The sequence below is a fragment of the Ruegeria sp. BHSC037 genome, from assembly GCF_059613045.1.
On record NZ_JBXWRT010000003.1, the window covers coordinates 109,856 to 285,569 of the forward strand.

169 protein-coding genes, 1 tRNA gene and 2 pseudogenes (1 of these 172 only partly in view) are annotated in these 175,714 nt (G+C 63.4%); 71 read left to right on the forward strand and 101 right to left on the reverse strand.

The window, feature by feature from the left end:
* The 4 genes in view from AC2FMN_RS03820 to glnE are tightly spaced (at most 47 nt apart) and all read right to left on the reverse strand, a layout consistent with a single transcriptional unit that may run on beyond the window.
* Positions 1–194, reverse strand: partial view of an RSP_2648 family PIN domain-containing protein gene (locus AC2FMN_RS03820; RefSeq protein ID WP_496686390.1) — the 5' portion only. The gene continues 349 nt to the left of window position 1, outside the view; the window shows 194 of its 543 coding nt (coding positions 1–194); it begins with the start codon at positions 192–194; its stop codon lies off the left edge, out of view.
* Positions 191–1,399, reverse strand: a complete 1,209-nt coding sequence (locus AC2FMN_RS03825; RefSeq protein ID WP_496686393.1) for an RSP_2647 family RNA methyltransferase — start codon at positions 1,397–1,399, stop codon at positions 191–193. Before AC2FMN_RS03825 ends, AC2FMN_RS03820 begins: the two co-directional genes overlap by 4 nt.
* Positions 1,400–1,446: 47 nt before the next feature.
* Complete coding sequence (locus AC2FMN_RS03830) at positions 1,447–1,719, reverse strand: hypothetical protein (RefSeq protein WP_496683899.1); 273 nt, start codon at positions 1,717–1,719, stop codon at positions 1,447–1,449.
* Positions 1,706–4,498 carry a bifunctional [glutamate--ammonia ligase]-adenylyl-L-tyrosine phosphorylase/[glutamate--ammonia-ligase] adenylyltransferase gene (glnE, locus tag AC2FMN_RS03835; RefSeq protein ID WP_496686396.1) on the reverse strand — a complete coding sequence of 931 codons (2,793 nt, stop codon included), beginning with the start codon at positions 4,496–4,498 and terminating at the stop codon, positions 1,706–1,708. The genes AC2FMN_RS03830 and glnE overlap by 14 nt, the downstream gene beginning before the upstream one ends.
* A 178-nt stretch (positions 4,499–4,676) precedes the next feature.
* On the opposite strand from glnE, the gene AC2FMN_RS03840 reads away from it, so the two are divergent.
* The 4 genes and pseudogenes from AC2FMN_RS03840 to AC2FMN_RS03855 all read left to right on the forward strand — a co-directional run bounded on the left by AC2FMN_RS03840 (position 4,677) and on the right by AC2FMN_RS03855 (position 6,880).
* Positions 4,677–5,096, forward strand: a complete 420-nt coding sequence (locus tag AC2FMN_RS03840; RefSeq protein WP_496683893.1) for a DUF2852 domain-containing protein — start codon at positions 4,677–4,679, stop codon at positions 5,094–5,096.
* A gap of 61 nt (positions 5,097–5,157) precedes the next feature.
* On the forward strand, positions 5,158–5,589 hold the full coding sequence (locus tag AC2FMN_RS03845) for an RDD family protein (protein WP_496683890.1): 432 nt from the start codon (positions 5,158–5,160) through the stop codon (positions 5,587–5,589).
* A 74-nt stretch (positions 5,590–5,663) separates the two neighbouring features.
* Positions 5,664–6,488 (forward strand): arginyltransferase, encoded by an 825-nt coding sequence (locus tag AC2FMN_RS03850; RefSeq protein WP_496686399.1) that lies wholly within the window; start codon positions 5,664–5,666, stop codon positions 6,486–6,488.
* Between the two features lie 6 nt (positions 6,489–6,494).
* Positions 6,495–6,880: pseudogene (locus tag AC2FMN_RS03855) on the forward strand (VOC family protein).
* A 74-nt stretch (positions 6,881–6,954) separates the two neighbouring features.
* Here AC2FMN_RS03855 and AC2FMN_RS03860 read toward each other — a convergent pair.
* From AC2FMN_RS03860 to AC2FMN_RS03870, 3 genes are all read right to left on the reverse strand, one after another.
* Positions 6,955–9,309 carry a TRAP transporter large permease subunit gene (locus tag AC2FMN_RS03860; protein ID WP_496684507.1) on the reverse strand — a complete coding sequence of 785 codons (2,355 nt, stop codon included), beginning with the start codon at positions 9,307–9,309 and terminating at the stop codon, positions 6,955–6,957.
* An 18-nt stretch (positions 9,310–9,327) separates the two neighbouring features.
* Positions 9,328–10,254 (reverse strand): TRAP transporter small permease subunit, encoded by a 927-nt coding sequence (locus tag AC2FMN_RS03865; RefSeq protein ID WP_496684504.1) that lies wholly within the window; start codon positions 10,252–10,254, stop codon positions 9,328–9,330.
* A 123-nt stretch (positions 10,255–10,377) separates the two neighbouring features.
* Positions 10,378–11,460, reverse strand: a complete 1,083-nt coding sequence (locus AC2FMN_RS03870; RefSeq protein WP_496686401.1) for a TRAP transporter substrate-binding protein — start codon at positions 11,458–11,460, stop codon at positions 10,378–10,380.
* A gap of 250 nt (positions 11,461–11,710) precedes the next feature.
* On the opposite strand from AC2FMN_RS03870, the gene AC2FMN_RS03875 reads away from it, so the two are divergent.
* Both AC2FMN_RS03875 and AC2FMN_RS03880 read left to right on the forward strand, forming a co-directional pair.
* On the forward strand, positions 11,711–13,144 hold the full coding sequence (locus tag AC2FMN_RS03875) for a cache domain-containing protein (protein WP_496686402.1): 1,434 nt from the start codon (positions 11,711–11,713) through the stop codon (positions 13,142–13,144).
* Positions 13,144–13,788, forward strand: a complete 645-nt coding sequence (locus tag AC2FMN_RS03880; RefSeq protein WP_496684491.1) for a response regulator transcription factor — start codon at positions 13,144–13,146, stop codon at positions 13,786–13,788. The genes AC2FMN_RS03875 and AC2FMN_RS03880 overlap by 1 nt, the downstream gene beginning before the upstream one ends.
* Positions 13,789–13,794: 6 nt before the next feature.
* Here AC2FMN_RS03880 and AC2FMN_RS03885 read toward each other — a convergent pair whose 3' ends face one another.
* Positions 13,795–14,640: a HalD/BesD family halogenase gene (locus tag AC2FMN_RS03885; protein ID WP_496686404.1), complete on the reverse strand. Its 846-nt coding sequence runs from the start codon at positions 14,638–14,640 to the stop codon at positions 13,795–13,797.
* Positions 14,641–15,043: 403 nt separating this feature from the next.
* Between AC2FMN_RS03885 and AC2FMN_RS03890 the strand changes: the two genes are divergently transcribed.
* The 5 genes from AC2FMN_RS03890 to AC2FMN_RS03910 all read left to right on the forward strand — a co-directional run bounded on the left by AC2FMN_RS03890 (position 15,044) and on the right by AC2FMN_RS03910 (position 19,882).
* Complete coding sequence (locus AC2FMN_RS03890; RefSeq protein WP_496686405.1) at positions 15,044–16,795, forward strand: acetolactate synthase 3 large subunit; 1,752 nt, start codon at positions 15,044–15,046, stop codon at positions 16,793–16,795.
* Between the two features lie 60 nt (positions 16,796–16,855).
* Positions 16,856–17,416, forward strand: a complete 561-nt coding sequence (ilvN, locus tag AC2FMN_RS03895; RefSeq protein WP_496684483.1) for an acetolactate synthase small subunit — start codon at positions 16,856–16,858, stop codon at positions 17,414–17,416.
* 311 nt (positions 17,417–17,727) lie between these two features.
* Positions 17,728–18,396 (forward strand): helix-turn-helix domain-containing protein, encoded by a 669-nt coding sequence (locus AC2FMN_RS03900; RefSeq protein ID WP_496686408.1) that lies wholly within the window; start codon positions 17,728–17,730, stop codon positions 18,394–18,396.
* Positions 18,397–18,506: 110 nt separating this feature from the next.
* Positions 18,507–19,664: an aromatic ring-hydroxylating oxygenase subunit alpha gene (locus AC2FMN_RS03905; protein WP_496686410.1), complete on the forward strand. Its 1,158-nt coding sequence runs from the start codon at positions 18,507–18,509 to the stop codon at positions 19,662–19,664.
* Entirely contained in the window at positions 19,661–19,882 is a 222-nt protein-coding gene (locus AC2FMN_RS03910; protein ID WP_496686412.1) for a hypothetical protein, read from the forward strand. Before AC2FMN_RS03905 ends, AC2FMN_RS03910 begins: the two co-directional genes overlap by 4 nt.
* Positions 19,883–19,891: 9 nt before the next feature.
* On the opposite strand, the gene AC2FMN_RS03915 is transcribed toward AC2FMN_RS03910, so the two are convergent.
* From AC2FMN_RS03915 to AC2FMN_RS03940, 6 genes are all read right to left on the reverse strand, one after another.
* Positions 19,892–20,683 (reverse strand): DUF2189 domain-containing protein, encoded by a 792-nt coding sequence (locus AC2FMN_RS03915; RefSeq protein ID WP_496686414.1) that lies wholly within the window; start codon positions 20,681–20,683, stop codon positions 19,892–19,894.
* 24 nt (positions 20,684–20,707) lie between these two features.
* Positions 20,708–22,108, reverse strand: a complete 1,401-nt coding sequence (locus AC2FMN_RS03920; protein WP_496686416.1) for an amidase — start codon at positions 22,106–22,108, stop codon at positions 20,708–20,710.
* A 110-nt stretch (positions 22,109–22,218) separates the two neighbouring features.
* Positions 22,219–23,346 (reverse strand): peptide chain release factor 2, encoded by a 1,128-nt coding sequence (gene prfB, locus AC2FMN_RS03925; RefSeq protein ID WP_496681191.1) that lies wholly within the window; start codon positions 23,344–23,346, stop codon positions 22,219–22,221.
* A 107-nt stretch (positions 23,347–23,453) separates the two neighbouring features.
* Positions 23,454–25,943, reverse strand: coding sequence for a penicillin-binding protein 1A (locus tag AC2FMN_RS03930; protein ID WP_496686418.1), 2,490 nt, complete (start codon positions 25,941–25,943; stop codon positions 23,454–23,456).
* Between the two features lie 95 nt (positions 25,944–26,038).
* Positions 26,039–27,259 carry an N-acetylmuramoyl-L-alanine amidase gene (locus AC2FMN_RS03935; RefSeq protein ID WP_496686421.1) on the reverse strand — a complete coding sequence of 407 codons (1,221 nt, stop codon included), beginning with the start codon at positions 27,257–27,259 and terminating at the stop codon, positions 26,039–26,041.
* 65 nt (positions 27,260–27,324) lie between these two features.
* Positions 27,325–28,488 carry a pyridoxal phosphate-dependent aminotransferase gene (locus AC2FMN_RS03940; protein ID WP_496686424.1) on the reverse strand — a complete coding sequence of 388 codons (1,164 nt, stop codon included), beginning with the start codon at positions 28,486–28,488 and terminating at the stop codon, positions 27,325–27,327.
* On the opposite strand from AC2FMN_RS03940, the gene AC2FMN_RS03945 reads away from it, so the two are divergent.
* Both AC2FMN_RS03945 and AC2FMN_RS03950 read left to right on the forward strand, forming a co-directional pair.
* Complete coding sequence (locus AC2FMN_RS03945; RefSeq protein WP_496686427.1) at positions 28,487–29,869, forward strand: M48 family metalloprotease; 1,383 nt, start codon at positions 28,487–28,489, stop codon at positions 29,867–29,869. The genes AC2FMN_RS03940 and AC2FMN_RS03945 overlap by 2 nt on opposite strands.
* On the forward strand, positions 29,866–30,624 hold the full coding sequence (locus tag AC2FMN_RS03950; RefSeq protein WP_496686429.1) for a DsbA family protein: 759 nt from the start codon (positions 29,866–29,868) through the stop codon (positions 30,622–30,624). The genes AC2FMN_RS03945 and AC2FMN_RS03950 overlap by 4 nt, the downstream gene beginning before the upstream one ends.
* A gap of 74 nt (positions 30,625–30,698) precedes the next feature.
* Here AC2FMN_RS03950 and ispG read toward each other — a convergent pair whose 3' ends face one another.
* The 3 genes from ispG to hemA all read right to left on the reverse strand — a co-directional run bounded on the left by ispG (position 30,699) and on the right by hemA (position 34,458).
* Positions 30,699–31,820 (reverse strand): flavodoxin-dependent (E)-4-hydroxy-3-methylbut-2-enyl-diphosphate synthase, encoded by a 1,122-nt coding sequence (gene ispG / locus AC2FMN_RS03955; protein WP_149774887.1) that lies wholly within the window; start codon positions 31,818–31,820, stop codon positions 30,699–30,701.
* Positions 31,821–31,892: 72 nt separating this feature from the next.
* Entirely contained in the window at positions 31,893–33,104 is a 1,212-nt protein-coding gene (locus AC2FMN_RS03960) for a helix-turn-helix domain-containing protein (RefSeq protein ID WP_496686431.1), read from the reverse strand.
* 130 nt (positions 33,105–33,234) lie between these two features.
* Positions 33,235–34,458: a 5-aminolevulinate synthase gene (gene hemA, locus AC2FMN_RS03965; RefSeq protein ID WP_496686434.1), complete on the reverse strand. Its 1,224-nt coding sequence runs from the start codon at positions 34,456–34,458 to the stop codon at positions 33,235–33,237.
* Positions 34,459–34,783: 325 nt separating this feature from the next.
* Between hemA and AC2FMN_RS03970 the strand changes: the two genes are divergently transcribed.
* Positions 34,784–36,169, forward strand: coding sequence for a dipeptidase (locus AC2FMN_RS03970; protein WP_496686437.1), 1,386 nt, complete (start codon positions 34,784–34,786; stop codon positions 36,167–36,169).
* A gap of 161 nt (positions 36,170–36,330) precedes the next feature.
* Here the strand turns inward: AC2FMN_RS03970 and lpdA are convergent, their stop codons facing one another.
* Positions 36,331–37,725 carry a dihydrolipoyl dehydrogenase gene (lpdA, locus tag AC2FMN_RS03975; RefSeq protein WP_496686440.1) on the reverse strand — a complete coding sequence of 465 codons (1,395 nt, stop codon included), beginning with the start codon at positions 37,723–37,725 and terminating at the stop codon, positions 36,331–36,333.
* Between the two features lie 213 nt (positions 37,726–37,938).
* Between lpdA and AC2FMN_RS03980 the strand changes: the two genes are divergently transcribed.
* Positions 37,939–38,373: a hypothetical protein gene (locus AC2FMN_RS03980; protein WP_496686442.1), complete on the forward strand. Its 435-nt coding sequence runs from the start codon at positions 37,939–37,941 to the stop codon at positions 38,371–38,373.
* Here AC2FMN_RS03980 and AC2FMN_RS03985 read toward each other — a convergent pair.
* The 4 genes from AC2FMN_RS03985 to AC2FMN_RS04000 all read right to left on the reverse strand — a co-directional run bounded on the left by AC2FMN_RS03985 (position 38,370) and on the right by AC2FMN_RS04000 (position 44,924).
* Positions 38,370–38,948, reverse strand: coding sequence for a DUF924 family protein (locus AC2FMN_RS03985; RefSeq protein WP_496681166.1), 579 nt, complete (start codon positions 38,946–38,948; stop codon positions 38,370–38,372). The genes AC2FMN_RS03980 and AC2FMN_RS03985 overlap by 4 nt on opposite strands.
* 107 nt (positions 38,949–39,055) lie before the next feature.
* Positions 39,056–40,327: an MFS transporter gene (locus AC2FMN_RS03990; RefSeq protein ID WP_496681165.1), complete on the reverse strand. Its 1,272-nt coding sequence runs from the start codon at positions 40,325–40,327 to the stop codon at positions 39,056–39,058.
* 121 nt (positions 40,328–40,448) lie between these two features.
* Entirely contained in the window at positions 40,449–41,495 is a 1,047-nt protein-coding gene (gene queA / locus AC2FMN_RS03995; RefSeq protein ID WP_496681201.1) for a tRNA preQ1(34) S-adenosylmethionine ribosyltransferase-isomerase QueA, read from the reverse strand.
* A gap of 45 nt (positions 41,496–41,540) precedes the next feature.
* Positions 41,541–44,924: a YhdP family protein gene (locus tag AC2FMN_RS04000; protein WP_496686445.1), complete on the reverse strand. Its 3,384-nt coding sequence runs from the start codon at positions 44,922–44,924 to the stop codon at positions 41,541–41,543.
* A gap of 59 nt (positions 44,925–44,983) precedes the next feature.
* Here AC2FMN_RS04000 and AC2FMN_RS04005 point away from each other — a divergent pair, with 59 nt between their 5' ends.
* From AC2FMN_RS04005 to aqpZ, 5 genes are all read left to right on the forward strand, one after another.
* Positions 44,984–45,445, forward strand: coding sequence for a peroxiredoxin (locus AC2FMN_RS04005; RefSeq protein WP_496686447.1), 462 nt, complete (start codon positions 44,984–44,986; stop codon positions 45,443–45,445).
* A 76-nt stretch (positions 45,446–45,521) separates the two neighbouring features.
* On the forward strand, positions 45,522–46,340 hold the full coding sequence (locus AC2FMN_RS04010) for a ferritin-like domain-containing protein (protein WP_496686647.1): 819 nt from the start codon (positions 45,522–45,524) through the stop codon (positions 46,338–46,340).
* A 188-nt stretch (positions 46,341–46,528) separates the two neighbouring features.
* Positions 46,529–47,854, forward strand: coding sequence for a DUF5930 domain-containing protein (locus AC2FMN_RS04015; protein ID WP_496681160.1), 1,326 nt, complete (start codon positions 46,529–46,531; stop codon positions 47,852–47,854).
* Positions 47,844–48,347, forward strand: coding sequence for a bactofilin family protein (locus AC2FMN_RS04020; RefSeq protein WP_496681152.1), 504 nt, complete (start codon positions 47,844–47,846; stop codon positions 48,345–48,347). Before AC2FMN_RS04015 ends, AC2FMN_RS04020 begins: the two co-directional genes overlap by 11 nt.
* Positions 48,348–48,528: 181 nt before the next feature.
* Entirely contained in the window at positions 48,529–49,218 is a 690-nt protein-coding gene (aqpZ, locus tag AC2FMN_RS04025; RefSeq protein WP_496686450.1) for an aquaporin Z, read from the forward strand.
* 8 nt (positions 49,219–49,226) lie between these two features.
* Here the strand turns inward: aqpZ and AC2FMN_RS04030 are convergent.
* From AC2FMN_RS04030 to AC2FMN_RS04040, 3 genes and pseudogenes are all read right to left on the reverse strand, one after another.
* Positions 49,227–50,188, reverse strand: a pseudogene (locus AC2FMN_RS04030) (DUF3179 domain-containing protein).
* Between the two features lie 120 nt (positions 50,189–50,308).
* Positions 50,309–50,854 carry a peptidylprolyl isomerase gene (locus tag AC2FMN_RS04035; protein ID WP_496686452.1) on the reverse strand — a complete coding sequence of 182 codons (546 nt, stop codon included), beginning with the start codon at positions 50,852–50,854 and terminating at the stop codon, positions 50,309–50,311.
* Positions 50,847–51,353: a peptidylprolyl isomerase gene (locus AC2FMN_RS04040; protein ID WP_496681145.1), complete on the reverse strand. Its 507-nt coding sequence runs from the start codon at positions 51,351–51,353 to the stop codon at positions 50,847–50,849. Before AC2FMN_RS04040 ends, AC2FMN_RS04035 begins: the two co-directional genes overlap by 8 nt.
* A 136-nt stretch (positions 51,354–51,489) precedes the next feature.
* On the opposite strand from AC2FMN_RS04040, the gene AC2FMN_RS04045 reads away from it, so the two are divergent.
* From AC2FMN_RS04045 to AC2FMN_RS04065, 5 genes are all read left to right on the forward strand, one after another.
* Entirely contained in the window at positions 51,490–52,680 is a 1,191-nt protein-coding gene (locus AC2FMN_RS04045) for a phosphoglycerate kinase (protein WP_496686453.1), read from the forward strand.
* Positions 52,681–52,849: 169 nt separating this feature from the next.
* The gene (locus AC2FMN_RS04050; protein WP_496681140.1) at positions 52,850–53,149 is read left to right on the forward strand and encodes an FtsB family cell division protein; all 300 of its coding nucleotides are present in this window, start codon (positions 52,850–52,852) and stop codon (positions 53,147–53,149) included.
* A gap of 130 nt (positions 53,150–53,279) precedes the next feature.
* Positions 53,280–54,269 carry a pyruvate dehydrogenase (acetyl-transferring) E1 component subunit alpha gene (gene pdhA, locus AC2FMN_RS04055; protein ID WP_496681139.1) on the forward strand — a complete coding sequence of 330 codons (990 nt, stop codon included), beginning with the start codon at positions 53,280–53,282 and terminating at the stop codon, positions 54,267–54,269.
* 15 nt (positions 54,270–54,284) lie between these two features.
* The gene (locus AC2FMN_RS04060) at positions 54,285–55,664 is read left to right on the forward strand and encodes a pyruvate dehydrogenase complex E1 component subunit beta (RefSeq protein WP_496686455.1); all 1,380 of its coding nucleotides are present in this window, start codon (positions 54,285–54,287) and stop codon (positions 55,662–55,664) included.
* Between the two features lie 14 nt (positions 55,665–55,678).
* A complete protein-coding gene (locus tag AC2FMN_RS04065) occupies positions 55,679–56,995 on the forward strand; it encodes a pyruvate dehydrogenase complex dihydrolipoamide acetyltransferase (protein WP_496686457.1) in 1,317 nt (438 codons plus the stop codon).
* Between the two features lie 70 nt (positions 56,996–57,065).
* On the opposite strand, the gene cysE is transcribed toward AC2FMN_RS04065, so the two are convergent.
* Positions 57,066–57,875: a serine O-acetyltransferase gene (gene cysE, locus AC2FMN_RS04070; protein WP_496681130.1), complete on the reverse strand. Its 810-nt coding sequence runs from the start codon at positions 57,873–57,875 to the stop codon at positions 57,066–57,068.
* 86 nt (positions 57,876–57,961) lie between these two features.
* Here cysE and AC2FMN_RS04075 point away from each other — a divergent pair, with 86 nt between their 5' ends.
* A complete protein-coding gene (locus AC2FMN_RS04075; protein ID WP_496686459.1) occupies positions 57,962–58,300 on the forward strand; it encodes a TraR/DksA family transcriptional regulator in 339 nt (112 codons plus the stop codon).
* On the opposite strand, the gene AC2FMN_RS04080 is transcribed toward AC2FMN_RS04075, so the two are convergent.
* From AC2FMN_RS04080 to AC2FMN_RS04155, 16 genes are all read right to left on the reverse strand, one after another.
* Positions 58,281–58,577 (reverse strand): DUF7742 family protein, encoded by a 297-nt coding sequence (locus AC2FMN_RS04080; protein WP_496686462.1) that lies wholly within the window; start codon positions 58,575–58,577, stop codon positions 58,281–58,283. The two genes, AC2FMN_RS04075 and AC2FMN_RS04080, sit on opposite strands and share 20 nt — an antisense overlap.
* 7 nt (positions 58,578–58,584) lie before the next feature.
* A complete protein-coding gene (locus tag AC2FMN_RS04085; protein ID WP_496686465.1) occupies positions 58,585–62,553 on the reverse strand; it encodes a baseplate multidomain protein megatron in 3,969 nt (1,322 codons plus the stop codon).
* On the reverse strand, positions 62,553–62,996 hold the full coding sequence (locus AC2FMN_RS04090) for a C40 family peptidase (RefSeq protein WP_496686468.1): 444 nt from the start codon (positions 62,994–62,996) through the stop codon (positions 62,553–62,555). The genes AC2FMN_RS04085 and AC2FMN_RS04090 overlap by 1 nt, the downstream gene beginning before the upstream one ends.
* Entirely contained in the window at positions 62,996–63,883 is an 888-nt protein-coding gene (locus tag AC2FMN_RS04095) for a phage/gene transfer agent baseplate hub protein (protein WP_496686471.1), read from the reverse strand. Before AC2FMN_RS04095 ends, AC2FMN_RS04090 begins: the two co-directional genes overlap by 1 nt.
* Positions 63,883–64,515 (reverse strand): phage distal tail protein, Rcc01695 family, encoded by a 633-nt coding sequence (locus tag AC2FMN_RS04100; RefSeq protein WP_496686473.1) that lies wholly within the window; start codon positions 64,513–64,515, stop codon positions 63,883–63,885. The genes AC2FMN_RS04095 and AC2FMN_RS04100 overlap by 1 nt, the downstream gene beginning before the upstream one ends.
* A 15-nt stretch (positions 64,516–64,530) precedes the next feature.
* Positions 64,531–65,193, reverse strand: coding sequence for an RcGTA-type gene transfer agent tail tape measure protein (locus AC2FMN_RS04105; protein ID WP_496686475.1), 663 nt, complete (start codon positions 65,191–65,193; stop codon positions 64,531–64,533).
* Positions 65,180–65,389: a rcc01693 family protein gene (locus tag AC2FMN_RS04110; RefSeq protein ID WP_496686478.1), complete on the reverse strand. Its 210-nt coding sequence runs from the start codon at positions 65,387–65,389 to the stop codon at positions 65,180–65,182. The genes AC2FMN_RS04105 and AC2FMN_RS04110 overlap by 14 nt, the downstream gene beginning before the upstream one ends.
* Positions 65,386–65,706 (reverse strand): gene transfer agent family protein, encoded by a 321-nt coding sequence (locus AC2FMN_RS04115; RefSeq protein WP_496686481.1) that lies wholly within the window; start codon positions 65,704–65,706, stop codon positions 65,386–65,388. Before AC2FMN_RS04115 ends, AC2FMN_RS04110 begins: the two co-directional genes overlap by 4 nt.
* Positions 65,706–66,119 (reverse strand): phage major tail protein, TP901-1 family, encoded by a 414-nt coding sequence (locus AC2FMN_RS04120; RefSeq protein WP_496686484.1) that lies wholly within the window; start codon positions 66,117–66,119, stop codon positions 65,706–65,708. The genes AC2FMN_RS04115 and AC2FMN_RS04120 overlap by 1 nt, the downstream gene beginning before the upstream one ends.
* Before the next feature lie 20 nt (positions 66,120–66,139).
* The gene (locus tag AC2FMN_RS04125; RefSeq protein WP_496686487.1) at positions 66,140–66,553 is read right to left on the reverse strand and encodes a DUF3168 domain-containing protein; all 414 of its coding nucleotides are present in this window, start codon (positions 66,551–66,553) and stop codon (positions 66,140–66,142) included.
* The gene (locus AC2FMN_RS04130; protein WP_496686490.1) at positions 66,550–66,888 is read right to left on the reverse strand and encodes a phage head closure protein; all 339 of its coding nucleotides are present in this window, start codon (positions 66,886–66,888) and stop codon (positions 66,550–66,552) included. Before AC2FMN_RS04130 ends, AC2FMN_RS04125 begins: the two co-directional genes overlap by 4 nt.
* Positions 66,885–67,484: a head-tail connector protein gene (locus AC2FMN_RS04135; RefSeq protein ID WP_496686493.1), complete on the reverse strand. Its 600-nt coding sequence runs from the start codon at positions 67,482–67,484 to the stop codon at positions 66,885–66,887. The genes AC2FMN_RS04130 and AC2FMN_RS04135 overlap by 4 nt, the downstream gene beginning before the upstream one ends.
* A gap of 177 nt (positions 67,485–67,661) precedes the next feature.
* The gene (locus tag AC2FMN_RS04140) at positions 67,662–68,840 is read right to left on the reverse strand and encodes a phage major capsid protein (RefSeq protein ID WP_496686496.1); all 1,179 of its coding nucleotides are present in this window, start codon (positions 68,838–68,840) and stop codon (positions 67,662–67,664) included.
* Between the two features lie 34 nt (positions 68,841–68,874).
* A complete protein-coding gene (locus AC2FMN_RS04145) occupies positions 68,875–69,420 on the reverse strand; it encodes an HK97 family phage prohead protease (protein WP_496686499.1) in 546 nt (181 codons plus the stop codon).
* A gap of 26 nt (positions 69,421–69,446) precedes the next feature.
* Positions 69,447–69,671 (reverse strand): GTA head formation protein, RCAP_rcc01685 family, encoded by a 225-nt coding sequence (locus AC2FMN_RS04150; protein ID WP_093962401.1) that lies wholly within the window; start codon positions 69,669–69,671, stop codon positions 69,447–69,449.
* On the reverse strand, positions 69,664–70,836 hold the full coding sequence (locus AC2FMN_RS04155; RefSeq protein ID WP_496686501.1) for a phage portal protein: 1,173 nt from the start codon (positions 70,834–70,836) through the stop codon (positions 69,664–69,666). The genes AC2FMN_RS04150 and AC2FMN_RS04155 overlap by 8 nt, the downstream gene beginning before the upstream one ends.
* 231 nt (positions 70,837–71,067) lie before the next feature.
* Here AC2FMN_RS04155 and AC2FMN_RS04160 point away from each other — a divergent pair, with 231 nt between their 5' ends.
* Complete coding sequence (locus AC2FMN_RS04160) at positions 71,068–71,871, forward strand: SDR family NAD(P)-dependent oxidoreductase (protein ID WP_496686503.1); 804 nt, start codon at positions 71,068–71,070, stop codon at positions 71,869–71,871.
* Here AC2FMN_RS04160 and AC2FMN_RS04165 read toward each other — a convergent pair whose 3' ends face one another.
* Positions 71,872–73,242: a DNA-packaging protein gene (locus AC2FMN_RS04165; RefSeq protein ID WP_496686649.1), complete on the reverse strand. Its 1,371-nt coding sequence runs from the start codon at positions 73,240–73,242 to the stop codon at positions 71,872–71,874.
* 771 nt (positions 73,243–74,013) lie between these two features.
* On the opposite strand from AC2FMN_RS04165, the gene AC2FMN_RS04170 reads away from it, so the two are divergent.
* On the forward strand, positions 74,014–75,264 hold the full coding sequence (locus tag AC2FMN_RS04170; protein ID WP_496686506.1) for a DEAD/DEAH box helicase: 1,251 nt from the start codon (positions 74,014–74,016) through the stop codon (positions 75,262–75,264).
* Positions 75,265–75,384: 120 nt separating this feature from the next.
* On the opposite strand, the gene mltG is transcribed toward AC2FMN_RS04170, so the two are convergent.
* From mltG to fabD, 7 genes are all read right to left on the reverse strand, one after another.
* Complete coding sequence (mltG, locus tag AC2FMN_RS04175; RefSeq protein WP_496686507.1) at positions 75,385–76,545, reverse strand: endolytic transglycosylase MltG; 1,161 nt, start codon at positions 76,543–76,545, stop codon at positions 75,385–75,387.
* Positions 76,546–77,811, reverse strand: coding sequence for a beta-ketoacyl-ACP synthase II (fabF, locus tag AC2FMN_RS04180; RefSeq protein WP_496681077.1), 1,266 nt, complete (start codon positions 77,809–77,811; stop codon positions 76,546–76,548).
* A 194-nt stretch (positions 77,812–78,005) separates the two neighbouring features.
* Positions 78,006–78,749: a 1-(5-phosphoribosyl)-5-[(5-phosphoribosylamino)methylideneamino]imidazole-4-carboxamide isomerase gene (locus AC2FMN_RS04185; protein WP_496686509.1), complete on the reverse strand. Its 744-nt coding sequence runs from the start codon at positions 78,747–78,749 to the stop codon at positions 78,006–78,008.
* Positions 78,750–78,872: 123 nt separating this feature from the next.
* Complete coding sequence (locus AC2FMN_RS04190; protein WP_496686512.1) at positions 78,873–79,412, reverse strand: GNAT family N-acetyltransferase; 540 nt, start codon at positions 79,410–79,412, stop codon at positions 78,873–78,875.
* Between the two features lie 139 nt (positions 79,413–79,551).
* Positions 79,552–79,785: an acyl carrier protein gene (locus AC2FMN_RS04195; protein WP_005982462.1), complete on the reverse strand. Its 234-nt coding sequence runs from the start codon at positions 79,783–79,785 to the stop codon at positions 79,552–79,554.
* A gap of 210 nt (positions 79,786–79,995) precedes the next feature.
* Positions 79,996–80,733, reverse strand: coding sequence for a 3-oxoacyl-[acyl-carrier-protein] reductase (gene fabG, locus AC2FMN_RS04200; RefSeq protein WP_496681068.1), 738 nt, complete (start codon positions 80,731–80,733; stop codon positions 79,996–79,998).
* A gap of 41 nt (positions 80,734–80,774) precedes the next feature.
* Positions 80,775–81,713, reverse strand: coding sequence for an ACP S-malonyltransferase (fabD, locus tag AC2FMN_RS04205; RefSeq protein ID WP_496686514.1), 939 nt, complete (start codon positions 81,711–81,713; stop codon positions 80,775–80,777).
* A gap of 171 nt (positions 81,714–81,884) precedes the next feature.
* Between fabD and AC2FMN_RS04210 the strand changes: the two genes are divergently transcribed.
* The gene (locus AC2FMN_RS04210; RefSeq protein WP_496686516.1) at positions 81,885–83,114 is read left to right on the forward strand and encodes a cytochrome b/b6 domain-containing protein; all 1,230 of its coding nucleotides are present in this window, start codon (positions 81,885–81,887) and stop codon (positions 83,112–83,114) included.
* A gap of 73 nt (positions 83,115–83,187) precedes the next feature.
* Here the strand turns inward: AC2FMN_RS04210 and AC2FMN_RS04215 are convergent, their stop codons facing one another.
* Together AC2FMN_RS04215 and AC2FMN_RS04220 are read right to left on the reverse strand one after the other, a co-directional pair.
* On the reverse strand, positions 83,188–83,760 hold the full coding sequence (locus tag AC2FMN_RS04215; RefSeq protein WP_496681320.1) for a YceI family protein: 573 nt from the start codon (positions 83,758–83,760) through the stop codon (positions 83,188–83,190).
* 128 nt (positions 83,761–83,888) lie between these two features.
* The gene (locus AC2FMN_RS04220; protein WP_496686518.1) at positions 83,889–84,407 is read right to left on the reverse strand and encodes a hypothetical protein; all 519 of its coding nucleotides are present in this window, start codon (positions 84,405–84,407) and stop codon (positions 83,889–83,891) included.
* A 283-nt stretch (positions 84,408–84,690) separates the two neighbouring features.
* Here AC2FMN_RS04220 and rpsF point away from each other — a divergent pair, with 283 nt between their 5' ends.
* The 6 genes from rpsF to AC2FMN_RS04250 all read left to right on the forward strand — a co-directional run bounded on the left by rpsF (position 84,691) and on the right by AC2FMN_RS04250 (position 88,451).
* Complete coding sequence (gene rpsF / locus AC2FMN_RS04225; RefSeq protein WP_149774836.1) at positions 84,691–85,044, forward strand: 30S ribosomal protein S6; 354 nt, start codon at positions 84,691–84,693, stop codon at positions 85,042–85,044.
* A 28-nt stretch (positions 85,045–85,072) separates the two neighbouring features.
* Positions 85,073–85,300 carry a 30S ribosomal protein S18 gene (gene rpsR, locus AC2FMN_RS04230; RefSeq protein ID WP_005982441.1) on the forward strand — a complete coding sequence of 76 codons (228 nt, stop codon included), beginning with the start codon at positions 85,073–85,075 and terminating at the stop codon, positions 85,298–85,300.
* A gap of 12 nt (positions 85,301–85,312) precedes the next feature.
* Entirely contained in the window at positions 85,313–85,930 is a 618-nt protein-coding gene (gene rplI, locus AC2FMN_RS04235; protein WP_496681315.1) for a 50S ribosomal protein L9, read from the forward strand.
* A gap of 152 nt (positions 85,931–86,082) precedes the next feature.
* Positions 86,083–86,604, forward strand: a complete 522-nt coding sequence (locus AC2FMN_RS04240) for a transglycosylase SLT domain-containing protein (protein WP_496686521.1) — start codon at positions 86,083–86,085, stop codon at positions 86,602–86,604.
* Between the two features lie 193 nt (positions 86,605–86,797).
* Positions 86,798–87,499: a helix-turn-helix transcriptional regulator gene (locus tag AC2FMN_RS04245; RefSeq protein ID WP_496681312.1), complete on the forward strand. Its 702-nt coding sequence runs from the start codon at positions 86,798–86,800 to the stop codon at positions 87,497–87,499.
* A 97-nt stretch (positions 87,500–87,596) separates the two neighbouring features.
* Complete coding sequence (locus AC2FMN_RS04250; protein ID WP_496681309.1) at positions 87,597–88,451, forward strand: acyl-homoserine-lactone synthase; 855 nt, start codon at positions 87,597–87,599, stop codon at positions 88,449–88,451.
* 169 nt (positions 88,452–88,620) lie between these two features.
* Here AC2FMN_RS04250 and tig read toward each other — a convergent pair whose 3' ends face one another.
* The 3 genes from tig to AC2FMN_RS04265 all read right to left on the reverse strand — a co-directional run bounded on the left by tig (position 88,621) and on the right by AC2FMN_RS04265 (position 93,144).
* Entirely contained in the window at positions 88,621–89,952 is a 1,332-nt protein-coding gene (tig, locus tag AC2FMN_RS04255; protein WP_496686651.1) for a trigger factor, read from the reverse strand.
* A gap of 184 nt (positions 89,953–90,136) precedes the next feature.
* On the reverse strand, positions 90,137–91,258 hold the full coding sequence (locus tag AC2FMN_RS04260) for a porin (RefSeq protein ID WP_496686523.1): 1,122 nt from the start codon (positions 91,256–91,258) through the stop codon (positions 90,137–90,139).
* Positions 91,259–91,566: 308 nt separating this feature from the next.
* On the reverse strand, positions 91,567–93,144 hold the full coding sequence (locus AC2FMN_RS04265; RefSeq protein WP_496686525.1) for an NAD(P)H-hydrate dehydratase: 1,578 nt from the start codon (positions 93,142–93,144) through the stop codon (positions 91,567–91,569).
* A gap of 169 nt (positions 93,145–93,313) precedes the next feature.
* Here AC2FMN_RS04265 and AC2FMN_RS04270 point away from each other — a divergent pair, with 169 nt between their 5' ends.
* The 4 genes from AC2FMN_RS04270 to AC2FMN_RS04285 all read left to right on the forward strand — a co-directional run bounded on the left by AC2FMN_RS04270 (position 93,314) and on the right by AC2FMN_RS04285 (position 97,126).
* Entirely contained in the window at positions 93,314–93,652 is a 339-nt protein-coding gene (locus AC2FMN_RS04270) for a P-II family nitrogen regulator (RefSeq protein ID WP_005982402.1), read from the forward strand.
* Positions 93,653–93,684: 32 nt separating this feature from the next.
* The gene (gene glnA / locus AC2FMN_RS04275) at positions 93,685–95,091 is read left to right on the forward strand and encodes a type I glutamate--ammonia ligase (protein WP_496681303.1); all 1,407 of its coding nucleotides are present in this window, start codon (positions 93,685–93,687) and stop codon (positions 95,089–95,091) included.
* A 146-nt stretch (positions 95,092–95,237) separates the two neighbouring features.
* Positions 95,238–96,032: a lytic murein transglycosylase gene (locus AC2FMN_RS04280; protein ID WP_496686528.1), complete on the forward strand. Its 795-nt coding sequence runs from the start codon at positions 95,238–95,240 to the stop codon at positions 96,030–96,032.
* Positions 96,033–96,214: 182 nt separating this feature from the next.
* Complete coding sequence (locus tag AC2FMN_RS04285) at positions 96,215–97,126, forward strand: hypothetical protein (protein WP_496686530.1); 912 nt, start codon at positions 96,215–96,217, stop codon at positions 97,124–97,126.
* Between the two features lie 36 nt (positions 97,127–97,162).
* Here AC2FMN_RS04285 and AC2FMN_RS04290 read toward each other — a convergent pair whose 3' ends face one another.
* The gene (locus AC2FMN_RS04290; RefSeq protein ID WP_496686532.1) at positions 97,163–97,906 is read right to left on the reverse strand and encodes a heme-dependent oxidative N-demethylase family protein; all 744 of its coding nucleotides are present in this window, start codon (positions 97,904–97,906) and stop codon (positions 97,163–97,165) included.
* Between the two features lie 123 nt (positions 97,907–98,029).
* On the opposite strand from AC2FMN_RS04290, the gene dddP reads away from it, so the two are divergent.
* Positions 98,030–99,373, forward strand: a complete 1,344-nt coding sequence (dddP, locus tag AC2FMN_RS04295; protein WP_496686535.1) for a dimethylsulfonioproprionate lyase DddP — start codon at positions 98,030–98,032, stop codon at positions 99,371–99,373.
* 3 nt (positions 99,374–99,376) lie between these two features.
* On the opposite strand, the gene AC2FMN_RS04300 is transcribed toward dddP, so the two are convergent.
* On the reverse strand, positions 99,377–99,568 hold the full coding sequence (locus AC2FMN_RS04300; RefSeq protein WP_496686537.1) for a hypothetical protein: 192 nt from the start codon (positions 99,566–99,568) through the stop codon (positions 99,377–99,379).
* A 249-nt stretch (positions 99,569–99,817) separates the two neighbouring features.
* On the opposite strand from AC2FMN_RS04300, the gene AC2FMN_RS04305 reads away from it, so the two are divergent.
* From AC2FMN_RS04305 to AC2FMN_RS04330, 6 genes are all read left to right on the forward strand, one after another.
* Positions 99,818–101,056: a bifunctional alpha/beta hydrolase/OsmC family protein gene (locus AC2FMN_RS04305; protein ID WP_496686540.1), complete on the forward strand. Its 1,239-nt coding sequence runs from the start codon at positions 99,818–99,820 to the stop codon at positions 101,054–101,056.
* Between the two features lie 177 nt (positions 101,057–101,233).
* Positions 101,234–102,538, forward strand: coding sequence for an adenylosuccinate lyase (purB, locus tag AC2FMN_RS04310; RefSeq protein ID WP_496686542.1), 1,305 nt, complete (start codon positions 101,234–101,236; stop codon positions 102,536–102,538).
* A 126-nt stretch (positions 102,539–102,664) separates the two neighbouring features.
* On the forward strand, positions 102,665–102,817 hold the full coding sequence (locus tag AC2FMN_RS04315) for an adenylosuccinate lyase (protein WP_496686545.1): 153 nt from the start codon (positions 102,665–102,667) through the stop codon (positions 102,815–102,817).
* 100 nt (positions 102,818–102,917) lie between these two features.
* Positions 102,918–103,457, forward strand: a complete 540-nt coding sequence (locus AC2FMN_RS04320) for a tetratricopeptide repeat protein (RefSeq protein WP_496686548.1) — start codon at positions 102,918–102,920, stop codon at positions 103,455–103,457.
* Positions 103,458–103,523: 66 nt separating this feature from the next.
* Positions 103,524–104,621, forward strand: coding sequence for a flagellar motor switch protein FliG (locus AC2FMN_RS04325; protein WP_496686550.1), 1,098 nt, complete (start codon positions 103,524–103,526; stop codon positions 104,619–104,621).
* Positions 104,622–104,718: 97 nt separating this feature from the next.
* Entirely contained in the window at positions 104,719–105,642 is a 924-nt protein-coding gene (locus AC2FMN_RS04330) for a lysophospholipid acyltransferase family protein (protein WP_496686552.1), read from the forward strand.
* A gap of 4 nt (positions 105,643–105,646) precedes the next feature.
* Here AC2FMN_RS04330 and AC2FMN_RS04335 read toward each other — a convergent pair whose 3' ends face one another.
* On the reverse strand, positions 105,647–106,345 hold the full coding sequence (locus AC2FMN_RS04335; RefSeq protein WP_496686555.1) for a DUF1223 domain-containing protein: 699 nt from the start codon (positions 106,343–106,345) through the stop codon (positions 105,647–105,649).
* 226 nt (positions 106,346–106,571) lie between these two features.
* On the opposite strand from AC2FMN_RS04335, the gene acnA reads away from it, so the two are divergent.
* Together acnA and AC2FMN_RS04345 are read left to right on the forward strand one after the other, a co-directional pair.
* A complete protein-coding gene (gene acnA / locus AC2FMN_RS04340; protein WP_496681276.1) occupies positions 106,572–109,262 on the forward strand; it encodes an aconitate hydratase AcnA in 2,691 nt (896 codons plus the stop codon).
* 110 nt (positions 109,263–109,372) lie between these two features.
* Complete coding sequence (locus AC2FMN_RS04345) at positions 109,373–110,074, forward strand: SDR family NAD(P)-dependent oxidoreductase (RefSeq protein WP_496686557.1); 702 nt, start codon at positions 109,373–109,375, stop codon at positions 110,072–110,074.
* A gap of 8 nt (positions 110,075–110,082) precedes the next feature.
* Here AC2FMN_RS04345 and AC2FMN_RS04350 read toward each other — a convergent pair whose 3' ends face one another.
* The 10 genes from AC2FMN_RS04350 to yajC all read right to left on the reverse strand — a co-directional run bounded on the left by AC2FMN_RS04350 (position 110,083) and on the right by yajC (position 117,035).
* A complete protein-coding gene (locus tag AC2FMN_RS04350; protein WP_496681274.1) occupies positions 110,083–110,622 on the reverse strand; it encodes a DsbE family thiol:disulfide interchange protein in 540 nt (179 codons plus the stop codon).
* Positions 110,615–110,773, reverse strand: a complete 159-nt coding sequence (gene ccmD / locus AC2FMN_RS04355; protein WP_005982370.1) for a heme exporter protein CcmD — start codon at positions 110,771–110,773, stop codon at positions 110,615–110,617. Before ccmD ends, AC2FMN_RS04350 begins: the two co-directional genes overlap by 8 nt.
* Positions 110,770–111,543, reverse strand: a complete 774-nt coding sequence (locus AC2FMN_RS04360) for a heme ABC transporter permease (RefSeq protein WP_496686559.1) — start codon at positions 111,541–111,543, stop codon at positions 110,770–110,772. Before AC2FMN_RS04360 ends, ccmD begins: the two co-directional genes overlap by 4 nt.
* A gap of 45 nt (positions 111,544–111,588) precedes the next feature.
* Complete coding sequence (ccmB, locus tag AC2FMN_RS04365) at positions 111,589–112,245, reverse strand: heme exporter protein CcmB (RefSeq protein ID WP_496681267.1); 657 nt, start codon at positions 112,243–112,245, stop codon at positions 111,589–111,591.
* The gene (ccmA, locus tag AC2FMN_RS04370; protein ID WP_496686562.1) at positions 112,242–112,856 is read right to left on the reverse strand and encodes a heme ABC exporter ATP-binding protein CcmA; all 615 of its coding nucleotides are present in this window, start codon (positions 112,854–112,856) and stop codon (positions 112,242–112,244) included. The genes ccmB and ccmA overlap by 4 nt, the downstream gene beginning before the upstream one ends.
* Positions 112,857–112,981: 125 nt before the next feature.
* A complete protein-coding gene (locus AC2FMN_RS04375) occupies positions 112,982–113,335 on the reverse strand; it encodes an Mth938-like domain-containing protein (protein ID WP_496681264.1) in 354 nt (117 codons plus the stop codon).
* 8 nt (positions 113,336–113,343) lie between these two features.
* On the reverse strand, positions 113,344–114,102 hold the full coding sequence (locus AC2FMN_RS04380) for a TSUP family transporter (RefSeq protein WP_496686565.1): 759 nt from the start codon (positions 114,100–114,102) through the stop codon (positions 113,344–113,346).
* Positions 114,083–115,051 (reverse strand): protein translocase subunit SecF, encoded by a 969-nt coding sequence (gene secF / locus AC2FMN_RS04385; protein WP_496686567.1) that lies wholly within the window; start codon positions 115,049–115,051, stop codon positions 114,083–114,085. Before secF ends, AC2FMN_RS04380 begins: the two co-directional genes overlap by 20 nt.
* A gap of 1 nt (position 115,052) precedes the next feature.
* On the reverse strand, positions 115,053–116,714 hold the full coding sequence (gene secD, locus AC2FMN_RS04390) for a protein translocase subunit SecD (protein WP_496686570.1): 1,662 nt from the start codon (positions 116,712–116,714) through the stop codon (positions 115,053–115,055).
* A gap of 33 nt (positions 116,715–116,747) precedes the next feature.
* Positions 116,748–117,035 carry a preprotein translocase subunit YajC gene (gene yajC / locus AC2FMN_RS04395; RefSeq protein WP_073279584.1) on the reverse strand — a complete coding sequence of 96 codons (288 nt, stop codon included), beginning with the start codon at positions 117,033–117,035 and terminating at the stop codon, positions 116,748–116,750.
* Positions 117,036–117,239: 204 nt separating this feature from the next.
* Here yajC and AC2FMN_RS04400 point away from each other — a divergent pair, with 204 nt between their 5' ends.
* Complete coding sequence (locus AC2FMN_RS04400) at positions 117,240–118,901, forward strand: mechanosensitive ion channel family protein (protein ID WP_496686573.1); 1,662 nt, start codon at positions 117,240–117,242, stop codon at positions 118,899–118,901.
* Between the two features lie 78 nt (positions 118,902–118,979).
* Complete coding sequence (gene serS / locus AC2FMN_RS04405; protein ID WP_496686576.1) at positions 118,980–120,272, forward strand: serine--tRNA ligase; 1,293 nt, start codon at positions 118,980–118,982, stop codon at positions 120,270–120,272.
* Between the two features lie 40 nt (positions 120,273–120,312).
* On the opposite strand, the gene AC2FMN_RS04410 is transcribed toward serS, so the two are convergent.
* The 5 genes from AC2FMN_RS04410 to AC2FMN_RS04430 form a co-directional block, all read right to left on the reverse strand.
* Complete coding sequence (locus AC2FMN_RS04410) at positions 120,313–120,840, reverse strand: helix-hairpin-helix domain-containing protein (RefSeq protein ID WP_496686579.1); 528 nt, start codon at positions 120,838–120,840, stop codon at positions 120,313–120,315.
* 90 nt (positions 120,841–120,930) lie between these two features.
* A complete protein-coding gene (locus tag AC2FMN_RS04415) occupies positions 120,931–121,917 on the reverse strand; it encodes a fatty acid desaturase (protein WP_496681249.1) in 987 nt (328 codons plus the stop codon).
* A 163-nt stretch (positions 121,918–122,080) separates the two neighbouring features.
* Positions 122,081–123,535, reverse strand: a complete 1,455-nt coding sequence (gene der / locus AC2FMN_RS04420) for a ribosome biogenesis GTPase Der (protein ID WP_496681247.1) — start codon at positions 123,533–123,535, stop codon at positions 122,081–122,083.
* Positions 123,536–123,583: 48 nt separating this feature from the next.
* On the reverse strand, positions 123,584–124,906 hold the full coding sequence (locus tag AC2FMN_RS04425) for a PQQ-like beta-propeller repeat protein (RefSeq protein WP_496686581.1): 1,323 nt from the start codon (positions 124,904–124,906) through the stop codon (positions 123,584–123,586).
* Between the two features lie 47 nt (positions 124,907–124,953).
* Positions 124,954–125,625, reverse strand: coding sequence for a hypothetical protein (locus tag AC2FMN_RS04430; protein ID WP_496686583.1), 672 nt, complete (start codon positions 125,623–125,625; stop codon positions 124,954–124,956).
* Positions 125,626–125,847: 222 nt separating this feature from the next.
* Here AC2FMN_RS04430 and AC2FMN_RS04435 point away from each other — a divergent pair, with 222 nt between their 5' ends.
* Together AC2FMN_RS04435 and AC2FMN_RS04440 are read left to right on the forward strand one after the other, a co-directional pair.
* Positions 125,848–127,074 carry an efflux RND transporter periplasmic adaptor subunit gene (locus tag AC2FMN_RS04435; RefSeq protein WP_496686585.1) on the forward strand — a complete coding sequence of 409 codons (1,227 nt, stop codon included), beginning with the start codon at positions 125,848–125,850 and terminating at the stop codon, positions 127,072–127,074.
* Positions 127,071–130,853, forward strand: coding sequence for an efflux RND transporter permease subunit (locus AC2FMN_RS04440; protein ID WP_496686587.1), 3,783 nt, complete (start codon positions 127,071–127,073; stop codon positions 130,851–130,853). Before AC2FMN_RS04435 ends, AC2FMN_RS04440 begins: the two co-directional genes overlap by 4 nt.
* Before the next feature lie 59 nt (positions 130,854–130,912).
* Here the strand turns inward: AC2FMN_RS04440 and AC2FMN_RS04445 are convergent, their stop codons facing one another.
* Both AC2FMN_RS04445 and AC2FMN_RS04450 read right to left on the reverse strand, forming a co-directional pair.
* Complete coding sequence (locus AC2FMN_RS04445; RefSeq protein ID WP_496686652.1) at positions 130,913–132,718, reverse strand: ABCB family ABC transporter ATP-binding protein/permease; 1,806 nt, start codon at positions 132,716–132,718, stop codon at positions 130,913–130,915.
* Positions 132,719–132,794: 76 nt separating this feature from the next.
* On the reverse strand, positions 132,795–134,168 hold the full coding sequence (locus AC2FMN_RS04450) for a LysM peptidoglycan-binding domain-containing protein (RefSeq protein ID WP_496686589.1): 1,374 nt from the start codon (positions 134,166–134,168) through the stop codon (positions 132,795–132,797).
* A 126-nt stretch (positions 134,169–134,294) separates the two neighbouring features.
* On the opposite strand from AC2FMN_RS04450, the gene AC2FMN_RS04455 reads away from it, so the two are divergent.
* Complete coding sequence (locus AC2FMN_RS04455) at positions 134,295–134,846, forward strand: LOG family protein (RefSeq protein WP_496686591.1); 552 nt, start codon at positions 134,295–134,297, stop codon at positions 134,844–134,846.
* A gap of 3 nt (positions 134,847–134,849) precedes the next feature.
* Here AC2FMN_RS04455 and AC2FMN_RS04460 read toward each other — a convergent pair whose 3' ends face one another.
* Positions 134,850–135,299 (reverse strand): baeRF12 domain-containing protein, encoded by a 450-nt coding sequence (locus AC2FMN_RS04460; RefSeq protein ID WP_496681233.1) that lies wholly within the window; start codon positions 135,297–135,299, stop codon positions 134,850–134,852.
* Between the two features lie 189 nt (positions 135,300–135,488).
* Positions 135,489–136,088: a superoxide dismutase gene (locus AC2FMN_RS04465; RefSeq protein WP_496686593.1), complete on the reverse strand. Its 600-nt coding sequence runs from the start codon at positions 136,086–136,088 to the stop codon at positions 135,489–135,491.
* Between the two features lie 107 nt (positions 136,089–136,195).
* Here AC2FMN_RS04465 and AC2FMN_RS04470 point away from each other — a divergent pair, with 107 nt between their 5' ends.
* Positions 136,196–136,948, forward strand: a complete 753-nt coding sequence (locus AC2FMN_RS04470) for an FkbM family methyltransferase (RefSeq protein ID WP_496686595.1) — start codon at positions 136,196–136,198, stop codon at positions 136,946–136,948.
* Positions 136,949–137,026: 78 nt separating this feature from the next.
* Here AC2FMN_RS04470 and AC2FMN_RS04475 read toward each other — a convergent pair whose 3' ends face one another.
* The 5 genes from AC2FMN_RS04475 to AC2FMN_RS04495 form a co-directional block, all read right to left on the reverse strand.
* Complete coding sequence (locus tag AC2FMN_RS04475; RefSeq protein WP_496686597.1) at positions 137,027–137,593, reverse strand: sarcosine oxidase subunit gamma; 567 nt, start codon at positions 137,591–137,593, stop codon at positions 137,027–137,029.
* Positions 137,586–140,600 (reverse strand): sarcosine oxidase subunit alpha family protein, encoded by a 3,015-nt coding sequence (locus AC2FMN_RS04480; RefSeq protein WP_496686599.1) that lies wholly within the window; start codon positions 140,598–140,600, stop codon positions 137,586–137,588. Before AC2FMN_RS04480 ends, AC2FMN_RS04475 begins: the two co-directional genes overlap by 8 nt.
* Before the next feature lie 67 nt (positions 140,601–140,667).
* Positions 140,668–140,997, reverse strand: coding sequence for a sarcosine oxidase subunit delta (locus AC2FMN_RS04485; protein WP_496686601.1), 330 nt, complete (start codon positions 140,995–140,997; stop codon positions 140,668–140,670).
* Positions 140,998–141,016: 19 nt separating this feature from the next.
* Positions 141,017–141,814, reverse strand: coding sequence for an FkbM family methyltransferase (locus tag AC2FMN_RS04490; RefSeq protein ID WP_496686603.1), 798 nt, complete (start codon positions 141,812–141,814; stop codon positions 141,017–141,019).
* The gene (locus tag AC2FMN_RS04495; protein WP_496686605.1) at positions 141,814–143,058 is read right to left on the reverse strand and encodes a sarcosine oxidase subunit beta family protein; all 1,245 of its coding nucleotides are present in this window, start codon (positions 143,056–143,058) and stop codon (positions 141,814–141,816) included. The genes AC2FMN_RS04490 and AC2FMN_RS04495 overlap by 1 nt, the downstream gene beginning before the upstream one ends.
* A gap of 176 nt (positions 143,059–143,234) precedes the next feature.
* Here AC2FMN_RS04495 and ccmI point away from each other — a divergent pair, with 176 nt between their 5' ends.
* Genes ccmI through AC2FMN_RS04510 form a run of 3 tightly spaced genes read left to right on the forward strand, consistent with a single transcriptional unit; the run spans position 143,235 to position 145,176 of the window.
* Positions 143,235–144,464 (forward strand): c-type cytochrome biogenesis protein CcmI, encoded by a 1,230-nt coding sequence (gene ccmI / locus AC2FMN_RS04500; protein ID WP_496686607.1) that lies wholly within the window; start codon positions 143,235–143,237, stop codon positions 144,462–144,464.
* Complete coding sequence (gene ruvX, locus AC2FMN_RS04505; RefSeq protein ID WP_149774785.1) at positions 144,461–144,925, forward strand: Holliday junction resolvase RuvX; 465 nt, start codon at positions 144,461–144,463, stop codon at positions 144,923–144,925. The genes ccmI and ruvX overlap by 4 nt, the downstream gene beginning before the upstream one ends.
* Before the next feature lie 17 nt (positions 144,926–144,942).
* Positions 144,943–145,176, forward strand: a complete 234-nt coding sequence (locus AC2FMN_RS04510) for a DUF1289 domain-containing protein (RefSeq protein ID WP_496686609.1) — start codon at positions 144,943–144,945, stop codon at positions 145,174–145,176.
* Here the strand turns inward: AC2FMN_RS04510 and AC2FMN_RS04515 are convergent.
* The 6 genes from AC2FMN_RS04515 to AC2FMN_RS04540 all read right to left on the reverse strand — a co-directional run bounded on the left by AC2FMN_RS04515 (position 145,171) and on the right by AC2FMN_RS04540 (position 149,484).
* On the reverse strand, positions 145,171–145,413 hold the full coding sequence (locus AC2FMN_RS04515) for a hypothetical protein (RefSeq protein WP_496686610.1): 243 nt from the start codon (positions 145,411–145,413) through the stop codon (positions 145,171–145,173). The genes AC2FMN_RS04510 and AC2FMN_RS04515 overlap by 6 nt on opposite strands.
* A gap of 341 nt (positions 145,414–145,754) precedes the next feature.
* Positions 145,755–146,483, reverse strand: a complete 729-nt coding sequence (locus AC2FMN_RS04520; protein ID WP_496686611.1) for a SpoIIAA family protein — start codon at positions 146,481–146,483, stop codon at positions 145,755–145,757.
* A gap of 33 nt (positions 146,484–146,516) precedes the next feature.
* Positions 146,517–147,302, reverse strand: a complete 786-nt coding sequence (locus AC2FMN_RS04525; protein ID WP_496686613.1) for a hypothetical protein — start codon at positions 147,300–147,302, stop codon at positions 146,517–146,519.
* Entirely contained in the window at positions 147,296–148,120 is an 825-nt protein-coding gene (locus AC2FMN_RS04530) for a sulfite exporter TauE/SafE family protein (RefSeq protein WP_496686614.1), read from the reverse strand. The genes AC2FMN_RS04525 and AC2FMN_RS04530 overlap by 7 nt, the downstream gene beginning before the upstream one ends.
* A gap of 33 nt (positions 148,121–148,153) precedes the next feature.
* The gene (gene dusA, locus AC2FMN_RS04535) at positions 148,154–149,161 is read right to left on the reverse strand and encodes a tRNA dihydrouridine(20/20a) synthase DusA (protein ID WP_496686616.1); all 1,008 of its coding nucleotides are present in this window, start codon (positions 149,159–149,161) and stop codon (positions 148,154–148,156) included.
* A gap of 236 nt (positions 149,162–149,397) precedes the next feature.
* Positions 149,398–149,484, reverse strand: a tRNA-Leu gene (locus AC2FMN_RS04540).
* Positions 149,485–149,625: 141 nt separating this feature from the next.
* On the opposite strand from AC2FMN_RS04540, the gene AC2FMN_RS04545 reads away from it, so the two are divergent.
* Both AC2FMN_RS04545 and lipB read left to right on the forward strand, forming a co-directional pair.
* Positions 149,626–150,285 (forward strand): DsbA family oxidoreductase, encoded by a 660-nt coding sequence (locus AC2FMN_RS04545; RefSeq protein WP_496682148.1) that lies wholly within the window; start codon positions 149,626–149,628, stop codon positions 150,283–150,285.
* A gap of 38 nt (positions 150,286–150,323) precedes the next feature.
* Complete coding sequence (lipB, locus tag AC2FMN_RS04550; RefSeq protein ID WP_496682149.1) at positions 150,324–150,983, forward strand: lipoyl(octanoyl) transferase LipB; 660 nt, start codon at positions 150,324–150,326, stop codon at positions 150,981–150,983.
* A gap of 334 nt (positions 150,984–151,317) precedes the next feature.
* Here lipB and AC2FMN_RS04555 read toward each other — a convergent pair whose 3' ends face one another.
* Positions 151,318–152,244 carry a cation diffusion facilitator family transporter gene (locus AC2FMN_RS04555; protein ID WP_496686618.1) on the reverse strand — a complete coding sequence of 309 codons (927 nt, stop codon included), beginning with the start codon at positions 152,242–152,244 and terminating at the stop codon, positions 151,318–151,320.
* Between the two features lie 80 nt (positions 152,245–152,324).
* Here AC2FMN_RS04555 and AC2FMN_RS04560 point away from each other — a divergent pair, with 80 nt between their 5' ends.
* Complete coding sequence (locus AC2FMN_RS04560; protein WP_496686620.1) at positions 152,325–152,738, forward strand: MerR family transcriptional regulator; 414 nt, start codon at positions 152,325–152,327, stop codon at positions 152,736–152,738.
* Positions 152,739–152,746: 8 nt separating this feature from the next.
* Here AC2FMN_RS04560 and AC2FMN_RS04565 read toward each other — a convergent pair whose 3' ends face one another.
* Positions 152,747–153,166, reverse strand: a complete 420-nt coding sequence (locus tag AC2FMN_RS04565) for an HIT family protein (RefSeq protein WP_496686622.1) — start codon at positions 153,164–153,166, stop codon at positions 152,747–152,749.
* Between the two features lie 292 nt (positions 153,167–153,458).
* On the opposite strand from AC2FMN_RS04565, the gene ctaD reads away from it, so the two are divergent.
* The 3 genes from ctaD to AC2FMN_RS04580 all read left to right on the forward strand — a co-directional run bounded on the left by ctaD (position 153,459) and on the right by AC2FMN_RS04580 (position 156,388).
* Complete coding sequence (ctaD, locus tag AC2FMN_RS04570) at positions 153,459–155,117, forward strand: cytochrome c oxidase subunit I (protein WP_496682160.1); 1,659 nt, start codon at positions 153,459–153,461, stop codon at positions 155,115–155,117.
* 134 nt (positions 155,118–155,251) lie between these two features.
* Positions 155,252–155,851 carry a 2-hydroxychromene-2-carboxylate isomerase gene (locus AC2FMN_RS04575; protein ID WP_496686624.1) on the forward strand — a complete coding sequence of 200 codons (600 nt, stop codon included), beginning with the start codon at positions 155,252–155,254 and terminating at the stop codon, positions 155,849–155,851.
* A gap of 45 nt (positions 155,852–155,896) precedes the next feature.
* Positions 155,897–156,388: a DUF2244 domain-containing protein gene (locus tag AC2FMN_RS04580; protein ID WP_496686626.1), complete on the forward strand. Its 492-nt coding sequence runs from the start codon at positions 155,897–155,899 to the stop codon at positions 156,386–156,388.
* A 7-nt stretch (positions 156,389–156,395) separates the two neighbouring features.
* Here AC2FMN_RS04580 and AC2FMN_RS04585 read toward each other — a convergent pair whose 3' ends face one another.
* The gene (locus tag AC2FMN_RS04585; protein ID WP_496682166.1) at positions 156,396–156,878 is read right to left on the reverse strand and encodes a GatB/YqeY domain-containing protein; all 483 of its coding nucleotides are present in this window, start codon (positions 156,876–156,878) and stop codon (positions 156,396–156,398) included.
* A 183-nt stretch (positions 156,879–157,061) separates the two neighbouring features.
* On the opposite strand from AC2FMN_RS04585, the gene carA reads away from it, so the two are divergent.
* The gene (carA, locus tag AC2FMN_RS04590; RefSeq protein WP_496686627.1) at positions 157,062–158,228 is read left to right on the forward strand and encodes a glutamine-hydrolyzing carbamoyl-phosphate synthase small subunit; all 1,167 of its coding nucleotides are present in this window, start codon (positions 157,062–157,064) and stop codon (positions 158,226–158,228) included.
* Positions 158,229–158,318: 90 nt separating this feature from the next.
* Positions 158,319–160,232 carry a glycosyltransferase family 2 protein gene (locus tag AC2FMN_RS04595; RefSeq protein ID WP_496686628.1) on the forward strand — a complete coding sequence of 638 codons (1,914 nt, stop codon included), beginning with the start codon at positions 158,319–158,321 and terminating at the stop codon, positions 160,230–160,232.
* Here the strand turns inward: AC2FMN_RS04595 and AC2FMN_RS04600 are convergent.
* Entirely contained in the window at positions 160,189–160,836 is a 648-nt protein-coding gene (locus AC2FMN_RS04600) for a GntR family transcriptional regulator (RefSeq protein WP_496682172.1), read from the reverse strand. The two genes, AC2FMN_RS04595 and AC2FMN_RS04600, sit on opposite strands and share 44 nt — an antisense overlap.
* A 101-nt stretch (positions 160,837–160,937) precedes the next feature.
* On the opposite strand from AC2FMN_RS04600, the gene AC2FMN_RS04605 reads away from it, so the two are divergent.
* The 3 genes from AC2FMN_RS04605 to AC2FMN_RS04615 all read left to right on the forward strand — a co-directional run bounded on the left by AC2FMN_RS04605 (position 160,938) and on the right by AC2FMN_RS04615 (position 163,224).
* Complete coding sequence (locus AC2FMN_RS04605) at positions 160,938–161,582, forward strand: pyrimidine 5'-nucleotidase (protein WP_496686630.1); 645 nt, start codon at positions 160,938–160,940, stop codon at positions 161,580–161,582.
* 122 nt (positions 161,583–161,704) lie between these two features.
* Positions 161,705–161,953, forward strand: a complete 249-nt coding sequence (locus AC2FMN_RS04610; protein ID WP_496686631.1) for a hypothetical protein — start codon at positions 161,705–161,707, stop codon at positions 161,951–161,953.
* 74 nt (positions 161,954–162,027) lie between these two features.
* Positions 162,028–163,224, forward strand: a complete 1,197-nt coding sequence (locus tag AC2FMN_RS04615) for a UbiH/UbiF family hydroxylase (RefSeq protein WP_496686633.1) — start codon at positions 162,028–162,030, stop codon at positions 163,222–163,224.
* 13 nt (positions 163,225–163,237) lie between these two features.
* On the opposite strand, the gene AC2FMN_RS04620 is transcribed toward AC2FMN_RS04615, so the two are convergent.
* A complete protein-coding gene (locus AC2FMN_RS04620) occupies positions 163,238–164,365 on the reverse strand; it encodes an aminotransferase class V-fold PLP-dependent enzyme (RefSeq protein WP_496686634.1) in 1,128 nt (375 codons plus the stop codon).
* Positions 164,366–164,681: 316 nt separating this feature from the next.
* Here AC2FMN_RS04620 and hutC point away from each other — a divergent pair, with 316 nt between their 5' ends.
* Positions 164,682–165,296 (forward strand): histidine utilization transcriptional repressor HutC, encoded by a 615-nt coding sequence (hutC, locus tag AC2FMN_RS04625; RefSeq protein ID WP_496686636.1) that lies wholly within the window; start codon positions 164,682–164,684, stop codon positions 165,294–165,296.
* A 3-nt stretch (positions 165,297–165,299) separates the two neighbouring features.
* Here hutC and AC2FMN_RS04630 read toward each other — a convergent pair whose 3' ends face one another.
* On the reverse strand, positions 165,300–165,758 hold the full coding sequence (locus tag AC2FMN_RS04630) for an Lrp/AsnC family transcriptional regulator (protein WP_496686637.1): 459 nt from the start codon (positions 165,756–165,758) through the stop codon (positions 165,300–165,302).
* Positions 165,755–166,210 carry an Lrp/AsnC family transcriptional regulator gene (locus AC2FMN_RS04635; RefSeq protein WP_496686638.1) on the reverse strand — a complete coding sequence of 152 codons (456 nt, stop codon included), beginning with the start codon at positions 166,208–166,210 and terminating at the stop codon, positions 165,755–165,757. Before AC2FMN_RS04635 ends, AC2FMN_RS04630 begins: the two co-directional genes overlap by 4 nt.
* 131 nt (positions 166,211–166,341) lie before the next feature.
* On the opposite strand from AC2FMN_RS04635, the gene ilvC reads away from it, so the two are divergent.
* Both ilvC and AC2FMN_RS04645 read left to right on the forward strand, forming a co-directional pair.
* Positions 166,342–167,364: a ketol-acid reductoisomerase gene (gene ilvC / locus AC2FMN_RS04640; protein WP_496682193.1), complete on the forward strand. Its 1,023-nt coding sequence runs from the start codon at positions 166,342–166,344 to the stop codon at positions 167,362–167,364.
* Between the two features lie 72 nt (positions 167,365–167,436).
* The gene (locus tag AC2FMN_RS04645; protein ID WP_496686639.1) at positions 167,437–168,339 is read left to right on the forward strand and encodes a DMT family transporter; all 903 of its coding nucleotides are present in this window, start codon (positions 167,437–167,439) and stop codon (positions 168,337–168,339) included.
* On the opposite strand, the gene glmM is transcribed toward AC2FMN_RS04645, so the two are convergent.
* The 6 genes from glmM to AC2FMN_RS04675 all read right to left on the reverse strand — a co-directional run.
* Positions 168,333–169,679 carry a phosphoglucosamine mutase gene (gene glmM / locus AC2FMN_RS04650; RefSeq protein WP_496686640.1) on the reverse strand — a complete coding sequence of 449 codons (1,347 nt, stop codon included), beginning with the start codon at positions 169,677–169,679 and terminating at the stop codon, positions 168,333–168,335. The two genes, AC2FMN_RS04645 and glmM, sit on opposite strands and share 7 nt — an antisense overlap.
* Positions 169,680–169,715: 36 nt before the next feature.
* Positions 169,716–170,714: a dihydropteroate synthase gene (gene folP, locus AC2FMN_RS04655; RefSeq protein WP_496686641.1), complete on the reverse strand. Its 999-nt coding sequence runs from the start codon at positions 170,712–170,714 to the stop codon at positions 169,716–169,718.
* A complete protein-coding gene (locus AC2FMN_RS04660) occupies positions 170,711–171,631 on the reverse strand; it encodes a dihydroneopterin aldolase (RefSeq protein WP_496682204.1) in 921 nt (306 codons plus the stop codon). The genes folP and AC2FMN_RS04660 overlap by 4 nt, the downstream gene beginning before the upstream one ends.
* A gap of 102 nt (positions 171,632–171,733) precedes the next feature.
* A complete protein-coding gene (locus tag AC2FMN_RS04665) occupies positions 171,734–173,110 on the reverse strand; it encodes a multicopper oxidase family protein (protein ID WP_496686642.1) in 1,377 nt (458 codons plus the stop codon).
* Positions 173,111–173,189: 79 nt separating this feature from the next.
* Positions 173,190–173,864: a cell wall hydrolase gene (locus AC2FMN_RS04670; RefSeq protein ID WP_496682209.1), complete on the reverse strand. Its 675-nt coding sequence runs from the start codon at positions 173,862–173,864 to the stop codon at positions 173,190–173,192.
* A gap of 152 nt (positions 173,865–174,016) precedes the next feature.
* A partial coding sequence (locus AC2FMN_RS04675) for a putative PEP-binding protein (RefSeq protein WP_496686643.1) occupies positions 174,017–175,714 on the reverse strand: 1,698 nt, incomplete at its 5' end.

The following is a 175,714-nucleotide window of genomic DNA, read 5'->3' on the forward strand; positions in this document are numbered from 1 at the left end:
TGTGCCTGCACCAACGCGATTTCGGCCCGGGCCTGTGCCTCGCCCTCGGGGCCAAGTTTGCGGGCGGCGCGGGCCCATTCTTCGAGGATGCGAGCCGACCAGAGCGGGGTGAAATGGCCCCGCGCCGCCACGCCCAGCAGCATCTCGCGCATCACCGTCGGATAGATGACGCAGGTGTCGAGAACCGCCTTCACAGCCGGTAGAACACGGATTTCAGATAGCCACTCTCGGCCAGTTGCGGCAGTTGCGGATGGTCGGGTCCGGCAAAGCCGGTGTGGATCATCTGCGCCTGACGCCCGGCCCGGCCGATGCCACGGGCGCAGGCCTCGCGGAAGCGGGTCAGGTCTGCTGCGTGCGAGCAGGAACACAGGCCCAGATACCCCCCCGGTTTGACAAGCGGTGCGGCCAGGCGGGCGATCCGCTCATAGGCCCGCAGCCCGGCATCCAGCGCCTGTTTCGACGGCGCAAAGGCTGGCGGATCGCAGATGACCACGTCGAACTGCGCACCGTCCTCGCCCAGTTGGGTCAGGACGTCAAAGGCATCGCCCTGTCGGGTTTCAAAGCGGTCGCCAAAGCCCGAGGCGACGGCGCCCTGCTCGGCCAGAGTCAGCGCGGCGGCCGAGCCATCGACCGACAGCGCGTGTTCGGCGCCACCGGCCAGCATGGCCAGGCCAAACCCGCCCACGTGGCTGAACACGTCCAGCACATGCGCACCGGGGCCCGCCAAGCGGGCGGCAAAGGCGTGGTTGGGGCGCTGGTCGTAAAACAGGCCGGTTTTCTGGCCCCCGGTCAGGTCGGCCATGTAGATTGCGCCATTCATCGGAACGGGCAGTGGTGCATCGGGCGCGGTGCCGCGCAGCGTCTGGTTCTCGTCATCCAGACCTTCCAGCCCACGGGTGCGGCCCGCGGCGTTCTTGAGCACGGTCGTCACCCCTGTCACCGCGACCAGCGCGTCGGTCAGCCGGTCCAGATGCGCCTCGGCCCACGCGGCGTTGGGCTGGATCACGCAGGCGTCGCCGAACCGGTCAATGATGACACCGGGAAAACCGTCGGCCTCGGCATGGACCAGCCGGTAGAACGGCGCATCAAACAGGCCTTCGCGCAGGTCGAGCGCCCGGCGCAGGCGGGTTTCGAACCACCCGGCATCCAGCTGCGCCGACAGGTCGCGATCCAACACCCGGCACATGATCTTGGAGTTCGGATTGACTGCCACCAGCGCGATCGGGGTACGCTTGTCATCCTCGAGCACGGCCAGCGCCCCGGGCGCGATCTTGCGGGTGCGCCGGTCGGTGACGACGTCATTGGCATAGACCCAGGGGAAGCCGTGGCGCAGGGCGCGGGCATTGGCCTTGGGTTTGAGGCGGATTCTGGGGCGGTCGGGCGTGGTGGATTGCGTCATGGCGCCCTCATAGTCGCGATTGCGCGGGCAGGAAAGCCCCGATTGGGTCACCGTGGCCGGGCACGCCAACCGCCGCGCCGGCGCGGGGCCTGCGCGGTATCCAGCCCTTCGCGCAAGACCTGTGTCATGGGATGATCGGCATCGCGCGCGGCATAGAAAGCGTGCAACTCGGTCAGCGCCTGCTTCTGGTCGCGCCCGTCCGGCAGGCTGAGCGCCCAGTCCAGAAAGATGCTGCGGCATTCGGGCAAGGCGATGCCCTCGATGCGATAGGCCTCGCGGATCAGGCCCTTAGGGTCGTTGGGGTCGTCACTGCGCGGCATCGCGTCCCTCCTCGATCACCGCGCTTATGATGGCGGCGGCGGCAGCATAGTTTTCCTGCAATGCGGCCTGCAACTGTTCGACCTGCTCAAACCCGGTGGCCCGGCACAGAAAGGCCGTGCCCCCCTGCCCGATCTTGTCGGCCTCGATCACCCTGCCCGACAGCAGCCGCGCAGCGCATTGCACCTGCCAGAATAGGTCATAGGCCTCGCACAAGACCTGCGCCTGAGCGACCTCAAGCAGCCCCGCAGCGACGGCGCCCTGCAGGCCCGAGGCCACATCGCGTTCCGCCGAGCCCGCCAGCAAGGCCCCGGCCTCGGCCATCAGTTCGATGTCCAGCAGGCGGCCGGGCCCATTCTTGACATCCCAGATCCCGGCGGGAGACTTGGCTGCCGCCAAACGCGCACGCATTTCCGAGACTTCGCGCAGGACATGCCCCGCGTCCCGCGGGCGCGCGATGAAGTCGGAGCGGAAGGCCTCGATGTCGCGGGCCAGCCCGGGCTCGCCCGCGACCACGCGGGCGCGGGTCAGGGCCAGATGTTCCCACACCCAGGCTTCCTTCTGCTGGTAATGGGTGAAGCTGGCCCAGCTTGTCGCCACCGGCCCCTGATTTCCCGAGGGGCGCAGGCGCATGTCGACTTCGTACAGACGTCCCTGCGACATGGGCGCGGACAGCGCGGTGATCAGCGCCTGGGTGAAACGCGCGTAGTAGGTACGCGTGGCCAGGGACCGCGGGCCATCCGACGTCTCCTCGCCCTGCGGGTCATAGATCACGATCATGTCCAGGTCGGATTGCGAGTTGATCCGGCCCGCCCCCAGCGACCCCATGCCCAGTACCGCCGCGCCCCTGCCCGGCGCCGGCCCGTGCTTTCGCGCGAACTGATGCTCGACACAAGGCAGGATCGCGGCGATCACGGCCTGGGCCAGCTCGGCATATTGCCGACCGGCCTCAAGCCCATCGATCAGCCCGCGCAGGTGATGCACGCCGATGCGGAAATGCCATTCCTTGCACCAGCGTCGGGCCAGGTCCAGCTGGGTTTCATAGTCGGTCTCGGCGGACAGGGCCGCAGCCAGTTCCTGCCGGAGCGCGGCTTGACCGGGCCACTCGGCAAAGAAGCTGCCGCCGATCACCGCGTCGAACACCTGCGCATTGCGCGACAGGTGCGACGCCAGCGCGTGCGAGGTGCCGACGATATCGACCAGAAGGTCGATCAGATGCGGGTTGGCTTCGAACAAGGAAAACAGCTGAACACCGGCGGGCAATCCGGCCAGAAACCCATCCAGCGCCAGCAGCGCCTCGTCGGGACGGGCGGTCTTGGCCAGCCGTGCCAGCAGTTCGGGCTTGAGCCGCTCGAATATGCGCGCGCCCCTTTGCGAGCGCAGCGCGGGATAGGTTGTCCACCGGGCCAGAACGCCGGCGTCGAACGCGAGCGGGGGCGCTGCGGTCGGCGCGGGGCCGGCGCCGGGCGCGAAAAAGCCCTCGGTCAGCTCGTGCACCTCGGTCAGGCGGCGGGTCAGATCGGCCGTCAGCTCGGCGCTGGTGGTGCCCATCAGGCAGGCGATGCGCTCGATCCCGTCAGGCGATTGCGGCACCTTGTGGGTCTGCGCATCATGCACCATCTGAATGCGGTGTTCGACCTCGCGATGGGCGCGGTAGTGGTCGGTCAGCTTGTCGGCCACGTCCTGCGGCACCCAGCCCTTTGCCGCCAGCGCCGCCAGTCCCGGAACCGTGCCGCACACCCGCAGATCGGGGTCACGGCCCCCGGCGATCAACTGCCGGGTCTGTGTAAAGAACTCGATTTCGCGAATGCCGCCCTGCCCCAGCTTCATGTCATGGCCGGGGATCGTCAGAGCCCCCCCGGTGCCCTTGTTCTCGCGGATGCGCAGGCGCATGTCGTGGGCGTCCTGGATGGCGGCGAAATCCAGATGGCGGCGCCAGACAAAGGGCCGCAGGGTTTCCAGAAACCGCTGCCCGGCGGCGATGTCACCGGCGCAAGTGCGGGCTTTGATATAGGCTGCACGCTCCCATGTACGGCCCAGGCTTTCGTAATAGCGCTCGGCCGCCTCGGTCGCCATGCAGACGGGGGTGACCGCGGGATCGGGGCGCAGCCGCAGATCGGTGCGGAACACGTACCCATCGGCCGTCTTGTCGCTGAGTGTGGCGCAGAAATTGCGCGTGGCCCGCACCATGCCCTGTCGCGCCTCATAGAAATCGTCGGGATCGTACCGGGTTTCGTCAAACAGCACGATCAGGTCGATATCCGAGCTGTAGTTCAACTCGTGCGCGCCCATCTTGCCCATCGCCAGGATCACCATCCCGGCGGCGGTCTCGACGTCGTCTTCGGTCATGCCGGGCAGTTTCTTGCGCCGGATCAGCGCCGCGATCTCGGCCTTGGCCGCGATGTCCACGGCAAGCGCCGCAAAGTCGGTCAACGCGCCGGTGACCTGTTCCAACGGCCATGCGCCCGACAGATCGGCCAGCGCGGTCAGCAACGCGACGCGGCGCTTGGCCAGCCGCAAACCGGGCTTCAACTGGTCGGGCGGCAGGGCACGGGCCTTGGACATGACGCGTTCCATCGCCTGCTGCGGGTCCCGCAAGGCCTGCGCCAGCCAGTCGCCTTCGCGCTGGATCAGACCGTTCAGATAGGGGCTGCTGCCAGCGGCGCCCAGGATCAACTCGGACTGTTCAGACGTCAGATCGGGCACGGCAGCAACGGCTTCGCGCCCCAGATCGGAGTCATAGGCGCGCGGAACACGGATGATGGACAGGGCTTCGCTCATGCGCGCAAGTTGCACATTGCCGTCCGCCAAGGTCAATGGGGCAAAGCGGCCCTGTGGGGACGATCCGCACGGACGCACAAAAATGTAAATCTTTTTCACATTGATCCCTTGCAACCCGGCCGCACGCCCCCATCTACATCAATGTGAAAGCGTTTTACATCAACCCAGGAGAGCCCACATGACCGCATTGTCCGAATCCGCCGTCCCCCGCAACCCGGGATGGCTGCACCGCACCGAAACCTGGCTGGACGACAAGGGCAAAGGCGCCTGGATCGCCGCCATGGTCCTTGGTTTCATCTTCTTCTGGCCCGTCGGGCTGGCCCTTCTTGCCTACATGATCTGGAGCAAACGTATGTTCAGCAAATCCTGCAGCCGCCGCCATTCGTGGCACAGCCACATGAGCGCGATGAAGCCCTCGGGCAACAGCGCGTTCGATGCCTACAAGGCCGATACCCTGGCCCGGCTGGAGCGCGAGCAGCAGGACTTTGAAGCCTTCCTGCGCCGCCTGCGCGAGGCCAAGGACAAGGCCGAGTTCGACCAGTTCATGGACGAGCGCGCCCGCGCCAACGATGCGGACGACAAAGGCGAAACCGCCTGATGGACACTGGCCCTGCCCCGGTTTAGGGACAGGGCGCCCCAACGGATATTCGGAACCTGCAATGACCCACCTGCCTGATCCCGACCGCCAGCCAGAATTCTATCAATCGGTGGCGATCAAACGTTTCTTCGCCTGGCTGTTCGACATCGCCTTCATCTCGCTACTATGCACGGTCGCCATTCTGCTGACCTTTGGCATGGGGCTTTTCGTGCTTGCGCTGATCTACGCAGTGGTCAGCTTTGTCTACCGGGTGGTCACCATCGCCAACGGCTCTGCCACGCTGGGCATGCGATTCATGGGAATCGAGCTGCGCGACGCCTTCGGCGAACGGATGGACACCGGCAAGGCCGTGGCCCACACTGCGGGGTATTTCGTCAGCATGGCCTTCCCGATCCTGCAGATCATCTCGGTCATCATGATGCTGACCAGCGCCCGCAACCAGGGCCTGACCGATGCCTTCCTGGGCACCGTCATGCTGAACCAGCGCGCCTGAACCCAACCGTTTCAGGGACTTGGCGACCCGGATTTGCGTTGCTATCATGATCCCCGAGGAAACACGGGGCCTTCATGCGACACACGCTGCCGATTGCGCCGCAGTTCTATGTGACTGCACCACAACCCTGCCCCTATCTCGAGGGCAGGGTTGAGCGGAAGCTGTTCACCGCGCTTCAGGGTGAAGGTGCCGATCACCTGAACAACGCCTTGTCGCAACAGGGATTCAGGCGCTCGCAGAACGTACTGTACCGGCCATCCTGCGCCGATTGCGCCGCCTGCCTTTCGGCGCGGATTGACGTGTCGGCGTTCCACCCGAGCAAAAGCCAGAAACGCGCGGCGCGACGCAACGCGCATCTCCAGCGGCGTGCAACCTCGCCCTGGGCCACCGATGACCAGTACGAACTGTTCCGGCGCTATCTCGATGCGCGTCACGCAGATGGCGGAATGGCCGATATGGACGTGTTCGAATTTGCTGCGATGATCGAGGAAACCCCGATCCGCAGCCGCGTGGTGGAATATGCCGACCCGGAAACCGGCAACCTGATCGCCGTCAGCCTGACCGACGTCCTGGATGACGGGCTGAGCATGGTCTACTCCTTCTACGACCCCGATCAGCCGCAGAACTCTCTGGGCACCTACATGATCCTCGACCATATCGATATCGCGCGCGAGGCCGGCCTGCCCTATGTCTATCTGGGCTATTGGGTGCCGGGCAGCCCCAAGATGGGGTACAAGGCCAAGTTCGCGGGCCTGGAAGTCTATTTGGGCAACAGGTGGCAATCGGTCAGCGACCCCTCGGCCTTCTCGAACAGCGAACACCATCCGCTGGCGGCCGCTCCGATTGCCGAACAGGTCGCAAGCATCCAGCTTCCCGACCGACACCCGACCAGGGGTTGAACATCCATGCGGCAAACCTTGCAAGCCGTCACCCTGGTGGTGCCGGACTATGAGGACGCGATCGCGTTCCACACCCGGACGCTGCGCTTTCGACTGACCCAGGATGTCGAACTGGGCGACGGCAAACGCTGGGTTCTCGTCACCCCGCCCGGCGGCGGCGCTGGGCTGGTGCTGGCCAAGGCCGATGGGGCCGATCGGCAGGCCGCCATCGGCAACCAGACCGGCGACCGGGTGGGCTTCTTCCTAGCCACCGATGATTTCGCCCGCGATCACGCGGACATGCGGGCCAAGGGCGTTCTGTTCGAGGAGGAGTCGCGCCACGAACCTTATGCATTGTTGCCGTTTGGCAGGGCCCGTTCGGAAACCGCTGTGACCTGATCCAGTTCACCTGACAACCGGCGTCAGCCGGTGCCAAAGCAAAGGGGGCCACGCGGCCCCCTTTTCAATTTGAGAACGCCAAGACCTGTCAGTTCGGGATCAGGTCCGGAACGATGGTCACGATCGACGGGAAGAACCACAGGATCGCGATGCCCACCACCTGGATCAGCACGAAGGGGATGATCCCGCGGTAGATATGGCCCGTCGTCACCTCTTTCGGCGCCACGCCGCGCAGATAGAACAGCGCGAACCCGAATGGCGGCGTCAGGAACGAGGTCTGCAGGTTCACCGCCACCATGATCGTCACCCATTTCGGATCGAACGACCCGCCATAGATCACCGGCCCCACGATCGGGATCACGATGTAGATGATCTCGAGGAAGTCCAGCACGAAGCCCAGGATGAACAGCACCAACATCACGATCAGGAAGACCGTGAATTCGTTGTCGAAGCTCTTCAGGAACTGCTGGATATAGTGCTCCCCGCCGAACGAGATCACCACGAGGTTCAGCAGCTGCGAGCCGATCAGGATGGTGAAGACCATCGAGGTCACCTTGGCGGTTTCCCGCACCACCGGTGTGAGCACGCCGCTTGTGAACAGAACCCAGCACGCGAACAGCAGGCCGAACAGCGCGTACAGATAGGCAGCATAGGCCAGGATGAAGGCGATCCAGCTCTCGACCGAGACGCCACCCTGATTGATGCGCAGGTCAAAGTTCACGCCCAGCAGCAGGCAGATGATGACTGCGAAGGTCGACCAGATGATCACCTTGCCCGACCGCCCCTGGTCCTGCAGCTTGCGATAGGCCGCCAGCATGATGGCCCCGCCCGCCCCCAGCGCCGCCGCCGGCGTCGGGTTGGTCACGCCGCCCAGGATCGAGCCCAGAACCGCGATGATCAGAACCAGCGGCGGGAACACCACGCGGATCAGATCATTGGTGGCACAGCGCGCAGCCGCGGCTTTGCAGCCATACATTGCCAGTGCGAACGGCAGCGCCAACAGCAGGAACGTGGCCCCCGACGAGGTGGTCGGCGCGATCAGCAGCACATCGACCAGCAGCATCAGGACAAGCCCGATTGCCCCCACGATCAGCGGCTGCGGCGATTGCGACGGCGCGATGCCCCGGCCCATCACCAGCGTCAGCCCCAGCAGCACGACAATCACGGCAACACCGGTGCCGATCGGCGCGGCGGCGGCGATCTTGGCTTCACGCGCGGCAGCCAGCTCTTCCTCACTCAGCCGCTGCGACTCGGACACGCCGCCGGCAGCGTCGATGGCTTCCTGCTCGGCCACGGCCTTGTCCCAGGCTTCCTGACCGTGCAGTTCGATCATCGAGGCCTTGCACTCTTCGGACACGTTGGTACGCAGCGTGGCTGCCTCACCGATATCCGAGAATCCCGAAACCGTGATATTCTGGCTGCCGATGACGCCCAGGTTGCCGAGCAGCACCGCGCCCACGATCAGAGCGACCGGAGCACCCAGCAGCCAGGTCAGCCCTTCCGAACGCGTGATCGGCTCGCCGCTGCCACCCGACAGTTCGACCGCAGGCGCCTTGTGCGGGTTCAACAACGCGTAGCCAAATGCGTAGAGCGCATAAAGCAGCGCCAGCATGATCCCCGGCAGCAGCGCCGCCTGGAACAGCGTCCCCACCGAAACCACGGCCGGCTCACCCAGATATGTCAGCGCGTCGGTACAGCCCGCCTCGACTGCGCGGGTCTCTTGCGCAGTCGAATACAGGTCTCCCGCCAGAGTGCCCAACAGAACGATCACGATCGAGGGCGGAATGATCTGGCCTAGCGTGCCCGAGGCCGCGATCACGCCAGTCGCCAGTTCCGGCGAGTAGTTGTTGCGCAGCATGGTCGGCAGGGCCAGCAAGCCCATCGTCACCACGGTCGCGCCCACGATCCCGGTCGACGCCGCAAGGAACGCACCCACGACCACGATCGACACCGCCAGACCGCCCGGCAGCGGCCCAAAGACGCGCGCCATGGTGGTCAGCAGGTCGTTGGCGATTTTCGAGCGTTCCAGCGTGATGCCCATCAGCACGAACATCAGCACCGCCAGCAGAGTCTCGATCGACTGACCGGCCAGAACCCGTTCGTTGATGCGGTTCACGATGAAGGACACGTTGCGGTCCAGCGCGGTTTCCCAGCCCGAGGCGAAGACCGGCTCGGCAATCCTTGGCAGATCCGGATATCGGAACACGGAAATCACATCGGGTTTCACGCCCGAATTCACGAGGTCCCGATAGGCTTGCGAGCTTGTGTCGATCGCCTGGTGGATCAGCAATCCGGCGCTGTCCAGCGCGGCGATGATCCCGAAAGAGATGATGCCGGCCCCGCCGATGGCAAACGCCACCGGAAAGCCGCTGAGAATCCCGCCAAACAGGCAGAGGAATACGATAATGAGGCCTATCTCGACGCCATCAAGTCCGAATAGCATTTGTCTGGGTCTCCGTCCTTAATGTGTGCCTTCGTAGGCTTCTTCGCCTTCGCCAAGGCTGTCCTTGTCGAGGTATTTTCCAGCGCTTTCCGGGCCTTCGACGAATTCGAGATAGGACCGGTAGAAGAACGCGATCGCGTGCAGGAACACCATCGCGGCAAAGGCCACAAGCAGGATCTTGAACAGGAAGTAGGCATTGAAGCCGTTGGGGCTGAAACCGATGGTTTCGACGTTCCAGCGCAGCGCGCGGGATTTCATCACCAGCCGGTCCAGCGTGTCGCTGGCCGAAGGATTCGGCACGATCAGGTGCCGCCACAGGAAGAACCAGCCATACAGCCACACCACAACCGCGATGGGCATCATGAACAGGATCGAGCCCAGCATGTCGACCACGCGCTTGGCCCGGTGCGAGATGCCGGCATAGATCAGGTCAACCCGGACATGGCCGCCTTGCACGAAGGTGTAGGTGCAACACAGGCAGACGACCAGCGCATTGTACAGCTTCAGCTCTTCGGCGTACCAGCTGATATCCATCTGAAACGGAATACCCAGGCCGAACGCCATGTCGGGCCGCGCGAAAACACGCTGCATGAACACGATGACGATCTGCTGGATCACCATCAGCAGGCCCGCCCAGGCAAAGAACCGACCCGTCGTGTTGGCAAAGCCTTCCAGAACGCGCACGACGCCCCACATGAAATTCCGGTGATAGATGCCGATGGCCGTCATCACCAGAAAGCCTGTGAAGACCACGAAGAAGAACTCGACCGATCCGCCATAATAGACGAAGCGCATGATCGCTTCTTTGTTCGACCAGTCCAGCCACAGCTGCGGATGCGTGATCGCGTATCCGAAATTATAGAAGGCTTCGGCGATGTTTTGAACGAACCAGAGCAGTCCGTTCCACAGGGCGCCGAAGAACGAGATACCGTTTTCGTCCTGCATGATGTCCCCAGGTCCCGTCAGTTGCGATGCTGATTATACCGGAATTTGACCGATCCGCGCACCTGCAACAGAAATGGCTTCCCCGCGCGAGGCGGGGAAACCGAATGATTGCCAGTTGGCCAGTTAGCCCAGAACGCGGTCGCGCTGCGCGGTGTAGACGCCCGACGACATGTTCAGCCACGACGAAGAGGCCTTCATCGACGCCATTGCGCTGTCATGGACCTTCTTGAACAGCTCGTCGCCCATGTTCTCGGCCAGAACTTCCTGGCTGGCCTTGCCGAAGGCATCCCAGACGCTGTCGGGGAATTCCATGACCTTCACGCCACCGGCCTGCAGACGCTGCAGCGCCGCACCGTTGTTGGCCAGGAACTGCGCCAGGTTCCACTGGTGCGCTTCGGCGGCCGCGATCTCGATGATCTTCTGGTGCGCCGGCGACAGGCTTTCGAACACTTCGCGGTTGGTTGCCAGCGACAGGCCCGCGCCCGGCTCGTGGAAGCCAGCGGTGTAGTAGATCTTGGTGATCTCCTGGAAGCCGGCCTTTTCGTCGGCCCAGGGACCGATCCACTCGGTGCCGTCGATCGCACCGGACGACAGCGCCTGGTACACTTCCGAACCCGGAATGTTCTGGACCGATGCGCCCAGCTTGCCCAGCGCCTTGCCGCCCAGGCCCGGCATACGGAACTTCAGACCGTTGAAGTCCTCGGGGCTGTTGATCTCTTTCGAGAACCAGCCGCCGGCCTGCGCGCCGGTGTTGCCGGCCAGGAACGACTTCAGGCCGAAGATCTGACCCAGCTCGTCATGCAGTTCCATGCCGCCATCGAAGTAGTACCAGTTCACCAGTTCCTGCGCGGTCATGCCGAACGGAACCGCGGTGAAGAAGGCATAGGCCGGGTGCTGACCGACGAAGTAATAGTCGGCGGCGTGGTACATGTCGGCCTGGCCCGACGACACGGCGTCGAACACTTCGAACGCACCGACCAGTTCTCCCGCGGCCTTGATGTCGACGGTCAGGTTGCCGTCGGACATTGCGGTGATGCTGTCGGCGCAGCGCTGGGCGCTGTCGAACACGCCCGCCAGACCGCGGCCCCACGAGGTAACCATGGTCAGCGTGCGCTTGCCCTGCGCGTAGGCCGGTGCCGCCAGTGCGGTTGCCGCCGCGGCCGAGCCGCCCAGTGCCGATGTCTTCAGAAACTTGCGACGATCCATATCAGGTGATCCTCCCCTTCATTCATTCACGGCCCGGGCGCACCCGGACCAGTCGCTTCGAGTGTCGACACGTTAATCAAGGCCGCTTGAAAGTGAATACCTACTACTGCGTAGAGCGCGCGATTTTTTGGTCCGGCATGATGGCAAAAGCGGCTGTTACCGCTATCGTCCGCGTGACTTTCGGGCCCGGAACGGCGAAAGATGCCCAATCTCTTTGCATTTGCGCCGCGGCTTGCGTATCGATTCGTCCATGGGGAAACTTCGATCTCTGTTTTCGCTGACTTATGCGCAGAAACTGTCACTGGTCGCGGCCATCCCGCTGGTGCTGGCGGTGGCGGCAATCGCGCTGATGGTGGCCATCGAATCCCGCGCCACGGCCGAGCGTGAGATACAGGCGCTGGAGCGTCGCCTGATCGAGGCCAAGAAGCAGGAACTGCGCAATTATGTCACCCAGGCGCGCAACGGCTTTGCCTATATCTACGGCCGCGCCGCCCCCGATGACGAAGAGGCCAAGAAGACCGTCGCCCAGATCCTGTCGGCGATGATCTACGGCAAGGACGGGTTCTTTTTCGTCTATGACTATGACGGCAACAACCTGGTCAGCCCCCGCCAGACCGAGTTCATCAACCGCAACTGGGAAGGCCTGACCGACAGCAACGGCGTGCCCGTGGTGGACGAGTTCATCCGGCTGGCCCGGCAGGGCGCGGGCTGGCACAGCTTCATGTGGCAGAAGCCCTCGACCGGGGAAGAGGCGATGATGATCGCCTATGTGGTCGGCCTGCAGGACTGGCGCTGGGCGGTGGGCACCGGCGTGTTCATCGACGACATCGTTGCCACCGTCGCCAATGCCCGCGCCGAGGTCGAGGCGCGCGTGCAGCGCACCTTCCTTTATATCGGCGGCATCGTTCTGGCGGCGGTGCTGATCGTCTTTGCCTCGGGGATGCTGCTGAACATCCGCGAACGTCGCCTCGCGGATGCCAAGCTGAAAGAGTTGACCAAGCGGGTCATCGACGCCCAGGAGGAAGAGCGCGGCCGCGTAGCGCGCGAATTGCATGACGGGATCAGCCAGATTCTGGTCGGAGTGCGCTATGCGCTGGACAATGCGCGCCGGCGCCTCGCAAAAGGCGATCATGACGGTGCGCGGGTGCCGCTGGACAAGGGGATCGACAATCTGGGCACCGCCATCACCGAGGTGCGACGCATCAGCCGCGACCTGCGCCCCGGTGTTCTGGACGATCTGGGCCTCGGCCCCGCGCTCAAGGCGCTGACCGACGATTTCCGCGAACGCACGGGGATCGAGACCGAGTTTTCCACCGTCGTGTTCCGCAACCGTCTGGACCATGACAGCAAGATCGCGCTCTACCGAATCGCGCAAGAGGCGCTGACCAATGTCGAACGCCATTCCGGCGCGACGCGGGTGACGATCGACCTGCGCGGCCACAAGCGAGGCGCCACGATGCGCATCACCGACAACGGGCGCGGGTTGCGCAGCCGGCCGGGCCAGATCAGCACCGGGATCGGCCTGCGCAACATGCAGGAGCGGATCGAACAGCTTGACGGGACCCTGCGCATTCTGTCATCACGCGGCGCGCAGAGCGGAACGGTGATCGAGGTCAGCCTGCCGCTGAGCCACCTGCTGCCGCCGCAGGAAGACGCGACACCCAAAAGAAAGGCCGGTTCCTGATGACAGACACGACCCGAGTCCTGATCGTCGACGATCATCCGATGGTTGCCGAGGGCATCCAGTCGATCCTTGAAAGCTATGACGACATTAACGTGGTCGGCACCCTGGGCAACGGGCAGGAAGCAATCGACTTGGCCCCGGATCTGCGGCCCGACGTGATTCTGATGGATCTGAACATGCCCGGCACGGGCGGGCTGAGTGCCACCGAGATCATTCTGGAACGCCTGCCCCAGACCCGAATCCTGATCCTGTCGATGCATGACAGCCCCGAATACATCTCGACTGCGCTGAGCCATGGCGCCAAGGGATACATCCTCAAGGATGTGCCGACCGACGAGATCAAGCAGGCCATCGATGCGGTGATGCGCGGCGAGCGCTATCTGTGCACCGGGGCCAGCGGCTCTCTGGAGCCTAAGGGCGACAGCACCCGCGAAGCGCTGACCGGGCGCGAGCAGACGATCCTGCTGGAACTGGCGCAGGGCAAGTCGAACAAGGAAGTGGCCCAGACGCTGGACATCTCGGTCCGCACGGTCGAGACCCACCGCAAGAACATCAAGCGCAAACTGGGCATTTCCTCGACCGCCGGCCTGACGCGCTACGCACTGGAACATGGTGTGCTGCAGGGCACGGGCGTCGGGTACTGACGCGGGTCAGTCCAACAGACGGTCAGCCCGCCGCCCGGCACGCGCAAGGTGATGCGGCAGCACGCGGCCGTACAGCTGTTTTGTCCGCTCTATGCCGCCACACATCCCCTCGGCCTCGACGAAGGAAAAGATACCCACATAGCGCGGCCGCGGGCCGCTGACCGGCGCGACCCGATGCAGCGCGTAGCGGCCGCGAAAGATCTGCAGGTCACCGGGCTGAAGTTCAAGTTGCCGTACAGCCCCCATGTCACCGTCGAGGATCGCGGCCACCTTGTCGAAATTCTCGTGTTCAGGCGTGCGCAGGTTGGGCGCGTATTCGAACGCCCCGCCCTGTTCGGCATTCTGGATCGCCAGCGTCACGGTGAAGTTGTTGGTGTCGAAATGCCAGGGGAACCCCTGCCCTTCCTCGACCACGTTGACGATCACGTCGGCCAACGGATCATCATAGCGAAAGAACCGATCCCGGGCTTCGTTCAGGGCCGCGCGGATGAAGGGCAGAAAGCCGTCATATTCATAGATGCGCCGCAGCGGGCCGGTCCGGGGGAAGTTGTCGGCCGGGACGAATGCGTTCGACCGGTCATAGAACCGTCGGATCGGGTGGCCGATGCCGAACCGAGGGTCGTCCCGGGTGAAATAGGCGTTGGTACGGTTGAAGCTGCGATGCGCGCGCGGGGCGACGGATTCGGCCTCGGCCAACAACTGCGCCAGGCCATCCTGATGCACGAAACCGGGCAGCACCGCGCACCCGTCCGCATCAAGCTCGCGCCGGATATCCGCGATCAGCCGCTGATAGGCCGCCGAGTCCGGCCGGTCGATGGGATAGCGGCCCAAATCCACCAGATCCACAAGCATGCGCGCCTCCGTCCTTGCACTTTCCGGTTCAGCCTGACCCGGCGGCGCGTGCGGCTCATGCCCATTTCAGACATCGACCTGCCGCTTTCTGACTTCGGAACCCTTGCCCGCGGCACCATTCGCGGAAATTCCGGCCATGCGTCAATCTGCGCAATAAAATGTCGCAAAATTCGACCTCAGAGACAGGAAATTGGCCAGATTGCCTGTTGACGCCCCGTCCCCCCACCCATAATGTCCCTGCACGCAAAAAGGAGCCTCTGGCGATGAAAACGCTAGTCGTAATCGTAGGAACCACGCGCATGGGCCGGTAACGGTACACCATAATCGAACCCATGCGCCTCCGAAACTTCGGGGGCTTTTTTATGTCAAACGCAAGACACATGTCGCGAACGGAGCAAAGCAGATGACACGTGAGATGACCGGCGCAAAGATGGTGGTCCAGGCCCTCAAGGATCAGGGCGTGGACACGGTATTCGGGTATCCCGGCGGCGCCGTCCTGCCGATCTATGACGAGATCTTTCTGCAGAACGACATCCGTCACATCCTCGTGCGGCATGAACAGGGCGCGGTCCATGCCGCCGAAGGCTATGCCCGGTCGACCGGGAAGCCCGGCGTCGCGCTGGTGACCTCGGGCCCCGGCGCGACCAACGCGGTGACCGGCCTGACCGATGCGCTGATGGATTCGATCCCGATCGTGGTTCTGACCGGCCAGGTGCCGACCTTCATGATCGGCTCGGACGCGTTCCAGGAGGCCGACACGGTGGGCATCACCCGCCCCTGCACCAAGCACAACTGGCTGGTCAAGGACACCAATTCGCTGGCCGCAACCCTGCACGAGGCGTTTCACGTCGCCACTGCCGGCCGCCCCGGCCCGGTGCTGATCGACATTCCCAAGGACGTGCAGTTCGCGACCGGCACCTATACCGCGCCGAAACCCTCGACCTCGCATTATCAGCCGGCGGTCAAGGGCGATCTGGACGCGATCACCGAACTGGTCGCTGCCATCGAAACCGCCAAGCGTCCCGTATTCTATACCGGCGGCGGCGTGATCAATTCGGGCCCTGCCGCCAGCCAACTGCTGCGCGAGCTGGTGGACGCGACCGGCTTCCCCATCACCTCGACCCTGATGGGTCTGGGCGCCTACCCCGCATCGGGCAAGAACTGGATCGGAATGCTGGGCATGCACGGCCTGTACGAGGCGAACATGGCCATGCATGACTGTGACCTGATGATCAATGTCGGCGCCCGGTTCGACGACCGGATCACCGGGCGCATCGACGCGTTCTCGCCCAAGTCGAAAAAGGCGCATATCGATATCGACCCGTCCTCGATCAACAAGGTGATCCGAGTGGACATCCCAATCGTGGGCGACGTGGCGCATGTTCTGGAAGACGTGCTGAAAGTGTGGAAGGCGCGCGGGCGCAAGACCAACGCCGCGGCCGTCACCAAATGGCAGGCCCAGATCTCGGACTGGCGCAAGGTGAACTGCCTTGCCTACACGAACAGCGAAAAGTCGATCAAACCGCAATACGCGCTGCAGCGACTTGAGGCACTGACCAAGGACCGTGACCGCTACGTCTGTACAGAAGTGGGCCAGCACCAGATGTGGGCCGCGCAGTTCCTTGGGTTCGAAGACCCCAACCGCTGGATGACCTCGGGCGGTTTGGGCACCATGGGCTATGGCTTCCCGGCCTCGATCGGGGTGCAGATGGCGCATCCCGACGCGCTGGTGATCAACGTCGCGGGCGAGGCCAGCTGGCTGATGAACATGCAGGAGATGGGCACCGCCGTCCAATACCGCCTGCCGGTGAAACAGTTCATCCTGAACAACGAACGCCTGGGCATGGTGCGCCAGTGGCAGGAGCTGCTGCACGGCGAACGCTACTCGCATTCCTGGTCCGAGGCCCTGCCCGATTTCGTCAAGCTGGCCGAAGCCTTCGGGGCCAAGGGAATCATGTGCTCGGACCCGGCCGATCTGGATGACGCGATCATGGAGATGATCAATTACGACGGTCCGGTGATCTTTGACTGTCTGGTCGAAAAGCACGAGAACTGCTTCCCCATGATCCCGTCGGGCAAGGCGCATAACGAGATGCTGCTGGGTGAGGCCGAAACACAGGGTGTGATCGACTCCAAGGGCTCGGTACTGGTCTGATCGCTCCCATCGCACCCGGCCGGACCTTCCGGCGCACGAAAGTTGAAGAAAGGGACATAAATGTCTGCCCTACACATTAAAAAAGGCTCTACCCGCCATTCGGCCTATAACCTGCGCCCGACGTTTTCGGACGTGCAGGAGCGCCACACGATCGCCGTTCTGGTCGAAAACGAACCCGGCGTCCTGGCGCGCGTGATCGGGCTGTTTTCCGGACGTGGCTACAACATCGAAAGCCTGACCGTGGCCGAGGTCGACCACACCGGCCACCTCAGCCGTATCACCATCGTGACCACCGGCACACCGCAGGTGATCGAGCAGATCAAGGCGCAGCTGGGCCGGATCGTTTCTGTACACGACGTGCATGACCTGACCGTCGAAGGCCCCTCGGTCGAGCGGGAACTGGCGATCATCAAAGTCGTGGGCGAAGGCGAAAAGCGCGTCGAGGCGCTGCGCCTGGCCGACATCTTTCGCGCCAACGTGGTGGACAGCACCTTGAATTCCTTCATCTTCGAGATTACTGGCACACCCGAAAAAATCGACGCCTTTGCCGACCTGATGCGCCCGCTTGGACTGATGGAAATCGCCCGAACCGGCGTGGCCGCCCTGCTGCGCGGCAGCTGACGGGTCGTCGCCCCCGCGCAAGGGGGGCCGCTTGCCTCCATATCCACTCGAGACTGTCGCCGGTCAGTGTCATCTGGCCGGTTTTCCCAAATAGTTTGTGCAAAATCGCCAAATGCCTATTGCCTTTGGCCTATAAGGCATTAGCCTAGCGTCGGTTCTTTCCGACAGGAAAGCTCTTGGGGAAAATTATGCGATATTCCGGTTCAGGCCGACGGCGGACGCTGTGTCGGCACAGTCGTGTTGCGTTGCCATAGGCCATGGCTGGACAAGGCATGGGCCATAAAGCACGCACACCAGAAGAATTGCGCACAATGCTTGGCGCAAACCTCCGGCAGCTGGTCAGCGGCTATCCCTCGGTGTCCGAGGTCTGCCGCCGTCTGGGCATCAATCGCACTCAGTTCAATCGATATCTGTCTGGCGAAAGCTTTCCACGGCCTGATGTGCTGGACCGGATCTGCCGCTTTTTCGGGATTGATGCCCGCATCCTTCTGACCCCCCTTTCCGAAATACCGAAAACCGAGTCGGCGCCGCTACCTCCGTCCCTGCTGAAGTTTTTCGCGACGGGCCAAATACAACGGGAGGAAACCCTGCTGTGCAGCGGGTTTCATCATGTCATCGAAACCCATCCCGCAGAGCCGCGGCACACCTGCCATCTGTTGCTGTTTGCCCGGAACCAGGGCAACCACGCGACCGTACGCGCCTTCGACCCCGTAACGCCGGGTGCGACACCGGCTTCGCGCGAACTGCGCGGCTTGGCCTTCCGCTCGGGCGCGACGACACAAATCATGATGGCGCATCGCGATGCCATCGGCACCCGTTTCTACGTTCTTGCGGACGCAACCACTCCGGCCGCGTCGGTACGCACCGGATACAGCGTCAGGCTAGGCGCAAGCGCCCCCGACTGCCGAAAGTTGGAACTGCGGTTCCTGGGGCAAGATCTGAAGGCGGCCCTCGGGGTCGCGCGGCTGGCCCGGTCCTGACCACCCCGGCAGGCCGCCAACATGTCGTTGTGAGAAAAACCCGGGTCGCGGACATGACAGCGGGCCGGCGGTGGGACTGCTTAGGCTGGGTGGCAACCGAGGAGGACCACATGGCCAGCACACTGACCGATCTGTCTGCCGTTCGCCAAAGCATCGAAACCGCGCTGGGCCTGCCCAACGCGCACTATACCGACCCCCGGCTGCACGCCGAGGAGAGCCAGGCCCTGCTGCTGGACGGCTGGTCCGGACTGGCCGTAACCGCCGACGTGCCCGAACCGGGCGACGCGGTCCCGATCGAGTTTCTCGGCATCCCCCTGCTGCTGCTGCGCGACCGGTCGGGCCAGGTACGGGTGTTCCAGAACATCTGCCGCCACCGTGGCATGATCCTGGTGGCCGAACCGCGCAAGATCGAAGGCGCGATCCGCTGCCCCTATCACAGCTGGTGCTATTCGACCGAGGGTCGCCTGGTGGCGACCCCGCATGTGGGCGGGCCGGGCCAGAACGCGCATGACGCGGTGAACCGGTCCGAACTGGGCCTGATCGAGGTGCGCAGCCAAATCTGGCGCGAGGTGGTCTGGATCAACGTCTCGGGAACCGCTCCGGCCTTCGAGGATGCCAACGCCAAGCTGATCGAACGATGGGCCGAGTTCGACCAGCCGCTGTACCATGGCGGCCCCGACAGCGCCTTCCGGCTGGACGTGAACTGCAACTGGAAGCTGGCGGTCGAGAATTACTGCGAAAGCTATCACCTGCCCTGGGTGCATCCCGGGCTGAACAGCTATTCCCGGCTGGAGGACCACTATCACATCGAGGAGCCCGGCCTGTTTTCCGGCCAGGGTACCCTTGTCTATCGCCAGCTGACCGGCGAGGACGGCCGCACCTTCCCCGATTTTCCGGGGCTGAGCGCCAAGTGGGACACGGCCGCCGAATACATCGCCGCCTTCCCCAACGTTTTGCTGGGCGTGCATCGCGACCACGCCTTTGCCATCATCCTGCGCCCCGAGGCGCAGGACCGTACATCGGAACATATCCATCTGTTCTATGCGTCGCCGGACACAGATGCCGACCTGCGCGCGCGCAACACCGAGCAGTGGAAACTGGTGTTCGAAGAAGACGTGTTCGTGGTCGAAGGCATGCAGCGCGGTCGCGCGGCCCCCGGTTTCGACGGAGGACATTTCTCACCGGCAATGGACGGGCCGACGCATCTGTTCCATGACTGGGTCGCACAGCGGCTGATCGCGCGCCGCGATAGGCCTGCCGCCGAATGAGCGCACTGGACGACCGTCTGCTGGACGCACATGCGGCCGGCGACATCCGGGCCTTGGCGGCCCTGTATGAACAGGCCGCACACGCGCAGACCGATGAGGATGCAGCAGCGTTCTTCCTGACCCACGCCTATGTGCATGCGCTCGAGGCCGGTCTGCCGGCCGCCGCCTGGCTGCGCCAGCGGCTGATCGACATGGGGCGCGAGGTTCCGCAGCAGTGACCGCACCGATCAGGTCGGGGCAGTTTCTTCGCCGTCACTATCCCCCGTGATCTGCCGGTACAGGTGCCAGCTGGCATGGCCGAACAGCGGCAGCACGATCAGCAGGCCCAAAAACCACGGGATCATGGCGATGAAGGTGGTGACGGCGATGAACGCGCCCCACCCGAGCATCACACGCTTGTTCACTGCGACATAGGCATAGCTGGAAATCATCGCCGTCACGAAATCCAGTTCACGATCCAGCAGCATCGGAATCGACAGCACCGAGATCATGTAGAGCAGGATCGCGAAAAGCGCTCCGACCACGGTTCCGACGGCAAGCATGGTCAACCCGTTCGCAGTCAGGAACACCTCGAGCGACGAGGACACGTTGGTCATGGTCGACAGGCCCATGAACAGGGCGAAGATCATGTGGCCCAGAAAGAACCAGAACAAGAAGATCACAACGATGATGGCGCAAATCGACGGCAGCTGTCGGCGGCTCTGCTGGATCACCACGCCGAAGATGGCACCGAAATCCAGCGGCGCGCCCTGTTCCAGCCGGTGCGAGACCTCGTACAGCCCCACCGCTGCAAACGGCCCCAACAGCGGAAACCCGATCGCGGCCAGCACCAGCCAGTACGAGGTGCCCGTCTGCACCGTGATCCATGCCATCAGCCAACCCACGAGAACGTAGAACCCCGCAAACAGCAGGCCGAAGATCGGCGCGCGGCGATAGTCCTGCCAGCCCCGGCGCAGCGCCGTGCGCAGCATTTCGCGGCTGGCGGGTTTCAACTTTGGAACTCCGAATGGCCTGTCCATGTTCCGTCTGTCCTCCCAGTTCCTTCAAATCTCGGGCGGCCGTTTCTGCGGCCAATGCGTAACCGCATGATAGGCGGCCCCGATCGACAGCAGTCGGGCATCGCTGCCCCGCGGGCCGAACAGCTGCATCCCCATCGGCAGCCCCCCCGGCCCGAATCCGGCCGGAATCGACAGGCAGGGCAGCCCCAACAGGCTGACCGGTGTCACCACCTGCATCCAACGGTGATAGCTGTCCATCTCGACCCCGGCGATGCGGCGCGGATACGGCCAGTCCACCGGAAACGGCCAGACCTGCGCTGCTGGCAGCACCAGCGCGTCATATTCGGAAAACAGCGCAACCGCCCGCCGGTGCCAGTCTGACCGGGTCACGCTGGCGTCCTGCAGTTGCATCGCGGTCAGGGCCAGCCCGCGCTCGAGCTCCCATAGGGCACTGTCCTTCAGGGCGTGTTTGCGGTCGGCCAAGGGTTGCAGCCCGGCCGCCACGCTGAACGAGCGCAGCGTGATCCAAGACTCCCAGATCCGTTCGGCATCGAAGGGGGGCTGTACCTCCTCGACCGTTGCGCCCAACTGGGCAAACAGCGTCAACTCGCGCGCGCACAGCGGCAGAATGCCGTCTTCCGTTGGGAAGGCCCCGCCCCAGTCACCCAGCCAGCCGATGCGCATGTCCTCAAGGCTTCTGACCGGCACGGGCGAGACCGGATCGCTGTCGAACGACAGGGGCTGGCGCGGGTCCGCGCCCGACATCACGTCCAGCAGCAGCCCGATATCCTCTGGGCTGCGCGCCATCGGACCCAGCGTCGAAAGTTGATGAAGATACAGATCGCCCACCGGCTCGGACGGGACGCGGCCCCAGGTCGGGCGGAAGCCATAGACATTGTTCCAAGCGGCCGGGTTGCGCAGGCTGCCCATCATGTCGGACCCATCGGCCAGCGCCAGCATTCCCGTGGCCAAGGCGACCGCCGCCCCGCCCGAAGACCCGCCGCAACTGCGCGTCAGGTCATAGGGGTTGCGGGTGGCGCCATAGACCGGGTTGAACGTATGCGACCCCAGACCGAATTCCGGCGTGTTGGTCTTGCCGATCAGGATCGCGCCTGCCGCGCGCAGTCGGGCCGCGATCAGGTCGTCGGCATCGGGCACATGGCCGCGAAACAGGGGCGAACCCTGGGTCGAGGGAATGCCCGCCACGTTCACCAGATCCTTGACCGCCATTGGCAGACCGTGCAGCGGGCCATGCCGGGCATGGCCGTCGGCCGCCTGCGCCTGCGCCATCAGTGCATCTTCATCCTGCAGTGCCACGATGGCGTTGACCCGGTCGTTGACCTGCGCGATCCGGTCCAGCGTCGCGCGCATCACTTCGACGGCCGAAACCTGCCCCGCGCGCAGCTTGCTCAGCAGTTCGACGGCCGAAGTTTCGATTGGGGTCATGGGGTTACGTCCAGGCTATGATCGAACTCAGCCTAGCGATGGACGGATCGCATTTAAACCCGGTGTTTTGTATGTATCTTTTGTCGGTGTGCCACCCGCCCCGTGCGCAATCAGGCGTCCGACTGCGCCTCGGCCCGGCTTTTGCCCGATACGTTCATCGCCAGCGTGGCCGCCATGAACCCATCCAGATCACCGTCCAGAACACCCTTGGTGTCCGAGGTCTCGTAACCCGTGCGCAGGTCCTTGACCATCTGATAGGGCTGCAGAACGTAGGACCGGATCTGGTTGCCCCAGCCCGCGTCGCCCTTGGCCTCGTGCGCGGCGTTGATCTCGGCGTTTCGACGGTCCAGTTCCATCTGGTAGAGGCGCGATTTAAGCGCCTTCATGGCGATGTCGCGGTTCTGGTGCTGCGATTTTTCCGAACTTGTCACCACGATGCCGGTCGGGATGTGGGTGATCCGAACCGCCGAGTCGGTCGTGTTGACGTGCTGACCGCCCGCCCCCGAGGACCGGTAGGTATCGACGCGGATATCCGCCGGGTTCACTTCGATCTCGATATTGTCGTCCACCACCGGATAGACCCAGACCGAGCTGAACGATGTGTGCCGCTTGGCCGCCGAGTCATAGGGCGAAATCCGCACCAGCCGGTGCACGCCGCTTTCGGACTTCAGCCAGCCATAGGCGTTGTGGCCCGAGATCTTGTAGGCCGCCGACTTGATCCCCGCCTCTTCGCCCGGGGTTTCTGACTGCAGCTCGACCTTGTAGCCCTTCTTCTCGGCCCAGCGGACATACATCCGCGCCAGCATCGAGGCCCAATCGCAGCTTTCGGTGCCCCCGGCGCCCGCGTTGATTTCCAGGAAGGTGTCGTTGGCGTCGGCCTCGCCGTCCAGCAGCGCCTCGAGCTCTTTTTCGGCCGCTTTGTCGCGCAGCTTTTTCAGGGCCTCTTCGGCATCCTTGACGACTTCTTCGTCGTCTTCCATCTCACCCAGTTCGATCAGTTCGACATTGTCGTTCAAATCGGTCTTGATCGACTCGTAGGTCTCGATCGCATCGACTAGAACCTGCCGTTCGCGCATCAGCTTCTGCGCGTTTTCGGGGTTGTCCCACAGGTTGGGGTCTTCGACGCGGGCGTTGAACTCCTCCAGCCGGTGCGGCGCGGTTTCATAGTCCATACGCTGGGCCAGCAGCTCCAGCGATTTTTGGATCTCGGCCACGATGTTCTGGATTTCGGCGCGCATGGTCAGGTCCCAACTTGCTCAATCAGGCCTGCGTGATAGCAAGAGGTTCAGGCCACCACAAGATGACCCGCGCGGGTTTGCATAGCTTTCCCCCGCTCGGTGGCGGATCAATAAAGTCCGCCGCCCTGCAGATCGCCTTGGCTGGCTTTGGGTCCCACGATGACCGTTTCGCCGGTCGATGTCCGAACCTGACGACCTCCGCTCGTGACCTCCTCGAACAGAGGCAGGTCGGACCCCATCGCGAAACCGCCGTCATACACGCGGTCGATGAAACCATCGACACCATCGCGGAAATATTCGGCCACGACGTAATCGCCGGTTGCATCTTCCGGCAGCCGCGCGCCGCTAAACCGGTCGATCTTGATGAAATGGCCGCCCGGGGGCACTTCGAACGGGCCGCCGCCGTATTTCGCGACTGCCTTTTCCATGAAGCTCTGGAAGACCGGCCCGCACAGCGTGCCGCCATAGGCCCCCCGCCCCATCGGGCGCGGACGGTCATAGCCGATATAGCAGCCGGCCACGATATTCGAGGTGAAGCCGATGAACCAGGCGTCCTTGGATTCGTTGGTCGTACCGGTCTTGCCAGCCGTCGGAACCGGCAGGTTGACCACACGCGACGCGGTACCGCGATCCACCACACCCTTCATCATCGAGGTCAGCTGATAGGCGGTGATCGGGTCCATCACCTGCTCGCGGTCGTCGACGATGGTGGGGGCCGCATCGGGTTCCAGCCAGCTGGAATTGCAATCGAGGCATTGACGATCATCATGCCGATAGATCGTCTTGCCAAACCGGTCCTGGATCCGGTCGACCAGGGTGGGTTTGACCCGCTCGCCACCGTTGGCGAACATCGCATAGGCCGCAACCATCTTGTAGAGCGTGGTCTCCTCGGCCCCCAGCGCGTTGGCCAGGTAGGGGCCCATGTTGTCGTATACGCCAAACCGTTCCGCATAACCTGCGACCACGGGCATCGAAACCTCCTGTGCCAAGCGGATGGTCATCAGGTTCCGCGACTGCTCGATCCCGGTGCGCAGCGGCGTGGGGCCATAGAACTTGTTGGTCGAGTTCTTGGGGGTCCACAGACCCTGCGGCGTATTCACCTCGATGGGCGCATCCACCACGATGGTCGCCGGGCTGTAGCCGCTGTCGAGCGCGGCGGCATAGACGAAGGGCTTGAAGGCCGAACCGGGCTGGCGCAGCGCCTGGGTGGCGCGGTTGAACACCGAGTCCTGGTACGAGAACCCGCCCTGTATCGCCAGAACGCGGCCCGAGTTCACGTCCATCGCGACAAATCCGCCCTGAACCTCGGGGATCTGGCGGGCCGACCACTGGCCGTCTTCGGCGGCTACCACAAGGATCACGTCGCCGCGCTTGAAATTGGCGCGGAAATCGCCCTGCATCCACTTGATGTCGCTGCGCGGGATGATGCCGTCGGCCGGACCGTTTTCGACCCCCACGGTCAGTTGCTGGTCGGCAACGTCCAGCACCACCGCCGGATACCACGGCGTGGGCAGCACCACGTCGCGTGGAACCTCCAGTTTGGCCAGCTCTGCGCGCCATTGTGCCTCGTCGGCCAATATTTCCTCGGGGATGGTCAGGCCGGTTCCGCGCCATTTCCCGCGCGACCGGTCGTATTTCTGCAAGGCCTCGCGCAGGGCAAGTGCGGCTTCGACCTGCATCTCTTCGTCCACCGAGGCGCGGACGGTGAAACCGCCGGTAAAAAATTCGCCCTCGCCGAAATCCTCGCTCAACTGACGGCGGATCTCGTCGGTGAAATAGTCGCGCGGCGGCAGCGCGGTGCGGAAGCTTTCGAAATCGCCGTTCTGGACCGAGCGCAGCGGTTGCGCCACTTCGGTCTCATAGGTCGCCTTGTCGATGTACCCGTTCTGGTACATTTCGCGCAGCACATAGTTGCGCCGCGCCAGCAGGCGATCCTTCTGCCGGACCGGGTGATAGTCCGACGGCGCCTTGGGCATCGCCGCCAGCGTCGCCGCCTCGTGCGGGGCCAGTTCCTGCAAGGTCTTGTTGAAATAGGTCTGCGCGGCAGCGGTCACGCCGTAGGAGTTCTGGCCCAGGAAGATCTCGTTGAGATAAAGCTCGAGGATCTGTTCCTTGTCCAGCGTCTCTTCCAGGCGGGTGGCAAGGATGATTTCCTTGATCTTGCGCTCGGCCCGGCGGTCGCCCGACAGAAGGAAGTTCTTCATCACCTGCTGGGTGATGGTCGAGGCCCCGCGAACGTTTTCGCCCTTGGACTTCACCGCCTCGACCGCGGCGGCGATGATGCCGCGCGGGTCATAGCCTTGGTGGGTGTAGAAATTCTTGTCCTCGGCCGAGATGAAGGCCTGCTTGACCAGGTCGGGGATTTCCTCGGACGGGGTGAACAGGCGGCGCTCCTGGGCGAATTCGTCAATCAGGTGGCCTTCGCCCGAATAGATGCGGCTGATGGTGGGCGGCTTGTACTGGGCCAACGACTCGTGGCTGGGCAGGTCACGGCCGTACATCCAGAACACCGCGCCGATCACCAGCGCCGCCATGAAGATACCAAGCGTCACGAGGCTGAAGATCGCCCCAAAAATCGAAAGAATGAACCGGATCACGTTGCTGCCTTTTGTTCGCGGTGCAGCCTATATAGTGCCGCTGCACACAAGGGTCAAAGCACCCGCGCCGATACTAGCCGTTTTGCGCCGCAGGGTCACTGCCCAATCAGGTCGCGGCGGGCCAGATCTTGCTGCCGCCAAGCCTGAAGCCCCTGACGGATGCCGCGCGCCATGGTGGATCGCCATTCGGGATTTTTCAGGTTTTTCAGATCTCTGGGGCTGGACAAGAACCCAAGTTCGACCAGAACTGACGGGATGTCGGCGGCCTTGAGTACCGAAAACGAGGCCCGACGGACAGGGCGCCGGTTCATCGGCCCGCCCTGTTGCGCCATGCCGTTGGCCAGCGTCTGCGCCAGCGCCTCGGTGCGGGGCTGGGTCTCTTGCCGGGCCATGTCCAGCAGAACGTCGGCGATCTGGTCGTCCGAGCCGCTCAGATCAACGCCGGCGATCAGGTCGTCGCGGTCGTGCCGCTCGGCCAGTTTGCGGCTGGCCACGTCCGAGGCCTCGTTGGACAGGACATAGATCGTGGCGCCGTGGGCCTGCCCCTCGGACAGCGCGTCGGCATGCAGCGAGATGAAGACATCGGCTGCGGCGCGATGCGCCAGCGCGATCCGCCGTTCCAGCGAGACGAAATAATCGTCGGCCCGCGTCAGGACCACTTCGAACCCGCCCGCGCGCAGCAGTTCCTCGCGCAGTTCGCGGGCGAAGGTCAGCATCAAGGTCTTTTCGTTGGTTCCGCCCGCCTCGGCGCCGGGGTCGATGCCGCCATGGCCTGGGTCAAGCATCACCCGCAGCGCCCGTCGGTCATCCGCGCCGCGCAGCGCCGGCAGATCGGCCGGGGGCGGCAGATCCCATCCGGGCGTGTGCGGCGCGCCCGCGCTTGCGGCGAAGCTTTCGAAATCGGTGCCTTTCAGGTTCAGGGTCAACACCGCCGCGCCCGAGGCCGGATCGACCCGCATCACGGCCCGGTCCACAGCCAGCGGCGCCCCAAGTTCCAGCACCAGACGCGACCAGCCGGGCACATAGGCCCCGAACCGAACCGCGCTGATGCGCCGGGTCTGCAGGAAGGCCTCGCGGTTCAACCCGCTCCAGTCGACTTCCTTGAAGTCGATCACCATCCGGTACGGGTCTTGAAGGGTGAAGATGCGATATGGCACGCCCTGGCTCAGCCCCAGTTGGACCTGTACGCCCGCGCCGTCATCGTCGATGATCCGGCTATCCTCGGGCAGGACACGCGCCAAGGCATTGAAGTCCTGCGCCCATACCGCGCCAGTCAGCGCCCAGATCAGGGCGAGTGCGAAAAGGATCCTGCTCATGGCCTCAAGTTTTCCCGAGATCGTTTGGCAGCAGCCTATCGCAGCACGGCCGGTTTGTGAACGCCTCAGGCCGACTTATGCGCGGCCCGGCGATCCACCATGAAGCTGCGGAGCCGTTCCAGGCCCTGCTCGATGTCCTCGGTCGACCGGGCGTAGGAAAAGCGCAGGGTCGTGTGGCCGCGCACTGGGTCGAAATCCAACCCCGGCGTTACGGCGACGCCGGCCTTGTCCAGGATCTCGGCGGCAAAAGCGCGGCTGTCCTGGGTCAGGTCCGAGACCTCGGCATAGACATAGAACGCCCCGTCCGGCGGCGCGATGTTGGTGAACCCGGCCTCGGGCAGGCCCTTCAGCATCAGGTCGCGGTTGCGGCGATAGACGGCTAGGTTGCCCTGCAGTTCGTCCTCGCAATCCATCGCGGCCAGCGCGGCGATCTGGCTGGCATGGGGCGCACAGATGAACATGTTCTGGGCGATGCGTTCGACCACGCGCACCTGATCCTCGGGCACCACCATCCAGCCGACGCGCCAGCCGGTCATCGAGAAATACTTGGAAAACGAGTTGATGACATAACACTCGTCGGTCAATTCCAGAGCAGTGACCGCCTTGGCCTCGTATTCCAGCCCGTGATAAATTTCGTCACTGATGAACGAAGCACCCTGCCCCTGCGCGGCCTCGATCAGCGCGCCCATGGCGGCGTGGTCCAGCATGGTTCCGGTCGGGTTTGCGGGCGAGGCCACCATCAGCCCCTGCAGGTCGAGCCCGGCAAAATCCTGTGGCACGGGTTGCAGGCGGTTTTCCTGCGCAGTCGGCAGATCGACCGACACCAGCCCCAGCGCCCGCAAGATCTGACGATAGGACGGATAACCCGGCGCGCCGATCCCCACCCGGTCGCCGCTGTCGAACAGCGCGGTGAAGGCCAGCAGGAATCCGCCTGAGGATCCCGGGGTGATCACCACCCGTTCGGGGTTCAGGTCTACGTCGTACCATTCGCCATACATCCGTGCGATGCGTTGCCGCAGCGCCGGCAGACCCAGCGCGACGGTATAGCCCAGCGGGCCGTGCCGCATCGCGCGGGCCAGCGCCTCCAACGCGCCTTGAGGCGCGCCGGTTCCGGGCTGGCCGACTTCCATGTGGATGATGTGGCGCCCGGCCTCTTCAGCGCGGCGCGCGGCCTCCATCACGTCCATCACGATGAAGGGATCAACGCCCGACCGGGTTGAGTTTCGCATGCCCATCTCCCATGTTGCGACCATGGCTTTTGAACGCGGATCCCGGCTGGCGTCAATCCCGGCATTTCTGCTGGCGGTGGCGCTGTGGATCGCGGCCGCCGCGCAAAGCCACGCGCAAAGCCTGATCCGCGACCCCGATATCGAACACGGGCTGCGCGAACTGGCCTTTCCGATCCTGCGCGCGGCGGGGCTGAACACCAACCGCGTGCGCGTTCTGGTGGTCAAGGACGATACGTTCAACGCCTTCGTGATCGACTACAACACGATCTACGTGAACCACGGGCTGATCCTCAGCGTCGACAGCCCCGAGATGCTGCAGGCCGTCATCGCGCACGAGGCCGCCCATATCGCCAACGGGCATCTGGCCCGGCGGGCCGAAAACCTGCGCGCCGCCAAGCGGGCCGCCGGGTTCGGAACCGCGCTGGCCATGATCGCCGCGGCTGCAGGGGGCGGCGAGGCCGCAGCCGGGATCGCCGCCGGAACATCCGCCTCGGCGCTGCGCAGCTTTCTGGGCCACACCCGCGCCGAAGAGGCCTCGGCCGACCGCAGCGCGGCCGGATACCTGCGCTGGGCCGAGATCTCGCCCAGCGGCATGGTCGCCCTGCACCGGAAATTCGCCGGCCAGGAATTGCTGAGCGAGGCCAATCAGGACCCCTACATGCGGTCGCACCCCACCAGCCGCGAGCGTCTGCGCGCCGCCGAGGCCTTTCTGGATGAATTCGGCGACCGCGCCAAACCCGACCCGAACGCCGACTACTGGTTCGCGCGGGTGAAGGGCAAACTGTCGGCCTTCCTGCGCTCGCCCAGCTGGACCCTGCGCCGCGCCAAAGAAGAAAGCGCACGGGACATCCGCCTGATGCGCGAAGCCGCCGCCCATCACCAGAACCGCAATCTGGGTGCGGCCCTGTCGGCCATCGACGGGGCCTTGGCGATCCGGCCCGAGGATCCGTACTATTACGAGTTGAAAGGTCAGATCCTGCTGGAAAACCGCCGGTTTGCGCAAGCGGTCAACGCCTATGCCAAGGCCATGGAACTGGCGCCGCGCGATGCTCTGATCATGGCCGGGTACGGGCGCGGGTTGCTGGCCGAAGGGCGTACGAAGGAAGCCCTGCAAGTGCTTGAAAAGGCACGCGCCCGCGACTATCGAAGCCTGCGGCTGATGCAGGATCTGGGGGTGGCCTATGCCAAGCTGGGACAGCCCGGCATGGCCGCGACCGTCACCGCCGAACGCTATGCCCTGCAAGGCCGCCTGGCCGATGCGGGCATCCACGCAAGACGCGCCGTCGGGCAATTGCCCGAAGGCTCACCGGGTTGGCAACGGGCACAGGATGTGCTGATTGCCGCAGAACGAGCTGAGAAATCGAAAAGGAAACGGAAATGATCCTCAGACACGCAGCACCTGCCCTTCTGGGGCTTACCCTGATATCCGGCCCCGCGCAGGCGCTGGACCTGAGCGCGATGAGTCCCGACGAAAAGGCCGAGTTCGGCGCGGCCGTGCGCGAATATCTGTTGGAAAACCCCGAGGTCATCATCGAAGCGGTCAACATTCTGGAGCAGCGCAATGCCGCAGCCGAAGCCGCAGCCGACAAGGACCTGGTCGCAGCCAATGCCGAGGCGCTGTTCAATGACGGCTACAGCTGGGTGGGTGGCAATCCAGACGGCGACATCACTCTGGTCGAGTTCATGGACTATCGCTGCGGCTATTGCCGCCGAGCGGTGCCCGAGGTCGACGCCCTGCTGGCACAGGATGGAAACATCCGCTTTATCATCAAAGAGTTCCCGATCCTTGGCGAGGCTTCGGTGTTGTCGTCACGTTTTGCTATTGCGACCAAGCAAGTCGCAGGCGACGACGCCTACAAGCAGGTGCATGACGCGCTGATGGAATTCGGCGGAGACGTGACCGAAGTAGCCCTGCGCCGAATTTCCGACGGGCTGGGCCTGGACAGCGATGCGATCTTGGCTGCAATGGATAGCGACGCGGTGACAGATGAAATCGCCCAGACCCGCGAACTGGCGCAACGGCTCAAGATTTCTGGCACGCCCAGCTTCGTGCTGGGTACGGAAATGTTGCGCGGTTATCTGAAGGCCGATCAGATGCAGCAGATCGCCGACGCCGTGCGCGCCGAACAGGGATAGTCGGCCAAGAGGTCGAGACCGGACACGCAACGACATGGAAGAGCCGCAGCCAGGTGCTGCGGTTTTTTCTGTTTCTATTCAGCCGCCTCGGCCGCGGCGTCCAGTTCCGCCGCCTTCTTCTCCACCTGCTCGACGATGTGGTCGATCATCTGTTCGTTCGACATCTTGTGGCTGGCCTTGCCCGCCAGATAGACCATGCCCGAACCCGCGCCCCCGCCGGTAAAGCCGACATCGGTCATAAGCGCCTCGCCGGGGCCGTTCACGACGCAGCCGATGATCGACAGGCTCATGGGCGTCTTGATGTGTTCCAGCCTCTTTTCCAGCGTCTCGACCGTCTTGATCACGTCGAACCCCTGCCGCGCGCAGGACGGGCATGAGATGATGTTCACGCCCCGATGGCGCAGGCCAAGAGATTTTAGGATCTCGAAACCGACCTTCACCTCTTCGACCGGATCGGCTGACAGGCTGACGCGGATCGTGTCGCCGATCCCCATCCACAGCAGGTTGCCCAGCCCGATGGCCGATTTGATCGTGCCGCTGACCAGCCCCCCGGCCTCGGTGATGCCCAGATGGATCGGGGCGTCGGTGGCCTCGGCGATGCCCTGATAGGCAGCAGCCGACAGGAAAACGTCGCTGGCCTTCACGCTGATCTTGAATTCGTGGAAATCATTGTCCTGCAGGATGCGGATATGTTCGAGCCCGCTTTCCACCATCGCCTCGGGGCACGGCTCGCCATATTTCTCCAGCAGGTGCTTTTCCAAACTGCCCGCGTTCACGCCGATGCGGATCGAGCAATTGTGGTCGCGCGCGGCCTTGATGACCTCTTTCACCCGCTTTTCATCACCGATATTGCCCGGGTTGATGCGCAGGCACGCGGCGCCGGCCTCGGCGGCCTCGATGCCGCGCCGATAGTGGAAATGGATATCCGCCACGATCGGCACCGGGCTTTCGCGCACGATCTCCTTTAACGCCTTCGACGACGCCTCGTCCGGGACCGATACACGCACGATATCCGCTCCGGCCTCGGCCGCCGCCTGTACCTGCGCCACGGTCGCGGCGACATCGGTCGTCAGCGTGTTGGTCATAGTTTGCACGGCGATCGGCGCGTCGCCGCCCACCGGAACGTTGCCGACCATGATCTGGCGGGATTTGCGGCGATAGATGTCGCGCCAGGGGCGCACGTGGTTCAGAGACATGAAAACGGATCCGCGTCAGTCTGAGGTCTGGCCTTTAGATAGTCCGGGGGCAAGCCCGCCGCAATGGCAAGATCACTCTGCCGGGGCTTCGGTCGCTTGAGTCTGAAGCTCGGCCACCAGACGCCGCAGCGCACTGTTGGCCTCGGACGTGAGATCGGCAACGGCGTAGTTTTCGGCAACCGCGTCCTTGGACAGGATCACGCCCTTGGACACGGTTCCGGGCTTACCGACCGGGCCGTAATGCTGGCCGTTCATCGAGAAATACACGCTGCCCGACGCCCCTGCGCGCAGTTGCGGGGGCTCTTCGGTCAGCGGCACCTCGAAGACGTTGCCGTTTTCGACCGTGCCAAGCGTTCCCTCGAAGATCACGCTGCCATCGGCTGCGGTGACCCGCATCCAGGCAGGTTCTACCGCAACGATCTTGAGCGCAGTGTCCACCTTTTCGACCACTTGCGGCAGCGGTGTGCGCTCGACCGTGTGCACTTCGGCCATAGCCACCTCGGGCAGTTCCGGCGGGCGGAAGGTGCCTACGGTGCGCGGATCGAGCGTCGAGATCGGCGCATCGCGCGCCACCAGCACCGGCACGTCCAGCGCCTGCGGCCGATACAGACGATCCAACGCCTCTGCACTGGGGGCCTGCAAGCCGTCGATATCATCGTCGGTGTCGGACCGGATCGCCGCCAGCGGATCGAGATCGGCCAACACCACCGGCGCTTGTTCGACCGGGGCGACCTGCACCTGCTGGATCTTGTTGAGAACCGACCAGCCGCCATAGCCGATGCCGCCGATCAGTGCCAGCAGGACCAGCGAAGAGCCGATTGCCCGGGGTTCAATCTGGCTGAAGACGGATTCACGGCCCGGAAGATAAGGCGTGTTCGGCGAAATGAACGGGTCGCGCCCCATTGGTCCACGCGCCGGCAAGTCGCCGCCGCCTTTCTTGACCACCGAGGCTTGGGCCGACATGCCATGCGCCACCGAAAACCCGCTTTCCTTGCAGAAGGTTTCAAAGGTTTCATCCGGGTCCATGCCCAGATACCGGGCGTAGGAACGCACATACCCGGCGATAAAGCCGGGTGTGTCGAACGCATCAGGGTCGGCGTTTTCGATGGCGGCGATGTAGTTGGCCTTGATCCGCAGTTCACGTTGGACATCCAGCAGAGACTTGCCCTTGGTGGCACGCTCGCCGCGCATGACATCGCCCAGGCGAACCTCATAGTCGTCAAACCCTTTTGGCCTGACCTCCACGTCTTGCTCGGAATTGCGCTGAGTCCTGCGCCCAATCATCCCTGCTGCCCCAAACTGCCTACCGCGTGTTACACGCAAACGGCGAATCATCCCCACAACGAATCATCCGTTTTCTTTTGTTAGCGAGAGCTTAACACGCGCCAAACATGTTGCACATGTCAGTCAGAGGCTACCCGGCAAGTTCGGCGCGATTTAGCGCACAATGTGACCAAAGTTCGTCCATTGCCTGGACCAAGCGGTTCATCTCGTCCGGTCCATGGACGGGCGACGGGGTAAAGCGCAGGCGCTCGGTCCCGCGGGGCACGGTCGGGAAATTGATCGGCTGGACATAGATGCCATAGCTTTCCAGCAGCATGTCGCTGAGCTTTTTGGTATGTACCGGGTCGCCTACTATCACCGGCACGATGTGGCTGCCGTGGTCGATCAGCGGCAAGCCCAGCCCCTTCAGCCGCAGCTTGAGGATCTTGGCCTGGGTCTGATGCTGCTCGCGCAGTTCCGGCGCACGCTTGAGGAAGGCGACCGAGGCTGCGGCGCCCGCAGCGACCGCCGGAGGCAGCGAGGTGGTAAAGATAAAACCCGGCGCATAAGAGCGAACGGCATCGCACATTTTCGCGCTGGCCGCGATGTAGCCGCCCATCACGCCATAGGCCTTGGCCAGGGTGCCGTTGATAATGTCGATCCGATGCGCCAGCCGGTCACGCTCGGTCACGCCGCCGCCGCGCGGGCCGTACATGCCCACGGCATGCACTTCGTCGATATAGGTCAGCGCGCCGAACTCGTCGGCCAAGTCGCAAATTTCCTCGATCGGACCGAAATCGCCGTCCATGGAATACACCGATTCAAAGGCGATCAGCTTGGGCGCGGCCGGGTCGTCGGCTAGGAGCAGTTCGCGCAGATGGGCCACGTCATTGTGGCGGAAGATCCGCTTGGCGCCCCCGTTGCGGCGCACGCCCTCGATCATCGAAGCATGGTTCAGTTCGTCGGAATAGATGATCAGGCCCGGAAACAACTTGGGCAGCGTGCTAAGAGTGGCGTCGTTGGCGATGTAGGCGCTTGTGAACAGCAGCGCCGCCTCTTTGCCGTGCAGATCGGCCAGTTCCGCCTCGAGCCGTTTGTGATAGACGGTCGTGCCCGAGATGTTGCGCGTCCCGCCCGATCCGGCACCGGTTGCGTCGATTGCCTGGTGCATCGCCTGCAACACGACAGGGTGCTGCCCCATGCCCAGATAATCGTTGCCGCACCAGACCGTGATGTCCTGCTGCGACCCGTCGGGGCGCGTGCGTACCGCATGCGGGAACTGTCCGTTGCGACGTTCGATGTCGATAAAGGTCCGGTAACGTCCTTCTTCATGCAGCTTGGCAATCGCCGTATCGAGCTGAGCTGTATAGTCCAAAGGACCCTCCTTCATGACCCTTTCGCGCGGCCAGGCGTTTCTCCGTGCCATAGTACCCGATTTTCAGGCAACGTCCGCTATTTGTTTCCTGCACTTGCCTAGCCCGTCGGGACCCGTCGCAACATTGATTTGCATCAATTATCCTTTCGGGCCAGCCGCGACAAGTAAACTCGACACCACCAAGCGCGAGGAAACGACGCAGGCCGGGCGCCTCACATGCTCGCATGTTTCCGATATTGTCCGCGGTTTCCCTGCGGCTTGGGCTGGACGGCACCGCTGGCGCTGATAGGTTCGGCGCAAATTCAAAACCATTCAGGAGCCCCCGATGTCGCTTGACGCCGTACTGAGCAAGATCGACGCTGATCTTACCACCTCGATCGACCGGTTGATGGAATTTCTTCGGATCCCGTCCATCTCGACCGATCCAGCCTACAAGGAAAGCGTTGACAAGGCTGCCGACTGGCTGGTCGCCGATTTGCAGAGCATGGGCATTCAGTCAGAAAAGCGCGCAACGCCGGGCCACCCGATGGTCGTCGGTCATGTTGGCGATGATGCTGACGCACCGCACCTGCTGTTCTACGGGCACTATGACGTTCAGCCGGTTGACCCGCTGAACCTGTGGAAGCGCGACCCGTTCGACCCGGCTCTGGAAGAGACCGAGCACGGCCAGGTGATCCGCGGGCGCGGTGCCTCGGACGACAAGGGCCAGCTGATGACTTTCGTCGAGGCCTGCCGTGCGTGGAAGGCCGTGCATGGCAAACTGCCCTGCCGGATCACCTTCTTCTTCGAAGGTGAAGAAGAGTCTGGGTCGCCTTCGCTGGTCCCGTTCCTCGAGACCAACAAGGACGAGTTGAAGGCCGATCTGGCGCTGGTCTGCGACACGTCGATGGTGTCGCGCGGCGTGCCCTCGATCGCCTCGCAACTGCGCGGCATGCTCAAGGATGAATTCACGATCATCGGCCCGCGCATCGACCTGCATTCGGGCCACTACGGCGGCCCGGGCCTGAATCCGCTGCGCGAGATTTCCCGGATCGTCGCCTCGTTCTACGACGAGGAAACCGGCCGCGTTGCGGTCGAAGGCTTCTACGAAGGCGTGCACGAGGTTCCCGCCGACCAGCTGCGCCAATGGGAGAATTGCGGCTTTGACGAGGCCGAGTACCTCAATTCGGTCGGCTACACGCAGCCGCACGGCGAAAAGGGCTACTCGACGCTCGAGCAGCAATGGGCGCGGCCGACGCTGGAAATCAACGGGCTGTGGGGCGGCTACAACGGGGCGGGGTCGAAAACCGTGATCCCCAGCGAAGCCCATTGCAAGATCACCTGCCGACTGGTCGGCGACATGGACCCCGACAAACTGCGGGACAAGATCCGCAAACACGTCGAAGACCGCCTGTCGCCCGACGCCAAGGTCGTTTGGGACAATGACCTCGAAGGCTCCCCCGCCTCGGTGATGAATCTGGACCGGCCGGAGTTCGAGGCCGCCCGCAGCGCCCTTTCAGATGAATGGAATCGCGAGGCTGTTTTCACCGGCATGGGCGGCTCGATCCCGGTCGTGGGATATTTCAATTCCGTTCTGGGGCTGGATTCGATGCTGGTCGGATTTGCGAACGACGACGACGCCATCCATTCACCCAACGAAAAGTATGACGTGAACAGCTTTCACAAGGGCATCCGCTCGTGGGCCCGTATCCTGGACGCCCTGACCCGCTGAGCAGAAGCAGTTTGCGAGGCTCTGCCTCGCACTCCGGGATATTTGACGCCAGATGAAGAATACGACCGCACTTCATCTGGCCCAAAATATCCCGGGGGAGCCGCGCGCAGCGCGGTAGGGGCAGAGCCCCATTCCGCGTTCCGCAATGATCCGATTTGCAGCTAGAAGTGGATGGCGCGTCCGTAAGCGTCCAGAACGGCCTCGTGCATCATTTCCGACAGCGTCGGGTGCGGGAAGACGGTGTTCATCAGGTCTTCTTCCGTGGTTTCCAACTGGCGCCCTACGACATATCCTTGGATGAGCTCGGTCACCTCGGCACCGACCATGTGCGCCCCTAACAGCTCACCCGTCTTGGCATCGAAAACGGTCTTGATCATGCCCTCGGGTTCTCCCAGCGCGATGGCCTTGCCATTACCGATAAAGGGGAAACGGCCGACCTTGACCTCAAAGCCCAACTCTTTGGCCTTGGCTTCGGTGTAGCCGACCGATGCCACCTGGGGGTGGCAGTAGGTGCACCCAGCGATGCTCTCGGGTTTGACGGGATGGGCATGTTTTCCGGCGATCAGTTCCGCGACCATGACGCCCTCGTGGCTTGCCTTGTGCGCCAGCCAAGGCGCCCCTGCGATGTCGCCGATCGCATAGAGGCCATCGACGCCGGTACGGCAGAATTCATCGGTCACGACATGGGTTCTGTCGATCTTCACCCCCAACGCCTCGAGCCCCAGGTTCTCGACGTTGCCGACGATCCCAACGGCAGAGATGACCGTGTCGAATTCGTGTTTTTCCGTCTTTCCGCCGGTTTCGATATGGGCGGTCACCTTGCCCTTGCCGCGGTCAAGCTGCTTGACCATGGATTTCTCCATGATCTTCATGCCCTGCTTGATGAATGCCTTTTTGGCAAAGGCGCTGATCTCGGCATCCTCGACCGGCAGAACGCGGTCCATGACCTCGACCACCGTCGTGTCCGCGCCCAGCGTATTGAAGAAACTGGCGAATTCGATCCCGATCGCGCCCGAGCCGATGACCAGCAGCTTCTTGGGCATCCGAGGGGGCTGCAGCGCGTGCTTGTAGGTCCAGACCAGGTCGCCGTCGGCCTCGAGCCCAGGCAACTCACGCGCCCGGGCCCCGGTGGCGAGGATGATGTTGCTGGCGGCCAACTCCTCGGTTCCCTTGTCGGTCTTGACCGAAACCTTGCCGCGCGCGGGGATCGTCGCCTCTCCCATCACCACGGTAACCTTGTTCTTTTTCAGAAGGTGCCCGACGCCACCGGCCAACTGCTTGGCCACGCCGCGCGACCGCTTGACCACAGCATCGATATCATATCCGATCTTCTCGGCGCTCAGCCCGAAATCCTTGGCGCGTTCCATCAGGTGGAATACCTCGGCAGACCGCAGCAGCGCCTTGGTCGGGATGCAGCCCCAGTTCAAACAGATGCCGCCCAGGTGCTCGCGCTCGACGATTGCGGTCTTCAGGCCCAGCTGGGCCGCGCGGATGGCAGCGACATAGCCGCCGGGGCCAGCCCCGATTACGATCAGATCAAAGGTTTTTGCAGCCATGTGTACCTCTCGGCGCGGGTCTGATGAAAACTAGTTTAGTGCTAAACTATTTCTGCGGGCGCTTCAACATCGCTGCCTGCGACATTGGTGACGTAAGGTCACAAAAGCAGAAACCCAGCCCGTCAAGACTATTGCAGCGCTGGGCGGAAGGCTAGAAAAGATACCAATTCCATTGGCAACACGTGTTTGACCGAGACATAGGAGGCCCAGGCCATGGCCCGAACACTCAAGGATCTGCTGATTGCCCTACTGAACGCGACTCTGATCCTGCTGGCCCTGTGCCTGTTTCTCGGCTGGAAACTGGCGCAGAGCGTCGAGAACATTCAGGACCGGTTCCAGCAGAATCTGCAGATCGTGCGCCCATTTCAGGAGCAGGCCCGCAACATCAGAGCGGATTTGAGCGCGTTGCGGGACGAGTTGAAGGCCGTTCGCGCCGGCGGCAGTACCGATTTGGACACTGGACAGGAGCTGGCGCGAACGCTGGACCGGCTCGACCAGAGCCTGGCAGCCCTGAACCGGGCACAAGATACCCTGACACAGATCGCCGAAACCCCGGGACTGTTGATCGACCGAGCCATAATCACAGCCATCGACACCACCAGCCAACGCCTGATGACGCTGCGCGGCTGCGGGGCGCAGGAAAGCTAGGCGATCGCCTGCAACTCGCGCACGGTGGCACCGTAACCGCCGTTGCTGACATAGGCGGCCTCGGGCGCAGTCGTTTCCCGCGACAGCGCCGCGTTGCGATAGGGGAACCGCCCGAATTTTCTGATCACCTCGCGATGCGCGCGGGCATGCAGCAGGTTGTCTCTGCCATGCTTGGGCATGCGCTCGCACATCAGTCGTACACAGCGTTCCTGGTCGCACAGGTTCTCGGAATGCATCAGCGGCATGTAGAAGAATTGCCGCGCCGGTTCGTCGATCTTCAGGTCCCAGCCCTTGTCGATGGCGCATTTGGCCGCCGCCAGCGCAGCCCTGTCGGACGCGAAGGCCCGAGCGCTGCCCCGGAACATGTTGCGCGGAAATTGATCCATCAGAATGATGTAGGCCAAGGCCCCGCTGGGATAGGTCAGCCACAGCGAGAATTTCCCTTGGCACGCCGCTTCCCACGTCGTCAGGAACCTCTCCCGGATCCGGGTATCCAGTGCCTCATCCTCGCGGTACCAGCCCTTGGGGCCGACTTCATCCAACCAAAAACTCAATACTTCTTCAGGACCGACCATCCCAATGACTCCGTGTGTTCTCCCCCAAGAGACGTAGGGTCATTTAAGGGTCTTTTACAGAAATGTTACAGTAACATATTGCAACACTTGCGACACATATCCGGCGCTCAGGCCGGAGTTTCAGCCTCTTCGTCGTCCTGCGCGGCCTCAATGGCGATTTCCTGCGCAACTTCCAGCGCCACCGGCGAGGCGGTGGGGTAAAGCGGCGCAAGCGCGGCGGTCTCGTCCACCGGCACATGGGCACGCTGGGTCATCCGGTACAACGCATAGGCAGCCATGGCGAACAGCAACGCTGCGATTAACAGGAAATACCCGGACGGCCCGAACACCGCATCGCCCATCAGCCAACCGGTGATGAGCGGGCCAGCGATCGCCCCCAAACCGTTGATGAAGATCAACCCGCCCGAGGCAGCGGCCATGTCCTCGTATTCCAGATAGTCATTGGTATAGGCGATCAGCAGCGAATAAAGCGGGTTCGACATGCCTCCGATCACGAAGGCGGCGGCCAGCAGAACCGCGAAGGTCATGCCAAACAGCATGCCCACCAGAGCCGCGGCCCCCCCGGCGACCGAAACCAGCAGGATCAGCACCCGCCGGTCCATCCGGTCCGAGAACCATCCCAGCGGATACTGCAACAGCAACGCACCGATGTAGAAGGTTGCCACGAAGGTCGAAATCTCGACCAGTGTCAACCCGGCGCGGGCGCCATAGACCGCGGCCATGCCGAACTGGGCCGAAAAGACGCCGCCCAGCAGGAACATGCCAACGCAGCCCAGCGGCGAGGTTTCCATCAACTGTCTCAGCGTCATCGGCTTGGTCGTGTCAAAGGCCGGTGTCGGCGAGATCGACAGCAGGATCGGCGCGAACGAGACCGAGACCAGGATCGAGGCGATTACGAAGGTCTCGTACCCCGCCGGATCGCCCACCAGCATCAGCGCCTGCGCACTGACGATGCCGATCATCTGGACGATCATGTACAGCGACAGCGCCTGCCCCCGGTTTTCATTGCTGGCGGCATTGTTCAACCAGCTTTCGGCCGTCACATACACGCCGGAAAAACAAAAGCCGATCACCACGCGGCCCAGCGACCAGGCGATCGGGTCGGTCAGCATCGGATACATGATCATCACCGCCGAGATGAACGACGCCAGCGCCGCGAAGACCCGCACATGCCCGACCCGCCGGATCATCTCGGGGGCCAGGCGCGAGCCGCCCAGGAATCCCACGAAATAGGCCGACATGACAAAGGACATCTCCAGCGTCGAGAAGCCCTCGATCTCGCCCCGCACGCCCAGCAGGGTACCCTGCAGGCCGTTGCCGATCATCAGCAGACCCATTCCTAGAAGAAGCGCCCATGCGCTGGCAAGTACCTGAAGCATGACTGCCTCCAATTCTGCTGAACAATTCTTTGCGTCAAACTCGTTGCGGTAAACGACCTGAATACGCCCCGGTCGCGCTTGTCTACGACATTTCCCGGATTCGGTCCGGTGATCGCGCCCTTTAAGGGATCAAAAGCGACGCGTCACCATAAGAAAAGAAGCGGTACCGGCTGGCAATAGCGTGATCGTAGATCCGCAGCATCCGGTCCTTACCCATCAATGCCGAGACCAGCATCAGCAGGGTGGATTTGGGCAGGTGGAAATTGGTCATCAGCGCATCGGTCACATGGAATTTGAAACCGGGATAGATGAAGATGTCGGTCTCGCCTTCCCACGGTTCGATCCGTCCGCCGCGCGCGGCGCTTTCGATCAGGCGCAGCGCCGTGGTGCCCACGGGAATGACGCGGCCGCCGGTGGCCTTGGTGGCGGCGATCTCGGCCGCGGCCTGCGCGCTGACACGCCCCCATTCGGCATGCATCTTGTGGGTGGTCACGTCCTCGACCTTGACCGGCAGGAAGGTGCCCGCGCCCACATGCAGGGTGACATAGGTGAAATCCACCCCACGCGCAGCCAGTGCCTGCAGCAGCGACTCGTCGAAATGCAGCGAGGCGGTGGGGGCCGCCACGGCACCGGAATGGCGCGCCCAGACCGTCTGATAGTCCGTCTTGTCCCGCTCGTCCGCCGGTCGCTTTGCGGCGATGTAGGGCGGCAGCGGCATCGCCCCGGCCTGCTCAAGCGCGCGGTCGAAATCCTCGCCCGTCAGGTTGAACCGCAGATGGGCCTGCCCGTCCACGACGCGTTCCAGAATCGCAGACAGTTCGCCCGAGAACACGATCTCTTCGCCGACGCGCACCTTTTTCAGAGGCTTGAGCAGTGCCGCCCAACTGCCGTCGGCCTGCGGGTCCAGCAAGGTGGCCTCGATCGCGGCCGACACCGACCCCTGCGCGCTGTCGCGGTGGCGCCGCCCCGACAGGCGCGCGGGAATGACCCGAGTGTCGTTCAGCACCAGCCGGTCGCCCGGTCGCAGCCAGTCGGGCAGGTCGGACACGCGCGCATCGGTCAGGTCATCGCCCTGCGCCACCAACAGACGCGCCGACGAGCGCGGGCTGGCGGGCCGGGTGGCGATCAGGTCTTCGGGCAGGTCGAAATCGAAATCACTCAGCTTCATGCGCGCGGCATACAACGCCCGAATGGATTTGACCACAGATCCCGGTCAACGATCTTCTCCCCGTGCCCCCAAAGACGGGCTGGGGCCATCGCGTTGGGGCGTTGCGTTGGGGCCGTCCGAAACCGTCGGCGCCGGGTCGCGCATAAGGTTGCGTAGAAACAATGGCGCCAATCCCGACAGCGGATTGACCGAGACCTGCGGCGCCGAGACCGGCCCGACCAGCTTGTAGTTGAAGGCGAAAACGCCTTCGCCCTTCTGGGTCAGTACGCTGCCGATGGCGTTGACCAGGTAGATCGGAGAAATCGCGCCCTGAAGGTTCAGGAATTTGCGGTTCAGATCGACCGTGCCGTCGAACGACAGCCCCAGCGACGGACCGACCGCGCTGCCGCTGAGGATCTTGACCTGCGTCGGCGTGATTCGCATTACGCTCTCGATCGACGAGAACTGGATCCCCTGCCCGGACATCTCGTCCAGCAACCCTACCACGCTGATCGCGTTCAACAGTGCCGCCATGGCCGGGGCGTCGGTGATGCGGGTGTTTCGGATATTCAGGTTCAGGTCGTAATTTCCGGGCTCGGCCACCGGGTCCAGCTGGACCTGTAGCGTGCCACCCTGCGCCTGCGTCAGCAACCCGGCCGACCGCAAAACGGCCCCGGCATCCACCGATTGCAGCCGGACTGCGCTGCGGCCATCGCCGCTGGGGAAGACCTGCCCCTGAACGGCGGCACCACCGTTTACCCGGGCGCTGAACCCGCCCTGCAGGCCGCCCGTCGTCTGGAAATTCCCGGTCAGGCCGGTCAGGGCCACCGTATCGGTGACCTGCAGCCGGTCCAGCGTCACGTCCAGTTTCGGACCTGCGCCACCGCCCCCGCCACCGCTGGCGAAGGTCGCCTTGGCAAGGTTCAGAACCCCACCCAGAACCCGGATATCCGGGACCGCCGCACCCCGCCCAATCAGCTCGGCCGGAACTGCCAGCCAGTCGCCCAGTTCGAACGTGCTGAATCGGATCCGGTCCAGCGCGCCATCGCTGATCGAGATCGCTCCCACGGCCCGCAGCCCGGCGGCTTCGATTAGCAGCGTGTCGATGCTCAGCGGCTCGGAGACGGTGGCTTCGACCGTCAGCGCGCCCGTGCCGGACGGAGGCTTGCGCCAGCCCAATTCGGGGATCGCCAGCGTCACCCCCGCAAGATCAGAACTGGCGCGCAGACGCGTCGGCTGACCGCCCCCGATCCCCAGTTCGATCTGCGCCACGCCCTGCCCCGTCAGCATCTGCGGCGGCAATCCCGCCTTCAGCTCGTCCATCAAACGCGGCGACAGCTCGATCTGCCCGGTCAGCGTGCTGCGTTGCGGTTCGGTGCCGCCGATGGGCTGTCGCCAGCGGACCTGCATCGGGACCGCGCCGAAAGACCCGTCGCCGGCGATGGAGACCTCGTCCTGGGTGCCGCTCAGGGCCAGTTTCGCCGCGCTGACGCGGAAACCGGGCACAAGACGATCGGTCTGCAGGTTCAGTATGTCCCCGGCAAAATGGAACCGGGTGTCTTCCAGCTTGAGCCCCTTGATCAGCGGCAGGGCCAATGTGCCGCTCAATCGCACCTGCCCGTCGGCCAGATCGACCGGCAGTTTGGCCTTGGTCAGCACGGACAATGGCGGCCGGTCCAGCAGCGACAGCGCCGCGGTCACGCTGCCTCTGGCCTGAATGCGAACAATGCCCGGCGTCGATTTCTTGATCCCGGTGTCCGGGATGATGAATGAGGTGCCCGCGGCATCGACGACTCCGCCCTGATCGGCCTTCACGAATCCCTGATGGGCGGTGACGGTAAAGCGCCGCTCGATCAGGCTGGCCTCACCGCGTGCGTTCTGCAACGGCGGCAGGGTCTTGGCAAATCGCACGGTCGCCTCGTCGAATTCGAAATCCGCGTAGATCAGCGGTTTGGTCCCGGGGCGCAGGCGAAGAGCGAAATCCACGTTCGACATCTGCCCGCCGAGCACGTTTTCCGTGACCCATTTGCGCGGCTTAGGCGCCAGTCGCGGCGGCCAGTACTGCAAAACGCGCCCCTGCGAGATCTGATTGATCCGAGCGTCGAGATCCACGCTCCAGCCGTCGGGTAGGCCCTGTACCGCGCCCGACGCATGCAGCCGCACGTTATCGTCCTCGACAACCGCCTGCCCCAGTTGCAGGCGGAACGGATTCAGACTGACCTGGAAATCCAGCTGGGCCCGGTTCAGGTGCAGGTCGTCCACGAACAGATCAGCCGGGTTCAGCCCGATTCCGGTCAGGCGGACCTGAACCGCCATGCTCTGCAGCGCACCCGTCTCCACACCCTCGAGATAGGCCTCACCTTCACCCTGGACCGTTCCCCAGGCAGAGGCGATGGATACTTCGTTGAAATCCAGAACCTGCCGGTAGGGGTCATAGGTGAAATAGGTGCGTGCCGTGTCAAACGGCACCGGACGGGTTTCGGGATTGGGCTGCACGGCGCCCGGGCCGAGGTTGAGCGTGGCAAAAACCGGCCCCAACGCCCCCTGCTCGTCGATGCTGCCGCGCAGGGCGCCCGAGATCGGCGCGTCCAGCACCTGCAGCCACGCGAGGGCCGGCGCCTGCGCGGCCACGTCCACAGCGGGCAGGTCCGTGATCGAGATGCCGAACTGTGCCTGAGGCGAGCCGAATGAGCTGGTATAGTTGGCCTCGACCATACTCACATAGTCTCGCCCCGCCAGAACCGAAAACCCTGTGGCCAGCCGCAAGGCCAGATCGTCGCGGGTGACCAGGATGTGCCCGCCATCCAGAACCCAGGACCGGCCAAGCCGCTGATCGCTGTAGTCCAGCGTGATCGCCTCCATCTCGACCGACGCCAGTGCGGACAGGGCCGGAGATTGGAAAACGGCATCAGCCTGCTCGATCAGTTCGGCCAGATTTGGCGCCTGCCTCACGGGGGCGCTGCCGGACCCCACGATCAGGGTCAGCATCCCGTCTGGCCCGCGGACCAGCGTGATCTGGGCACCGTTCAGTACGATCCGCTTGGGCCGGACATGTCCGCGCAGCAATGGGCGCATCGACAGGCTGGCCCGCAAGTCCGACACATGTGCGATCTGCCGCCCTTCGGCATCGCTGATCGACACGTCGCTCAGCCGCAGACTCGGACGCCAGCCTTCGTGGATGATGAAACTGGCATCGCCGAACCGGATCTTCACCCCGTCCAGCGCCTGGTCTAGCCGCGCCTCGACCCGGTCGCGCAGCCAGTTCGGCGCATGCACCCGTTGCCCCAGGACCATCAACCCCGAGAACACGGCCAGAAACACCAGCAGGAAAACCCCGCGCAAGGCCCACAGAACGGCCGTCCGGCGGCGGGATCGGCGGCGCGGCGCCCGGCCTGGTTTGTCCGATTTTTCGTCCTGCCGCTCAGCCAATTCGCCTACCAAGCCTTCCAACCCGCTGACGCCGCTCTATTATCCGCGGCAGTTCATGACAACCACAACCGGAGACCTCCATGCCCGACCTCTCAGACATCGCCCCCGATTTCACCCTGCCCCGTGACGGCGGCGGTTCGGTCACCCTGTCGGCCCTGCGCGGCCGCCCCGTCGTTCTGTTCTTCTATCCCCGCGATGATACGCCGGGCTGCACGAAGGAATCCATCGGATTTTCCGAAGCTCTGCCCGCCTTCGCCGAGGCGGGCGCGCAGGTCTTCGGCATCTCGCGCGACAGCGTCGCCAAACATGACAAATTCGTCGCCAAGCACGGTCTGACCACGACGCTTCTGTCCGACGAAGACGGAACCGTCTGCGAGGCCTTCGGCGTCTGGGTCGAAAAGAACATGTACGGGAAGAAATCGATGGGGATCGAGCGTTCGACCTTTCTGATCGACACCGACGGCAAGATCGCCCGCGTCTGGCGCAAGGTGAAGGTCCCCGGTCACGTCGATGAGGTGCTGGAGGCCGTGCGCGCGCTTTGACGCCGCGCGCCATCCGGTCTAAGAGGCGGCAGTTTCATTCGACCCGAGGATCACCGTGGCCAAGACCCTGACCCAGATGGCAACCGACGTGCTGACCACCGCGGACGGGCGTGCCAAGACCGCCCTGTCGCGGCGATATGCGGCCGACTGGGTCGCGTCCCGCAAGGGCGAGGCCCCGGCGATCGAGATCGGCACCGCCGAACCGCCGCTGCATCCCGCGCGCCCCGCCCGCCCCGAGCTGCTATCACCGCGCGACGTGCCGCGCCGCCGCCCCGGGTCCGAGGCCGGGCGCATCGCGCTGCTGCACGCCGTAGCCCATATCGAGCTGAACGCGGTGGACCTGCATTGGGACATCATCGCCCGGTTCGGACATGTGCCGATGCCGATCGGCTTCTACGACGACTGGGTCAAATGCGCCGAGGAGGAATCGCGCCATTTCGAAATGGTCTGCGACTGCCTGGAGGCGATGGACAGCCATTACGGCGCGCTTCCCGCCCATGCCGGAATGTGGCGCGCAGCCGAGGACACCGCCGGGGACCTGATGGGCCGGCTGGCGGTAGTGCCGATGGTGCTCGAGGCGCGCGGCTTGGACGTGACACCGGGCATGATCGAGATTTTCCGCAAGGCAAAGGCCGATCAGGCCGTAGCTGCGCTGGAAGTGATCTATGCCGAAGAGGTCGGCCACGTCGCCTATGGGTCGAAATGGTTCCACTTTCTGTGCGGTCGGGAAAATGCCGACCCCAAGGACGTGTTTCACGATCTGGTCCGCCGGTATTTCCACGGCGCCCTGAAACCGCCCTTCAACGAGGAGAAGCGGGCCGAGGCCGGATTGCCGCCCGATTTCTACTGGCCCCTGGCCGAAGATCTGCCCCCGCCCGGAACGGCCCGAAAATAGACCGGGCAGCGCGCGCTTCGGCAAATTCTCGCCGATCCCTAGCCCGAAATTGCGCGATTTTTGCACCAATCGGTTAACAAACTTGCCCATTCGCTGCCCGGCCATTAATCAGTCGCCCCAAGGGTCGGCAAGCCGCCTCGGCAACCACTCATGACCGACCCGGACAATGGGGATGAGGAGTAAGACGCGTGCGAACACGTCTGGCGATCAAACTGCACTCACTGCTCGAACGGCACTTTCCCGAACGCAGGGTCTTTCTGAAATCCGACAAGGACACGCGCTTTGTACGGCTAAGCTCGGAAACACAGGTACTGGCGGTTCTGGGCGTGGCGGTCATGGTCGGCTGGACGTCGGTGGCAACTGCGCTGTTGCTGATGGACAGCATCGGGTCGGGCAATTTCCGGGAACAGGCCAAACGAGATCAGGCGGTCTATCAGGAACGTCTGAACATTCTGTCCGCCGAACGGGACGCCCGCGCCCAAGAGGCGCTGGCCGCACATGAACGCTTCAATTCCGCGCTCGAGCGGATCTCGGCGATGCAGTCTGAACTGCTGGAATCCGAGAACCGCCGGCACGAGTTGGAAACAGGGATCGAGGTGATTCAGGCCACTCTGCGCGCCACCATGAAACAGCGCGAGGAGGCGCGCGCCGAACTGGCCGCGCTGAAACAGAAGGCCGACGACCCGGCCGTGGCCATGTTTGCATCGGCCGCCCCCGTTCAACTGGGATTCCTGTCCGAGGCCCTGGCCCGCACGGCCCAGCAGCGCGACCAGATCGCGTCCGATGCCCAGAGTGCGCTGGACCAGCGCGACGAGCTGGAACTTGAAATCCAGTTGATGCAGGAACGCAATGACGAGATCTTCCGCCAGTTGGAAGAGGCGATGCTGATCTCGGTCGAGCCGCTGGACAAGATGTTCCGACAGGCCGGCATGCCGACGGACCGCATCCTCGACGAGGTGCGGCGCGGCTACAGCGGCATCGGCGGGCCGTTGACTCCGATCTCGTTCAGCACCCGCGGCGAGGAGCTGTCGCCGGATGAAATCCGCGCCAACCGCCTGCTGGAACAGATGGACCAGTTGAACCTGTATCGCATCGCCGCTGAAAAGGCGCCCTTTGCCACGCCGATCCGTTCGTCCTTCCGGTTCACCAGCGGCTACGGCTATCGCCGCGACCCAAAGACCGGTGGCCGCCGGATGCACAAGGGCACCGATTTCGCCGCCCCCAAGGGCACAAACATCTATGCGACCGCCGACGGCGTCGTGACCCATGCCGGCTGGCAATCGGGTTTCGGCAAGCTGGTCAAGATCAAGCACGCCTTCGGGATCGAAACCTATTACGCCCATAATTCGAACATCCGCGTGAAGGTCGGCCAAAGGGTCTCGCGCGGGGACCACATTGCTGATATGGGTAACACCGGACGGTCGACCGGAACGCATCTGCACTACGAAGTGCATGTGAACGGAAAACCCGTAAACCCCATGACCTACATCAAGGCTGCGAACAATGTTTTCTAAGAGCAAGATCAACGAGCCCGCACCCAAGGCATCCGAAACGGCGAAGCCCGCCGCTCCGGCCGCTCAGGCGACCCCTGCCCCGACCGAGCAGAAAGCGGCCGCAACCCCACCGAAACCCAAGCCGCCGGCTTCGGTTCTGTCGTCAGATCTGCACATCACCGGCAACATCAAGACCTCGGGCGACATCCAGGTCGAAGGCACCGTCGAAGGCGACATCCGTGCGCATCTGCTGACCATCGGCGAGACCGCGACGATCAAGGGCGAGGTGACTGCCGATGACGTGGTCATCAACGGCCGGATCGTAGGCCGCGTGCGCGGGCTGAAGGTGCGCCTGACCTCGACCGCGCGTGTCGAGGGCGACATTATCCACAAGACCATCGCAATCGAAAGCGGCGCGCATTTCGAGGGCTCGGTCCAGCGTCAGGACGACCCGCTGAACCCGGGCCGCAGCAGCAAGACCGGCGCCAACCCGGCCGCCGAAGTCAGCCAGTAAATCCGAAGAACCCAACGGTTCCGACCCAAACGCCGTGGCCCTGCCGCGGCGTTTTTTCGTGCGCGATGCCCCCGGCGTGGGTGGCCGTGAAACAACATCGTCCGCGCAGGTGGAAACGACCATTTAGAGTTTTTTTCGGTTTCCGCTACACTCGCCCCCGTTGAATTTGGGAGATTTCACTATGCGAGCTAAATTGATGGCCGAGTTCTTCGGCACGTTCTGGCTGGTTCTTGGCGGGTGCGGCAGTGCGGTTCTGGCCGCGGGCGTAGCCGATGTCGGCATCGGCTGGCTGGGCGTTTCCTTCGCCTTCGGCCTTACGGTGCTGACGATGGCCTTTGCGGTGGGCCATATCTCGGGCGGGCATTTCAACCCGGCCGTCAGCCTGGGCCTGATGATCGGCGGACGCTTTCCAGCCAAGGATCTATTGCCCTATTGGGCCGCCCAGGTGATCGGCGCCATACTGGCGGCTGCGGTTCTTTACCTGATCGTCAGCGGCGCGCCCGAGTTTTCCGGTGTCGGCAGTTTTGCCTCGAACGGTTATGGCGAAGCCTCGCCTGAGGGCTATTCGATGATGTCCGCCCTGGTGATCGAGATCGTCCTGACCGCCTTTTTCCTGATCATCATCCTGGGCGCCACGTCCGAAAAGGCACCGGCCGGCTTCGCCCCCATCGCCATCGGGTTGGGGTTGACCCTGATCCACCTGATCTCGATCCCGGTCACCAACACGTCGGTGAACCCGGCGCGATCGACCGGCGTTGCGCTCTTCGCCGACGGGCCTGCGCTGGCCCAGCTGTGGCTGTTCTGGGTCGCCCCGCTGATCGGCGGCGCGGTGGGCGCGTTGATCTGGAAGGCGATGGTGTCCGAGGACTGACGCCCGGCCTAGCGACCCGTCATCCAGATTCCGTCGGGCCAGAAGGCGTGGAAGGCAAAGGCGAACATCACGTCGTGCACCACGTCCTGCCCGGTGGCATCGGTGACGCGGACCGATCCGACGTCACGCCCCTTGGCGATGAGCCCGTTGTCCAGCGCCGAGGCCTGGCCGCTGCGCCACGAGATCGTCACGCCAGCCTCGGTCACCTGGCCTTGGCGGCGCAGGCGGGTCAGAGGCCAGGCCCGGTCGCCCACCCGCACCACACGTTCCAGAGGGTGAAGGCCATGCGGTGGCGGCGCTCCGTCATACAGGAACGGTTGGCGCGACGTGTCATAGCCGCGATAGGGGTTGCGGCCATAGTCGCGGTTGTAGTCCGGTTCGGCCATCACCAGCCCATCGGGGTTGCGTTCGCGAAACTGCGCCCAGCTTTCCATCCACGCCGGAAGCGCCCGCAGCCGGGCTCCGGTCAGCCGCCCGACAATGGCCTCGCCCGTGGCCTGCTGCCACCAGCTTTCGGTTTCACGATCGTACATGCCATGTCCGAATGGCGCAGCTTGCCCGTGACGCCAAAACTGAGCACGCCTTGCTCCGTCCGCCGGTCGAACACCAGCGCCGAGTTGCACAGGGGGCAATAGGTGATCGCGACGGGCCGGTTGCCGATCCGGTCATTCACGATCTCGTGCCAGATCAGATAGCGGATCGGATAGGCCCTTGGCCGCGCGCCGGGTAGCTCGACGGAGATGACCGGCTCGGCAGCGGCCAGTCCGGTATTCACGGACACCTCGACGAAACCGGGATCGCTGAGCGCCGGGATGCCATCCTTGGGCGGCCCGCCCGAGCGGATCTGGCTCCAGTCCTGCACCGAGGTCATCGCGAAATCGGTCCGAGGCCATTCACCGCGCCACACATCGGGGTTGGCGGACGCAGCCGCCGCGCAGACCAGCAGAAGGGCAGATAGAAGGGATCGCATGAGGCACCTCTGGCTGTCTGCCATGGTGCGCGATGCGCGGGCGGCGGGCCAAGCCCCCCGCACGGGGACGTGAACACCCTTGCGTCAAACCCGGCGCGGAAACCGCGCCGGGTGTCGAGGTCATTCGGTAACGGTGACCTTGGTCATCACGTCGGGCTGGCCGATCACGGCGCCGTTCGGGCCGGTGCCGCGTTTGATGGCGTCCACCACGTCCATCCCACCGGTCACCTCGCCGACAACCGTGTACTGGCCGTTCAGCGACGGCGCCGGTGCGAACATGATGAAGAACTGCGAGTTGGCGCTGTTCGGGTCGCGCGCCCTCGCCATGCCGACGATTCCGCGCTCGTAGGGAACATCTGAGAATTCGGCCGGCAGGTCAGGACGATCGGACCCACCGGTGCCCGCACGGCGCATATCGCTGCCCAGCTTGCCGTATTCGACATCGCCGGTCTGCGCCATGAAACCGTCGATTACGCGGTGGAACACCACCCCGTCATACTTGCCCTCGGCGGCCAGAGCGGTGATCTGCTCAACATGCTTGGGCGCGACATCCTCGAACAGGTCGATGGTGATCGTGCCGTTGGCCTCGCCCTCGACTTCGATCTGCAGGCCCGTGGCCAGCGCAGGGCTGGCCAGCAAGGCAAAAACGGCGGCCAGCTTATACATCGGCGGCCACCTTGACGCTGATCATGCGGTCCGGGTTCGCGGGCGGCTCGCCGCGGGTGATGGCGTCGACATGCTCCATCCCCTCGATCACGCGGCCATAAACGGTGTATTGGCCGTTCAGAAAGTGGTTGTCCTTGAAGTTTATGAAGAACTGCGAGTTGGCCGAGTTCGGGTTTGCCGACCGGGCCGCGCCCAGCGTACCCCGGTCATGCGGCAGTTTCGAGAATTCCGCCGGAAGGTTCGGCAGTGACGACCCGCCGGTGCCCGCCATGCGGAGGTTGAAGCCGTCTTCCATGTCGCCGTGCTGCACATCACCGGTCTGCGCCATAAAGCCGTCGATCACCCGGTGAAAGGCCACGTTGTCGTACTCGCCCGCGCGCGCCAGCTCTTTCATGCGCTCGCAATGCTGGGGTGCCACGTCGGGCAGCAGCTCGATGACGACCTTGCCATCCTTCAGCTCGATGATGATGGTGTTTTCGGGATCCTTGATCTCGGCCATGGGGCTCTCTCCTGTGGAAATGATTTGCGCAAATACCTATGCGCCGGACGCGGGAAAGCCAAGTGAAGCATTGACCTGTCGGCAAAATGCAGGAAAAGAACCGCTGACGCGTGGTGACAACGGCGAGGATGACACGATGGGCTGGAAAACGCTGGACGACATGGACCTGCAGGGCAAACGCGTGCTGGTGCGCGTGGATATCAACGTGCCTGTCGTCGAAGGCGCGGTGACCGACGACACACGCATCCAACGCATCGTGCCCACCGTGCGCGACATCCTGGCCAAGGGCGGCAAACCCATCCTGCTGGCCCATTTCGGGCGCCCCGGCGGCGAGCGGCGGCAGAACCTGTCGCTGAAACAGCTGGTCCCCGCGCTGGAATCGGCCTTTGGCACCAAGGTCCGCTTTGGTGAGGATTGCGTCGGATATGAGGCCGAGCTGGCCGTGGCCAACCAAGGCGAAGGCGAGGTCGTACTGCTGGAGAACACGCGGTTTCACGACGGCGAAACCAAGAACAGCGCCAAACTGGCCGAAGGGATGGCCAAGCTCGGCGATATCTATTGCAACGATGCCTTTTCCGCCGCGCACCGCGCCCATGCCTCGACCGAGGGGCTGGCGCAGCTGCTGCCGGCCTGCGCCGGGCGCCTGATGCAGGCCGAGCTGAGCGCGCTTGAGGCCGCGTTGGGCAACCCTCAGCGTCCGGTCACCGCAGTGGTCGGCGGGGCCAAGGTCTCGACCAAGCTGGACCTGCTGGGCAACCTGATCGAGAAGGTCGACAACCTGATCATCGGCGGCGGCATGGCCAACACCTTCCTGCTGGCCAAAGGGTATGACGTGGGCAAATCGCTGGCCGAACACGCCATGACCGACACCGCCGCGCAGATCATGACCAAGGCCGAGGAAACCGGCTGCCGCATCATCCTGCCCAGCGACGTGGTCGTGGCCGAAAAGTTCGAGGCCCACGCCCCGCACAAGGTGGTGCCGGCCGATCAGTGCCCGGCCGATGCGATGATCCTGGACGCGGGGCCGGAAACCGTAGCCACGATCTGCAAGACCTTTGAAGACAGCAAGACACTAATCTGGAACGGCCCCTTGGGCGCTTTTGAGATCGAGCCCTTCGACGCGGCCACCAACGCCGCCGCGCTGAAAGCGGCCGAGCTGACCCGCGCGGGCAAGCTGGTCTCGGTGGCCGGCGGCGGCGATACGGTCGCCGCGCTGAACGCGTCGGGCGCGGCGCATGATTTCACCTACATCTCGACCGCCGGTGGTGCGTTCCTGGAGTGGATGGAGGGCAAGACCCTACCCGGCGTCGCCGCCTTGGACCAATGATCCAAGGCCGGTGGCGCCCTGCCCGGCGAGGCGCCCTGTTTTTTTGAATCGCTGTCGAGATTTTCGCGTTTTCGGGGATTCACAAGCCGAATCACCTGTGACATAGTGCCGACAGATGCCCGGGAAACGGGCACGATTTCGAGGCAGTATTCATACGGCGGTAAACAGAGTGTCCCGTTCCAGTCGGCCCGGTTTGGGCACAGTCCTGTTCTTTTCAGTGGCGTTTTTGCTGGGTGTGTATTTCACCTTCGCCGCCGTACAGGGCGACTATGGCCTGCTCAGACGGGTCGAGATTGCGGCGGAACGGGATGCTCTGTCGCGCGACCTCGGCGGATTGAACGCCGAAATCGCGCGGATGGAGAACCTGACGCGCAGGCTTTCGGACACCTATCTTGACCTTGATCTTCTGGACGAACAGGCACGCTCGGTTCTGGGCATGATCCGCGCCGACGAAATCGTCATCCGCTGAATGCCCACTCCGGCTGTGGCACGGCGCGCGCCGAGACGCTGCGTCACATTTCCACTCGCCAGACTGCGCGAAATACACTAAAAGATAGTTTAACGCTAAACTATCTTGCCGGAAGGGGGAGATCGCCACGATGGCTGCGCGAAAAACCACAAAGAAACCAAACGTTTCTGCGGAAGAACTCAAGACCTACTACCGCGAGATGTTGTTGATCCGCCGATTCGAAGAAAAGGCGGGGCAACTGTATGGGATGGGTCTGATCGGCGGTTTCTGCCACCTCTACATCGGTCAGGAAGCCGTCGTCGTGGGGCTCGAAGCCGCTGCCGAGGATGGCGACAAGCGCATCACCTCCTACCGCGACCACGGTCACATGCTGGCCTGCGGCATGGATCCGGGCGGCGTGATGGCCGAGCTTACCGGGCGCATCGGCGGTCTGTCCAAGGGCAAGGGCGGCTCGATGCACATGTTCTCGAAGGAAAAGCATTTCTATGGCGGCCACGGCATCGTGGGCGCGCAAGTGCCCCTAGGGGCGGGTCTGGCCTTTGCCGATAAATACAAGGACAACGGCCGCGTGACCTTCACCTATTTCGGCGATGGCGCGGCGAACCAGGGCCAGGTCTACGAAACCTTCAACATGGCCGCCCTGTGGCAGCTACCGGTGGTCTTCGTGATCGAGAACAACCAGTACGCGATGGGAACGGCGCAGTCGCGCTCGACCTCGACCAAGGACATCTATCACCGCGGCGAGGCGTTCGGCATTCCCGGCGAAATCGTCAACGGCATGGACGTGCTGGCAGTGAAAGAGGCCGGAGAGAAAGCAGTGGCCCACTGCCGCGCAGGCAAGGGGCCCTATATCCTCGAGGTCAAGACCTACCGCTATCGCGGCCACTCGATGTCAGATCCGGCCAAGTACCGCACCCGCGAAGAGGTGCAGAAAGTGCGCGAACAGAGCGACCCGATCGAACATGTGCGCGAGCTGCTGCTATCGGGCAAGCACGCCACCGAGGATGACCTGAAGGCGATCGACAAGGAGATCAAGGAAGTCGTCAACAAGGCCGCCGAATTCTCCAAGGAAAGCCCCGAGCCGCCCGTCGAAGAGCTCTGGACCGACATCTACGCCTGAGAGGACGAACAAGACATGGCAACCGAAATTCTCATGCCCGCCCTTTCGCCGACCATGGAGGAAGGCACCCTGGCCAAATGGCTGGTCAAGGAAGGCGACACCGTAAGTTCCGGCGACATACTGGCCGAGATCGAGACCGACAAGGCCACGATGGAGTTCGAGGCCGTCGACGAAGGCATAATCGGCAAGATCCTGATCCCCGAGGGCACCGAAGGGGTCAAGGTCAATACACCCATCGCCGTGCTGGTCGAAGAGGGCGAAGACGTCTCCGCCCTGCCCGAGGCTGCCCCGGCAGCCGAGGCGGGCAGCGAGGCCGCCGCACCTGCGGCGGTTGAGGCGCCCGCACCCGCCCCTGCGGCGGCTCCTGCCGCGCCCGTCGTGGATCTGTCGCCCGATTGGCCAGCCGACGCGCCGACGAAACAACAGACTGTCCGCGAAGCTCTGCGCGACGCGATGGCAGAAGAAATGCGCGCCGACGAAGATGTCTACCTGATGGGCGAGGAAGTCGGCGAATACCAGGGCGCCTACAAGGTCTCTCAGGGTCTGCTGGACGAGTTCGGCGCAAAACGCGTGATTGATACGCCAATCACCGAGCATGGCTTTACAGGCATCGCCGTCGGCTCGGCCTTTGGCGGGCTGAAGCCGATCGTCGAGTTCATGACCTTCAACTTCGCCATGCAAGCGATCGACCAGATCGTCAACTCGGCCGCCAAGACGCTGTACATGTCCGGCGGTCAGATGGGCTGTCCGATCGTGTTCCGCGGCCCCAACGGCGCCGCCGCGCGCGTGGCGGCCCAGCACAGCCAGGACTATGCCGCCTGGTACATGCAGATCCCCGGCCTGAAGGTGGTGATGCCCTATTCGGCAGCCGACGCCAAAGGCCTGCTGAAATCGGCCATCCGCGATCCCAACCCGGTCGTGTTCCTGGAAAACGAAATCCTCTATGGCCGCTCGTTCGACGTGCCGCAGGTCGATGACCTGACCGTGCCGCTGGGCAAAGCCCGCATCTGGCGCGAAGGCACCGACGTGACCATCGTCAGCTTCGGCATCGGCATGCAATACGCCTTGGAAGCTGCCGACAAGTTGGCCGAGGACGGCATCAGCGCCGAGGTGATCGACCTGCGCACCATCCGCCCGATGGACACCGGCGCGATCATCAACTCGGTGATGAAGACCAACCGTCTGGTCACGGTCGAGGAAGGCTGGCCCCAAGGGTCGGTCGGCAGCTACATCAGCTCGGTGGTGATGCAAGAGGCGTTCGACTATCTCGACGCGCCCGTCATCAACCTGACCGGCAAGGACGTACCCATGCCCTATGCCGCGAACCTGGAAAAACTGGCGCTGGTGACCACCGACGAGGTGATCGAAGCCGTCAAACAAGTGACCTATCGGTAAGGAGCGACTGACAGATGCCCACCGAAATTCTGATGCCCGCCCTTTCGCCGACCATGGAGGAAGGCACGCTCGCCAAATGGCTGGTCAAGGAAGGCGATACCGTCTCCTCGGGTGACCTGCTGGCCGAGATCGAGACCGACAAGGCCACGATGGAATTCGAAGCCGTCGACGAAGGCATCGTCGGCAAGATCCTGATCCCCGAAGGCACCGAGGGGGTCAAGGTCAACACCCCGATCGCCGTGCTGCTGGAAGAAGGCGAAAGCGCCGATGACATCGCCGCGGCCCCGGCCAAGGCGCCCGAGGCTGCGCCCGCAGCCGACGCGGGCAACGAGGCTGCCGCCCCCGCGGCATCCGAGGCGCCCGCCCCTGCCCCGGCTCCGGCGGCCCCGGTCAAAGCCGACGGCGGACGCATCTTCGCCTCTCCGCTGGCCCGCCGGATCGCCGCTCAGAAAGGGCTGGACCTGGCGCAAATCAAGGGCTCGGGCCCGCATGGCCGCATCGTCAAGGCGGATGTCGAAGCCGCAACCGCTGCTCCGGCCGCCGCTCCGGCTCCGGCAGCCGCCCCCAGCGCAGCGCCTGCACCCGCGGCGGCCCCCGCCGGCCCCTCGGCCGACATGGTGGCCCGCATGTACGAAGGCCGCGAGTACGAGGAGGTCAAGCTGGACGGCATGCGCAAGACCATCGCCGCCCGTCTGGCCGAGGCCAAGCAGACCATCCCGCATTTCTACCTGCGCCGCGACATCAAGCTGGACGCGCTGCTGAAATTCCGCAGCCAACTGAACAAGCAATTGGAAGCCCGCGGCGTGAAGCTGAGCGTCAACGACTTCATCATCAAGGCCGTCGCCAACGCGCTGCAGCAGGTACCGGAATGCAATGCCGTCTGGGCGGGCGACCGGGTGCTGCAACTGAAACCCTCGGACGTGGCCGTGGCCGTGGCGATCGAAGGCGGGCTGTTCACCCCGGTCCTGAAGGACGCCGACACCAAATCTCTGTCGGCGCTCTCGACCGAAATGAAGGACCTGGCCACCCGCGCCCGCGAGCGCAAGCTGGCCCCGCATGAATACCAGGGCGGCACCTTCGCGATCTCGAACCTGGGCATGTATGGCATCGACAATTTCGACGCCATCGTGAACCCGCCGCATGCGGGTATCCTGGCCGTCGGCACCGGCGCCAAGAAGCCGGTCGTGGGCGAAGACGGGGAACTGACCGTGGCGACCGTGATGTCGGTCACCATGTCGGTGGATCACCGGGTGATCGACGGCGCGCTTGGGGCGCAGCTGCTTCAGGCCATCGTGGACAACCTGGAAAACCCGATGGTCATGCTGGCCTGATCCAGGCCACAAGAATCAAAAAAAGCCGCCTCGGACCCCGAGGCGGCTTTTTTTGTACCTGAGAACAGGCTTACTGATCCTTACCCAGCATGTGATCCATCGAGATCGAGGGCTGGTCGCATCCGGCCTCGCCCACGATCTTGGCGGGGATTCCGGCTACGGTTTTGCAGGGCGGCACATCCTGCAGAACCACCGAACCGGCGGCGATACGGCTGCAATGACCTACGCGGATATTGCCCAGAACCTTGGCGCCAGCGCCGATCAGAACGCCATCCTCGATCTTGGGATGGCGGTCCTCTTCCTCCTTGCCGGTCCCGCCAAGGGTCACCGAATGCAACATCGAGACGTTGTCGCCCACGACCGCGGTTTCACCGATCACGATGGAATGGGCGTGGTCGATCATGATGCCCTTGCCGATCTTCGCGGCGGGGTGGATGTCGACACCGAAAATCTCGGAACAGCGCATCTGCAGAAAATAGGCCAGATCGTGGCGCCCCTTGCGCCACAGCCAATGCGCTACCCGATACGCCTGCATGGCCTGGTAGCCCTTGAAATACAGAATCGGCTGCAGCAGGCGATGGCAGGCCGGATCCCGCTCGTACACGGCCATCAGGTCGGCCCGGGCGGCAGTAAGCAGGCTCTGGTCGTCAGCATAGGCCTCCTCGACGACTTCCCGCAGCACCATCATCGACATTTCGTTCGAGCACAGCTTGGCCGAAATCCGATATGACAAGGCGCGTTCCAGCGATTTGTGGTGCAGAATGCAGGCGTGCACCAGCCCGCCCATCAGCGGTTCTTTCTCGACGGCGGCTTGCGCCTCGGATGTGATCCGGTCCCAGACGGGATCGACCGGAGTGACTTGGGTGCGCGTTTCAAACATGGCTTTTGTTCCTTTTCTGCGCCTAGAATAGCCATCTAGGCCCAAAAAGGCCAAACGCAAACCCTTGATGTGCGACGCAACAGAAAATGAAGCAGGCGGAACTGAAGGAATTCGAAACACTGATCCGCGCCCGGTTGGCCGAATTGGAACAGAATTCCGAAGCCGGGAAACAGGCCCAGTCGGTCGTCCAGCTTGATCAGCAGGCGGTTGGGCGCCTCAGCCGGATGGACGCGCTGCAGAACCAGGCCATGGCCAAGGCCCAGCAGACCCGGCGCGACCTTGAAGCCCGCCGGCTGAACGCTGCTCTGACGCGTATTTCCGCGGGCGAATTCGGGTATTGCGAAGACTGTGGCGAGGCCATCGCGCGCGGGCGGCTGGAACTGGATCCAGCAGCCGGGAAATGTGTCAGCTGCGCGTCCGGCTGATCTGAAACCGGATCAGGTGGCGCAGAACCGTCTCGAAACACTGGCAATAATCCGTGTCGTCGAAACCCGGTTCATCCGCCAGAGGTCGGCCACGCGCCGCCGCCATCAACGACCCGTTGCCGAACTGCGGATGCAGCCGCCCGGTGGCCGCGACATGCCGGTCGGCCAGCTCGGCCTCGATGATAATGCGGGCACACAGGCGGTCCCTTTCGGGTTGCGGCGCGGATAACAAAACCCGCGCCGCCGCGCTGATGTCTCCGTGCAGAACGGGGCGCATGGCCGACCTAGCCCACGGTCATTCGCGCCGCGGGGCCCGGGCCATAGCTGGCCGAAACCTGCGCGACCTCAACGCCATAGGAACCGGTGACGCCGTCGGCAGATTTCATCGCGGCCGTATAGGTCCAGGCCGGAACGGAGACTACCTCTTGGCGCACCAACGCGCCGCCGGCGCTGATACGAACCAGATAGGCCTCGGATTCCTCACCCAGGGGCACCTCGAGAAAGCTCCAGTCGTCTCCGTCGATCCGGGTCCGGCGAACCCAGGTCAGATGGTCGTCGCCCGCCGAATGCAGAGCGCGCAGATGCACCGGCGAATAGGGGCGCAGTCCGTTGCCGTCGAAGGTTTCGACCCTGTGGGTGTAGGACTCGTCGTCGTAACCCCGCGTTGCCGGCCCGATCCGGAAATGCCGCTCGACGCGACGCTCGGTGCGGGCGAGGCTGGCCTGATAGATGCGCTCGTCCAATAGGACGAAGACCGACCCTACCGGCCAGTAGTCCGGCATCAGGGCATCGGTGCCCAACTGGCCCCGCAACCGCCCCGACAGGTCGTAGACACCGGGTTCCTGCAACTGCGCGTCGGCGAACTGGAACAGCTCCCAGTTGCCGGCGGTTCCATCTCCGATGGCCGCCAGATTCGCCCCGTTCAGCAAGGTAGCCCGCGACTGCGACTGCAGCACCCCGTCAATGAGCCTGACCCGCAAGGGGGCGCCTTCGTCCCAGACCCCGGCCGCGGCCCTGGGCAGTTGGGTTTCGGCAAATCCGATCACGGCCTGCCCCGGCAGAACGTCGCGCAATTCGTACCCCTCATCCCGATCCGAGGCATAGACGGCAACGCTGCCCGGCCAGGGGTCGGCCGTCGCCGCAATAAAAGGAGCGTGCGGCTTTTCCGCACCGGTGATCAGCGGCAGATCCAGGAAATAGGACAGAACCGGTACCGGCGCGGCATAGGGCTTGGCGCTGGCTCCGTCATCTTCCATGTCCGACCGGTCATAGACCGCCGGCTCGATCCGGACTGCGTCCACCAGCTGCAGGTCGGCCTGCTCGACCCGGTCGATGCGATACAGGGCATTTGACGCCGCATTCGCCGAAGGCAGGCGCACCACGTCCCCGGCGCCCAAGTGCATCAGTGATGGCGGTAGCGCAAACCGAACCGTGTCGCGCGACACGCGTGCCTCGGACAGCCAACGTTCGACGGTCTGTCGCCCCTCGGCCCGGGTCATCGACAAGGGCATTTCATTCACGGCCACCGAGTGGGTCCGGTCATCGGGCATCACCGCCTCTTCCGACACAAGGTCGTGGTCGGAATCCGACTGCACGAACCGCAGACGCACACGGCCCGCCATTTCCGCTTCGGCCTCGCGCAGGTACTGCACGCGCCCTTCGATCTCGGGGCTTTCCGCGATCTGGTCCAGTTCAAGGTCGTGTGAATGCCGACCCTCGCGCATACGGAACACCAGCATCCCGTCGCGCTCGACCGCGTCGAACCCATAGCGCAGCATGAGCGGTTGCAAGGCGGAGCGTGCATCCGAGACGTCTTCGATCGCATAGCCGCGCACGACGCCGTACAGGCCCGACACATCGATGTCGGTCACCCCTGCGCCAAGGCAGATTTCGGTCACGACCGAGGCCAGAGTGCGCGACCCAGACCGCCCGTTCAGCCAGTGACCGCGCGCATAGTTGGCGCCATCGCTCCATTGCGAGCGCAGATTCGGAAAGGTCGGATAGGGCCGCGCATCCCAGGCCCAGACAAAGGCATTCGACACATCCACCATCGGCCCGCCATAGATCTCGGAAACCGGATTCACCTGCGGATCTGCCCAATAGCCCAAGGTGGCCTTGAGGTACTGAACCTGAATGAAGTCATCGCGCAGCCCGTTCGAGTACCTGGGCAGGTCCGATTCCGAGGATTTCGGATCCACGAACTTGTTGGGCTGGTTGGTTCCCTTGTCGATAGCCGCGCAGCCCAGTTCGGTGAACCAGATGGGCTTCGACCTGGGCACCCATGCGGTGGGCACCGGCTGCCGCATCCCGCCGATGCGTTCGTGATGCGGCTTCGACCACCAGTTCCGGATGTCCTTGTACCGCCAGATCCATGGTTCGCCATGTTCGGCATCCTCGATCGGGGTCCGGATCTGGGCGTCGCGCTCCTCCGGCGAGGCATAGTACCAGTGATAGCCCTCCCCGCCTTCGATATTGGCGCGCAGATACCCAAGGTCATAGATCGACCGCGCACCGGATCTGGCGTCAAGATGCCCGTCTCCGTCGCGCCAGTCCGAGATCGGCATGTAGTTGTCGATCCCGACAAAGTCGATGTTGTCGTCGGCCCATAGGGGATCCAGGTGAAAATACCGGTCTCCGCTGCCGTCGCTCGGTTGATAGCCGAAATACTCGGACCAGTCGGACGCATAGCCAATCCGGGTCTGCGGCCCCAGAATCTGGCGCACTTCGGCCGCGAGGGTCCGCAGTCGGTCCACAGCCGGAAATCCCGACGCGCCGCGGATCTGGGTCAGGCCCCGCATCTCGGACCCGATGCAGAACGAGTCGACCCCCCCGGCCGCTTTGCAAAGGGCGGCATAGTGCAGGATGAAGCGCGCAAGCCCCCATTCCTGCGGCCCCGAATAGGTGACGGTGCCCGCGCCGATTGAGAAATCCGACGCCTTGGCCGCGCCAAAGAAGCTGGCCACCTGCGCGTCGGCCTGAGCCGTTCCGTCCACAGACCCGTCCCGCCCCGGCGCAACGTCCAGCGTGATACGCCCACGCCAAGGCAGATGTGGCTGATCGCCCGCATCGGACCACGGGTCCGGCAGGCCGTTCCCCGGCAGTTGATCCATCAGGATGAACGGATAGAACATGACCCGCTTGCCCGTGGCCTTGAGGTGCGCGATGGCTTCGATGACCGACACGTCCGCCGGGGTCCCGCCATAAACCGGACGGCCGTCAATCTCCTCAACGACCGCAGCCGCGCTGCGAGCCACCCCGGCCACGTTCCACGGCATGTTCATGCCATCGACATCCCGTCGCAGAACCTTGGGTCGAATGCTGCATTGGCCGCACCGCAGATCATCCCCAAACCATGACACGACCAACGAGGCTGCTTCGCAAGCGGGCAATTCCCGGCGCAACGCCCGCAGCGAGTCGACCAAGTCCGGCTGGCCGGACGGCGCGTTGACATTTGCGGCCCAGGTCCGCCCCTTCCCTTTTCCATAGTTCACCTGACTGCTGGCAAGGGTGTATTCGCCCGTGCCCGGCATCAGGGCAACGCCCTTCACGATCCGTTGCAGCTCGCTCTCATAGTTCGGCATATCCTCCTGATCGGGGCGGATCACCTCGAACGAGAACTGCGGCACGCGGTTGCCGAATCTGCCGAGTTGCAGGTCCTCGATCACCACATAAGCCGTGCCGCGATAAGCCGGCACGTTGCCCGTGCCCTCGATCGTTTCAATCAACGGGTCGGGCAGTTGAGTATCCGTCCCCCGATAGATCCGCATGTTCACGCTGGTGCGCTCGATTTCCTCACCATCGGCCCAAATGCGCGAAACGTCGGCGATTTTTCCTGCCCCGACCGCAATCGCCAGAGACACCGAGTAGCTGTAACTGTGGGTGGTCGTCGTCACTTCGGCGGGTTTGGGCGTGCCCTTGCCGCCCCCGGCAGACTGCGTCGTGGTCGTGGTCGACCGCGTCTCCAGAAAATCCGAAGCCCAGATGACCTGCCCGCCCACGCGCATCCGGCCGAAAACGGTGGCCACGGGCGCGCCTTCGCCGGTCTCGGTCAGGCGGAAGCGGTCCAGCCGCCCGGTCTCGACCACTTCGCTGCCGCTTCCCATCACCGATTGGCTCATCAGGCGCTGGTCGATCACACGGCCCAGCGTGGCGCCGATGGCACGGCCGACGATCGCCGTGGACAGGCCGGCCACCGTTCCGCCGATGGACCCGCCCAGCGCGGCCCCGGCCGCCGATAACAGAATGGTCGCCATCAGGTGTCCTCCAAAGGAAAATCAAAACAGGCGACCACCCGGCGGCGCCAAGGATCGCTCAGAGCGTTTTCAACCACCCCATGCCCTGAATAGGCATGGATGAAGCGCGGGACCGGGCCGGTCTCGCTGACGATGCCCAGATGCTTGGCAACGCCTCGGTCGCGCATGCGGAACAGCAGCACCGCTCCGATGGCCAGGCTAAGGTCAGGGCGTTCGATCAGGTGGCGTTGGGCAGCCGCCCACATCCGCTCCTCGCCCTGTAGCTCGGACCAGTCCTGGCTGTAGGCCGGTACTGCTTCGGGCTCGTCCCCGATTGCGGCGCGCCACACGCCACGCAGCAAGCCCAGGCAGTCGGTGCCCGCCCCTCTGACCGAGGCCTGGTGGACATACGGTGTCCCCAACCAGCGGCGCGCTTCGCTCACGATGTCATGTCGGGTCGGCATCACCGTCGGCTCCCTCCTTTGTACGGTTTTCCTTTCTTGGGCACGGCCATCACCCAGTCTTCGCCTGGCAGGTCGGGAAATCCCTGAAAGTTCAGAAGATTGTCGAATTTCAACCGGCAGGTTCTCATCCGTTTGTCGCAACCCGCCGTCAGCCGGACGCGATCACCGGCCGAAAGGCGCCCACCGATCCCGGACCACAGCATAACCTCGCGCCCACCCGAGACCGGCCGATCCGTCTTGATCGTCGCCCACAGCCCTTGCGATGCGCCGCTCAGCACATCCAGCCGGCCCCGATCGAACCAGCCCGCGTCAATCTCCTCGGCCCCTTCCAGGCGCAAGACCGGGCCGTCGCCGACCGCGGCGATCGCGACCTCAGCCCAATAACCGGGCGTGGTCGTGTCGAACTTGCAGGCCTTGTCGCCCAAAATCGCGGTGCAGGGTTTTTGGTAGATCCGCCCCAATGGCCGGTTCAGCCGGTCGGTCAGCCCCCGCAATTCGGCATGAAACGCGCGCCCGGCCCTCCGCAACTCGCCGATCGAGCCGCGAAACTGCAGCATCCGCTGGTCCGGCGCGGCCCAGTTGACCAGCCAGGCCCGCACCTCGGCGCCGTCGAACCGGCCGGCCTCGATATCTTCGTCGCGCACGGCCGCATCGGTCAGGGCGCCCATGGCCTCGGAATTGTCGATCGACAGGCCCGTTGCCTGTTCGATCGCCGAGGCCGTCAGACCGGAGCTTGCCTTGAACACCAGTCCGTCAAAGGCCAGTTCGCGGTCATGGTCGGTGAACCCGAAGGACACGCCATCGGTTCGAGTGATCGCCCAACAGCGGCAGACCGTAGTCATGCCGGACTGAAGATGGGTCAGCAATGCCTGCTTGTCGCCGCTCATCAGACCCGCACCTCCACCACCGGAACATTGGGTACGTCGCCTGCCTGAAAGCTGGCCACGCTGACCTGGATCCTGTCGGTGTCGAAGCGCACCGGCACGTCGAACTCGAACCCGGCGGTCACTTCGACCCCCTCGGCCGGCGGGACCGCGAATTGAATCAGACCGCGATTCAGGTCCACCTCGAAATCGACGCCCTCTCGGGCCTCGTCCTGATCGAGCCCCACCTTGACCGTACCCAGCACCGGCTTGACGATGGGCCTGACATAGCTGACCCCGCCCGAGGCATAGGTCTTGACCAGTTGGAACACGGTCGTGACCCCGTCGCCTTGACCGATCACCTGGTCGCCCATGTCGACCTCGGCAGTGGCGGCGCAGGACTTGTAGTCCGACCAGTCCTTCCAGCGAAAGCCGTACATCTGCCCCTTACGCGCCTCGAAAAAGGCGATCAGCGTCTGGATGTCGTCCAGCGACCGCATCCCCAAGCCGGCGTCATAGCGCCGCCGCGAATGCGCCCAAGGCGTGTTGCGTTCCTCGAACCCGTTGGCCAGCGTCACGATATCCGTGCGCCGCTCGGGTCCGCCGACCGAGCCGAAACTCAGGCTGGCGGGAAATCTGACTTCGTGGAAATTCATGTCCTGCTCCCCAAATTACCGGTTGCGATTGCCGCGCCCCAGGGCGCGGCTCATCTGGGCCGCGATCTGGCCCTGGCTGCGGCGGAAGCCTTGAACGTCGGGCGTGGTGATGTTCATCACCACGTTCACCGCCCGTCCGCCGCCGGAGTTGCGCACGCCCAGCTTGCCGTCGGGTCCGCGCGCCAGCGGCATGATCGCCTCGGGGCCGGCCTCGCCCATCAACCCGGTCGCACCGCGCATCGGAAACATGGTGGGCCCGGTGACAACGCCGCCATTGGCAAAGGGCATGACGCGCCCCTGGGCGAAACTGTCACCGTCGGCAAAGGGCAGCAGCCCCTGCACCAAGCCGCCGACCGTATTGGCCAGCATGCCACCGAAATGATCCGTCACCGGCTTGATCGCTGCCGAATAGGCCGTGCGGATCATCGAGTTCTTCAGAACGTCCAGCGCCTCCGACAGGTTCATGCCGTCCAGAACCACGCCGTCGAATGCCTTACGCAGCCCGGTTGACATGCCGCGTTCCAAGGTGGCGACATCCTTCCCGGTCTCTTCAAAAGCGGCGCTGATCCGCTTCATCTGGGCATCGAAGGCCGCCGCCATCGTGGCGGCATCGCCCAGGGCATCGCCCAGCGCCTCGCCGCGCTCCTGCAGGTCGTCAAACCCGTCATTTTCCGCCATCACGCTCTCCTCGTATCTTGTCGGGCCAGGCGGCCAGCAGCTTCTCCAGCCGCGCCCGGTTCATCGCCGGAATCCCGCGTCCCTGCCCCAGCATCAGCCGCAGTTCGGCCGGGGTCAGACGCCAGAACTGATCCGGCGTCAGCCGCAGCCCGTGCAGCCCGGCCCGCATCAGGCCGGGCCAGTCAAAGCCGCTCATGACTCACCCGGCACCATGAAGGCCCGCGCCAGCAGCTCGGCCGCCGCCCGCGCCGCGGCCATCGGGCCGCCCTCGATCTCGGCCCGCAGCATGTCGGCGCGGGTCACATCCGCCCCGCCTCCGCGCAGCCCCGCCAGGATCAGCGCCAGCACGTCACCGCTGGAATAGGCGCCGCCCTCAAACCGCTGCACCAGTTCCACCAGCGACCCTGCGCCCAGCTCCTGCTCCAGCTCAGCCAACGCGCCCAGCGTCAGCTTGAGCACCCGACGCTGGCCATCGATCACCAGCGCCACCTCTCCCGCCCACGGATTGACCATCACAGCGCCACAAAGGTCAGGGCGCCGGCGCTGGCCAGGCTCATCTCATAGGTCGCCTCGCCATTGTGCGAGCCCGCATACTCGATCCCGGTCACCTGGAACGGGCCTTCGACGATGCCGAAATCGGGAATGATCACCTGGAAGGCGGGCGTTTCACCATCAAAGAACAACTGCCGCGCGCGTTCATCCGTGCCGGCGTCCTTGAACACGCCCGATCCGGAAATCGAGGCCGACTTGACCCCCGCCCCCGACAGCAACTCGCGCCAGCCGCCCTGGCTTTCCAACGTGGTGACATCCACGCTTTCGGCGTTGAAACTGATACGCGTGGCCCGCAGCCCCGCGATTGTTTCGAACAGACCCGTGCCGTTCATGTCCACCTTGACCAGCAGGTCCTTACCGTTCTGGGCACCCATATGCTCTCTCCATTGATTGCTTAGTTGTCTTCCACGCGGGCGCGGAATCTCAGGTCGATCTGCCGGATCGCGCCGCCGGTCCCGGTGCGCCGGGCCGAGGCCCGCTCGAACCACAGCCCCACCAGCCGCCCCCGATCCAGCGTCAATGCGGCGTCGTCCAGCGCGTCGCACACGGCCCCAGCCAGCGTCTTGGCCGCGCCGAACCCGGCGGCCTCCGAGACCACAGATACGGTGAAGCGATGCAAAGTTCCCTGCCCCGTCTTGTCCGAAGCCTCGCGCACCTCTTCGGGGCCAAGCGTCACGTAGGTCTGAGGAACCGTCCCCGAAGGCACCGCGTCATAGATCGCGCCGCCGCTCAGCGCGCCCACCTGGGCATCCGCCACCAATTGCTGGAACACCGCCGCCTGCAGCGCCGCCGAAACGCCATAGCTCATGCCGCCACCTCCTCATCCGCGAAACAGGTCAGATAGCGCCCGGCCGCGTCGTATTCGGCCACGGCACGGATCACGAAGCGCCGCTCGCCCTCGCGAAACCTCTGATCGGGCGCCGGGCGCATCGACGACCCTTCGGGCGCGCCGCGCACAACGATGCGGTAACTCACGCGCGACACCGGCACATTCGCGACCGCGCGTTCCGCCCCCGTGCGGGCCGTCACCTTGGCCCACAGCGTGCCCAGAGGTGTCCATGTCTCGGCATAGCCGCCCGCACCGTCGGCCACCCGCACCGGGGCCTCCAGCACCAACTGCCTGTTCAGACGGGGCACGCTCATTGCATCACCCCCGCGCCAAAGCGCACCATGCGAAAGCGCTGGATCAGGCTGGTCACGCCGAAGGGCATGCAACCGTCGCCCAGGCTGGTCTCGTCGCGGTATTCATAGTAATGCGCCGCCAGCAGCAGCACCGCCTGCCCCAGATCGGCCGGCAGTCCGCCCCAGTCCGCCGCCATCCCGGCCGTCAGCGCGATGGTCGCCTCTCCACCGTTGGGAATGGCGGGCAGGCGAGCCCCCATCGGCCGCAGGCAGGGACGCTGGCTGTCCCGCTCCAGGCGGTAGGTCCCGGGCGCCACCACCTGCTCGGCGCCCAGCGCGTCAGTCAGCATCACCGCGTCGATACTCGTCACCGGCGCAACCGGCAGGACCTCGCCCGCGTCGTTGCGCCACCGGCTTAGCATCCAGGTGAAACTGCGCGATATCAGCACCTTGCCCGTGCGCGCCTCGATCGCGGCCATCGCCGCCCTCAGGAACCCTTTCAACACGTCGTCCTGCAGGCTGGTCTCGGCAAATCCCGTGCCCAGCCGCAGATGCGCCTTGAACTGATCCACCGGCAGCGCCGCATCCGCGATGGCGGTTTCTTCGATCAACATCATCCATTCACTCCGCAATCTCGGACCCCTCCGGGGGCCGCATCCTTGGAAAATGGCGGGCACGTGCCGCCCCACGTTGCTCGGACGGAGGGGAGCAGCTAGACAACGCGGGGGATCTCACCCCGGCCCGCGCCCGCCGCCCGAGGGACCGGCCCACCGGCCCCCCGGATCCGTCACCGCTTAGGCGGTGCCGAATTTCACCAGCTTGATCGCGGCAAAGTCGCTGATGTCGCCACCCACGCGCTTGGTGGCGTAGAACAGGACATGCGGCTTGGCGCTGAACGGATCGCGCAGCACGCGCAGGTCAGGCCGCTCGGCGATGGTATAGCCGGCCGAGAAGTCACCGAACGCGATCGAGAAGCTGTCGGTGCCCGGATCGGGCATATCCTCGGCGATCAGCACCGGATAGCCCATCAGGCGCGCGGGCTCGCCGGCGGCCAGGCCGTCGGACCACAGGAAGCGGCCGTCGGCATCCTTGAGCTTGCGGATTACACCCGCGGTTTTCGAGTTCATCACGAAGGTGCCGTTCACGCGGTACTGAGCGCCCAGCGCATAGACCACGTCAACGATCGCATCCGCATCGATACCCCCCGCAACACCGGTGGGCACATAGCCCAGGTTGCCCCAGGTCCAGACGTCGTTGTCCACCGCCGGATGGCTCAGGATGCCCTTCGGCTTGTCGATGCCGTCACCGTTGATGAAGGCCGCCGCCTCGGCGCGGGCGAACTTGTCGGCGATACGGCCCGCCAGCCAGCCCTCGACGTCGAATGCGCTGTCATCCAGCAGCCGCTGCGAGGCCTTGGGCAGCGCGCTCAGCTCGTGCAGCGGAATCGAGATGCGGTCGATCGACGGGGTGCCGGTCTCGGAGGCGGCCGCGGTTTCATCGGCCCAGCCCGCGCCCACATCGGTGTGGTCGATCAGCACGTCGAACGAATTGGCCTCGACATTCACGACCGACGCGATCGAGCGGATCGACGCGGTGGATTTCAGCACCGACTTGATCATCTCGGCGGTCTGCGGATCGACTAGGTAACCGCCATCGCTGTTGACGGCCGTCGACAGCGACTTGGCCTCCATCTCCAGCCCGCGCAGGGCATCGTCGTCGCCCGAGCGCACATAGGCGTCAAAGGCCTTCTGGTGCGGCGCTTCCTCCAGGGTCGAGGCCGCAAGATGCGGGCGCGCCGCAATGGTTGATTTACGATCCAGCATGGTCAGTCGCTCTTCTGTCTGTTGCAGTTTATGTTGAACTTCAGCCTTCAGGCCCTTGAATTCACTCACGAAGCTAGCCATCGCCTGCTTCACCTCCTGAACCAGGGGCACACCCTCTCCGGTCAAGGCCGCGATCTCGGTCTTGCTCATCAGCACTTCCTTTCTGGGTGGGGGTTGAGGCGCGCTAGGTTCGCGCCAGCTCCTGCCGGGCGTTCTCGAACACCTCGGCAATACTGCGCCAGGTGTCCTCGGCATCGAGGTCCGTCCCCTTTGCCGCCACCCGCGCACTGGGCAGCATCGGGAAGGTCACCAGCGACACCTCCCACAGCTCCAGTTCCGTCAAGAGCCGTCGGCCCTTGTCATCCTTCGCGGCCCGCTTTGTGCGATAGCCGATCGACAGCCCGTCCAGCGCACCCGCGCGGATCAGCTCGGCCGCTTCGCGCCCCTTCTGGGTGCTTTCCAGCAACCGCCCCTTGACCCACAGCCCGCGCTCATCCTCGCGCACCTCGTCCCACACGCCGATGGGCTGCGTCGGATCGTGCTGCCAGAGCATCTTGACCCGCTGACCGGCCGCCTTCAGCCCGGCCAGCGATGCGGCATAGGCACCTTTCTGCACCACGTCGCGGCCCTGATCGACCTGGCCGAACAGGCTGGCATAGCCCTCGATCACCGCGTCCTCGGTCACCGACAGCCCATCGCCGAACCGCGCGAACTTGCGTTCCAAATCCATGAAAAACTCCTCGTAAGCCACTGAATTCATGGCGCCACCGTCAGGAAAGATTGGAACGCCTGCGCGAGGATCACCGCCGCCACGCCATAGACCGTCAGCCACAACCGCCGCTCCAGCCGTTCCATCATTTCCTCGATCTGATCCAGCCGCCTGCACAGATGCGCATGCTGGATCTCGGCCACCCTCTCGTGCGCGGCCAGACGCAGGCCCGGCGCGCAGTCAAAGGGCGGGTATCCCGGCGTGTCAGCCATCCGCCGTCTCCGCCAGCGCCGGCAGGCCCAGCAGAGCACGCTTTTCGGCATCGGTCAGGAAATCGGCATTGGCCACCCGCGCCCATTGCGCATCGCGTTCCGCCGCCAGCGCCGGCACCTGGTCCAGATCGGGCTTCAGCACCAGATCTTCGCCGGTAAAGCCCGACAGCCAGTCCGACAACGCCGCCGCCACCCGCGTCACCAGGGGCAGAACGGTCAGGCGATAGAACGCCCGGTTGGCCTCCTGATAGTTCGAATAGGTCGCGTCGCCCTGGATCCCCAGCAGCATCGGCGGGACACCAAAGGCCAGCGCGATCTCGCGGGCGGCGGCTTCCTTGGTCTTCTGAAACTCCATGTCCGAAGGGGAAAAGCCCATCGGCTTCCAATCTAGCCCCCCTTCCAGAACCATCGGACGCCCGGCGTTGCGCGCCCCTCGATAGTTCGCCTCGATCTCGTCGCTCAGGCGGCGGAACTGCTCTTCGGCCATCACGCCCTGCCCGTCGCCGCCCTTCCACACCAGCGCCCCCGAAGGCCGCGCGGCATTGTCCAACAGCGATTTCGACCAGCGCGAGGCGCTGTTGTGCACGTCGATCGCCATCGCCGCCGCCTGCAGGGGCGAAAAGCCATAGTGGTCATCCTGCGGGTGGAACGACTTGATGTGGCAGATGGCTTCGGCCGGGAACCGGTGCGTCTTGCCCCCGGCGGTGTAGTCATAGGCCCTGGGCCAGCCATCCGCCCCCGGCACCACGCTCATCCGGTCCGAGCGCAGCACATGCAGCTCGACCGGCAGCCCGCCCTCGGCCTGCACCGCCTCGACATAGGCGTTGCCCGACAGCAGCAACTGCCCGAACAGCGCCTCCAGCAGCTCGGCCTTGCCCTGCGCCGCGTTCGGACGGCGCATCAGGCGCAGAACCGGGTGCGTCTCGTACCGTTGCGCGTCGTCCTGCAGCACCAGAGGCAGCGCCGCCGCGGCCTCGGCAATCAGCTTGACCGACCGGAACCCCACCGGGTTGCCCGTGAACCCCGCGCGCGTCAGCGAGGCTGTGTCCCGCGGGCTCCAGGCAACGCGACCGCCGGTCTGCCAGGCCACCACCGGCCCGGCTGCGCTTACTTTTGCCTCGGGGGCCTTCTCAGCCGATCCACGACGCAAGAAATCGAATACCATGTCCAGATGCTCCTTTCTGCCGCCGCTCTGCCCGGCTTGTTAAAAGGAGTTATGACGGAAAGATCTTTAAGCCTCGGGAATGAGGCGTACGGCGGTTGCGCAACGGCGTCGGAGCCTATGCCTTCAGGTTTTACCTCGGCATCAACCAGAAATGCGCTACCCTCGTCGTCAATCTATCAGGAGGGACCAGTCATGTACAAACGTGCAATTGAAACCGGCGGGATCGCCGTCGTGACCGGCGCCGCCAGTGGAGTCGGGCGCGTCGCGGCACAGCGTTTTGCTCAAGCAGGGCTGGACGTCATACTCGCCGACCTTCCGGGACAGGCGCTCGACGAAACAACGAAAGACCTCAAAGCGGGCTTTGACGCGGTAAACATCACCGCGGTGCCGGCGGATGTCACCTCTCAAGCCGACATGGAAAACCTGGCCGACACAGCTTTCGCCGCCGGGCAAGTCGCCGTTTTGATGAACAATGCAGGGATCAGCCTGCCGACGAAAACATGGGAGTCATTTGACAACTGGCAGAGAGTTCTCGAAGTGAACTTTCTGGGGGTTCTGCGCGGCGTCCACGCCTTTTTGCCCCGCATGATCGAGGCTGACCGCCCGGCCGTCGTCATCAACACCGGGTCAAAGCAGGGGATCACCACCCCGCCGGGCAACCCCGGCTACAACGTGTCCAAGGCCGCCGTCAAAACGCTGACCGAACAGCTCGCGCACGAGCTGCGCGAGGCCGGCGCGCCGATCTCCGCGCATCTCTTCGTTCCGGGCTTTACCTATACCGGCATGGTCGCGTCATTCCTGCCGGAAAAACCAGCCGCCGCCTGGACCAGCGAGCAGACCGTCGACTATTTCCTGGACCGCATGGCCCATGGCGATTTCTACATCCTCTGCCCCGACAACGACGTCGATGCCGAACGCGACCGCCGTCGCGTTCAATGGGCCGCCGAGGACATCATTCACAACCGCCCCGCCCTCTCGCGCTGGCACCCCGACTATGCCGAGGCCTTCGCGAAGTTCGAAAAGCCCAGGGGCTGATCACAAAACCCGCACCCTCGGCCGCCGGTATGCCGCCGCCGGTGCCACCACCAGCTCATGCAACGCCCAGACCAGCGCATCGACCCGGTCGGGCGAGCCCTGCCCCTCGAACCCGCGCGCGGTCATCTGGCACATCTGCTCCTCCAGCGCGTCCAGCCCGGCGACATGGAACACCCGCCCCTGCTCATAGAGCGCCGCCACCGGCTCGGCCCGCGCCACCTTCCCGCGCGAGGCCCGCACCGCCCGGAACGGGACCAGAGGGTCCACCTGCCGCACCACCTCTTCTACCAACTGCCCGCCCTGATTGACCTCGGCCACCAGCCGCTCGGCCCCGAATTCGTCCATCGCGTCGATCGCCGCGCGCGCCCAGCCTGCCGGGCCCGCGCCCTGCACCGTCCGGTCGGCCAGCACATAGGCGCGCCAGTCCTCGGGCGGCCCCTGCAGCTGCGCGCCGACCACCAAGATCCCGCAGGCATCGGCGCCCGATCCGCCCGTCACCGCCGGGTCCAGCGCCACCACCACGCGGTCCAGCTCGGGCACCGCCTTGACCCGCGCCGCATCCAACATCGAGCCGGTCCACAACGCCCCCTCGGCATCGGCCAGCAGCACGCCGTCCAACTCCTGCCGCCCCAGCCGCGTGCCCGCATAACGCGCGCGCACCTCCTCCAGAAATGACTCCGCCAGGTTGGCCCGGTTCGCCTCGGTCGGCGCATGGGTCATCACCGTCGACGGCGCAGCCAGCAGATCCTTCAAAACCTTCACGTTGCGCGGCGTCGTGGTGATGCAGACCCGCGGCCGCTCCCCCAGACGCAACGCGAATTGCAGCATGTCCCAGGTCTCGCCCGCCTTTTTCCACTTGGCCAACTCATCCACCCAGGCCGCATCAAACTGCGGCCCCCGCAGCCCCTCGGGGTCATGCGCCGAAAACGCCTGCGCCTCGGCCCCGTTGGGCCAGACCAGCTTGCGTTCCGACGCCTTCCACTGCGGCCGCCGGTCGGGGGGCGAGCACTGCATGATCCCGCTGTCGCCAAAGATCATCACGTCGCGCACTTGGTCAAAGGTCTCGCCCACCAGCGCCACGCGCTTGGCCTCACCCTCATCAAACGGCTTGGCCCCCTCGACCACCTGTCGCACCCACTCGGCCCCGGCCCGCGTCTTGCCCGCGCCGCGCCCGCCCATGATGACCCAGGACCTCCAGTCGCCCTCGGGCGGCAATTGATGCGGCAGTGCCCAGAACTCGAACAGGAAAGGGAGGGCACACAGCCCCCCCTCCCCGATTTCACTCAGGAACCTGTCCCGCACCGCAGCAGGCGCGGAGGCGAGCCAATCGGCACCCGATTTCAGAGCGGGCCCGCTCCAGGTCGAGCGCATAGCCCCCTTGGGCAATTCCCGCTTGTCTGTGACATTGTTCGACAAAGCTTGTCTCCACTTTCTGGCAACTTCGGATCAGCCCCTCTAGCTGTCCGAGTTGTCTGGCTGAACTCGCAAGGTCTGCATCCTCCCCGGCCTCGATCCGCCTGCGCAGGTCTTCCGCCGCTTGCCGCAAACCGCGAATGGACACCTCCAACGACTGCAACAGCTCGGCCGTCCGGGACATCCGCTCTTCCGGGGTAATCAAAGTCATGTTTGCCTGTGACCTCATGCGTGAGTGATCTCCGCACGAGAGAAATGAAAAACGGCCGCCGGGTTGCCCCGGGGCCGTTGCCCACTTCTTCTAGCATGACACAACTTATACGCGAAACAGTGCGCCATGTCAAGGTGCCGCGCAACAGCGCGCAACGGGTAACGTACTGTCGGGGTTAACAAAATCTCAATTTCCACCCCCTCACACGGCCCAGCCCAGATACCACACAAGCCGCCGCTCCACACCAATCCGCCGACGCGGCTTGACATTCCACGCCGCAGCCCTCATGTGTCCTGCAGCGCTGCCGCGTGAGCACGCGGACCAGAACCGAGGTCCGACAGCGCCCCATATCTCCAGTTCCCATTCACGCAGGGTTCTCGACGCGTCGGCCGGATGCCGCAGGATTCGCCTGCTGATCCCGAGGCCACGCACAACCCCTGCCGGTCGCGCATCCCGCGCGATCAGTGACTCTCGTGTGCGCATTGCAGATGCAGGCGCGGACCACAAAGGAAGACTACTTGTTCGATTTCGACATGCTTGGCCTTGCGCCAGCCCTGAACGACGCGCTTGAACGCGCCAAATTCACCCAACCGACCCCGATCCAGAACCAGGCCATCCCGCTGGCCCTGGAAGGTCATGACATCCTGGGCCTCGCCCAGACCGGCACCGGCAAGACGCTGGCCTTTGGCCTGCCGCTGATCGACCACCTTCTGGCCCAGCCCGGCAAACCGGCGCCGAAAACCGCCAAGGCCTTGATCCTCGCCCCCACCCGCGAACTGGTGAACCAGATCGCCGACAGCCTGCGCACGCTCACCAAAAAGACGAAACTGCGCGTGGCTACCGTCGTCGGAGGCCAGTCGATCAACAAGCAGATCATGTTCCTGTCGCGCGGCACCGACATCCTCGTCGCCACCCCCGGGCGCCTGATCGACCTGATGGAGCGCGGCGCGGTGGATCTCGGCCAGGTCCGGCATCTGGTGCTGGACGAGGCCGACCAGATGCTCGACATGGGCTTCATCCACGCCCTGCGCCGGATCGCGCCCGAACTTGGCACCCCGCGCCAGACCATGCTGTTCTCGGCCACCATGCCCAAGCAGATGGAGGAACTCAGCCGCGCCTACCTGACCAACCCGCAACGGGTGCAGGTCTCGCCTCCGGGCAAGGCGGCCGACAAGATCACCCAGTCGGTGCATTTCGTTGAAAAGCCGGAAAAACCCGCCAAGCTGCGCGAGATCCTCTCGCGCGACACCGAGGCCCTGACGCTGGTGTTTTCGCGCACCAAGCACGGCGCGGAAAAGCTGATGAAGGGGCTGGTGGCCGACGGCTACAACGCCGCCTCGATCCACGGCAACAAAAGCCAGGGCCAGCGCGACCGCGCCATCAAATCCTTCCGCGAGGGCGAGATCACCGTGCTGGTCGCCACCGATGTGGCAGCCCGCGGCATCGACATTCCGGGCGTGGCCTATGTGATCAACTATGACCTGCCCGAGGTGCCCGACAACTATGTCCACCGAATCGGCCGCACCGCGCGTGCGGGTCGCGAAGGCGAAGCCATCGCCTTCTGCGCCCCGGATGAATACGATCTGCTGCGTCAAATTCAGAAGCTGATGAAGATCGAAATTCCCGTGGCCAGCGGAACGGCCCCCGAGGCCGCGGCCACTGCCAAACCCGGTGGACGTCAGCGCAATCGGCGCCGTGGGCCAAAGCCGCAAGGCGCAAATTGCGCTGCGAACCGTCGGCGCCGTCCGCGCCGCAAATCGGCGGCGTAACAAAAGACCGGCGCGCATGCCCCCATGCGCGCCGGCCATCGAGTCCTGAATATTCGTCGAACGTTCAAACCAGACAGATCGTCTTATTCGGCCTGATCACCCTTCTCGGGCCCGCGCGGATCAGTTCCCCGACCCGTTCCTTTCGGCCTCGATCTCACGCCACTTGGCGACATTGCGGTTGTGCTCCTGCAGAGTTTCCGCAAAGGCATGTCCGCCGGTTCCATCAGCCACGAAGAAGACATAGTCGGTCTCGTCCGGTGCGACGGCGGCCTGCAAGCTGGCCAGTCCCGGGTTGGCAATCGGCGTGGGCGGCAATCCATCGATCAGATAGGTGTTCCACGGGGTCGCCCGCCGCAGTTCGCTGCGCCGCAGACCCCGGCCCAGAACGCCCTGCCCCTTGGTCACACCATAGATCACCGTGGGATCGGTCTGCAGCTTCATGCCCTTGCGCAAACGGTTGATGAACACGCTGGCCACCTGGCCGCGCTCTTCCGGGATGCCGGTCTCCTTCTCGATGATCGAGGCCAGGATCAGCATCTCCTCCGGCGTCTCGATCGGCAGACCGTCTTGACGGGTCTCCCAGACCTGAGCGATGCGGGCCTGCTGTTTGTCCTGCATCTGCTGCAGCAGCGCGGTGCGGTCGTCACCGGGCGAAATCTCATAGCTGTCGGGGGCCAGCATGCCTTCGGGCGGCAGTTCGGCCACCTCTCCGGTCAACGCGTCCGCCGCCTTCAGCCCCTCGACCACCTGCCAGCTGGTCACACCCTCGGCCACGGACACGCGATAGCGCGTGTCAGGATTGTTCCGCTTTTCCTGGTAGATCTCCGGCGCGTCCTCTTCACCCACCACGAACAAGGCGATCTCGACAAACTCCAGCGTCGCCGGGTCCAGTTCACGCACGCGGATCTGCGTCCGGGTCACGCCGATGCGATATTCGATCTCGGTGCCACAGGTGCTGGCGCCGCTGCGGGTGATCTCGTCGATGATCTCGGCCATCGAGGCACCTTCGGGGATCAGAAAGCTGCCCGCCTTCAGCCGCTGCGCCTTGTCTGTGTAGTCGGCGGCCAAGCGAAAGATCGTGGCACTGCTGATCGCGCCTTGATCTTCCAACTGGCGGCTGACGCCGGTCATGTTGCTACCGCTTTTGACCTGCAGGCAGATCGCGGTTTCCAGAGGGCCTTCAGCCTTGTACTGCGACTGCCCCCACAGGATCAGCCCGCCCAGCAGGAACATCCCGACCACCAGCAGGGTCAGCATGTTCGAGGCCAGCGCGCGCCACATCTATTTCGCCTTTCCGAAAATCACACTGGCATTGGTACCGCCGAACCCAAACGAGTTCGACAGCGCCACGTTGATTTCACGCTCGCGCTTGGTATTCGGCGCCAGGTCAATCGGCGTTTCCACCTCGGGGTTGTCCAGGTTGATCGTCGGCGGGGCCACCTGATCGCGGATCGCCAGGATAGAGAAGATCGCCTCGATCGCGCCTGCGGCCCCCAGCAGGTGACCGGTGGCCGATTTGGTCGAACTCATCGTCGCCTTGCTAGCGTATTCGCCCAGCAGGCGTTCAACCGCGGCCAATTCGATCGTGTCGGCCATGGTCGAGGTGCCATGCGCGTTGATATAGTCCAGATCCTTCGGCTCGAGCCCCGCGTTGCGCAGCGCCGCCTTCATCGAGCGCTCCGCCCCGTCGCCATCCTCGGCCGGCGCGGTGATGTGATAGGCGTCGCCCGACATGCCATAGCCCAGAACCTCGGCATAGATCTTAGCGCCGCGGGCCACGGCGTGCTCGTATTCTTCCAAAACCACGATTCCGGCGCCCTCGCCCATCACGAAACCGTCGCGATCGACGTCATAGGGGCGGCTGGCGGCCTTGGGGTTATCGGCATATTTGGTCGACAATGCCTTACAGGCGTTGAAGCCGGCAATACCGATCTCGCAGATGCAGCCCTCGCCGCCGCCGGCGATCATCACGTCGGCATCGCCCGAGCGGATGATACGGCTGGCATCGCCGATCGCGTGGGCACCGGTCGAACAGGCGGTCACGACCGAATGGTTCGGACCCTTGAAGCCAAAGCGGATCGAGACCTGACCCGAGGCCAGGTTGATCAGCGCGCCCGGGATGAAAAACGGCGACACGCGGCGCGGACCCTTGTCGCGGATCAGATTGGCGGTCTCAGCGATCGAGCCCAGACCGCCGATGCCTGACCCGATCAGAACGCCGGTGCGCAGACGCTCTTCCTCGTCCTCGGGCAGCCAGTTCGCGTCCTTGCAGGCCATCTCGGCCGCAGCGATCGAATACAGGATGAAATCCTCGATCTTGCGCTGTTCCTTGGGCGGCATCCAGTCATCGGGGTTGAAGGTCCCGTCGGTGCCATCGCCACGCGGCACTTCGCAGGCATAGGTCGTGGTGACCCCTGCGGCTTCGGCATCGAACAAGGTGATCGGGCCGGCACCCGACTCGCCGGCCAGCAGCCGCGACCAGGTTTCCTCGACCCCGCTGGCCAGTGGAGTGACCAATCCCAGACCGGTTACAACGACTCTGCGCATGAAATGCCTCTTGCCTGCTTGCTGTTTGAGAACCGCTCATACCCCGGCCAAGGGTCCGGGGGCAAGAGCAACAGCGTATTCCGCACAGGCAGCCTGCCGCCCGCCTTCGCGGCGCACACCGCGCACGGCCAAGGCAAAACTACAGGAACTGCCCCCGACAACCTGTCAGAGGCGGCCCGGACGGATTTGTTGCGTTACTGGAATTGCGCTACAGGTTCATGGGCGGTTTTGGCTACCGCCAAAGCCTCGGACAAGTCGACCGTCTTGCGGAACAGCGCCCGCCCGACCAAAGCACCCGAGATATTGGGGATGTACGCCAGACGCGAGATGTCGTCGCTGCTGCGCACGACGCCGCTGGCGATCACCGGTGTGCGCGAATGCGCGGCCAGCCCCGAAATCAGGCCCAACTGCGCCTCGACATCCTCCATGTCGCTGTCGATATCGGTGACCAGAATGGCAGCCAGCGGAGCATCGGCAAACGCTTCGATGAAAGCCTCCGGGGTGAACGCACTTTGGGTGCGCCAGCCGTCCGTCATCACGTAACCCTGCCACACGTCCACGGCCAACACGATCTGGTCTGGGTATAGCTTGGCCAACTCTTTGAAATGATGGGGATCACGCGCCGCCAGGGTGCCGATTACGATGCGGCCCGCCCCTTTGTCGATCCAACGCTCGACCTGCTCGCGCGAGCGGAACCCGCCCGCCAGTTGAACAGGCAGTTCGGCGCTGCGGATGATCTGCTCGACAAGCACAGAGTTCGTGTCGCAACCTTCGATCGCGTCGAAATCGGTCAGGTGCATCCATTCCGCCCCCGCCGCGGCCCAGCCTTGGGCGGTTTCCACCGGATCGACATGCCAGATCAGCGCCTCGTCCAGGCGGCCCTTTTCCAGGGTTACGCACCGCCCATTCTGCAATTCCATCGTGGGATAGATCCTCATGAGCCAACTCCTCTGCCCAGTCGTTCCGGATTTCCACGATAGCATAGGCGGCCGCCAACGGCCTTCGCTTCCCAGTTTCGGCAAACTGAGAGCCATTTGCGGCAACAAGCGGAAAGTTGCGTTTCAGAAACGCGCGGGCGGGCCATCCCGACGAAACAGTTTGACGGTCGTGTCGCGAAACCGGGTTTCGCGCAGTGCGACATAGCCCAGCCTGGCGGCCAGTCGCTGCGACGGCTGATGATCGGCATCTATCATCGCCACCAGCGGACCCGGCATGATCCGGTCGAACCAGTCATGCGCGGCCTGCGCGGCCTCGAACCCGTAGCCTTGCCCATGCGCCTCGGGCGCCAGGACCCAGCCGGCTTCGGGGAAGGTGTCGAAGTCCTCGCCCAGACAGCGGTTGCCGAAAAAGAACCCCGCCTGACCTATCAAAGTGCGATTCGATTGCAGCAGAACGCCCCATTGGCCGAACCCGGCCATCTGCCAATGGCCCGCATTGCGTAGAAAGGAATCCCAGGCCTCGCCGCGTGTGCGGGGCTTGCCGCCGATATGACGCACGACATCTGGGTCGCGCCAAATGTGGGCGAACCGCTCGAAATCCTCGGGTCGCATCCCGCGCAGGGTCAGCCGCGCGGTATTGATCGTCGGGGTGGATCTTATCATGCCCTTGCCCGTTCAGAACCTGCCTACATCCAGAGCAGAGCAAATCCTGGCCGTGCGAGGCAAGCCGGAAATGGCCGGCGCAAAGAAAAACGGCGCCTCCGTTGCCCGGAAGCGCCGTTTTCCCAATAATTCAAAGCGATCAGGAAGCTTCGCTGATGAACTTCACGGCGTCGCCGAAGGTCTGGATGGTTTCGGCTGCATCATCGGGGATCTCGATGCCGAACTCTTCTTCGAAAGCCATGACCAGTTCAACGGTGTCCAGGCTGTCCGCGCCCAGATCGTCGATGAAGGACGCGTTCTCGGTGACTTTGTCCTCTTCAACACCCAGGTGCTCAACAACGATCTTTTTAACGCGATCTGCGACGTCGCTCATGTCTATTCCTCATTCCATTTCAGGGCGGTCTGCCCGGTTCTGCCCTTGCCCGCTCGGGGTGGCCTTGATTTGCCCGATCCGGGCGGTTTGGGTCCCGGGTCTCCGGGAAAGTAGAAGGCCGACCTGAACGCCCGGCCCCTAATTACATGCGCCGCCTATAGCACAGACGACGCAAGAGGCAAACGCTTTCGCACCTGCCCCGCGATGCGCCTACAACATGGCCATGCCGCCGTTCACATGCAAGGTGGTTCCGGTCACATAGCCCGCCTCGGGGCTTGCCAGATACAGCACGGCCGCCGCGATTTCCGACGGTTCGCCCATCCGACCGGCGGGCACCTGCGCCAGGATGCCGGCCTTCTGGTCGTCGGTCAGCTTTTCGGTCATCGCGGTCGTGATGAAACCCGGCGCAACCGCATTTGCTGTTATGCCCCGGCTTGCGACCTCGTAGGCCAGCGACTTGGTCATGCCGACCATGCCCGCCTTGGACGCGGCATAGTTCACCTGACCCGGGTTGCCGGTTGCACCGACAACGGACGAGATGTTGATGATGCGCCCCCAACGCGCCTTCATCATGCCCCGCAGAACGCCTTTGCACAGCTTGGCGGTCGCGGTCAGGTTCACGTCGATCACGCTCTGCCATTCCTCATCAGACATGCGCATGAAAATGTTGTCGCGGGTTATCCCTGCGTTGTTGACCAGAATATCAACGGACCCCATGGCCTCGGCGGCCTGCTTCGGCAGCGCGGCCACGGCCTCGGCGTCACCCAGGTTGCACGGCAGGACATGAGCACGCTCGCCCAGTTCATCCGCCAGTTTCTGCAGCGGCTCTACGCGCGTGCCCGACAGGCCCACAGTGGCCCCTGCGGCGTGCAAGGTTCGTGCGATCTCGCCCCCGATCCCGCCCGAAGCCCCGGTGATCAGAGCGCATTTTCCAGTCAAATCAAACATACCTGTATCCTTTTCGAGTGTCCTGTCGGACCAACTTTAGGTTATTCGCCTGCCTGCAGCGCTTTTTGAACGTCTTCCGGCGTGCCAACGGCGGTGCAGGCCACGGCCCGATCGATCTTGCGGATCATGCCCGACAGCGCCTTGCCCGCGCCTATCTCCCAAGCTTCGGTCACGCCCTGGGCCACCATGTACTGAACGGATTCGCGCCAGCGGACCGAACCGGTGACCTGTTCGACCAGCAATTGCCGGATCAGGTCGGGATCGGTCACCGCCTCGGCGCGGACATTGGCCACCAGAGGAACAGCCGGCGCCTTGATTTCGACGCTTGCCAGCGCTTCGGCCATCACTTCGGCGGCGGGCCGCATTAGGGCGCAATGGAACGGGGCGCTGACCGGCAGCATCACGGCGCGCTTGGCGCCCCTTGCCTTCGCGATCTCGGCCGCGCGTTCGACGGCAGCCTTCGCCCCCGACACCACGACCTGCGTGGGATCGTTGTCGTTGGCGGCTTGGCACACGTCGCCCTGTGCCGCTTCCTCGGCCACGGCACGCACCGCATCCAGGTCCAGCCCCAGGATCGCGGCCATCGCGCCCTCGCCCACCGGCACGGCGCTTTGCATGGCCTGACCGCGGGTGCGCAACAGGCGAGCCGTGTCGGCCACGCTGAGCGCGCCGGCCGCAGCCAGAGCCGAATATTCACCCAAAGAATGGCCCGCGACGAAAGCCGCCCGAGTGACCTGAACGCCCTCGATCTCCAGCGCGCGCATCGCCGCAATCGACGTGGCCATCAGCGCCGGCTGCGCGTTCTGCGTCAGGGTCAGGGTTTCGATGTCGCCCTCCCAGATCAGGGTACTCAGCTTCTCGCCCAGCGCCTCGTCCACCTCGTCGAACACGGCTTTGGCGGCGGGATAGGTATCGGCCAGCGCCTTGCCCATGCCGATGGTCTGGGCGCCCTGCCCCGGAAAAACAAACGCGATTGTCATTGCGACCTCTTGGATGACGTCAGGTTGCGCGGGGTGTAAACCGAGTGGCGGTCTGGCACAAGCTTTGCCTGCACTCTGCATTATGGCACCCTGTCTGTGCGCAGCACGCTATTGTGTCACCCCGCGGGGCCGCTACCTTGGCACAGAAGCCAATTCCGGAGCGTACCACCCATGCCCCTGACCAACACCCCTGCCAGCTATGGCAGCGTGACCAAGACCTTTCACTGGGTGACAGCCCTGCTGATCTTTACCGCGCTACCTCTCGGCTGGATCGCCAATGACCTGGCACACGCGATCTCAGACCCGGCGATCCCCTCGTCCGAGGCCGACATCGCCCGCGCCGCCCGCCTGTTTTCGCTGCACAAGACCGTCGGGATCACGGTGTTCTTCGTGGCACTGGCGCGCATCCTGTGGTCGCTCAGCCAACCCAAGCCGGGTCTGCTGAACGCCGACAACAAGCCCGAGGCCTTCGCCGCCGATGCGGTGCATTGGCTGCTGTACGGGTCCCTGGTGCTGGTTCCGCTGTCGGGCTGGATCGACCATGCCGCGACCGAGGGCTTTGCGCCCATCCTGTGGCCATTCGGACAGAACCTGCCGCTGGTGCCGAAATCTCCGCACCTCGCCGAATTGATGGCCGCGCTGCATTGGCTGTTCATGCTGGTGCTGGTGGTCGCCCTGTTTCTGCACGTGGCGGGTGCGCTCAAGCACCACGTCATCGATAAGGATTCGACCCTGCGCCGGATGCTGCCGGGGCGGTCCGACGCGCCGACCCCGCCCGACCAGACGCATTCTGCGGCGCCAGCAGCCGCGGCAGCGGTCGTCTGGGTCGCGGTACTGGCGGGCGGCTGGGCGACCGGGATGCTTGGCGCCGGGACTCAGGCCGATGCTGACTCTACAGAATTGGCAGAGGTTCAATCGGACTGGCAGGTGCAGGACGGCGAATTGGGGATCACGATCACCCAGTTGGGCAACCCGGTGACCGGCCGGTTTGCCGATTGGACGGCCGCCATCACCTTCGACGACCCTGGTGCGCCTGGGCCGGCGGGGACCGTGGACGTGACGGTGTCGATCGGCTCGCTGAGCCTGGGCAGCGTGACAGATCAGGCCATGGCCCCCGATTTCTTCGATGCTGCCCAATTTCCCACCGCCCGGTTCCAGGCCGATCTGGTCAAGACCGAGACCGGCTACGAGGCGCGTGGCCCTTTGACCATCCGCGGCCAGTCCGTCGACATCGTGCTGCCCTTCGCCCTAGACCTGCAGGGCGACACAGCGCGGATGTCAGGCTCGGTCGATCTGAATCGGCTGGATTTCGGCATTGGCAAGACCCTGCCACAGGAGGATTCGCTGGCCTTTGGCGTTACCGTCGCGGTCAATCTGACCGCCACGCGCAGCGCCGAATAAGCGCACCGCGTACATGAAAAAACCGCCGGAGCTCAGGCCGCCGGCGGTTTTCTCTTTCACATCCTTTAACGGATCAGTCGGCCTTCTGTGCCTCGATCGAAATCTGGATTGCAACTTCATCACTGACGAACGGCGCGAACTTTCCCAAGCCGAAGTCGCTGCGCACCAGTGTCGTGGTCGCGTCAAAGCCTGCCCAGGGCTTGCCGGCCATCGGGTGCTCGCCCACCTGGTTCAGCTTGGCGTCCAGAACAACCGGCTTGGTCACGCCGTTCAACGTCAGGTCGCCGGTGATCTTGGCGGTGGTCTCACCGGTCACCTCGATGCTGGTCGAGGTGAAAGTCACCATCTCGTCCTCGGTCGCTGCAAAGAAGTCTTCGGACATGAAGTGATCTTCGCGCGGCTTCCAGCCGGTGATCATCGACATGACCGGCATCGACACGGTCACGCTAGACGCGGCGGGGTCTTCCTGGTCGAACATGATCTCGCCCTCAAAGCCCGAGAACATGCCGGTGGTGGTCGAAAAGCCCAGATGATTGTAGCTGAAGATCACCTGGCTGTGGCTGGAGTCCAGAACGTATTTCTCGGGCGCGGCGAAGGCAGCGGTGGCAGTGGCGGCAAGCGCGGCTGCAAGAAGGGTGGTTTTCATGTCGATCTCCAAAAATAATGTAAACGCAAACCCACTGGGTTGCTTGCCAAAGAAAATGTGCCGCCCATGGGCGGCACACAATCCATTTAAATCTCACAAGTTCTGTTCTTTTTTGAACAGACCGAGTTTCAGGCGAAAATCGTCACGTTTCCGCTCAGTTGACCCTTGAGCGCTCGGCTGACATCCGCCGATTGCAAGGGCAGCTTCATCAACAGGCTGCCATCCACCTCGAACAGTTCGACCTGGTCGTCGGCAAAGCGGGCGCCGCCCAGGCTTTCGTAGGACCGGCGCAGAACGGTTTGGGGGCGACCGTTTTCATTTTTTTGCAAAACCCGCACTTCGCGACGGATCGGATCGAAATAGGCGTCGGGACGCGGGTCCAGCACTTCTATCGTCAGCAGGCTGACCCCCAACAGTAGGAACAGCATCGAGACGGTCAGCTTGAACCCCCAGACCTCTGCACCGGAAATCGACCCCGGCATCAGCCACATCGAGAAAGCCGCGATGATCAGCGCTGCGCCGACCACGCGAAACAGCACCAGCCGCGCCTTCCAGTTTGGAGCGAAGGTGATCAGCACCGGCACCGATTTTTCATAGGCCTTGCCGGTCTGTGCCTGCTGGAACGTGTTGGTGTTCGTGACCGCCATCTTCTTTTACCCTGTCCATGTCCGTGTTCAGTGGCCCCAGTGGGTGCCGGATTTGTCGAAAGAGTCGGCTCGAAAAGCGTCAGGAATTGGGCGGCGGGGTGTTAATGGGGTGGAAAAACGGCGGCCCCAGACGCAAACCCCGACAGGTCTTGCCCCCCCGCCAGAAACGTGTATACCGAGCCATCCTTCGCAAATCGCATGAATCGCGCAGCCTCTCGTGGCAGGGTCGCGAAGGTTTCTGGCCCCGCCTATGAAATGCGCCTTGATACAAACAGGAGTGAACATGCCACTGTATGAGCATGTAATGATCGCGCGTCAGGACCTGTCCAACGCGCAGGCCGAGGGCCTGATCGAACACTTTGGCACCGTACTGGCTGACAACGGCGGCAAGCTCGTCGACAGCGAGTACTGGGGCGTCAAGACGATGGCCTACAAGATCAACAAGAACCGCAAGGGCCACTATGCCTTCCTGAAGACCGACGCCCCCGCCGGCGCCGTTCAGGAAATGGAGCGCCTGATGCGCCTGCATGACGACGTGATGCGCGTTCTGACCATCAAGGTCGATGAACACGAAGAAGGCCCGTCGGTTCAGATGCAGAAGCGCGACGAGCGCGAAGGCCGCCGCGAGCGCCGTTGATCAACGCCTGAGGAAAGGACACCAAACCATGGCCGCAAAACCGTTTTTCCGCCGCCGCAAGGTCTGCCCGTTCTCGGGCGACAACGCGCCCAAGATCGACTACAAGGACACCCGTCTGCTGCAGCGCTACATTTCCGAGCGCGGCAAGATCGTTCCGTCGCGCATCACCGCCGTTTCGGCCAAGAAGCAGCGTGAACTGGCCCGCGCCATCAAGCGCGCCCGCTTCCTCGCCCTGCTGCCCTACGCCGTGAAGTAAGGAGAGACTGACATGCAAGTTATCCTTCTGGAACGCGTCGCGAAACTGGGTCAGATGGGCGATGTCGTCGACGTCAAGCCCGGCTACGCGCGCAACTACCTGCTGCCCCAGGGCAAGGCTCTGAGCGCATCGGAAGCCAACATCGCATCCTTCGAAGCCCAGAAAGCGCAGCTGGAAGCGCGCAACCTGGAAACCAAGAAAGAAGCCGAAGCCCTGGCCGAAAAGCTGGACGGTCAGCAGTTCATCGTGATTCGTTCGGCGTCGGACGCTGGCGCGCTGTACGGCTCGGTCACCCCGCGTGACGCCGCCGAAGCCGCAACCGCAGCCGGTTTCAGCGTCGACAAGAAGCAGGTCGCGCTGGTTGCCCCGATCAAGGAACTGGGCCTGCACACCGTTGCAGTGCGCCTGCACCCCGAGGTCGAGGTCGAGATCAAGCTGAACGTCGCCCGTTCGGAAGAAGAAGCCGAACTGCAGGCCTCGGGCAAATCGATCCAGGAACTGGCCGCCGAGGAAGAGGCAGCTGCCGATTTCGAGATCGCCGAACTGTTCGACGACATCGGCTCGGCCGCTTCGGACGATGAAGACCTGGCCGCTGAGGCCCCGGCCGAAGGCGACGAAGCCAAGGCCTGAGTTCTCGACGAACCTATTTTGGGAAAGGCCGCGCAGACGCGTGGCCTTTTTCTTTTGTTGGCCGATCGGGCAGCATTCAGCCGACGCGCTGCCGTCTGCTTGCAGCGCGGTGTTGCAATCTTATCATGGTTGCAAAGTGACAGGAGAGCCCCATGCCCGACAAATATCGCCGCGGTTTTCTGAAATTGCTTATGGTTGCGCCTTTGGCTGCGTGCGGCACCCCGAACCCGGACGTGGTATCGCGCACCGCGACATTCGATCCGCCGCTCTACCCGAACGAAACACCCCAATTGAGGGCATCGATCAACAAGTGGGCCGACCACTACGGGCTGCCACGGGAATTGGTGCACAAACTGGCAATCCGCGAGAGTACCCACCGCCCTTGGGCCGTGAACCGACCGTATTACGGCCTGCTGCAGATCCTGCCTGCGACTGCAAGATCAATGGGTTACAAGGGCAAGCCCGAGGGGTTGCTGGATGCCGACACCAATCTCGAGTTTGCCGGGAAATACCTGCGGGGCGCCTGGATGCTGTCGGACGGCGACATGGATCGGGCCATATTTCTCTATGCCAAGGGCTACTACCCCGAGGCCAAGGCGCGCGGCATGCTGGTGGAAACGGGACTGCGTCCCGACTTATCGGGGTCACCAGGCTACGACGCGATCCGATCATGACGATCCGCAATGCGGCGATCCCGCTCGACGGTTTCAAAAAATTCGCTCCGACCGTTGGCAATGGCACCCAAAACGACAATATGATATGCACAAAAAGCTTGCGTCTTGCTCAACACTTGACGCAACGTCGATACATTAAAGGGACAGAACCGGCATTTCGGGGGAAAATGCCAACGGAACAAAGGTTGGACTGGTGAAACTTATCGACTTGGCCGCGATTGACCATGGGGAACGGTCGGCCTTCGACATCATTGATTCTGTCTGTAACGAACTCGGCTTCGACTATGCGTCCTATGCCACCACGCATCCCGTGAAGGGTGACGTGCAAGGCTATGCCAACTATCCAGAAGAATGGAAGATACACTATGGGACGCAGGGCTATCATCATCTTGATCCCACTCTGTACCAATCGGCCCTGAGCATCGCGCCGGTCGATTGGAGCCGTTTCAACCACGATGACAAGTTCAATGCGGTATTCCGCGATGCACATGATTTTGGAATCACCGACCGGGGCCTGACCGTCCCCGTCCGCGGCCCTTACGGCGAGTGCGGGCTGCTGAGCGTCACCAAAGACTGCTCGGATTCGGAATGGAAAAAGCTCAAACGCCATGTCATGGGCGACCTTCAGATGGCGGCGGTTCAGGCGCATGACACGGTGATGCAATCGGGGGTTCTGGCCAAAGCCTTGTACCTGCCAACTCTGTCCTCGCGCGAAAAAGAGATTCTGCAATGGGTTGCCGAAGGCAAGTCACAGCAGGATATCGGAGATATTCTGTGCATTTCTCACCGTACGGTCGAAGTCCACTTGCGGTCCGGACGCGAGAAACTTGGCGCTCTGACCACTGCGCAGGCGATCGGCCGAGCCATCGGCCTGGGCTTGATCTACCCCGGCTGACCGAATTAAGGCAGAAAATTACGGGAAATCCCCAATAGTCATGTTTCCAAAGTTGGTTAATCTCAACTTCACGGTAACCAGACTGTAGGGGGATGGAATGATCATCGTAATTGATGGTATCAACCAGCACAAATTCAAAGACGTCCTGGACGAAATGTTCAAGCTGCGCGCACGCGTTTTCGGGGATCGCTTGGGCTGGGAAGTAAACATTAAGGATGGCCGGGAACGCGATCATTTCGACGACCTCAATCCTGCCCATGTTGTCAGCATCAGCGACGAGGGCGATGTTGTCGGCTGTATGCGTCTCTTGCAGACGACCGGTCCGCATATGCTGGCCGATGTGTTCAACTCGATCTTGGATGGTGAGCCGCCGATCCGCAGCGCCCAAGTGTGGGAAGCGACGCGCTTCTGTGTCGATACAAAGAAACTTGGTCGCGGACGGGGCAAGAACTCAGTGTCCTATGTTACCAGCGAGGTCATGATCGGTTCCTTCGAATACGCGATGGAAGCCGGCGTCATGGACGCAGTGGCCGTCATCGACCCGGTCATGAACCGCGTCCTGCAACGTTCGGGCAATGCGCCGTATGACTATGTCGGAACAGCCAAACCGATGGGCAAGGTTGTAGCCATGGCTGCCCTGATGGATTGCTCGGAAGAGCGGATCACGTCCATCCGGAACTACGCGGGAATCGACCATGACGTGTTCCTGAGCGACCAGCAGGCCCGCGACCTGTTCGACAGAATCGAGACAACGCAATTGTCGCCGGCGAACCGGGATCACAAACCCCTGTCCGAGCTCGAAACCTATTTCGTCGAACAGATGGCCGCGGCCAAGACCGAATCTGAACGCCAGGCCGTGCTGAACCTTATCGAGGCGCTGTCGGACCAGTTCACGCCCGAACAGAAAACAGCTCTCCTCCAGACCCCCCGTGCTTTTGCTCATGAGGCCTGACCCCCTCACCTCATAAGAACAAAAGCCACCCATGCGGAGCCGCCCCATTCCAGGCGGCTCCGCTTTTTATTTGGGGGGGTCTTCTGACACGGGGCAGACAAAAGAAAAGGCCCCCTGCGCGGGGGCCTTTGAACATTACGGTCAATCGGTTTCCGGCTGACGGAGATTGTTATTCCTCTTCCAGCGCTTCGACGGCCTTCTGCAGGTCGTCCTTGCCGACCTCCTTCTCGGTGACATCGGCCAGTTCGACCACATAGTCGACGACCTTGTCTTCGAAGATCGGCGCGCGCAGTTGCTGCTGCATCTGAGCATTCTGCTGAACGAATTCGAAGAACTGACGCTCTTGCCCCGGATACTGGCGGGCCTGGTTCATGATCGCCTGGGTCATCTCGGCATCGGTGACCTCCACCTCGGCCTTCTGGCCCAGCTCGGCCAGCAGCAGGCCCAAGCGCACGCGGCGCTCGGCCAGCTTGATGTGCTCTTCGGTGGGCTCGATCTCTTCGTGATCATGGCCCTGGACGTCGGGGTTCTCTTCGTGCCACAGCTGGTGCGCGATCTGCTTGGCTTCAGCCTCGACAAGGGTCGGCGGCAGATCGAACGACACCATCTTATCCAGCTCGTCCAGCAGGGCGCGCTTCATCACCGCTCGCGAGGCGCCGGCATATTCGGCTTCCAGGCGCGCGGCGATCTGCTTTTTCAGCGCGTCCAGATCCTCGGCACCGAATTTCTGGGCCAGCTCGTCGTTGATCTCGGCTGCGACGGGCTCTTTCACCTCTTTCACGGTGCAGGTGAACACGGCCTCTTTGCCGGCCAGGTGCTCGGCTCCGTATTCCTCAGGGAAGGACACGGTCACGTCCTTCACCTCTTCGGCCTTCACGCCGACCAGTTGATCCTCGAAACCGGGGATGAAGCTGTTCGATCCCAGAACCAGCGGATAGTCTTCGGCCGAACCGCCTTCGAAGGGCTCACCGTCAATCTTGCCGACAAAATCGATGACGACCTGATCGCCCTCTTTCGCCTTCGAGCCCTTGCGGCGGGCTTTGAAATCCTGCGCGGTTTCGGCCAGGTTCTTCAGAGCCTCTTCCACGGCGGCGTCGTCGGCCTTGACCACCAGCTTTTCCAGCTTAACGGACTTCAGATCAACCTCGGGGATTTCCGGCAGCGCCTCATAGGTCATCTCGACATGAACGTCGTCGCCTTCTTTCCAGTCCTCGTTGGTCATCTTGACCTGGGGCTGCAGGGCGGGACGATCGCCACTCTCCTCGAAATGCTTGTTCATGGCGCCGTCGATGGTCTCTTGCATGGCTTCGCCAAGCAGACGCTGGCCGAACTGCTTTTTCAGCAGCGCCATCGGCACCTTGCCTTTGCGGAAACCTTTCATCTCGATTTCCGGCTGGGCTTCGGCCAGTTTCTCGTTGACCTTCTCGTCCAGCTCGGCGGCGGTGACAACGATGTTGTAGCCGCGTTTCAGACCTTCGTTCAGCGTCTCGGTAACCTGCATTCTGGTAGTCCCCATAGGATTCGGGGCGCGCAAAACGGGCGCGCCGGGCAAATTTGACGCCTTCTATTTGCCCAGCCGCCGAAGGGCAAGGGGCAAGGTGCCTGTTCGGCTCCGATTTGCCGCCCTGCCCTACAAAAAACGCCCCGGACCGGGCCGGGGCGCTTGGATTGACGGTTTGACGCGATCAGAACTTCCAGCGCGCGCCCAGAACCCAGGCTTCGTTCTTGTCGAACGATGTGCCGTCGTCGAAATCGTGGTTGCGGTATTTCAGGTAGGCATCGGTGTTGATGCTGTCGATCCGCTGGACCACGGCGACGCCCCAGGATTCAGTGCTGGAGCCATTAGTGTCGAAGTCCGACCCATCATAATAGTCGATGCCGACGCCCGTCTTGCCCCAGGACACCCAGTCGCCTTCATAGGCGATCTTGGTGTACCAGAAACTCGGGTCGCTCTGGCCTGCGACGTTGTCACGGCTGCCGGCCGCCGCGGTAAAGCTGAACCCGCTGGGCAGCAGCACCGAGGCCGACCCCACGGTATCGTTGCGCTCGCCCGACCCATTGTCGAAGTCGCGCACGGCATAGGCGAGGCTGGCCGCAAACTCGACACCACCCGCGAAGGTGTTGTTGTAGTTCACCGCCACGTCGTAATAGTCGTCGTCATCGCTGCTTGACAGGATGTTTTGGCCATAGGCGAAGCTGGCCGAGAATCCGCTGAAGTCAGGGGTGTCATACCGCACGCGGCCACGGCGCGCGCCGTCAAAGTTGCTGGTGCTATCGCCCACGGTTATGCCACTCAGGGCCCCGTTGGTTCCACGGTAGAAGAAGCCCGAGTTTTCGTCGGCCGTATAGGAATACAGCGCCGTCCCCACATAGGACAGGTCGGTTTGCGCCGCCCCGTCCGATGCCATGCTGCCCTGACCGGCCGAGAATTTACCCCAGCTGCCCTTCAGCCCGAAATCGACATAGCGGATGTCTTCACGGGTCCAGCCGCTGAAATTGGTGCCGTTCTGGTTCCACTCGGTCGAGTTCGGCAGACCCAGCGCGGTCTCGAAGCGAAAGGTGAACTCGTTCTGTCCGAAGGGCTGCATCAGGCTCAGGCCGACGCGGCTGTTGGACAGGTCGTTGTCCAGAAGGCGGGTATCAGTATCCTGACCATCATCCACCGAGATGATTGCCGGGCTCAGTTGCCCGTACAGAAGGACATATCCGCCCGAGTTGTTTTCGTATTTCATTTCAGCCGCGGCGGGGATCGCCGTGGTGGCCGCCAGCAGCGCTGCGGCCGAGGGAAGTCTGAGATTAAGTGTCATGTCGTTCACCATGAATGCTTCAGGTTTCGGATACTGCTCAGATGTTCAGTCGAACCTTGCGGTTCCAGTGGTCCTCCGCCCACCATGGCCGGACATTGCAATTTCGCCACACACTGCGACGCGATTACGCCAAGATACAAAGTTTTTTCAATGCTTTAGCTTTTCCACTTCGCAACATCATCAAAGCTGCGAATGAATTCTGCCACTTGGCCATGCATATAGCAAACACTGGCTCTGCAATTGCGCAGGCTTGACGGCAGAAATTCGCCGGAAATCCGGTGATTTGTACTGGAAATGTCACACAGAGTTCATACCCGCAACAGTCTAAGCACCTCCGGCAGCTGTTCGGGCAGATCCTCGGCAATCAGGCCAGGCCCGAAACTGCGGGCGCACTCGACATGCAGCCAGGCGGCGATCTCGGCCGCCGTCGGCGCGGAGAACCCGCGCGCCAGCAGCCCTGCGATGAACCCCGACAACACATCACCCGCCCCGGCCGTCGCCAGCCAGGGAACAGCGCGGTCGTGGTGGGCCGAATTGACGATACAGCGGCCATCCGACGCGGCGATGACCGTATCCGCGCCCTTGAACAGAACCGTGCAACCCGCACGCTTTGCAGCGTCGCGCACGGCATCGACCTTGGAATAGGCCGGCCCCTTGATCGGAATTTCGGCCAGCCGGGCCGCAAGATCCGGGAACAGGCGCGCGAACTCGCCACCATGGGGGGTCAGAACGCAATTCTCGCGAAGAAGGCGGAACAGTGCTTCGGGCGCGTCGGCGAAGGCGGTCAGCGCATCCGCGTCCAGTACTGCCGGCCGAGGCGATACATCGCCGCCCCCAAGAGCCACCGGCACCAGTTCGCGCGCACGCTCAATCCCCAACCCCGGCCCGATGCAGAGCGCATTCAGGCGCTCATCCCCCAGAACCTCGGTCAGGCCCGCCGCCCCGTCGACCCGCCGCAACATCAGCGCGGTGATCTGGCCGGCCACCTCCGACTGGGCAGACGGCGGCACCGCCAGAGTCACCAACCCCGCCCCGATCCTCAGTGCCGCGCGCGCGGCCAGCCGCGCGGCTCCGGTCTTGCCGGAGCCACCAGTCAGGACCAGTGCATGACCATGCGCATATTTGTGCCCGGCACCGGCCTTGGTCAGCAGATGCGGCAGCACTCGGCAGTCTCGCGCGATCGGCGTCTTGCTGTTGTACAGCGCACCGCCTTCGCGGTGCCGGATCCCCAGCGGCTTGACCGCCACCTTGCCAGAGACAGCCGCCGCTTCGGCCAACCGATGCCCCAGCCGGGGGCGTTCGAAGGTCACCGTCAGGTCGGCGCCCGAATTGGCGTGCGCTTCGAACAACGGGCGGCCGCTGTCTGCGCAATATCCCGACGGCATGTCCACCGCGACCACCCGAACCGGAGAAGGCCCCTGACGCATCACTCCCAGCAACCCCAGCACCTGCGTGACTGCCGGGTCGAGCCTGCGGGACAAGCCCGTTCCGAACAGGGCATCCACCACCACCGAGGGACGCTCCGGTGGCGGACCAGTAAAGGCCTCGATGGCCTGAACGGTCCCGCCCAGCGCCGTCCACCTGTCAAAATTCACCTTGGCGTCCGGCGGCAGTTTTCGAGGTTCGCCAAAAAGATACACACCGACCTCCCACCCCCAGTCCCGCATCAGACGCGCCACCACGAATCCGTCGCCGCCATTGTTGCCCGGGCCGCACAGGACAACCGCACGCTGGGGTTCTTTGGCAAGATCGGGCCATTCTTCTAAAATCGCCTCGAAAATGCCACGCCCGGCCGTCTCCATCAGATCCAGCCCGGTGGCGTGACCGGACTCGATTGCCTCTTGCTCGATCGCCCGCATCTGCGCTGCCGTCAGCAATTCCGCCATGTCATGCCTCCTGCCGATTCAGTTTCGTCCATTTTTTGTGCAAGTCGCCCATTTTTTAAACCGCCCTTCGTTTTGCACCGCCCGGCTGGCCCACAAACCCGCATTCGGATTGCCCCGTGATCTTAGACGTGGTGACTGCGGTTCTGACAACCATGCGAGGTGAGCCGGAATGAAAAAGATCGAAGCGATCATCAAGCCGTTTAAGCTGGATGAAGTGAAAGAAGCGCTCCAAGACGTGGGCGTGCAGGGCCTCAGCGTAATCGAGGTCAAGGGGTTCGGTCGTCAGAAAGGGCATACCGAACTGTACCGCGGCGCCGAATACGTCGTCGACTTTCTTCCGAAGGTGAAGGTCGAGGTGGTTCTGGAAGACGATCAGGTCGATGCCGCCATCGAGGCCATCGTCGCGGCCGCCAAGACCGACAAGATCGGCGACGGCAAGATCTTCGTCTCGCCCGTCGAACAAGCCATTCGCATCCGCACCGGAGAAACCGGCCCGGACGCGTTGTAATCGCAATTCTGCAAATCTAGAGGAACAGTATTATGAGCAAGGACGCAGTTCTTCAGCTGATCAAGGAAGAGGGTGCCGAATATGTCGACATCCGCTTCACCGACCCGCGCGGCAAGCTGCAGCACGTGACCGTGATGGCGGATCAGGTCGATGAGGACTTCCTGGACGAAGGCTTCATGTTCGACGGATCGTCGATCGCCGGCTGGAAGTCGATCGAAGCATCGGACATGAAACTGATGCCCGACACCGAAAGCGCCTATGTCGATCCGTTCTACGCGGAAAAGACCATCTGCATTCACTGCTCGGTGGTCGAGCCCGACACCGGCGAACCCTACGAGCGTGACCCGCGCGGCACCGCGCAGAAGGCCGAGGCCTACCTGAAATCGTCGGGCATCGGCGACGCGGCGTTCTTCGGCCCCGAAGCAGAATTCTTCCTGTTCGATGACGTGCGTTTCTCGAACAGCATCAACAAGGTATCCTACGAAGTTGATGCTACCGACGCATCGTGGAACACCGACACCGAATACGAGATGGGCAACATGGGCCATCGTCCGGGCGTCAAGGGTGGCTACTTCCCGGTGAACCCGATCGACGAAGCCCAGGACCTGCGTTCGGAAATGCTGTCGACCATGAAACGTCTGGGCATGAAGGTCGACAAGCACCACCACGAAGTGGCCTCGTGCCAGCACGAGCTGGGGCTCATCTTTGACAGCCTGACCAAACAGGCCGACGAGCTGCAGAAATACAAGTATGTCATCCACAACGTGGCGCACGCCTACGGCAAATCGGCCACCTTCATGCCCAAGCCGATCGCGGGCGACAACGGCACTGGCATGCACGTGAACATGTCGATCTGGAAAGACGGCAAGCCGCTGTTTGCTGGCGACAAATATGCCGACCTGTCGGACGAGGCCCTGTGGTTCATTGGCGGCATCCTGAAGCACGCCAAAACCCTCAACGCCTTCACCAACCCGTCGACCAACAGCTACAAGCGCCTGATCCCGGGCTTCGAAGCCCCCGTTCTGCGCGCCTACTCGGCCCGCAACCGTTCGGGTTGTGTCCGTATTCCGTGGACAGAATCGCCGAAAGCCAAGCGCGTCGAGGCCCGCTTCCCCGACCCGTCGGCAAACCCCTACCTGGCCTTTGCAGCCTTGCTGATGGCCGGCCTGGACGGCATCAAGAACAAGATCGATCCGGGCGAGGCGATGGACAAGAACCTCTACGATCTGCCCGCCGAAGAGTTGGCCGGTATCCCGACCGTCTGCGGCAGCCTGCGCGAAGCTCTGGAGAGCCTGGCAGCCGACCACGACTTCCTGCTGCAGGGCGACGTGTTCACCAAGGATCAGATCGATGGCTACATCGCGCTGAAGATGGAAGAGGTCGAAACCTACGAGCACACCCCGCACCCGGTCGAGTACGGCATGTACTACAGCTGCTGATCGCAGCAGGTTGATCTACCTTTTCAAGGGCGCCCTGCGGGGCGCCCTTTTTTTGATTTGGGCGCTCCGGGTTCAGCAAAGCGCTTTGTAGTGTTGCCGACAGGCTTTAACCTTGGTCTCAGTCATTTTTTGAACGGATTGATGCTATGATGCGCACAGCCCTGCTTGTTTCGGCCCTGTCCCTCGCTCCGGCGACTGCTCTGGCCGCCCCCTGCGGCAATGACGGCAGCGGTTTCGAAACGTGGAAAACCAGTTTCGCCCAACAGGCCCGCAGGGCTGGCGTCAGGAAGAAGGGGCTGCAGGCATTGGCCCAGACCCGGTATGCGGCCGGCACGATCGCCGCCGACCGCAATCAAAAAAGCTTCAGATATTCGCTGGGCAAATTCCTGCAGATCCGTGGCGCCGACACGATCGTCGCGCAGGGCCGCAAACGCAAGGCTCGCAACCCGCAATTCTATGCCGCGCTCGAACGCCAATACGGCGTGCCGGCCGGTGTTCTGATCGCCATTCACGGCATGGAAACCGGGTTTGGCCGCTTTATGGGAGACAGCCAGGTCGTTTCCGCAATTACAACACTGGCCTACGATTGTCGCCGATCCGAGTTCTTCATTCCACACGCCATCGGCGCCCTGAAACTGGTCGACCAAGGCAGTATTTCGATGGCAACAAAAGGGGCAAAACATGGCGAGTTGGGCCACACGCAGTTTCTTCCCGGGAACGCCCTGCGCTATGGCGTAGACGCCACCGGAGACGGCAGGGTCGATTTCTATAACCCGACTGACGCGCTTGCCTCGACCGCGAATTTCCTGCGCAAGAAAGGGTGGAAACCCGGCCGCGGCTACCAACCGGGAGAGCCGAATTTCGCGGTGTTGCAGCAGTGGAACGCGGCCAGCGTCTATCAGCAGGCCATCGCGATCATGGCTGCCCGAATCGATAAATGATACCCGGCGGGCGCTACCGACCGCGCCCCCAATTTCGCCACAATGTCGCCACAGTACCTAAGATTTTGGTCTAATTTCTTGGTTTCCAAAGCGTAATCAATCATCGGATTTCCGTTCTTTTTTGCAGAATGGTCAAATTTCCTCCCCGATGTCCTGCTAGATTTGTTTTCAACGATGCCGACTTGAAGGAAAGTCTTGTGACCTCGAAGCACTCATATCACGGCGGCCTGCAGTTCCAGGGAGACCCGGATGGCGCGCTCGAACGCTTCGGCGAGATCGTTGCCGCCACGCTCGAGGATTACGGCCATCTGGTCGAGCGCAAGGCTCTGCTCAGCGCGACCGAGGCAAGTATCGTAACCAGCCAATATCTGGTTTCCCTCATCGTCGAAACGGAAAGCCCGGAAACGCCCCCGCAATGCCGTCGCGATCAGATGGCCGGGCTGAAAACGATCATCCGTCCCGCCGCGGCCCGTCCCAGAAACCGTCTGACTGTATCACTGTTGCCCGTGTCCGGGCTGCTCGACGATTCCGAGATCTCGGAACTGATGCTGGTGGTGATGCTGTACCGGATGGTCGATATCTGCACCACCCAGCGCGTGGAATGGCTGTCGCCGAAAACCGTTCTGACGACCGAGCAGTTCATGAGCGCGTTTGATACGTTCATGCCGCGCAAGATCCGCAGTCGGCACGACGCATTTCGCGTCGTCAGCGGCCCGTTCGCCGGTCTACGGACCGAAAACACCGACGTCGAGATCGACGAACTGCCAGCCCCGAAGGCAACCAGCGGCCGCCCGATCCAGCTGACGGATGATCAATTGCTGAGCATCGCCTTCAGGGCTGAGGCCAACGAACCGCAAGAACAGGTGACCGAGGACGAGGACCGCCCCAGCGATGCGCTGCGCCTGAGCAGCTGGGCCATGACCGGAATCGTGGCCAGCATGTCGGCGCCTCTTGCCCTGTCGCTGGCAGCTGTGAACCTGATCAAGGGCGAGGATTTCCGCCTGAACACTCAGGTAATGGTCTTTACCGTGGCCATCGTTTCGCTGAGTTCCAGCAAGGTGTTCGCCGGAGCGGCCAACGCGCTGGGCATGTAGCCGAAATTCAAAGAACCCTCCTTGGAGGCCCCGCCGTCAGGCGGGGTTTTCCATTTCTGGCAGCCGCTCGACCGGCAAGACATAGGTGTGGATCGAGAACACAACTGCCTGCGACTGCGGCAGCCGCACCAAGGTCTGACGCTCGCTGCGCAGGTACCGTGCAGTGCCGCGGTCGCGGATCTCGCGCGGGGCGCTGGCACTGCGGGGCTGGTGCAACTCGGGGTCATCGTACCACAGCGCGTTGAACCGCCACAAAGGCCGAGCAATTTGAATCCCGTCAAACAGGCGCTGCACCCGGCGCGCGATGTTGGGATCATAGCTGTCGACCGGCTCGTGAATGGCGATCAGTGGTCGGATGAATTTCTCGGACAGACGCCAGCTGGCGGGAAAGCACAGGATGGCCCCGGTCAGCACATGCTCGTCGCCCCGTTTCTGCAGGATGCAGAAATCCTCCTGCGCCAGCAGGCAAAGCGTATCCAAAGGATTGTCGCGGTCAATCGGCACGGCGGCCCCATCCGGGCGCTGCGCGGTGTCGGCCGCCTCGGGATAGGCCTGCGCCAAGACCAGATCCAGCAGTTCGACGGCGGCCGGGTGGGCGTGCGGGTCCAGCGCAAGCACGTCGTCCCGACGGGTTTCAAGCAGGTGCTGGCGGTGGCGCATCTGCGCGGCGAAGGCATCATCGCGATGAAGCCAGTCCTCCATCGTTGTCGGCGCGATCCCCGGCAGCGGTCGCTGTTGGGTCGGATCGTAGGGCAGAGTCTGTTGCAGAATGGCTGTCATGGCCTTGGGTTAGCACTCCAAACAGGCCTTGTCGGTCAAAAAGCGACTGGCAAATCGTCGCAATTCACCCAGACGGGGCCGCCCTGCCCCTTCAGGCTGAACCGGCAAGCAGGGAGGCGCGCCGTGAACCACCACTACCGAGACACCCGCAAGATCGACCCCAGCCGCGGCGCGACGCTTGACGACGGCACGCCGAACGACAATGACCGGATCGAGATCGGCCCCACCCAACTTGCATTCAGCGAATGGGCCGCCGCCGGGTTGCAACTGCCCAACCTGGACCGGATGCGCGAATATCGCTGGAAACGGCTGACCCAGGCAATCGTCGATCGAGGCTATGGCGGGCTGCTGATGTTCGACCCGCTCAACATCCGCTATGCGACCGACAGCACCAACATGCAGCTGTGGAACACACACAACCCGTTCCGGGCGGTGCTGTTGTGCGCCGATGGCTACATGGTGATCTGGGACTACAAGAACTCGCCCTTTTTGTCGAAATTCAACCCGCTGGTGCGGGAACAGCGCTCGGGCGCGGACTTGTTCTATTTCGACAGGGGCGACAAGGTGGACGTACAGGCGGACGTGTTCGCCAACGAGGTGCGCATACTGATGCAGGACCACGCCCCCGGCCACACACGGCTGGCGGTGGACAAAATCATGCTGCACGGCCTCCGCGCGCTCGAGGCACAGGGCTTCGAGATCATGGAGGGCGAGGAAGTCACCGAAAAGACCCGCGCCATCAAGGGCCCTGACGAGATCCTTGCCATGCGTTGCGCCAGCCACGCCTGCGAAACCGCCGTGGCCGAGATGGAGAAGTTCGCCCGCACCTATGTTGGTGACGGCAAGACCTCCGAGGATGACATCTGGGCCGTTCTGCACGCCGAAAACATCAAGCGCGGCGGTGAATGGATCGAAACGCGCCTGCTGGCCTCGGGGCCGCGCACCAACCCGTGGTTTCAGGAATGCGGGCCGCGGATCACTCAGAAGAATGAAATCATCGCCTTTGACACCGATCTGATCGGCAGCTACGGCATTTGCGTCGACATCTCGCGCACTTGGTGGATCGGGGATGAAAAACCCCGGCCCGACATGGTCTATGCCATGCAGCACGCGCATGAGCACATCATGACCAACATGGGCATGCTGAAGCCCGGCGTGATGATCCCCGAGTTGACCGCCAACTGCCACAGGCTGGACGACAAGTTCCAGGCGCAGAAATACGGCTGCCTGATGCATGGCGTGGGCCTGTGCGACGAGTGGCCTTTGGTGGCCTATCCCGACAAGGCGGTGCCCGGCGCCTATGACTATCCGCTGGAACCCGGCATGGTGCTGTGCGTCGAGGCAGCCGTGGGCGAAGTCGGCGGCGATTTCTCGATCAAGCTCGAGGATCAGGTGCTGATCACCGAGGATGGATACGAAAACCTGACCACCTACCCGTTCGATGCCGCTCTCATGGGGCTCGAATAGGTCTCAATCCGTCCAGTACGAGCGGCGCACATTTCCGCGCCAATCCTCGGGCGCGGGCTGCTCGATGCCGGCTTGTTCGGAGTCCAGCGGCCAGGTCTGGCCCGCAGCAAAATCCAGCGTAGCAGTCAGCAGCAGCCCCGGCAAAAGCCCGAGGTGATAGCGGTGACAGTGATGGATCGGTTCAACATGTGTCATCGTAGAAATCCTGTTTCATTGTTCGACGAAACATGAGCATGGGGACATCCGAACCATTTACGAAACGAATATCTGATCGCTGCGACACCACAATCCCTGAAGTTTTACCTTCCCGAGACAAGCAAGCCGCAACACCTTCACGATTCAACGCTCCCCTCTCACCTTGGCGTGACGCGCCTGACACAGGGGTTGAGGCCCCCGCGCCCGGCCCCCAGTATTGCCGGAACCCGATCAACGGAAGGAGCGGCCATGCCGACCGAACGCATCACCTTTGCCGGACACGACGGCAGTCAATTGGCTGCACGCTTGGATCTGCCCGACGGGCCGGTGCTGGCGACGGCGCTGTTTGCCCATTGCTTCACCTGCTCAAAGGACATCCCCGCCGCCCGGCGGATCAGCGCGCGGCTGGCGGCGATGGGCTTTGCGGTGCTGCGGTTCGATTTCACGGGCCTTGGCCATTCCGAAGGCGAGTTTGCCAACACCACCTTTACCACGAACGTGCAGGACCTGATCGCGGCGGCTCAGTATCTGGCCGAGCGGAACATGGCGCCGGATCTGCTGATCGGGCATTCCCTGGGTGGGGCGGCCGTGTTGCGGGCTCGGGCCGGGATCCCCTCGGTCAAGGCGGTGGTCACCATCGGCGCCCCGGCCGACCCCGGCCATGTGGCCCATCACTTCGAGGGCGCACGCACGCAGATCGAACAGGATGGCAGCGCCGAGGTGCTTTTGGGCGGACGGCCGATCCGCATCGGGCGCGACTTCGTGCGCGACATATCGGAATCGGCGCTGATCCCGGCAATCGAGCGCCTGAAGGCCGCTCTGCTGATCCTGCATGCCCCGCTCGACGAAACTGTGGGTATCAACAATGCCAGCACGATCTTTCTGGCCGCCAAGCACCCCAAAAGCTTTGTCACGCTGGATGATGCCGACCACCTGATCACCCGCCCCAGGGACGCGGACTATGCCGCCGACGTCATTGCCGCCTGGGTGTCGCGCTATGTGCCACTGTCGCCACCCGCCCCACCGCCGGGCGCCCCCGAAGGCGTCGTGCGCGTAACCGAGGTGGACCCGAACGGATTCCTGCAAGACATCCAGTCAGGCCCGAACCATCATGCCGTGGCCGATGAACCGGCTTCCTACGGCGGCACCGATCGCGGCATGTCACCCTATGGGTTCGTGTCGGCCGGGCTGGGCGCCTGTACCTCAATGACCATCCGCATGTACGCCCGGCGCAAACAATGGCCGCTGACCGGGGTCACCGTGGATGTCTGCCACGACAAATTGCACGCGCAGGATGCGGGGCTGGCCGGCGATGGCAAGGTGGACCAGTTCCGCCGCAAGATCCGCCTGGCTGGGCCTCTGGATGAGGCCCAGCGGGCCAAGCTCCTCGAAATCGCCGACAAATGCCCGGTGCACCGCACGCTCGAGAACTCGGCCCATATCACGACCGAACTGCTGCCGGCCCAGGACCCGGTCGTTACGGTCTGACCCGGCCCAAGGCCGCGACAGGGCACAGACAGACCGGGGATCGGCGGACGGTCGGCCAGAACGGCGCTTGTGCGGGGGCAAACCGTCTCAGTAGGTCCTTCGCGGCTTGCCGGATGTGCCGGACAAGGCTATGACCCGCGCCGACACCCATTGCCAATCACGAAGGTCCTGCCGCCCATGATCCCCCGCTATTCCCGCCCCGAAATGGTCGCCGTCTGGTCGCCCGAGACCAAGTTCCGCATCTGGTACGAGATCGAGGCCCATGCCTGCGACGCGATGGCCGACCTGGGCGTCATCCCACGCGAAAACGCCGAGGCCGTCTGGAAGGCCAAGGACGTGGAATTCGACGTGGCCCGTATCGACGAGATCGAGGCCGTCACCAAGCATGACGTCATCGCCTTTCTGACCCATCTGGCCGAGCACGTCGGCAGCGAAGAGGCCCGTTTCGTCCATCAGGGCATGACCAGCTCGGACGTGCTCGACACCTGCTTCAACGTGCAGTTGACCCGCGCCGCTGACATCCTGATCGCCGATCTCGAAGGCCTGCTGGCCGCGCTCAAGCGCCGCGCCTACGAGCACAAGGACACTGTCCGCATCGGCCGCAGCCACGGCATTCATGCCGAGCCCACCACCATGGGCCTGACCTTCGCGCGCTTCTACGCCGAGATGGACCGCAACCTGTCTCGGATGCGCGACGCCCGCGCCGAGATCGCCACCGGCGCCATCAGCGGCGCGGTCGGCACCTTCGCCAATATCGACCCGCGTGTCGAAGAACATGTCTGCGAAAAACTTGGCCTGGTGCCCGAGCCGATCAGCACGCAGGTCATCCCGCGCGACCGCCACGCGGCCTTCTTTGCCACGCTGGGCGTGATCGCCAGCAGCATCGAGAACATCGCCATCGAAATCCGCCACATGCAGCGCACCGAGGTTCTGGAAGCCGAGGAGTTTTTTTCCAAAGGCCAGAAGGGCTCGTCGGCGATGCCGCACAAGCGCAACCCGGTTCTGACCGAAAACCTGACCGGCCTGGCCCGGCTGGTGCGCATGACCGTGATCCCGGCGATGGAGAACGTGGCCCTGTGGCACGAGCGCGACATCAGCCACAGCTCGGTCGAGCGCAACATCGGCCCTGACGCAACCGTAACGCTAGACTTCGCCCTGCACCGCCTGACCGGGGTGATCGACAAGCTGGTCGTCTATCCGGACAACATGCTGGCCAACATGAACAAGTTCCGCGGTCTGGTCATGAGCCAGCGCGTGCTGCTGGCCCTGACCCAGGCCGGCGTCAGCCGCGAGGACGCCTATCGCCTGGTGCAGCGCAACGCGATGAAGGTCTGGGAAGAAGGCAAGGACTTCAAGACCGAACTGCTGGCAGACCCGGACGTGACGGCAGTGCTGAGCAAGGAAGAGATCGAAGAAAAATTCGATCTCGGCTATCACACCAAGCATGTCGACACGATCTTCGAGCGGGTGTTCGGCGAGTAACCCTCGACGCATTAACGGCTTTTTTGGGGCCCGGATCGCACAGTACGATCCGGGCCCCTGTCTTTTGCGAAAACATCCGAAATCGGCTATGCTGGATGGGCAATTTCCGTTCAAGGAGAGCCCACCATGATCCGCACGACCCTCTGCGCACTGGCCCTTGCCCTGTCCGCCTCGTCCGCATTCGCCTGCCAAGCCCACAGCAAGCAATCGCAATCCTGTGCGCCCGGCACGACTTGGGATTCGGCCTCGGAAAGTTGTGTGAAAAACGCCAGCAGCTGAGCATCTGACCCAGTTGTGAACTGATCCGGGCGATTTCCTGTTAGCTTTTCCTCGGAACGCGCTATGCTTTGCCCAAGCGAATTTCGAGATGGAGTTTGACATGCGCCTTTTGTTGGCCTCGGCGATTGCCGTTCAAAGTTTTGCCTTTGCCCCCGCGGTCAGTGCCGCAGGCGGGGACAGCAGCCCCCCGAAACCGACAAACACCACCAAGAAATGCCTGTTCGGCAGAGTCTATGACGAGGCGGCGGGCCGCTGCGTCAAACCCAACAAGACCAATTTCACCGACGACCAACTGTATCAGGCCGTGCGCGAGATGGCCTATGCCGGCCAATACGAAAACGCCCAATCCGTGCTGCGCATCATGGATCAAGACGACGACCGCGTCCTGACCTATTGGGGCTTCACCTACCGCAAGATGGGCAAGGTCGATCTGGCCAACGCCCATTACATGCGCGCGATTGCGGCGAACCCCGACAACATCCTTGCACGCAGCTACATGGGCCAAGGTTTCGTGGCCGAGGGCAAGACCGACCTGGCCATCGCCCAATGGCGCGAGATCAAGGCCCGGGGCGGTGAAGGCAGCTGGGCCGAAGCGTCGCTGCGACAAGCGATCCGCACAGGGTTGACCTACAGTTACTAGAGTTCAGCTTTTCTTTACGCGACTCTCGCTAATCTGCCTGCGCAACGAATTTGACAGCACAGGCAGATGCAAGACTCCAACGCTTTGGTTCAGACGGCCCTGGGCGCCACGCCGCTGGCGGCCGAACAACAGGACGACGCGCCGCGCGTGGTTCCCCGTCACCTGACACCCGGACAAAAGGCCGCGATCATCGTGCGCCTGCTATTGAACGAGGGTGCGGATTTCCCGCTCGAGGAACTGCCCGACGAACTGCAGGAACGGCTGACCGTGCAACTGGGGCAGATGGGGCTGGTCGATCGGGTGACGCTGGCGGCGGTGGCTCAGGAATTCGCCGATGCGCTCGACAGTGTCGGCCTGGCGTTTCCGCACGGGCTGGCGGGCGCGCTGGACGCGGTGAACGGCAAGATCGCCCCCACGACGGCCGCACGGCTGCGCAAGGTGGCGGGCATGCGCCAGGTCGGTGACCCGTGGCAGCGCCTGCGCGACGTGCCGGTCGAGGATCTGGCCCGCATGGCCCAGGCCGAAAGCACCGAGGTGGCGGCGGTCATGCTTTCCAAGCTGGATACAGCGACGGCCGCGAAACTGCTGGGGCATCTTCCCGGCCCGGTGGCACGCCGGATCACCTACGCGGTCTCGAAAACCACCAATGTCTCGCCCGAGGCGGTCGAACGTATCGGCTGGTCGCTGGCCGCGCAGTTGGATCAGCGCCCGACCCCGGCCTTCGGAGACGACCCCGGAGCGCGGGTGGGGGCGATTCTGAATCAATCCTCGGCGGCCACCCGGGACGAGTTGTTGAGCGCCCTCGAAGAAGAAGACAAGATCTTTGCACAAGCGGTGCGCCGCTCGATCTTCACCTTTGCCCACATCGCCAAACGCATCGCGCCGCGGGATGTTCCCGCGGTCTTGCGCGGGATTGACCAGCCCGTTCTTGTCACCGCGCTGGCTGGTGCAAACAGCGACGAAGACAAAGCCTCTGCCGAGTTCCTGCTTTCCAACATGTCGTCGCGCATGGCCGACAACCTGCGCGAAGAAATTGCCGAGCGTGGCAAGGTCAAGCAAGCCGACGCCGAAGAAGCCATGACCCAGGTCGTGGGCGCCATCCGCGCGCTGGTCGATGAAGGCACGATCACCTTGAACGAAGAGGAGGCCGAGGGCAGGGACTGATCCCCTGCCCGACCGTCCGCACATACGGTGCTTGTGGTTGCCCGGCGCCCTCTGTATGTCTGGCCCCGCAAATCACATAACCCGTCGAGACCCTCGCATGCCCGCCGAAAAGTCGGAACTGAGCCGCGTTCAGCTTGCAAAATATTATGTCGCCAACCTGTTTCTGAAAGGCGTGATCGGCACCATGCGCTTGCTGCCCTACGAGCGGCGGATCGCAACGATGGGCGCGATTGCACGAGCGCTGTCGCCGCTGGTGGGGTTCACCAAGCGGGTGCGCAGCAACCTGAGACTGACCTGCCCCGAACTGACCGAGAGCGACGTCAAACGCATCTGCCGTGCAGTACCCGACAATGCGGGCCGCGCGATCATGGAGCATTTCTCGCCCGAGGATTTCACCGAACGGCATAAGACAGCTGTCGTCACCGGGCCGGGCGTGGCTGCCTTTGACCGTGCCGTCGCCGAGGGCCGCCCGGTGATGATGATCACCGCGCATTTCGGGCATTACCTGGCCGCGCGGATCGCGTTGCAGGCGCACAGCGGCAAACCGATCGGCTGCTTGTACCGGCGCATGGCCAACCCCTATTTCAACGAGATGTATGTCGAAGCCTTTCACAAGACCGGCAAGCCGATGTTCGAACAGGGGCGCCGGGGCATGGTGGAAATGGTGCGGTCGTTGAAGAATGGCGGCATCATCGCCATCGTGTCCGACCTGCACGCCCATGGCGGCGAAGAGCTGACGTTTTTCGGCAAACCGGCGGTGACCTCGGTTCTGAATGCTGAACTGGCCATGAAATACGATGCAGTGCTGATCCCCTGCTATGCGGTGCGCCAACCCAATGGCATCGATTTCCAGATCGTTCTGCATGACCCGGTGCCGCATTCCGACCCCAAGACCATGACCCAGTTCATCAATGATGATCTGGAGGGGATGGTGCGCCAGCACATGGGTCAGTGGTTCTGGATTCACCGGCGCTGGAAAGCCTGGAACGGCCTGGGCGTTCAGCCTGAAGACATGCCCTGAGCCCTCAATCCACCCGCGCGGCCGCGATGATCGGCCCGTGCCCGGCCTGTTGCAGCAAGACCACGGCCGGCAACTCAGACACCCCCGAGACCTGGAACACCTGCGGCCCGGCCCCATCCCATTGCCCGCCGACATGCCAGGCGTCGATCACGTTGGCATAGTCCAACTCGCGCCCGGCTAATTCACCCCGGTGGATCGAGGCGTGACGCAATGGCGTGTATTGCACGACCCGGACGTCATAGACTGTGCCCGATGGCAGATCGACCGGGGCAACTTGGACTGAAACGGTATCACCGGTTCGCGTCGCCGACACCTGCGCCATGGGCGGCGCGCTCAGATGGCTATCGATCACCCGTTCCAACTGTTCGCGTCTGGCCCCGACGATATCCTGCTCCCCGTTGACCACCATCTGCGGCGTATAGATCATGTCGCGCCCGCCCCGGCGCGCATAGGTGCGCTGGCGTGTGGTGTGGAACGGGTTGGCGTATTCGTCCTTCCAGCCGATATAGTCCCAGTAGTCCACATGCAGGGCCAGGCCGATCACGTCATCACGCTTGGCCAGATCGTGCATGATCGCATCCGCCGGCGGACACGAAGAACAGCCCTGCGAGGTAAAAAGCTCGACCACCACCGGACCGTCGGCCGCGGCCGGGACGGCGAGAAACAGGGACAGAAGGGTGGCGGTCAGTCGATGTCGTGGCATGGTCGGCTCAAGGCTCGTGGTTTACGGGAACCGGTTTACAGCCCGTCCGCGTCAAGGGCCAATCAAGGTTTCTTGAGACCAGTTTCGGCGGCAATCCGCAAAAATGTGTGCAATGGTATACAAAAATTGCCGCACCCGCCCTGTTGGACCTTGAACCGCAGGCCTTGGTGATGCAGATACCGCTCAGCGAATCCCAATTCCACGTCATTTGAGAGGGAGGCCACAGATGCCCATCAAAGTCGGACAGGATACCGCCAAGACACGCCGCAGCCTGAGCGTGAATGGCAAGTCCATCTCGTATTACTCGATCCCCGCCGCGCAAGAGGCCGGTCTGGGCGATTTCTCCAAGCTTCCCGCCGCGCTGAAAGTGGTGCTGGAAAACATGCTTCGGTTCGAGGACGGCGGTTTCTCGGTCTCGGTCGATGACATCAAGGCTTTTGCCGAATGGGGCGCAAACGGCGGCAAGAACCCGCGCGAGATCGCCTATCGCCCGGCCCGCGTGCTGATGCAAGACTTTACCGGCGTTCCGGCCGTGGTGGACCTGGCCGCGATGCGTGACGGCATCAAGGCGCTGGGGGGCGATCCGCAGAAGATCAACCCGCTGAACCCCGTCGACCTGGTCATCGACCACTCGGTCATGATCGACGAGTTCGGCAACCCGCGCGCTTTCCAGATGAACGTGGACCGCGAATACGAACGGAATATGGAGCGCTACCAGTTCCTGAAATGGGGCCAGAACGCGTTCAATAACTTCCGCGTCGTGCCTCCGGGAACCGGCATCTGCCACCAGGTGAACTTGGAATACCTGGCCCAGACCGTCTGGACCGACACCGACCAGAACGGTGAAGAGGTCGCCTATCCCGATACGCTGGTCGGCACCGACAGCCACACCACCATGGTCAACGGCATGGCCGTTCTGGGCTGGGGCGTCGGCGGGATCGAGGCCGAGGCCGCGATGCTGGGTCAGCCGATCTCGATGCTGATCCCCGAGGTCGTCGGTTTTGAACTGACCGGCGAGATGGTCGAAGGCACCACCGGCACCGACCTGGTTCTGAAGGTCGTGGAAATGCTGCGCGCCAAGGGCGTGGTGGGCAAGTTCGTAGAATTCTACGGCGAAGGCCTGGACCGTCTGCCGCTGGCCGACCGCGCGACCATCGCCAACATGGCGCCTGAATACGGCGCGACCTGTGGCTTCTTCCCGATCGACAACGAAACCCTGCGCTACCTGCGCAACACCGGCCGTGACGAAGATCGCATCGCACTGGTCGAAGCCTACGCCAAGGAAAACGGTTTCTGGCGCGACGAGAATTATGCCCCGGTCTACACCGACACTCTGTCGCTGGACATGGGCACCATCGTCCCAGCGATCTCGGGGCCAAAGCGTCCGCAGGACTATGTGCCGCTGACCAACGCCAAGGCCGCCTTCCGCAAGGAAATGGAAAACACTTTCAAACGCCCGATGGGCAAGGAAGTGCCGGTCAAAGGCGAAGACTACACGATGGAGTCGGGTAAGGTCGTGATCGCGTCGATTACCTCGTGCACCAACACCTCAAACCCCTATGTGATGATCGGCGCCGGTCTGGTTGCGAAAAAGGCGCATGAGCTGGGCCTGAACCGCAAGCCCTGGGTGAAAACCTCGCTGGCGCCGGGATCGCAGGTCGTGTCCGAATACCTCGAGGCCGCCGGCCTGCAAGAGCATCTGGACGCCATCGGCTTCAACCTGGTGGGTTACGGCTGCACCACCTGCATCGGCAACTCGGGCCCGATCCAGAAAGAGATCTCGGAAGCCATCGCCGAGGGCGATCTGGTGGCAACCTCGGTCCTGTCGGGCAACCGCAACTTCGAAGGCCGGATCTCGCCCGACGTGCGCGCCAACTACCTGGCCTCGCCGCCGCTGGTGGTGGTCTATGCGCTGGCCGGCACGCTGGACATCGACCTGACCTCGGAACCGATCGGTCAGGACAAGGACGGCAACGACGTCTACATGAAGGATCTCTGGCCGAGCCAGAAAGAGATCTCGGATCTGGTTGAAGCTACCGTGACCCGCGAGGCGTTCCAGTCGAAATACGCCGATGTCTTCAAGGGCGACGAGAAATGGCAATCGGTGGAAACCACCGATGCCGAGACCTATGACTGGCCGCCGACGTCGACCTACATCCAGAACCCGCCCTACTTCCAAGGTATGGGGGCACAGCCGGGCACCATCTCGAACATCGAAGGCGCCAAGGTTCTGGCTATTCTGGGCGACATGGTCACCACTGACCACATCTCGCCGGCTGGTTCGTTTGCAACCACCAGCCCCGCAGGCAAATACTTGCTGGAGCGCCAGGTGCAACCGCGCGAGTTCAACTCGTACGGGTCGCGCCGGGGCAACCATGAGGTCATGATGCGCGGCACCTTCGCCAACATCCGCATCAAGAACGAGATGCTGGACGGCGTCGAGGGTGGTTACACCAAAGGCCCCGATGGTCAGCAGACCTCGATCTATGACGCATCGATGGCCTATCAGGCAGAAGGCACGCCGCTGGTCGTGATCGGTGGCGAGCAGTATGGCGCCGGTTCCTCGCGGGACTGGGCGGCAAAGGGCACCGCGCTGCTGGGCGTCAAGGCCGTGATCGCAGAAAGCTTCGAGCGTATCCACCGCTCGAACCTGGTGGGCATGGGTGTCATCCCGTTCGAGTTCACCGCCGGCGACAACCGCAAGACGCTGGGCTTGAAAGGCGACGAGACCTTCTCGATCCACGGTCTGGACACGATCCAGCCGCTGCAGGAGGTGCCCTGCACCATCACCTATGCGGACGGGACCGAGAAGACCATCACGCTCAAGTGCCGCATCGATACCGCGCCCGAGATCGAATACATCGAAAACGGCGGCGTGCTGCACTACGTACTGCGGAACCTGGCCAAGGCCAGCTAAGCCGGCACAAAGCCAAGAACACAAGGGCGCCCCGACCGGGCGCCCTTTTTCATTTCAGGCATTTCAACTATCGCGTTGTGTTTTCTGCAGACTGCCGGTCTGTTTGCGACATGGGAAAAGTTGCATTGATAACCGGCGGCGCGCGTGGAATTGGCCGGGCCATCGCGGTTGATCTGGCCGCGGATCATCGTGTCGCCCTGACGTGGCACACGACCGAACCACAGCCCCTGCCCGATGACCGAACGGCGCTGACCCTGCACAGCAATCTGACGCAAGAAGGTCAGCCCGAAGACGTGGTGCGCCGCGTCATCGACAGATACGGCCGGCTGGATGTCATTATCAACAATGCCGGGCTGGTTCAGGCCACCCCGAAGGACCGGTTCAGCCAAAAGGATCACCAGGCCATTCTTGATCTCAACCTGTTGGTACCGGCCGCCCTGCTGGCCGCCGCGTTGCCTTACCTGCAGCGGGGAGCGTCGATCGTCGGTATCTCGTCAGTCAACGCCGCGCTTCCCCCGCACGGCGCCGCGACCTATGGGGCCAGCAAGGCTGCGCTGAACTTGTGGACCCGCGCCATGGCGAAAGAACTGGGTCCTGACGGCATTCGCGTCAACGCGGTGGCTCCTAGAGCGATCAACATCCCCGAAGCCCCCAGACCCGACGATCTGACCGACCTGTTCGTTCAGAACACGGCGCTGGGGCGTGTTGGGATACCAGAAGACATAGCGCGCGCAGTTCGCTTTCTCGCATCTGAAGACGCGTCCTTCATCACCGGAGAGGTGCTGACCGTCTCTGGCGGGTATCGCCTGTAGCCCCGGCGCTACTGCGCGGCGGCTTTCTCCAGCGCCGGGCGAATGGTGTTTTCGATCACGCGCTGGGTGATCGGGCCGGCAAACCGCAGGATGATCGTGCCGTCACCGTCGATCACGTAGGTCTCGGGCACGCCGTAGACGCCCCAGTCCAACCCCATGCGGCCGTTTTCATCGCGCCCGATGGCGGCATAGGGATCGCCCAGCTCGGCCAGGAACGCATCGGCATTGGCAAGCTTGTCTTTGTAGTTGATGCCGTAGACCGGAATACCTTCCTGCGCCAGTTTCTCGAGGTTCGGATGCTCGGCACGGCAGGGTGCACACCAGCTGGCCCAATAGTTCACCAGCTTGACCTGACCGTCGCGCAGGGTTGCGTCGTCGAACCCCTGTTTGCCCGGAAACTCGGTCAGGACAACGGGCGGCGCGGGCTGGCCTTCGCGGGCCGAGGGCAGCGCGTTGGGATCTTCGCGGAACATGCCGATGGCCGCCAGCACGGCGAAGGCGCCGAAAATCAGGGGCGGAGCAATCATCAAGGGCGAGATCTTAGCCATTGCGCGACATCCTCTGTTCGATCTTTTCCATCTCGGCCCGAACCTTGCGCCCACGCAGGATGCTGAAAACCACCAGCGCCACCAGCAGGACGATCGAGGCCGCGTAGGAGGACAGAACCGTTTCGGCGTATTTTCCCAGATCAGGCATCATCCGTTTACCCTTTCCCGTGCCAGCAGCGCCTTGATGCGCCGCGCGCGGATTTCGGTGCCGGTCCGATACAGGACCAGCGCGATGAACAGCAGCACGAAGCCGATGATGCAGGTCAGCAGCGGGTAGAAGAACACGTTGCTGACCTTTTCCTCGGTATCCGTGCCGGTGACCGCCCCGACCCGCATGACCGAGGCACCCTGATGCAGGCCTTGATTCCAGAAATTGACCGCATAGCGGCTGAGGAAGGCAAAGACCGAACCGACCAGACATAGGACCGAGGTCAGGTCGGCCGCAGTATCCGGATCCTCGATCGCCTCCCACAGGGCGACGTAGCCCAAATAGAAAAGGAACAGGATCAGGAACGAGGTTAGGCGCGGATCCCAGGCCCACCAGGTGCCCCACATGGGCTGTCCCCAGATGGCCCCGGTCGCCAGCGCGATCAGCGTCATTACGATGCCTACCGGCGCGGCGGCGCGTGCTGCAAGCGCGCTGACATGGTGACGGCGCACCAGCCAGACCAGCGACGTGACCAGCATCATAATCCAGCAATTGATCGCCATCAGGGCCGATGGCACATGCAGGTAGATGATCTTGACCGTCGACCCTTGCTTGTAGTCGTCAGGCGTGAAGAAAAAACCCCAGACAAGACCGATCACCAGACAGACGGCAGAGCTGATCCAGAAGAACGGCAGCACGCGCTCGGTCGTGGTGAGGAACTTCTTGGGGTTTGCGTATTCCCAGAGGGCGTTGGCTTTGGATGCTATGGACATGTCGCTTATCTAGTCCGTCTCGGGGCGGTTCTCAATTGACATCGGTCAACGCAGATTGACGCGGAGAACCGCGGCGCTGGCAAAGGGCAGCAGGGCGATGGTTGCGGCGGTGATCCCGGCCAGCATCAGCAGAGGCGTGGCGGTCTCCATCCCGGTGGCGCCGCGACGGGCCACCTCGGCCCCGAAGATCAGCGTGGGCACGTAAAGCGGCAGCACCAGCAGCGACAGCAGAAGGCCGCCGCGCTTGAGCCCCACGGTCAGGGCTGCGCCGAAAGTGCCGATCACGCTGAGCGCGGGCGTGCCGATCAACAGAGAGACGACCAGCCAGCCAAAACCGGGGCCAGGCAGGTTCAGCAGCACCCCAAGCACCGGCGCGGCCAGCACCAGCGGCAGACCGGTGGTGATCCAATGTGCCAAGGCCTTGATCGCGGCCACCGACTCCAGCGGCAGCGGCGCGGTGGCCAGCAGGTCGAGCGACCCGTCCTCCCAATCCAAGGCCAGCAGGCGATCGAGCGACAGCAGACATGCCAGCAATGCACCCAGCCACAGCACCCCCGGCGCGATGGTCGCCAGCAGTGAGGATTGCGGACCTACAGAGAACGGCACCAGAACGGTGACGATCAGGAAGAAGGCCAGCCCGAGGCCGAACCCTCCCCCCGCGCGGAAGGACAGTTTCAGGTCACGCAACAGCAGGGCGATCACAGGAAGCCTCCGTCGAAGTCATCCAGCGCCTTGGGGCGCGCCTTGTTGGGGCCGACATCCAAAACCTCACCATCGAGGCCCAGATCGATATGGGTGGCAATCAGGGCCGAGCCGCCCTGCCCCAGATGCGCCCGCACCGCATCGGCGAACATCGCCACCGCGGTCTTGTCCAGGGACACGGTGGGTTCGTCCAGCATCCAGATCGGGCGGCCGGTCACCAGCATTCGGGCCAAACCCAGCCGGCGTTTCTGACCCGCCGACAGGTTGCCTGCGTGACGATCAGCCAGTTCGTTGAGCGCAAAGGCATCCAGCGCGGGCTGGATGTCGCGCGTGCCAAAGACCGAGGCCCAGAAGGTCAGGTTCTCGGTCACGGTCAGGGTGGGTTTCAGCCCGTCGGAATGGGCGGCATAGGCGATCCGGTCCTCTGCCCCCTCGATCCGGCCCGAGAGCGGCTGTTGCAGCCCGGCCAGCGTGCGCAGAAGGGTGGTCTTGCCGATTCCGTTCGGGCCGCGCAGGATCAGCGCCTTGCCCGGGGGTAGCGCGAAACTGAGGCCTTCGAGCACGGGGAGGCCCCCTCGGGCGATGGCAAGGTCGGTCACGGTCAGTGTCATGAGACCCGCTTATCCGATTGGTTGCGGGGGAAAAAGGACGGATTTGCCGCAGGGCCTGTTGGCGGGTGGGATGTGAGGGGCCAGCCCCTCACGCACCCCGGGATACTTGGGGCCAGATGAAGGGGTCAGACTGGCAACAGGGCCAGAGCGATCCGGCGGCCTTCGGACAACAGCACGTTGTAGGTGCGGCAGGCGGCGGGCGAGTTCATGATCTCGACCCCGATGCCGGCCTCCTCGAGGGCTGTGCGCAATTCGAACGGGATCTGCGACAGATCGGCACCGGTGCCGATGAACAGCACGTCAATCTGCGCGGCGAGTCCCAGCAAGGGCGCCGGGTCCTGCAGGCCTGACCAAGGGCCGGTTCCGCTGGGGCCCGTCAGGACGGCGCCGTGGAACACCTGACCGCCGATGCGGAAGAATCCGGGGCCGTAGCCGTCTATTGGGGCGGCGTCGGTGAAAGTGATCTCGTTCAAGCGCATAAGGTCTTTTAGCCCCAAAGCGGCAGGCCCGACAAGGCCGATGCGGCGATGGCGACATAGGCAATAGCGCGGTAGAGGCGGTCTCGCGTCGGACGGAACAGCCATCCGCCCAGCCAATTGCCCAGCAAGTTCGGGATCGCAAGCGCCAGGCCCAGCGCGGTCGTTGCAACCGTGAGGCGGCCCATCAAGCCGAGATATCCGAAGATCAGGAAATCGAAGGCAAACAGAAACAGAAGAACCGTCGCGCGAATGACCGCCACCGCCAGCGGCCGCGACATGTAGAACAGGATGACGGCAGGCCCGGGCAACCCCGCGACACCACCGAGGAAGCCCGCCGCCGCGCCGATGGCCGTGACCATGCCACGCCGGACCGGTCCGCTGTAGCGCAGGCCAAGGACCAGCGCCGCCAGCATGGAAAGACTGAGCGTGCTGACAGTATATCGGAACACCTCGGGCGGGACCTGCGACAGCACCCACAGACCCACCGGCAAGGTCAGGGCGCATCCCGTGATCAGCCGTGTCAGATCGGAGCGTTCGACATGGGCCCAGGCGCGGCGCAGGTTCGGCAGAGGGCCAAACACATCCATGCAGGTCAGGGCGATCAGGGCGCCGAACGGACCCAGATGCGACGTTGCGAGGGGCAGAAAAACCAGCGCGGTGCCAAACCCAGTGAACCCGCGTACGATGCCGCCCAGAAGCGCCGCAAAAACGACAATGGCCAGCCCCGCAGGGGGCTGGCCGAACAGATCAGGCGTCGATATTGGCAAACTGGTTTCCGGCCGTGTTCGACGGCTTGGACCAGTCACGTTTGACCCCCAGCCACAGCAGGATGGTCGAGGCCACGAAGACCGACGAATAGGTCCCCACGATCACGCCCCAGATCATTGCGAAGACGAACCCACGGATCACGTCGCCGCCCAGGACATAGAGCGAGATCAGCGCCAACAGGGTGGTGACCGAGGTCATCACCGTCCGGCTGAGAGTCTCGTTGATCGAGAGGTTCAGAACCTCTTTGAGGTCTTTTTTCTTGTATTTGCGCAGATTCTCGCGCACCCGGTCGAACACGACCACGGTGTCGTTCAGCGAATAGCCGACGATTGTCAGCAGGGCCGCGATGATCGCCAGATCGAAGCGGATCTGCAGTTCCGAGAAGATGCCGATCGTCAGCAGCACGTCATGCACCAGCGCGACCACGGCCCCCAGCGCGAACTGCCATTCGAAGCGCAGCCAGATGTAGACCAGCACCGCCCCGATCGCCAGAACCACGGCGATCACGGCGGTCTGGATCAGCTCGCCCGAGACCTTGGGACCCACCGATTCGACTGACACGAACTGGATATCCGGCACGACGGCCCGCAACGCATCTTCGACCGCGGTTATGGTCGCGGCCGAGACGGCCTCGGCGTCGTCCTGTGCCTGAATGCGGATCATGGCCACGTTTTCATCCGGGCCGAAGGTGGGATCAAACACTTCGGTGATCGACACGTCGCCCAGGCCCAGCGGGGTGATCGCATCCCGGTACAGACCCACATCTATTTCCTGCGCACTTTGCGTACGGATCGTGGTGCCGCCGCGGAAGTCGATGCCAAAGTTCAGGCCCTGGAGCAGGAACGACGTGAAGGCGATGACCATCATCAGCCCCGAGATGCCCAGCCACAGCTTCCAACGGCTGAAAAAATCGAACGAGGTGCTTTCGGGTACGAGTTTCAGTCTCATGTCAAACCTCGATCGTTTTCGGGCGGCGGCGCTCGAACCACATGACCACCATCAAGCGCGTCACGAAGATCGCGGTGAACACCGACGTCAGGATGCCCAGGCCCAATGTGATGGCAAAGCCGCGTACCGGACCACTGCCCATGGCGAACAGGATCACGGCGGTGATAAAAGTGGTGACGTTGGCGTCCAGAATGGCCGACAGCGCCTTTTCATAGCCCAGCTCGATCGCGCGGGCGGGGCCTTTCGACGATTTCAGTTCCTCGCGGATGCGCTCGAAGATCAGAACGTTGGCGTCCACCGCCATGCCCACCGTCAGAACGATGCCCGCAATGCCCGGCAGGGTCAGCGTTGCCCCGATCAGGGACAGAAGGCCAAAGATCAAGCCCACGTTGATCAGCAGCGCGATGTTGGCGAAGATGCCGAATAGGCCATAGCTGAGGGCCATGAAGACCAGCACCGCCGCGAAAGCAACGATGGTGGCCACCTTGCCCGCCTCGATGCTGTCCTGCCCCAATTCGGGGCCGATGGTGCGTTCTTCCAGGAACTCCAGCCCCGCGGGCAGTGCACCGGCTCGCAGCAGGACGGCCAGATTGGTGCTTTCCTCGACGGTGAAATTGCCGGTGATGATGCCCGAGCCGCCGGGGATGTGGCTCTGGATGACCGGGGCCGAGATGACTTCGTCGTCCAGCACGATGGCGAAGGGCGCACCGATATTGTCACGGGTATAGTCGCCGAACTTGCGTGCACCCGTAGTATTGAACCGGAAACTGACGGCCGGGCGGCCGTTCTGGTCGAAGGACGGCTGCGCGTCCACCAGTTCCTCGCCAGTCACGACGGGGGCGGCCTCGATGGTGTAGTAAACGCCGTTTTCGTCGATCGAGGGCACGACCTTTTCGCCGATGCCCGCCGGGGCGTCAGGGTCCGTCCCGCGCGAGACCACGGGGTTGAAGGTCAACTGTGCGGTGGTGCCGATGATCTCTTTCAGCTCGCTGGCGCTGCCGATTCCGGGCACCTGGATCAGGATTCGGTCGGTGCCCTGGCGCTGGATCGTGGGTTCGCGGGTACCGACCTCGTCGATCCGGCGGCGCACGATCTCCAGCGCCTGGCGCACGGTGCGATCGTCAGAGGCCAGTTTCTCGGCCTCGGACAATTGCACCACGATGGTGTCGCCCTCGGCGCGTACGTCGATATCGGTGGCGCCCGCCCCGGTCAGGGATTGGATCGGGCGGGCCAGGCCACGCACCACCTCCAATGCGCGGGGCATGCCTTCGGGCTGACTGATGCGGATGCGAATCTCATCGGGCTCTGACGGCTGCCGGCGGATGGTGCCGACCTCGGAGCGCACGTCGCGCAGCGCGTTGCGGATTTCCGGCCACATGGCCTCCATCCGGGTTTCGTACACGTCGCTGACCTGCACTTCGGCCAACAGATGCGCACCGCCGCGCAGATCAAGCCCAAGGTTGACCAGCGACGAGGGCATCCAATTCGGCCATTGCGCGGCCTGCGTCTGCATCTCAGGGGTGTCGTTACCCAACTCAATAGCCGCCTTGGCGTCGTTCGATTGCTCGACCCGCGTGTAGAAGGCGTTCGGCAGGGCCAACAGCAAGCCAACCACGCAGACCAGCCAGATCAGGACCCGCTTCCAGGTGTCAATTTGCAGCATTACCCTGCCTTTTCCGTCGATTGTCGCGCGAAGTTACTTCGCCGGCTCGGTCTTGTTCAGAACCTGAGCGATGGTCGATTTGATCACGCGGACCTTCACGCCATCGGCGATTTCGACCTCGATCTCGTTCTCGCCTTCCTTGACCTTCGACACCTTGCCGATCAGGCCGCCCTGCGTGACCACCTGATCGCCACGGCGCACGGCCTCGACCATGGCCTGATGTTCCTTCATCTTCTTCTGCTGCGGACGGATCAGCAGGAAGTACATGATCGCAAAGATCAGAATGAGCGGGAGAAACTGGGCGATTGCGCCACCTTCCATGGGATATTCCTTTTATCTTGAGGTCGCGGTCGGAGCGCCGCGAATTTGGCGGGAAACTATGCCCTGCAATCGACCTTTGCAAGCAACGCCGCCCCGGATTCGCGCGGTCATGGGGCAACGGCAGGGCACACCAAGGCAAAACGTTGCAGGAATACACTATGAACACCATTCGCCTCAGCTATATTCGAGCCGAGTGGAGGGCCCATGCGACATTTTTTCAAACCGCTGTTCAGATTGGCGCTTTTGCTGTGCACCCTCACCCTGACAGCGGTGGAGTCGCCCCCTGCCACCGCGCAAGAGGCCCCGCCCCAGCCTACCGATGCCGAGATCGCACAGGCCGAAGCATTCCGGGCCCCGGTGATCGTGGACGGCGATACGCTATTTCACATTCGTGGATCCAGCGCCCTGCCCGCCCCCGAACGGGCCGAGAACATCCAGAACACCATCGTCACCGTGGCCGAGTCGTCGGACCGGCCTGACGTCAGCATCACCTTCGAAGAAACTGAGCTAGGCACCCGCATCCTGGCCGATGGGGTGATTGTCACGATCGTCACCGAGGCCGATGCCGAACTGGACCAGATTGACCTGAAGGTCTTGACCGCCCTGCATGCCGACGCGATCCGCGAGGCGATCCGGTCTTATCGCGCCAACCGCACCGACGAGGCGCGCGTGTCCAGTGCGATCGAGGCCGGTGCCTGGACGCTGGGCTTTGCGGTGTTTGTCGTGACCATCCTGTGGCTACACCGACGCATCCGGCGCCGCACCTTGAGTGTTGTCCGGCGTTATCTGCGCGATGTCGAGGAAGCCACCGCCAAAAGCGTACAGGCCGAGGCCATCGCCGCCCTGATCCGGTACGCGCTGAGCTTCGTGCTTTTGGTCATCTTTTTCCTGGGCTTCTACTATTACCTGTCCTTCGTCCTTCTGGCTTTTGCCGAGACCCGGTATTTCGCCAATTTGCTGCTCACCTATCTGACCGAACCCGTGCTGCTGATCTTCAGGGGTATCATCAGCTATGTCCCGAACCTGATCATGCTGGCGCTGATCGCCTGGGTGACGATGTACATCATCAAGGGCATGCGCGTGTTCTTCGACGCGGTTGAGGCCGGAACCTTCGACTTGGGCGATTTCGAGAAACACTGGGTCAACCCCACGTTCAATATCGCCCGCGTCGTGGTGATCCTGATCGCGCTGGTCTTTGCCGTGCCCTACATACCGGGCTCGGATTCGGCAGCCTTCCAAGGGCTGACGATCCTGGTGGGCGCGATGCTGTCGCTGGGCGCGAATTCTGTGGTCAGCAACATGCTGGCGGGGCTGTTCGTGATCTACCGCCGGTCGACCTCGATCGGGGACCGCATCCAGATCGGCGACCATATCGGCGACGTCGTGCAGATCAAACTGATGGAAACCCATCTGAAATCCATCAAGAACGAATTGATCTCGATCCCTAATGCGCAACTGATGAACTCAGACGTGATCAATTTCTCCAAACCGACCGACGGCAACGGCCTTTTGGTGCACACCACCGTAGGGATCGGCTATGAGGAACCGCCCGAAATGATCGAGGCGATGCTGATCGAGGCGGCGCGGCGCACCAAGGGGCTCAAGGCCCGCCCAGCCCCGTTCGTTCTGTGGGCCGCGCTGGCCGACTATGCCATCAACTACCAGATCAACGCCTATACGACCCGCGGCAATTCGATCCCTAGGATACGCTCGGATCTCCACCGCAACATCGTGGCGGTGTTCAATGAAAACGGCGTGCAGATCATGACCCCGTCCTACATGGCCGATCCGCCCGAACCCAAGATTCCCTCGGCGCCATGGGATGGCCACCTTGCGCATGAAGCGCGCGAAGACGCAGAGGATTGAGGCCAATCCGGTGCTACACCCCGCGCGCCAGATGGTGCATAAGCGGGCAAAGTGATTCATTTGCCAGGGATCTGAGCCATGCATGACATCCGCGCAATCCGCGAAAACCCAGCCGCTTTCGACGCTGCCCTTGCCCGCCGGGGCGAAGCGCCGATCTCGGCCGAGCTGTTGCGCTTGGATGAAGCCCGCCGCGCCAAGATCCTGGCCGCCGAAACCGCTCAGGCCGAGCAGAACAAGGCGAGCAAGGAAGTGGGCGCCGCCAAGGCCCGCGGCGACGAGGCCGAGTTCCAGCGCCTGCGCGCGCTGGTGGCCGAGAAGAAGGCCGAGATCGCCCGCATGCAGACCGAGGCCAAGGATCTGGACGCGCTGCTGACCGACCAGTTGATCCGCATTCCCAACCTGCCGGCCGAGGACGTGCCGGACGGCAAGGACGAAAACGACAATGTCGAGGTGAACCGCTGGGGCACCCCGCCCGAATTCAATTTCGACGCCAAAGAGCATTTCGAGATCGAAGCGGTCCAGAACGGCATGGATTTCGAAACCGCGGCCAAGTTGGCGGGCTCGCGTTTCGTGCTGCTTTCGGGGGGCGTCGCACGCATTCATCGGGCGCTGGCGCAATTCATGCTGGACACGCATATCAACGAGAACGGCCTGACCGAGGTAAACGCCCCGGTTCTGGTTCTGTCCGAGATGATGATGGGCACCGGCCAGTTGCCGAAATTCGGCGAGGATAGCTATCAGACCCGCGAGGGGTGGTGGCTGATTCCGACCTCCGAAGTGTCGCTGACCAACATCGTCAACGACACGATGATCGAGGAAAGCTATCTGCCGCGCCGCTACGCCGCGCATTCGCTGTGCTTCCGCTCCGAGGCTGGTTCGGCCGGCAAGGACACGCGCGGGATGCTGCGACAGCACCAGTTCGAGAAGGTCGAGATGGTCTCGGTCACGCATCCGGACAAGTCGGACGAAGAGCAAAAGCGCATGCTGCGCTGCGCCGAGGGTATCCTGGAAAAGCTGGGCGTGCCCTATCGCACCGTGATTCTGTGCACCGGCGACATGGGCTTTGGCGCGCGCCGCACCTATGACATCGAGGCCTGGCTGCCGGGTCAGAACACCTATCGCGAGATCAGCTCGGTTTCCACCTGCGGTGATTTCCAGGCCCGCCGGATGAATGCGCGCTTCCGCCCCGAGGGCGGCGGCAAGCCGGAATACGTGCACACACTGAACGGCTCGGGGCTGGCCGTGGGGCGCTGCCTGATCGCAGTTTTGGAAAACGGCCAGCAGGCCGACGGGACCGTGGTCCTGCCCCAGGTGCTGGCCCCCTATCTGGGTGGCAAGCTGACCCTACAAAAGGACGGCACGCTGGCCTGATCCGACACGGATCGCGACCTGACGACAGAAGGCGGAGAAGTTATTTCTTCTTCGCCTTTTTCTTTTCTTTCTTGGATTTCTTGGACTTACCGTCCTTTTTTGACGCCTTGCCGTCTTTCTTCGACTTCTTGTCCTTTTTTGTCTTGGACTTGATCTTTTCTTTGGCTTTCTGGATTGCCGCCTCCATCTCCTTCTTCTTTTTGGCGGCTTTCTCGGCTTTGGCCTTGGCCTTGGCTTTCTTGCGGGCCTTGGCGTCCGCGGCGGCTTTCTCGGCGTCGTCTTCAGCGACTTGCGTCGGTGCCTGTGACTTGCCTGAAACCGCGCGGCCCGAGTTCGGCCTCGGCTTGGTTGTTGTTCGGGCGTTTGGCTTGGCGGGCGTTGCGCCATCTGAAACCGCTTGGTTTGCAGCCAAGATCAGTGCTTGCGCGCGCCGTTTGCCGATACGCGGAACAGCGATCAGGTTTTCAGGATCAGCGCTGGCAAGGTCCTGCGCGGTCTTGATTCCCTGACGTGACAGCTCCTGACCCAAAGCCTTGCCCACACCACGCACGTTCGTCACTGATGTCATTCAAATGTCCTTTCAAGTTCGAGGGCAGCGATCCAGTCCGCGCGCCATGCCAAACACTACGCCCAACGGATGGCATCTGCGGCCTGAATATCAATTGACGGGTGCGAAGCTGCCCGAGTTGTTCTTTTTTGGGAATGGAACCAAACGCTTTGCATCTTCGTCCCAAAGTTTCAGGTTCAGCGCGGCCAGGGCCTCGGGGAACTTGATCCGGCGCGGCGTGTATTCCTCCGGCAGGTTGTAGTGGCAGGCTCGCAACCGATAGGACGGGATGCGCGCGTTGAAGTGGTGGATGTCGTGCAAGGTGATGCAAGCCACCGCCATGTCGAACCACCATCCGAAATCCAGCGCCGACGACCCCTGCAGCGCCGCAAGCTGCGGATCCAGATCCGGGCGGCGATCCCAGTAGGTATCCTCGAAATTGTGCTGCAGATACACCAGGAACACGCCCAGCATGCCGCCCAACAGTGAAAACACTAGCCAGACCAGAATGCCGGTCAGTCCGGCAATCCAGTAAAGCAACCCGAGGAACACCACGATCGACAAGTTGTGCAGCAGTACGCCGCGCACCCCGAACCGCATCGTGTTCTTGGGCCAGCGATAGCGGATGAAATAGGTGAACAACGCCCCGACCGGCACCAGGATGAACGGGTTTCGGTACAGACGATAAAACAGCCGCGTCTTCCAGTCGGCCGCGTTCCATTCGCGCAGGGTCATGGTGTGGATCTCACCGGTTTCGCGATGTTCCAGATTGCCGATGCCCGCATGGTGCAGATTGTGGTTCTGTTTCATCACCTCGAACGGCGCAAAGGTGAACGGCGACAGGACATGGCCGGCCCATTCGTTCTGCCGTCGGGTTTCAAACAGAGAATGATGCCCGCAGTCGTGCTGCAGCACGTACAGCCGAACGGCGGAAAACGCGAACACCACCCCGGCCGGGATCAGGATGTACCAGCGGTCGACATGGGCGATCGCCAGCGCCAGCGACGCGAAATAAACCGCAAAGGTTCCAAAGTAACTCAGTGCAGCAAGCCGATTGTCCTGCACCGCATATTGCCTTGTGTACTCTCTCAGATCCATCCAGCCCGCTCCCCACGATGGTCCGGTTCAATAGTTCCTTCGAAAACAAGCACGCGAGTCCCGCGCACAAGCTGCACGCGAAATGGGTGCGCGCCAGCAAATGCTAGCGCGATGTGTGGGGCCTGTCACGTCCCACGCCTGAAAATGCATAAAATTGGCGCGGTTACGCCCTGCCCTTGAGATGTTTGGCCAGCGCGCCGGCATTTTTCTTTCGCCGGCCCTTGTACGGGTTCTTGTCCCCTTGGCCGCGCAGGGTCAGACGGATCGGGGTGCCCGGCATGTCGAAATCATCGCGCAGACCGTTGACCAGATAGCGCGTATAGCTGGCCGGCATCTTGTCGGGGTGCGAGCACATCACCACGAACCCCGGCGGGCGGGTCTTGGCCTGGGTCATGTAACGCAGCTTGATCCGGCGACCCTGCGGGGCGGGCGGCGGGTGCTGTTCCAGCATCGCCGTCAGCCAGCGGTTCAGGGCCGCGGTCGGAATGCGGCGGTTCCAGACATCATGGGCGCGCAGGATCGCGTCGTGCAGGCGGTCCAGCCCGCGCCCGGTCTTGGCCGAGACCGTCACCAGCGGCGCGCCGCGCAGTTGCGGTAGCAGGCGCTCGAAGGCCTCCTTGAGCTCGCGCAGCTTTTCCTGCTTGTGCTCTTCGACGTCCCACTTGTTGACCGCGACCACCACGGCGCGGCCCTCGCGCTCGGCCAGGTCGGCGATGCGCAAATCCTGCTGTTCGAACGGGATCGCGGCGTCCAGCAGCACCACGACGACCTCGGCGAATTTGACGGCGCGCAGCCCGTCCGAGACCGACAGCTTTTCCAGCTTTTCCTGCACTTTGGCCTTCTTGCGCATTCCTGCAGTGTCAAAGATGCGCATGGGCGTGCCGTTCCAGTCGATGCGCAGGCTGATTGCATCGCGGGTGATCCCGGCCTCGGGGCCGGTCAGCAGACGGTCTTCGCCCAAGATCTTGTTGATCAACGTAGACTTGCCCGCATTGGGTCGGCCGACCACGGCCACTTGCAGAGGCTTCGCGGCGGTGATCGCGGGGGTCTCGCCCTCGGTCTCTCCGGCCTCGTCCAGATCAACGTCGGTATCGGGGGCCTCCTCGGCCTGCTTTTCCTCCATAGCGTCGGCCAAAGGCATCAACGCAGCGTAGAGGTCGGTCATGCCCTCGCCATGTTCCCCCGACAGACGGATCGGCTCGCCCAGTCCAAGGCCATAGGCCTCGAGCACGCCAGCATCGGCCGCCGCGCCCTCGGCCTTGTTGGCCGCCAGGATCACGTGCTTGGAGCGTTTGCGCAGTATCTCGGCGAACAGCTCGTCGGTGGGGGTGACGCCCGTGCGCGCGTCGATCATGAACAGGCAGACATCGGCCATATCCACCGCGCGTTCGGTCAGGCGCCGCATCCGGCCCTGAAGGCTGTCGTCAGTGGCGTCCTCCAGCCCCGCGGTGTCGATCACGGTAAAGCGCAGGTCGCCCAGCCGCCCCTCGCCCTCGCGCAGGTCGCGGGTGACGCCGGGCTGGTCATCGACCAGCGCAAGGCGCTTGCCCACAAGGCGGTTGAACAGGGTGGATTTGCCCACATTGGGGCGCCCCACGATGGCGAGGGTCAAAGACATGATACTCAACTTTCAAGACTCAGACGCGCCCTTTATCGCATCTTGCCGTCAACGGAAAGCGTGCAGTTGCCCCTTGGTCGAAACCACATAGAGGGTCTGCCCGGCAACGACCGGGGTCGTGGTGGCGCCGCCCGGCACCTCGACCTGGTGCACCAGGGCACCGTCCACCGGATTGAAGAACCGCAAATACCCGTCATTCGAAGCGACGACGATCCGACTGCCGGCCATGATCGGGCCGTAATGCGCGTAGATCGGGCCACGCTTGCCGGGCTTGTCCTTGACGAAGCCCGGAAGATCAACGGCCCAGACCACCGAACCGTCGGCGGCATCGAGCCGCACCAGTTGGCTGCGGTCGCTGATCAGGAACACGCTGTTGCCGGCCGGCCAGACGGTATCGACCGCGCCCTCGAAAGCCGTCCACTTGCGCTCGCCGGATTCGGCCTCGAGCGCGACGGTGCGGCCGGAATGGTTGCCGATATAGATCGTGTTTCCTGCCACGATCGGCCCGCCGGTCACATCCAGGATCTGCGCCGCGGCGCGCCCGCGCCGCCCACCGGCGACCGAGCTGTTCCAGCGGCGGATGCCGCCCTTGCGGAAGGCCGCGGCGACGTCGCCGGACCCGAAGGCAAAGACCACGAATTCCGAGGCCAGCACCGGCGCCGGCGCCCCCAAAACGTTGCCAACGCTGGGGATGCCCTCGATCTGCCACAGAACGCGCCCGTCCTTGATGTCGATGGCCCAGCCGGTCTGGTCTCCAGCGACCAGATACAGCAGACCGCCGGACACCAGCGGTGCGCCGCTGCCGGTCGCGTCCAGTTTCTGCTGCCAGCGGATCGCGCCCGTCTTGGCGTCAAGCGCCGTCAGCCGGCCAAAGCCCGACGAGACGTACAGAACGCCGTCGGCATGGGCCAGACCGCCACCGGTGGCCTGATCGTCCCGCTCGGTCGGCGGTACCAGGTTGGTGCTCCACGCCACCTGCCCCTGCGGAGACACCGCTGAGACCGTCGCACCGGAATCCAACGTGTAGATCAGGCCGCCCGCCACCACCGGCTCGGCTGTGATACGCTGCTTGCGCCCATCACCTTTGCCGATATCGACGGACCAGACACGCTGAGGTGTGGCCGACAGCGCCGCATTCGTGGTGCGGAAGGACTGGGTGCCGGGGCTTTGCGCCCAGGCAGTGTTGCGCTGCGATGCAGGCAGGCTGATCGGTTTGGCCCCGCTGCGCTGGACGGTTTCAAGATCCTGGGACGGGCGAATGTCTTCGCGCTCTCCGGGCAGGATGACTTCGGGCTCTTCGCAGGCACTCAAAGCAGTCAGGGCGATTGCCGCAACCGTCAAGCCAACGCGGGAAATAAGTGGTTTTGACATGGAAATCGGTACTCGCCTGTCTTGCGTTGCGTGCTGGCTGTCGCGCCTCAACCCTGTTGAGCCACGACCGGTTCGGGCGTGCCGCCCAGTGCAACGATCAGTTGCCCGGCCCGCTGCCGGATTTCGGTTCCGGCCTCGGCATCCTGGCGCAAAGCCTGCAGCCGGTCCAGCGCGGCCTGTACGTCACCCTCGGCGACGTCGATCAGGGCCAGCTGCTCTTGGGCCAGCAGGCGCAACGGCGCGCCCGGCACGGCCAGCGCCTCGAACTGCTGACGCCGATCCGCCGCCGGCAAGGTATCGGCCTGCAGCAACAGCGCCTTGAAGCTAGCGATCGCGCGATAGATCTCTGGCAAGTCACCCTGCACGGCGATGGCGTTCAGACGCTCGACCGCTTGGGGAACCGACCCCGCCTCGGCCCGCGAGGCCGACAGAAGGAAGTTCACCACCGCGTCGCCGCCGGGCGCATGGGCCTCGATACCCTCGAGCGTCGCCGCGCGGTCCGCGGGTTCGTTCTGAACCATCGCCGCCAGAATCGCGTCGCCCAGATCCTGGGCCTGAGCGGTGCTGCGGGCCTTGCGGTATTCGTTGAAGGCGGCGCCCCCGACGATCAGCACCACCAAGGCCACGCCGACCCAGCCCCACCGGCGCAACAGCATGTAAAGCCTGTCGCGGCGCACCTCTTCGGTGACTTCATCAATGAAACTGTCGACGTCGCTCATTCCTGCCCCCGGGGGATTTCGTCATCTGTCTGGCGACATGTCATACCCCGCCGCCACCATCAAGCCAAGTGGCACAAATGCACAAATGCATGGCGTGCGGCCCCTCTTGCGAAAGAAATTGAACCGAACTATTCAGTTCAGTATGGACAAGTGACCCGGTCCACCCCATCTCTTGCCACACGTTTGTGGATTTAAGGCCCCAATTTCAAGGAGAGACACGGCATGCGGTTGATATCCCTGATCAACGCCGTTCTGGTCATAGTAGCGTTGTATTTTCTGGTATTTGAACGCGATGCCCTGTTTGCCTTTGCCGGCCGCGAAGGTCCGGCCACTCAGACCGAGGCCTCGGCCGAGGCCGTTGAAACCGCCCCGACCAAGGCCATTCGGGTCGTGGCCCTGCGCTCGACCGCCCGCGAGATCGACAGCGCCGTTCTGCTGCGTGGCCAGACCAAGGCCAACCGCCAGGTGCGGGTCCTGGCCGAAACCACGTCGACCGTGATCTCGGAACCGATGCGCAAGGGCGCCTTCGTCGAGCCCGGCGACGTTATGTGCCAGCTTGATCCCGGCCCGCGCCCGGCCCAACTGGAACAGGCCAAGGCTGCCCTGGCCGAGTCGCAAAGCCGCATCCCCGAGGCCGAGGCCAAGTTGCAAGAGGCCACTGCGCGCGTCGCCGAGGCTGAAATCAATCTGCGCGCCGCCCGCAAACTGTCCGAGACCGGATTTGGATCGGAAACCCGCAAGATTTCCGCCGAAGCAGAAATGGCCGCCGCCCTGGCCGGAGTTAAATCGGCCGAGGCACAACTGAAATCGACCCAAGCCAGCATCGAGGGGGCCGAAGCCTCGGTGGACGCGGCCCAGCTTGAGGTGGACCGCCTGACGATCCAGGCCCCGTTCCGGGGCCTGCTGGAAAGCGACGCCGCCGAGCTGGGCAGTCTGATGCAGCCCGGATCGCTGTGCGCGACCGTGATCCAGCTGGACCCGATCAAGCTGGTCGGGTTCGTCCCCGAGACCTCGGTCAACCGCATCACGGTCGGCGCCCCGGCGCAGGCACAACTGGTGACCGGCCTGCAGGTCGAGGGCCGCGTGACCTTCCTCAGCAGGTCCGCCGACGAGACCACCCGCACCTTCGAGGTGGAAATCACCGTGCCCAACCCCGAACTGCTGATCCGCGACGGGCAGACCGCCAGCATCCAAATCGCCGCCGAAGGTGCCAAGGCGCATCTGCTGCCGCAATCGGCGCTGACCCTCAACAACGAGGGTCAATTGGGCGTGCGCACCGTCGGATCGGGCAACATCGTGAACTTCCTGCCCATCCGCCTGCTGCGCGACAGCGCCGACGGGGTTTGGGTGGGCGGACTGCCTGAAACCGCCGACGTCATCGTGGTCGGCCAGGAATTCGTGACCGCCGGCGTTGCCGTCGAGCCGACCTATCGGGATGCGTCGCAATGACCGGTATCGTCTCCTGGGCCGCCGATCGGGCCCGCATGGTTCTGGCGTTCATCGCAATCTCGCTGATCATCGGCGGCTATGCCTATGTCGGCCTGCCCAAAGAGGGCGAGCCGGACATCGAGATTCCCGCCTTGTTCGTGTCGGTGCAGTTTCCCGGCATATCGGCCGAGGACAGTGAAAACCTGCTGATCAAGCCGATGGAAACCGAGCTTGCGGATCTGGACGGCCTGAAGGAAATGACCGCCACCGCCGCCGAAGGTTACGCCGGGATCGCGCTCGAGTTCGACTTTGGTTGGGACAAGACCGCCATCACCGCAGACGTGCGCGACGCTATGAACAGCGCCCAGGCCAAGTTCCCCGAAGGCGCCGAGCAATACACGCTGACCGAGATCAACTTCTCGGAATTCCCGATCGTCATCGTCAACCTGTCGGGCCCGGTGCCCGAACGCACCATGGCGCGCATCGCGAAAGATCTGCAGGATGACCTCGAAACGTTGGATTCCGTGCTCGAGGCCGGGATCGCGGGCAACCGGGACGAGATGCTGGAAGTGATCATCGATCCGCTGCGGCTTGAGGCGTACAACGTCACCGCAGCAGAGCTGATCAACGTGGTACGGAACAACAACCAGCTGATCGCCGCGGGCGAAGTCGAAACCGAACAAGGTGCGTTTTCGGTCAAGATCCCGTCGTCGTTCAAAACGCCCGAAGACGTCTACGGCCTGCCGATAAAGGTCAATGGCGACCGGGTCGTGACCCTGGGCGAACTGGCTGAGATCAACTACACCTTCGAAGACCGCGAAGGGACCGCCCGGTTCAACGGCGAACCGACCGTGGCGCTGCAGGTGGTCAAGCGCAAAGGCTTCAACCTGATCGACACCGTGGCCCAGGTGAAGGAAACCGTCGCCAAGGCCGAAACGAAATGGCCCCCCGAGTTGCAGGCGGCGGTGGATGTCGGCACGTCGAACGACCAGAGCCGCATCGTGGGTTCGATGGTCAGCCAGTTGGAAGGCTCGGTCCTGACGGCCATCGCACTGGTGATGATCGTGGTTCTGGCTTCTTTGGGTACCCGGGCGGCGCTGCTGGTGGGCTTCGCGATTCCGACCTCGTTCCTCTTGTGCTTTGCCTTCCTGGCGATCATGGGGGTCAGCATCTCGAACATCGTGATGTTCGGCCTGATCCTGGCCGTGGGGATGTTGGTCGATGGCGCGATCGTGGTGGTGGAATATGCCGACAAGCGCATCGCCGAGGGTGTCGGCCCCATGCACGCCTATGTCGAGGCCGCGCAGCGGATGTTCTGGCCCATCGTCTCGTCCACCGCGACGACGCTGTGCGCCTTTCTGCCCATGCTGTTCTGGCCCGGCATTCCGGGCGAGTTCATGGGGATGCTGCCGGTTACGCTGATCTTCGTTCTGTCGGCCTCGCTGATCGTGGCGCTGATCTATCTGCCGGTGATGGGCGGTGTATCTGGCCGGTTGAGCCGCGTGTTCGACCGCAGCTCGAACTGGCTGCGCGCGCGGACGCCCTGGTGGGTGCGTGCCATCATGGTGCCGCCGGCGGTCTACATGATCTTCCTGGGCGCGATGCAGTTGCTGAATCCCACGTATCTGTTGCCGGAAGGCGCAGGCGGTGGGTTCTTGCTGGGCGTGGTGCTATTCCTGTTCGGCGCCTTTGCCGGATCGGTCACGCTCAGCGCGGCCCGGATCGAGCGCAAGCCGGATGAGCGCGTGCAAACGGCCAAGGAACATACGCCCTTTGGTTATGTCATCAAGTTTCTTGTCGGCAATCCGATCATGCCCATCGTCTCGATCGTGGCAGTAGGATTCGCGGTGATGACAGTGATGACCATGTACGGCCAGAACAACCGAGGTGTCGAATTCTTCGTCGAAAGCGAGCCGGAACAGGCCACCGCCTATGTCCGCGCACGGGGCAACCTGTCGCTGGCCGAAAAGGACGCGCTGGTCTTCGAAGCAGAACAGGTGATCAGCCAGCATCCGGCGGTGATCAACGTGTTCTCGTTCGCCGGTGAAGGCGGCCTGAACCAGAACACCGGCGGGGCGCAGGCTCCGGCGGACACGGTGGGCCGCGTGCAGTTCGAGATCATCCCGTGGGAGGATCGCCCGAACGTGTCAGAACCTGTCGCAGGCGGATTGTTCGAGAAGCACACTGTCGCACCCGAGTATGACGGCGATTTCGTGATCGACCAGTTGAACGCCGAACTGGCCAAGCTGCCGGGTTTCGTGGTCGAGATCCTGCCTCTGGAACAGGGTCCGGCCTCGGCCAAGCCCGTGCACCTGCGGATCAAGGGCGACGACTGGGATGACCTGACCAGCGCGACGCTGACCGCGCGCGAAATGTTCGAAAACACCCCGGGCCTGATCAAGATCGAGGACACCCTGCCCCTGCCCGGCATCGACTGGCAGATCGACGTCGACGTGGCCAAGGCGGGCCGGTTCGGTGCCGACGTGGCCACCGTCGGAGCGATGGTGCAGTTGGTGACCCGTGGCATCCTGCTGGGCGAAATGCGCCCCGAAAGCGTGGATGAAGAAATCGAGATCCGCGTGCGTCTGCCCGATCAGGATCGGGTCCTGTCCACGTTGGATACGCTCAAGGTGCGTACTCCGGACGGGCTGGTGCCTTTGTCGAACTTCATCACCCGCAAACCGGTGGCAAAGCTGGCCCAGATCAATCGGGTGGATCAAGAGCGCTACTACGACGTCAAGGCCGACGTGGAATCCGGCCTGAGCAAAGTGGTGATCGACACCCCGGACGGAGAACAGCGGCTGGCCGTTGTACGCGAAGTGACCGAAGGCTCGGAACCTGAAGGTGCGACAATCAACGGTGCCAATGGTACGGCCTATTCTCTGGTTCAGTTGACCGGCGCGGACACCTTGCAGGAGGTGCAGACCGCCATTGATGACGGCGACGCCCGCCTAACGCTGATCAACCCGAACGAACGGATCGCGGTACTGACCGAGTGGCTGGACACTCAGCCCTTTGCCAACACGATCACCTGGGAATGGACCGGAGACCAGGAAGACCAGGCCGAAAGCCAGGCCTTCCTATCCAGCGCCTTCCTGGCCGCGCTGGGTCTGATGTTCGTGATCCTGTTGGCGCAGTTCAACTCGTTCTACAACTCGGTGCTGGTGCTGCTGGCGGTGGTTCTGTCCACCACCGGCGTGCTGATCGGGATGATGGTGATGCAACAGCCCTTCTCGATCATCATGACCGGGACGGGCATCGTGGCGCTGGCGGGGATCGTGGTGAACAACAACATCGTTCTGATCGACACCTACCAGGAATACAGCCGCTACATGCCCCGGATCGACGCCATCGTGCGCACGGCCGAGGCGCGGATTCGTCCGGTTCTGCTGACCACGTTGACCACGATGGCCGGCCTGACACCGATGATGTTCGGCCTGTCGCTGGACTTCATCAATGGCGGCTATTCGATCGACAGCCCCACCGCGTTGTGGTGGAAACAGTTGGCGACGGCGGTGGTGTTCGGCTTGGGTATTGCCACGGTTCTGACACTGATCGTGACGCCCTCGTTCTTGGCGTTGCGGGTGTGGGTGACCACCTATGCCATATGGCTGGGCAAGCTGTTGGCCCGCGTGACCGCCGGCCGATCCAGCCAGATCGCGCAGGACATGGCGATCGGAGACACGGCCCGCCGGATGCAGGCGACGGAAATCGTCTGGACCGAGGATGAGGGTGCCGATGCAGATGCCGAGCAAAACCCGGGCGACACACCGGGGCATCCGCTGAAAGCGGCAGAGTAACACAGGAAACGGGCCGGTTCTGCCGGCCCGTTTTCGTTTGATCCATAACCGCAGGGGTTTCAGGCTGCCTGCGTATCCGATTGCTGGCGGTTCCACAGCTGGGCATAACGCCCTTCACGGCGCAACAGTTCGTCGTGGGTGCCCTGCTCGATGATCTCGCCCTTTTCCAGAACAACGATCTGGTCGGCCTCGGCAATCGTGCTCAGGCGGTGGGCGATGGTGATCACCGTGCGCCCCTCGCCTGCGCGGGCCAGGGCATCCTTGATGTCCTGCTCGGTGTCGGTATCCAGCGCGCTCGTGGCCTCGTCCAACAGCAAGATCGGCGGGTTCTTCAACAGTGTACGCGCAATGCCCACGCGCTGTTTCTCGCCGCCTGACAGCTTCAGGCCACGCTCACCCACCTTGGTATCGTACCCCTCGGGCAGCGAGGTGATGAATTCGTGGATCTGGGCGGCCTGTGCGGCGGCTTCGATCTCGGCCTGCGAGGCCCCCTCGCGGCCATAGGCGATGTTGTACCGGATCGTGTCGTTGAACAGCACCGTGTCCTGCGGCACCACGCCGATGGCGGCGTGCAGGCTTTCCTGCGTCACGTCGCGCACATCCTGCCCGTCGATCCGCAACGCGCCTTGGGTCACGTCATAAAACCGGAACAGCAGGCGCCCGATGGTGGATTTGCCCGAGCCGGTCGCGCCCACGATAGCCACGGTCTGCCCCCCCGGCACCACCAGAGAGACACCGCGCAGGATCTCGCGGTCCGGGTCATAGCCAAAATGCACATGGTCCAGTTCGACCCGGCCTTCGCTGATCTGCAGGGGCTTGGCGTCTGGCCTGTCCACCACTTCGGCCGGCTGCTCCAGCAGCTGAAACATCTGGCCCATGTCGACGAGGGCCTGACGGATCTCGCGGTAGACGGTGCCCAGAAAATTCAGCGGCACGGTGATCTGGATCATGTAGGCGTTGACCATCACGAAATCGCCCACCGTCAACTGCCCGTTCTGAACGCCGATCGCGGCCAGAACCATCACCCCGATCAACCCACAGGTGATCAGGAAGGACTGTCCGAAATTCAGGAAGGCCAGCGAATATGCCGTTTTCAACGCGGCCTGCGCATAGGCCTTCATCGACACGTCATATCGTTCAGCTTCGCGCCGCTCGGCGTTGAAATACTTGACGGTTTCGAAATTCAGTAGGCTGTCGATGGCGCGCTGGTTGGCCTCGGTGTCCTGGTCATTCATCTCGCGCCGCAGCTTCACGCGCCATTCGGTGACCGTGAAGGTGAACCAGATGTACAGCGCGATGGTGACAGCCACCACGACCAGATACCAGACATCGAACAGCCACATCAAAACCACCGCCACCAGCAGCAGTTCAAGGATCAGCGGGCCGATCGAAAACAGCAGGAAGCGCAGCAGGAACTCCACGCCCTTGACCCCGCGCTCGATGATCCGGCTGAGGCCGCCCGTCCGGCGGGTCACATGGTAGCGCATCGACAGCTGGTGGATGTGCTGGAAGGTTTCCAGCGCCAGAGCCCGCAGAGCGCGTTGCCCCACCGGCGCGAACAGCGCATCGCGCAACTGCTGAAACCCCACGGTCATCATCCGCGCCATACCATAGGCCACGGTCAGCCCAACGGCGCCCAGCGCCAGCGGCGGCACACCCTCGCCCGCCAAGGCATCGACCGCGCCCTTGTACAGGATCGGCGTATAGACCGCGATCAGCTTGGCCAGCACCAGCATGGCCATGGCCAACACCACGCGCCGCTTGACCCAGGGCTCGTCCGCCGGCCACAGATAGGGAGCGACCTTGCGGATGGTTATCCATCCCGACTTGCGTTCGTCCATCTGTGGCAGGTCATCGGAATGCATCGGCGCAAGTCTTCTCATGTGGCTACTTAAACACGGTTGCGGCCGGGAAGCCCCGGCCGGCACCAGACCTACGCCTTTATTCGGGAATGGTGAAGACCTGCCCCGGGTAAATCAGATCCGGGTCGCGGATCAGGTCGCGGTTGGCCTCGACCAGGCGCACGTACAGTATCCCATCGCCAAACCGCTCGCGCGAGATCGCCCACAGGGTATCGCCCTTTTGAACCGTGACGGACCGGATCGGAGCCGACGGTTCGACACCGGCTTCCGGCCCTTGCGCACCTGCCGCGCGCAGAGCTTCGACCGGCTCGCGCTTGAACGGAGTTTCCACGCGGCTAAGCACCGTGCCGTCCGTGTCCACCTCGTCGACGCGCAGGGTATATAGGCCGGGATCGATCCCCTCGATCTGGCCGCGCCAATCGCCGTCCTGCTCTGGCGTGATATCGGCGACCAGGCGGTTGTTCAGGTACAGTCGCACCGCGGCACCCTCGGCGACGCGGCCCGTCAATTGAACGTCGCCCAGTTCGGAATAACCGATCGTATCCAAGGCAACCTGATCGGGCGCCTGACTTCGGACCGAAGGCGATTGCACCACCGATACCCCCTCTTCCCCCGAGCGCAGAACCGCAACCTGCCGCTCTTCGTCGGCATCTTCGGGCGTCACCGCAGGCGGTGCCTCGGGGGCCTGATCCGCAGGCGGGGCATCCTCGGCGGTCGTGTCCTCGGTCTGAGTCGCACCCGTCGCAGCGGGGACCGGGTGCTCTTCGGTTTCGCTGGTGGTCGAGCCATCGGCGCTGGCGATATCGTCGCCGACCGGGGCCGCCTCTGCCGGTTTTGGCAGGGCCGCGATCAGATAGTCGTCCGACCGCGCCGTTCGGTCACCATCGGTGGTTTCCAGTACCAGGCCGCGCGCGGTCTCGCTGAAGGGAATGGCTACGAATTCGGCAAACTGTCCGCTGCCATCGACGGTGAAACTGTGCACCGGCGCCCCGTCCAGCAGGATCCGAACCCGGCTGCCGGGCTGGGCCGAGCCGGACAGCAGGGCGGTGCCATCGGGTTCAACGAAGATCTGGTCCAGCACGGGGTGGGGCAACTCAGCCTGCGTGTTCTCGTTTTCGGATGCGGTTTCGGTCGCGTCCGCCTGTTCCGCGCTTTTGACAGGTGCTTCGACCCGCGTATCGTCGGGCGTCGTTTCGTCGGCCTCTGACGGTACGACGGCGACTGCGTCCTCGTCCTGTTTCTGCGGCGTTTCGGTCAGCGGCTTCGGCTGCACGGCTCCGGCCTGCTGGGACTGTTCCTCCGTCGAAACCGAGGCGTCTTCGGGCGCCGACGGCGAAGACCCAGAGAACACACCCAAAAGATAAAGCCCGGCAGCAACCAGGATCGCCAGAACACCGGCCAGAACCCCCAGGATGAAGGATCCTGACCGTCCGCTTCCCGATTTGGCGTCCATGTTTCCCCTTTCACTCTGCCGCGCAACCGCTTTGTCTGAAAAGCATTCCTGCGGGCGGTTGAGCCAATCTATCAATCCCGCTATCACGGGTCAAAACCTCTGACACAACCCCGGAGTCGCCTTTCCATGCCCCAGAAATCCGTCTGTGTGTACTGCGGGTCACGCAATGGCGCCCGCCCCGCCTATTCCCAACAGGCCCGGAGCTTTGGCACACTTCTGGCCCGCGAAGGCTGGCGGCTGGTCTATGGTGCGGGCGACGTGGGCCTGATGGGCGAGGTTGCCCGCGCCGCGCAGGCCGCCGGAGGCGACACATTCGGCGTGATTCCGGTGCACCTGCTGCGCCGCGAGGTCGGCAAGACCGACCTGACACGTTTCGTGGTCACCGAAACCATGCACGAACGCAAGAAGGTGATGATCATGAACGCGGACGCGGTGGTGGTGCTGCCCGGCGGACCGGGGTCTTTGGACGAGCTGTTCGAGGCCCTGACCTGGCGCCAACTGGGCCTGCATGACAAGCCCATTCTCGTGATGAATGTCGAAGGGTACTGGGACAATCTGCACAGCCTACTGGATCAAGTGATAGACCAGGGCTTTGCAGACGGTTCCTTGGCGGGGTTCATCACTTGGGTCGACGATGCGCCCTCGGCCATGGCGGCGCTGCGCCAGATGCTGGCCTGAAGCTCAGGGCGTGTGATCAGCCAGCACTTTCTCGATCTTCCCCAGCGGATGATTGGTCAGGGTCTTGTCGATCTCGGCCACGATCTTTGTCTGAACACCGTCATGCAGACTGCGGCGCAGCAGTCCCAGAACCTGAGGGCTTGCGATCAGCACCAGATGCGAAAAGGCGCCCTTGTGCCCTTCGCGGTTCAGCAGATCGGCCAAGTCCTGCGCGAACAACGCGCGAGCGTGGGTGCGCCAAGTGTCTTCTTCAACGGCCGACTTCTGGTTCGGCCCACCGTCGGCCCGGCGCCCAGGCCGGTCGTTCGGACGGGGCTGCACCGCGTCGGGATCCTGCTGCTCGACCGACAAGACCTTCAGCTTCGGCTCCCAGCCTGCGGCGGTGTTCTCGGTGAACAAGGCTTTTTCGCCATCCGCGATCACAACCCAGGTTCCAGGTACCAGCTTCACCATTTCGTCCTCCTGTCGATCCGAATGCCTGGGTCCGCGACCGTCGCGGACCGTGCAATATTCCACTTATGTATCAAAAAGCGACTTGCAACGCCAAAGGGCCAAACTTGTCCGGCCACTACCGGAACACAACGAAAAGCCCGCCAGCGTTCAGGCTGGCGGGCCGTGATCCGGACGTTCCGGGCCGTGCCGTCACATGCGCGAGGCGACGTTTTCCCAGTTCACCAGGTTGTTGAGGAAGTTGTCCAGGTAAGCGGGGCGCTTGTTGCGGAAGTCGATGTAATACGAGTGCTCCCACACGTCGCAGCCCAGCAGCGCGGTCTGCCCGAAACACAGCGGGTTCACGCCGTTCTCGGTCTTGGTGACGGCCAGCGAACCGTCGGCATTCTTGACCAGCCATGCCCAGCCCGAGCCGAACTGACCGGCACCGGCGGCAGCAAACTGCGACTTGAAATCGTCAACCGAGCCGAAGTTCTCGATCAGAGCCTTTTCCAGCTCGCCCGGCATCTTGGACTCGCCCGGCCCCATCATTTCCCAGAACTGGTTGTGGTTCCACAGCTGGCTGATGTTGTTGAAGATGCCGTTCTGGGCCACCGCGCCGGCCTGGTAGGTGCCGACGATGATCTCCTCCAGCGACTTGCCTTCCCACTCGGTGCCGGCGATCAGCTTGTTGCCGTTGTCGACATAGGCTTTGTGGTGCAGGTCGTGGTGATATTCCAGCGTTTCGGCCGACATGCCCTTGGATGCCAGCGCGTCATGTGCATAAGGAAGGTCTGGAAGTTCAAAAGCCATCTTGGCCCCCTGTCAAAATATGTGTTGCATTCCCACGTTTACATGCTTTGACAGCCAGTTGAGGTCAAGGGCCGACACGATAAAACAATGAACCCGGAGGCAGGGCGATGCTGACCAAAGCGCGCAAGATGTTCTACCGCGCCCGAGGATATTACGCGGGTCAGCTGAATGGCGAAGCCTTCCGGCTGGATCCCTATCATTCGAAATTCTGGCGCAAGGCCTCGGCCGGCAACTGGGAGCCCGAGACATTCGCCGTGCTGGACCGCCACCTTTCGCCAGACCGCGACTATCTGGACATTGGCGCATGGATCGGCCCGACCGTTCTCTATGGTGCCCGCAAGGCGCGCCATGTCTGGTGTTTCGAGCCCGACCCGACCGCCTATCGCCACCTGGCCTGGAACCTGGACCTGAACGACATCCGAAACGTCTCGGCCTTTGGCGTGGCATTGTCCGACCGGTTCGGCGTGGCCCGCATGGCCTCGATGCGCGGAGAGCCGGGCGACTCCACCAGCTCGCTGCTGCATGACGGCGCGCATGGAACCGATGCCCTGACCATCGCATGGGATCAGTTTGCCTCTGCCACTGACCTTTCCGGTGTGTCGCTGGTCAAGATGGATATAGAAGGCGCAGAGTTCGCCGTGCTGCCCACGTTGATCGACTGGTTGCGCGAACACCGCCCTGCGCTCTACCTGTCCACCCACGCGCCGTCCCTGCCCGCCGCAGATCGCGCCGCGGCCATGGCCCGCCTCGGCGAAGCCTTGTCCTTCTACGACATCTGCCTTGACGAAGCCGGCCACCCCGCCGACCTCGCAGCCACGGACGCGCTGGACCGCTTCCGCAGCTTCCTGTTCACCGGCTGACCGGCATCTTCATCTTTTCGAAAATACTCCGGGGGAGTCGCGCAGAACGCGACGGGGGCAGAGCCCCCGCCGCCTTGGTCAGTAGATCCCGACTTCGCTGCCGGGCTGCGCCGCCACCTTGAGCAGCTTGAAGACGTAATCCGCCACCGAGCGGAAGCAGACCACGCGGAAGTCATCCTCGCCATCCATCCAGAAGGCGCCGGCCACCTGCGCCAGCCGCGAGCGGCGGATCTGGCCGGGCTGGAACGCATCCCGCGACAGATCGACGGGCGCCACCTTGGCCAGCACCTCGCGCGCCGAAGCGCCGGAAACCCGGAATACCGCGCGCGCGTCCGAGACATTGACCGCCAGCGCGTGAACGCCGCTCAACGCGTTGTTCATAGCCGCCAGTTTGGCCTCGACCTCGGCGTAGGGGACAAGCACCAGCAGCTCGTCCGGCGACATCCAGCAGACGCCGGTTTCGCCATCGACGAAAGCCTCGCGCTGGCCGGGCATCTTCTGGCCGGTGGCGTCCTTGACCGCCTTGATCACGACCTTGTCGGTCAGGTCGCCGCGCAGGGTGATCATCCCCTGCAGGCCGCATTCCTCGATCCGGGCGATGCCGTCATAGCTTGCGTGGTTCAGTGCGCTGATGGGTTCAGACATTCTGCTTCTCCCCGTCCTTGTCGTAGAACACAGGGTCCACGATCTTTGCCTTGTAGATTTTGTCGTCGGTGCCCGGGAACTCGATCACCTCTCCCATGCGGTTCGGCCCGTTCTTGACCAGCCCCATGGCGATGCCGCGGCCCAGGTTGGCCGAGTAATAGGTCGAGGTGACGCGCCCGATCACGTTGCGCTGACCGTTGGCATTCACGCCCTCGCCCACCGCATAGGCACCGTCGGGCAGAACCGATCCATCCACAGTCTCGAGACCCACCAGTTTCCAGCGGTCCGGGTCGGTCATGTGAGAGCGTTCCTGCGCGCGCTTGCCCAGGAAATCCTCTTTCTTTTTCGAGATCGCCCAGTGCAGCCCCAGGTCCTGCGGGATCACGGTGCCGTCGGTCTCGTCCCCGATCATGATGAAGCCCTTCTCGGCGCGCAGAATGTGCAGACATTCAGTGCCATAGGGCATCACGCCGAACTCTTTCCCGGCCTCCATCAGGGCATCCCAGAAGGCCTGACCCTGGCTGGCGGGCACCGCGATTTCATAGGACAGCTCGCCCGAGAACGAGATGCGGTAGGCGCGGCAGTCGAAGCCGCCGATCTGGCCGTCGCGCCACTCCATGAAGGGCAGCGCCTCTTTGCTGACATCCATGCCGCCGAGCTTCTCCAGCACCTTGCGGGCGTTGGGGCCCACCACGGCGATCTGAGCGTATTGCTCGGTCACGTTGGCGACATAGGCCTTCCAGTCCCACCACTCGGTCTGCAGCCACTCCTCCATGTGGGCATGGATGCGCTCAGCCCCGCCGGTGGTTGTGTGGCACAGCCACGTGTCCTCGTCGATCCGGGCCACGACGCCGTCGTCGATCAGGAAACCGTTTTCCGAGCACATCAGGCCATAGCGGCATTTGCCGACCTTCAGCGTGGACATCATGTTGGTATACATCATGTCCAGGAACTTGCCCGCGTCCGGCCCCTTGACGATCAGCTTGCCCAAGGTCGAGGCATCCAGCAGACCGAGGTTCTCGCGCGTGTTCTTGACCTCGCGGTTCACGGCGTCATGCACGGTTTCTCCGGGGCGCACATAGGCGTAGGGGCGCCGCCACTGGCCCACCGGCTCCCAATCCGCGCCATTCCGGTCATGCCAGTCATGCATCGGCGTGCGGCGGATCGGCTGGAAAACCTCGCCGCGCGCCTCACCCGCGATGGCTCCCATCGAGATGGGCGTATAGGGCGGGCGGAAAGTGGTGGTACCGACCTTGGGAATCTCGGATTCCAACGCATCAGCAAGGATCGCCAGGCCATTGATATTGCTCAACTTACCCTGATCCGTCGCCATGCCCAGCGTGGTATAACGCTTGGTGTGTTCGACGCTCTCATAGCCTTCGCGCGCAGCCAGTTGTACGTCCGAGACTTTCACGTCGTTCTGGAAGTCCAGCCACGACTTCATGCGCAGCTGCACCTCGGCCTTGGCAGGCATCAGCCAGACGGCCTGCATGGGTGCTTCGGTCTCGGCCTCGCCCTGCGGTGCCTTGGTGTTCTTCGGCTTGAACCCGGCTGCCTTGGCCGCGGCCTTGCCCGCGGCGTGGGCATCGGCCAGGACCTCGCCTAACGCCAGCGGCCCGTTGGCCGACCCCGCCGGCATGACAAAGCCTGCGCCATCCGCGCCCAGTGGCGGACGGTCGGGGTCGGGGCGGAAATGGGCGTTGGCTTCGTCCCAGATCAGCTTGCCGCCGCAATGGGACCACAGGTGCACCACCGGAGACCAGCCGCCCGACATGGCGACCGCATCGCATTCGACCTCTTCCCGAGCACCGCCGATGCCTTCCTGGTTGCAGATCGCGACCTTCTTGACCCGCTTGCCACCCTTGACTTTGGCGATGGCCTTGCCGGGGTCGACCCGGATGCCGAGGCTGCGCGCCTCGTCCGCCAGCGGCCCGGCCGAGGGACGGGCATCGACGACGCGTAACACATCCACACCCGCCTGTTTCAGGATGATCGCGGTGCGGTAGGCGTCGTCATTGTTGGTGGCGACGATCACGCGCTCACCCGGGGTCACGCCCCAGTTGACCACATAGTCGCGCATGGCCGAGGCCAGCATCACCCCCGGCACGTCATTGCCGGCAAAGGACAGCGGGCGCTCGATCGCGCCGGTCGCCGTAACAACCTGCTTGGCGCGGATGCGCCACAGACGATGGCGCGGGCCTTGGGTGCCCGGTTTGTGGTCGGTCAGACGCTCGTATCCCAGCACGTAACCGTGATCATAGACCCCGGCCCCCATGCAGCGCGACCGCAGGGTGACATTGCTCATTGTTTCGAGTTCGGAAACCAATTGTTCCACGAACTTATCCACAGGCTCGTCGTCGACTGTGCCCCCATCGACAGGCGCGCGGCCACCCCAATGGGCGGTCTGTTCGATCAGCATGACCTTGGCGCCCGATTGCGCTGCGGCTTTGGCCGCCTGCAGGCCCGCAACACCGCCGCCGATCACCAAAATGTCAGTGAAGGCATAAAAGTGTTCATAGGTATCCGAGTCGCGGCTGTCCTTGTCGGGCGCCTTGCCCAGACCGGCCGACTGGCGGATGAACGGCTCGTACACATGTTTCCAGAACGGTTTGGGGTGGATGAACGTCTTGTAGTAGAACCCTGCCGGCAGGAACCGCGCCAGCGCCGTGTTCACCGCGCCGATGTCGTATTCCAGGCTGGGCCAGTGGTTCTGCGAGATCGCGGTCAGGCCATTGAACAGCTCGGTCGTGGTGGCGCGCTGGTTCGGTTCGAAACGGTTGCCCTGCCCCAGACCGACCAGCGCGTTGGGCTCCTCGGCACCGCTGGCCACGACACCGCGCGGACGGTGGTATTTGAACGACCGGCCGACCATCATCTGATCGTTGGCCAGCAGGGCCGACGCCAGCGTGTCGCCCTGATAGCCCTGCATCGCAGTACCGTTGAAAGTGAAGGTGACCGGTTTCGACCGGTCGATCAGCCGGCCTTGCTTGGCGAGACGGGTGCTCATGTTTCGGACCTTTCGCGGATAGAGGGCATGGTGCCTCCGGCGGGAATATTCTTGAATGGGCGGGGCATCAGGAGAACTCTCTCCAACTCCAGCCCGGGCGTTTGGCCGAGATCGCATCGCGGATCTCCTGCGGCGGCTCGGTGACCTGGGCCGAATAGGTGCCGAACACCTCGAGTGTGGCGGTGCACCGTGCGGCGTGGAACCACTTGCCGCAGCCGTTGCTGTGGCGCCAGCGTTCGAAATGTACGCCCTTGGGGTTTTCGCGCATGAACAGATAGTCGTGGAACTCGTCATCCGACGAGCCGGGACCGAAGCGTTTCAGATGCGCTTCGCCGCCGGCGGTCAGTTCGGTCTCTTCGGCGTCGACGCCGCAATAGGGGCAGGTCAGGATCAGCATCGGGTCAAAACACCTTTGGTCATGGATTCAGTTCGACCGTTTCTTGGACGGTCAGCGGAACAAGGTTGTTGAAGTGGAACATCGCCTCGATCGGGATGGTCACGCGGCCCGGACGCAGGGCGACGATGTCGTTGGCCAGCCGATATGCGACCAGCCCGGCCGCGTTCAGGGCCGAGACGATCGCATCCTGTTCGGCCGGGTCGCCGGCGTTGCATTCAACGATGGCCAGCGACAGCCCCAGGCGTGCGGGATCAAAGCTGTCGAGGACAGAGCGTTCGTGCCCTTCGACGTCGATCACGAGGATATCGGCGGCGGAAACACCCGTTTCGGCCAGAATGTCGTCCAGCCGCCGCGCGACGACGGTTGTCTCGGCCACGGCCGAATGGGGTACGTCCGCCCCCGTCTTGCGGTTGGCGCGGTCGATTGCGGCCACCATCCGGCCACGGTCCAGCGACGCGCAGCCGCGCAACCAGCCCGGATAGGCACCGGAATAGGCCTCGTCGAGGTGATACAGCGTGATGCTGCCCGCAACCTGCGATACAGCGGCATTGACCAGCTTAACGTTCGGATTGGCCGCATGCAGCGACGCAAGGGCCGAAAAATACAGCGGGTGCGGCTCGATCAGGACACCTTTCCAATGTGGTTTCGACCAGTACGGCAATATGGGATCATCCAGCTTGCCGTCATTGGCCCCGACCTGCACCACCTGAACGCTGTCGGACTGCGCGTCGAAACACGCCAGCAGAAAGTCCAGCAGCGCAAGCCGGCTGCGGCGCGGCCGGTCTGGTATGGCGGTGGGAAGGGATTGGATGTCCATCAATGCGCGACCCCGGCGGCAACGCTTTCGTCGATGAAACGGCCCTCTTTGAACCGGTCCAGCGAGAAGGCCTCGGCCAGCGGGGAATGCCCGGTGGCCATCAGCTGCGCCATGCCCCAGCCTGAGCCCGGGATGGCCTTGAACCCGCCGGTGCCCCAACCGCAGTTGATGAAGCAACCGCCCAGCGGCGTCTTGGACAGGATGGGCGAACGGTCGCCGGTCATGTCCACGATGCCACCCCACTGGCGCAGCATCTTGAGGCGCGAGATCATCGGGAAGGTCTCGACCAGGGCGCGGACGGTTTCCTCGATATGATGGAACGAACCGCGCTGGGTGTAGTTGTTGAACCCGTCGGTGCCGCCGCCGATCACCATCTCGCCCTTGTCGGATTGCGACATGTAGCCATGCACGGTGTTGGCCATCACCACCACGTCCATGCAGGGCTTGATCGGCTCGGACACCAGCGCCTGCAGGGCCAGTGCCTCGACCGGTAGGCGGAAGCCCGCCATCTCGGCCAGCTGGCCCGAGTGGCCCGCCACCACGATGCCCAGCTTGTCGCACTCGATGGCGCCCTTGGTCGTCTCGACCCCGGTGACGCGGCCGTTGGCCGAGCGGATGGCCGTGACCTCGCATTGCTGGATGATGTCCATGCCCATGTTCGAGCAGGCCCGGGCATAGCCCCAGGCCACCGCGTCGTGGCGCGCGGTGCCGCCGCGTTCCTGCCACAGCGCGCCCAGAACCGGATAGCGCGGGCCGTCAATGTTGATGATCGGTACCAGTTCCTTGACACGTTCAGGTCCGATCCACTCGGTCTTGACGCCCTGCAGCGCGTTGGCGTGCGCCGTGCGCTTGTAGCCGCGCACCTCGTGCTGGGTCTGCGCCAGCATCATCACGCCGCGCGGGCTGAACATGATGTTGTAGTTCAGCTCCTGGCTCAGATCCTCGTACAGGCCGCGCGACTTTTCATAGATCGCCGCCGACGGGTCCTGCAGATAGTTCGAGCGGATGATGGTCGTGTTCCGGCCAGTATTGCCGCCGCCCAGCCAGCCCTTTTCGATCACCGCAACGTTCTGGATGCCGTAGTTCCGGCCCAGGTAATACGCCGTCGCCAGGCCGTGCCCGCCCGCGCCGATGATGATGACGTCATAGCGCTTCTTGGGTTCGGGCGAACGCCAGGCGCGCTCCCATCCGGTGTGATAGCGCAGCGCCTCGCGCGCCACAGCAAAGGCTGAATAGTGTTTCATGAGCGAATCCGTCCGGTTCGTGTTTGGCCGAAGATATGCCGTGCAGCGGCAGAATACCCCTGCCATGCAGCGCCGCAATATCGCACTATTGCGACATGTAGGCCATTCGCGGCCTTTTGTCCCTTTTGTCGGACCGCAAGCAGGTCTAAGTCAGGGCAACCATTGTCGGAGGGACCATGACGTTCTGGGTTCTGCTCATCTTGTTCGCGCTGCTGATCGCGGTCTTTTTGGCCTATGGCATGCTGCGGGAACGCCGCCGGGAAGAACCGGCGGCGGCCTATGACCTGCGCGTCTACCGCGAACAGCTGGCCAGCGTGGACCGTGACTTGGCCCGCGGCGTGATCGACCAGGCCGATGCCGAGCGGGTACGGACCGAGATCTCGCGCCGCATTCTGGCCGCGGACGCGCAGATGCAGGCGGCCGCGACAGTATCCGGCCCGTCACGGGTGATGCGCGTGGCGGCACCGGTGGTTCTGGCCCTGCTGCTGGTGGGCGGCGCCCTGGCGTTGTATCGACAACTTGGCGCTGCTGGTTACCCCGATCAACCGCTGTCGGCCCGCCTGGAAATGGCCGACGACTTGCGCGAAAACCGCCCCAGCCAAGCCGAGGCCGAAAGGGCCGCCCCCCCGGTCGAGCCGCCCCAGCTGGAAGAAAGCTATGCCAAGCTGCTGGACCAATTGCGCGAAACAGTGGCAAGCCGCCCCGACGACCTGCAGGGGCACATGCTGCTGGCCCAGCATGAAACCAATGCCGGCAACTTCAAGGCCGGGTACGAGGCGCAGAAAAAGGTCATCGAGCTGTCGGGCGCGGATGCCCCTGCGGATGCCTATTCGAACCTGGCCGAGATGCTGATCCTTGCGGCCGGCGGCTATGTCTCGCCCGAGGCCGAGGACGCCCTGCGCGAAGCCTTGAAACGCGCCCCCAACCACGGCCCGGCGCGGTATTACTGGGGGCAGATGCTGGCCCAGATCGGCCGACCCGATCTGGCCTATCGGGTGTGGGCGGATACGCTGCGCAGTTCGCCGCCTCAGTCACCTTGGGCGCAGGCGATCCGCGCCCAGATCGACGATCTGGCCTGGCGCGCCGGCGTGTTCAACGCCCCCGATCTTTCGACCGCTCCGGCGGCCCCCGGCCCCAGCCAGGCCGACATGGAGGCCGCCGCCGAGATGACGGCCGAAGAACGGCAGGAGATGATCCGCGGCATGGTTGACGGGCTATCCGACAGACTGGCGACCGAGGGCGGCTCACCTCAGGAATGGGCGCGGCTGATCTCGGCGCTGGGTGTTCTGGGCGAAACCGAACGCGCCAGCGCGATCCGCGACGAGGCGCTGGCCAAGTTCGCCGACAACCCCGAGGCGCTGGAGATGATCGCCTCGGCCGCCCGCCGGGCTGGGATCGCGCAATGATCCACGACGGGTTCGAGGAGTTTGCCGCCGCCCTGCCCCCGATGCAGGCACTGATGGGGCTGGATCTGGGCGAAAAGACCATCGGCGTCGCCGTGTCGGACCGGATGCGCGGCGTGGCCAGCCCGCTGGAAACCGTGCGGCGCAAGAAATTCAAGCTCGACTCTGCGCGCCTTTTGGAAATCGCGACCGACCGGGAAATCGGCGGGATCGTCCTGGGCCTGCCGCGCAACATGGACGGGTCCGAGGGACCGCGGTGCCAATCCACCCGCGCCTTTGCGCGCAACCTGTCGCAGCTAACCGATATTCCAATCGGATTCTGGGATGAACGCCTGAGCACGGTTGCGGCGGAAAAGGCACTGTTGGAGGCGGATACGACACGAAAACGTCGCGGACAGGTGATCGATCACGTCGCGGCGGGGTATATTCTGCAAGGGGCGCTGGACAGGCTGCGCTTTCTGTAACGGGTCGGAGACCGCGCATGACGAACATGATCTGGAAACGGAACGAGGTCGAAAGCCCCTGCGTGCAGATCTGCGTGGTGCATCCGACCGAGAGGATCTGCACCGGCTGCTACCGCACCATGGACGAGATCTCTCGCTGGTCGAAGATGGACAGCACCGAACGCGCCGCCATCATGGAAGAGCTGCCCAGCCGTAAGCCCCGCCTGGCCAAACGGCGCGGCGGGCGCGCAGCCCGGCTGGTCCGGTCATAAGGCCATCGTCCCGTCAGAGCCTTTTTTTAAGGATTTTGCCTCGCGCACGGCGGCCATTTGCCGATTGGTCACTCTGTCGCCCGCCTTTTTGGCCAAGAGTTCCCGCTGGAAAAGTCGTGTGATCTCGGCACGGTTGGTTTTTGCTCGGACTTCCGCCGCGGCGTCGACCTGAGACGTGTCCACCGAGGAACGGCGCTTGGTTTTGACCTTGCCGGAAAACAGTTTGAACAGTCGCATGACAGCCCCCTTGAACAGCTCGGCGCCGTTGCGATCCAGCCACCCCCGCGGGGCAAGGCCTATACCGAAACACACGGATAGATTGCAGCAGCGACCTATTCCTACCGTGTCGAGTAGCTTTGAATAAGGGGGAAAACCCCGCCGCGAAACGCAAAAATTTGTCCAACAGGACAAAAAATCCTTCAAGTCCGGGCGCTTGCACGCGCGCCCCTGTCCACGAGTGCGCGAAACGGACGTAGCGTAACAAATCCAATACCTTCGGCACAGCCTGGGGTAACCTAGGGTCAGCCGGTGCAAATCAAGGCCCATCAGCCGCGCCGCGAATCGCGGCCCCGAGCGGATCAGCCGGACGACAGCCAGGTCTTGGCCTCTTCATACGCTTCGGACGGGAAATACTGGGTACGTGTGCCCAGGATGTGCCGCGCGACGCGCTGCGCCATGTGCTGCCAGGCCTTGTCGCCCACGATGGCGGCCCGGTCCAGCATGCCGATATGATTGCGCGCCAGACGGAAATGCGCCGCGAGCGCCGACAGGCCCTGCCAGCCGTCGAACTCGCGCAGATCGATCAGCAGACGGAAGCCCTCCTTCTGGCTCAGCAACGTGTCCAGGCGCTGCTCGGCCTCTTCGTATTCCCTGGGGTCCACCTTGCCCAACAGGCTGATCTGCACACAAGGCGTGCCCAGATCGACGACGTGAATGGCCCCGAGGGACTCGCGCAGCCACAAGCGCGCCTCGTCCAGATGCGACATCTCGAACACCTGCACAGGGCATGGCATCAGCGGAGCCGCGAGCCGCGCGCTGGTCTTCACCCAAGCTTTGTTGGTGACCACCGCGATCCGGTCGAACCCGCGCCAATGGCTGAGGCCCAGCTTGGTGTCCTCCCACGCGGCGCCAAGGTCATAACCTTCGAAGTCGGGGCCGACGATCACCAGCATCCGGACCTGGTCGTGCTCTTGCAGCGCAGCTTCAATCGCGGGAACCAAGGAGTTGGTATAATCGGCACTGGTGACTTCGCCCGTCAATTCGATCTCAAGCAGTGCACCGTCAGACGTCTTGTGAATCGTAATCATCGAATGCCCTCCAAATTAGAGAATGGCCCGAGGTTACGGCGTTTCGATCCATTCGGCCACACCGCCGGCCAGTTCAGGCCGGAAATAGGCGACCATCCGTCCGTCGGGTCCGGCCGTTGCTCCGTCACGCCAGGGGGCCACCCCGTGCAGACAATGCCTGTGCAGTGCGATGGCCTCTCCCGGCCGGGCCGGGATCTCGATCCGCAGGCAGGTTTCGAACACCTCTCGGCGGGCGTCCTGATAGGCTTCGGTGATGTCTACCATTGCCCAATCCGCGCGCGCGACGCCGGCCAATACCCGGCGAAACGCCGCCTGCATGATCCGGTGGCTGCCATCCCAGACGACCAGCGGCGCCGCATCGGCGCTGGCCGCTGTCAACGGCAGCCCCAGAATCCAGGCGTGCGGCTCGTCGATATGGCGGCGCCGATCCGGCCCATTGGGTTTGAGCCCGTCCACATGGGCCCCATCGCGCCGGGCCCGGTATCGGGCGGCGGCTTCGCTTTCGCCGCGGCGCGGACGTGGATAGCCCGGGTAGACCACCGAGACCTGCCCTGGGTGCAGCGCGACCGGACCGTATTGCGCGCGCAGGAAGTCAAGCGCCGCGCCGCCCAACGGCTCCGAGCCGCCAACCCGCCCCGCCACGTCGTTGGGCAGGGCATCGACGCCGATGAACCACGTCTCTTCACAGTCAAGCCAGTGGAGATGGGCCGGGTCCCGCATCGCCGCACGGGCGGCGGGCAGCGCATGCGCCACCCAGTCGGCGACGGAGAGCTCGGCCGGGAAAACCTCCCACCCGCGCGCCCAGAATGGCCTCACCACCCCAAGGCCTTGCGCAGCATGTTCAACGCCACGAGGGTCAGAAAGACCGCAAAGACGCGTTTAAGCGGTTTGGGATCCATCGCATGGGCCAGCTTCACGCCCCAGGGCGCGGTGATCATGGTCATGGCAACGACCACGCCAAAAGCGATCAGGTTGACGGCCCCGATTGTGAATGGCGGGCGATAGTCCGGCGCGATGGGCAGGAACAGGAAGCCGATGACCGACGGCACCGCGATGATGACGCCGAACCCGGCTGCGGTTGCGACGGCCCGGTGAATGGGCGTGTTGTACAGGCTCATCAGCGGCACGCCGAAACTGCCCCCGCCGATCCCCATCAAAACCGACAGAAACCCGACCATCGGGGAAATCAGCAATCGCCGCAGCCCGCCGGGCATGGCATCGCCCAGCCGCCATTCGGATTTTCCGAGGCCCAGATAGGCCCCGATGCAGATGCCGAGAATGCCAAACAAGGCCTGCAGCGCCTCGTTCCGTAGGGCGGACGCGACCATGACGCCCAAGATGGCCCCCGCAGCGATCCCCGGCCCCCAGCCGCGCAGGATCTGCCAATCCACCGCGCCTTTCTTGTTGTGACTCAGGACCGAGCGGACAGAGGTCACGATGATCGTGGCTAGTGAGGTCGCCAGGCACATCTGCATCAGTTGCGGGCCGCCATAGCCCAATGTCTGGAACGTATAGAAGAACGCGGGCACCAGAACGATCCCTCCGCCCACGCCCAGCAGGCCCGCCAACACCCCGGCCAGCGCTCCGATCACAAGCAACAGGCCCAGCATCTGGACCAGCAAAAAAGTCTCGGGCATCCGTCCCCCTTGGATTGCGGCCCTTCGGCCCTGTCAAATTGCCTGTGCCGCGACGGCGTCCGGAGCCACGCGGGCCAGCGCCTCCAAAACGACCTCGGGACCGGCATGGTCCCGGACCGCCCCTTCCGACAGGGCCCGTCGCCACCCCCGCGCGCCCGGTCGGCCCGCGAACAGACCCAGCATGTGCCGGGTGATCTGGTGCAACCGCCCCCCCGCGGCAAGGTGTCGATCGATATAGGGTAGCATCTTATGCACGACGTCCACCGGATCGGCGGCAGCCCCGGTGCCAAAGATCAGCGGATCGGCCTCGGCCAGAATGTCGGTGGGTTGGTGATAGGCGGCCCGCCCGATCATCACCCCGTCCAGTCCGGCCTCCAGATGCGCGCGCGCCTCGGCCAGAGACGCGATCCCCCCGTTGATCGAGATGTGCATGTCGGGAAACGCGGCCTTCATCCGATGCACCAGGTCATAGTCCAGCGGCGGGATATCGCGGTTTTCCTTGGGGCTCAGCCCCTGCAGCCAAGCCTTGCGGGCGTGGATCGTGACGCGCTGGCATCCGGCGGCTCGAATCCTCTCCAGAAAGTCGGGCAGCACCTCCTCGGGGGTTTGCTCGTCCACTCCGATGCGGCATTTCACCGTCACCTCGACGCGCACGGCCGCGCGCAACGCCGCGACACAATCCGCCACGCGCGCCGGGTCCTTCATCAAGACCGCGCCGAAGGTGCCCGACTGCACCCGGTCGGACGGGCATCCGCAATTCAAATTGATCTCGTCATACCCCGCCTCGGCCCCCAACATGGCGGCCTGCGCCAGTTCCTCGGGGTCGGACCCGCCCAGTTGCAGGGCCACGGGGTGTTCTTCAGGGCTGAACTCCAGCAGGTGAAGCGCCCCACCTCGGACAAGAGCGGGCGCGGTCACCATCTCGGTATAGAGAAGCGCATTGGAACTCAGCAGTCTGTGCAGGTACCGGCAATGACGATCTGTCCAGTCCATCATGGGCGCCACGCTTAAACGCGCCGCTTTTTGTGCGTTATTTTTCAAAGCGTTCGCTCCAAATTTCCGTCACCCGTATACAGCACGGCCACCCCAGATTTCTGGCGAATTCGGCGGTTTTCGATTCTGCGTTGCCATCGTGTAGCACACCCGAGCCGACAGGACACTGCCGCTTCTGGAGGATGTTCAGCAGTAAGCCGTATCGACCGCAAACGCCAAGCCTAAGGCAGCTGAAAGCGATCAGCCCAACAATGTCGCGGCAAAGATGATTGGTGTATCGAGATTGGTGCGGTCGAGAAGACTCGAACTTCCACGGGAGTTACCCCACAGCGACCTCAACGCTGCGCGTCTACCAATTCCGCCACGACCGCACTGCCAATGACTTGGTACGGCGGCGTATAGACGTTTGGCGAATGGATGTGAAGAGGCAAAAACAACCGCATTGGAAATCCCCTGTTTCGACCATATCTGTGCCATCTGGAAACCGACGACCAGCCCGACAGGAGCTTGACATGACTTCGCTCGACCCTCGCCCCACCGTACAGATCGACATCGTGTCGGACGTCGTGTGTCCCTGGTGCATCGTCGGATTTCTGCAACTCGATCAGGCCCTGACGCGCGAGGGCGTCCAGGCCCGGTTGCGCTGGCATCCGTTCGAGCTGAACCCGGCAATGGGACCCGAGGGCCAGAATCTGCGCGATCATATCATCGAAAAATACGGCACTACCGTCGCGCAAAGCCAACAGGCGCGCGCACAGCTGAAGGCGCTGGGGTCCGATCTGGGCTTTGCCTTCAATTTCACTGATGACAGTCGCATCGTGAACACCTTCGCCGCTCATCAGCTGTTGGACTGGGCCGAAGAGCAAGGGCGCCAGCACCCGCTTAAGCTGGCATTGTTCAGCGCATATTTCACCGATCAGAAGGATGTCTCGGACACCCAGGTTCTGGTGGATGCGGCCCGGTCCGTCGGGCTGGACGGCGATGCGGCCCGCGCAGCGCTGACCTCGGGCGCGCATGCGGGACCCGTCCGTCAGAAACAGCAATTCTGGACAAGCCGCGGCATCAGCGGCGTTCCCGCCATGGTCTTCGGCGGGAAATACCTGCTGACGGGCGCGCAAGGCCCGGACACCTACGCCCAGGTGCTGAGACGCTGCCTGTCCGAGGCCGCCTGACGCTTTCCCTTCGCCGGGAACCGGGGTAAGAGGCACGCATGGAATGGAAGATCACAGACGGGCTGACCGACTATGACGCCGCCGTCGACTTCATGGAGGCGCGCGTGGCCGAAATCGCCGCCGGACAGGCGGACGAGTGCATCTGGCTGCTGGAACACCCGCCGCTGTACACCGCCGGGACCTCGGCCAAGCCCGAAGACCTGACGGACCCCGACCGTTTTCCGGTCTATCCCAGCAAGCGCGGGGGCGAATACACCTATCACGGGCCCGGCCAGCGGGTGGTCTATGTCATGCTGGATGTCGGCAGACGTGGCCATGACGTGCGCCGCTTCGTCAAGCAGCTGGAGGCTTGGGTGATCGCCGCTCTGGGTGAGTTCAATGTCCACGGAGAAATCCGCGAAGGCCGCGTCGGCGTTTGGGTGCCGCGCAAGGACAAGCCCCTGACCGCGTCGGGCAAACCGGCCGAGGACAAGATCGCCGCCATAGGGATCCGCCTGCGCAAATGGATCAGTTTCCACGGGATCTCGATCAATGTCGAACCGGACCTGGAGCATTTTTCGGGCATCGTACCCTGCGGCATCCGGGAATATGGCGTGACATCGCTTGTGGATCTGGGCCTGCCCGTGACGATGGCCGATGTTGATGTCGCCTTGCGCAAAACCTTCGACGAGGTTTTCGAAGCAGCACCCGCCGGGTGATTCTCGGCACCGGCATGCCGGATAGTGACACAGGGCAACAACAATGCCTTTGTCACGTGGCCGCTGTTTCGCAAAGCAGACGGCTTTTTCCCAAATGTGTCTAAAAATCAGGGTTAATTAACCCAAACACCACTTTCGGTTCACACAATGGCCTCAGTCTGAGGTATTATGAAGAGACCGTTCAAGAGTGAGTGGTATGTTAACCGGTGATCGCGGCCAGCCCGCGAAAATCGATCAAGTGTTTGGTTACGAGTCTGCCGTTCCGACCCCAAATCGGAACGGCAATTCTCGTTTCAGGCCCAACCTTCAATAATTCTCGTTTCAAGCCCTACCGTCAATCATGCCCGAACCGCGGCGGGGTCTCGCAACCCCGCCCGGTCCGTTCCATCTCGAGCGTCGTGTGGCCAATGGCAAATCGCTCCTGCAAGATCTGCCTGACCGAAGCGCGGATGCGCTCGGCCGCGGGCCAAGCGTTGGCCGCGATGACCAGATGCGCGGTCAGGGCCGGCTCGCGCTCCTGCATGCTCCACAGATGGACATGGTGCACGCCGTCGACGCCCTCGGCCTCCTCGATGGCGGCGGCGACCTGCTCGGGGTCCAGCCCGGGCGGCGCGCCCAGCATCAGAACGCGGATCACCCCGGTGATTTCCGCCTTGACGTGCCACAGGATGTAGAACGCGATCAGGATCGTCACGGCCGGGTCGACCCAGGTCCAGCCGAACAAGATCACGGCGCTGCCGGCCAGGATCACCGCCACCGACCCCAGGGCATCGGCAAGGTTGTGCAGGAAGGCCGCCCGGATGTTCATGCTGGTTTTGGCCATCGAAAAGGTCAAAAGCGCGGTGACCGCATCGACGATAAAGGCCAGCACCGCGATCCAGACCACGATCCAGCCGTCGATGGGCTCGGGCTGAACGATACGCATCACGCCTTCGTACATCAGGTAGATCGCCAGCACGACCAGCGTGGTATAGTTGACCAGAGCTGCCACCACCTCGGCCCGACCATAGCCGAAACTCATGCGGGGGTCTGACGGGCGGCGCGCGATCCTGCGGGCGAAGAACGCAATGATCAGTGCGACCGCGTCCGAGAAATTGTGCAGCGCGTCGGCGATCAACGCCAGCGACCCGGACAGAATGCCGCCGACGATCTGAGCCAGCGTCAGGGCCAGGTTGACGGCGATGGCCCAGGCCACCCGCGCATCCCCCGTGCTTGGGTCGATCTGGTGGTGATGATGCCCGTGGTCGTGTTTTTGCGCCATGGAAATCGGTCCTTGTCTGGGTCATGACCAACACCTAATTCCTCTAGTGACAAGAGGTTCAAGGGGGGGGGGGGCCGAAAATGTACACGATCGGAGAACTGTCGCGCCGCACGGGCGTCAAGGTGCCCACCATCCGGTTCTACGAAGACAAGGGCCTGCTGCCGCAACCGGAACGCACAGCGGGCAATCAGCGGCGCTATGACGAGGCGGCACTGGACCGCCTGCGCTTCATCCGCCACACGCGCGACCTTGGACTGCCGCTGGCCGATGTCGAGGCACTGCTGTCGCTCGAGGGCGCGCAGGGCGACGACCTGAACCGGGCGCACGAGATCGCACGGCGGCAGTTGCATGATCTGCGGGAACGCATCGGCAAGTTGCAAAGGCTCGAGTCCGAACTGGCCCGGATCGCCACTGCCTGTGACGGGCAGCACGATCATGTCTGCGCGGTTCTGCACGCCTTTGGCGCCCATGACGACTGTTCAGGGCCGCACTGAGCGCCGGATCAGTCCAGCGCCGCCCGGATCCGCTCGGCATGCGCGGCGATTTCGTCCAAATCGCCCATCTTGCCCGGCGGCCGCATGGGCAGGCCTTCACGGCGCGGAAGAACATGGAAATGCAGGTGAAACACCTCTTGCCCGCCTGCGGTCTCGTTGAATTGCTGGACGGTTACTCCGTCGGCGTCAAAGGCTTTCATGACGGCGCGCGCCAGTTTCTGCACGGTGGCCATGACTGCGGCCAATTGCGCGGGGGTGGCGTCAAGGATGTTGCGGCAGGGGGTCTTGGGGATCACCAGCAGATGCCCGTCGGCGCGCGGCATGATGTCCATGAAGGCCAGCGTTTCACCATCTTCGTACACACGGGTCGAGGGGATCTCGCCCCGCAGGATCTTGGCAAAGATGTTTTCGGGATCATAAGTGGACATGACAGGTCTCCGGCAATGGGGCTGGGTGTTGTTCTGCGGCCAAGCCCGCGGCGGGTCAAGGCGCGATTCCGCCCTCGGGCAGCCCCAGCCCTTGCAATTCACCCGATCATCCCCAGCTACCGCCTGGTCAGGGCCAAATTCGTGTGGGTGGCCTCTTGCCCCGCGACAATTATTCTTGATCCAGATCAAACTCGGCCATTGAAGGCCGCCCCCTTGCATTCTAAAACCAGCAGGAATCCCGCGCGCCGGAGAGGTCCGGCTGCGCGGTCTATTTGCAACAGGAGGCACCTAAATGGCAGACGCAGCCATTCATGGTCACGATCATGAAGACCAGCGCGGGTTCTTTACCCGGTGGTTCATGTCGACCAACCACAAGGATATCGGGATCCTTTACCTGATCTTCTCGGCCTTTGCCGGGTTCATCTCGGTCGCGATGACCATCTACATGCGGCTAGAACTGATGCATCCGGGCGTTCAGTACATGTGCCTGGAAGGCTTCATGGCCGATCCCTGCACCCCGAACGGACACCTTTGGAACGTGATGATCACCTATCACGGTGTTCTGATGATGTTCTTCGTGGTCATCCCCGCGCTGTTCGGCGGTTTCGGCAACTATTTCATGCCGTTGCAGATCGGTGCGCCGGACATGGCCTTCCCGCGGATGAACAACCTGTCCTTCTGGCTGTATGTCGCCGGCACCTCGCTGGGCATCGCTTCGCTGCTGGCCCCCGGAGGCAACGACCAAGCCGGCTCGGGCGTGGGCTGGGTTCTGTACCCGCCGTTGTCGACGACCGAAGGCGGCATGTCCATGGACCTGGCGATCTTTGCCGTGCACGTATCGGGCGCCTCCTCGATCCTCGGCGCGATCAACATGATCACCACTTTCCTGAACATGCGTGCCCCGGGCATGACCCTGTTCAAGGTGCCGCTGTTCAGCTGGTCGATCTTCGTCACCTCGTGGCTGATTCTGCTGTCGCTGCCGGTTCTGGCGGGCGCGATCACCATGCTGCTGATGGACCGCAACTTCGGCTTCACCTTCTTTGACCCGGCCGGTGGCGGTGACCCCGTTCTGTATCAGCACATCCTGTGGTTCTTCGGTCACCCCGAAGTGTACATCGTGATCCTGCCCGGCTTCGGCATCATCAGCCACGTGATCGCCACCTTCTCGCGCAAGCCGATCTTTGGCTATCTGCCGATGGTCTGGGCGATCATCGCAATCGGCGTGCTGGGCTTCGTCGTGTGGGCACACCACATGTACACCGTCGGCATGTCGCTGCGTCAGCAGGCCTACTTCATGCTGGCCACGATGGTCATCGCGGTTCCGACGGGCGTGAAGGTGTTCTCGTGGATCGCCACCATGTGGGGCGGCTCGATCGAGTTCAAGACGCCGATGCTGTTCGCCTTCGGCTTCCTGTTCCTGTTCACCGTCGGCGGTGTGACCGGTGTGGTTCTGTCGCAGGCCGGTATCGACCGCGCCTATCACGACACCTACTATGTCGTCGCGCACTTCCACTACGTGATGAGCTTGGGCGCAGTCTTTGCCATCTTTGCAGGCGTGTACTTCTACTTCTCGAAGATGACGGGCCGTCAGTACTCGGAGTTCTGGGGCAAGGTGCACTTCTGGATGTTCTTCATCGGTGCAAACCTGACCTTCTTCCCGCAGCACTTCCTGGGCCGTCAGGGCATGCCGCGCCGTTACATCGACTACCCAGAGGCATTCGCCCAGTGGAACTTCGTCTCGTCGATCGGTGCGTTCATCTCGTTCGCTTCGTTCCTGCTGTTCTTCGGCATCGTGTTCTACGCCCTGTTCCGTGGTGCCAAGGAAACGCGCCCGAACCCGTGGAACGAATACGCGGACACGCTGGAATGGACCCTGCCCTCGCCGCCGCCCGAGCATACGTTCGAGCAGCTGCCCAAGCAGGAAGACTGGGACAAGAGCCACGCGCACTAACCCCGGTTTCAAAATAACAAAACCCCGCCATTTCGGCGGGGTTTTTCTTTGCCCCCACGGCCGCCATCGCCAGATTGGTAAAAATCGGGTAATCTGGTCCCTGCCCGACAACTGCGGCAACCTCGGGGGATGCCATGGCCGATATTGATTTTTGGTACTCGATCGGCAGCACCTACAGCTTCCTGACCATCATGCGCTTGGACGCGTGGTGCGAGGAAAACGGCGCGACGGTCAAATGGCGCCCGTTCAACGTGCGGGCCGTGATGTCCGAACAGCGAAACATTCCCTTTGCGGGCAAACCCGTGAAATCGGCCTATATGTGGCGCGATATCCAGCGCAGGGCGTCCAAGTACCACATCCATGCGCGCCTGCCCGCGCCCTATCCAATCTCGGATCTGGAGCTGGCCAATCAGGTCGCGCTGCTGGGCATGTCCGAAGGCTGGGGCAAGGGCTTTACCCAGGCGCTGTACCGGATCTGGTTCGAAGAGGGGGTCGAGGCCGGCAGCGAGCAGGCCATCTCCGAGGCGCTTTTCCGCTGTCAGCAGGACCCGTTGCCGGTACTGGCCCGCGCCCGCACCCCGCAGGCCGAGGCCGCGCTGCAGGCCGAAACCGACACCGCCATCCGCCTGGGCATTTTCGGCGCCCCAAGCTTTGTCGTGGGTGGCGAAGTGTTCTGGGGCGATGACCGGCTGGAAGACGCGCTCTCGTGGGCGCGGGTCGGGCATGTCGTGTGAAATTGCCCATCGACAACACGGGCACGACCGCTATTTTTTGTCGTGATGCCGTATCACTGGGAAGACACATCAGATGTCGAGCAGCGCCTGCGCCTGTGGCCGCACAACTCGTTGCCGCCGCGCGGTGCGATGGCCGTCGTTCTGGCGGTCTTTCTGTTTGGCCTGATCCCCCTGCTGGCGGTTCTGGGATCGGTCCTTCTGTGGGGGCTTCTGCCGTTTCTGTTGCTGACCGTGGCCGGGCTTTGGCTGGCGTTCGAGGCCAATTACCGCGCCCGCAGCGTCCACGAGGTTCTGACCCTGTCCGGCACCCAGGCCCATCTGGTGCGCCATGCCCCGCGAGCCCCTCGGCAGGAATGGCAGTGCAACCGATACTGGGCCCGCCCCGAGATCCACCCGACCGGCGGGCCGGTGCCAAATTATGTCACTCTGTCGGGCGAAGGCCGCGTCGTCGAAATCGGTGCCTTCCTGTCCGAGGAAGAGCGCGTTTCCCTCTACGACGACCTGGTGAAACGCTTGCGCGATCCGGCGGTCGGCTGAGACAGCCTTAGCCGCCGTTCGAAACGCTGCACAGGTGGTCTTTGACCAACGGCCCGACCTTGCCGAAATCCATCCGGCCGGCATAGCGCGATTTCAGAGCGCCCATCACCTTGCCCATGTCGCGGATCGAACCGGCTCCGGTCGCGCTGATCGCCGCCTCGATCGCGGCGGCGACTTCGTCGTCATCCAGTTGCTTGGGCAGGAATTCCTCGATCACCTCGACCTCGCGCAGTTCGCGTTCAGCCAGGTCGAGGCGGCCGCCCTCCTCGTAGGCGCGGGCGCTCTCCTTGCGTTGCTTGCTCATTTTCCCAAGGATCTCAAGCACATCCGCATCGCCGCAGCCGTTGGCCTCTTCGTTGCCCTCGGCGCGCTTGGCAATGTCGCGATCCTTGATGGCGGCATTGATCAGCCGCAGGGTCGACAGGCGCTCGGTGTCCTTGTCTTTCATTGCTTGCTTCAGGGCGGTGGTGATCCGCGTTCGCATATCCATCTGCTCAATTCATCCCCATGGCAACGGAACCCCGAACATATCCAAACAGTTTTCATGACACAACACCCTTGGACTTTTGTTAAGCCGTTGAAAAACAACAAAAGCCCGAAAATTGAACAGGGTTGACCCGAGGCACCAACCCCCTTAGTTATGCGCCGATTTACCCAAAAGGAGAGTCGCGCCATGGCCCACAACGCCACGTCCAAGCCCACCGCATGTCTGGCACTGGCCGACGGAACGCTCTTCTTCGGCACCGGTTTCGGCGCCACGGGCCAGACCGTGGCCGAGCTGTGTTTCAACACCGCGATGACCGGCTATCAGGAGATCATGACCGACCCGTCCTATGCCGGTCAGATCGTCACGTTCACCTTCCCGCATATCGGCAATGTCGGCGTCAATCCCGAGGATGACGAAACCGCCGATCCGGTCGCGGCAGGCATGGTCGTGAAATGGGACCCGACCGAGCCGTCGAACTGGCGCTCGTCCGAGCGGCTGACCGACTGGCTGGCCCGGCGCGGCCGGATCGCCATCGGTGGGGTCGATACCCGCCGGCTGACCCGCGCGATCCGTCAGCAGGGCGCCCCGCATGTGGCCCTGGCCCACGACCCCGACGGCAATTTTGACATCGAGTCGCTGATCGCTGCGGCGCGTGGTTTTGCCGGGCTGGAAGGGATGGATCTGGCCAAGGAGGTGACCTGCACCCAAAGCTACCGCTGGGACGAGATGCGCTGGGCCTGGCCCGACGGCTATCAGCGGCAACAGGCACCCCTGCACAAGGTCGTCGCCCTGGATTACGGCGCCAAACGGAACATCCTGCGCTGTCTGGCCTCGGCCGGGTGCGACGTGACCGTGCTGCCCGCAACCGCCACCGCGGCAGAAGTTCTGGCCCATGACCCCGACGGCGTGTTCCTGTCCAACGGTCCGGGCGATCCGGCCGCCACCGGGGAATACGCTGTGCCGATGATCCGCGAAATTCTCGACACCACCGACCTTCCGGTCTTCGGGATCTGCCTTGGCCACCAGATGTTGGCGCTGGCGCTGGGCGGCCGAACGGTCAAAATGAACCACGGCCACCATGGCGCGAACCACCCGGTCAAGGATCTGGAAACCGGCAAGGTCGAGATCACGTCGATGAACCACGGGTTCGCCGTGGACGCGCAATCGCTGCCCGAAGGCGTGATCGAAACCCACCGCTCCCTGTTTGACGGTTCGAACTGCGGCATCCGCATGACCGACCGTCCCGTCTATTCGGTTCAGTACCATCCCGAGGCGTCCCCCGGTCCGCAGGACAGTTTCTACCTGTTCGAACGGTTCGCGCAGGCCATGGCGGACAGAAAAGCCCACGCTTAAACCACGTTGGCTGCGATATGCGCAGCCGTTAACCTGGGATTAACCTTGATTGAGCAACTCTGCCCGAGTGACTTCGGGCAGGGTATCAATATGGTTGAGTTGAGTTTTTCGGATCAAGGTCCCGCGACAGCAGTGGCCGGATCGGAGATTTGGAAGCCCGTTGGCGCCTGTTTGGTCGATGCGGGAACGATTACGCCCCAACAACTGGACGCGGCGCTGCAATCGCAAAAGCGACAGAAGGCACCGTTGGGCGAGATTCTCGTCAGCGAAAACTGGGCCACGCGCAAAGATGTTCTGTGCGCTTTGCGGCATCAACGCCGGTTGCAATTCGCCGATCTCGAGACCTCCCCTCCGCCTGCCGAACTGTGCGCCCTGCGCCCGGTGCAATTCTGGATCGAACACAACGTCATTCCGTGGATGCGGGTCGGGCCGATCCTTATGGTGGCCACCGCCCGCCCTGATCGGTTCGACGTGGTGGCCGATCGCCTGCGCGACTGCGCGCAGACGGTCCTGCCGGTCTTGGCCCAAGCGGACCAGATCGACAATGCGATCGCGGACCGGTACAAGACGCAGCTGGCCCAGGCTGCAGAAACCCGCGCCCCACTGAGCCAGAGTTGCCGTGGGTGGAATCTCGGTTCGCGGTTCAAGCCGGCTGTTGCGTTTCTGATGGCCGTCGCCGGGCTTGCCGCCATCCCGCAGCTTGGTCTTTCGCTGCTGTTCTGGGCCGCGGTCGGCACGTTGACATTGTTTCTGGTCCTGCGTCTGGCTGGCGTGGCGGCCTATTTCGCTCCGCGAAGAACACGCCAGACCGAATTGATGGAATCGCCTGCCCGGCTTCCCAGCGTTTCGATCATGGTTCCATTGTACAAGGAACGGGAAATCGCTGGCGCTCTGGTCCAGCGTCTGCAACGTCTGACATACCCCAAGGCGCTGCTGGATGTCGTCCTCGTGCTGGAGGAGAAGGATGGCGTCACGCGCGCGGCGCTGGAAAAAGCCGATCTGCCAAGCTGGATGCGCACGATCGAGGTACCGGCCCTGGGCGATTTGACCACCAAGCCCCGCGCCATGAACTATGCGCTGGATTTCTGCCGGGGCGAGATCGTGGGCGTTTGGGATGCCGAAGACGCCCCCGTGCCGGACCAGCTCGAGACCGTCGCTCGCCATTTCGCAAAGGCGCCCGAAGACGTGGTCTGCCTGCAGGGGGCACTGGATTTCTACAACCCGCGAACCAACTGGCGCGCCCGTTGCTTCACCATCGAATACAGCGGCTGGTTCCGAGTGATCCTGCCGGGAATCGCCCGGCTGGGGCTGGTCGTGCCGCTGGGAGGAACGACGTTCTTCTTCCGCCGCGACAAGCTGATCGAGCTTGGCGGCTGGGACGCACACAACGTCACCGAGGACGCGGATCTGGGCCTGCGCCTGACCCGCGCTGGCTATCGCACCCAGATCGTGGACACCACGACCTATGAAGAAGCGAATTTCCGCGCCTGGCCTTGGATCAAGCAGCGGTCACGCTGGCTCAAAGGCTTCATGGTCACCTACCTGGTGCATATGCGGTCTCCGACGCGGCTGCTGCGCGACCTTGGGGCGTGGCGGTTTTTCGGGGTTCAGGCCTTCTTTTTGGGCACGGTCGGGCAATTTCTGCTTGCCCCGGTGCTCTGGGCCTTCTGGCTGGCCTCGGTCGGGTGGCCGCATCCTTTCCAGGGCGTCATAGCGCCGGAAATACTGCGCGGTTGCGTCTATCTGTTCCTGACCGCCGAAGCCGCAAACATCATCGTGGGCACACTGGGCGTGGTCTCGGGCGGCCGTCGGTTCCTGATCCCATGGGTGCCCACCATGGCGCTGTATTATCCGTTGGGCGTGGTAGCCGCCTACAAGGCATTGTGGGAACTGGCGGCCAACCCGTTCTTCTGGGACAAGACCCAGCATGGCCAGGCAGCCGAAGAAAACCTGCCCAAGCCTACTTTTCGCGCCGGATTGCGTCCTGTTTCAGACGGGTCATGAACGCGACCGAGATATGCTCTTTCAGCGCTCGGTCCGCGGCCTCCTCGTCGCGGGCTGCGATGGCGTCAACGATCGCCTTGTGCTCGTTCTGGGCGATCTCGCCCCGACCTTGCGCTGCCAGCGACGTGGTGGCCATAAGCGCCATCGTGCGATGCACAAGATCCAGCTGCTGCACGAGATAGCGGTTGTGCGACGCCAGGTGGATCTGTTCGTGGAACCGTCGATTGGCGCGCGACAGGGCGACCGGGTCACCCACAAGTGCGTCGTCGGCCGCGACCATGTCCTGCAATACCTTGATTTCTTCCTCGGTCGCATGCCGCGCGGCCAGCCGGGCCGCCAGCCCCTCCAATTCACGCCGGACGACATACAGCTCGGCCATCTGGTTGTGGTCCAGCGAGGCCACGATCAGCGACCGCCCGTCACGTTCAAGCAGCGACTGCGTCTCAAGCCGCTGTAGCGCCTCGCGGATCGGGGTGCGCGACACGCCGAACCGCTCGGCCAGTTCACTTTCCACCAGCCGGTCACCGGGTTTGTACACCCCTACGTCGATCGCTTCGAGGATCAGGCTGTAGGCATCGGTCTGGGGCTGTCGGGACTGGTTCATTGGGTCAGGTCTCTCCTCGTTCGGACCTGTCTATCCGGGCCATGGGTCTGCAATCAAGTGCGCCATTGAAAACCCGGTGGCCACGGCCTAAACCCAACCCCATGGTCAAGCCTGCGTTTTCGCATGTCACTCAGTGGGTGTTCGATCTGGACAATACCCTGTATCCGCCGCACATGCGCCTGTTCGATCAGATCGAGGTGCTGATGACGGAATACGTGGTCGAAGCCCTGCGCGTCGACCGGGCCGAGGCCGACCGACTGCGTCAACATTATTGGCGTGAACACGGCACCACGCTGGCCGGGCTGATGGCCGAACATGATCTGGACCCCGAGCCCTATCTGCACGCGGTTCATCAGGTCGACCTGAGCCACATGGAGCCCGACCCTGCGCTGGCCGCGCATATCCGGGCCCTGCCCGGGCGGCGCATCGTCTACACCAACGGCAGCGCGCCCTACGCCGAGCGGGTTCTGGCCTCACGCGGGTTGGATGGGCTGTTCGACGCGATCTATGGGGTCGAACATGCGGGGTATCGCCCCAAACCCGACAAGGCCGCGTTTGAAACGGTCTTTGCCCGCGACGGCATCCAACCCGACCGCGCCGCCATGTTCGAGGACGAGCCGCGCAACCTGAAGGTCCCGCACGACATGGGCATGCGTACGGTGCATGTTGCGCCCGATCCTCATGACGCGGATCACATCCACCACCACACCGATGACCTGACCGCCTTTCTCGCGCGCCTGATCTGAACCACCCGAGATTGCGACGAAATGCGCCTGCGCGCAGCCCGAAACTGCGACGATCCGCGCATTCTGCAGATGCAAAGTCGTTCCTACATCAGGCTCAGCGACGAACAGAACTGGAGACCCCGATGACCGCAATCGAGATGCCCGGCCGCCTGCCCTTTTGGCAGCGCCTGCTTTTTGCAATTCCCCTGTTTGGCTGGCTGGCCCGCGATACGGCCAATGGAAAGCCCGAGGATCTGGGCTATACCGTTGCGGCGCTGGTCAGCATGTGGGGCTGTTCCGCCCTGTTGTTCGGCCTGCCGGGCCTGTATCTGCCGGCCTTGGCGATGGTGCCGGTGATGTTCCTGATTCTGGTCCTGATTTCACGCGGCTAGACCACGGGACAGGATGTCACTTGGCGCAGGCCCCAGAACCGCACTAGGGTCCGCAGGCAACGGAGAGTGACGCGATGACCGACAGTTGTGACATCCTGATTTCCGGCGGCGGCATCGCCGGGCTGACCGCGGCGGCCGTATTCGGCGCCGCAGGGTTCGACGTGATCTGCGTGGACCCGACCCCACCCGTCACCGACCGAGACGCCGACGGGTCCGACCTACGCACCACCGCGTTTCTGCAGCCGGCGCACGGCCTGCTGCAGCACTGCGGATTGTGGGACCGGCTGGAACCTTACGCCGCGCCGTTGCAGATCATGCGCATCGTGGACGCGGGCGGCGACATCCCCGAGCCGCGCGTGGTGCGCGATTTCAACGCCGCCGATATCTCGGATCAACCCTTTGGCTGGAACCTGCCCAACTGGCTGCTACGGCGCGAGATGGTGGCCCGGCTGCACGAACTGCCGAATGTCGATTTCCGCCCCGGCACCGGCACCGTCAGCCTGCTCACCCGCACCGCCGAGGCGCGTGTGGGTCTGTCCGACGGCACGCGCATCCGCACCAAGCTGGTGATCGCCGCCGACGGCCGCAACTCGCCGATGCGAGAGGCTGCGGGGATCAAGGTCCACACCACGCGATACGGGCAAAAGGCATTGGCCTTTGCGGTGACCCATCCGATCGCCCATGAAAACGTCTCGACCGAGATCCACCGGTCCGGCGGGCCGTTCACCCTGGTCCCCCTGCCTGACTGGCAGGGCCAGCCCTCGTCGGCGATCGTGTGGATGGAGCGCGGCCCATGCGCGGTCGAACTGCTAAACCTGCCCGAGGCCGAGTTCGAAGCCGCGATGACCGAGCGGTCCTGCGGCCTTTTTGGGCCGCTGAAACTGGCCTCACGCCGGACGATTTGGCCGATCATCAGCCAATCGGCCGAGCGCCTGTCGGCCCAGCGCGTGGCGCTGATGGCCGAGGCCGCCCATGTGGTGCCCCCGATCGGCGCGCAGGGGCTGAACATGTCACTGGGGGATCTGCGCAGCCTGCTGGACTTGGCCAAGGCCCGGCCCGAGAGTCTGGGAGATGCCCAAATGCTCGACGCCTATCACAAGGCCCGTCATTCCGAGATCGAGCTGCGCGTCAAGGGGATCGACCTGCTGAACCGCGCCTCGATGGTCGAGGCACGGCCGTTGCGCGATGCGCGCGCCGCAGGGCTCAACGCGCTTTATTCGATGCCGGTGGTGCGCAAGACGCTGATGCAGATGGGCCTCGGCGTGCGCTGAGGCCCGTTCGGGCCTAAAGCACCTGATCCAGCACCCGCTTCAGCCGGGCCACCGTGCCATCGACATCATAGAGCTTGTCCAGCCCGAACAGGCCCAGACGGAAGGTGCTGAACCCTTCGGGCTCGTCACATTGCAAAGGTACCCCGGCCGCGATCTGCATGCCCAGCGCGGCGAACTTCCTGCCGTTCTGCACCTCGGGGTCGTCGGTATAACTGACCACCACCCCCGGTGCCCCAAAGCCTTCGGCAGCGACCGAAACGACCCCCTTGTCGCGCAGCATCGCCCGCACCGCATTCCCCAGCAGCCATTGCGCGTCGCGCAGCTTGTCGAACCCATAGTCACGGGTCTCCAGCATCGTGTCCCGGAACGCCCGCAGCGCATCGGTGGGCATGGTGGCGTGATAGGCATGGCCGCCGCCCTCATAGGCCTGCATGATCTGGCGCCATTTCTTCAGGTCCAGCGCGAAACTGTCCGAGGTGGTCTCGGCCAGCCGCGCCTCGGCGCGTTCAGACAGCATGACCAGACCAGCACAGGGCGAGGCGCTCCAACCCTTTTGCGGCGCCGAGATCAGAACGTCCACGCCGGTGGCCTTCATGTCGATCCAGGCACAGCCCGAGGCGATGCAGTCGAGCACCATCAGCGCACCGACCTCGTGCGCTGCGGCAGCCATCGCGCTGACATAGTCGTCCGGCAGAATGACCCCGGCCGAGGTTTCCACATGCGGCGCGAACACCACGCCGGGTCGCTGGCTGCGAATGGTTTCGACCACCTCGTCGATCGGCGCGGGCGCAAAGGGCGACGGGGTGGAATTCCCCGTTTGACGGGCCTTCAACACGGTGGCTGACGCCGTCAGGCCCCCGGTTTCGATAATCTGGCTCCAGCGATACGAGAACCAGCCGTTGCGTACCACCAGCACATTGGCGCCACGGGCGAATTGGCGGGCCACAGCCTCCATCGCGTAGGTTCCGCCACCCGGCACAATGGCCACGCCATCCGCGCCATAGACGCTCCGCAGCATCCCTGAGATGTCGCGCATCACCTGCTGAAAAGCCTGCGACATGTGATTGAGCGAGCGGTCGGTGAACACAACCGAAAACTCCTCAAGCCCCTGTGGATCGACGGTTTCCAACAATGCGGGCATGGAGGCTCCTTTCAAGTTTTGATTTTTTAGAAATAAGACACAAACTATGGGAATGGGCTGGCCATTATCAACAATTGACCCAAGGAAAATGTCATTTTGATATTCTCGAATGCAACAGTATCGGCCGGAACGGCAAAAATGACGCCAACCAGTATCAGGTGATCTTTACACTCTGGCGTGTTTCTGAACAGATACGCTCAGCCGGAACCTGAACAGGAATTTCCAGACAGTGAATGCTCACAAGCGTATCAGTTTTCAGTTTGTTCGTGACGAAGTCAAAAGGCGGATTGAAACCCGTGTCTGGCCACAAGGCGCATTGCTGCCGACCGAGACACAGCTGGCCGAGGAATTCAACTGCGCGCGGGCAACCGTGAACCGGGCGCTGCGCGAACTTGCCGAACAGGGCTTTGTCGAACGCAAACGCAAAAGTGGCACTCGGGTCAAGAAATTGCCCAGCAAGCAGGCCAAGCTCGAGCTGTCTGTGGTCAAGCAAGTCGTTGAAGACCAGAATGCCGCCTATCGCTATTCACTTGTGGAACGGAATGTGGTGCCCAGCCCCGGTTGGCTCAGCTCGCAACTCAGCCTGCAGGCAAATGCGCGGGTGCTGCACGTGGTCTGCATGCATTATGCAGACAACCGTCCTTTTCAGCACGAAGAACGGTGGGTCAACATCGCCGCCGTCCCCGAAATTGAAGCGGCCGACCTAGAGCGGACATCGCCGCATGAATGGTTGCTGGACGCCGCGCCGTTTTCGGTTGCCGAAATCGCCTTCAGGGCAATTTCCGCCGACAGCGGCCTTGCCGATTATATGGGTACAACGACCGCAGCGGCGATGATGCAACTGGAGCGAACCACCTGGAAGGACGGAGTGCCACTGTCCTTTGCGCGCATGACCTTCCACCCCGGATACTGCATCCGCACCCAGTACTGAAACCTAGCCGATGGGCCCCGGTCGGCGTTCTTCGCTCAGAAGCACGTTGGCTTCGACATCTCCGGCCCCGGGCAGTGTCATGATGCGGCGGCGCAGAACACGCTCGAAATCCGCCAGGTCACGCGCCACCACTCTCAGCCGATAATCATACAGGCCCAGAACGTGTTCCACAGTCTGCACCTCGGGGATGGCGCTGACGGCGCGTTCGAAATCCTCGAGGCTGACCTGCCCTTTGCGCGCCAGCTTGACGCCCAGAAATACGGTGACGCCGAACCCCAGCGCCTCGGCGTTCAGACGCAGCCTGCGCCCCTTGATGATGCCCGCCTGCTCCAGCCGCCGGATCCGGCGCCATGTCGCGGGCTGTGACAGCCCGAAACGCCGCCCCAGCGCACCCGCGCTCTGCGTGGCGTCCTGCGCCAAGGCGCGCAGCAGCTTGCGGTCAAGATCGTCCAGTTCGATCATACCGGCAGCACCTCGTCCCGTTTGACCCGCGCGATGTGCATCAGGGCCTCGATGTCGGCGATATGCGGCAAGGTCAGGATACGGTCGCGATAGACCTGCTGATAATGCGCCATGTCCCGCGCGATGACGGACAGGCGGACATCTACCCGCCCCAGAAAGGTCTGGATCTCGATCACCTCGGGTACCTTTCGGGCCGCCGCGGTGAACTCGTCGAAGGCGCGCGGCTGGGTCTTGTCCAGCGTCACCCGCAGCGACACCTCGACCGCATAGCCCATGGCGGACCAGTCAATCACGGCCTCCTGCCCCTGAATGATCCCGGCGGCCTGCATCTTCTCGATCCGGCGCCAACACACGCCATTGCTGATCCGGCACCGCTCGGCCAGTTCGGCGGTGCTCAGGCTTGGCTCGGCCTGAAAATGGCGCAGGATGCGGCGGTCGATATCGTCAAGCATGAATTTTTCGTTTTTTCTTCTTTCCAAGAATTATTGTTTACATCCTTCGTCAATATCCAATCCCAACGCTCTCGCCAATAGCAATCGTCACAGATAGAACCGCATCAATCGAAACAGAAAGGACCGGCAAAATGCGCGTCTATTACGATCGCGATTGCGACATCAACCTGATCAAGGACAAGAAAGTGGCCATCCTGGGCTATGGTTCCCAAGGCCACGCCCACGCGCTGAACCTGCGCGACTCGGGCGCCAAGAACCTGGTCGTCGCCCTGCGCGAAGGCTCGCCCTCGGCCAAGAAAGCCGAAGCCGAAGGCCTGCAGGTGATGGGGATCGCCGAAGCCGCGGCCTGGTGCGACGTCATCATGTTCACCATGCCCGACGAGCTTCAGGCCGAGACCTACAAGAAATACGTGCATGACAACATCAAGCCCGGCGCGGCCATCGCCTTTGCTCACGGCCTGAACGTGCATTTCGGCCTGATCGAGCCGAAAGAGGGCGTGGACGTCATCATGATGGCGCCCAAAGGCCCCGGCCACACGGTGCGCGGCGAATATGTCAAAGGCGGCGGCGTGCCCTGCCTGGTGGCCGTTCACACCGACGCGACCGGTAAGGCGCTGGAAATCGGCCTGTCCTACTGCTCGGCCATCGGCGGCGGCCGTTCGGGCATCATCGAGACCAACTTCCGCGAAGAGTGTGAGACCGACCTGTTCGGCGAGCAGGCTGTTCTGTGCGGCGGTCTAGTCGAGCTGATCCGCTGCGGCTTTGAAACTCTGGTCGAGGCCGGCTATGCGCCCGAGATGGCATATTTCGAGTGTCTGCACGAGGTGAAGCTGATCGTGGACCTGATCTATGAAGGCGGTATCGCCAACATGGACTACTCGATCTCGAACACCGCGGAATACGGTCAATACGTCACCGGGCCGCGCATCCTGCCCTATGAGCAGACCAAGAAGGCGATGAAAGAGGTTCTGTCGGACATCCAGCAGGGCAAGTTCGTGCGTGACTTCATGCTGGAAAACCAGGTGGGCCAACCCTTCCTGAAGGCCTCGCGCCGGGCCAATGACGAACACCAGATCGAAGAAGTCGGCAAAAAGCTGCGGGGCATGATGCCCTGGATTTCGGCCGGCAAGCTGGTCGATCAGGAAAAGAACTGAGCCGGAACGGTTGAAACCAAAGGGCGGCCACAGTGGCCGCCCTTTTCATGCACAACGGATGAACGGCCAGCGATGGTGCATCAACCCGACATACGCGACTGGAGCGGCGTCATTGCCCTGGGCCTGATCTGGGGCGGCACCTTCATGGTTGTCGCGATGGCGTTGGAAGGCTATGGCCCGATCACGGTGGCCACGGCGCGGACGACTCTGGGGGCGGTGATGCTTCTGGCTTTGATGGGGCTGGCCGGGCGGCGCATCCCCAGCCTGACACCAAGTCTGGCGTGGTCGGTAATCCTGATCGGCATCCTGTCAACCGCGCTGCCTTTCGTGCTGCTCAGCTGGGGGCAGCAATATGTGCCTTCGGCTTTTGCCGGGCTGTCCATGGCGGCAATTCCGCTGATGGTGCTGCCGCTGGCGCATTTCTTTTCGGATGAACCCCTGAACGCACGCCGGTTCGTGGGGGTTTCGCTGGGATTCACCGGAGCGCTGACGCTCATCGGCCCAGGGCTGGCGCAACTGGGCAGCGGGGCCGAACCGCTGGCACAGCTGGCCTGCATCGGGGCGGCATTCTGCTATTCCGTGGCGTCGATCCTGACCCGGCGCTGCCCGCCGATTGACCCGGTGGTTCTGGCCGCGCTGACATTGGCGGTGGGCGCAGTGATCCTGCTGCCGGTCATGATGGCGACCGAGGGCGTGCCCGCCCCGCAGGGCTTGCGCCCAACTCTTGCGCTGATCGTACTGGGGCTTGTGCCCACGGCCTTTGCCACCCTGATGCGGGTGTCGATCATTCGCAGCGCCGGGTCGGTCTTCATGACGCTGGTGAACTATCAGGTACCGGTCTGGTCAATGATCTTCGGCGCGTGGATCCTGTCCGAGGCGCTGCCGTTGCGGTTCTACATCGCGTTGGCGCTGATCCTGACCGGAATGGCGATCAGCCAATGGTTCAGCCTGCGCAAAATGCTCTTGGGCTACTGACGCGCTGCAGCTTCGACCTCGGCCACGATCCCATCGACCACCTGCGCCAAAAGGGCGTCATCCTCGCATTCCGCCATCACACGGATCAAGGGCTCGGTACCCGACTTGCGGATCAGCAGCCGCCCTTGCCCGTTCAGCCGCGCCTCGGCTTCGGCGATCGCGGCCTTGACCGTGTCCGCTTCCAGCGGGGCTTGCCCCTCTCCATATCGTACATTTTTCAAAAGTTGCGGCACGGTCTCGAACTGCTGCGCCAGATCCGAGGCTTTGCGTCCGGAAATGACCATCTCGGCCAGGAAATGCAGCCCCGCCATCAGGCCATCACCGGTGGTGGCATAGTCGCTCATGACGATGTGGCCGGATTGCTCGCCGCCAAGGTTGAACCCGCCTTCCCGCATACGCTCGACAACATAGCGGTCACCGACCGCCGTCCGTTCCAGCCGCAGCCCGCGCGCGCCCAGGAACCGCTCCAGACCCAGGTTCGACATGACGGTCGCAACAAGAGCGCCGCCTTTCAACCGTTCGGAAGTGGCCCAGGCGGTGGCCAGAAGGGCCATGAGCTGATCACCATCCGCGACCTGTCCGGTCTCATCCACGATCACCACCCGGTCGGCATCACCGTCGAGGCAGATGCCCACATCCGCCCCATGCGCCACGACGGCCTCGGCCGCCACGCGCGGCTGGGTCGAGCCGCAGCCCAGATTGATGTTCGTGCCGTTGGGCGCCGTTCCCACCGGGATCACCTCGGCCCCCAATTCCCACAGCACCTCGGGCGCGGTGCGGTGTGCGGCCCCGTTGGCACAGTCAATCACCACCTTCAGACCGTCCAGCCGCAGATCGCGCGGCAGAGATGACTTGACCCGCTCGCCATAGCGGAACCGCGCGTCATCGACACGCCGGGCGCGCCCGATATTTTGCGCCCGCGCGGGTTTGACACCCGCTTCGATAAGCTGTTCGATCTCAAGTTCGGCTTGGTCGGACAGTTTGAACCCATCGGGGCCGAAGAACTTGATCCCGTTGTCCTCGGCCGGGTTGTGGCTGGCCGAAATCATCACACCCAGATCAGCCCGCATCGACCGGGTCATCAGCCCGACCGCCGGTGTCGGCACCGGCCCCAACAGCAGCACGTTCATGCCGGTCGATGTCAGACCCGCCGTCAGCGCACTTTCCAGCATATAGCCCGACAGGCGCGTGTCCTTGCCGATCACCACCCGGTGAACGCCCGAGCCATCCCGGCGGAAGTAGCGCCCCGCGGCCGCGCCGATCCGCAACGCCATCTCGGCCGTCATCGGATAGGTGTTGGCGGTGCCCCGCACCCCGTCGGTTCCGAACAGCTTGCGCATTCCTGCTTTCTCCGGTTGGTCCTGACTGCGACCCGATTACCGGACAGCGGCCCATAGGCGCAAGGCCTGAGCGGTCTCGGCCACGTCATGTACCCTGATGATCTGTACACCTTGCGACAATCCAGCCAACGCCACGGCGATTGATCCCGGTGCGCGGGCATCCTTGCGCGGTTCCTTGCCAATCCGGCCGATGAAGCCTTTGCGTGACACGCCCAGCAGGATCGGGCAGCCCAACCCGTGAAACAGGCTGAGATTGCGCAGCAAGGTCAGGTTGTGTTCCTCGGTCTTTCCAAACCCGATACCCGGATCAACGATGATCCGGCCCCGATCCAGCCCGAGGCCTTCCAGCCAGGCCACCTGCCCGGACAGGAAATCGTATACGTCCAGCAGAACGTCGTCATAGGTCGGGTTGTCCTGCATCGTGGCCGGGTCGCCCTGCATGTGCATTACGCAGACCGACGCATCGATCTCGGCGCAGAAAGCGCCAAGTGCAGGATCGAAGGTAAAGCCCGAAACGTCGTTGATCAGCCCCGCACCGGCCTCGACCGCAGCCCTGGCCACGGCGGATTTGCGCGTGTCGATCGAAATCAGCGCCGGTGTCTCAGCCCGGATCGCGCGGATCAAGGGCTGGGTACGGGCGATCTCTTCGTCCTCGGGCACGAAATCCGCACCGGGGCGGGTGGATTCACCGCCGATGTCCAGAATGGTTGCTCCGTGCGCGACCATATCCCGGGCCGCCGCCCGCGCGGCATCAGGCGTGTTGTGCTTGCCACCGTCGGAAAAGCTGTCGGGCGTGGCGTTCAGGATGCCCATGATCTGCGGCTGCGTCATATCCAGCCCGGCAATCGCGGCGCGCGATTGCGTCAATCGGTCGAGCCACGTTTTAGGGATGTCGGCGGCTGCAACGATCCGGGGTGCCGCGTCACGCCGCAGGCATTCGGCATGGGTGAACCACAAGCCCTGCCCCGCCAGCGGCGAGGCCCCGTCCGGGCGCACAGGCCCGTGTTGCACCAGTGGGCGATAGTAACTGGTCACAGTTGCGCCTGCTCCACCGGGACCGCCCGCAGCGGTGTCTTGGGCGCCTCGGGCAGTTGCCCACCGATGACCAGCATTTCGCTGGCTTCGAAAGTGGCGGCGAACCAGGCCGCCAAGGCCACCGCATCGGACGGTGCCGCCGAAGGCCCATCGACCGCATCCAGCACGATCTTGGACGGTGCCCAGACACAGATCTGGCCGTTCTTCATGGCCCAGTTCAGCTCGGTCCGGGTCGACACGACGACACAGCGCGGGTCGCGCGCTGCCAGCACCCAGGCGTTCTGCTCGATCGCCAGCAGGTCGATCCGGCGCTGGGTCATGGCGTGGCCGGTCTGCGGCACTGGCAGATCGGACGCGCCGACGCACAGGATCAGCGGCCGCTGCCGGCTCTCCAACTGGTCGATCCAGCCCGACAAATTGTCGGACTCAATCGCTGCGTTCGACAGAAAGACCAGCCTGGGATGGGGACGCTCTTCCTCGATGACATCGTGGTGGACGGCATCCTTGCCACGCACGATCTCGACCCCCAAAGCGCCGGGGCCCCGATCCAATTTTTCGATTCGAACAAAAGCTCTTACCGCCTGAGGTTCAAGCAGAATCCGCTCGGCGATCCGTTCGGCCAGCGTTTCCAGAAGGTTCAGACGCTCAGCCGCCAATTCGTAGGCGATGGCCTCGGTCACCCGGTCGTAGGACAGGATGCGGTCGACGTCATCGTCGATCTGCTCGGTCAGCGGGCGCACCTCGACCACGATGTTGAAGCAGATACGCTGGGTGGTGCCCCGCTCGGCCTGAAAGGCGCCGATCTCAACCTCGACGATGTGATCGCGCAGGGAAATGCGATCCAGCGGTCCGCGTGGCGCGGTCGCCTCGGACCGTTCGGACGGATGCGCAAAGGCAAGGCGGATTTCAGAGCTCATGGCACAGGCCTTTTCGGGCAGCTTGGACAGGTTTGCCCAAATTATTCGTTGGGTGCGGCTATAGCACTCAAACAAACGCCATTCCAGCCGCCGAAAGCGGCGTCAGGTGACGCGGTACCAGCTCATCATACCAGACGCGGCATGGCCCAGCATGTGACAATGCAGCAACCAGTTGCCCGGGTTGTCGGTGACCAGCGCGATCTCGCGGGTTTCGCCACGTTCGACAAGAACCGTGTCGCGCCACGGGCCAAGGGTTCCGTCCGGCAAGATCAGCCGAAAGTGGTGACCATGCAAGTGCATGGCGTGCGGAAAAGCTGTTTCGTTGACGAAGGCGATCCGGTGAAGTCTGCCAAGGGGCGCATCCAGAAACGGGTCGTCGGGGCGTTCGGCATAACCGTTCAACGCCCAGAACCGGCCCAACTGCGCCAGTTCGCGGCCAGACAATTCCGTATCGCCCAGCCGGGCACTATCCAACCAGCGCATGGCCCCGCCCTGCAGTGTCATGCGGTGACGCGGAACGCCATCCAGCCCCCTGATCTCGGGCAAAGAGTTTGGCGGCAGCGGCTGAACACTTTTGCGGGGCACCGACGCGGCCTGCCCCGAAACGTCCAGGCGCACGACGCCAAAGGCGCCGTCGCGTTCTCGGCTGAACAGGCCGGCCGGGCTGCCATCTTCGGCCACGACGTCGACGATCAGATCCGCCCTCTGCGCGGGGGCCAGCGGGAATGTGTCTTCGATCGCGATCGGGTCCGACACCGGCATGCCGTCCAGCGCGACGATCCACCCCGCCAAACCATCAAGGCCCAGATCGAAAATGCGGGCGTTCGCGGCGTTGATCAGGCGCAACCTTAGGCGTTCGTGGCGCTTGACGGTATAGGAGGGGTCGAAACGTCCATTGACCGTCACAAGGTTGCCAAGGCGTCCGGCATGGCTGAGGTCGTGCCCATTTTCGAAATCACCGGTGATCTGCGCGGTTTCGGGGTCGAGCCGCCAGTCGTCCAGCATCAGGGTCAGATCCTGATCGACATCCGGCGCCTGGGGCTCTTCGACGATCAAGGGGCCATAGAGCCCGCGCGCCACCTGCTCGACCGATTTATTGTGGGCGTGGTACCAAAAGGTGCCCGCGTCCGGCGCGACGAATTCATAGTCGAAAACGCCGCCCGCCGGCACCGCATCCTGCGTCAGCCCGGGCACACCGTCCATGTCGTTGGCAATGCGGATACCGTGCCAATGCACCGAGGTGGCCTGCGGCAGATCATTCACCAGACGGCGCTGGACCCGCGCACCCTGTTTCACCTGTATCGGCAGGCCTGGTACCCGACCGCCATAGCCCCAAACACCAGTCTGTGGGTAACCCTCGGGCGCGATCAACTGCGTTCCCTCGCGCGCTTGCAGGGTCGGCGGAGCAGCTTGGGCAAACGTCGGATAAGCCGCAAAGGCTGCAGCAGATTTCAATAGGTCTCGGCGGCTTGGTTTCATCACGGGTCTCCTTTCCCGCAACATAGCCTGCCTTCACCCCCGCGCCATCAAGCGTACAGCGCGGGTGCGTCAATTCGCGCTAGTTGCTCGCTGTCCGGTAGTTGTGGCGATAAAAGATGTGCACGCCGATCCTCGCGGTCTCTTTGTAGACCCGCGCCCAAGACGGGCGAACAGCCTTGGTGTGATAATGCGTTGCGCCCGAAGTGAGCGGTTTACCAACCCCATCCATGGCCAGACGCGCCACCTTGGCAACACGCTCATAGGCCTTCTTTTCACGGATCACCTCTTTGCGGCCGTCGCAGGTATAGGTAAATTGGCACTGATACTTTTTGCCGGTACCCTGACGGATCACTCCGCAAACCGAATTGGGGAAGCGGCTGCTTTCAACCCGGTTCAAAATCACCTCGGCAACCGCGAACTGGCCGCGGACGCTTTCACCGCGCGCTTCGAAATACAGCGCTTCGGCCAAGCATTTCCAGTCCTCTCCGCCGGCCGCCTTGGGCAATTGATCGAGCCATCCTTTCGAGTAGGTAACCTCAACCGGCTTGACCTCTTTGCGTGGTTGGAAAAGCTTCAGGTAATCACGGAAGCCTTGCCCCGGCAGCTCGTTGCGGGACACCAGTTCACGCTTGGCGGAATCGGTGGTCTCTCTTTCGGCGACGGACGCACTCGGCAGCACGGTTGCCGCCGCAATGGCAACAGCCAGTATGTAACGTATCATCAGATAACCTCGCACAGGCACTTCGCGCGCCATACCCTCCCCCGGCGGGCGCGAGGGGGGTTTACCCCAGACGGGGCGAAACGTCCAGTTTTGAGGATTCGGCAAGAGAAATCTTGCCCGTCGGGCCAAAAAAATTGGCCACAGGTCCACCCCACGCCCACTATTCTTAGGGCTCGGAGGGCAGGTCAACCCCCAAGTTTTGACGCAATCGCCAATTGAGCGGAAGCCAGCCGAGCGACCGGAACCCGGAACGGAGAACAGGACACATAGTCGAACCCAAGGTCCCGGCACAGGGCGATTGATTCGGGGTTACCGCCATGTTCACCGCAAACCGAAAGCGTAACATCCGGCCGGGCCGCACGCCCGCGTTCCGAGCCCAGCTTCAGCAGCTCCCCCACCCCGTCGGCATCCAGAACATGAAACGGATCCTCTGAAAATACGCCCTGCCGGACATAGGCCGACATGAACCGTCCGGCATCGTCCCGCGACAAACCATAGGTCATTTGTGTCAGGTCGTTGGTGCCAAAGCTCAGGAACGACACATGGGGCGCGATCTCTTCCGCGCGCAGGCAGGCGCGCGGCGTTTCGACCATCACGCCCAGGCGGTACTCAAAATCCTGCCCCCGCTCGGCCGCGACGGCTGCGGCCACCGAGTCGATGCGGGCCTTGACCAGCTCGACCTCGCGCTTGGCCGACACCAGCGGGATCATCACCTCGGGAACCACCGGGGCGCCGTTCTTGCTGGCCTCGAGCGTCGCCTCGAAAATCGCGCGGGCCTGCATGTCATAGATTTCGGGCACCGTCACGCCAAGGCGGACGCCGCGCAGGCCCAGCATGGGGTTGTATTCGCTCATCGCCTCGACCCGGCGCTCAACATCCGAAACCGGCAGGTCCAGCGCCTCGGCCAGTTCACGCTGGCCGCTGCGGGTCGTGGGTAGGAATTCGTGCAGCGGTGGATCGAACAGGCGGATGCAGACGGGCTGCCCTTCCATGATTTCGAAAAGCTGTACGAAATCCGCGCGTTGCATAGGCAACAGCCGCGCAAGCACCGCCGCGCGACCGGCAGGGGTCTCGGCGAAAATCATCTCGCGCATCACGATCAGGCGACCGGGGTCGAAGAACATGTGCTCGGTCCGGCACAGGCCGATCCCCTCGGCCTGGAACCGGCGCGCGACCTGCGCATCGGCGGGCGTGTCGGCATTGGCGCGAATGGCGATGTCGCGTTCAGCATCGGCCCAGCCCATCAGGGTCTGGAAACAGTCGTCCAGCGCCGCCTCGAGCATTGCCGGCTCACCCGCCAGTACCTGCCCGGACGTGCCGTCGATAGTCAGAGTGTCGCCGGTCTTGAACACGCGACCGTCCGGCGCCACCAGATGTTTCTTCTTGGTCTGGAACCTCATCTCGGACGCGCCGACGATACAGGGCAGCCCCAGACCGCGGCCAATCACGGCGGCGTGGCTGGTCATCCCGCCCTTTTCGGTCAAAACGGCCACGGCCGCATGCATGCCCCGCACATCCTCGGGCGAGGTTTCGCGGCGCACAAGGATGCAGGGCTCGCCACGCGCGGCGCTGGCCTGCGCTTCGGCCGAGGTGAACACGATCCGCCCACTGGCCGCCCCCGGGCTGGCCCCGATGCCGGTAGTGAGCACGTCACGCTTGGCCTCGGGATGGACCTGCCGGTGCAGCAACTCGTTAAGAGAATGCGGATCGATCCGCATCACCGCCTCTTGCGGCGGGATGATTCCGTCTTCAGCCAACCGAACGGCGATGCGCATCGCGGCGCGGGCGCTGCGCGGTACGCGCACGCCGTCCAGAATATGCACCTTGCCGTTCTCGATCACGAATTCAACCTGCATTTCCTCGCGCAGCTTTTTGCGCATCAA

Excerpts from the sequence above, each read along its gene's own strand:
- AC2FMN_RS03825 (WP_496686393.1), bottom strand. The coding sequence starts at position 1,399 with ATGACGCAATCCACCACGCCCGACCGCCCCAGAATCCGCCTCAAACCC.
- AC2FMN_RS03830 (WP_496683899.1), bottom strand. The coding sequence starts at position 1,719 with ATGCCGCGCAGTGACGACCCCAACGACCCTAAGGGCCTGATCCGCGAG.
- glnE (WP_496686396.1), bottom strand. The coding sequence starts at position 4,498 with ATGAGCGAAGCCCTGTCCATCATCCGTGTTCCGCGCGCCTATGACTCC.
- AC2FMN_RS03840 (WP_496683893.1), top strand. The coding sequence starts at position 4,677 with ATGACCGCATTGTCCGAATCCGCCGTCCCCCGCAACCCGGGATGGCTG.
- AC2FMN_RS03845 (WP_496683890.1), top strand. The coding sequence starts at position 5,158 with ATGACCCACCTGCCTGATCCCGACCGCCAGCCAGAATTCTATCAATCG.
- AC2FMN_RS03850 (WP_496686399.1), top strand. The coding sequence starts at position 5,664 with ATGCGACACACGCTGCCGATTGCGCCGCAGTTCTATGTGACTGCACCA.
- AC2FMN_RS03860 (WP_496684507.1), bottom strand. The coding sequence starts at position 9,309 with ATGCTATTCGGACTTGATGGCGTCGAGATAGGCCTCATTATCGTATTC.
- AC2FMN_RS03865 (WP_496684504.1), bottom strand. The coding sequence starts at position 10,254 with ATGCAGGACGAAAACGGTATCTCGTTCTTCGGCGCCCTGTGGAACGGA.
- AC2FMN_RS03870 (WP_496686401.1), bottom strand. The coding sequence starts at position 11,460 with ATGGATCGTCGCAAGTTTCTGAAGACATCGGCACTGGGCGGCTCGGCC.
- AC2FMN_RS03875 (WP_496686402.1), top strand. The coding sequence starts at position 11,711 with ATGGGGAAACTTCGATCTCTGTTTTCGCTGACTTATGCGCAGAAACTG.
- AC2FMN_RS03880 (WP_496684491.1), top strand. The coding sequence starts at position 13,144 with ATGACAGACACGACCCGAGTCCTGATCGTCGACGATCATCCGATGGTT.
- AC2FMN_RS03885 (WP_496686404.1), bottom strand. The coding sequence starts at position 14,640 with ATGCTTGTGGATCTGGTGGATTTGGGCCGCTATCCCATCGACCGGCCG.
- AC2FMN_RS03890 (WP_496686405.1), top strand. The coding sequence starts at position 15,044 with ATGACACGTGAGATGACCGGCGCAAAGATGGTGGTCCAGGCCCTCAAG.
- ilvN (WP_496684483.1), top strand. The coding sequence starts at position 16,856 with ATGTCTGCCCTACACATTAAAAAAGGCTCTACCCGCCATTCGGCCTAT.
- AC2FMN_RS03900 (WP_496686408.1), top strand. The coding sequence starts at position 17,728 with ATGCTTGGCGCAAACCTCCGGCAGCTGGTCAGCGGCTATCCCTCGGTG.
- AC2FMN_RS03905 (WP_496686410.1), top strand. The coding sequence starts at position 18,507 with ATGGCCAGCACACTGACCGATCTGTCTGCCGTTCGCCAAAGCATCGAA.
- AC2FMN_RS03910 (WP_496686412.1), top strand. The coding sequence starts at position 19,661 with ATGAGCGCACTGGACGACCGTCTGCTGGACGCACATGCGGCCGGCGAC.
- AC2FMN_RS03915 (WP_496686414.1), bottom strand. The coding sequence starts at position 20,683 with ATGGACAGGCCATTCGGAGTTCCAAAGTTGAAACCCGCCAGCCGCGAA.
- AC2FMN_RS03920 (WP_496686416.1), bottom strand. The coding sequence starts at position 22,108 with ATGACCCCAATCGAAACTTCGGCCGTCGAACTGCTGAGCAAGCTGCGC.
- prfB (WP_496681191.1), bottom strand. The coding sequence starts at position 23,346 with ATGCGCGCCGAAATCCAGAACATCGTGGCCGAGATCCAAAAATCGCTG.
- AC2FMN_RS03935 (WP_496686421.1), bottom strand. The coding sequence starts at position 27,259 with ATGAGCAGGATCCTTTTCGCACTCGCCCTGATCTGGGCGCTGACTGGC.
- AC2FMN_RS03945 (WP_496686427.1), top strand. The coding sequence starts at position 28,487 with ATGCCCATCTCCCATGTTGCGACCATGGCTTTTGAACGCGGATCCCGG.
- AC2FMN_RS03940 (WP_496686424.1), bottom strand. The coding sequence starts at position 28,488 with ATGCGAAACTCAACCCGGTCGGGCGTTGATCCCTTCATCGTGATGGAC.
- AC2FMN_RS03950 (WP_496686429.1), top strand. The coding sequence starts at position 29,866 with ATGATCCTCAGACACGCAGCACCTGCCCTTCTGGGGCTTACCCTGATA.
- ispG (WP_149774887.1), bottom strand. The coding sequence starts at position 31,820 with ATGTCTCTGAACCACGTGCGCCCCTGGCGCGACATCTATCGCCGCAAA.
- AC2FMN_RS03960 (WP_496686431.1), bottom strand. The coding sequence starts at position 33,104 with ATGATTGGGCGCAGGACTCAGCGCAATTCCGAGCAAGACGTGGAGGTC.
- AC2FMN_RS03970 (WP_496686437.1), top strand. The coding sequence starts at position 34,784 with ATGTCGCTTGACGCCGTACTGAGCAAGATCGACGCTGATCTTACCACC.
- lpdA (WP_496686440.1), bottom strand. The coding sequence starts at position 37,725 with ATGGCTGCAAAAACCTTTGATCTGATCGTAATCGGGGCTGGCCCCGGC.
- AC2FMN_RS03980 (WP_496686442.1), top strand. The coding sequence starts at position 37,939 with ATGGCCCGAACACTCAAGGATCTGCTGATTGCCCTACTGAACGCGACT.
- AC2FMN_RS03985 (WP_496681166.1), bottom strand. The coding sequence starts at position 38,948 with ATGGTCGGTCCTGAAGAAGTATTGAGTTTTTGGTTGGATGAAGTCGGC.
- AC2FMN_RS03990 (WP_496681165.1), bottom strand. The coding sequence starts at position 40,327 with ATGCTTCAGGTACTTGCCAGCGCATGGGCGCTTCTTCTAGGAATGGGT.
- queA (WP_496681201.1), bottom strand. The coding sequence starts at position 41,495 with ATGAAGCTGAGTGATTTCGATTTCGACCTGCCCGAAGACCTGATCGCC.
- AC2FMN_RS04005 (WP_496686447.1), top strand. The coding sequence starts at position 44,984 with ATGCCCGACCTCTCAGACATCGCCCCCGATTTCACCCTGCCCCGTGAC.
- AC2FMN_RS04010 (WP_496686647.1), top strand. The coding sequence starts at position 45,522 with ATGGCAACCGACGTGCTGACCACCGCGGACGGGCGTGCCAAGACCGCC.
- AC2FMN_RS04020 (WP_496681152.1), top strand. The coding sequence starts at position 47,844 with ATGTTTTCTAAGAGCAAGATCAACGAGCCCGCACCCAAGGCATCCGAA.
- aqpZ (WP_496686450.1), top strand. The coding sequence starts at position 48,529 with ATGCGAGCTAAATTGATGGCCGAGTTCTTCGGCACGTTCTGGCTGGTT.
- AC2FMN_RS04035 (WP_496686452.1), bottom strand. The coding sequence starts at position 50,854 with ATGTATAAGCTGGCCGCCGTTTTTGCCTTGCTGGCCAGCCCTGCGCTG.
- AC2FMN_RS04040 (WP_496681145.1), bottom strand. The coding sequence starts at position 51,353 with ATGGCCGAGATCAAGGATCCCGAAAACACCATCATCATCGAGCTGAAG.
- AC2FMN_RS04045 (WP_496686453.1), top strand. The coding sequence starts at position 51,490 with ATGGGCTGGAAAACGCTGGACGACATGGACCTGCAGGGCAAACGCGTG.
- pdhA (WP_496681139.1), top strand. The coding sequence starts at position 53,280 with ATGGCTGCGCGAAAAACCACAAAGAAACCAAACGTTTCTGCGGAAGAA.
- AC2FMN_RS04060 (WP_496686455.1), top strand. The coding sequence starts at position 54,285 with ATGGCAACCGAAATTCTCATGCCCGCCCTTTCGCCGACCATGGAGGAA.
- AC2FMN_RS04065 (WP_496686457.1), top strand. The coding sequence starts at position 55,679 with ATGCCCACCGAAATTCTGATGCCCGCCCTTTCGCCGACCATGGAGGAA.
- cysE (WP_496681130.1), bottom strand. The coding sequence starts at position 57,875 with ATGTTTGAAACGCGCACCCAAGTCACTCCGGTCGATCCCGTCTGGGAC.
- AC2FMN_RS04075 (WP_496686459.1), top strand. The coding sequence starts at position 57,962 with ATGAAGCAGGCGGAACTGAAGGAATTCGAAACACTGATCCGCGCCCGG.
- AC2FMN_RS04080 (WP_496686462.1), bottom strand. The coding sequence starts at position 58,577 with ATGCGCCCCGTTCTGCACGGAGACATCAGCGCGGCGGCGCGGGTTTTG.
- AC2FMN_RS04085 (WP_496686465.1), bottom strand. The coding sequence starts at position 62,553 with ATGGCGACCATTCTGTTATCGGCGGCCGGGGCCGCGCTGGGCGGGTCC.
- AC2FMN_RS04090 (WP_496686468.1), bottom strand. The coding sequence starts at position 62,996 with ATGCCGACCCGACATGACATCGTGAGCGAAGCGCGCCGCTGGTTGGGG.
- AC2FMN_RS04095 (WP_496686471.1), bottom strand. The coding sequence starts at position 63,883 with ATGAGCGGCGACAAGCAGGCATTGCTGACCCATCTTCAGTCCGGCATG.
- AC2FMN_RS04100 (WP_496686473.1), bottom strand. The coding sequence starts at position 64,515 with ATGAATTTCCACGAAGTCAGATTTCCCGCCAGCCTGAGTTTCGGCTCG.
- AC2FMN_RS04105 (WP_496686475.1), bottom strand. The coding sequence starts at position 65,193 with ATGGCGGAAAATGACGGGTTTGACGACCTGCAGGAGCGCGGCGAGGCG.
- AC2FMN_RS04110 (WP_496686478.1), bottom strand. The coding sequence starts at position 65,389 with ATGAGCGGCTTTGACTGGCCCGGCCTGATGCGGGCCGGGCTGCACGGG.
- AC2FMN_RS04115 (WP_496686481.1), bottom strand. The coding sequence starts at position 65,706 with ATGGTCAATCCGTGGGCGGGAGAGGTGGCGCTGGTGATCGATGGCCAG.
- AC2FMN_RS04120 (WP_496686484.1), bottom strand. The coding sequence starts at position 66,119 with ATGGGTGCCCAGAACGGTAAGGACCTGCTGGTCAAGGTGGACATGAAC.
- AC2FMN_RS04125 (WP_496686487.1), bottom strand. The coding sequence starts at position 66,553 with ATGAGCTATGGCGTTTCGGCGGCGCTGCAGGCGGCGGTGTTCCAGCAA.
- AC2FMN_RS04130 (WP_496686490.1), bottom strand. The coding sequence starts at position 66,888 with ATGAGCGTGCCCCGTCTGAACAGGCAGTTGGTGCTGGAGGCCCCGGTG.
- AC2FMN_RS04135 (WP_496686493.1), bottom strand. The coding sequence starts at position 67,484 with ATGATGTTGATCGAAGAAACCGCCATCGCGGATGCGGCGCTGCCGGTG.
- AC2FMN_RS04140 (WP_496686496.1), bottom strand. The coding sequence starts at position 68,840 with ATGAGCAAGACCGAGATCGCGGCCTTGACCGGAGAGGGTGTGCCCCTG.
- AC2FMN_RS04145 (WP_496686499.1), bottom strand. The coding sequence starts at position 69,420 with ATGGATTTGGAACGCAAGTTCGCGCGGTTCGGCGATGGGCTGTCGGTG.
- AC2FMN_RS04150 (WP_093962401.1), bottom strand. The coding sequence starts at position 69,671 with ATGGCTGACACGCCGGGATACCCGCCCTTTGACTGCGCGCCGGGCCTG.
- AC2FMN_RS04155 (WP_496686501.1), bottom strand. The coding sequence starts at position 70,836 with ATGGTATTCGATTTCTTGCGTCGTGGATCGGCTGAGAAGGCCCCCGAG.
- AC2FMN_RS04165 (WP_496686649.1), bottom strand. The coding sequence starts at position 73,242 with ATGCGCTCGACCTGGAGCGGGCCCGCTCTGAAATCGGGTGCCGATTGG.
- mltG (WP_496686507.1), bottom strand. The coding sequence starts at position 76,545 with ATGTGGCGCGCGCTGGCCTCGAACATGCTGACCCTGCTGGTGGTCGGG.
- fabF (WP_496681077.1), bottom strand. The coding sequence starts at position 77,811 with ATGCGCAGAGTCGTTGTAACCGGTCTGGGATTGGTCACTCCACTGGCC.
- AC2FMN_RS04185 (WP_496686509.1), bottom strand. The coding sequence starts at position 78,749 with ATGAGGATCTATCCCACGATGGAATTGCAGAATGGGCGGTGCGTAACC.
- AC2FMN_RS04190 (WP_496686512.1), bottom strand. The coding sequence starts at position 79,412 with ATGATAAGATCCACCCCGACGATCAATACCGCGCGGCTGACCCTGCGC.
- AC2FMN_RS04195 (WP_005982462.1), bottom strand. The coding sequence starts at position 79,785 with ATGAGCGACGTCGCAGATCGCGTTAAAAAGATCGTTGTTGAGCACCTG.
- fabG (WP_496681068.1), bottom strand. The coding sequence starts at position 80,733 with ATGTTTGATTTGACTGGAAAATGCGCTCTGATCACCGGGGCTTCGGGC.
- fabD (WP_496686514.1), bottom strand. The coding sequence starts at position 81,713 with ATGACAATCGCGTTTGTTTTTCCGGGGCAGGGCGCCCAGACCATCGGC.
- AC2FMN_RS04210 (WP_496686516.1), top strand. The coding sequence starts at position 81,885 with ATGCCCCTGACCAACACCCCTGCCAGCTATGGCAGCGTGACCAAGACC.
- AC2FMN_RS04215 (WP_496681320.1), bottom strand. The coding sequence starts at position 83,760 with ATGAAAACCACCCTTCTTGCAGCCGCGCTTGCCGCCACTGCCACCGCT.
- AC2FMN_RS04220 (WP_496686518.1), bottom strand. The coding sequence starts at position 84,407 with ATGGCGGTCACGAACACCAACACGTTCCAGCAGGCACAGACCGGCAAG.
- rpsF (WP_149774836.1), top strand. The coding sequence starts at position 84,691 with ATGCCACTGTATGAGCATGTAATGATCGCGCGTCAGGACCTGTCCAAC.
- rpsR (WP_005982441.1), top strand. The coding sequence starts at position 85,073 with ATGGCCGCAAAACCGTTTTTCCGCCGCCGCAAGGTCTGCCCGTTCTCG.
- rplI (WP_496681315.1), top strand. The coding sequence starts at position 85,313 with ATGCAAGTTATCCTTCTGGAACGCGTCGCGAAACTGGGTCAGATGGGC.
- AC2FMN_RS04240 (WP_496686521.1), top strand. The coding sequence starts at position 86,083 with ATGCCCGACAAATATCGCCGCGGTTTTCTGAAATTGCTTATGGTTGCG.
- AC2FMN_RS04250 (WP_496681309.1), top strand. The coding sequence starts at position 87,597 with ATGATCATCGTAATTGATGGTATCAACCAGCACAAATTCAAAGACGTC.
- tig (WP_496686651.1), bottom strand. The coding sequence starts at position 89,952 with ATGCAGGTTACCGAGACGCTGAACGAAGGTCTGAAACGCGGCTACAAC.
- AC2FMN_RS04260 (WP_496686523.1), bottom strand. The coding sequence starts at position 91,258 with ATGACACTTAATCTCAGACTTCCCTCGGCCGCAGCGCTGCTGGCGGCC.
- AC2FMN_RS04265 (WP_496686525.1), bottom strand. The coding sequence starts at position 93,144 with ATGGCGGAATTGCTGACGGCAGCGCAGATGCGGGCGATCGAGCAAGAG.
- AC2FMN_RS04270 (WP_005982402.1), top strand. The coding sequence starts at position 93,314 with ATGAAAAAGATCGAAGCGATCATCAAGCCGTTTAAGCTGGATGAAGTG.
- glnA (WP_496681303.1), top strand. The coding sequence starts at position 93,685 with ATGAGCAAGGACGCAGTTCTTCAGCTGATCAAGGAAGAGGGTGCCGAA.
- AC2FMN_RS04280 (WP_496686528.1), top strand. The coding sequence starts at position 95,238 with ATGATGCGCACAGCCCTGCTTGTTTCGGCCCTGTCCCTCGCTCCGGCG.
- AC2FMN_RS04290 (WP_496686532.1), bottom strand. The coding sequence starts at position 97,906 with ATGACAGCCATTCTGCAACAGACTCTGCCCTACGATCCGACCCAACAG.
- AC2FMN_RS04300 (WP_496686537.1), bottom strand. The coding sequence starts at position 99,568 with ATGACACATGTTGAACCGATCCATCACTGTCACCGCTATCACCTCGGG.
- AC2FMN_RS04305 (WP_496686540.1), top strand. The coding sequence starts at position 99,818 with ATGCCGACCGAACGCATCACCTTTGCCGGACACGACGGCAGTCAATTG.
- purB (WP_496686542.1), top strand. The coding sequence starts at position 101,234 with ATGATCCCCCGCTATTCCCGCCCCGAAATGGTCGCCGTCTGGTCGCCC.
- AC2FMN_RS04315 (WP_496686545.1), top strand. The coding sequence starts at position 102,665 with ATGATCCGCACGACCCTCTGCGCACTGGCCCTTGCCCTGTCCGCCTCG.
- AC2FMN_RS04320 (WP_496686548.1), top strand. The coding sequence starts at position 102,918 with ATGCGCCTTTTGTTGGCCTCGGCGATTGCCGTTCAAAGTTTTGCCTTT.
- AC2FMN_RS04325 (WP_496686550.1), top strand. The coding sequence starts at position 103,524 with ATGCAAGACTCCAACGCTTTGGTTCAGACGGCCCTGGGCGCCACGCCG.
- AC2FMN_RS04330 (WP_496686552.1), top strand. The coding sequence starts at position 104,719 with ATGCCCGCCGAAAAGTCGGAACTGAGCCGCGTTCAGCTTGCAAAATAT.
- AC2FMN_RS04335 (WP_496686555.1), bottom strand. The coding sequence starts at position 106,345 with ATGCCACGACATCGACTGACCGCCACCCTTCTGTCCCTGTTTCTCGCC.
- acnA (WP_496681276.1), top strand. The coding sequence starts at position 106,572 with ATGCCCATCAAAGTCGGACAGGATACCGCCAAGACACGCCGCAGCCTG.
- AC2FMN_RS04345 (WP_496686557.1), top strand. The coding sequence starts at position 109,373 with ATGGGAAAAGTTGCATTGATAACCGGCGGCGCGCGTGGAATTGGCCGG.
- AC2FMN_RS04350 (WP_496681274.1), bottom strand. The coding sequence starts at position 110,622 with ATGGCTAAGATCTCGCCCTTGATGATTGCTCCGCCCCTGATTTTCGGC.
- ccmD (WP_005982370.1), bottom strand. The coding sequence starts at position 110,773 with ATGATGCCTGATCTGGGAAAATACGCCGAAACGGTTCTGTCCTCCTAC.
- AC2FMN_RS04360 (WP_496686559.1), bottom strand. The coding sequence starts at position 111,543 with ATGTCCATAGCATCCAAAGCCAACGCCCTCTGGGAATACGCAAACCCC.
- ccmA (WP_496686562.1), bottom strand. The coding sequence starts at position 112,856 with ATGACACTGACCGTGACCGACCTTGCCATCGCCCGAGGGGGCCTCCCC.
- AC2FMN_RS04375 (WP_496681264.1), bottom strand. The coding sequence starts at position 113,335 with ATGCGCTTGAACGAGATCACTTTCACCGACGCCGCCCCAATAGACGGC.
- secF (WP_496686567.1), bottom strand. The coding sequence starts at position 115,051 with ATGAGACTGAAACTCGTACCCGAAAGCACCTCGTTCGATTTTTTCAGC.
- secD (WP_496686570.1), bottom strand. The coding sequence starts at position 116,714 with ATGCTGCAAATTGACACCTGGAAGCGGGTCCTGATCTGGCTGGTCTGC.
- yajC (WP_073279584.1), bottom strand. The coding sequence starts at position 117,035 with ATGGAAGGTGGCGCAATCGCCCAGTTTCTCCCGCTCATTCTGATCTTT.
- AC2FMN_RS04400 (WP_496686573.1), top strand. The coding sequence starts at position 117,240 with ATGCGACATTTTTTCAAACCGCTGTTCAGATTGGCGCTTTTGCTGTGC.
- serS (WP_496686576.1), top strand. The coding sequence starts at position 118,980 with ATGCATGACATCCGCGCAATCCGCGAAAACCCAGCCGCTTTCGACGCT.
- AC2FMN_RS04410 (WP_496686579.1), bottom strand. The coding sequence starts at position 120,840 with ATGACATCAGTGACGAACGTGCGTGGTGTGGGCAAGGCTTTGGGTCAG.
- AC2FMN_RS04415 (WP_496681249.1), bottom strand. The coding sequence starts at position 121,917 with ATGGATCTGAGAGAGTACACAAGGCAATATGCGGTGCAGGACAATCGG.
- der (WP_496681247.1), bottom strand. The coding sequence starts at position 123,535 with ATGTCTTTGACCCTCGCCATCGTGGGGCGCCCCAATGTGGGCAAATCC.
- AC2FMN_RS04425 (WP_496686581.1), bottom strand. The coding sequence starts at position 124,906 with ATGTCAAAACCACTTATTTCCCGCGTTGGCTTGACGGTTGCGGCAATC.
- AC2FMN_RS04430 (WP_496686583.1), bottom strand. The coding sequence starts at position 125,625 with ATGAGCGACGTCGACAGTTTCATTGATGAAGTCACCGAAGAGGTGCGC.
- AC2FMN_RS04435 (WP_496686585.1), top strand. The coding sequence starts at position 125,848 with ATGCGGTTGATATCCCTGATCAACGCCGTTCTGGTCATAGTAGCGTTG.
- AC2FMN_RS04440 (WP_496686587.1), top strand. The coding sequence starts at position 127,071 with ATGACCGGTATCGTCTCCTGGGCCGCCGATCGGGCCCGCATGGTTCTG.
- AC2FMN_RS04445 (WP_496686652.1), bottom strand. The coding sequence starts at position 132,718 with ATGCATTCCGATGACCTGCCACAGATGGACGAACGCAAGTCGGGATGG.
- AC2FMN_RS04450 (WP_496686589.1), bottom strand. The coding sequence starts at position 134,168 with ATGGACGCCAAATCGGGAAGCGGACGGTCAGGATCCTTCATCCTGGGG.
- AC2FMN_RS04455 (WP_496686591.1), top strand. The coding sequence starts at position 134,295 with ATGCCCCAGAAATCCGTCTGTGTGTACTGCGGGTCACGCAATGGCGCC.
- AC2FMN_RS04460 (WP_496681233.1), bottom strand. The coding sequence starts at position 135,299 with ATGGTGAAGCTGGTACCTGGAACCTGGGTTGTGATCGCGGATGGCGAA.
- AC2FMN_RS04465 (WP_496686593.1), bottom strand. The coding sequence starts at position 136,088 with ATGGCTTTTGAACTTCCAGACCTTCCTTATGCACATGACGCGCTGGCA.
- AC2FMN_RS04470 (WP_496686595.1), top strand. The coding sequence starts at position 136,196 with ATGCTGACCAAAGCGCGCAAGATGTTCTACCGCGCCCGAGGATATTAC.
- AC2FMN_RS04475 (WP_496686597.1), bottom strand. The coding sequence starts at position 137,593 with ATGTCTGAACCCATCAGCGCACTGAACCACGCAAGCTATGACGGCATC.
- AC2FMN_RS04480 (WP_496686599.1), bottom strand. The coding sequence starts at position 140,600 with ATGAGCACCCGTCTCGCCAAGCAAGGCCGGCTGATCGACCGGTCGAAA.
- AC2FMN_RS04485 (WP_496686601.1), bottom strand. The coding sequence starts at position 140,997 with ATGCTGATCCTGACCTGCCCCTATTGCGGCGTCGACGCCGAAGAGACC.
- AC2FMN_RS04490 (WP_496686603.1), bottom strand. The coding sequence starts at position 141,814 with ATGGACATCCAATCCCTTCCCACCGCCATACCAGACCGGCCGCGCCGC.
- AC2FMN_RS04495 (WP_496686605.1), bottom strand. The coding sequence starts at position 143,058 with ATGAAACACTATTCAGCCTTTGCTGTGGCGCGCGAGGCGCTGCGCTAT.
- ccmI (WP_496686607.1), top strand. The coding sequence starts at position 143,235 with ATGACGTTCTGGGTTCTGCTCATCTTGTTCGCGCTGCTGATCGCGGTC.
- ruvX (WP_149774785.1), top strand. The coding sequence starts at position 144,461 with ATGATCCACGACGGGTTCGAGGAGTTTGCCGCCGCCCTGCCCCCGATG.
- AC2FMN_RS04510 (WP_496686609.1), top strand. The coding sequence starts at position 144,943 with ATGACGAACATGATCTGGAAACGGAACGAGGTCGAAAGCCCCTGCGTG.
- AC2FMN_RS04515 (WP_496686610.1), bottom strand. The coding sequence starts at position 145,413 with ATGCGACTGTTCAAACTGTTTTCCGGCAAGGTCAAAACCAAGCGCCGT.
- AC2FMN_RS04520 (WP_496686611.1), bottom strand. The coding sequence starts at position 146,483 with ATGATTACGATTCACAAGACGTCTGACGGTGCACTGCTTGAGATCGAA.
- AC2FMN_RS04530 (WP_496686614.1), bottom strand. The coding sequence starts at position 148,120 with ATGCCCGAGACTTTTTTGCTGGTCCAGATGCTGGGCCTGTTGCTTGTG.
- AC2FMN_RS04545 (WP_496682148.1), top strand. The coding sequence starts at position 149,626 with ATGACTTCGCTCGACCCTCGCCCCACCGTACAGATCGACATCGTGTCG.
- lipB (WP_496682149.1), top strand. The coding sequence starts at position 150,324 with ATGGAATGGAAGATCACAGACGGGCTGACCGACTATGACGCCGCCGTC.
- AC2FMN_RS04555 (WP_496686618.1), bottom strand. The coding sequence starts at position 152,244 with ATGGCGCAAAAACACGACCACGGGCATCATCACCACCAGATCGACCCA.
- AC2FMN_RS04560 (WP_496686620.1), top strand. The coding sequence starts at position 152,325 with ATGTACACGATCGGAGAACTGTCGCGCCGCACGGGCGTCAAGGTGCCC.
- AC2FMN_RS04565 (WP_496686622.1), bottom strand. The coding sequence starts at position 153,166 with ATGTCCACTTATGATCCCGAAAACATCTTTGCCAAGATCCTGCGGGGC.
- ctaD (WP_496682160.1), top strand. The coding sequence starts at position 153,459 with ATGGCAGACGCAGCCATTCATGGTCACGATCATGAAGACCAGCGCGGG.
- AC2FMN_RS04575 (WP_496686624.1), top strand. The coding sequence starts at position 155,252 with ATGGCCGATATTGATTTTTGGTACTCGATCGGCAGCACCTACAGCTTC.
- AC2FMN_RS04580 (WP_496686626.1), top strand. The coding sequence starts at position 155,897 with ATGCCGTATCACTGGGAAGACACATCAGATGTCGAGCAGCGCCTGCGC.
- AC2FMN_RS04585 (WP_496682166.1), bottom strand. The coding sequence starts at position 156,878 with ATGGATATGCGAACGCGGATCACCACCGCCCTGAAGCAAGCAATGAAA.
- carA (WP_496686627.1), top strand. The coding sequence starts at position 157,062 with ATGGCCCACAACGCCACGTCCAAGCCCACCGCATGTCTGGCACTGGCC.
- AC2FMN_RS04595 (WP_496686628.1), top strand. The coding sequence starts at position 158,319 with ATGGTTGAGTTGAGTTTTTCGGATCAAGGTCCCGCGACAGCAGTGGCC.
- AC2FMN_RS04600 (WP_496682172.1), bottom strand. The coding sequence starts at position 160,836 with ATGAACCAGTCCCGACAGCCCCAGACCGATGCCTACAGCCTGATCCTC.
- AC2FMN_RS04605 (WP_496686630.1), top strand. The coding sequence starts at position 160,938 with ATGGTCAAGCCTGCGTTTTCGCATGTCACTCAGTGGGTGTTCGATCTG.
- AC2FMN_RS04610 (WP_496686631.1), top strand. The coding sequence starts at position 161,705 with ATGACCGCAATCGAGATGCCCGGCCGCCTGCCCTTTTGGCAGCGCCTG.
- AC2FMN_RS04615 (WP_496686633.1), top strand. The coding sequence starts at position 162,028 with ATGACCGACAGTTGTGACATCCTGATTTCCGGCGGCGGCATCGCCGGG.
- AC2FMN_RS04620 (WP_496686634.1), bottom strand. The coding sequence starts at position 164,365 with ATGCCCGCATTGTTGGAAACCGTCGATCCACAGGGGCTTGAGGAGTTT.
- AC2FMN_RS04630 (WP_496686637.1), bottom strand. The coding sequence starts at position 165,758 with ATGATCGAACTGGACGATCTTGACCGCAAGCTGCTGCGCGCCTTGGCG.
- AC2FMN_RS04635 (WP_496686638.1), bottom strand. The coding sequence starts at position 166,210 with ATGCTTGACGATATCGACCGCCGCATCCTGCGCCATTTTCAGGCCGAG.
- ilvC (WP_496682193.1), top strand. The coding sequence starts at position 166,342 with ATGCGCGTCTATTACGATCGCGATTGCGACATCAACCTGATCAAGGAC.
- AC2FMN_RS04645 (WP_496686639.1), top strand. The coding sequence starts at position 167,437 with ATGGTGCATCAACCCGACATACGCGACTGGAGCGGCGTCATTGCCCTG.
- glmM (WP_496686640.1), bottom strand. The coding sequence starts at position 169,679 with ATGCGCAAGCTGTTCGGAACCGACGGGGTGCGGGGCACCGCCAACACC.
- AC2FMN_RS04660 (WP_496682204.1), bottom strand. The coding sequence starts at position 171,631 with ATGAGCTCTGAAATCCGCCTTGCCTTTGCGCATCCGTCCGAACGGTCC.
- AC2FMN_RS04665 (WP_496686642.1), bottom strand. The coding sequence starts at position 173,110 with ATGAAACCAAGCCGCCGAGACCTATTGAAATCTGCTGCAGCCTTTGCG.
- AC2FMN_RS04670 (WP_496682209.1), bottom strand. The coding sequence starts at position 173,864 with ATGGCGCGCGAAGTGCCTGTGCGAGGTTATCTGATGATACGTTACATA.